Here is a 192,869-nt window from a genome sequence, read left to right on the forward strand (position 1 = left end):
TTGACCTCGCCCCCGAGCACGAGCAGGTCGTCTTCGCGAACGACCCGGCCACCGGCCTGCGCGCGATCGTCGCGATCCACTCGACGGCCCTCGGCCCCGCCCTCGGCGGCACCCGCTTCCATCCCTACGCCACCACCGACGCCGCGCTCCGCGACGTCCTGGACCTCTCCCGCGGGATGTCCTACAAGGCCGCGCTGGCCGGGCTCGACCTCGGCGGCGGCAAGGCCGTCATCATCGGCGATCCGCGCACCCTGAAGTCCGAGGCGCTTCTGCGCGCCTACGGCCGGTTCGTGCAGTCGCTCGGCGGCCGCTACCGCACCGCCTGCGACGTCGGCACGTTCAGCGTCGACATGGACCAGGTCGCGCGCGAGTGCGACCACGTCACCGGCCGCACCGTCGCCCACGGCGGGGCCGGCGACAGCTCCGTGCTCACGGCGTACGGCGTCTTCCAGGGGATGCGCGCGGCCGCCGAGGCGGCCTGGGGCAGTACGTCGCTGGCCGGTCGTACGGTCGGCGTGGCCGGCGTCGGCAAGGTCGGACGCCACCTGGTGCGCCACCTGGTCGAGGACGGCGCCGACGTGGTCGTCACCGACACCTGGCAGCCCGCGCTCGACGCGCTCGTCGCCGACCACCCGGATGTCCGCGTGGTCGCCTCGACCGCGGCCCTGGTCGCCGAGCGGCTCGACGTCTACGCGCCGTGCGCGCTCGGCGGCGCGCTCACCGACGAGGTCGTCGCGGTGCTCCGCGCGCGCGTCGTGTGCGGAGCGGCCAACAACCAGCTCGCGCACCCCGGGGTCGACAAGTCGCTGGCCGATCGCGGGATCGTCTACGCGCCCGACTACTGCGTGAACGCCGGCGGCCTCATCCAGGTCGCCGACGAGCTCGACCCGGCCGGGTTCAGCTTCGAGCGCGCGCAGCAGCGCGCGAGCGGGATCTTCGAGACCACGCGGGACGTGCTGGCGCTCGCCGTACGGGACGGCGTGTCTCCTGCCCTGGCGGCCGACCGGCTGGCCGAGGCGCGGATGCGCGACGTGGGCCGGCTGCGAGGGATCTGGATCAGCTGACACTCAGCGGTGGACGGTCCGCACACGCGGACCGTCCCCGCCGAGGTCAGTCGCGCTGGGGTTCTGAGTAGTCCGACCACTTCTCGAGGACCTCCGGGTCCACGGGATCGGATTCGACGATGTTCTCGTCGCCGTGCAGCTCCTGCGCCAGCTTCCCGAAGTCCGTCTCGTGAGTGCGGTACTTCAGGTCGCGTGCGACCTTCGTCTGCTTTGCCTTCGCTCGGCCGCGCCCCATAGGGTCAGCCCCCTCGCACGTTGGCCGGGGCACAGTGGCTCCCGGGCTGGTCCTCAGTATTTCTTCGTGGGGGCAACGCTACCTGTTGGGTGGCTGTTCCCGCACACCGAGTGTCCGAATCGCCGCCTGAGGCGGTGGAAATCACCAACCGGGGTGTTGACCGATGAGCCGGACCCGGCCGCCGTCGGTGTCGGAGGCGCTGACCTCGCCGGCCACCCAGGCCCGGATCCCGAACCCGTCCAGCAGCGCCACGGCGGCGTCGACGTCCGCGGCCGGCATCAGCGCGACCATGCCGACGCCGCAGTTCAGCGTCATCTCCAGGTCGGGCTGCGAGACGTCGCCGACCCGGCGGACCAGGTCGAAGATCGGCTGCGGCGTCCAGGTCGTCCGGTCGAGGGTGGCGGTCAGCTCGACCGGCATCACCCGCTCGAGGTTGGCGGCCAGGCCGCCTCCCGTCACGTGGGACATCGCGTGGGTGGCCGTCGCGTCGGCGAGCGCGAGGCAGGCCTTGGCGTAGATCCGGGTCGGGGTCAGCAGCTCCTCGCCCAGCGGGCCGCCGAGCTCCGACACGTTGCGGTCGAGCGCCCAGCCGGCCTTCTCGAGCAGCACGTGGCGGACCAGGGAGTAGCCGTTGGAGTGCAGGCCGCTGGCGGCCATGGCGACCACCACGTCGCCGGGCCGGACCCGGCCAGGGCCGAGCAGCCGGTCGGCCTCCACGACGCCCGTCGTGGCGCCGGCGACGTCGTACTCGTCGGGGCCGAGGAGGCCCGGGTGCTCGGCGGTCTCGCCGCCGACCAGCGCGCAGCCGGCCTCGACGCAGGCGTCCGCGATGCCCTTGACGATCGCGGCGATCCGCTCGGGCACCACCTTGCCGGTGGCGATGTAGTCGGTCATGAAGAGCGGCTCGGCACCGCAGACGACCAGGTCGTCGACGACCATGCCGACCAGGTCGTAGCCGATCGTGTCGTGGACGTCCATCGCCTGCGCGATCGCCACCTTGGTGCCGACGCCGTCGGTGGAGGTGGCCAGCAGCGGGCGGGTGTACTTGGTCAGCGCCGAGGCGTCGAAGAGCCCGGCGAAGCCGCCCAGGCCGCCGATCATCTCGGGCCGGCGGGCCCGCTCGATCGAGCCCTTCATCAGCTCGATGGCCCGGTCGGCCGCGTGGATGTCGACGCCGGCCTCGGCGTAGGCGTTGCTGCCGGGGACGGCGTCGTTCACTGGAGTGACCTCACGGGTTGTTGAGCACGGGCAGCGCACGGCCCATGGTCGGGGACTTCAGGGTGGCCTCGAGCAGGTGCTTCCCGAGCAGCGACTCGTCGGGCAGCGGGACGGGGTACTCGCCGGTGAAGCAGGCCCGGCACAGGCTCTCCTTCGGCTGGCGGGTCGCCTCGATCATCCCGTCGAGGGAGATGTAGCCGAGGGTGTCGGCACCGACGCTGGCGGCGATCTCCTCGGGCGTCAGGCCGTTGGCGATCAGCTCGGCGCGGGTGGCGAAGTCGATGCCGTAGAAGCACGGCCACTTCACCGGCGGGCTGGAGATCCGCACGTGCACCTCACGGGCGCCGGCCTCGCGGAGCATCCGCACCTGGGCGCGCTGGGTGTTGCCGCGCACGATCGAGTCGTCGACCACGACGATCCGCTTGCCGCGGATCATGTGCTCGAGGGCGTTGAGCTTCAGCCGGATGCCGAGCTGGCGCAGGGTCTGGCTGGGCTGGATGAAGGTGCGGCCGACGTAGGCGTTCTTGACGAAGCCCTGGCCGAACGGGATGCCGGACTCCTCGGCGTACCCGGCGGCGGCGGGGGTGCCGGACTCGGGGACCGGGATCACCAGGTCGGCCTCGACCGGGAACTCGCGGGCCAGCTGGCGGCCCATCTCGACGCGCGACTCGTGGACGCTGCGGCCGCTGATGGTGGCGTCGGGGCGGGCGAGGTAGACGTACTCGAAGACGCAGCCCTTGCGGTCGGGCTCGGCGAACTTGTGGGAGCGCAGGCCGTTCTCGTCGATGACGAGCATCTCGCCGGGCTCCACCTCGCGCACGACACTCGCGCCGATGGTGGCCAGGGCGGCGTCCTCGGAGGCGACGACCCAACCGCGGTCGAGGCGACCCAGGACCAGCGGCCGGATGCCCTGCGGGTCGCGGGCGGCGTACAGGGTGTTCTCGTTCATCCACACGAAGCAGAAGGCGCCCTTGAGCAGCGGCAGCACCTCGAGGGCGCGCTGCTCCAGCGACGTGTCGGGGTGGTGGGCGAGCAACGCCGTGACGAGGCCGGTGTCGTTGGTCGACGTCTCCTGCGGACGGGTGTGCAGCTCGAGCTCGTCCTCGGGGCCGGGCAGGTCCTCGACCATCTGGGAGAGCTCGTGGGTGTTGATCAGGTTGCCGTTGTGACCGAGGGCGATCGAGCCGTCGGCGGTCGGCTGGAACGTCGGCTGCGCGTTCTGCCAGGTGCTGGCCCCGGTCGTGGAGTAGCGCGAGTGGCCGATCGCCAGGTGGCCCTTGAGCGAGGCCAGCGTGGTCTCGTCGAAGACCTGCGAGACCAGACCCATGTCCTTGTAGACCAGGATCTGGCGGCCGTTGGAGACGGCGATGCCCGCCGACTCCTGGCCGCGGTGCTGAAGGGCGTAGAGACCGAAGTAGGTCAGCTTGGCGACGTCCTCGCCCGGGGCCCACACCCCGAAGACGCCACAGGCGTCCTGGGGGCCCTGGTCCTGCGGGTCGAGGGCGGCGGTGAGCCGGCCGTCGCCGCCTCTGCGTGAGCTGCCACTGTTGCTGAGGTACGGCACGCACCGAGTCTAGCGATCGGAAGGCTCAAGAGTCGCTTCGTGGTGCCGAACGTCACCGCAGCATCCGGGTACTGCCGTAGTCGGACGTACGATCGATCCCATCCCCCCGCCAGCATCCCTGGAGGCCATCCCGTGCCTGCGCCGCCGCCCGAGTCCGCGCGGTCGGGCGCGTGGGCAGCGGCGGCCGAGGACGACGCGCTGCTGCTGATCGCCGAGGGCGTGACCAAGATCGCCGGGTTCGGCGTGGCCGCCATCAGCGTCGCGCGCGACGACGGGCACATGCAGGTGATGGCGGTCGCGGGCAGCGACGACGCCCGCCAGCAGCTCGAGGGCCGACGTACCCCCATCGACGCGTTGATGACCGAGCTCGCGAAAGCCGATGACTGGGGGATGCTGAAGTTCGTGCCGCACGAGCGGCTCGACCTCGGCGAGGGCGAGTGGGGCTGGGTGCCCGACGTCGAGCCGCTCGCCGGCGACGACGCCTGGCACCCGATGGACCTGCTCGTCGCACCGCTGCACGACCAGGACGGCACCCTGCGCGGCAGCCTGTCCATCGACCTGCCGGCCGACGGCCGCCGGCCCGGCCCCGACCAGCGCCGCGTCCTCGAGCTGTACGCCGAGCAGGCGGCGCGCGCCGTACTCACCGCGCTGGAGCGCGAGGAACTGGCCGCCCAGGTCCGGCTGGCCGACACCGCCCGGCGGATCGTGCGCCAGGCCTCGGTGCAGCCGTCGCTCGAGCACATCCTGCAGACGTCCCGACCCGCGCTCACCGAGGGCTTCCGCGCGATCGGCATGTGGATCCAGACCTTCGACGAGGACGGGCTCGGCACCGGCAGCGTCTACTCCGCCGACGGCGCCGTGGTGGAGCTCCCGCTAGACCTCATCGAGATCGCCGAGACCGCGGCCCGCCTGCTCTGGGCCGAGCAGCAGGTCACGGTCGTCGCGGCCGGCCGGCCGCTCGGCGTCCTCACCGCGGATCAGGGAACCCGGGTGGTCGACTTCCTGCACGCCATCGAGGTCGGCTCGATCCTCTTCGTCCCGCTCGGAGCGGGGCGCGAGTGCCTCGGCAACCTGGTGCTGACCCGCCCGCTGCACGCCCCCGACTGGACCGAGACCGAGTCCGCCGCCGCGCTCGACGTCGGCCGCGACCTCGGCGGCGCGATCCTCAACGTGCGCGCCTACGAGCGCGAGCACCGACTGGTCACCGAGCTCCGGGCCCTCGACACCTACAAGAGCCAGCTCATCGCGACGGTCTCCCACGAGCTGAAGAACCCGCTGACCTCGGTCCTCGGCCACCTGGAGATCCTCGAGTCCGTCGAGGGGCTCCCCGGCCCGGTCCGCACCTCGCTGAACGCGATGGAGCGCGGCGCCCGCCGGCTCGGCCGGGTGGTCGACGACCTGCTGCTGCTCGCCAAGGTCGGCGACCCCGACAACCCGGTCGTGGCCCGCCCCGTCGACCTGCGCACCATCGTCGACGACGTCGTCGAGCTGACCGCGGTGGAGGCCGAGCGGCGCCAGCTCACGGTGACCGTCGAGGCCGGCTCGGAGCAGGTCCTGGCGAGCGGCGACGCCACCGAGCTCGACCGGGTCGTCTCCAACCTGGTCAGCAACGCGCTGAAGTACACACCCGAGGGCGGCCGGATCACCGTCTCGGTCGCCCGGGTCGGCAGCGAGGTCGAGCTGCTCTGCAGCGACGAGGGCCTCGGCATCTCCGCCGAGGACCAGAAGCAGCTGTTCACCGAGTTCTTCCGCTCCTCCAACCCCGCCGCGGTCGCTCAGCCCGGCACCGGCCTGGGCCTGGCCATCGTCAGCCGGATCGTGCAGCGCCACGGCGGGCACATCGCGGTCGAGTCCGAGCTCGGCAAGGGCAGCACGTTCCGGGTGCTGCTGCCGGCCGCCTGATCGTCAGGCCATCGCGCGGGCGCCCTGCTCGATCGCCTCCCGGATCCGCACGTAGGTCCCGCAGCGGCAGATGTTGCGGATCGAGTCGAGGTCGGCGTCCTCGATCTCGCGCTGCTCGCGTCGTACCTTCCGGACGAGGGCGACCGCGGCCATGATCTGGCCGGGCTGGCAGTAGCCGCACTGGGCGACATCGCGGTCCAGCCAGGCCTGCTGCATGGGGTGCAGGTCCTCGTCGACGGTCGCGGCGAGGCCCTCGATGGTGGTGACCTCGTCGTCCGCGGCGAGGTCGCCGACCCGGACCGCGCAGGGGTTGAAGCCGCGGCCGTTGACGTGCGAGGTGCACGCCTTGCACACGTTGATGCCGCAGCCGTACTTGGGGCCGGTGACCCCGAGCAGGTCGCGGAGCACCCAGAGCACCCGGACGTCCGGGTGCACGTCGACGGTCACGGTCTGGCCGTTGAGGCGGAAGGTCTGCTTCGGCACGGCGCGCTCCTCAGACGATCTTCTTCAGGCCGTTGACCGGCGACGGCGGGACGGGCGGGACGTAGGGCTTCACGCTGAACTCCACGGGGTCGCGGTGGTTCACCGGGAAGTACGACGGGCTGCGTCCCGTCGCGCGGGCGTAGGCGCAGGCGACGGCCGCGAAGCTCGCCGCGACGCCGGCCTCGCCGGCACCGCCCGGGACCCCCGTGGTCGGCGGCATCACGATCACCTCGACCTCGGACGGGACGTTCCACTGGCGCGTGTAGAAGTAGTTGTCCCAGCTGGCCTCGAGGAAGTGGCCGTCGCGCAGGTGCATGCTCGAGGTGAGCGCGAGGGCGATGCCGTCCATGATCCCGCCCTGCATCTGGGCCTCCAGCCCGCGCGGGTTGACCGGCAGGCCCACGTCCACGGCGAAGGTCACCCGGGTGACCCGGGGCCCGCCGACGCCGTCCCGGATGTCACGACCGGTCTGGTCGTCGCGGCAGTCGATCTCGACCAGGCAGGCACTGGCGCCCTTGTACTCCTTGTGGATCGCGATGCCCTGCGCCGTGCCGGCGGGCATCGCCCGGCCCCAGTCGCCGACCTCGGCGACCTTCTCCAGGACCGCCCGGGTCCGCTCGTCGCGCAGGTGGCGGCGGCGGAACTCGTAGGGGTCCTCCTTGACCACGGCCGCGATCTTGTCGACCGTCAGCTCCCCGGCCGCGCGTACGTCGGGCGAGTAGATGTTGCGCATGCTGCCGGTGTTGAAGCGGTCGTCGGTCTCGGTCAGCGTCTGGGTGACAACGCCGAAGTCGTAGGGCACCTCCTGGGTCAGCGCGAAGATCGTCTCCGCGAAGCCGAGGTTGCCCAGCCCGGTCGGCAGACTGGCGGCGGTGGCGGTGATCAGCTCGCCCAGGCCGTGGCGGTAGTCGGTCTCGATGCTGGTGTGGCTCTGCTGGAACGCGACCACCTTCTTGCCGACGACCACGGCCCGGACCCGGCTGGTGCACATCGGGTGGCCGCGGCCGACCCGGGCGTCGTCGGCCCGGTGCCACATCAGCTTCACCGGCTTCCCCATCGCCCGGGACACCTGGGCCGCCTCGAGCGCGCCGTCGAAGAAGAGGCGTCGACCGAACGACCCGCCGCCCTGCACGACGTGCACGTCGACCCGGTCCTGCGGCAGGCCGAGCACCTCCGCGATCCGCTGCTGGGCGGCGATCGGGGACTTGAGCGCCGACCAGATCTCGGCCCGGTCCTCGCGGACGTCGGCGATCGCGGAGTTGGTGTCCATCGCGGAGTTGCTGCGGAAGTAGCACAGGACGTCGGTCTCGACCGTCCGGCTCAGCGGGGTGTTCGGGAGAGCGGGCAGCGGCAGCTGGGCGCGCCGGAGCTCGCGGACGACGTCGTCGTCGGACATCCCGGCGACCGGACCGTCTCGCCAGTCGACGTCCATCGCCCGGACGGCGTCGATGCACTGGCCGAACGTCTCGGCCCGCACGGCCACCCCGAAGGGCAGCACGGCCACGTCGGTCACGCCGGGCAGGGCCAGCACCTCCGCCTCGTTGCGCAGCCGCCGGGGCTCGCCGTTGAGCGTGGGGGCCCGGCAGACCATCGTCGGCAGCGCGCCGTCGACCTGGAGGTCGGTGGCGAAGGTCTTCCGCCCGGTGACCGCGTCCCGCGCGTCGACCCGGCCCTGACCGGTGCCGACCACCCGGAAGCGGCTCGGGTCCTTGAGGCGGACCCGGACCGTCCGGTCCGTCCGCGAGGCCGCCGCGCGCGCGAGGTCGCCGTACGACGCGGTGCCGCTCGGGCCCTGGACGATGCCGCCCTTGGCGACCAGCTTCGCGACCTCGTCGCCCAGCAGGACGGCGGCGGCGTCGAGGAGCGCGCCCCGGGCGACGGCCGCGGCGACCCGGACTGGGGTGTACGTCGAGATCGTGGTGTTCGAGCCACCGGTGAGCTGGTTGAACAGCAGCTCGGGCCGCGCGTCGGCCAGCGTGACCCGGACCTTGTCGAGCGGCAGGTCGAGCTCCTCGGCGATCAGCATCGCCGTGGAGGTGGTGACGCCCTGGCCGTTCTCGGAGCGCGGGAGCGCGAACGAGGCGGTGCCGTCCTCGTGCAGCTCGATCCGGATCAGGTTGGCCGTGGGCCGGGCGGCGTCGGTCAGCAGGTCGTTGAGGTCGTAGAGCTCGGCCGGCTGCGGCACGGTCGGGACCGCGGCCGCCGGCTCGGCGCCGAGGGCCAGGTCGGCGGCCGCGACCAGGGTGGTGCCCCCGAGGACGTAGCCGACGAAGGAGCGGCGGTCGACGCCCGGCGGGGCCACCGCCTCCGGATCGAGGGGACGGCGGACTGCGGACATGGCGACTCCCGAGATACGGGGGGCCGGAGCGTGCCCCCGGCGACTTCGTTGCCCCGGAGTGACGACGGTCACTCGCGAGTGGTTCGGAGCCGCCGGGAGGGCGGATGGGTCCCGGTGAGCTAGGCGCCCAGGTTGCGCAGCAGCAGCGCCTCGGCGAGCACGACCCGCTCGAACTCGGCCAGGTGCAGGCCCTCGTTGGCGCCGTGGGCCCGGGTGTCGGGGTCCTCGACGCCGGTGACCAGCACGCTGGCCTGCGGGAACGCCTCCAGGAACTCGGCGATGAACGGGATCGAGCCGCCGACGCCCATGTCGACCGGGGCGGTGCCGTCCCAGGCCTCGGCGAAGGCCGCGCGGGCGGCGTCGTACGCCGGGCCCTGAGCGGGGAGCGCGATCGGCTCGCCGGTGTCGACGACGGTCGTCTGCAGGGCGGCGCCCCACGGAACGTGCGCCCGCAGGTGCTCCTCGAGCCGCGCGACGGCGTTCTCGGAGGTGTCGCCGGGGGCGATCCGGATGGTCACCCGGGCGCGAGCGACCGGGCTGAGGGTGTTGGAGGCACCGGCGACCTTGGGCGCGTCGAAGCCGGTGACGGTGATGGCCGGCTGGGTCCACAGCCGCTCGACCGCGGGGCCCTCGCCGATCCAGGACAACCCGTCGATGGCGCCGGACTCGGCGCGCAGCCGCTCCTCGGGGTACTCCACGTCGGCGGCCGGACCGCTCGCCAGGCCGGCCACGGCCGGCGCGCCGTCGGGGGTCCACAGGCTGTCGAGCAGCCGGACCATCGCCATGATCGCGTCGGGCGCGAGGCCGCCCCACATGCCCGAGTGCACGGCGTGGGTGAGCGTGCGGACCTCGACGTCGACGCGGATCAGGCCGCGCAGGCTGGTGGTCAGCGCGGGGACGCCGATGTCCCAGTTGCCGGAGTCGGCGATCACGATGACGTCGGCCTTGAGTCGGTCCTGGTACTGCTCGAGCAGCTGCGGGAGGGTCGCGCTCGCGACCTCCTCCTCACCCTCGATGAACAGCCGCACGGTCACCGGCAGGTCGTCACCGAGCGCCCGCAGCGCCCCGACGTGAGCCATGATCCCGGCCTTGTCGTCCGCGGCACCGCGGCCGTAGAGCCGGCCGTCGCGCTCGGTGGGCTCGTACGGCGGGGAGTCCCAGTCGGCCGGGTCGTTCTCGGGCTGGACGTCGTGGTGGGCGTAGAGCAGCACCGTCGGCGCCCCCTCCGGTCCCTTCTTCTCCCCGACGACGGCGGGCGGCGCGCCGTCGAACGCGCGCACGATCTCGGCGTCCACGCCCTCGGCCAGGAACAGCTCCAGGGTCCGCTCGGCGCTCTTCTCGACCTCGCTCAGCCGCTCGGGATCGGCGCTGACGGACTGGATCCGCACCAGGTCCTCGAGGTCCGCCCGCACGGACGGAAGGACGGCCTGCACCTTGCCCCGGATGTCGTCGCTCATGGCTTCGACCCTAGGTCAGCGGCAGATGGGGGGTCAGGTCGGCCCGCTCGCCACTGGCCCGGACCCGGGCGGTCGACTCGGCCTCCGCCCAGCCCAGCTCGCCGGTCGCCAGGGCGATCCAGGTGGCGGCGTCGGTCTCGACGACGGCGGGCGGGGTGCCGCGGGTGTGCCGGACTCCGGGGATCACCTGGACGGCGGCGTACGGCGGGACCCGGACCTCGACGGAGTGGCCGGGCGCCCGGTGCTCGAGCACCGCGAGGTAGTGCTTGACCAGCAGTCGGAGGTCGGTCTTCTCCGCCGACCCGTCGGCGAGGCGGGCGCGGGCCGCGGCGACGTCGGCCGGGGCGGCGGGCTTGAGGCGGGCGGCCATCAGTCGGTCTCCTCCTGCTCCAGGTCGGGGTGCGGCATGAGCATCGCGTAGTAGAGGTAGGTCCGGCGCTCGGCGTCGTCGCGCCCGCGGGTGCGCTCGCCCCAGGCGGTGACCAGGGCGACCAGCTCCTGCGACAGCTCGCGCGCCTCGTCCTTGGTCAGCCGCAGCGAGCTGTCCATGACCGACCGGGCGGTGCCCTCGTCGCGGCGGTCGTCGTGCGCGCGGTCGACGTAGGCGTGCGCCTTGGCCGCCGACTGGGCGCGGTAGACCGCCGACGCGGCCTTGCCGCCGGGCGCCTTCTCGATCTCGCCGAGGTCGAGGTTGACCCCGCGCGGCGAGGAGCGCCAGACCCGGTCGCGCCGGTCGCGGGCGGCGTCCGGGTCCTCCTCGATCAGCCCGTACTTGGCCAGCTGCCGCAGGTGGAAGCTCGCCTGGTTGGCCGGGATGTCGAGCAGCGCGGCGAGGTCGGCGGCACGCAGCGACCCGGCGGCGTCGAGCTCGGTGAGGATCCGGTTGCGGACCGGGTGGGCGATCGCGCGCAGCACCTTGGGGTCGTGCACGGGCCGGCTCTCGGACATGCGCCCACCCTACCCAACTTCCGCACGCACTATTGCGCAACATAACTTGCGCAATGTATGTTGCGGAACATGACCGGACATCGCCGCCTCCTCGGCAACCCCGACTTCACCGCGCTCTGGGTCGGCCAGACGATCAGCGAGCTGGGCACCCGCACGAGCCTGTTCGTCTTCCCGCTCCTCGCCTACGCCCTGACCGGGTCGGCGATGCTCGCCGCGCTCGTGGAGGCGGTGCACCTGCTCGGCCTGGCCGCGGCCCTGCTCCCGGCGGGCGTGGTCGCCGACCGGGTCGACCGGCGCCGGATGATGCGCGCGGCCAGCGCCACGGGCGCCCTGCTCTACGCCTCGCTCGCGCTCGCCGGCCTGTCCGGCGCCCTCACGCTCCCCCACCTGCTGGCCGTCGCACTGGTGACCGGGGCGGCCGCGGGCGTGTTCGCGCCGGCCGAGATGGCGGCGGTGCGGGCCGTCGTACCGGCCGAGGACCTGCCGACCGCGCTGAGTCAGCAGCAGGCCCGCCAGCACGTCGCCGCGCTGCTCGGGGCGCCGCTCGGCGGTGCCCTGTACGGCGTCACCCGCTGGCTGCCGTTCGCCGCGGACGCGCTGAGCTTCGCGGCCTCGTGGCTGCTGCTCGGTCGGATCCGGGCCGACCTGCGCCCGCCGCCGCGGACCACCCCGCGCAGCCCCGGCCGCGATCTGGCCGCGGGGATCCGGTTCATCGCCGGCCAGCCGTTCTTCCGGGTGCTGACCGTCTGGGCCGCGTGCGCGAACCTGGTCATCAACGCGCTGTTCCTGGTGGCGGTGCTGCGGCTGGTGCAGGACGGCTTCCCGCCGCTGCAGATCGCGCTCGTCGAGGTGGCGTCCGGGGTCTGCGGGATCGCCGGGGCGGTGGTCGCGCCCTGGCTGATCGACCGGCTGCCGACCGGGCGGCTGACCGTGGCGGTCGCCTGGAGCTTCGTCCCGCTGCTGGTGCCCCTGGCCTTCTGGAACAGCCCCCTGGTGGTCGCGGTGGCCCTGTCGGTCGGGGTGTTCCTCAACCCCGCGGGCAACGCCGGCATCGGCTCCTACCGGGTCGCGGTCACCCCGACCGAGCTGCAGGGCCGGGTGCAGTCGACGTCGCAGTTCGTGTCCATGTCGACGCTGCCGCTGGCTCCGCTCCTCGGCGGGCTGCTGCTGGAGGGCCTCGGCGGCTCGGGCGCGATCCTGGTGCTGGCCGTCCTGGTCGCCGCGGTCGCGCTGATCCCGACCCTGGCCCGGTCGGTGCGTGCCGTCCCCCGTCCCGTCGAGTGGGCGGTGGCGGCGTGAGCGCCCGGCGGACCGAGCGGCTGCGCCGCGAGCTGGCCCGTCGTACGGCGCGGCCGGCACCGATCCGGTCGTCTCCCCGCAGCGTCCCGGCGCCGCGCTGGGACCGGTAGGGCCCGGTCGGCAGACTGGACGGGTGCCGGAGGGGGACAGCGTCCACAAGCTCGCGCGGCGCCTCGACCGTGACCTGCTCGGGCGCGAGGTGGTCCGCAGCGACCTGCGCGTCCCCGCGCTGGCCACCCGTGACCTGGCCGGCCGCACCCTGCTCGCGCACGTCACCCACGGCAAGCACCTGCTGACCCGGTTCTCCGGCGACGTCACGCTCCACAGCCACCTGCTGATGGACGGCGAGTGGTCGGTGACCCGGCCCGGGAAGCGGCTGCCGTCCCGCGTCCTCCCGCACGTCCGGGTCGTGCTGGAGCTGGCGACCGGGAGCACCGCCTGGGGCATCCGGCTGCACCAGCTCGACCTGGTCGCGACCGCCGACGAGCACCGCCTGGTCGGGCACCTCGGCCCCGACCCGCTGCGCGAGGACTGGGACCCCGCCGAGGCGGTACGACGGCTGCGCGCGGACCCCGGCGTACCCCTGGTGTCGGCCCTGCTCGACCAGACCCGGATGGCCGGGCTGGGCAACCTGTGGGCCAACGAGCTGGCCTTCCTGACCGGGGTGTCGCCCTGGACGCCGGTGGGCGACGTCGACGTCGAGCGGCTGGTCGAGCGGGCCGCCCGGGCCCTGCGCCACTCCGCACTGGTGCCCGGCGCCTACCAGGTCACGACCGGCAGCAGCCGCCGCGGCGAGGACCACTGGGTGTCCGGGCGGCAGCGGCGGCCCTGCCTGCGCTGCGGCACGACCGTGCTGATGGTCGACGACCTGCCCCACGACCCCGCGAACCGTCGTACCTGGTGGTGCCCGCACTGCCAGCCCGGGCCGGGCCCGGAGACCCGGAGGCCGACCGTCGGCCGATGACGCTCAGCCGATGACCACGGCGGTGCCGGGCTCGGCGGCGCCGAGGTGCTCGACCACGGCGACGGCGACCCGGACGTCGTCGTCGCCCACCAACCCGACCATCCGCGGCTCGGCGACCAGCCGGGCGGCCAGGTCGCGGGCCCGGGCCGGGTCGACGCCGGTGATGACGACCAGGTCGGCGCCGCCGAGGTCGCGGGCCCGGGCGGCCAGCAGGTCGAGGTCCTGGTCGTCGGTCGGGTCGGCCTTCAGCGACCAGGCGGAGACCCGGCTGGAGCGGGCCAGGTCGGCGGTCGATTCGGCGGCCGCCCCGTCGGTGTCGACCACCAGCAGCCCCGCCCCGGCCCGCGCCAGGCGCAGGCAGACCTCGTGGCCGGGTCCGGTCCCGCCCCCGACGACGACGCAGAGCCTCCACCGCAGGTGCACCGGGGCAGGCTACGGGGTTCATCCGTCGTTCACGGGTCGTCCCTACGGTCACGCGATGGACACCCTCACCAGCGACCGCGTCGTCACCGCCGACGGCCGGACCCTCCTGGTCGACCCCGCCGACCCGCGCGCGGCCGACCTGGTCGCCTCCGGCGGCGACCTCAACCCACTCTCCCTGCGCATGTGGCGCCGCGCCCTGGCCGCCGTCGACTGGGACGTCGTCGTCGACGTCGGGGTCAACTACGGCGAGATGCTGGTCCGTTCCGCCCTGCCCGCCGGTGCCCGCCTGGTCGGCTTCGAGCCCAACCCCGTGGTCCGCGAGCTCGCCCGCCGCACCCTGGCGCTCAACGGGCTCGACGTCGACCTGCGGCCCCAGGCGGTGGGCGGCCGCAGCGGCTCGGCCCGCTTCGCGGTCGACCGGACCTGGTCGGGCACGTCGTCGCTCGACACCGGCACGTACGACGAGCCCGGCCGCTGGTCGTTCCTCGACGTCGAGGTCACCACCCTCGACGAGACCCTGGGCGAGCAGCCCGGCCCGTTCTGCGTGAAGGTCGACGTCGAGGGCTTCGAGCACGAGGTCGTCGCCGGGGCCCGCCGGTCCCTCGCGGCCCCCGTTCCGTGGGTGCTGATGCTGGAGGTCAAGCACCTGCCGGTGGACGTGCTCGAGGGCCTGGCCGCCGAGCACGCCGTCCTGCTGCTCGTGCCCGGCGCGACGCCCGCGGGTGACCGGTTCGTCCGCGCCCACCCCGACCACCTGGAGGACCTGCTGCCCTCGGGCAAGGTCTACGGCCAGGACTGCCTGCTGGCCGGGCCGCTCGCGGTCGGGCCGCTGCTCAGCGGTCCCCTCCCCGGTGGCCCCCGGCCCGGCTGAAGATCTCCGCGGCCCGCCGTACCTGGTCGGCGAGCTCGGGCGGACCGTCGATCCTGAAGTCGGCCCCGACCTGGGCCAGCACCATCAGCGGCCACTGCAGGTCGTCGACGTTCATCTCCAGCCGGCAGCCGTCACCGTCGGCGACGACGCTGCCCCAGTGCCCGACGGCCTGTTGCACGCGCTCGACCGGCGCCTCCACCCGCACGCGTACGGCGTACCGCTGCGGCATCCGGCGGATCCCCGACTGGACGAAGGTGAGCGCGTCCTCGGCGGGGAGGTCACGCGGGCGGAACCGGCCGCCGAACAGCCGGGCGTCGGCGATCCGGTCGACCCGGAAGCTGCGCCAGTCCTGGCGGTCGCGGTCGTAGGCGACGAGGTACCAGCGGCGTCCCAGCGAGACCAGCCGGTGCGGCTCCACCCAGCGCTCGGTCGGCTCGGCCTCGCGGGCGGTGTAGGTGAACCGCAGCGGCTCGTCGTCACGGCAGCCCTGGGCGAGCAGGGTCAGCACCGCCGCGTCGACCACCGGGCCGCCGCCCCAGGTGAAGTTCTCGGTCTGGGTGCGCAGGGCGTCGAGCTGGCGGCGCAGCCGCGGCGGCATCAGGGCGGTGACCTTGGTCAGCGCCTGCACGGAGGTCTCCTCCATGCCGCTGACCGCGCCGGCCGCGGCCGTGCGCAGGCCGACGGCGATCGCCACCGCCTCCTCGTCCTCCAGCAGCAGCGGCGGCAGCTGGCCGCCCGCGCGCAGCTGGTAGCCGCCGGACACGCCCCGCATCGCGTCGACGGCGTACCCGAGCTCGCGGAGGCGGTCGATGTCGCGTCGCAGCGTGCGCGGACTGACATCGAGCCGGTCGGAGAGCTCGGCGCCCGGCCAGTACCGGTGGGTCTGCAGCAGCGACAGCAGGCGGAGCATCCGGGCGCTGGTGGTCATGACGTCGAGACTAGATCGGATTGAGGCCAGGAACTGGCCGCAATGCTCCCTAGCGTCGTGCCCATGATGATCCGAACCCGCGGACTGACCCGCCACTTCACCCGTCACCAGCAGACGGTCGAAGCCGTGCGCGGCCTCGACCTCGACGTCCGGGAGGGCGAGCTCGTCGCCTTCCTCGGTCCCAACGGCGCCGGCAAGTCGACGACGCTGCGCATGCTCACGACCCTGGTCGCCCCGACCTCCGGCACCGCCGAGGTGGCCGGGTACGACGTCGTCCGCGACCAGCGCGACGTCCGCCGCAGCATCGGCTACGTCGGCCAGGGCAACGGCGCCGGCCACCAGCAGCGCGGCCGCGACGAGCTGGTCAGCCAGGCCCGCGCGTTCGGTCTCTCGCGGGCAGCGGCCGGGACCCGCGCCGACGAGCTGCTCGAGGCCTTCGACCTCACCGAGCAGGCCCGCCGGCCGGTCTCCACGCTGTCCGGCGGCCAGCGCCGCCGCCTCGACGTCGCGATCGGCCTGGTGCAGTCGCCTCGGGTGCTCTTCCTCGACGAGCCGTCCACCGGCCTCGACCCGCAGAACCGGGTCAACCTGCAGGAGCAGGTGCGCCGGCTGCACCGCGAGCAGGGCACCACGATCGTGCTGACCACGCACTACCTGGAGGAGGCCGACGCGATCGCCGACCGGGTGGTCGTGATCGACCACGGCGTGGTCATCGCCGACGACACCGCGGCCGCGCTGCGCTCCGGGCTCGGCGACCTGGTCACGCTGGGCCTGGCGTCCGAGGCCGACGCGGTCACGGCCGCCGAGCGGGGGGCCCGGCTGGTCCCCGGCGCGAGCGTCGAGCGGACGGGCGTCGTCGTACGGCTCCGCGCGCCGCGGGCCTCCGAGGCCGCCGCCGGCCTGGTCGCCGAGCTCGCGGCGTCCGGCGTCGCCATCGCCCGGCTGGAGGTCACCAGCGCCACCCTCGACGACGTCTTCCTCGAGCTCACCGGGCGCAGCCTGCGCGAGTCCGACACCGCCCCCACCCTCGAAGGAGCCCCCGCATGAGCACCCTCACGCCCACCCTGACGCCCACCCTGGTCACCGACACCTGGAACGTGATGACCCGCGAGCTGAAGCCGGTCTTCCGCGAGCCCGCCTCGGTGCTGTTCGCGATGGTCCAGCCGCTGGTCTTCCTGGCCCTGTTCGCGCCGCTGCTGCCCGACACCGGCGACGGCTCGGCGCTGCAGTGGTTCGTGCCCGGGATCGTGGCGATGACCACGCTGATGGGGGCGTCGTTCACCGGCGCCAACCTGCTCCAGGAGATGGTCACCGGCTCCCACGAGCGGCTGCTGGTCTCGCCGCTGTCGCGGACCTCGCTGCTGGTCGGCCGGGCGCTGAAGGAGATCGTGCCGATGCTGATGCAGACCGCGATCATCATCGCCGTCTGCACCCCGTTCTCCTTCGACCTGCACCTCGGCGGCGTGCTGCTGGCGATGGTGATCATGGCCGCGTTCAGCGTCGGCATCGGCGCCCTGTCGTTCGCGCTCGCCCTGGTGAGCAAGGGCCAGGACTGGCTGTTCTGGACCGTGCAGCAGACGCTGGTCTTCCCGCTGCTGCTGCTCGCCGGCGTCCTGCTCCCCCTGGACGGGGCGCCGGGCTGGCTGCGGTTCCTGTCCGACCTCAACCCGCTCACGTACGTCGTCGAGGCGGTCCGCCCGCTGTTCGCCGGGTCGTACCCCCTCGACACCATCGGCGCCGGCCTGCTCGCGTCGGCGCTGGTCGCGGCGCTCGGCCTGGTGGTCGGGCTGCGGGCGATGCGCGCGTCGTCGTAGGGGCTCGAGGCTCACGACCGCCTACGCTGCGGCCGTGAGCCTCGAGAAGCTCGGCGCCGAGCACGTGCGGGCGACGGTCGTCGCCCTGGAGCGGCGGATCGACGCCAGGTTCCCCGAGCGCGGGCTGCACCAGGTCTCGCTCGAGCTGGTCGCGATGGTCGACCGGGTCGCCAGCGTCTCGGTCGTGAACCGGCGCCGCATCGACACCGCCCGCACCGTCTCCCGGACGCTGATGGCCCTGGTCGTCGTGGCCACCGTCGTCGTGCTCGTCATCGCCGCGCGCGACGTCTCCGGCGACGCCGGCCCCGACAGCAGCGTCGACTGGGTGCCACTGATCGAGTCCGCGATCAACGACCTGGTCTTCGCCGCGATCGCGGTGTTCTTCCTCTGGTCCTTCCCCGAGCGGGTGCAGCGCGGGCAGGTCCTGACCCTGCTCCACCAGCTCCGCTCGCTGGCCCACATCATCGACATGCATCAGCTCACCAAGGACCCCGAGCGACTCCGCCCCGACTTCGTCCGGACGCCGGTCAGCCCCGAGCCGCACCTCGACCGCGACCAGCTGGAGCACTACCTCAACTACTGCTCCGAGCTGCTCAGCCTGGTCGGCAAGGCCGCCGCCCTGTGCGCCGAGGAGTCGCGCGACAACGTCGTCCTCGACACGGTCAGCACCATCGAGTCGCTCACCACCGGCATGTCCCGCAAGATCTGGCAGAAGATCTCGGTGCTGCCCAAGGCCTGACCCGCCCGGGTGGGTCCGGCCGGGGTGTGTCGAACTACCCCGCCAGCCCGTCCAGGATCTCCAGGGTCCGCGCCCAGGCCTCGGAGTCGGCGTCGATCACGGTGAAGTGGTCACCGTCGACCTCCACCAGCTCGGCGCTCGCACCGGCCTCGGTCGCGGCGGCGACGTACGCCTCGGACTGGGAGACCGGCACGACCTGGTCGTCACGGCCGTGCACGCACCACAGGGGCACGGCGAGCGGCACCTGGCGGATCGGGTCCACGGACGCGTCGCCCGGGCCGGGCGGGTGCCCCAGGAACGCCTCGACCGCCCCGCCGCCGAGCCCCGCCTCGTGCGCGGCGTCCAGGTCGAGCACGCCGGCCTGCGAGACGACGTGGGTGATCCCGACGTCCTGACCGGCGGCCCAGGTGACCAGGTGGCCACCGGCGGAGTGGCCGATCCCGACGACCGGGCCCGGCAGCACCGGACGGGCCGCGACGGCCGCGCGGACGTCGGCGAGCGTGTCGGCGGCACCCGTCCCCCGCCGGTACTCGATCGCCCAGGCGGCCCATCCCGCGGCGACCAGGCTCGGGACCAGCGGCTCGGCGTACTCGAGGCCGTACTCCGGCTTCCAGAACCCGCCGTGGACCACCACGGCCACCCCGCGGGGCTCGCCGGCGGGGAGGGTCAGCTCGGCGTACTGGCTCGCGTCGTCGCCGTACGACGTCCGCTCGGTCAGCGGCGGAAGGCCGGTCGGGACGTCGCTCGACTCGCTCATGGCGCCATCCTGCCCGCAGGCCGCGAGCAGCGCGCCCAGGGCAGGAAGGGAGAGGAGCGTGCGTCGGCGCATGCCAGGGGTTCGGTGCCGTGCCCCCGGCGGATGGCGGTCAGTCGAAGCGACCCTGACGGCCGCGCTTGGTCTCGCCGCGACGCTTCTTGGCGTCCAGCCGCCGCTCCTTCGAGCCGCGGGTCGGCCGCGTGGGCCGGCGCGACGGCGGCGGCGGGGCGGCGGCCTCGCGGAGCAGCTGCGCCAGCCGCTCGCGAGCGGCCCGGCGGTTGGCCAGCTGCGTGCGGTGCTCGCTGGCCGCGATGGTGACCACGCCGTCGACCAGCCGGCCGGCGAGGCGGGCCAGCAGCCGGGCCCGCAGGTGCTCGGGCACGGACGGCGAGCCGGCGACGTCGTACGAGAGCTCGACACGGCTGTCGGCGGTGTTGACGCCCTGCCCGCCGGGGCCGGAGGAGCGCGAGAAGCGCTCGGTCAGCTCACCCGCGGGCACCGCCCACGAGCCGGTGACGACGAGGTCGTCAGGCAAGTGCCGCCGGCAGCGTCGCCATCCACGCCGACCGGACCTCGAGGAGGGACGCCTCGAACTGCCCCTCGACGACCAGGCTGTCGCCGCCGGTGACCCCCAGCGCCGTGAGAGGTACGCCGTGGCGCGCGGCCAGGTCGGCGAGCCGGCCCTCGTCGCCGGGGGCGACGGTGACGACGACCCGGCCGGCCGACTCGGCGAACAGCCCGACGAAGGCGTCGCCCTCGAGCGAGACGGTCGCGCCGACCATGGCCTTCAGCGAGCCCTCGACCAGGGTCTGGGCCAGGCCGCCGTCGGAGACGTCGTGGGCCGAGGTGAGCAGCCCGACGCCCTCGTGCAGCAGCTCCGCGAGCGACTTCTCGGCCGCCAGGTCGACCCGCGGCGGCTGCCCGCCGAGGTGGCCGTGCACCACGTGGGCCCACTCGGAGCCGGACAGCTCCTCGCGGGTCTCGCCGAGCAGGAAGACCTGCTCGCCGGCGACGGTCCAGGCGGACGGCGTGCGCTTCGTGACGTCGTCGACCACGCCGAGGACGGCCACGACGGGCGTGGGCAGGATCGCGGTCTCGCCGGTCTGGTTGTAGAGGCTGACGTTGCCGCCGGTGACCGGGATGCCGAGCTCGAGGCAGCCGTCCTTCAGCCCGCGGCAGGCCTCGGCGAACTGCCACATCACGTCCGGGTCCTCGGGCGAGCCGAAGTTCAGGCAGTCGGAGATGGCCAGCGGCACCGCGCCGCCGGTCGCGACGTTGCGGTAGGACTCCGCGAGCGCGAGCCGCGCGCCGACGTACGGGTCGAGCTTGGCGAAGCGGCCGTTGCAGTCGGTCGAGACGGCGACGCCGAGGTTGGTCTCCTCGTCGACGCGGATCATCCCGCTGTCGCTGGGCTGCGCGAGCACGGTGTTGCCGCGCACGTAGCGGTCGTACTGGTCGGTGACCCAGGACTTGTCGCAGAGGTTCGGGCTGGCCACGAGGCGGAGCAGGGTCTCGCGCAGCTCCGCGCCGGTCGTCGGGCGGGCGAGCGCCTCGGCCCCGTCGGCCTGCAGCGCGTCCTGCCAGGACGGGCGCGCGAACGGGCGGTGGTAGGTCGGGCCGTCGTGCGCCACCGACCGCGGCGGTACGTCGACGACCCGCTCGCCGTGCCAGTCGATCTCCAGCCGGCCGGTGTCGGTGACCTCGCCGACCACGACCGCCTCGACGTCCCACTTCGCGCAGATGGCCAGGAACGCGGCGACGTCGTCGGGCTCGACGACGGCCATCATCCTCTCCTGCGACTCGCTCATCAGGATCTCCTCCGGCGCGAGCGTGGAGTCGCGCAGCGGGACCCGGTCGAGCTCGACGTGCATGCCGCCGTCGCCGGCGGACGCGAGCTCGGAGGTCGCGCAGGAGAGCCCCGCGCCGCCGAGGTCCTGGATGCCGGCCACCAGGCCGGCCGCGAAGATCTCGAGGGTGCACTCGATGAGGAGCTTCTCCATGAAGGGGTCGCCGACCTGCACGCTGGGCCGCTTGGCGGGGCCGTCGGCGTCGAAGGTCTCCGACGCGAGCACGCTCACGCCGCCGATGCCGTCGCCGCCGGTGCGGGCGCCGTACAGGATGACCTGGTTGCCGACGCCGGACGCCTTGGCGAGGTGGAGGTCCTCGTGGCGGAGCACCCCGATCGAGAGGGCGTTGACCAGCGGGTTGCCGAGGTAGGTCTCGTCGAAGACGACCTCGCCGCCGATGTTGGGCAGGCCGAGCATGTTGCCGTAGCCGCCGACACCGGCCACGATCCCCGGCAGCACACGCTGGGTGTCGGGGGCGTCGAGCGGGCCGAAGCGCAGCGGGTCCATCACGGCCACCGGCCGCGCGCCCATGGCGAGGATGTCGCGGACGATGCCGCCGACGCCGGTCGCGGCGCCCTGGTAGGGCTCGACGTACGACGGGTGGTTGTGCGACTCGACCTTGAAGGTGACGGCGTAACCCTGGCCGATGTCGAGGACGCCGGCGTTCTCGCCGATGCCGGCCAGCATCTTGCCGATCGGCGTCTCCTGCGGGATCTCGGAGAACTGCTTGAGGTGCACCTTGGACGACTTGTAGGAGCAGTGCTCGCTCCACATCACTGAGTACATCGCCAGCTCGGAGCTGGTGGGCCGGCGACCGAGGATCTGCCGGATCTCCTGGTACTCGTCGGCCTTCAGGCCGAGATCGGCCCAGGGCTGCTCGCGGGTGGGGTCTTCGGACGCAACGGCGACGGTGTCCAGCACGGCCACAATCTACCGGCGCTGGGCGGCTGACCACTCATCGGCTCGGTCGGTGGCTCACGCTGGACCAGTTGCAGGCGAAGCGAGCCCCCACGCCGGTTGAGGTGCGAGCGAAGCGAGCCCCACGCTGGTTGAGGTGCGAGCGAAGCGAGCCTCGAAACCCGTCTTGCCGACAGTCGGCCTCGGCCCAGGCCGACCCCCTGACCACCGGGTTTCGAGGCTCGGGCCTAGCGGCCCTCACACCTCAACCAGCGTCAGTCTTCGCACCTCTCACCAGCGAGGGCCTGATCAGGCCTTCAACAGCCCGTCGGCCACGACCTCGAGCATCGGTCGCACAGCAGCCACGTCGAGCTCGCCCTGGTCGGCGACCGTCGCCACGCCCCCGACCAGCCGGGCCACCTGGAGCGCGCTGACGTCCTCGCGTACGGCGCCCTCGGCCCGGAGCCGGTCGAGCACCCGGTCGCCGGCCGAGCGCAGCACCTCGCACTTGGTGCGGATCGGGGAGCCGTCGTCGCCCATCGCGCAGGTGATCTTGGCCGGGCCGCCCTTGTGGACGCTGATCAGCCGGACGTAGTCCTCGAACCAGCCGAGCAGCACGTCGCGCGGGCCGCCCTCGCGGGCCAGCGCCTTCTCGGCGGTCTCGTTGACCCCGTCGACCCAGCTCTGCATGACGGCGTCGATCAGGTCGTCGCGCGACGGGAAGTGCCGGTAGAGCGTGCCGGCACCGACCCCGGCCTGCTTGGCGATCAGGTCCAGCGACGCGTCGTACCCCTGGGCTCGGAAGACCGTTCGGGCGACCTCGACGATGCGGTCGCGGTTGCGCTGGGCATCGGCGCGCACGGGTCCTCCAGAGAATTCGCTTGCTAAACGGAGACAGTCTCCGTATCGTTCTGGGAGGAAGCGGAGCCATCCTCCGGATCTAATGTACCTCGGCCCGTCGGGCCAGAACAGGACTTCCTCCTCATGTCCACAGACACCACCGCCCCACCTGCTCGCACCATCCCCGCGAGCCCCATCGCCGCCGGCCCCGGGCTGCCGACCGAGCTGCCCGACAACGCGGGCCGGGCCGCCGCCGGCATCGCGATCGTCCTGGTCGCCCAGCTGATGCTCATCCTCGACGCCACCGTCGTGAACGTCGCCCTGCCGCACATCGACGCCGACCTGGGCTTCGGCCCGGCCGGGCTGTCCTGGGTCCTGAACTCCTACACGCTCGCCTTCGGCGGGCTGCTGCTCCTCGGCGGCCGGTTGGGCGACGTCTTCGGACGGCGCCGGATGTTCGAGTCCGGTCTCGCCGTCTTCACGCTCGCCTCGCTGCTCGGCGGCCTCGCCCAGAGCCCCGAGGTGCTGGTCGGCGCCCGTGCCCTCCAGGGCGTCGGCGCCGCGATGGCCGCCCCCGGCGTGCTCGCCCTGCTCACCACGAGCGCCCCCGACCAGGCCGCCCGCAACCGGGCCCTCGCCCTGTTCGGCGCGGTCTCGTCGGGCGGCATGTCCATCGGCCTGCTGCTCGGCGGCTTCCTCACCGACGTCGGCTCGTGGCGCTGGACGATGTTCATCAACGTCCCGATCGGCCTCGCGGTGCTGGCGCTGACCCGCCGATTCCTCGACGAGACCGCCCGCCGTCCCGGCCGCTTCGACATCGTGGGCGCGGTCACCGCCACCGGCGGTGCCGTCGCGATCGTCTGGTCGCTGATCGGCGCCCCCGACCACGGCTGGACCTCCGCCCGGACCCTGATCGGGCTCCTCGTGGGCCTGGCCCTGGTCTGCGCCCTCGCCGTCACGGAGCGTCGGGTCGCGCACCCGCTGCTCCAGCCGGTGCTGCTGCGCAGCCGGCAGCGGGTCGGGGGGCTGATGATGATCGCCCTCGTCGTCGGCGGCCAGCTGTCGATGTTCTTCCTGGCCGTCCAGCTGATCGAGGGCCAGCTCGGGTTCGGCCCGATGCAGACGGGTCTGGCCTTCCTGCCGCTGACCCTCGGCATCTTCGGGATGTCGCGGGTGACGCCGCGCCTGCTGGGCCGGGTCGGCGCCGTCCCGATGATGGTCGTCGGCTCTCTCGGCCTGGCGGCCAGCTTCGCCTGGCTCTCGACCGTCTCGGCGAGCGACACCTACCTCAGCGGCGTCTTCGGCCCGATGCTCCTCAACGGCCTGTCCGCCGGCCTGGTGTTCATGCCGGTGACCTCGACGATCCTCGCCGGGGTCGAGCCCGAGCACGCCGGCTCGGCGTCCGGGCTGCTGCAGACCTTCCAGCAGCTCGGCGGGGCGATCGGCCTGGCCGTGATCGTGTCGGTGTACGCCGCCGGCGCGGAGCCCGGTCAGTTCCTCCCGGGCGCGGACGCGGCGTTCCTCACCTCGTCGCTCTTCGCCCTGCTCGCCCTGGCCGCGGCCCTCGGACTGGTACGACGGCGCCGGGTCGCCGCGGTCCTCGAGACCGCCTGACCCGCTCCGCCTCGCGCCCCGACCCGGGCGTCGGCTCAGCCCTCGGCTGTGTCGGCGTCCGGGTCGCGGCGTTCCCAGGCCGATCCGGTCCAGGTCCAGCGACCGTCGGGGCTGTAGACCGGCGGCCCACCCAGGACGGGCTCGGGATGCACGTCGACGATCGTGCTCATCGTGGTTCCCTCCTTCGCCGCACTCCCCCCGAGCGCGGACCGGACGACCAGGATGGGGCAGCGGTGTCACCGGCGCGGCCGATCGGCTCAGATTTCACGGGGCGACGACCGAATCCCCCTCTGACCTGCGAAGACGTGTCGCCGAACTACAGCGTTGTAGTTCATCCGAACCTCTGTTACGCCTGTGACTGGTGAGGTTAAGGTGACGCGGAATCGACGGATTCGCCCCCGCCTTCTTCCCCTGGAGCTCCGCCATGCGCCGCCCCCGCCTGCCCTTCCGCGCCGTCCTCGCGACGACCCTGACCGGCCTGCTCGTCGCGACCACCGGGGTCGTCCTGGCCACGGGCGGAGCCGGCTCGACGGCCGCCGCCGAGACCCCGTCGTACGCCGCCGTGAGCTCAGCCGCCGCGGCAACCGCCGCTAGGAAGACGACCAACCCGGTGACGCCGGGCGACTTCACCGGCTTCGGCTTCGACCAGTGCGTCGCGCCCACGCAGGCCGCGATGGACCGCTGGCTGGCGACCTCGCCGTTCCTGGCCGTCGGCATCTACATCTCCGGCAAGTCCCGGGCCTGCCGCAACCAGCCCAACCTCACCCCGACCTGGGTGGCGACCCAGCTCCGCAAGGGCTGGCGGCTGCTGCCCATCACCCTGGGCCCGCAGGCCTCCTGCCAGCCGCGGTTCCCGCGCTACAAGGACGACGTCCGGATCGACCCGCGCCCCGGCAACGGCACCTACGGCCGGGCCTTCAGGATGGGCCGCGCCGAGGCCGACACCACCGTCACCGACGCGAAGGCGCTCGGCATCGTCGCCGGCAGCACGCTCTGGTACGACCTCGAGGGCTACGACAGCAAGAACACGAACTGCCGCGAGTCGGCGCTGCGCTTCCTCAGCGGCTGGACCGAGCGACTGCACGAGCTCGGCTACGTCTCCGGCGTCTACTCCAGCGCCGGGTCCGGCATCAAGGACCTCGACGACGCCCGGGTCGCCCGACCGACCGCCTTCACCTTCCCCGACCGGATCTGGGTCGCCCGCTGGGACGGCGTCGCGAACACCTCCTCGCCCGGCTACCTCCGCGAGGAGGGCTGGCGCCCCGGCGGCCGGGTCAAGCAGTACCGCGGCGGCCACGACGAGACCTGGGGCGGCGTCACGATCAACATCGACAGCAACTTCCTCGACCTCGGCCGTGGTTCGGTGGCCGCGCGCGAGACGCGCTGCGGCGGCGTCCCCCTCGACCTGCGGACGTACGGCGCCATCCGCCGGCCCACCGCCACCCGGTCGGCCCCGGCCGGGCAGGTCAAGGCGCTGCAGTGCCTGCTGAAGGAGAAGAACCTCTACCGCGGCAGCACCAACGGGCGCGTCAACAAGCGCACCGTGCGCGCCTACCGCGTGTGGCAGAAGCACGTCGGCCACACCGTCTCCGACTCCTGGTCGCGCCGGAACTGGATGTCGCTGCTCGCCCACGGCAGCGCGCCGCTGCTGAAGTACGGCTCCGCCGGCGAGGCGGTCCGCCGCCTGCAGCGCAGCCTCAACGCCGCCCGCCCGGCGAACAAGCTCCCCGTCGACGGCGTCTTCCGCGCCAGCACCGACAAGGCGCTGAAGACCTACCAGGCGCGGATCCGGCACCGCGCCAGCGGCGTCGTCACCGCCGCGACCTGGCGGGCCCTCGCCCAGGGCCGGGTCCGCCGCTGACCGTCGGCGGGTCTCGATACGCCCCGCTCGTCCCTCGCGGAGCTACTCGACCAACGAACCGGCTCCCCTCGGTGGTCTCTCTCGCGAGCGCCAGCGAGCGTATCGAGACCCGAGCAACCACCCTCGCTGGTCTCTCTCGCAAGCGCCAGCGAGCGTATCGAGACCCCCGGCTGGGTCAGCCGGAGGCGGGCGGGCCGACGAGGAGCGCGAGCACGGTCAGGACCAGGACGGCCACGACGCCGGCGGCCAGGCCCTGCTGCGGCTTGCGGATCAGCCAGGAGACCAGGCGCTGGACGGGTCCGGCGGGGGTCTCGGTGCGCAGCCGCCAGGTGGTGCCGAGCAGGCCGCGGTGCTCGGCGTACCGGTCGAAGAGCACGGTGAAGAACGGCGGGATCGAGGAGACCACGCCGAGCACGGTGCGGCCGGTCGACCACTTCTGGTCGACGGCGACGACCAGCGTCGTGAGCACGTAGGCGATGAAGACGATGCCGTGCAGCATGCCGCCGACGCTGACGACCGCCTCGGTGGTCTCGGTGACGTACTTCAGGAACATGCCCGTCAGCAGCAGCGCCCAGGTGATCGCCTCGGCGACCGCGACGGTCCGGAACAGCTTGAGCGGCGTCATGAGAAGGCGGCGACGGCGAGCGAGGTGAAGAAGCCCAGGCCGTCGGTGCCGGAGCCGGTGAGCTCCTCGACCGCGTGCTCGGGGTGCGGCATCAGGCCGACCACGTTGCCCCGCTCGTTGGTCACGCCGGCGATGTCGCGCAGCGAGCCGTTGGGGTTGACGTCGAGGTAGCGGGCGACGACGCGCCCCTCCCCCTCGAGCCGGTCGAGGGTCTCGGCGTCGGCGACGAAGCCGCCCTCGCCGTTCTTGAGCACGACGGTGATCTCGGCGCCCTCGTCGTACGACGAGGTCCAGGCCGTCGAGGCGTTCTCGATGCGCAGCCGCTGGTCGCGGCAGACGAACTTGCGGTGGTCGTTGCGAATCAGCGCCCCGGGCAGCAGGTGGGACTCGCAGAGGATCTGGAAGCCGTTGCAGATGCCGAGCACGGGCATCCCCTTGCCGGCCGCCTCGATCACCTCGGCCATCACCGGGGAGAACCGCGAGATGGCCCCGCAGCGGAGGTAGTCGCCGTACGAGAAGCCGCCCGGCAGCACGACCGCGTCGACCCCGCGGAGGTCGTGGTCGCCGTGCCACAGCGCGACCGCCTCGTGTCCGCCGATGCGGACCGCACGCTGCGCGTCGACGTCGTCGAGCGAGCCGGGGAAGGTGACGACCCCGACCTTCACGCCACGGTCCCAGCGTCCGACGCAGCCACGCGCACGGCGAAGTTCTCGATGACCGGGTTGGAGAGCAGCGTCTCGGCCATCTGGTGCACCTGCTCGAGCACGGCCTCGGTCACCTCGCCCTCGACGGTGATCTCGAAGCGCTTGCCCTGGCGGACGTCGGTGACGCCGCTGAAGCCGAGCCGGGGCAACGCCCCCTGCACGGCCTTCCCCTGCGGGTCGAGGATCTCGGGCTTGGGCATGACGTCGACGACGACTACGGGCATGGCCGTCAGTCTAGAGCGGACCGCGGACGGTCCGGCACACTGGAGGTATGAGCATGCCCACCTCCGGCACCCCCCGCGCCAACGCCGCCTCGCCGCTGAGGCTGGAGTTCCCCCAGTCCCTGGCCACCTACGACGACTACGCCGCCGCGCAGAAGTCGGTCGACTACCTGTCCGACCAGAAGTTCCCCGTCGAGCAGCTGATGATCGTCGGCACCGACCTGAAGCGGATCGAGCGGATCACCGGGCGGCTCACCTGGAACCGGGTCGCCATGGGCGGCGTGCTCTCCGGCGTCTGGCTCGGCCTGTTCGTCGGCGTGATCCTGTCGCTCTTCTCCGACGAGGGCTTCGTCACCATCGTCTCGACGATGCTCTTCGGCGCGCTGTTCGGCCTGATCTGGGCCCTCGTCGGGTACGCCGCCACCCGCGGCCAGCGGGACTTCTCGTCGGTCACCCAGGTGGTGGCGACCCGCTACGAGGTGCTGGTCGAGCACAAGTCCGCCGCGCAGGCGCGCGAGCTGCTCGCCGGGCTGCCCGGCGCGCTCCCCAACCCCTTCGCCTGATCCGCCGACGCTGGTTGAGGTGCGAGCGGAGCGAGCCTCACACCTCAACCACCGGGGGCGTCAGGTGAGTTCGCGCTTGAGGATCTTGCCCGTCGCGGTCATCGGGAGGCTGTCGACGACCTCGACCTGGCGGGGGTACTTGTAGGCGGCCATCTGCTCCTTACCCCAGGCCACCAGCTCCTCGGGCGAGAGGGAGGCGCCGGCGTTGAGGATGACGTACGCCTTGATCTCCTCGCCGTGGCTGTCGTGCGGCACGCCGACGACGGCGGCCAGCGAGACGTCCGGGTGGGTGAGGAGGACCTCCTCGATCTCGCGCGGGTACACGTTGAAGCCGCCGCGGATGATCATGTCCTTGGAGCGGTCGACGATGTAGTACCAGCCGTCCTCGTCGCGGCGGCCGAGGTCGCCGGAGCGGAACCAGCCGTCCCGCAGCACCTCGTCGGTCGCCTCCGGCCGGCCGTGGTAGCCCTTCATGATGTTGTGGCCCTTGATGGCGATCTCGCCGATCGCGTCGGGCGTCCACTCGACCTCGTCCCAGCTCTCCGGGTCGAGCAGGGTCATCTCGACGCCGGGGATCGGGGTGCCGACCGAGCCGACGCGGGCCGGCTCGCCGTAGTGGGAGAACGACGCCACCGGCGAGGTCTCGGAGAGGCCGTAGCCCTCGAGGATGGTGACGCCGAAGCGCTTCTCGAAGTCCTTGTGCACCTCGACCGGCAGCGCCGAGCCACCGGCGGCCGCGACCCGGAGGTTCTGCGCCAGCGTCGACACGTCCGTGTCGGGGGTGAGCGCGCCGAGCAGGCCCCAGTACATGGTGGGGACACCGGCGAAGAAGGTGACGCCCTCCCTCAGCATCAGCCCGAGCGCCGGCTCGGCCTCGAAGCGCGGCAGCATCACGACGGTGCCGCCGAAGGCGAAGGCGCCGTTCTGGATGACCGTCTGGCCGAAGGAGTGGAAGAGCGGCAGCACGCACAGGTAGGTGTCGGGCTTGTCCGCGTCGGCGCCGAAGAGGTCCTTGCTGGCCAGCGCGTTGTCGCGCATGTTGCGGTGCCGCAGCTCGGCGCCCTTGGGCTGGCCGGTGGTGCCGGAGGTGTAGAGGATGACCGCGGTGTCGTTCTCGTCGGTGGCGACCGAGGTGAAGGTCGAGGGCTGCCCGGCGGCGGCCTGCATCAGCGTCTCGGTGCCCTCGATCGGCGAGTCCGCACCGGGGTCGGCGGTGATCACGAAGAAGTGCTCACAGCCCTCGGCGTCCTGGAAGCCGGCGTACCCCTCCTGGCCGATGGGCAGCTCAGGGGTGCCCTGGAAGCAGAAGTAGGCCTTCGCGTCGGAGTCGCCGAGGTGGTAGGCCACCTCGCGGCCCTTGAGCAGGACGTTGAGCGGCACCACGGTCGCGCCGGCCTTGAGGATGCCGAAGTAGACGATCGTGAAGTAGGGCAGGTTCGGGCAGCTCAGCGCGACCTTGTCGCCCGGCTCGATCCCGCGCGAGGTCAGCAGGTTGGCGACCAGGTTGGCGGCCCCGTCGACCTGCGCGTAGGTGAGCCGGGTGTCCCCGAACACGATCGCGTCGCGGTCGGCGTACTGCCGCGCGCTGTCCTCGAGAAAGGTCGACAGGTTGTAGATCAACGTGGCCTCCGTCACGAAAGGGGATGGTCGCCAACCTACCCCCGGACCCCGAGGCCGACTCAGGGTCGGCTCAGGGGTGCGCCGGGGCTCGCTCCCGATGCCGGTGGGTCCCGGGAGCGCGAGGCTGAGGGTCATGATCACCGCGCGAGCGCTCACGAAGACGTACGGCGAGACCACCGCCGTCGACGGCATCGACTTCACCGTCCGCCCCGGACTGGTGACCGGCTTCCTGGGGCCCAACGGCGCCGGCAAGTCCACCACCATGCGGATGGTGATCGGGCTGGACCGGCCCACCGCGGGCGAGGTCCGCGTCAACGACCACCGGTACGCCGACACCCCCGCGCCGCTGCGCGAGGTCGGCGCGCTGCTCGAGGCCCGGTCGGTCCACCCGGGCCGGTCCGCGCTCGACCACCTGCGCTGGCTGGCCGCGACCAACGGCATCCCGCGCTCGCGCGTGGACGCCGTCCTGGAGCAGGTCGGTCTCGGGGCCGTCGCGGCCCGGCGGGTCTACAAGTTCTCGCTCGGCATGGGCCAGCGGCTCGGCATCGCCGCCGCCCTGCTCGGCGACCCGCCGGTGATCGTGCTCGACGAGCCGGTGAACGGCCTGGACCCCGAGGGCATCCGCTGGGTCCGCACCCTGGCCCGCGAGCTGGCTTCCGAGGGCCGCACGGTGATGGTCTCGAGCCACCTGATGTCGGAGATGGCGCTGACCGCCGACCACCTGCTCGTGATCGGCCGGGGCCGGATCCTCGCCGACTGCTCGATGTCGGACTTCATCAGCGAGCACGCGGCGTCGTACGTGCGGGTGCGGAGCCCGCAGCAGGTGGCCCTGGCCGAGAGGCTGCAGGCGCGTGGCCTCGCCGTCACCGCCTACGACGGGGAGCTGCGGGTCGACGGCCGCGACGCGGTGACGATCGGCGACACCGCGGCCGCCGCCGGGCTGACCCTGCACGAGCTCACCGTCGTCAGCTCGTCGCTGGAGGAGGCCTTCATGACGCTGACCGCGGACAGCGTCGACTACCACGCCACGGCGGGAGCAGCGGCATGAGCGCCACCGCGATCGGGACTGCCGAGCGGGCGACCGCGTCGTACCCGCCGCAGACCTTCGGGCGGGTGCTGCACGGCGAGTGGATCAAGTTCTGGAGCGTCCGCAGCACCCGCTGGTCGCTGGTCGCGCTGGTCGTCCTCGGCGTCGGGCTGACCGCGATGATCTGCGCCTCGAGCGCGGACTGGCTGGCCAGCGGCGACGCCGACGAGTCGCCCGGCTCGTTCGTGACCTGGGGGATGATGCTGGCGCAGGTGACCGGCGTCGTGCTCGGCGCGATGGTCGTCACCAGCGAGTACGGCACCGGGATGATCCGCTCCACGCTGGCCGCCGTCCCGCGGCGCGGGCGGGTGCTGGCCGCCAAGGCCGTCGTGCTGACCGGCGTGCTGCTGGTCGCGGGCACGGTGACCGCGTTCGCGGGCTACCTGGCCGGCAACTTCTTCCTCGACCGGGCCGGCGTGGGCGTGCCGCTCGACGGCGACGGCGTCGTACGGGCGCTCTTCGGCAACGGGCTCTACCTCGCCACCCTCGGCCTGCTGACCGCCGCCGTCGGCCTGCTCGTGCGGCACACGGCGGCCGCGCTCTCGATCGTGCTCGGCACGGTCTTCGTGGTCGGCACCATGGCCAACCTGCTGCCCGGCACCTGGGGCGAGTGGGTGTCCAAGCTGCTCCCCGGCAACGCCGGCATGACCATCGCCACCCCCGTCTCGTTCAACCCCGAGGCGCTCGGTCCCTGGACCGGCTTCGGCGTCCTCGTCCTGGAGACCGTTGTCGTGCTCGCCGCGGGGTGGTGGGCCCTGGTCCGCCGCGACGCCTGACCACGCCGGTGGTTGAGCAGGCTGCGCGGCAACCGTCTCGAACTCCCCCGTCCGGTGGTTGAGGAGGTTGCGCCAGCAACCGTCTCGAAACCCGGTGAGGCGGCAGTCGGCCCCGGAGACCGACTGTCGGCCCACCGGGTTTCGAGACGGGACTTCGTCCCTCCTCAACCACCGCCGCCACCGGTGGTTGAGCAGGTTGCGCTAGCAACCGTGTCGAAACCCCCGCAACCCGACCACGGCGCTCGGGTGCAGGGGTTTCGACACGGTCAGGACTTCGTCCTTCCCTGCTCAACCACCGTCGCCGGCGGCGAGGAGGCGGGCGGCGCGCTTCAGGTCGGACCGGACGGCGTACGGCGCGGCCGCCGACAGGGCGCGCGCGAGCGGGGCGGCGAGGCCGGTGGCCCGGAGGGTCATCGTGGGCTCGACCTCGCAGCCGCCGGGGGCGAGCGCGAAGTCGAGGGTCAGCTCGGCCGAGAAGCCGCGCCAGGTGCCGCGCTCGGTCCAGCGGTGCGGGCGGTCGAGGGCGGTGGTCTCCATCCGCGGGCGGAGGCCGGGCGTGGTGACGTCGACCCAGGTCTGGCCGACGGCCGGGCCGGGCGAGACGTCCTCGACCCGCGCCAGGCTGGACTGCCAGGCGGGCCGGTTGGCCGGCTCGACCAGGTAGTCGAACGCGGCCTCGGGAGACACCCGGAAGTGGACCATCAGAAGGTCTGGCCGGTGAGCAGCTCGTAGGCCTCGACGTAGCGGGCGCGGGTGCGCTCGACGACCTCGGCCGGCAGCGGCGGCGGCGCCTCCCCGGAGGTGCGGTCCCAGCCGGACGCGGGCGAGGTCAGCCAGCCGCGGACGACGTCCTTGTCGAACGACGGCTGCGGGGCGCCCGGCGTCCACTGGGCCGCCGGCCAGAAGCGCGAGGAGTCGGGGGTGAGGACCTCGTCGGCGAGCACGGTGGTGCCGTCGGCTCGGCGGCCGAACTCGAACTTGGTGTCGGCCAGGATGATCCCGCGCTCGCGGGCCAGCTCCTCGGCCCGCGTGTAGACGCGCAGGGTCAGGTCGCGCAGCCGCTCGGCGACGTCGGCGCCGACCTCGCCGACGACGGCCTCGAAGGAGACGTTCTCGTCGTGGTCGCCGACGGCCGCCTTGGTGGCCGGGGTGAAGATCGCGCCCGGCAGCCGGCTCCCGTCGACCAGGCCGCCCGGGAGCGCGAGCCCGCACACCTCGCCGGTCTCGTCGTACTCGCGGAGGCCGGAGCCGGTGAGGTAGCCGCGGGCGACGCACTCGACGGGGAACATCTCCAGCCGCTCGCAGACCACGGCCCGGCCGCGGACGGAGTCCGGGACGTCGGTGGAGACGATGTGGTTGTCGACGATCTCGCGGAGCTGGTCGAACCACCACAGCGACATCCGGGTGAGGATCTCGCCCTTGTCGGGGATGGTCGTGTCGAGGACGAAGTCGTACGCCGAGATCCGGTCGCTCGCGACCATCAGCAGCTCGCCCGACGGCAGCGTGTAGAGGTCGCGCACCTTGCCCGAGTGCAGGTGCTCGGCGCCCTCGATCGCAGGGGCGGCGGGGATGTTGAGGTCGGCCACGGCCCCAGCCTAGTGAGGGCCGCCGGACCGGGCGTGGGAGGCTGCGGCATGGCTGAGTCTGCGGAAGAGGTCTACGCCCGGGTCGTCGCCGCCGTCGGGGAGGGCGGGCACCTGCCGCTGCCGTCCATCGGCGAGTGGGACGTCTTCCCCTGGCAGGCGGAGGGGGGCGCCGTCGTACCGAAGGTGCTGCAGCCGCCCGCCGACGAGCCCCCGCGCTGGGGTGAGTCGCCCGAGAAGCCGTGCGGCTCGTGCGCCGGCTTCGACCCCGATCGGGTGGTGTGGGAGGACGAGCACTGGGTGCTCACCCACGAGGGCGCGCCCTCCGGGTTGCCGGTGCTGCTGATGCTGCACACCCGCGAGCACCTGGACATGCCCGACCTCAGCGACGAGCTCGCCTCCGAGCTGGGCCGGATCAGCGTGCGGCTGACCCGCATCATCGGCAGCCTGCCCAACATCGGCCGCGTGCACGTCGACCGCTGGGGCGACGGCGGCTCGCACTTCCACCTCTGGGTCATCGCCCGGACGGCGCGACTGGGGCAGGTGCTCGGGTCGTACGCCGTCGAGTGGGACGCCGTGCTGCCGCCCGGGCCGGAGGACGTGTGGCGCGCCGACCTGCACACGGTGGCCACCAAGCTGGCCAACTGGGGCGGGCACGCCCGGGCCTGAGGGCGGGCGGTCGGGCTGCGGGGGTCGACACGGTCGCTGCGCGACCTGCTCAACCACCGGTACGGCGCCAGGGGGCCGGCCGGCCCTGCAGCCACCACTCCATCCGCTTCGTGATCCACGGCAGCGCGGCGTAGGTCATCACCGGGGTCATCACCGCGATGGTGACGAAGACCCGCAGCGGGAGCGGCCAGTCCGGGATCAGGTGGCTGGTGGCGACGTTGACCAGCAGACTCAGCGGGAAGAAGACCAGGAAGATCACGCTCGCCTGCTTCCACCGAGGCGGGGGCGTCGGCGCCGGGCGCAGGTCCTCGACGTCGCGGGTGGTGGGCGGGTCGAACCAGCCCTCGATGCCCGTCCGACGCTCGACCCGAGACTCGACGACGCCGAGCCCGGCCGCCGACGAGCGCCACCACTGCCGCTCGTGGGACTGCTCCCACCCGAGCAGCGAGTCCTGGTCGGCGAACCGGTAGAGCATGTGCCACTCGGTCGAGCCCGCCTCGGGACGCACCCAGCCGGAGCCGAGGAAGCCGGGGAACTGCTGGGCCAGCGCCGTACCGGCCTGCAGCCAGCTGAGCATCTCGGGCTCGTGCCCGGGCTCGAGGTGGCGGGTGATGGAGACGGTGACGGGCTCGCTCATCCGCGCACCTCGAAGGTGCGCGCCCCGGTGTCCGGGCCGGGGCGGACGTCGACGGCAGTCATGCCCCCATCATCGCGCGGGCCCTGTCGGCCCGGTGGTTGAGGAGGGACGAAGTCCTGTCGCCCCGGTGGTTGAGGAGGGACGAAGTCCCGTCTCGAAACCCGGTGGGCCGATCGTCGGTCTCCCGGGCGCCGGTTGTCGGGTCACCGGGTTTCGACACGGTTGCTGCGCAACCTGCTCAACCAACGGGACACGGTTGCTGCGCAACCTGCTCAACCACCGGGGCGCGGTTCTGGGCGCCTGCTCCACCACCGAGGGGGGACGGGTGGGTACACAGGACCCGTGACCGAGCACCTCGTCGACGACCGCCCGCACGAGGAGCAGGACGAGGGGTACGAGCCGCACCCGCGGCGCTGGCGGATCCTCGGGGTGTCGCTGGTCGTCGGCTTCATGTCGCTGCTCGACGTCTCGATCGTCAACGTGGCCATCCCGTCGATGCAGGACGGGCTCGACACCTCGGCGGGGACGGTGCAGTGGGTGGTCTCGGGCTACGCGCTGGCCTTCGGGCTGACCCTGGTCGCGGGCGGCCGGCTCGGGGACGCCCACGGTCGACGGCGGATGATGCTGATCGGGCTGGCCGGGTTCACGGTGGCGAGCGCCGCGGTCGGGCTGGCGCCGAACGCTCCGCTGGTGATCCTGGCCCGGCTGGCCCAGGGCGCGTTCGCGGGCCTCCTCACCCCGCAGAACTCCGGGCTGATCCAGCAGCTCTTCCGCGGCCGCGAGCGGGCCAAGGCGTTCGGGCTGTTCGGGTTCACGGTCTCGACCGCCTCCGCGACCGGGCCGGTCCTGGGTGGGCTGATCATCGCGGTGGCCGGCGAGGAGGACGGCTGGCGCTGGCTGTTCCTGGTCAACGTCCCGATCGGGCTGGTGGCCGCGGTCGCGGTCATGCGGATGGTGCCGAAGCGCCGCCCGGACTCCGAGCCGGCCGACAACCGGATCGACGTACCCGGGGCGGTGCTGCTGGGGCTGACCGTACTCTGCCTGCTCTACCCGGTCGTCTCGATCGAGGGCGGCCACCGGCTGCCGCTGGTGCTGCTCGCCGGGGTGCCGCTCTTCGGCTGGGCGTTCGTCCGCTGGGAGCGCCGTACGACGCACCGGGGTCACCCGCCGCTCCTCGACCTCCGACTGCTGCGCACGCTGCCCGGCTACGTGAACGGGCTGGCCATCGGCGCGCTCTACTTCACCGGCTTCACCGGCCTGCTGCTGGTGCTCTCGATCCATCTGCAGGAGTCGCTCGGCCTCTCGCCGCTCCAGGCCGGGCTGGCCATCATGCCGTTCGCGGTCGGCTCGGCGATCGGCGCGCCGCTGGCCGGCCGGTACGTCTCCGACGCCGGGCGGATCCTGACCGTCGCGGCCCTCGCGGTGATGGTCGTCGGCGTGGTCCTGGTGGCCCTGCTCGCACCCGGCCGCGACCCGATCTGGCCCTGGCTGCTGCCGACCCTGCTGCTCACCGGCCTCGGCGGCGGCGCGGTCGTCTCGCCCAACATCACCCTGACGCTCGCCGAGGTGCCACCGCGGATGGGCGGCGCCGCCGGCGGCGCCCTGCAGACCGGCCAGCGGATCGGCGCCTCGATCGGCGCCGCCCTGCTGGTGACCGTCTACCAGGTCAGCGCCGACAGCGTCTCGACCGACGCAGCACTCCGGGCCGCGCTGCTCACCGGCGCCGGGCTGGTGCTCGTCGCCCTGGCGATGGCGTTCAGAGGATGGCGCCAGGCGCGTACGACGCCGCCTGCGGGTAGCGGGCGCTGACCTCGGCGACCCGTCGTACGACGGTCTGGACCTGGTCGACCGCCGCACCGGTGAAGGTGATCGGGTCGGCGACCAGGCCGGCCAGCTGCTCGGCGGTCAGCCCCAGGCGCTCGTCGGCGGCCAGCCGGGCGAACACGTCGTTCTCGGCCTGGCCCTTCCGCATGTCGAGCGCGGTGCCGACCGCGGCCTCCTTGATCGCCTCGTGGGCCGACTCGCGGCCGACCCCGTTGCGGACCGCGGCCATCAGCACCTTGGTGGTCGCGAGGAAGGGCAGGTAGCGGTCCAGCTCGCGCTGGATGACCGCCGGGAAGGCGCCGAACTCGTCGAGCACCGTGAGGAAGGTCTGGAACAGGCCGTCGGTCGCGAAGAACGCGTCGGGCAGCGCGACCCGTCGTACGACGGAGTCGGAGACGTCGCCCTCGTTCCACTGGTCGCCGGCGAGCTCGCCGACCATGGAGACGTAGCCGCGGACCACGACCGCGAGGCCGTTGACCCGCTCGCAGGAGCGGCTGTTCATCTTGTGCGGCATCGCCGAGGAGCCGACCTGGCCCTCCTTGAAGCCCTCGGTGACGACCTCGTTGCCGGCCATCAGCCGGACGGTCGTCGCGAGGTTGGACGGACCGGCGACCAGCTGGGCGAGCGCGGTGACCACGTCGTAGTCGAGCGAGCGCGGGTAGACCTGGCCGACGCTCGTCAGCACCCGCTCGAAGCCGAGGTGGGCGGCGACCCGCTGCTCCAGCTCGGCCAGCTTGGCGCCGTCCCCGTCGAGCAGGTCGAGCATGTCCTGGGCGGTGCCCATCGGGCCCTTGATGCCGCGCAGCGGGTAGCGCCCGAGGAGGTCCTCGACCCGCTCGAGCGCGATCAGCATCTCGTCGGCGACGGTCGCGAACCGCTTGCCGAGCGTGGTCGCCTGGGCCGCGACGTTGTGGCTGCGGCCGGCCATCACCGTCGTCTCGTGCTCGGCGGCCAGCCGCGCGAGCCGCGCGAGGGTGGCCACGGCCCGGTCGCGGACGAGCTCCAGGGACTGCTTGAGCTGGAGCTGCTCGACGTTCTCGGTGAGGTCGCGCGAGGTCATGCCCTTGTGGATGTGCTCGTGACCGGCGAGGTCGGCGAACTCCTCGATCCGCGCCTTCACGTCGTGGCGGGTGATCCGCTCACGGGCGGCGATCGACGCCAGGTCGACCTGGTCGACGACCTTCTCGTAGGCCTCGACGACCCCGTCGGGGACGTCGATCCCGAGGTCGCGCTGGGCCTTCAGGACCGCGATCCAGAGCTGGCGCTCCAGGACGATCTTGTGCTCGGGCGACCAGATGGCCGCGAGGTCGGCCCCGGCGTAGCGGGTGGCGAGGACGTTGGGGACGGTCACGGTGCGTCATCCTCCCACGTGCTGATCCCCGGTCGGCAATGCATCGAAGCCCGCCAGCGACCACGGCCGTCCCGGCCCGCGCGCGAGGCGGCGGCCGCTCATCGCCTCCACCCAGCGGTGGCGGGACGCAGGGTCAGGGCGTTCGCCGGACGGCTCAGGTCGTGGACCCGCCCGAGTAGTAGGGCGAAGGCGCCAGGTGGCCCCTCTCCCTTACTCGGGCGGTTCGCAGTACCTCACAGGCTGGATGGATATCGCGTTGTTTAGATACCAATTTTGCTAGGTTGTTGCCATGGCTACCGGCGTCCTCCGCCCGTTCACGCCAGCAGGCGAGGACGCGCGCGACCTGCGGCGGCGCACGGTCGGCCGCGACGACCTGCTCGACCACCTCGCGAGCACCCTCCGGACGGCGGCCACGGGACGGCGCCGGGACCACAGCCTGCTGGTCGGCCCCCGCGGCTCCGGCAAGAGCCACCTGCTCGCGGTCGCGGTCGGAGCGCTGCTCGACGACCCCGACCTCGCCGGGAGGTACGCCGTCGTGCGCGTCCCGGAGGACGGGCTGGGCGTGACCCGGCTCGCCGACGTGCTCGACGCCGTGCTGACCACGCTGGGGGCGGCGACGACCGACGATCGCGCTGCCGCGGTGCGCGACGCGGTCGGCGACCGGGTGCTGCTGCTGACGGTCGAGAACCTCGACCGAGTGCTGGGCAACCTCGGTCCGGCGGGCCGCCGCGACCTGCGGGCCTGGCTCCGGTCGTCCGGGGCCCTCGTCCTGGCGACCACCCCGACCGTGCCGGATGCGCTCCGGGAGGAGGACTGGTCGGGCACGTTCACCGACCTGGCCCTGACCGCCCTCGCCACCGACGACGCGGCCGAGCTGGTCACGCTGCTGGCCCGTGACCGCGGCGACCACGCGACCGCCGAGCTCCTCGCCGGCGCGACCGGCCGCGCCCGGCTCGCGGCGCTGGGTCACCTGACCGGAGGCTCGCCGCGATCCTGGACGATCCTGGCCGGGTTGCTCGACGAGCGGTCCCTCGACGAGCTGACCCCGGCCGTCGTCCGGCTCGTGGAACAGCTGGTCCCCCACCACCAGCAGCTGCTGTGGGAGCTGCCCCCGAACGAGCAGCGGGTGGTCCGCGCCCTCGCCGACGGCGGCTCGACGACGCTCACGGTCGGGGACCTCAGCGACCGGGCCGACCTCGGCCAAGCGGTCACCTCGACCACGCTGAAGCGACTGGCCGCGGGCGGGTGGGTCACGAGCGCGAAGCTGCGGACCGGCGACCGGCGCCGGACCTGGTACCGGCTGCGCGACCCGCTGCTGCGCCACCACGTCCAGGACCGCTCGCGGCAGACGCAGCCGCTCGCGCAGGCCGCCGCTCTCCTTCGCGTCCTGCTGGACCCCGCGGAGCGCGAGCGGCACCGGCCGGCCGAGCCGCCGGGCACGGACCTGCTCCGCGAGCTCGCGGCGACCCTCGACCGGGTCTCCGAGCGCCTCGCCCCCAACCCGGCACTCCGTCGGGACGTCGACGGCCTCCAGCTGCTCGCCCACCAGTGGCAGGCCCGGGAGGACCTGACCTACCTCGGGACCGACCTCGTCGAGCTGGTCGACCGGGCGCGGGACCGGTCGACGGGCGACCTCGCGGAGGCTGTCGGCGCCCTGCTCCGCACGGCCGACGGGAGCGGGCTGACCGCCCCGGAGGCCGTCCTGCTCGACCTGACCGCCGTCACCTGGGACGCGCACCGCGACCCGGCCGCGACCCGGGCCGCCCTGGCCGGGCTCGCCCCGGCCGCCGGTGAGACGGGGCTGCTCCGCCCCCTCGACACCACCATCGCCGCGCTGGCCGCCGAGCACACCGGCCAGGGCGCGTTCGACCACGCGCGGGAGCTGCACGCGCTGCTCGTCGACCTCCGGGGCGAGCACGCCGGCCGGCTGCACCCCGCCAGCCTGGCCGCCCGGGGCGACCTGGCCTGGGCGACCGCGATGGCCGGGGACCTCGCCGGCAGCCTGGCGCTCCACGAGGAGGTCGTCGCCGACGCGGTCGACGCCCTCGGCGCCATCGACCCGACCACTCTCCGCCTCCGGCAGGCCCAGGCCGTGGTCCGGGGCTGGGCGGGCTCGCCCGAGCAGGCGGCCGAGGACACCGCCGCCCTGGTCGCCGATCTGGAGGAGGTCGGCGCACCCGGCCGGGCCGACCTGCTGCGGGCCCGGAGCTGGCTGGCCCTCGACCTCGGCCGCCGGGGCCAGTACGACGAGCAGGTCCGTGAGCTAGAGCGGCTGCTCCCCGAGGCGGTCACGACGTACGGCGCGAGCGCGCACACCGTCCTCTTCCTCCGGTCCGACCTCGCGGCCGCGCGCGCCCGGGCCGGCGACCACGAGGGCGCAGCGGCCGACCTCGACGCGGTCGTCGCCGACGCCACGGGGGCCGACGAGCCGACCGGCACCCTGGCCCTCCACCACCGGGCCCGCCGGGCGGCCGTCGCCGTCGGCGCGGCCGACCGGGCCGGTGCCCTGCGGTTCCTCGTCGCACTGGCCGACGACGCTCCGCCGCCGCGCCCCCTGCACGACTGGTGCGTCCTGAGCGTCCTCGCCGTCACCGACGGGCCCGCGGACGCGGCCGTGACCGAGGCGCTCCGAACGGAGACCGGCCTGCTGGCCCGCGTCGCCGCGGCGCGCGCCGGCGACGAGGAGGCGCTGGTGGCCCTGCCACCCGAGCTGGCCGCGGCGCTGGACCACCCACCCGGTGGTTGAGGAGGTCGCGCAGCGACCGTCTCGAGACCTCGTGACCCGACGATGGACGACCAACCGCCGAGGGCTAGACCGACCCGGCGATGTCCGTGCGGTGCTGGGCGCCGGGGAAGTCGATCCGGGCGACCCCGGCGTAGGCCGCGTCGCGGGCGGCGGCGACATCGGCACCCGTGCCGACCACGGCCAGGACCCGGCCGCCGGCGGTGACCAGCTGGCCGTCGACCACGGCGGTCCCGGCCTGGATGACGTGCACGCCGGCGAGCGCCTCGGCGGAGTCGACCCCGATGATGGCGTCGCCCTTGCTGGCGCTCTCGGGGTAGCCCTTGCTGGCCATCACCACGCCGACGGCGGAGCCGGCCCTCCAGACCGGCGGCGGAACCTCGGCGAGGGTCCCGGTCGCAGCGCCGAGGAGCAGCGGGCTGAGCGGGCTGTCGAGCAGCGCGAGCAGCGGCTGGGTCTCGGGATCGCCGAAGCGGGCGTTGAACTCGACGACGCGGACGCCACGGGAGGTGAGCGCGAGGCCGGCGTACAGGAGGCCGGCGAACGGGGCACCGCGGCGGGCCATCTCGTCGACGGTGGGCTGCAGGACGGTCGCCAGGACCTCCTGGACCAGGCCGGGCGGCGCCCACGGCAGCGGCGTGTAGGCGCCCATGCCGCCGGTGTTCGGGCCGGCGTCACCGTCGAAGATCCGCTTGAAGTCCTGCGCCGGCTGCAGCGGGTAGACCGTGCGGCCGTCGGTGATGGCGAACAGCGAGACCTCGGGGCCGTCGAGGTACTCCTCGATGAGCACCCGCTCGCACTGGGCCGCGTGGTCGAGCGCCTCCTGGCGGTCGGTGGTGACCACGACCCCCTTGCCGGCGGCGAGGCCGTCGTCCTTCACGACGTACGGCGCGCCGTACTCGTCGAGGGCGGCGGCCACCTGCTCGGCGGTGGTGCAGGAGCGGGCCGCGGCGGTCGGGACGCCGGCGGCGGCCATCACGTCCTTGGCGAACGCCTTGGAGCCCTCCAGCCGGGCGGCCGAGGCCGAGGGGCCGAAGACGGGGATGCCCCGGGTGGTGACCGCGTCGGCGACCCCGGCGACGAGCGGCGCCTCCGGGCCGACGACGACCAGGTCGACACCGAGGTCGAGGGCGAGGGCGGCCACCGCCTCACCGTCCATCGGGTCGACGTCGTGGAGGGTGGCGACAGCGGCGATGCCCGGGTTGCCGGGTGCGGCGTGCACCTCGGTGACGCCCGGGTCCCGCGCCAGGGCACGGGCAAGGGCGTGTTCGCGGCCACCGGTGCCGATCACGAGCGTCTTCACGACGCGACAGCCTAACGGCGTCGCCGCCGCGGGCCGACCGCCCCACTCGTCGGCGGCACCGAAGTTCCGCGCCAGAACCCCTGAGGGGGTGCGACCTACGCTGGCCGGCGTGCCCCCCACCCACCCCGGCAGCACCGCGACCCGGCGCCCCTCCGAGCCGCGCGCGCGACTGCTCCGCACGGCGGCGTCGCTCTTCTACCGCGAGGGCATCAACGGCGTCGGGGTCGACCGCGTGCTCGCCGAGGCCGGGGTCACCCGGGCCACGATGTATCGCCACTTCCCCGGCAAGGAGGCGCTGGTGACGGCGTACCTCGAGCTGGAGGACGCCACCGTCAAGCAGTTCGTCGCCGACGCCGAGGCCGCCGGTGGCTCACCCTCCGAGCTGCTCGCCGCCGTCATCGAGGGCATCGCCCAGGACGCGACCCGGCTGCACACCCGCGGCTGCCCGTTCATCAACGCCAGCGCCGAGTTCCCGGACCCCGCGAGCCCGGTGCGCGCCGTCGTACGAGGCCACCGCGACTGGTTCCGGCAGGCCCTGACCGAGCTGACCACCGCCGCCGGCGTGGGCGACCCCGCGCAGGTCACCGCCGCGCTGGTGCTGCTGCGCGACGCGATGCTGGTCGGCGGCTACCTCGACGGCGACAGCGTCGCCGACACCTTCCGGGCCACGGCCCGCCAGGTCGCGGGCCTCACCCCCGCCCCCGGTGGTTGATCAGATCAGCTCGTGCCGCACGATCGTAGCGGCCCGCGACGGACCGACGCCGATCACCGAGATCCGCGCGCCCGACATCTTCTCGACGGCCAGCACGTAGTCCTGGGCGTTCTGCGGGAGGTCCTCGAAGGTGCGCGCCTCGCTGATGTCCTCCCACCAGCCGGGGAAGTACTCGTAGACCGGCACGGCGTGGTGGAAGTCGGTCTGGTTGACCGGCATCTCGTCGTGGCGGACCCCGTTGACGTCGTACGCGACGCAGACCGGGACCTGGTCGAGACCGGTGAGCACGTCGAGCTTGGTGAGCACGAAGTCGGTGACGCCGTTGACGCGGGCGGCGTAGCGGGCGATGACGGCGTCGTACCAACCGCAGCGGCGGGGACGTCCGGTGGTGGTGCCGTACTCGGCGCCGACCTTGCGGAGGTGCTCGCCGTGATCGTCGAAGAGCTCGGTCGGGAACGGGCCCTCGCCGACGCGGGTCGTGTAGGCCTTCACGATGGCGATGACCTGGTCGATGCGCATCGGCGGGATGCCGGAGCCGGTGCAGGCACCGCCGGCGGTGGCCGACGACGAGGTCACGAACGGGTAGGTGCCGTGGTCGACGTCGAGCAGGGTGGCCTGGCCGGCCTCCAGCAGCACGACCTCGTCACGGTCGAGGGCCTGGTTGAGCAGCAGGCCGGTGTCGCAGACCATCGGGGCCAGCCGGTCGGCGTACTCGAGGAGCTCCTCGACGACGGCGTCGACCGTGGCGGCCCGGCGGTTGTAGATCTTGGAGAGCACCTGGTTCTTGTGCTCGAGGACCGCCTCGACCTTCTGGCGCAGGATCTTCTCGTCGAAGATGTCCTGGATCCGGATGCCGACCCGGTTCATCTTGTCGGCGTACGTCGGACCGATGCCGCGGCCGGTGGTGCCCAGGCGGCGGCTGCCGAGGAAGCGCTCGGTGACCTTGTCGAGGGCCCGGTTGTAGCTGGCGATGACGTGGGCGTTCGCGCTGACCTTCAGCCGGCTGGTGTCGAGCCCGCGGGCCTCCAGGGCGTCGATCTCCTGGAAGAGGACCTCCAGGTCGACCACCACGCCGTTGCCGATCACCGGGGTGACGTTGGGGCTGAGGATGCCACTGGGCAGCAGGTGCAGGGCGTACTTCTCGTCGCCGATCACGACCGTGTGGCCCGCGTTGTTGCCGCCGTTGAACTTCACGACGTGGTCGACGCGGCTGCCGAGCAGGTCGGTCGCCTTGCCCTTCCCCTCGTCGCCCCACTGGGCACCGATGATGGCGATGGCGGGCATCTGCTCTCCTCGTCACAAATAAAAAAGGCCCCGGCACAAGTGCACCGGAGCTCTTGCGACCTCACGCTACCAAAGAACGCCCTCCGGCCCTCATGGCCGCGGGATAGGTTCGCCGCGTGGACCCCCTCCTCGTCATCACCAACAGCGACGCCGGGACCTCGGACGAGGAGAGCCTCGGACGAGCCCTGGCCGTGCTGCGCGAGCACGCCTCGGTCGAGGTGGTCGGCACCGCCAACCCCGGCGAGCTCGACGGCGCGCTGACCCGGGCCGGCTCGCGGCGCATCGTCGTGGCGGGCGGGGACGGCAGCATCCACGCGGTCGTCAAGGCGCTCTACCGGCGCCACGACCTGGCCGGCAGCGTCCTGGGCCTGCTCCCGCTCGGCACCGGCAACGACTTCGCCCGCGGCAACGGCATCCCGCTCGACGTCGAGGACGCCGCCCACGTCGTCCTGGAGGGCCGGGTCGCGCCGATGGACCTGATCGTGGACGAGCTCGGCGAGATCGTGGTCAACAGCGTGCACGCCGGCGCCGGGGCGCAGGCCAGTCGCCGTGGAGCGCGCTGGAAGACGCGGCTGCACGCGGTCGGGGTCGGCAAGGCCAACCTCGGCAAGCTGGGCTACCCGATCGGAGCCGCGCTCGCGGCGGTCCAGCCGCCGTTCATCCGGGTCCGCATCGAGGTCGACGGCGAGGTCGTCTGCGACTTCGACCAGCCCGTCCTGATGGTCGCCGTCGGCAACGGCTCCTCCGTCGGCGGGGGCACGGTGCTCACGCCCGGCGCCGATCCGGGTGACGGCCGGGTCGACGTGATGATCTCCCGCTCGGTCGGTCCCCTGGCCCGCCTCGGGTACGTCGCCCAGCTGGTCCGCGGCCGGCACGCGACGCGTGACGACGTGATCGCACTGCGCGGCTCCACGGTGTCGGTGCGCGGCGAGGAGTTCTGGTGCAGCGCGGACGGCGAGATCTACGGCCCCGAGCGCGCCCGCACCTGGCGGGTCGAGCCGGCGGCGTACTCGCTCATCGTCCCGACCTGACCTCCGCTTCTCCGCTGGTTGAGGTGCGAGGGCCGCCAGGCCCGAGCCTCGAAACCCGTCTTGCCGAGAGTCGGCCTCAGCCGATGCCGACTCTCGGCTCACCGGGTTTCGAGGCTCACCCGCTAGCGCGGCTTCGCACCTCAACCAGTGGCTTCCTTCGCATCTCCACCAGCGGCAGCGCGTCAGAGCCAGCCGCGCCGGGTCGCCTCGACGCCCGCCTGGAACCGGCTGTCGGCACCGAGCTCGGCCAGGATGTCGGCGACGCGGCGCCGTACGGTCCGGAGGCTGACGCCGAGGCGGCGGGCGATCTGCTCGTCCTGGGCGCCGGTGGCGAGCTGCTGCAGCAGGAAGTGCCGCAGGTCGGGGCGGGTCTCGGGGCCGTCGAGCCCCGTGACGGGCACGGCACGGTCCCACAGCGCCTCGAACCAGAGGGTGAGCGCCTCGACCAGCCCGCGCTGGCGGGTCAGGGTCCGCGGCTCGTCGCCGAAGCCGAGCGGCTCCGGCATGATCGCGTGCGTCGTCCCGATGATGAACAGCCGCGTCGGCAGGTCGGGCAGCACCCGCACCTGCTCGCCCGCCTCGGCCCGCAGCACCAGGGTCTCGCGGGCCTCGGTCAGCGCCCGGACGGGATAGATGGCCCGCGACTGGCGCCCCTCCGCGACGCAGGCGGCGACCACGGCCGCCATCGCCTCCTCCCGCGGACGCTGGAACTGCTCGGGGCGCAGCCACAGCAGGTCGCCCTTGCTGGCCCCGATCAGCGCGGACAGCAGCTCCACCGGCTGGCCGCCGGAGCTCACCTCCCCGTCCAGGGGTACGACGTCGAGCACCTCGCCCGGGGCCGGTTTGGCCGCCGGGGCGGTCAGGAACGGGATCGCCGCCGCGACCGCGTCGAGCTGAGCGTGCGCGCGGGCGGCCGAGGCCGCGGTCTCGGTGAGCATCTGGCCCACCGCCTCCACCGGGCCGGCGACGAACAGCCGTGAGTCCTCGATCCGGGCGATGCCGTGCTCGAGGAGGGGCGCGAGCTCGCCCATCAGGTCCTCGAGCTCGACGTGCAGGGTCGCGGCCACCGAGACCAGCTCGCGGCCGCTCTGGCCGAGGACGCGGTGGTAGAGACGGTCGACGGGCTTCGCGAACCCCAGGGCGGTGAGCAGGGACTCTGCCGACTGACGGGCCATGGTGGCAACTTAGGGCCAGCGGCCGTTCATAGCCAGGTGGCACGGACCGGTCAATGTCATGATCGGCAGACGTCGGCCGGTCCGCTGCCCGTCTCGGGGGAGGCGGCGCGCCGGACGACCGGGCGCACCCGGTGGGATGCACTCGGACGACCGACGTCCCGCAAGGGCGCCGGAACCGCCACAGGGGACGGTTCCGGCGTCCTTCCCCGCGGCGACTACGCTGGCCGGTCGGACCGACATCCACCGAGCAGGAGCGTTCGCGGCATGGCACGAGGCAGCAACCAGGGCGAGCCCACCGACTGGGTGACCCGCGCCGCCGACGACACCGTGCGGCACGCCGGCGAGAGCGGCGGCGACGCCGATCGGGTCATCACCTGCGCGTCCGGCGCGAGCCCGTCCGGGCCGATCCACCTCGGCAACCTGCGCGAGTTCCTGACGCCGCACCTGGTGGCCGAGGAGATCGGGCGCCGCGGCATCGCCGTACGCCACCTGCACAGCTGGGACGACTACGACCGGTTCCGCAAGGTGCCCGCCGGCGTCGACCCGTCCTGGAGCGAGCACATCGGGCGGCCGCTGTCCGCCGTACCGGATCCGTGGGCGTGCCACGAGTCCTGGGCCGAGCACTTCAAGGCCCCCCTGCGCGAGGCGCTCGCCGAGCTCGGCGTGGAGATGCTGGAGATCTCGCAGACCGAGCAGTACCGCGCCGGCGCCTACACCGAGCAGGTCCTGCACGCGATCCGGCACCGCGACGTCATCGAGGACGTGCTGGCCAAGCACCGCACCAAGAAGGCCGACCCGGAGCCCGAGAACGCCCAGGAGGCCGAGGCGCTCGCCGACTCGGTCGCCGACGCCGACGCCGACGAGGCGACCGGCAGCGGCTCCCTGGCCCGCTTCCCCTACAAGCCCTACTGCCGCGAGTGCGGCCGCGACACCGTCGAGGTCACGGCCTGGGACGACGAGACGACCGACCTGTCCTACACCTGCTCGTCGTGCGGGTTCGCCGGCGTCACCAACGTCGCGACCCAGCACGAGGGCAAGCTGGTGTGGAAGGTCGACTGGCCGATGCGCTGGGCCTACGAGGGCGTCGACTTCGAGCCCGGCGGGCTCGACCACTCCACGCCAGGGTCGTCGTACACGGTCGGCAAGGAGCTGGTGAAGCGGGTCTTCGACTTCCGGGCGCCGTCGTACGTCGCCTATGCGTTCGTGGGCTTCGCCGGCATGCAGAAGATGTCCTCGTCCTCGGGCGGCGTGCCGACCGCTTCTGACGCGCTGCAGATCCTGGAGGCGCCGATCCTGCGCTGGCTCTACGCGCGCCGGCAGCCCAAGCAGGCCTTCGACATCGACTTCGGCGCCGAGGTCGTGCGCCTGTACGACGAGTGGGACGCGCTCGGCCGCAAGGCCGCGAACCCCGACAAGCGCGACGCGACCGTGCTCGCCTTCGAGCGGGCGTCGTCGACGGCCGCGGCGGGCGTGCTGCCGACACCGCGCGTCGTCGTCCCGTTCCGGCTGCTGTCGTCGGTGGCCGACGTGACCGCCGGCAACCTCGACCAGGTCAGCCGGATCGTCGGGGAGGTCGGCCACCCGCACGACTCGATCCGCGACCTCGAGCCGCGGCTGGTCAAGGCGGCGACCTGGGCCACCGAGTTCGTGCCCGAGTCCGAGCGCACGACCGTCCGGACCTCGCCGGACCTCGAGCGGCTGGCTGCGCTCGACGAGGACGAGGAGCGCTGGCTGGCCCAGCTGCTCGACCGGCTTCCCGACGCGCCCTCCCCCGACGAGCTGACCGCGCTGATCTACGGCGTGCCCAAGCTGGCCCGCGGGCTCGGTCTCGACGACGCCCCGACGGACCAGGTCAAGGCCGACCAGAAGGCCTTCTTCAAGCTGCTCTACAACCTCCTGGTCGACGCCGACCGCGGCCCGCGGCTGCCCACGCTGTTCCTCGCGCTGGGCTCGGAGCGGGTCCGGTCGCTGCTGCGGGCGCCGCAGCTGTAACGCGACGTTCGCCGCACTCGGTACGCGCTGCAGCGCGTATCTAGTGCGGCGAACGTCGCGTTACATGGCGGGCTGGGCGCTCAGGCGCCGCCGAGCAGCTCGTCGTACGCGGTGGGGCTCGAGTCGCGGAGGAACTCCGAGCAGCGCTCCCACTCGGCGGTCTCCCCGATCGCCTTGGCGGAGAGGGCGAGCAGGGCCAGGGCGCTGAGGAAGCCGCGGTTGGGCTCGTGCTCCCACGGGACCGGGCCGTGGCCCTTCCAGCCGTTGCGGCGCAGCAGGTCGAGGCTGCGGTGGTAGCCGACCCGCGCGTAGGCGTAGACGGTCACCGGGTCGAGGCCCTCGTCGGCGGCCTTGGCGGCGAGGGTCGCCCAGGCGAGCGGCGACTCGGGGTGACGTCGTACGACGTCCACGGGCTCGACGGAGCCGGTCAGCTCCGCGCTCGCGGGGTCGACGGGCAGGTGGGTGGGCGGAGGTCCGGCCATCAGATCGACGTGGCTCATGGCCCCAGTGTCCACGGTGTGGTGTTCAGTAGGACCGTGACCCACCCCGCTCCCGCCACGACGCCCGCCACGGAGGAGAAGGACCCCTGGCCGGCACTGTTCGCGCTGTGCCTCGGCTTCTTCATGATCCTCGTCGACTCGACCATCGTCTCCGTCGCGACGCCGGCGATCATCGCCGACCTCGACGCCGACGTGAACTCGGTGGTGTGGGTGACCAGCGCCTACCTCCTGGCGTACGCCGTGCCGGTGCTGATCACCGGGCGGCTCGGCGACCGGTTCGGGCCCAAGCGGCTCTACCTGGTCGGGCTGACCGTCTTCACGCTCGCGTCGCTGTGGTGCGGGCTCACCCAGTCGATCGAGGGGCTGATCGTGGCCCGGGTGGTGCAGGGCCTGGGAGCCTCGATGATCACGCCGCAGACGATGGCGATCATCACCCGCATCTTCCCGGCCCAGCGCCGCGGCAAGGCGATGTCGCTGTGGGGCGCGACCGCGGGCGTCGCCACGCTGGTCGGCCCGATCCTGGGCGGGGTGCTGGTCGACGGCCTCGGCTGGGAGTGGATCTTCTTCATCAACGTCCCGGTCGGGATCATCGGCTTCGCGCTGGCCTGGAGGCTGGTCCCGACGCTGCCGACCAACCGGCACCGCTTCGACTGGCTGGGCGTCGCGCTCAGCGGCGTCGGCATGTTCCTGCTGGTCTTCGGCATCCAGGAGGGCCACTCGCTCGACTGGAGCAGCACGGTGATCGCGATGATCGTCGGCGGCGTCGTGGTGCTCGGCGCGTTCGTCACCTGGCAGGCCCGCAACACCCGAGAGCCACTGGTGCCGCTCGGCCTCTTCCGCGACCGCAACTTCTCGTTGGCCAACGTCGCCATCTCGGTGATGGGCTTCGCGATCACCAGCATGGCCATCCCGCTGATGCTCTGGGCCCAGGTGGTCCGCGGGCTGAGCCCGACCCGCGCGGCGCTGCTGCTGGTCCCGATGGCCGTGATGACCATCGCGCTGGCCAAGCCGGTCGGCGGGCTCACCGACCGGGTCCACCCGCGGTCGATCACGGGCGTCGGGTTCACGCTGCTCGTCGGCTCCACGGCGTGGATCGCCGCGGTGATGGCGTCCGGCGCGGCGACGCTGTGGCTGGTGCCGCCGATGGTGGTCTTCGGCGTCGGCAACGCCTGCGTCTGGGCGCCCAACTCCGCCACGGCCACCCGCAACCTCCCGCTCCAGCAGGCCGGTGCGGGCTCGGGGGTCTACAACGCCACCCGCCAGGTCGGGGCCGTGCTCGGCTCCGCGGCGATCGCCGTCCTGATCGACGCGCGGCTGGCCGCGGAGGGGCTGCCGTCGTTCTCCGGCGCGGCCGAGAGCGCGACCGGCGGACTGCCTCAGGCCGCGCTCGACGGGTTCGCCGACGCGATGGCGGCCTCGACGCTGCTGCCCGCCGCGGTGCTGGTCATCGGCCTGGTCGCGGTGCTCTTCTTCGAGCGCCCCGGCCACGCCGGCTTCGGGGCCGCGGCCCCCGCACCGGCCGCCGCGGCCGAGTAGTCCGCCGAGTCAGGCGGTGCTCAGCGCAGGCTCTTGCCGGCCGAGCGCAGGTTCTCGCAGGCCTCGACGACCCGGGCCGACATGCCGTTCTCGCCGGCCTTGCCCCACGCGCGCGGGTCGTAGGCCTTCTTGTTGCCGACCTCGCCGTCGACCTTCAGCACGCCGTCGTAGTTGCTGAGCATGTGGCCGGCGATCGGGCGGGTGAAGGCGTACTGGGTGTCGGTGTCGACGTTCATCTTCACGACGCCGTAGTCGACGGCCGCGGCGATCTCATCGGGCGAGGAGCCCGAGCCGCCGTGGAAGACGAGGTGGAACGGCTTGCTGCCCGGCTCCAGGCCGAACTCGCCGACGACCGCCTCCTGGGCCTCCTTCAGCACCTCCGGGCGCAGCTTGACGCCGCCCGGCTTGTAGACGCCGTGCACGTTGCCGAAGGTCAGCGCGGTCATGTAGTAACCGCGGTCGCCGTACCCGAGGGCCTTGGCCGTCGCGATCGCGTCCTCGGTCGTGGAGTAGAGCTTGTCGTTGATGGCGTGCTCGACGCCGTCCTCCTCGCCACCGACGACGCCCACCTCGATCTCGAGGATGATCTTGGCGGCGATGCTCTTCTCGAGGAGCTCGGCGGCGATGACCAGGTTCTCGTCGAGCGGCACGGCCGAGCCGTCCCACATGTGCGACTGGAACAGCGGCGCCTCACCGCGCTGGACGCGCTCGATCGAGATGTCGAGCAGCGGCCGGACGAAGTCGTCGAGCTTGTCCTTCGGGCAGTGGTCGGTGTGCAGCGCGATGTTCACCGGGTACGCCTTCGCGACCTCGGCCGCGAACGCGGCGAACGCCGCGGAGCCGGTGACCATGCTCTTGACGCCCTGGCCGGAGAAGTACTCGGCCCCACCCGTGGAGACCTGGATGATGCCGTCGGAGCCGGCGTCGGCGAAGCCCTTGATGGCGGCGTTGAGGGTCTGCGACGAGGAGACGTTGATCGCCGGGAACGCGTAGGCGTTGCCCTTCGCGGCGTCCAGCATCTCGGCGTACTTCTCGGGGGTGGCGATGGGCATCAGCAGGCTCCTCGGGCGACGACGGCGATCGCTGCTCACCCTAGTCCTAGGCTCGGAGCATGCGTCGTCGTCCTGGGCTGTCGGGCACGTCACGGTCCTCCGAGCTGGAGGTGTCCGCGAACGACGTGTGGCGCGTCGTCGCCAACGGCCACGACCGCCCCCAGTGGTACGTCGACGCCGCCCCCTTCGTGGCCCGCGGAGCCCTCGACCGGGTCCTCGGCGGGGCCGGCCGGCCCTGGCGCCCCCCGGGGACACCGGTGCTGTCGACCGGGGATCGGGCCGGCTTCTGGCTGGTCGAGGAGGCCGACCACGCCGCGCGGCGGCTGGTGCTGCGCGCGGAGGTCCGCGCGCCGGGCGAGGTCCGGCTCGAGAGCCTGGTCGCCGGACTCGCCGACGGGCGCAGCCTGCTGGTGCAGCGGGTCTCCTTCGCCCCGACCGGGCTGCTGGGCCGCGCCTACCTCGTGGCGGACCTGCCGGCCCGCGAGGTGCTGCTCGAGCTGGTGCACCGCCGGCTGCTCGACGACGTACGACGGGGGACGTGAGCCGGACCGCCGACGGGGTACCGGCCGTCCTTCCCCTGGCCGACCCACCCGAGGACACCCCGTGGACCGACCCCCGGCGTACCGCCTGCTGATCCTGACCACCGCCCTCCTGGGGGCACTGCTCGCCCCGACGCCGAGCGCCACCGCGGCCGCCGACCGGCGCGACGAGTACGAGCGGACGACCATCGAACCGACCCGGGCCGTCCGGCGCGGCACCGGCGCCCAGCAGTCCGACGGCGACGCCCGGCACGGCACGCTCGGGGTCGTCTCGTTCAACGTCTACCGCAAGCTCAGCGACCGCGAGCTGCGTGCCGACCTGCGGCGGCTGACCGCGAACCGGCACGTCGACGTCATCGGCTTCCAGGAGTCGGACGGTCTGCGCGGGGTGCTGCGCGGCCTGCCACGGGGCTGGCGGTTCTGGATGTCCGACCGCCGGACCAACAGCCGTGAGGTCGCGATCGCCTGGCGGACCCGGCACCTCGACCTCCGACGGGCCAGGGTCGCGCACATGCACCCCGGCATCGACGGGGTCACCCGGCGACCGGGCCGCTGGGACTACCGCTTCCCGGCGCGCTACACGACCCGCGCCCTGTTCCGGGAGAAGCGCTCGGGCGCCGAGCTGCGGGTGCTCAACACCCACGTGAACCACCGCACCGAGGCCTACTACTCCGGTCGGCCCGGGGTCCCCTACCGCAACCACAACACCCGTCAGGCCCGGAAGCACCTGCGCACCCTGCGCGCGATGGTCCAGGACTCCGCCGCGCGCTACACCGTGGTCACCGGCGACCTGAACTTCGACCACGTCGCCGACCGGATCAAGAAGCCCCGTGGCTTCGTCCACGACGTGCTGACCCCGGTGGCGGTCTCCTCGTTCTCCTCGCTCGGCATCCGCGGCGTACCCCCGACCAATCCCGAGAGCGGTCGCTACATCGACTACGTGATGCTCAAGCGTGGCGGCCCGGCCACCTTCGTGCGGCAGAAGGCGCTCGGCGGCTACCGGTCCGACCACCGGCCGCTGCTCGCCGTGGTCGCGCTGGACTGAGCGAGTTCCCGCATTCCGCTCCGGAGCGGGTCCTGGGAGACATACGGTGTCGCCCGCCTATCCCACGACACCCCCCGGAGCATCCCGTGCGTACCACCACGCCCACCCTGGCCCGCCTCCTCGGCCTGCCGATGGCCGCCGGCCTCGTGCTGGCCGGCCTCGCCGTCGCTGCCCCGTCCTCCGCGCAGACGGCCGACCCGCTGACCGGCGCGCCCGCCGTCGGCTCGTGCCACGACGCGACCATCAAGCAGGCCGAGGCCGAGACGCTCACGACGCCCGTCGTCGCGTGCACCGCCGACCACACCCTGCTCACCACGGCCGTCGTCGCGCTGCCCGCGAACGCCGACCTGTCGTCCGACGACCTCGACATCGACTGCACCGCGGCGAGCCGTCGGGCGATCGGTCTGAACCCGCTGCTGCGCTCGCTCACCCTCTACTCCTCGTTCGCCTTCCTGCCCACCGCCGCCCAGCAGGGGGCCGGCGCCCGCTGGTACAGCTGCCACCTGGGCGTCTGGGACACCAAGGGCCTCAACGACCTGCCGGCGAAGCTGCCGAAGCTGACGAAGAAGCCGGCCAAGTCGGTGGCCAAGTGCGCCACCAAGCGTGACTACGTCACCTGCGCCGAGAAGCACACCTACCGCGCCACCTCGGCGGTCTACGTCAAGGCCAAGGGCAGCGACAAGGCGGTCGAGAAGCGCTTGGGCGCGGAGGGCCCGCGGATCTGCGCGAAGCGCGCGGGCCGCACCGGCTTCTACGCCTACTACCGCCACACCCCCAGCAAGGTCGTCCTCACCTGCTTCAAGAAGACGAAGAAGTGAGGCCGCTCCGCGCGGTCGCCGCGCTCCTCGGCCTCACCCTCGCCGGCTCGCTCGCGGCCGGCGTCGCCCCGGCGTCCGCCGCGGACCCGCTGTACGGCGCTCCCGCGGTCGACTCCTGCCACGACATCACGATGAAGCAGTCCGAGGCGGCGACGATCACCGAGGCGGCCGTCGCCTGCTCGGCCGACCACACCCTGGCGACCACCGCGGTCGCCGTCCTCCCGGACTCCGTCGACCTGACCGACTTCGACGCGGTCGTCGCGGCCGCGCCGTGCACCGCCGCCCGTCGGAAGGCCGTCGGCAAGAGCCCCCTGCACTACGCACTGACGCTCTACTCGACGTTCCTCTTCGTCCCCACCGCCGCCCAGCAGGACGCGGGCGCGCGCTGGGTGTCGTGCCACCTCGGCGTCGCCGACACCCAGGGTCTCAACGACCTGCCCACGACCCTGCCGAAGCTGAAGCGGAAGCCGGCGGCCTCGGTCGCCAAGTGCGCCACCGACCGCACCTATGTGACCTGCGCCGAGAAGCACGCCTACCGCGCCACCACCGCGGCCTACGTCAAGGCCAGGGGCAGCGACAAGGCGGTCGACAAGAAGCTCGGCGTCCGGGGTCCGCGGATCTGCTCCCGCAAGGTCGGCAGCACCGGTCGTTGGGACTACCACCGCTACAGCTCCAGCAAGGTGATCCTCATCTGCCTGAAGAAGACGAAGAAGTGAGGCCGTTCCGCGCGGTCACCGCGCTCCTCGGCCTCGCCCTCGTCGGCTCGCTCGTCACCGGCACGGCCCCGGCCACGGCCGCCGAGCCGGACCCGCTGTACGGCGCTCCTGCGGTCGGCGACTGCTACGACCTGACCAAGGAGCAGGCCTGGGGGTCGTCGACGCGCGAGAAGCCTGTCGACTGCAGCACGCGACACACGCTTCTCGTGGGCGCGGTGGGCACGCTGCCGGCCTCGGTCCGGTACGACGAGTCCGCCAAGTTCCGCCGAGCCGTGAAGCGGATCTGCGACCCGTTCTGGCTCACCTACTACGACCTCGACGACCACCGCTCCTACCGCACGGTCCTCCAGGGGATCTGGCTGGGGCCGACCAAGACGCAGCGGAAGAACGGTGCTCGGTGGGTCAGCTGCTCGATCTCACTCGCCCTCAGCACCAGTCTCCAGCCGCTGCCCGAGGGCGGGCCGGCCAAGGCCACGGCGCGCCCCGACGACTCGATCGCCCGGTGCGCGACCAAGCGCTACCTCACGACCGTCTGCACCAAGAGGCACGCCTGGCGGGTGACCCACTCCTTCTCCGCGAAGGCCCGCGGGAAGGGTGACGTCCTGGAGGCGCGCCTGGAGCGGGCTGCGGTGCGCGTCTGCTCGCGTCGCATCGACGGGAACCGGTGGCTGTGGGGCTCCCGGTCGACGACGAAGCGGAACACGTACGCCTTGGTCTGCCTCGCGAGGACCCGGAAGTAGCTCACCCCCGCCACGCCGACCCCTCACCGAGGTCGGCGTGGCGCCGGATCCACGCGTGCATGGCGATCGCGCCGGCGGCGGAGGCGTTGATCGAGCGGGTCGAGCCGAACTGGGCGATCGAGAAGGTCGCGTCGCAGGCCTCCCGAGCCGTCTCCGACAGCCCCGGCCCCTCCTGCCCGAAGAGGAAGCAGACCCGCTCCGGCACCTCGGTGGTCTCCAGGTGCAGCGAGCCCGGCAGGTTGTCCACGCCCCACAGGGCGACCCCGGCGCCGTCGTGGCACGAGGCCAGGTACGACGCCAGGTCCGCGACCGTCGGGTGGTGCCGGACGTGCTGGTAGCGGTCGGTCACCATCGCCCCGCGCCGGTTCCACCGGCGGTTGCCGACGATGTGCACCTCCGCGGCGAGGAACGCGTTCGCGGACCGCACGATGGTCCCGATGTTGAAGTCGTGCTGCCAGTTCTCGATGGCCACGTGGAAACCGTGCCGGCGGGTGTCCAGGTCGGCCACGATCGCCTCGAGCCGCCAGTAGCGGTAGCGGTCGACGACGTTGCGCCGATCCCCCTCGGCGAGCAGCTGCTCGTCGTACTGCTCGCCGGTGGGCCACTCCCCCGGCCAGGGCCCGACGCCGACCTCGGCCGGGCCGTGCGGCATCGGGTCGTACGGCGCCCGCTGATTCGCGGAACCCGCGTCGTATTCCCGTTCGTGACCCATGTCCCAGAGACTAAAGACGGCTCTCCTCACGGTGCACGCACAGGTACCGTAGGACCGTGATCTCCGGCCTGGTCCTGACTCCGCTGCTGCTCGGGATCAAGTGGCTCGACCCCGAGTGGCTGCAGCACGAGTACGGCAGCTACTTCATCTGGATCAGCCTGGCCATCGTGTTCGTCGAGTGCGGGCTGTTCTTCCCGTTCCTGCCGGGCGACACGCTGCTCTTCGCCCTCGGCCTGTTCATCGCCGGCGGCCAGATCTACCTCTTCGGCATCCACCACGAGGGCGTGGAACTGGTGCTCGCGGTGCTGATGCTGGTGCTCGCCGCCTTCCTCGGCAACGTGGCCGGCTACGAGATCGGCCGCCGGATCGGGCCACCGCTCTACGAGCGCGACGGCCGGTTCCTGAAGAAGAAGTACCTCGACCAGACCTCGGCCTTCTTCGAGAAGCACGGGTCGATGGCGCTCGTCGGCGGCCGGTTCGTGCCGTTCGTGCGGACCTACATCACCGTCGTCGCGGGCATCACGCTCATGGACCGGCGCCGGTTCTTCGCCTGGAGCGCCATCGGCGCGCTGCTGTGGGTCGTCAGCATCACGCTGCTCGGCTACTTCCTCGGCGCCGCGTTCCCGTGGCTCGGCGAGAACATCGACTACGTCACGATCGCGATCCTCGCGTTCACGATCGTCCCGTTCGCGATCGAGTGGGTGCGGCACCGCCGTACCTCCGGGCACCGGGGCGACGACAACGACGGTGACGGCCGCCCCGACCTCGACATCGCGGGCTTCGACAACACCCAGGCGAGCTGACGCCCTACGCCGTACGGCGCTGCCGCAGGCGTTTGACCAGCCACCGGCCGACGAACAGCACCACCGCGGCGATCACCACCCACTGCAGCCACCCGACGACGGGCTCGACCCGGTGCCACTCGTGGCCGAGCAGGTAGCCGGCCAGCACGAACGTCGTGTTCCAGATCGCGCTGCCGACCGTGGTCAGCAGCAGGAACTGCCCGACCGGCATCCGGTCGACCCCCGCCGGGATCGAGATCAGGCTGCGGAAGAGCGGGAGCATCCGCCCGAAGAACACCGCCTTGCGTCCGTGCCGGCCGAACCAGGCCTCGGTGCGCTCGAAGTCGTGCTGCTCGACCAGCGGCAGGCGCAGCCAGATCGCCAGCACCCGGTCGCGGCCGAGGGAGCGACCCAGCAGGTAGAGCACCAGCGCGCCCACGACCGACCCGGCCGTCGTCCACAGGATCGCGCCGGTCAGCGAGAAGCTGCCGCGGCTGGCCGCGAACCCCGCGAGCGGCAGGATGATCTCGCTCGGCAGCGGCGGGAAGAGGTTCTCCAGCGCGATGAGCAGCCCGGCGCCCGGACCGCCCAGCCCCTCCATCACGTCGACGGCCCAGCCAGCCACCCCGGTCAGGTCGTCGGGATCCTCGGCGGCCGCGGCGTACATGCCCCAGACCGTAGGGGCAGGCACCAACCTCAGCCGGTCGCGTCCGCGCGGGCGGCGTCGAGCTCGGCCTTGGTGAGGACCGCGCGGATCTCGAGGCCGACGTCGGCGAGCGGGTTCTCGTCGCCCGGGCTGCGGTCGATCGCGCAGACCACGACCTCCACGACGGCCCCGGCCTCGCGCAGCGCCCGCGTGGCGTCGCGTACGGCGCCCCCGGTGGTGATCACGTCCTCGATCAGGGTGACCCGCTTGCCGGCGACGTCGGGGCCCTCGGCGAGCTTGCAGGTGCCGTACTCCTTGGCCTGCTTGCGCACGAAGAGCGCCGGGTGACCCGTCAGGTAGCTGACCATCGTCGCGATCGGCACGCCGCCCAGCTCCAGCCCCCCGAGCAGCTCGGTGTCGGCCGGCAGCAGCTGCACCATCTCCCGCGCGACCCGCGACAGCAGCGCGGGGTCGGCCTCGAAGAGGTACTTGTCGAAGTACTCGGACGCCACCTGCCCCGAGCGGAGCGTGAAGGTGCCGGTCAGCCGGCAGCAGGCGTCGATGTCGGCGGCGAGGTCGGTGTCCACGGTCGTCACGCCCCCATCATCGCGCACGCCCGCGAGGGGTGAGCAGCGAAGCCCCGCAGCCCGACGACGGCGCCCGGGTGCGGGGGTTTCGACACGGTCGCCGGCGCGACCTGCTCGACCACCGGCAGCCGCCGCCACCAGCCGGTGGTTGAGCAGCCTTGCCGACCCTCGACCCCGATCAAGGCCACCTCTCGGGTGCAGGGGTTTCGACACGGTCGCTGCGCGACCTGCTCAACCACCGGCAGCACCGGTGGTTGAGCAGCGAAGCCGCGCCAGCGGGTGAGCGTGTCGAAACCCCCGCAGGCCGACGGCGGCGCCCGGGTCCGGGGGTTTCGACACGGTCGCCGGCGCGACCTGCTCGACCACCGGGATGCGTACGCTCGCTCGCATGCCTCAGGAGCGACTGGCCCAGCGCCTGCACGGGATCGCGCCGACGATCTTCTCGGAGATGTCGGCGCTGGCGGTGCGGACGGGGTCGGTCAACCTGGGGCAGGGGTTCCCGGACGAGGACGGGCCGCCGGCGGTGATCGCGGAGGCGGTGCGGGCCCTCGAGGGCGGGCAGAACCAGTACGCGCCGGGGCTCGGGGTGCCGGCGCTGCGGCGCGCGGTGGCGCGGCACCAGCGCCGGCACTACGGGGTCGAGCTGGATCCGGACACCGAGGTGGTGGTGACCACGGGCGCGACCGAGGGGATCGCCGCGGCGCTGCTGGGGCTGGTCGACCCGGGCGACGAGATCGTCGTGCTGGAGCCCTACTACGACTCCTACGTCGCGATGATCCAGATGGCCGGCGGCGTACGACGTCCCGTCACCCTGCGGGCCCCCGACTTCCGGCTCGACCCCGACGAGCTGCGGGCCGCGGTCACCGACCGGACCCGGTTCGTGCTGCTCAACAGCCCGCACAACCCGACCGGCACCGTGCTGACCCGGGCCGAGCTGCAGGCGGTCGCCGACCTGGCCGTCGAGCGCGACCTGGTGGTCATCACCGACGAGGTCTACGAGCACCTCACGTACGGCGCCGAGCACGTCCCGATCTCGACCCTGCCCGGCATGGCCGAACGGACCCTGACCCTGTCGAGCGCCGGGAAGTCGTACTCCTTCACCGGGTGGAAGGTCGGCTGGGCGAGCGGGCCACGCGAGCTGGTCCAGGCGGTGCTGGCCGCCAAGCAGTGGCTGACCTTCACCTCGGGCTCGCCGCTGCAGCCCGCCGTCGCGCACGCCCTCGACGAGGCACCCGACTTCCCCCGGCAGCTGGCCGCCGCGCTGCGCGAGCGGCGCGACCGGCTGTGCGCCGGGCTCACGGAGGTGGGGCTCGAGGTCCGGGTGCCGCAGGGCACCTACTTCGCGACCACCGACATCGGCGCCCTGGGCTGGGCCGACGGGCTGGCCTTCTGCCTGGCCCTGCCCGAGCGGGCCGGCGTGGTCGCGATCCCGCACCAGGTCTTCCACGACGGCCCCGCCGGCGACCAGCTGGTCCGCTGGGCGTTCTGCAAGGAGCCCGAGGTCGTCGAGGAGGGGCTGCGCCGCCTCGCCGCGGCCGACCTCCGCGCCTGACCGGGACGCGACGCGGCCCCCGACCGGGGTCTCCCCCGGCCGAGGGCCACGCGCTGGTGCTGGTGCTGCTCAGGCCACCGGAGCCAGGACGGCGTCGATGCCCGTGCGGACCACCTGGGCGACGTCGACCTGGACGGCCTCGGCCTGGGCCGGAGCCCCGCCGGCGACGCCGGTCCACCACTGGGTGGCGTAGCGGGCCGCCGGGTCGAAGAACGCGACCTGGTAGCCGCCGGCACCGGCCGGCACCTGGTAGGTGCCGTCGGCCACGCTGCAGGTCGCGTACGACGCGGACGTGGTCGTCCCCGGCGCGTAGAGGAAGACGCACGCCCCCTCGACCCCGCCGGCCGCGTCGCTCACCCGGCCCGCGACACCGCCGCGGACCGGGACGGCCAGCACGGCGTCGGCGGTGACGGTCGCGCCACCCGTGAGCCCGGAGAGGACCACGGCGCCGCCGAAGTCCGCGGCCCCGCCCGTGCTGCCGGTCCACCACTGGGTGAGGTGCGCGTCCGCCGGGTCGGCGACCGCGAGCCGGTAGGAGCCCGGCTCCGCGACCGGCAGCCAGTAGCCGCCGTCCGCGTCGGTGCAGGTGGCGTACGACGCTGGGCCGGCCGCGTCGGCGTAGAGGTAGACGCACGCCCCTGCGACCGGACCGGCCGCGTCGGTGACCGTGCCCCGGACCACGCCGACCGCCGGGTCGGTCAGCACCGCGTCGACGTCCCGGACCACCGCGCCCGCGGCCACCGCGACGGCGGCGGCGCCGGACTGGCTGCCCGCACCGCCCTCGGCGCCCGTGAACCACTGGGTCGGGTGCGCCCCGGACGGGTCGAAGAACGCGACGTCGTACTCGCCGGCGTCGACGCCGTAGAGCCCGTAGCCGCCGTCCGCCGAGGTGCACGAGGCGTACGCCGCCGCGTCGGAGCGGTCGGCCGGGTAGGCGAACGCGCAGACGCCGGCCAGCGGGCCGGAGGCGTCGCCGACGGCTCCCGTGACGGCACCCGCGGCCGGGACCGTCAGCGTGATCGCGCTCGGGCCGGACTCCTCGTCGACCGTCACCGGGGCCGGGCTCCACCAGGTGGCGTAGCGGCCCGACGGGTCGACCACGGCGACCGTGTAGTCGCCGGCCAGGACGCCGTCGACCACGAACGAGCCGTCGTCCTGCGAGCACGAGGCGAACGACGCGGCCGGCGCGTCCCGCCCGGCGTAGAGGTAGACGCACGCCCCGGGCACCGGGGCGCCCCCGGCGGAGACGGTGCCGGTGAAGCTCACCGGGAGCCGCTCGCCGACGACCAGGTACGTCGTCGCGTGCGACCCGGCGTACTCCGCGTTGCCGAGGTACGTCGCCCGCACCTCGAAGGTGCCCTGCCCGACCAGGGTCGCCGTGGTGCAGGTCGCCGTGCCGTCGACCAGCTCGGCCTCGCACCACACCTCCTCACCGGTCAGGAACTGCACCGTGCCGGTGGCGGTCGCCGGGCTGACGGTCGCCGTGAGCGTGGCCTCGTCACCGACGGTGACCCGGACGTCCGAGGAGGCGACCGTGGTCGGCAGCAGCTCGGGGGCGGGCGTGACGGTGAGCGTCCGGGTCGCCGCGGCCTGGTTGCCGTTGTCGTCGGCGACGCCGTAGGTGAGGACGTACTCGCCGGGGACGTCGAGGTCGACGTCGCCGTTGACGACCACGCGGCTCAGCAGGTCACCGTCGACGGCGTCGAGCGCTGAAACGCCGTCGAGCGCGTCGAAGGGACCACCCTGCGGGACCGTGGACGTCGCCGGCACCGTGAGCACCGGCGGCGCCGTGTCGACGCCGTCGGCCGTGGCCACGAAGGTGCCGGTGAACTCGCCCGAGAACGGGTCCGCGCTGGTCGACGCCGTCCAGGCGTAGACCTGGCCCGGGACCAGCCGGTTCCACCGGACCGAGGACCGGGCCCCGGACGCCGCGGTGCTCGCGCCGATCACCTGGTCGGTGGGCGTGAGCAGCACCAGGCTGTCGGTCGCGAAGCTGGTGGTCCGGCTCGACAGGTCGACCGGCAGGACCAGGTTGTCCTCGGCGCCGTTGTAGCGGCCGCGGCCGTCGTACTCGCGCGCCCCGAAGTTCTCGAGGAACGGCGAGTAGGTGTCGACGATCATCTCGCTGCGGTCCACGTCGAACTGCAGCAGCCGCAGGAAGCTCGCGCCGAACTGCAGCTCCTTCGAGTTCGCGTGGTCGACGGTGCCGTCGCCGTTCACGTCGATGCCGGTGCCGGTCCGCACGCAGGTCGGGCAGCGCTCCTGGTTGAACAGCTCGCGGGCCGTCACCGTGTAGAACTGGTAGTCCGCGAGGAGCTCGACCACGTGGTGCTGCTGGTCCACGATCGGGCCGACGTTGGTCTTCACGTTGGTCGCGACGCCGTGCTCGTGGCCGGCGAGCACCAGGAACACGTTGGGGTTGCCGGCGACGACCGTGTTGTAGAGCCGCGAGCCGTCGGCCGAGAAGCCGCCGCCCCGCCCGTCCGGCGCCGAGGACGGCGTCAGGTAGGCGTGGGTGAGCAGGATCCCGTTGCGGTCGGGGTAGCGGGCGAAGACCCCGCTGGCCCACTCCGCCTCGGCCGCGGTGACGCCGTACGACAGGCCGACCGCGACGAAGTCGAGGCCGCCGGCCGAGAACAGCACGTAGTTGTTCTGGCTGTCCTGGCCCCGCACCGTGGTCCGGCCGTCGGCGTCGGTGGTCTCGTCCCAGGCGTGGTACGACGCGTCCTGGCCGGCCGGCCACTGCGCGGCGGCGTCGTAGGAGCGCTCGGTGGTGAACGCCTTGCTGAACCGGCTGGTCGGGCCGGTCTCCTGGCCCAGCTGGTTGTCGTGGTTGCCCGCGATGAGCTGGTTGGGCATGGCCGCGTCCAGACCGCGGTAGGCCTCGGTGGTGAACGCGAACTCGCGGTCGACCTGCTCGTCGAGGCCCGGGCGGACCAGGCCGCCGGAGGAGTTCTTCAGGAGCGGGTCGTAGTAGTCGTTCTCGATCACGTCGCCGGTGTGCGCGGTGTAGGCGATCTTGCGGTCCGCGGCGTTGTCGCGGATCCACTGCACGGACTTGGACCAGGCCTGCTCCCACACGAGGCGCTCGGCCTCGTGCTCGACGTCGGAGGCCTCGGCGACGCCGTCGAAGTCGTCGTACGTGCCGCCGGCCGCCCCCTCGGTGAGGTACTGGGTGTCGGTGAAGTGGGCCATCGAGAAGTCGTACGCGTCGCGGTCGGCGAAGTGGTCCTCGTCGGCGGCGGCGGTCGCGTCGCGCGGCGACAGGTCGTCGCTGAACGGGTCGGCGCCGGTGACCAGGACGTGCACGACGCCCGCGTCGACGAAGTCGGCCGTGAACGCACCCGCGAGGGACGTGTGGGCGTCGGCCGCGCCGCGCGAGGTGTCGAGCTCCACCCACGCCTCGGTCGCGACGTTCCAGGCCCGCAGCGACACCGAGCGGGCCGGGTCCACGTCGCCCTTCCAGAGCAGCTCCTGGCCCCGCGTCTGCGTGGCCGGTACGTCGAAGCGCTGGAACGGGATGGCCTCGCTGGCCGGGCTGGCCGCGGTCTCGCCGTCGGGCAGCATCGAGCCCGCGACCGTGCCGCCGTCGGTGTAGGTGAAGGAGAGCGCGGACGGCAGCACGGGCACCGAGCCCTGGATGCCACCCTCGGCGACGGTCGGGGTCGCCACGTAGTAGGTCGTCGTCACGTCCCCGCCGCCCGGGCGGGTCGCGGTGGTCGAGAGCGTGACCTTGCCGCTGCCCTGCTCGGTGCCGGAGTCGCCGGTGGTCGGGATGTCGGCCGAGGTGAACGGGATCCGCCAGGTACGGCGCGCGCCCAGGACGTCGGTCGCGGTGATCACGATCTCGTGCGCGCCGGCGCCCAGGCCCGCGCCGATCTTCTGCCCGGGCACGACGGCGGCGCCGTCGAGCGTGTAGGTCCACCCGCGGGCGTTGCCGGGGTGGGTGAAGTTCGGCTGGAACCGGACCGCCGAGGTCAGGTGCGCGTCGGCCGCGGGGACCGACGAGGTCAGCTCGACGTTCGTGCTGGCGCCCGCGAAGGTCGCGGCGCTGAGGGCCTGCACGAGGGTCGCGCTCGCGGGCTTGCTGTAGACGCGGGACCGCGCGATCGTGGCCGGCGCCAGCTTCTCGATGCCGTTGCTGCTGGCCGAGTCGCCGCCGATCACCCAGTTGCGCGCGGTGCTGCCGGGGAGCCCGATGGCGCCGGAGACGCTGGCCCGGGAGACCAGCTCCCCGTTGAGGTAGAGCTTGACCTCCTGGCCGTTGTAGACGCCGACCGCGTGGTACCAGACGCCGTTCTGAACCGGCGCCGACAGGGTGACGTAGGCGCCGCCGACGTAGGCCAGGAACTGGGCCTTCGCGTCCGAGGTCATGATCGAGTAGCCGCCGGTCTGCAGGTTCGAGCACAGGTCGTGCTCGCCGCTCAGCACACCGTCGTGGCGGAAGACGCACTCGACCGTCACGCCCGCGGTCAGCTTCGACCACTGGGCCGAGAACGGGTACGAGAACGCGTCGTCGACGCCGTCGAAGCTCGCGACCTTGCGGCGCAGCACCGGGTCGTCGGTGACGGCCGGGGTGCCCCAGGTGGTCGCCTCGAGGTTCTGGGCGCGGTCGGTCGGGGTGCCGTCGGCGAAGTCGACGTCGAGCACGTCGGCGCTCAGCTCGTCGTACTCCTGCGGGGCCGGGGCCCCACCCAGGAGCCCGCGGGACTCGGCGAGGGCGGTGACCTGCTCGGCGCTCAGGGCGCTGCCCCAGATCCGGGCGCCGGCGATCGAGCCGATCGCCCCGAGCTCGGCGAGGCCGGCGGCGTTCGCGTCGGCGCCCAGGGCCCAGTAGCCCTTGCTCCCCGTGAAGACCGGCACCTTGACCGCGCCGGAGGTCGGCTTCGAGGCCGCCAGGACGCCGTTGACGTAGAGCTGCAGCTCGGTGCCGGTGTAGACGCCGACGACGTCGAGCCAGGTGCCGGCGGCCACGCCGCTGGTCTCCACCGTCACGTAGCCGGACCCGATGTAGCCCATGATCCCGAGCTTCCCGGCGCTGGCGTAGATGCCGAACCCGCCGGTCTGCTTGCCCGAGCAGAAGTCCTGCTCCGGCGTGGTCGGGATCGCCGAGCCGTCCATCCGGAGCAGGCACTCGAAGGTGGCCGCGGTCTTGACGTTCGGCGACTGGTACCAGGCGTCGGTGATGTCGAAGACCAGGCCGCTGTTGGTCGCGGTGGTGGTCCCGGTCGAGGCCACCTTCATGACCTGCTTCCCGAGGGTGCTGTCGGTCGGGTAGCCGACCGTGTTGCGGGTCGTCGCGGTGCGGGCCTTCGGCGAGTGGTCGACCGCCTTGCCGCCGGCGAAGTCGACGTCGAGGATGTCGGCGGCCGGGACGGTGACCGGGTCCGCGGCGGCCGCGGCGGCTGGTGCCGGGGCCGGGGCGGCCTGGCCGGGGGACGCCAGCATGCTGCCGGCGACCGCCGCGCCGAGCGCGACGGCGGCGATCCGGCGCCACGCGTGGCGGCCGGGGTGTCGTGAGGTCACGACTGCTCCTTCGGGAACGGGATGGACAGGGCAGGACCCGGCGACGGCGACGCTGCCGTCGACCGGGAGGACAGGACCGACTCAGGCGGCCAGGCGCGGGGTCTTCACCCAGGCGTTGCGGCGCAGCGCCAGGTTGCCGAGCGCGCGGACGGAGACGAAGAACCAGACGTAGCCGTAGCAGGTGAAGGCCAGGGCCGCGGCCGGGACCTGGTGCCAGCGGAACGGGTGGGCGCTGTGCCGCTGGTAGGTCCCGAGGAAGACCATCACGGGCAGCACCGACAGCAGCAGGCTGACCAGCCGGCGCGGGACGCCGTACGGCACCCAGAGCAGGAAGTCGTTGGTCACCTGGACCAGGCCGGCGGCGCCGAGCAGCCCGACCAGCACCGTGTAGGACACCAGCATCACCGTCACGACGAGGACCAGGTAGAGCATCAGGTCGAGCCGGGCGACGAGCGGGGTCCGGCCCGCTCGCGCGAGCGGGACGAGATGACGCCAGCACTGGTAGTGGCCCTGGATCCAGCGGGTGCGCTGCCGGATGAGCGGCCGCCAGGCGGTGAGGCCCTGCTGGTCGACGTAGGTGAGGTGGCAGAATCGGGTGCGCCACCCGGCCTCGACGAGCCGCAGGCCCAGGTCGAGGTCCTCGGTGAGCGCGCCGCGCTGCCAGGGGTCGGCGCCGAGCCCGCGCAGGGCCGAGAGCCGGGTGAACTGGCCGTTGCCGCCGAGGCCCGACGACCCGACCCAGTCGCGCGCGATCTGAACGAGCCAGCTGAACCCGACGAACTCGATGTCCTGCATCCGGGCGAGCGCGTTCGCGTCGGCGTTGGCGATCCGGACGCCGATCTGGACCGAGCCGACCCGAGGGTTCCCGAAGTACGGCGCCACCGCGGTGAGCGCGTGCTTCTCCAGCCGGCCGTCGGCGTCCACGATCACGAGCACGATGTCGTCGGGCGCCCGGCCCTCGAGCCACGGGTCGCCGGCCTCGAGCCACTCCCCGACCAGGCGGTGGGCGTGGTTGAGCACCTCGCTCTTGCCCTGGCCCGCCTCCGGCGGGACCCGCCGGCTGGTGCGGACCCGGTCGTCGCGCGCCGCCCAGGCCGAGGCGATCACCGGGGTCGCGTCGGTGGAGGCGTCGTCGACGACCAGGACGCGGTGGCCCCCGTCGTACTCGAGCGTCGTGAGGGCGGCCAGGGTGCCGTCGAGGACCAACTCCTCGTTGCGGGCGGGGACGAGCAGCACCATCAGCGGCCGGACGTCCGGGTCGGCCGGCGGGCGGCGGCGCGCCCAGCTGGCCACGAAGAGGACGAAGTAGTAGCAGACGACGATGGCGACGATCCAGCTGACGACCGTCAGGTCGATGGTCACGACGGCCCTCAGCTCGGCATCGCGAGCGGTGCCAGGTCGGCGAGGAGATCCTGCTCGGAGAGCCGGCCCAGGTCGCGCAGCGCCGCCTTCCACACCCGGTCGTTGGCCTGCAGCCGGGCGAACCAGGCCGCGGGCAGCGCCGCGCCACTCGGCTTCCAGTCGGCGAGCCGCCCGGACAGCGTCCGGTACACCTCGAGCGCGCCGACCAGCTTCGCGGCGGGGCTGTCGGCGGGCGGCGGGAGCATCGACGCGTCGTCGATCTGCCGGCCGAGCTCGCCGCGGATGTTCGCGCCGAGAGCGGGGAGCTGGTCGGCCGGCAGGCCGCCCTGCCCCGTAGTGGCCACGCCCATCGCGTGCAGCTGCGTCACCTGGTCGCGGCTGCGGGCCGCGACGGCGGTCGCGGCGACCACGAACGGCGAGTTCGGGTCCGCAGCCGGTCCGTCCGGCGTGCCGCCGTCGGCCCCACCCGAGCCGCCGGCGCCCGGGCCGGAGCCGCTCTTGCCGCCGCCCCCGCCGGTCGTGGCGGGGCCACCGTCGGAGCCGGCACCCTCGCCGCTGCTCCCACTCTTGCCCTCGCCCGAGCCGGAGCCGGAGCCGCCCTCACCGGAGCCGCCGACCGCGGACGGTGCGGGATCGGCGGGCGCCGCGGCACCTCCGTCGGCGGACGCGGACGCGCCGGCGACCGGCGGGCCGCTCGGCGTCGCCGCCGGGTCGGCCGAGGTCGACGAGGCGTCGCCCCCGCAGGCCGTGAGAGGTACGGCGAGCAGCGCGAGCGCGGCCAGGCCGGCCGCGGTCCGAATGCGCAGGGAGCGGGTCGGGGACAGGTGGTCAGGCAGGGGTCGCATGGGAGTCCAGGTCAACGAGAGGGCCAGGGAGCGGGACGGGGAACAGCAGGTCGAGCGCGGCGACGGCCCGCGCGGACGCGGTCCCGTCGCCGAAGGGCAGCGAGCGGCAGACGAGCGCGCCGTACGCCGCCGGGTCGGTGAGCAGCCGAGTCGCCTCGGCGACGATCCGGGCGGGGTCGGTGCCGACGAGTCGGAGCCCGCCGGCCTCGATCCCCTCGGGCCGCTCGGTGGTGTCGCGGGCGACCAGGGTGGGCCGGCCCAGGGAGCAGGCCTCCTCCTGGATGCCGCCGCTGTCGGTCAGCACCAGGTCGGCCCGGGCGAGCAGCCGGACGAACGACGGGTAGTCCAGCGGCTCGGCCAGCAGCACCCGGTCGCTCCCGCCGAGGCGGCGTCGTACCGGCTCCCGGACGAGGGGGTTGGGGTGCACCGGGAAGACCACGGTGAGGTCGGGGTGGGCGTCGACCAGGCGGCCGACCGCCTCCGCGATCCCGTCGAGCCCGACGCCCCACGACTCCCGGCGGTGGGCGGTGACGAGCAGCAGCCGCCCGGCCCCCTCCGCGTCGGCGAGCGCCGCCGCGTCGGGGCCGGCGTACGGGTGTCGACGCCGGACGGTCTCGAAGAGCGCGTCGATGACGGTGTTGCCGGTGACCAGCACCCGGGAGGGGTCGACGCCCTCGGCGAGCAGTCGCTCGGCGGCCCGGTCGGTCGGGGCCAGGTGGAGGTCGGCGAGCTGGGTGACCGCCCGCCGGTTCACCTCCTCCGGGTACGGCGAGAGCCGGTCGTCGGTGCGCAGCCCGGCCTCGACGTGGACCACCGGGACCCGGTGGTAGAAGCCGGCCAGCGCGCCCGCGAGGGTCGTGGTGGTGTCGCCCTGGACGACGAGCAGGTCGAGGCCGAGGTCCTCGATCGCCTGCCCGATCCGGGTGGTGGCCAGGCCGGCCAGGTCGGCCAGGCTCTGCCCCGCCCGCATCAGGTCGAGGTCCAGGTCGGGCTGGACGCCGAAGAAGCCGAGCAGCGGGGCGAGCAGGTCGCGGTGCTGGCCGGTCGAGACGACGACCGGCTCGTAGTGCGCCGACGCCCGCAGCGCGACCACCAGCGGCGCGAGCTTGACGGCCTCCGGCCGGGTGCCCAGGACGACGCCGACCCGACGGGTCGGCTCGGCCACGGGGAAGAGGCTGCTCATCAGTAGCTCGTCACCGGCAGCATCGTCACGATGCCGCTCTCGCGGACCCGGACCGACGCCCGGTAGGAGCGGTTGTTGCGCAGGGTCATGGTCCGACTGACGCTCTTGGTGCGGCCTGCGGCCTTCAGGGTGATGGTCACCCGGTAGCGGCCGGGCACCAGCCGGGTCCGGGCGCGGAAGGCCTTGCCGACACGGCCGATGCGGACCGTGGCGCGGTACCTGCGGGTCTTCTTCTGCACGCCCTTCACGACCAGGCGCGCGTTGCTGACCGGCACCCCGGCGCTCTGCACGGAGCCGTAGAAGGTCTGCTTGTTCCTCCGCTTCGTGCGGGCGACCTCGGCGGCGGCGAGCGAGTACTCGACGCCCAGCTCCTCGTCGACGTGCGGGGCGTCGCCGGCGATCTCGCCGAAGCTCGCGTCCAGCGTGGGCGTGGCCGGGGCCACGACGTAGAGGAGCCCACCGAGCAGGACCAGCAGCGAGGTGGCGCCGACCAGGGCCGAACGGGCCCGACGGCGCAGCGGGCGGGGCGACGAGGCCGGGCGGGTGACCGGGGCGTCGGTCAGGGTGGCGGACATCAGAGGCCTTTCGAGCAGGGCGGTGAGAGGGGCCCGATCCCGGCGGGATGCTGGCGAGCCCGGGTGAACGGACGACGTCCGGGAACCGGCCGCACGGCACCGGCTGGACGGCGGTCTCCCGACCCGGCCGGACCGTGCGGTCCGACCGGGTCGGGAGCCGGGTGAAGCAGTCGGTCAGCCGACCGGCTGCAGGGTGGCGTCGACGCCGCCCGTGGTCTGGCCGGCGGTGACCGGCCCGATCACGGCGCCACCGGCGTACGACGGCGCACCGGCCGCGCTGCCGGTCCACCACTGCGTCGCGTACGACGCGCTCGGGTCGGCGAAGCCGACCCTGTAATGCGCCGACGGGGCGACCCCGCCGAGGTACCAGGTGCCGTCGGCCTGCGTGCAGGTGCCGTACGACGCCGGGCCGGCGGCGCTGGTGTAGAGGTAGACGCACACCCCGGCCAGCGGCGAGCCGTTCGCGGCCAGGACCCGGCCCGAGACGACGCCGGTGGTCTCGCCCGACATCGCGGCGTCCGCGACGGCGGTGGAGGCCCGAGTGGCCAGGGCGACCGCGGTCGCGCCGGACTGCGCCGGGGCGCCGCCCGTGCTGCCGGTCCACCACTGGGTGTTCGTCGCCCCGGTCGTGTCGAAGAACGCGACGTCGTACCCGCCGGTCTCCAGGCCGTCGATCGAGTAGCTGCCGTCGGCCAGCGTGCAGGACGCGTACGCGGCGGCGGTCGAGACGCCGTCCTCGTAGGTGAAGGCGCACACGGTGCCGAGGGCGGCCCCGCTGGTCCGGTTCGTGACCGAGCCGGAGATGCGGGTGGTGAGCGGGCGCTCCAGGACCACGTCGATCCCGGTCAGCGGCGCCCCGACGGTGACCGTGCCCTCGCGCCACGTGGTCTGGTACGACGCGGTCGGGTCCGCGACGGCCACGTGGTACTCGCCGGCACCGACGTTCATCCAGTAGGCGCCGCTCGCGTCGGTGCAGGTGGCGTACGACGCCGCCGCGGCCGAGCGCGAGGTGTAGAGGTAGACGCAGGCGCCCGCGACCGGGACACCCCCGTCACCGGTGACGCTGCCGGCGATCGACGGAGCCGCAGGCACCGCACCGCCGACCCCGACCCGGGTCGAGGACGGCTCGGCGGCGAGGCCGACCTCCCAGCTCCCGGCCAGGCCGGCCGGGACGGTGAAGGCCACGGTCGCGCTGCCGTTGGACACCGCGTAGGTGCCGATGCTGCGCCGCTCCTCGCCCTGGGCGAGGAACACCCGGACCCGCTCGTTCGCCGGGGCGCCGAGGGAGGTCAGGTTGAGCTTGGCCAGCGAGAAGGACACGGCCTGGCCGGCCGTCACCGACGCGGGCAGGCCCGGGGCCTCGACCTGCTGGCGCGCGAAGTCCGGGCTGACCGGGGAGTTCGCCGCCAGGTAGTCCCGCCACAGCTGGGCGTCGAGGAGGCCGGTGTCGACGTACGAGCCCTGCTGGAAGGCCCGGAAGTTGTCACCACCGGCGGCCAGGAACGACAGCGTCGAGACGGTGTAGGTCCGGGTCGGGTCGAGCAGCTGACCGTCGATGCGGACCGAGGTGATCCGCTGGCCGGCGGCCCGGGTCGGGTCGGCGGTGACGCGGACGTTCTCGGACAGGCCGAGCTGCAGGTAGGGCCGCGACGGCACGGTGCCGTCGGGGTTGGTCTGCCACTGCTGCTCCAGGACGGCCTTCAGCTGGGCGCCGGTGAGCTGCACGACCGCGACCGTGTTGTTGAACGGCAGCACCGCGTTGGCCTCGGCGAAGGTGACCACGCCGTTGGTGTTGGCCGGGTTGGTGGCGGTGTCGCCGGCGTGGAGGAGCTCGGCGCGGAGGCCACCGGGGTTGGTGATGCCGAGGTCCGGCGTCGCGAACTGCGAGACGCCGTCCTTCAGCGCCTGCGCGACCAGGTCGCCCAGGGCCGACTCGGAGGCCCGGTCGTCCCGGGTGCCCCCGGCGTAGGTGCCGCCGGTGAACGAGCCGCCCGCGTAGGCGGTGGTGATGTCGCGGCTGATGGTGCCGACCGGCTGGTTCCCGACCACCGCGGCGTGCGCGAGGGCGGCGTCGGTGATGGTCTTGACCTCGGCGACCGCCGGGAGGCTCAGGTCCTCGGTCGCGACCCGGGCGACGTTGCGCTGGGTGTAGCTCACGACGTCACCGCTGACGGGGTCGACCTCCAGCTGGACCTGGCCGATCCTGTCGCCGTACGAGCCGGTCTGCAGGATCGGCCGGGTCTTCGTGGCCGAGCCCGGCACCGGGCCGGCGCAGGCGTACTCCTTGTGGGTGTGACCGGTGAGGATCACGTCCACGGTGGCGGCGGTGTTGCGGGCGATGTCGCCGAACACGGTGTTCGCAGCGATCTCGTCGGCGCACGTGGCGGTGTCGGGCAGATTCGCGCCGGCGCCCTCGTGGAACTCCGCCACGATGACGTCGGCCTCGCCGTTGGCGGCGTCGCCGTCGCTGAGCCGGGCCGCGACCCGGTTCACCGCGGCGACCGGGTCACCGAACTCGATCGTGTCCACGCCGGCCGGCGAGACCAGCGAGGGGGTCTCCTCGGTGACGGCGCCGACGACGGCGACGCTCACGCCGTTCACCTCGAAGGTGCGGTACTCCGGCAGCGCCGGGGTCGTGGTGCCCTTCAGGTAGACGTTGGCCCCCAGGTAGTCGAAGTCCGCCTCGTCGCTCACCCGACCGGTGAGGTCGGCGAAGCCCAGGTCGAACTCGTGGTTGCCGACCGCGGAGACGTCGAGCCCGAGGGCGTTGAGCACCTCGAGGGTCGGCTGGTCCTTCTGGGTCGCCGAGGCGAACAGCGAGGCGCCGATGTTGTCGCCCGCGGAGAGGAACAGGGTGCTGTCCGCACCCGCCGCGGCGCGGAGCTGCTCGACGGTGGTCGCGAACTTCGTGGTGTTCGCGTCGATGCGACCGTGGAAGTCGTTGATGTTGAGCAGGTTGACGTCCACCGTCTCGACCGGCTCGGCCAGGTCCAGGCCCACCACGATCGGGTCGTGGTCGGAGGCCCGGTAGTGGTCGTTGGAGTAGAGCTGGTTGACGTTGTAGTTGTAGCGGCTGTACTCGTAGGCGATCGGCTCGGAGGAGTTGATGCTCCACACGTCGGCGCCGCTCACCAGGTCGGCGGCGGCCCCGTTCGCGAGGATGTGGTCCAGGGAGCCGGCGAGGCCGTCGAAGCTGTAGGTGTCGACCTCGGGCTCGTACGTCGCGGCGAGGTTCACGTAGCCCTCACCCCGCAGGACCTGCATCGGGTCCTCCTCGGTGTAGGAGTTGAAGTCGCCCGCGAGGAAGAGCGGCGTGACCCCCCGGTCCTGGGCGAAGTTCTCGGCGAACGTCGCGAGGGCCTCGGCCTGGGCGACGCGATCCGGGTTGGACGCCCCCTGGCCGGTGCCGTCGTCGGTGCCGGAGCCCTTGGACTTGAAGTGGTTGGTGACGACCGCGAACCCGTCGGCGTCCGCGTCGCCGACCTTCTTGAAGGCCTGGGCCAGCGGCTCGCGGGCGTTGTCGAACGCGCTCGCGCCGACGAGCACCTGGGAGGCGCCGACCAGGCTGACCTCGGCGGGCTTGTAGATGAAGGCGTTGCGGATGACGTCCTGCTCGGCCGTCGAGGGCAGCGTGGTCGGCGACGCCACCGCCGCCCAGGTGCCGGGGCCGGCCGCGGCGTTGAGCGCGGTGACCAGCGTGTTCAGCGCGAAGTCGCGGCTCTTCCCGAGCTTGACCGAGTTCTCGATCTCCTCGAGCGAGACGACGCTGGCGCCGAGCCTGTTGATCGCCTTGACGATCTTGACCTGCTGGCGCTCCAGGTTGACGGCGTTCGCCGCGCCTCGGGGACCGTCGGGGGTGCAGGTGTTGTTGGCGATCCGGTTGCCGGCGCGGTCGGTGTAGTAGGTGCAGCTGCCGCCGTTCGACACGAACTCCTCGCCGGTGGTCGGGAAGTAGTTCAGGACGTTGAAGGTCGCGATCCTCACGTCGCCACCGACGTTCCGCGGGTTCGCGTTGGCCGCGCGGACGTCGGAGAAGGTCGCCACGTCCGCGCCGGTGCCGGTGACCTGGCTCTGGGGCTGGAAGCGCCACGCGTCGAAGCCGTAGCTGAGGATGACCGGCCCGGTGAAGGTCACCGACGCGCCGATGCTCACCGACGCGCTCTGGGTCAGCCAGGGCAGGGGGGTGTCCTTGGCGCTCGTGAAGTAGTTCGTGCTCGAGCCGTCGTCCAGGATCACGCCCCGGGCGAGGTTGTCGGACGTGACCGCCGCGATCGCGGAGGCGTTCTGCGCGTCCGCCACGTCGGTCGGCTGCAGCAGCGGCTTGCCGCCGGTGGCCAGGCCGATCTCGGCGAAGGTGTTCATGCCGTAGGTGTTCGACACCACCACGTCGGTGTCCGTCGGCGCGAGCAGCTCGCCCTCGTGCGCCTCGCGGGCGGCCTCGGTGGTCGGGTAGGCGATCGCCAGCGGGGTGACCGCGGCCAGCGCCGGGGTCACGGTGCCGACCGTGGTCGCGGTCACCTGGGTCAGCCCGAAGTACTCGCTGACCGCACCGGTGACGCGCACCGAGGCGCCCACGGCCGGCTTGGTGCCGCTCGGTGCGTAGACGAAGATCGCGTCCGAGGCTCCCGGGGTGGCGTCGGTGCCGCCGCCCGTGCCCGCGGTCTGCAGGTAGAAGCCGTTCAGGCCCCCGCTCGGGTACGACGCCGTCACGACGCCCTCGGTCGTCACGGTCTGGCCGGTCATCGGCGAGGCCGTGGCGTTCGTGCCCTGGATCTGCGCGATCGGGACGACCGTGCCGGGCTCCGGGTCGGGGTTCCCGCTGCCGCCGGAGCGGGTGGGGGTGGGGGCCGCGGTCCTAAAGTCCGCCGAGTTCACGTTGGTGTCGGCACCGGCCGACCGGTTCAGCGAGACCGTCGCGGACGCCGTCCCCGCCGCCGAGCCCTCGAAGCTGGTCGAGCCGCTGGCGCCGACCATGTCGACGACGGTGGCCGCCCCGGCGAGGTTGCCCGACCCGTAGGTCGTGGCGGTGCCGAGGATCGTCTGGCCACCCGCGGCGGCCATCGCGATCGCGGGCGAGGCGACCAGGTCCGGCGTCGGCAGCGCCGCGCCGGTGCTGCCCGCCGCGCTCATCTGGATCAGGAACGTGCTCTTGGCCGGGACCGAGCCGGTGAGGGTCGCCGTACCGCCGACGCCGCCGGCGGCGGAGCGGTACTGCAGCCGCAGGCCGCTCAGCGGGAGTGCGGCGTTGGTGGGGTTGTAGAGCTCGACGAAGTCGGCGTTGTAGAGCGCGCCGCTGTTGCCGCCGGCGCCGTACACCTCGTTGATGACGAGGGCGGTTCCCGCAGGGTTGGCCGAGGCCGTGGTCGGCGCGGCGACGAGGCCAGAGGACAGCACCGCGGCGGCGGCGAGGCCGAATCCGAGGCGCTTCCGATGTGATCGCATGAGATAGGTCTCCGGAAAGAGTCAGATGCAGGGCGAGCAGGACGATGGGGACGACGGTTCCGAGACCTGCCCGTCGTCACCCGCTCCGTAGGCAACCGCTCCGGGGCGGAATCCACAGGGCGTCCACATGAACCGTCGGCGACGGGTCCACCACCGGCCGGCCGCGATCGGTCCAGACCGGCAAGACGACTCTTGACACCAGCCGATCCCGGCCGGGTACGACGACGGCCCGCCGGGTCCGAGGACCGGGCGGGCCGTACGTGGGGGTGGGGGGCGCTCAGCCCCAGGGCTGGGTGGTGCCCGTCGGCAGCGCCGGCTGCCGACCGCGGCGGGCGTACCAGTCGTTGGCCCCACCGGTGAACAGCAGCACGACCACCGCGACGCCGGCGATCAGGGTCAGCGCGCTGACCCCGGAGGTGATCGCGAGCAGGCTGATCAGGGCGGTCATCACCGACGAGACCACCAGCAGGATCCGGGCCACGTTGGAGCGCCGCATCGAGAAGATGCCGAGCAGGACGGCGATCAGGCACCACACGGCGAAGATCACGAACACGACCGTGACGAAGGTGGCCAGGTCGTCGCCCGAGAGACTCTCGCGCTGGCTGGAGCTCAGCTCGTCCTCGATCGCGTCCACCATGTCGTCGCGGGCCACGAGGGTGGCGACGGCGAGGCCGGCGTAGAGGAGCAGGCTCAGCGCGGACAACACGATCGTCACGATCCCGGCCGCCGTGACGGTGCCGGGACGCTTGTCGGGGTCACGGGTCGGGCCGCCGTACGGCGCGCCGTAGGGCTGGCTGTACGGCGCAGCCGGGGGCTGCTGGCCGTAGGGGTTGGCCGGGGGCTGCTGGCCGTAGGGGTTGGCCGGGGGCTGCTGGCCGTAGGGGTTGTCCGAGGGCGGCGGGCCCCAGGGAGGCTGCTGGTCGCTCATGGGTCAGATGGTTCCACGCCCGGCGTACCAGGCGCGCACTTCCGGCCGCATCAGCAGGGCGAAGGCCGCGACGCAGCCGGCCAGCGGGAGCACGAGGGGGAGGCTGCCGACGGCGACGCCGAGGAGGCAGACCGCGCCGGCCCCACCGGCCGAGACCAGCAGGGCCATCTGACCCCACCGTGCTCGCCGGAAGGCGAACCAGGTGACCACCGACGCGGCCACGCTCCAGACCACCAGGAGCACCGCGACGACCGCCGTGGCGGCCAGCCGGTCGTCGGTGAGCTCGTCGGCCAGGCTCGCGTCCCGCCGGCGGACCTCCTCGAGCACCAGGTCGGGCGCCAGGCCGACGACGATCGCGGTCATCAGCATCATCGCCGCGACCAGGCCGGACAGCGACCAGGCCACCACGCAGGCCCAGAGGACGGCCGGGGGCCGCGCAGAGGCGGGCGGCCTCGGAGCGCCGTACGGCCCGGGCTGGGGTGCCCCGTAGGTCGGGTACGGCGCGGGCGCACCCGGCTGGGGCGCCTGCGGGGGAACGCCGGGCTGGGGCGCGGCGCCGAAGCCGGGGTAGGCCCGCGGCTCGGACGAGGACGGCGGAGCGACCGGGCCGGCCGGCGGGGCCGGCGGGGTCGGCGGCGGCCAGACGGCCGACGGCTTCCGGTCCGGCGCCCGCTCGGGCTCAGGACGCCGCTCGATCCCGTCGAACCAGTCGCGGGCGGGCTGGAGCCACAGCATCACGACGGCGACGGTGACCACCGGCGCGAAGATCCCGCCGGACACCAGTCCGGTGACGGCCAGCACCGGCGCCAGCACCGAGAGGGCCAACCGGGCCGGCCGGGAGCGCTGGAGGACGTAGACGCCCAGGACCGCCATCGCCGTGGCGGTGGCGGCGGCGATCATCGTCAGCACCCGCAGCAGGCCCAGGACGCCGTCGACGTCGATGCCGAGGCCGTCGCCGAAGGGCCGGGAGAGGAACTCCTCGGCCGCGTCCCGCATCTCCAGCGACTGCAGGCCGGAGAGCGAGTCGAAGGCGGAGAGCACCAGCAGCACCGATCCGCCGATGATCAGGCCCGCCGCGAAGGTGGCCTGACGGGGACGGATCGGGGAGCTCATGTCGCACATTCCACCAGAGGCCCGGTCACGGGCGAGAGGCGTGGGCCCCGGGCCGCGCGCAGGCGCGACCCGGGGCCCACCCGGGCACGTCGACGATCGGCGTGAGCCCGATCAGCTCCCGCGGAGCACCAGCCCGCCGCCCTCGGCGACGTCGACGTGGACCGCGGCCCCGTCGCCGACCTCGCCGGCGATCAGCAGCTTGGCCAGAGCGTCCCCGATCGAGGTCTGGATCAGCCGGCGCAGCGGCCGGGCGCCGTACGCCGGGTCGTAGCCGGTCTCGGCCAGCCAGCGCTTGGCCTCGTCGGCGACCGTGATCGTGATCCGGCGGACCGCCAGCCGCTTCTCCAGCAGCGCCAGCTGCAGGTCGACGATGTGGGTCAGCTCCTCGGGCGTCAGCGCGTCGAAGGTGACGACCTCGTCGAGCCGGTTGAGGAACTCGGGCTTGAAGGTCGAGCGGACCACCGACATCACCGACGACCGCTTGGTCTCGGGGTCCAGGGTCGGGTCGACGAGGAAGTTCGAGCCGAGGTTGCTGGTCAGGATCAGGATCGTGTTGCGGAAGTCGACCGTGCGACCCTGGCCGTCGGTCAGCCGGCCGTCGTCGAGCACCTGCAGCAGGATGTCGAAGACCTCCGGGTGCGCCTTCTCCACCTCGTCGAGCAGGACCACGGAGTACGGCCGGCGGCGGACCGCCTCGGTGAGCTGGCCGCCCTCGTCGTACCCGACGTAGCCGGGAGGGGCCCCGACCAGGCGGGCGACCGAGTGCTTCTCGGAGTACTCGCTCATGTCGATGCGGACGATGGCCCGCTCGTCGTCGAAGAGGAAGTCGGCCAGCGACTTGGCCAGCTCGGTCTTGCCGGTGCCGGTGGGGCCGAGGAACAGGAAGGAGCCGGTCGGTCGGTTCGGGTCGGCGATGCCCGCGCGCGAGCGTCGTACGGCGTCACTGACGGCGGTGACCGCGGCCCGCTGGCCGATCAGCCGCTCGCCGAGCACGTCCTCCATCTTCAGCAGCTTGGCGGTCTCGCCCTCGAGCATCCGGCCGGTCGGGATGCCGGTCCAGGCCTCGACGACCTCGGCGACCTGCTGGGCGCCGACCTCCTCGCCCACCAGGGGCGCCTCGTCGGTCTCCACGGTCTCGGCGTCGGAGGCCTTCGTGATCCGCCCCTCGAGCTCGGGGATCCGGCCGTAGAGCAGCTCGCTGGCCTTCTCGAAGTCGCCGTCGCGCTGCAGCCGCTCGGCCTCGATGCGCAGCTGGTCGAGCTGGCGGCGCAGCTCGCCCTCGCCCTCGAGCGAGGACTTCTCCCGCTCCCAGCGGGCCTCGAGGCCGCGCAGGTCCTCCTCCTTGTCGGCGAGGTCCGCGCGCAGGTCGGCGAGCCGGGCCTGGGAGGCGGCGTCGCTCTCGCGACCCAGGGCGAACTCCTCCATCTTCATCCGCTCGACCTGGCGGCGGAGCTGGTCGATCTCCTCCGGGGAGGACTCGATCTCCATGCGCAGCCGCGAGGCGGCCTCGTCGACCAGGTCGATGGCCTTGTCGGGCAGCTGGCGGCCGGTGATGTAGCGGTCGGAGAGCGTGGCGGCGGCGACCAGCGCGGCATCGGTGATCCGCACGCCGTGGTGGGCCTCGTACTTCTCCTGGATGCCCCGCAGGATCTGGATGGTGTCCTCGACGCTGGGCTCGCCGACGAAGACCTGCTGGAAGCGGCGCTCCAGCGCCGGGTCCTTCTCGATCCGCTCGCGGTACTCGTCGAGGGTGGTCGCGCCGATCATGTGCAGCTCGCCGCGGGCCAGCATCGGCTTGAGCATGTTGCCGGCGTCCATCGCCGAGTCGCCGCCGGCGCCCGCGCCGACGACGGTGTGCAGCTCGTCGATGAAGGTGATGACCCGACCCTCGGCCTCCTTGATCTCGTCGAGCACCGACTTCAGCCGCTCCTCGAACTCGCCGCGGTACTTCGCGCCGGCCACCATCGCGGCCAGGTCGAGACTGAGCACCCGGCGGCCCTTCAGGGAGTCGGGGACGTCGCCGTCCACCACGCGCTGGGCGAGCCCCTCGACGACGGCGGTCTTGCCGACGCCGGGCTCGCCGATCAGGACCGGGTTGTTCTTGGTGCGCCGGCTCAGCACCTGGATCACGCGCCGGATCTCGGAGTCGCGGCCGATGACCGGGTCGAGCCGACCCTCCTCGGCGGAGGCGGTCAGGTCGACGGAGTACTTCTCCAGCGCCTCGTACGTCGACTCCGCGTCCTGGCTGGTCACGCGGCGGTTGCCGCGCACCGCGCTCAGGCTCTCCCGCAGGCCGTCGGCGCTCAGGCCGGCGTCGGCCAGCACCTTCTGGGCGGCGCTCTCGACGGTCGCCAGCGAGATGAACAGGTGCTCGGTGGCGACGTACTCGTCGTTCATGCCGTTGGCGAGGTCGAGCGCGCCGGCGAGCACCCGGGTCAGGGCCGGGGACGCCTTGGGCGTCTGCACGCTCGACCCGCTGGCCTTCGGGAGGGTGTCGCGCTGGGCGGCGGCCGCGCGGACCAGCGCGGCGGGGTCGGCCCCGGCCTTGGTCACCAGGGAGGCGGTCGTCCCGCCCTCCTGGAGCAGCAGGGTCACCAGCAGGTGGATGGGCTCCACGGTGGAGTTGCCCGCCGTCGTCGCGGCGAGCTGGGCGGCCTCGATCGCCTCGCGGCTGCGCGTGGTGAACTTGTCGGCGCCGAACTGGCTCATGTGCGTCGTCTCCTGGTCTGTGCCTGGTCGGTGACTGGTCTCGCGAATGCTCCGGCGGGGCAGTCTCCCCCGCCATCGGGATCAACGCACCACAAGTTGAGTCTGTTCCGCTCAAGTTTGGCGGATTTCGGGCGATTCTTCCCGTGGTGGCCCACCCTTCCTTACCCTCGAGCCCTAGGGGGAAGGATTGAGATGACCGCGATGTCGGTGATCAGCGCGAGCGCACTCGCCCACGGGGTCCACTACGGCCTGATCGTGGGCGGGCTCGTGGGCATCAGCGCGCTCCTCGCCCCGGCCCTGGTCGCCCGGCTGCGTCCCGTCCCGGCCCCGGCGTACGACGAGCACGCGGTCCGGGTCGCCGACCTGCGCAGCCGGATCGCCACCGGGACCCTGGCCACCGTCGCGCCCGGTCCCCGCCCGGCCCCGGTGTCGCCCGCGCGCGGAGGCCGGAGCGACCTCCCGGTCGCCGTGGTCGCGAGCGCGGCCGCCGCCGGCGTGCACGCGGCCGTCGCCCCCGCCCACCTGGCCGGCGGGTTCGCCATCGGCGGCTTCTTCCTGCTCTGCGCGACCGCCCAGCTCGCCTGGTCCGCGCTCGTGCTGCGCCGCAGCACCGAGCCGCTGCTCGTCCTCGGCGTCGTCGGCAACGTCGTGGTGCTCCTGATCTGGCTGGCCTCGCGCACCGTCGGTATGCCGGGGGTCCACGGGGTGGAGCCGTTCGGGCCGTGGGACCTCGCGTGCGCCGCCTGGGAACTGCTCGTCGTCGGCGGGTGCCTGGCCCGGCTGGCCCACGGTCCCGTCGAGGATCGCGTGGCTCCCTGGCAGACGTGGAGCACGTCCGCCCTCGTCCTCCTCGGCGGCTCGGCCTTCGCGCTGCTCGTCCTGACCTTCAGCGGAGCGTCGTCATGACCACACCACACGGACCGGAGGCCCGGGGATGAGCTGGCAGATCGGCCTGGTGGCCAACGGCATCATCATGGTCGCGTACCTGTTGATCTCGATCTCGATCGTGGTCCCGCTGGCTCGCAGCGGACAGCTGCGCACCAACCCCCTCGGCGGCGCGACCGCCGCGATCTTCTTCTCCTGCGCGGTCCACCACGGCGCCCACACCATCCACATGCTGGTGGGCGGCACGGCCGGCGAGGCGATGAAGATCGCGTGGACCTGGCCGATGGCGATCTCCGACATCTTCGGCGCCGCGATCGGCGTCTACTACTGGACGCTGCGGCGCACCTACGCCTCGCTGATGGAGGGTGCCCAGCTCTTCCAGGACCTGCGGCTGCGCGAGCAGCAGGCCCTGGAGCTGAACGACAGCGTCCTGCAGGGGCTGGTGGTCGCCAAGATGGCCCTCGACCTCGAGCAGCCGACCAAGGCCCGTGAGGCCCTGGCCACCTCGATCGACTCGGCGAGCCGGATCATCACCGACCTGCTCGGCAACTCGCCGTTCGACGTCGACCTGCGGCGCAGCACCCCGGCGATGACCGAGCCCGAGGACCCGCCCACCGGTCCGCCCACCGACAGGGCGGTCCCGTGAGCGCCGTCCCGAGCCCCAAGGCGCTGCGCACCGTCATCGTCGACGACACCGAGGACCTGCGCGAGCTGCTCCGCTTCGCCCTCACCCGCGGCGGCTTCGACGTCGTCGCCGAGGCCGGCGACGGCCGGCAGGGCATCGAGATCGTCCGCGAGCTCCGCCCCGACCTGGTGCTGCTCGACCTGTCGATGCCGGTCATGGACGGGCTGGAGGCGCTGCCGAGCATCCGGCGCCTGGTGCCGAAGGCGACCATCGTGGTGCTGTCCGGGTTCGGCGCCACCCAGATGTCGGCCCGGGCCCTGGCCGCCGGCGCCGACGGCTACGTCCAGAAGGGCACCTCGCTCTCCACGATCCTCGACTACGTCCGCGACCTCGCGATCGGCGTCGACCCGCAGGTGCCGCCGACGCTCGCCGTCGTCCCGGAGGCCGAGGCCGCCGCCCCGTCCGCCCCGTCCGCCCCGTCCGCTCCGGAGGCGACCCGGATCGAGAGCGGACCGACCGACACCGCGCCCGCCGGCGCCCAGGCGGAAGGCACCCACGTGTCGGCGTGGGAGGCGCTCAGCATGGCGCCGTACGGCGTCATCGAGCTCGCCGACGAACCGCTGTTCCGGGTCGTCTACGCCAACGCCACGGCCCAGCGGCAGCTGGCCAAGCGGGCCGCACCCGGCACCCCGCTCAGCCTCGCCTCCGCCGAGCTCGCGACCCTGGTCGCCTTCCACCGGCTCGACTCGGACGCCTCGTTCGAGGTGCGCCTCGACGGCGGGACCGCCCGGGCCACGATCCGCCGTACCGGCTGGTCGGTCATGGTCTACCTCGACTCCGCCTCCGACGACGTCGGGCTGCTGCGCCGGGCCATCGCCACCACCGCCCACGAGATCCGCGGCCCGGTCTCGGTCATCTGCGGCATCGCCGAGACCATCGGCTGGTCGTCGTCCGAGCTCGACCCCGAGCAGCGGCAGCGCCTGATGGAGTCGGTCGCCCGGCAGGCCCGGATCCTCGACAGCATCACCGCCGACCTGCTCACCGCGGCCCAGATCCAGCGCGGCACCCTGCGCATCGACCTCCAGACCGTCGACCCGCGCGCGGCCGTCGAGGCGGTGATCGCCGACCGGTACGACGTCGCGGTCAGCGTCGAGGACCTGCGCGCCGTGCGCGCCGACCCGCTGCGGCTGGAGCAGATGCTCAGCAACCTGATCGGCAACGCCCACAAGTACGGGCAGCCGCCGTACAGCGTCCGGATCCACCCGGACGGCGACCACGTCCGCCTCGACGTCGTCGACCAGGGCGACGGCGTCCCGGAGGAGTTCCGCGACCAGCTGTTCCGCGAGTTCGCGCGGGCGCACGGCACCGTCGCGACCGGCACCGGGCTCGGCCTGCACGTCGTCCGGACCCTCGCCGAGGCGCAGTCCGGGAGCGTGTCCTACGCCCCCGGTCCCTACGGCGGGTCGGTGTTCAGCATCCGGCTGCGGGCGGCCGTCGGGCGCTGACGCGTCACCTCCCCGACACACCCGTCGGGCAGAATGGGGCCGTGCCCGTCACCCGTGGATTCATCGGCAAGCGCCGCGACCGCGGCGAGCGCGCCGACCGACTGCCGCCCGGTCAGTACGACACCGGCCAGGGCTGGCCGACGCTGACCGCCGAGGTCACGCCGCATCTCGTCCCCGAGCAGTGGACGATGACCGTCGACGGTCTCGTCGACACGCCCCGCACCTGGTCCTGGCGCGAGCTGCACGCGCTGCCCGGGTCGTCGTACTTCGGCGACATCCACTGCGTGACGACCTGGTCGAAGTTCGACGTGACCTTCGCCGGGGTCAGCGTCGACGCGCTCCTCGAGGCCGCCGGCCCGCAGCCCGAGGCGGCGTACGTCATGGCGCACTCGACCACCGGCTACACCACGAACCTCCCGCTCGCCGACGTCACCGGAGGCAAGGCCTGGGTCGTGTGGGAGTACGACGGGAAGCCGCTGCCCGTCGAGCACGGCGGCCCGGCCCGACTGCTGGTCCCCCACCTGTACTTCTGGAAGTCGGCCAAGTGGGTGACCCGGCTGGAGCTGATGGCCAAGGACCGGCCCGGGTTCTGGGAGCAGAACGGCTACCACGACCGCGGCGACCCGTGGCTGGAGCAGCGCTACCAGGGCGATCCGTGAGTTCCTCCGCCCCCGCTGGCGGGTGGACCACCGGACGGCTGATCGACGTCCAGCGCCCGTCCGACAGACTGGTCCGGCTGCGCTTCCACGTCGAGGGCCGGGTCGACCACTGGCCCGGCCAGCACTACGTCCTGCGGCTGCGCGCCCCCGACGGCTACACCGCCCAGCGGTCCTACTCCATCGCGTCGGACCCGCACGACCCGCTGCTGGAGCTGATGATCGAGTGCCTCCCCGACGGGGAGGTGTCCGGGTTCATGCACGACGTCGCCGAGGTCGGGGACGAGTTCGAGCTGCGCGGACCGATCGGCGGCTGGTTCACCTGGACCGGCGAGCAGCCGGCGATCTGCGTCGTGGGCGGCTCGGGCGTCGTACCCGCCGTCTCGATGGCCCGCTACGCGAAGCGGCTCGGCCTCGCCGACTCGTTGCGCGTCGTCGCCGTCGGCCGCACGTACGACGACCTGCCCTACGCCGCCGAGCTCGAGAAGTACGGCGCCTTCCTCGCCCTCACCCGCGAGAACCTCGGCGACCGCGTCGCGCACCCGCCCTGGCCCGACGAGCTGGCGCCGCTGGCCGAGGGCGCCGAGCGGGCCTACGTCTGCGGCTCGGTCGGCTTCGCGTCGTTCGCCACCCGCCTGCTCGGCGAGGTGGGCGTCCGCAGCGACACGATCCGCGTGGAGCAGTTCGGCGCGACCTCGTGATGGTTACCGGGGCGGCATGACCCGGGACCGCGAGACCGCGCAGGGCGAGCTCGTCTGGGCCGCCGCCGAACGGCTGTGGGAGGAGACCGGCGCGCCGGTCGCCGACACCGCCGTCGCCGAGGCCGCCGGGATCGACCTCGACGACGTGCGGGACTGGATCGAGCAGGCCGCGGGCGTGCGGTTCGAGATCACCCGCGACGGCGCGAGCCGCGCCGTCGTAGCGCCGTTGCGCTGACGCGTCCGGCCCGACGGCGACGACCGGCGTACGCTGGCAGGAACAGACCGTCGAGGCTGCGCCCGCCGGGCGCGCGTTCCGGTCGAGAGGCGCGACCGTCATGACGACGTCCACCACCACCACCCGCGTGCCGCTCCGCGTGGCCCTCGCCGACGAGAGCAGCCGCGACACCCTCGACGGCGGGTGGTGGCCGCAGAGCCGCGACCTGGCCGTCGAGCTGGCCGACCTGGTCGACCACTTCCCGGAGGGCCGGCCGCGGATCGTGCGCGTGCTCTACTCGCCGCCGGACTGGGAGAACCCGCCGCGGCGGGTGCAGGTCGCGGGCGGCTGGGTGAAGACCGGCGCGTTCCCCCGCGACGACACCCACCTGGTGCTGCTCACGACGGCCACGTCCGACCGGCGGGTGCTGCGGCTGCTCGTCGTACCGCCCGGGCTCACGCCGGGGCAGGGCGACGAGGCGCTGCTGGCCGCGTCCAGCCGGGGCAACGACCGTCCCGCCGCCGACCTGCTGCGCACGGTGACCGAGCACCCGGACGTCGACCCGCGGGACCACTGGAGCTGACCGGTCAGGCCGTCGGCACCCGGTAGCCGTGGAAGACCACTTCGCGACGCACGGTGAACCCGAGCCGCCCGTAGACGCCGAGCGCGGTGGTGTTGGCCGAGACGACGTGCAGGAAGACGCCGTCGCCACGGGCGCGGATGCCGTCGGCGACGGCGGTGACCAGCCGGGCCGCCAGCCCGCGGCCGCGGGCCTCGGGGGCGGTGCAGACGGCGCTGACCTCGGTCCAGCCGGGCGGGCTCAGCCGCTCCCCCGCCATGGCGACGAGCACGCCGGCGTCGCGGACCCCGACGTACCGGCCCATCGACGGGGTCTCCGCCCAGAACGGGCCGGGGCGGGTGCGGGCGGCCAGCTCCAGCATCTCGGGGACGTCGGCCGCGCCGAGCTCGACCACCTCGGGGCCCGCGCCGAGCGCGGGCAGCGGCCCCGCGACCAGCTGCAGCCCCGGCAGGTGGAAGACCGGCTCCCAGCCGGCGGGCGCGACGACCGGCAGGCTGTAGAGGTCGGCCACCTCGCCCGGCCCCACGAGCGCGGCCAGGTCGGCCCAGTCGTCGGGCGTGGGGTCGAGCGGCAGGGTCAGGAACGAGGCGACCTCCGGGCGATAGCCGCTCACGCGGCCCCGGTGCCGGGCCAGGTGGGCGTGGCGGTCGCGCAGCGACTCCGCCACCGGGAGGTCGAGGACGTCGGTCACGGAGGAAGCCTGCCAGGCCCCGTCGACCCGCAGGACCGCCGGCCCGGGCCGCACGTCGGCCGGCAGAAGGTCCAGGTGACCTGGCCCAGCCGGTCGTCCGCCGCGGTCCCGGCGTCGGCGGTGCCGAGCAGCCAGGTCCGATCGCCCTGCACCAGCTCCAGCCGGACGTCGCGGAGCGGTCGCTCCGGCGGTCCGTCGTACGCGCACGACTCGCAATCCGGCGGCGACGGGCACGGCGCGGCTGCCAGTCCTAGCAGGGCCAGGAGCAGGGCGATCAGCGGGCGGCGCATGCCTGGTGGACGTCGCGCCGGGCACGGACGGTTCCTCAGGGACGCCCGCGGCGCCAGACCACCAGTGACTGGCCGGGGTCGGGCGAACGGAGCACGGGCAGCCGGCTCGGCGGCGCGTCCGTACGACGGGCCGAGAGCGCCTGGCGCAGCGCCTCGCGGGTCGCCTCGAGCTCGGCGACGAGCTCGGCGTTGCGGGAGGCCAGCGCGGCCATCCGGTTCTCGAGGTCGAGGATGCGTCGTACGCCCTCGATGCCGATGCCGGACGACGTCAGGTCGGCGATCTCGCGGAGCCGCTCGACGTCGCGGTGGGAGTAGCGCCGACCGCCGCCGCCGGTGCGACCGGGCGTGATCAGACCCATCCGCTCGTAGGTGCGCAGCGTCTGCGGGTGCAGCCCGCTCAGCTCTGCGGCCACGCTGATCACGAACACGGCGGCGTCGGGCCCCGGCGCCTCGAAGGGCGGCCGGGGCCTCATCGCCTGCTCCCGTGGATCACGACCCCGCCTGATCGAAGAGGTTCGCGCGCAGCGGGGTGCCGGCCATCGCGTCGCGGTAGGCCTCGACGGCCGCCCGCGCCCGGTCGTGCAGGTTGGCCGGGACGTGCACGTTGACCGTGGCCAGCAGGTCACCGGTGGTGCCGTCGGCCTTCTTGGCCCCCTTGCCGCGCACCCGGAAGGTGCGCCCGTTGGGGGTGCCGGCCGGGATCTTCAGGGTGACCGGCGAGCCGCCCAGGGTGGGGATCTTCACCTCGGCGCCCAGCGCGAGCTCGTCGAAGGAGACGGGCACGTCGATGGTGAGGTTGTCGTCCTTGCGGTTGAAGACCCGGTGCTGGCCGACCTTGACGGTGACGTAGAGGTCGCCCGCCGGACCGCCGTTCTCGCCGGCCCCGCCCTTGCCGCGCAGCCGGATCCGCTGCCCGTCCTTGACCCCCGCGGGGATCCGGGCCTGGATGGTGCGCGCGGAGGTGCCGCGCCCCGAGCCGTGGCAGACCGGGCAGGGGTCGTCGTAGACCAGCTGCCGACCGCCGCAGGTCGGGCAGGTCTCGTTCATCGAGAACCCGCCGCCGACCGACGCGACGACGTAGCCCGCCCCCTCGCACTCCGGGCAGACGTGCGGCTTGGTGCCGGGCTTGCCGCCGGTGCCGTTGCACTCCGTGCAGGCCGAGTCGGAGGTCAGCCGCAGCGCGATCGTGACGCCCTCGAGGGAGTCGTTGAAGCTGATCGTCGCCGTGCTCTCGACGTCGGGGCCCTTCTTGACCCGGCGCGACTGCTGGCGCCGTCCGCCGCCCCCGAAGAGGTCGCCGAACATGTCGCCGAAGCCGCCCCCGGAGCCACCGCCCGGCGCCCCGCCGGCCCGCTCGCGGAGCAGGTCGTCGAGGTTGAAGCCGGTGCCGGCGCCACCGAACCCGGGGCCACCACCGCTGTAGCGGTAGCCCCCCGAGCCCGAGGCGTACGACGAGCGGAACTCGTCGTACTTGGCGCGCTTGGCCGGGTCGCCCACGACGTCGTAGGCCTCGGCGACCTGCTTGAACTTGTCGTGCTTGGCGGTGTCGCCCGGGTTGGAGTCGGGGTGGTTGGCGCGCGCCAGCCGGCGGTAGGCCTTCTTGATCTCGTCGGCCGTGGCGTCCTTCTTGACACCCAGCTCGGCGTAGAAGTCCTTCTGGGCCCAGTCGGCCCGGAAGTCGTCGCTCATCCGCGCACCCCCTCTCCTCGTGTCGTCATGGCGCTCCCGCTCAGGCCGTCGGCCCGGCGGGCGGGTCGACCACCAGCACCTGCGCCGCGCGCACGACGCGGTCGCCGATCCGGTAGCCGGCCTTGGCGATCACCTTGCAGGTGGTCACCTCGACCTCCGGGTCCTCGCCCACGTGGCTGAGCGCCTCGTGCAGGCTCGGGTCGAAGGCGTCGCCGGGCGCGCCGTACTTGGTCAGGCCGGCGGCCGCCACGGTGCGCTCGAGCTGCTCGGCGACGGTCTTGAAGCCGTCCTCGAGCGGCGCGTGCTCCCGCGCGCGGTCGATCGTGTCGAGCACCTCGGTGATCGGCGCGAGCGCGGCGTACGTCGCGTTCTGCTTGATCAGGTCGCGGTCGCGCTCGACCCGGCGCTTGTAGTTGACGAACTCGGCCTGCAGCCGCTGGAGGTCGTCGGTGCGCTCCGCCAGGTGGCGCTGCGCGACGGCCAGCTCGTCCTCGGGCTCAGCCGGCTCGGCCGGGCCCTCGGCCGGAGGAGCAGACTCCTGCTCCTCCGGCTCGGGGGTGACCGACTCGTCCGGGGACGAGTCGGTCACTTCTGCTCACCGTCCGTGGTGTCGTCCGCCGGGGTCTCGTCGACGATCTCGGCGTCCACGACGTCGTCGTCGGACTCGCCGGTCGCGCCGGTCGCCCCGCCGGCCGCGGCGGAGTCGGCCTCGGCCGCGGCGTACATGGCCGCGCCCATCTTCTGGCTCGACTCGCCCAGCTTGCTGACGCCGGCCTGGAGCTCCTCGGCCGAGGCCTCGGCGTTCTCCAGGGTCGCCTTCAGGGCGTCGACGTCGGCCTGGACCTCGGTCTTGACGTCCTCCGGGATCTTCTCGGCGTTGTCGGCCAGGAACTTCTCGGTCGTGTAGACGAGCTGGTCGGCCTGGTTGCGGGTCTCGATCGCCGCGCGACGCTGGGCGTCCTCCTCGGCGTACTGCTCCGCCTCCTTGACCATCCGGTCGATGTCGTCCTTCGACAGCGCGGAGCCGCCGGAGATCGTCATCGACTGCTCCTTGCCGGAGGCCTGGTCCTTGGCGTGGACCTGGACGATGCCGTTGGCGTCGATGTCGAAGGTGACCTCGATCTTCGGCACGCCGCGCGGGGCCGGCGGGAGGCCGGTCAGCTCGAAGTTGCCGAGGGGCTGGTTCTGGCCCCACATCTGGCGCTCGCCCTGGGCGACCTTGATCTCGACCGACGGCTGGTTGTCGTCGGCGGTCGTGAAGATCTCGGACCGCTTGGTGGGGATGGTGGTGTTGCGCTCGATCAGCGTGGTCATCACGCCGCCCTTGGTCTCGATGCCGAGGGACAGCGGGGTGACGTCGAGGAGCAGCACGTCCTTGACCTCGCCCTTGAGGACACCGGCCTGCAGCGCGGCGCCGACGGCGACGACCTCGTCGGGGTTGACGCCCTTGTTGGGCTCCTTGCCGCCGAGCAGCTCCTTGACGACCTCGGTCACGGCCGGCATCCGGGTGGAGCCGCCGACCAGGACGACGTGGTCGATCGCGGAGACCGCGACGCCGCCGTCCTTCAGCACGCTCTGGAACGGCGCCTTGGTGCGGTCGAGCAGGTCCGCGGTGAGCTTCTGGAACTCGCTGCGGGTGAGCTTCTCCTCGAAGTGCAGCGGGCCGGACTCGCCGTGGGTGATGTAGGGCAGGTGGATCGTGGTCTCGGAGGACGACGACAGCTCGATCTTCGCCTTCTCCGCGGCCTCCTGGAGGCGCTGCTTGGCGATCTTGTCGGCGCCGAGGTCGACGCCGTTGTTGTCCTTGAACTTCTTGATCATCCAGTCGACGACCCGGGCGTCCCAGTCGTCGCCACCGAGGTGGTTGTCACCGGAGGTGGCCTTCACCTCGACGACGCCCTCGCCGATCTCGAGCAGGGACACGTCGAACGTGCCGCCACCGAGGTCGAAGACGAGGATGGTCTGGTCGTCGCCCTTGTCGAGGCCGTAGGCCAGCGCTGCCGCGGTCGGCTCGTTGACGATCCGGCTCACGTTGAGGCCCGCGATCTCGCCGGCCTCCTTGGTGGCCTGGCGCTGGGCGTCGGAGAAGTACGCCGGGACGGTGATCACCGCGTCGGTGACCGTCTCGCCGAGGTAGGCCTCCGCGTCACGCTTCAGCTTCTGCAGCACGAAGGCGCTGATCTGCTGAGGGGTGAAGTCCTTGTCGTCGATCTTCTGCTTCCAGTCGGTGCCCATGTGGCGCTTGACGGAGCGGATGGTCCGGTCGACGTTGGTGACCGCCTGACGCTTGGCCACCTCGCCGACGAGCACCTCGCCCGACTTGGCGAAGGCGACGACCGACGGGGTCGTGCGAGCGCCCTCGGCGTTCGCGATGACGGTGGGCTCTCCGCCCTCCAGGACCGAGACGACGCTGTTCGTCGTCCCGAGGTCGATGCCGACCGCACGTGCCATGTTCTCGATACCTCCGTGTGAAGACTGCGGGGAAGACTCAGCGGACCATCTTGCAAGGCCTCGCCGTGTCGAGCAAACAAGTTGAGTCTCGTGAACTCAAGTTTGCTCACTGGGTCCAACGGAGGGATCGGCCGGGTTGTTCCCGTCCCCGACCGGATTCTTCGCCAGGAACCGGCGCCGGGCCCGCAGGTCGCGCTCCACCGCCGCCGCAGCGGTCCGCAGCAGCGCGGCCACCTCGGGACGGCGCTCCCCGATCCGGAAGGTCGGACCGGAGACGCCCAGCGCCGCGACGACCGCCCCCTCGACCCCGCGCACGGGGACGGCGACGCCGTCGAGGCCCTCCTCGAGCTCGCCGCGGGTGAGCGCGTGACCGCGCTCCCGGGTGAGGTCGAGCTCGGCGTCGAGGTCGGCGTGGGTGGCCACCGACCGCGGCGTGCGGACCTCGAGCCGGCCGGCGGGTCGTCGTACGGCGCCCCAGGCGAGCAGCACCTTGCCGAGCGCCGAGCAGTGGCTCGGCACCTCCACCCCCACCCAGCTCACCGAGCCGAGGACGTAGCGGGCGTCGACCTGGTCGACGTGGACCACCCGGCTGCCCCGGGCGATCGCGAGGTTGACCGTCTCGCCGGTCGCCGTCGCGACGTCCTCGAGGTGGACGTGGGCGACCCGGACCAGCTCCTCGACCCGGTCGAAGCGAGCCGCGTAGTCGGCGAACAGCCGACCGCCGCGGTAGCCCGCCCCCTCCCGCTCGACCAGCCCGCCCCGCTCCAGCGCGCCGAGCAGCCGCGAGACGGTCGAGCGGGCCAGGCCGCTCGACGCGACCAGCTCGGAGTACGACGGGGCCGCGTCGGCCCGCACGACGAGGCGGAGCAGGTCCGCAGCGCGGTCGACGGACTGAGTTCCGCTCATGCCCACATCGTAGATCATTAGTTCCATATTGTGGAACTACGGCAGATCGCGGTCCGGGACTGTTTGCCCAGGTCAACCACGGTGCGCACCGCACTGTTTCGTCCGCGTGAAATCGTCCAACGGATCTGGTTGTTCTCGTTGACAGCGCCCCGATCCCGGCCGCACGCTCGAGCCATGCAGCACGTGTGCGCCCTGGCCGACGTCCCGGTGGGCGAGGGCCTGCGGATCGACGCGGTCAGCCCGCCGATCGCCGTCTTCCGGACCGAGGACGACGAGGTCCTGGCGATCGACGACACCTGCACCCACCAGGACGCCTCGCTGGCCGACGGGTGGCTCGAGGACTGCTGGGTCGAGTGCCCCCTGCACGCCTCCCGCTTCGACCTCCGCACGGGGGCGGTCGACGCACCACCCGCCAAGCTGCCGGTCCGGGCGCACGCCGTCGAGGTCCGCGACGGCGAGGTCTGGGTCGCGCTCTCCGACGCCGTCCCCCACCTGCCTCCGGGCGTCACCTACGAGGCGTCCTGATGGCCGACCCGCGTCGAGTGGTGGTCGTCGGCGCCTCCCTGGCCGGGCTGGCCACCGCTCGCGCGCTGCGCGCCGCCGGGTACGACGGCGACGTCACCGTGATCGGCGATGAGCCGCACCGGCCCTACGACCGGCCGCCGCTATCCAAGGGCTTCCTGGCCGGCACCCTCGCGGTCGACGACCTGTCGCTGGAGACCGACGACGACCTCGCCCTCGACTGGCGCCTCGGCGAGCGGGCCGTCGCGCTCGACCCCGGCACCCGCACGGTGACCCTGGCCTCCGGCGCCCTCGTCCCGGGTGACGCCGTGGTCGTCGCCACCGGCTCGCACGCCCGGCGGCTGCCCGGTCCGCCGCTGGCCGGCGTGCACACCCTGCGCACCCTCGACGACGCGCTGGCCCTGCGGTCCGAGCTGCTCCCCGGTGCCCGACTGGTGCTGGTGGGCGCCGGGTTCGTGGGCGCCGAGATCGCTTCGACGGCCCGCGGCCTCGGGCTCGACGTCACCCTGGTCGAGGCCGCGCCCTCCCCGCTGGCCGGTCCGCTCGGGGTCGAGGTCGGCGCGATGGTCGCCCGTCTGCACGACGTCCACGGCGTCCCGCTGCTCACCGGCGTGCCCGTCGCCGGCCTCACCGGGCGGGGCCGGGTGTCGGGCGTGGTCCTCACCGACGGTCGCGTGCTGCCCGCCGACGTGGTCGTGGTCGGCGTCGGCTCGGTCGCCGCGACCGACTGGCTGGCCGGATCCGGGCTGACGATCGAGGCGGGCGGGGTCGCCTGCGACGCCGCCGGCAGCACGGACGCGCCCGGGATCTGGGCCGTCGGCGACGTCGCCGCCTGGTACGACCCGTCGTACGCCGGCCGCCGCCGGATCGAGCACTGGACCGACTCGCTCCAGCGTCCCGCCCGCACCGTGGCCGCCCTCCTGGGCGGACCCGTGGACGACCCGCTGCCGGCGCCGTACTTCTGGAGCGAGCAGTACGGCGTGCAGGTCCAATTCGCGGGCCGCCGGCTCGGCGACGAGACCGTCACGGTCGAGGCGGGCGCGCCCGAGACCGGCGACGTGCTGGCCGTCTACCGGCGCGGCGAGATGCCGGTCGCCGTACTCGGCATGAACCAGCCCCGCCTGTTCGGCCGGATCCGCCGACAGCTCTCGACGCCCGTCCAGGAGTTCGCATGACCACCACCGAGGAGCCGGTCACCGGGTCCAGCCTGATCCCGACGCTGCCCGGCTCGGCGTACGTCGACCCGGCGGTCTTCGACGCCGAGTGCGAGCGGATCTTCGAGGACATGTGGTTCTGTGCGGCCCGCGAGAGCGACCTGCCGAAGCCGGGCTCGTTCCGCACTGTCCAGGTCGGTCGCGAGTCGATCCTGATCAGCCGGTCCCGCCGGGGCGAGGTGCGGGCCTTCTACAACGTCTGCCGCCACCGCGGCGCGCGGATCTGCACCGAGGACGCCGGCGAGCGCGCGCGGTCGTTCCAGTGCCCGTACCACGCCTGGACCTACGACTTCGACGGCAAGCTGATCGCCGCGCCCAACCTGACGAAGATGCCCGACATCGACCGCGTCGAGTACGGCCTGCGCCGGGTCCACGTGCGGACCTGGCTGGGCTACGTCTGGGTCTCGCTCGCCGACGCCCCGCCGTCGTTCGAGGCGACCGTCCAGCAGGAGGTCGTCGACCGGCTCGGCACCCTCGACAACATCGCCGGGTACGACGTCGCGAACCTCTCCGTCGGCCGCCGGATCGTCTACGACGTCGCGGCCAACTGGAAGCTCATCGTCGAGAACTTCATGGAGTGCTACCACTGCGCGACGATCCACCCCGAGCTGACCGAGGTGCTCCCGGAGTTCGCCGACGGCCTCGCCGCGCAGTACTTCGTCAACCACGGCGCCGAGTTCGGCGAGGACGTCTCGGGCTTCACCGTCGACGGCTCCGAGGGCTTCGGCGTGATCCCGGGTCTCGAGGAGGACCGCGACCGCAAGTACTACGCGATCACCGTCAAGCCGCAGGTCTTCGTCAACCTGGTCCCCGACCACGTGATCTTCCATCGCATGTACCCCATGGCCGCCGACCGGACGGTCGTCGAGTGCGACTGGCTCTATCTCCCCGACGTCGTCGAGTCCGGCCGCGACGTCACCGCCTCCGTCGAGCTCTTCCATCGCGTCAACCAGCAGGATTTCGAGGCCTGCGAGCGCACCCAGCCCGCCATGTCCTCCAAGCTGTACGCCGCCGGCGGCGTCCTCGTCCCCTCCGAGCACCACATCTCCGAGTTCCACGAGTGGGTCACCCACAAGCTGACCCCCACCGGTGGTTGAGCAGGTCGCCCCCCACCGGTGGTTGAGCAGGTCGCCCCCCCCACCGGTGGTTGAGCAGGTCGCGCCCCACCGGTGGTTGAGCAGGTCGCGCTAGCGACCGTGTCGAAACCCCCGCAGCCAGCAAGCGACCCTCAGCCATCCCCCCGCCCCCGCCGCCAGGAGCCCCGCGCCAGCTCCGGCAGCGCGTCGTACCGCCCCTCGATCAAGGCCCTCCGCTTCGCCCGACTCCACCCCTGCACCTGCTTCTCGTAGGCGAACGCGTCCTCCACCCGCTGGAACTCGGCCGCCCACACGAGCGTCACCGGTCGCCTGCGCCGCAGTGCCGTGTACGCCGCCCCCAGCCCGAGGTTGTGCTGACTCACCCGCCCGTCGAGGTCGATCGTGCTGCCGACGTAGTAGCTGCCGTCGGCGCACTGGAGGATGTAGGTCCAAGCCATGGGTGCATGCTCGTCCGTCTGCCCCTTCGACGACAGCAGCGCTCGTCGACCTGTGGACAAGCGCGGTGGTCACCGTCGCCTTTCGGGTGCGGGGGTTTCGACACGGTCGCTAGCGCGACCTGCTCAACCACCGGCCGCACCACCGGCCGCACCACCGGCCGCACCACCGGTGGTTGAGCAGCGAAGCCGCGCCAGCGGGTGAGCGTGTCGAAACCCCCGCAGCCCACCAGCGACGCCGACCACCGACACCTCTCGGGCCACCGGGTCTCGACACGGTCGCTGCGCGACCTGCTCCACCACCGGCGGGGAGGGGCGTGGTGGGATCGCCGCATGGGGTGGCAGGTGCTGATCGGGGTCGTGGGCGGCCTCGCCCTGGTGTGGGCCGCGCTGGTCGCGGCCCTGTACGTCGCCGGCCGCCGGACGGGCGACCCGACGACCTGGAAGGACCTGCTGCGACTGCTGCCCGACGTCACCCGACTGCTGCGCCGCCTGGCGGCGGATCCGACCCTCCCGCGGGGTGTGCGGGTGCGGCTGTGGCTGCTGCTGGGCTACCTGCTCCTGCCGATCGACCTGGTGCCGGACTTCATCCCGGTGGTCGGGTACGCCGACGACGCGATCGTCGTCGCGCTGGTCCTGCGCTCCGTGACCCGGCGCGCGGGGCCGGAGGCGCTGGACCGGCACTGGCCGGGCACGTCCTCGGGGCTGCTCGTCGTACGACGTCTGGTGCGGATCTGACCTCTGGCGTCGCTTGTCGGCTGCAGGGGTTTCGACACGGTCGCTAGCGCGACCTGCTCAACCACCGATGGGCAGCAGGCACGGGCGTCAATCGAAGACGACGACGCGGGAGCGGTCGAGGAGGAGGCGGGACTCGGTGTGCCAGCGGACGGCCTGGGCGAGGACGCGGGCCTCGACGTCGCGGCCGGCCTGCACCATCTCCTCGGGGGTGGTGCGGTGGTCGATGCGGATCACGTCCTGCTCGATGATCGGGCCCTCGTCGAGGTCCGCCGTCACGTAGTGGGCGGTGGCGCCGATCAGCTTCACGCCGCGGTCGTGGGCCTGGTGGTAGGGCTTGGCGCCCTTGAAGCTCGGCAGGAACGAGTGGTGGATGTTGATGATCCGGCCGTCGAGCTTGGCGCAGGTCTCGTCGGAGATCACCTGCATGTAGCGCGCCAGGACCACCAGGTCGATCTGCTCGGAGCCGACCAGGTCCAGCAGCTGCTCCTCCGCCGCCGCCTTGGTGTCGGGTGTGACGGGCAGATGATGGAAGGGGATGTCGTACGTCGAGGTCAACCGCTCGAAGTCGCGGTGGTTGGAGACGACGCCCGCGATGTCGACGTTCAGCGCGCCGGTGCTGTGCCGGAAGAGCAGGTCGTTGAGGCAGTGCCCGAAGCGGGAGACCATCAGCAGCGTCCGGTACGGCGCCGCCGCGGCCACCAGCTGCCACGACATCCCGTGGGCCTGGGCCACCGACAGGAACGAGCTCCGCAGCGCGTCGACGGTCACGTCGAAGGCCTTGAACTCCACCCGCATGAAGAACCGGCCGTTGACCGGGTTGTCGAACTGCTGGGAGTCGGTGATGTCGCCGCGGTGGGCCACGACCCAGCCCGCGACGGCGTGCACCAGTCCGACGTGGTTGTCGCACGCCAGCGTCAGCACGTAGCGGTCCGGGCCTGGTCTCATGCGAAAAGACTGACGGAGCCGTTGCTCCATGCGCAAGTCGTTGCGTAGTGTGCAACGGCATGGGTACCGTGCAGTCCGTCGACCGGGCGTTGATGATCCTCGACATCCTCGCACGCGACGGTGAGGCCGGGGTGACCGAGATCGCCGGCCACCTGGGCGTCCACAAGTCCACCGTCTCCCGGCTGATCGACTCCCTCGAGGAGCGGGACCTGGTCGAGCAGCACGACCCGCGCGGCAAGTACCGCCTCGGCATCGGCGTCCTGCGCCTGGCCGGCGCGACGACCGCCCGCCTCGACGTCGTCCAGGAGGCCCGCTCGGTCGCCAAGTCGCTGGCCGCGGCCACCGGCGAGACGGTCAACATCGCCGTCCTCTCCGAGGGCGCCGCGCTGTACGTCGACCAGGTCGCGACCGCGGGCGCGGTCCAGTCGCACAACTGGGTCGGCCAGCGGATCCCGCTGCACGCCACCTCCAACGGCAAGGTGCTGCTGGCCGGCCTGAGCGACGCGGAGGCGCGCAAGGTCCTCGGCCGGCGACTGGCGTCGTACACGGCCCGGACGGTCACCGACGCGGGCGCGGTGATCAAGCAGCTGGCCGAGGTGCGCGAGCAGGGGTACGTCGTCGTCGTCGACGAGCTGGAGCACGGCCTGACCGCCGTCGCCGCGCCGATCCGCAACGCCCACGGGGACGTCGTGGCGTCCTTCTCGGTCTCCGGGCCGACCTTCCGTTTCGCTGAGCGGGAGGTCGCGGCGGCGACGACCGCCGTGGTCGACCATGCCCTCGAGGTGTCGCGACGCCTGGGCTGGCGGGGGGCCGCGTGACCGGACCACCCGAGGGCCGAAACGTTCCTTCTTCGTCATTCCAGCGAAACGCGGAGTTGCGTAGAATGCCATCCGTTGCGTTATCCGCAACACCAAGCGAGGGGTGAGCCGTGGCCGAGGTCTACGTCGACGGAGCCTGGCGCGAGGCGCTGGGCGGGGGCACGCGCGACATCCGCTGCCCCGCCGACGGCAGTCCGGTGCGCCGGCTGAGCGAGGGGGCGGCGGCCGACGTCGACGCCGCCGTCGCCGCCGCGCGCCGCGCCTTCGACGACGGCCCCTGGCCGCGCACCCCCGCACCGGAGCGGAGCGCGCTGCTGCACCGCGTCGCCGACCTGCTCGAGCGCGACGTCGCGGAGGTGGCCCGACGCGAGTCGCTCGACACCGGCAAGCGCCTCGTCGAGTCCGAGTACGACGTCGCCGACATCGTGACCGTCTTCCGCCACTTCGCCGGGCTGGCCGGTGCGGACGCCGGCCGGGTGGTCGACACCGGCCGGGCGGACGTCGTCAGCAAGGTCGTGCACGAGCCGGTCGGTGTCTGCGCGCTGATCACCCCGTGGAACTACCCGCTGCTGCAGACGGCTTGGAAGGTCGCCCCCTGCCTGGCCACCGGCAACACCTTCGTCCTCAAGCCGAGCGAGCTCACGCCGAGCACCGCGCTGTGGCTGATGGACGCGCTGACCGAGGCCGGGCTGCCGTCAGGCGTCGCCAACCTGGTGCCCGGCGACGGCCCGGGCGTCGGCGCCCCGCTGACCGAGCACCCGGGCGTCGATCTGGTCTCCTTCACCGGCGGGCTCGCGACCGGCAAGCAGGTGATGGCCGCGGCGTCCGGCACGGTCAAGCGGATCGCCCTGGAGCTCGGGGGCAAGAACCCCAACATCGTGTTCGCCGACGCCGACCTCGAAGTCGCGCTCGACCTGGCCCTGGCCGCGGTCTTCCTGCACTCCGGCCAGGTCTGCTCGGCCGGCGCCCGGCTGCTGGTCGAGGAGTCGATCCACGACGACTTCGTCGCGCAGCTGGTCGAGCGCGCGGGCCGGATCCGGCTGGGCGGCCCGTTCGACGAGGCGGCCGAGACCGGCCCGCTGATCAGCGCGGCCCACCGCGACAAGGTCGAGGCGTACGTCGCCGCGGGGCTCGCCGAGGGCGCGACGCTGCTGCTGGGCGGAGAGCGTCCGCGCGGCCCGGCGTACGACGACGGCTTCTTCTACCTGCCGACGATCCTGGGCGCCTGCCACAGCGGCATGAGCGTCGTGCAGGACGAGTCGTTCGGTCCGGTGCTGACCGTCGAGACCTTCAGCGGCCGCACTCCCGAGGAGGCGGAGGACGCCGCCGTACGACTGGCCAACGACAGCATCTACGGCCTGGCCGGGGCCGTCTGGACGCAGGACGCCGGCCGCGCCGAGCGGGTCGCGGCCCGGCTGCGGATGGGCACGGTCTGGATCAACGACTACCACCCGTACGTCGCCCAGGCGGAGTGGGGCGGCTACAAGCAGTCCGGCATCGGGCGCGAGCTGGGGAGCGCCGGTCTCGAGGAGTACCGCGAGACCAAGCACGTCTGGCACAACGTCAAGCCGGTCGTGCAGTCCTGGTTCGACGGCGGCGAGGAGGGCTGATGGCGCGGCAGCCGGCGTACGACGTCGTCATCGTGGGCGGGGGCTCCGCCGGATCGGTGCTGGCCAACCGGCTGTCCGCCGACGGGACGACGAGCGTGCTGGTGCTGGAGGCGGGCCGGAGCGACTCGAGGCTGGACCCGTTCATCCACATGCCGGCGGCGCTGCCCTTCCCGATCGGCAACCCGCTCTACGACTGGAAGTACGAGTCCGAGCCGGAGCCGTTCATGGACGGCCGCCGGGTCTACCACGCGCGCGGCAGGGTGCTCGGCGGGTCGAGCTCGATCAACGGGATGATCTTCCAGCGCGGCAACCCGCTCGACTTCGAGCGCTGGGCGGCCGATGCGGGGATGAAGGAGTGGGACTACGCCCACTGCCTGCCCTACTTCAAGCGGATGGAGACCTGTCTCGCCGGCGCCGACGACTGGCGCGGCGGCTCCGGTCCCCTGGTGCTCGAGCGCGGTCCGGCGACCAGCCCGCTGTTCGGGGCGTTCTTCGAGGCGGTCCAGCAGGCCGGGCACCCGCTGACCGACGACGTCAACGGCTACCGCCAGGAGGGCTTCGCGCCCTTCGACCGCAACGTCCACCGCGGCCGCCGGCTCAGCGCGGCCCGGGCCTACCTGCACCCCGTCCGCCAGCGGTCCAACCTCGACGTCGAGACGCTCGCCCAGGTCACCGGGCTGCGCACCTCGGGGGGCCGGGTGACCGGCGTCGACTACGTGCGCGGCGTCGGCCGCCGCGGCGTACGACGGAGCGTGACCGCGGGCGAGGTGATCCTCTGCGGCGGGGCGATCAACTCCCCGCAGCTGCTGCTGCTCGCCGGCATCGGCCCGGCCACGGAGCTGGAGGCGCTCGGCATCCCGGTCGTCGCCGACCTGCCCGGCGTGGGCCGCAACCTGCAGGACCACCTCGAGGTCTACGTCCAGCACGCGTCCAAGCAGCCGGTGTCGATCGGCCCGTGGCTCAAGCACCGGCACAAGCCGCGGATCGGCGCGGAGTGGCTGTTCCTGCGCCGCGGCGTCGGGGCGTCGAACCACTTCGAGGCGGGCGGCTTCATCCGCTCCAACGACCTGGTCGACTACCCCAACCTGATGTTCCACTTCCTCCCCATCGCCATCCGGTACGACGGCTCGCAGCCGGCCGCCGAGCACGGCTACCAGGTGCACATCGGGCCGATGTACTCCGACGTGCGCGGCTCGCTGACCCTGAAGAGCCGCGACCCCTTCGAGCACCCCGCGCTGCGCTTCAACTACCTGTCGACCGAGACCGACCGCCGCGAGTGGATCGAGATGGTCCGGGCCGCGCGGCACATCCTGGCCCAGCCGGCCTTCGCCGCCTTCAGCGCGGGCGAGCTGTCGCCCGGCCCCGGTGTCGAGACCGACCAGGAGATCCTCGACTGGGTCGCGAAGGACGCCGAGACCGCTCTGCACCCGTCCTGCACGGCTCGGATGGGGGTCGACGAAGACAGCGTCCTGGACCCCGCGTCGCTGCGGGTCCACGGCGTCGACGGGCTCCGCGTCGTCGACGCGTCGGCGATGCCCTACGTCACCAACGGCAACATCTACGCCCCCGTGATGATGCTCGCCGAGAAGGCCGCCGACCTGATCGCCGGGAACGAGCCGCTGGCCCCGCTCGAGGTCCCGTTCTACCGCTACCGAGACGGCTCGCCGCTGCACCCGCCGGGCGACCCGCGCAACACCACCGAGGAGTCCGCATGACCGAGGCAGCCCAGGATCAGGCACTGCGCGTCGACGGGCTCTGGAAGATCTTCGGCGCCCGCGCCGACAAGATCATCGGCACGCCCGACGCCGAGCTCGGCCGCGCCGAGCTGAAGGAGCGCACCGGCTGCGTCGCGGCGGTCAAGGACGTCTCGTTCGAGGTCGCGCCGGGCGAGGTGTTCGTCGTGATGGGCCTCTCCGGCTCCGGCAAGTCCACCCTGGTGCGCTGCCTGACCCGGCTGATCGAGCCGACCGCCGGGACCGTCGTGCTCGACGGCCAGGACATCACCTCCGCCTCCGAGGCCCGGCTCCGCGACCTGCGGCGGCACAAGGTCTCGATGGTCTTCCAGCACTTCGGCCTGCTGCCGCACCGCCAGGTGGTCGACAACGTCGCCTACGGGCTGGAGGTGCGCGGCGTGAAGAAGGCCGAGCGCCGGGCCAGGGCCCAGGAGCTGGTCGACCTGGTCGGCCTCACCGGCTACGAGCACTCCTACCCCGACCAGCTCTCCGGCGGGATGCAGCAGCGGGTCGGCCTGGCCCGCGCGCTGGCCAACGACCCGTCGATCCTGCTCTTCGACGAGCCGTTCTCGGCCCTCGACCCGCTGATCCGCCGCGACATGCAGGACGAGGTCGTGCGACTCCAGGCGGAGCTGCAGAAGACGGCCGTGTTCATCACCCACGACCTCAACGAGGCGCTCAAGCTCGGCGACCGGATCCTCATCATGCGCGACGGCGAGGTGGTCCAGGTCGGGACGCCGGCCGAGATCGTGGCCCAGCCCGCCGACGCCTACGTCCGCGACTTCGTCAGCGACGTCCCGCGCTCGCACGTCCTCACCCTCGAGTACGTCATGCGCCCGCCGGAGCCGACCGACTCGCTCGAGGGACCGGTCATGGATCCGGACGTCGTCGTACGACAGGCCGCCCGGGCGGCGCTGTCCTCCGCGCACCCCGTGCAGGTCGTCCGCGACGGCGAGCTCGTCGGCATCGTCGACGACGACGCGATCCTGCGGGTCGTCGTCGCCGAGGAGAGCGTCCCTGCATGACGACCACGCTGGAACGTCCCCCCGCGTCGGCCCCCGCGCCGCCCGAGGCCGCGCGCACCCGCGGACCCGTGCCGCGCTGGGCCTGGCTGCTCGGCATCCTGGCCGCCTGGATCGTCGCGTCCTGGATCGGGCACGGCAAGGCGACGCTCTACCTGCCGGGCCAGGGCTCGACCGACGTCCACGAGTGGTTCACCCAGCTCAAGCGCGACCTGATCGCCAGCCGCGACGACAACGTACTCATGCAGGCCGTCGGGGCGGTCTCCGACCTGTTCGGCGGCGCCGTGGAGCAGCTGCAGCGGTTCGTCTCGGTCGACGCCTACCCGCGCCCGGTCCCGCAGATCGGCTGGCTCGGCGTGCTCGGCATCGCCGGCTGGGTCGCGCTCGCCGTGGCGGGCTGGAAGCACGCGGTCGGGACCGTCGCCGCCCTGGCCACGGTCGGGCTGCTCGGCTACTGGAACGACGGCATGGACACCCTGGTCGTCACCTTCGTGTCGGTGGCGATCTGCCTGCTGATCGGGCTGCCGGTCGCGGTGCTGATGGGCAACAGCCGGCGCGCCTACGCGCTGATCACGCCGGTCCTCGACGTGATGCAGACCTTCCCGTCGTTCGTCTACCTCGCTCCGGCGACCCTCTTCTTCGGCCTCGGCGCGCCCGTCGCCGTCGCCGTCACCGTCGTGTACGCCGTGCCGCCGGTGATCCGGGTCGCCACCGAGGGCATCCGGGGCGTCTCGGAGACGACCGTCGAGGCCACCACCTCGCTCGGCCAGACCTCGTGGCAGCGGCTGACCAAGGTCCAGCTGCCGATGGCCCGGCGCACGATCATCGTCGGGGTCAACCTGACCACGATGGCCGCCCTGTCGATGTCGGTCATCGCCGGCTTCGTGAACTCCCCCGGCCTCGGCAAGCCGGTGCTGCGGGCCCTGACCGCCGGCACCAACCAGGTCGGCGTCGCGTTCACCGCGGGCCTGGCCATCGTGGTCATCGCGATCATGCTCGACCGGGTCACCACCGCCGCGAGCGAACGGTCCGAGGTGCTCGCCCGGTCCGGCGGCACGGACCGGCGTACGCGGTGGATCGTCCTCGGGGTCGCCGCGATCGCCGCCGGGGTCTGCGTGCTCCTCTCGCGCCGCAACCTCTCGCTCGCCGACTTCCCCGACACCGGCGTCGGGGACACCGTCGCCGACGCCATGCAGCGCGCCACCGACTGGACCACCGACACCTTCTCCGGCCTCACCACCTGGCTGCAGGAGACCACCACGACCCTCTTCATCAATCCGCTGCAGGACCTGATCGCCAGCTCGCCGTGGTTCGTCACCGGCGCCGCGCTGCTGCTGGTCGCGCTGGTCCTCGGCGGCCGGGTCGCCGCCCTCACGACCCTCGTCTGCCTGGCCGGGATCCGCCTCACCGACCTCTGGTACGACGCCATGGTCACCTTCACCAGCGTGCTCGTCGCCACCGTCTTCGTGATGGTGCTCGCCGCCCTCGTCGGCGTCCCGATGGCCCGCCGCCGGATGGTCGACCGGGTGCTGCGCCCAGTGCTCGACGCCGCCCAGGTGATGCCGGCCTTCGTCTACCTGATCCCGGTCCTCGCGCTCTTCGGTCCGGGCCGCTTCACCGCCATCGTGGCCGCCGTGATCTACGCCGCCCCCGTGGCGATCAAGCTGGTCGCCGACGGGGTCAAGCAGGTCTCGGCGACCACCGTCGAGGCGGCGACCGCCGCGGGCTCGACGCCGTGGCAGCTGATCACCAAGGTCCAGCTGCCGATGGCCCGCAGCCACCTGGTGCTGGCGGCCAACCAGGGCCTGCTCTACGTCCTGTCGATGGTCGTCATCGGCGGCCTGGTCGGTGGCGGCGGGCTCGGCTACGACGTCGTCCTCGGCTTCTCGCGCAGCGAGTACTTCGGCAAGGGCCTGGTCGCCGGCGCCACCATCGTCCTGCTCGGGATCATGGTCGACCGGGTGACCCGCCGCGCCGCGGCCCGCCGTACGACGTCACCGACGGTCCGCTCCGCCCTCGTGATCGGCCGCTCGTCCGGCCTCGCCCGCCGCGGCCCGCTCGTCTGACCACCCCGCCAGCCCCGAGAGAAGGAAGAACACCGTGAAGCCCACCAGAGTCAGCGCCCTCACCGGGTCGCTCGCCACGCTCGCGCTCGTCCTGAGCGCCTGCGGCGGCGGTGACATCGAGAAGGAGACCGAGGCCAACGAGTCGCAGGCCGCCGAGACCGGCGACTGCGGCGAGGTGAACCTGGCCGTCAACCCGTGGGTCGGCTTCGAGGCCGACGCGTACGTCGTCGGCCACGTCGCCCAGGAGGAGCTCGGCTGCTCGGTGACCTACAAGGACCTGAAGGAGGAGGTCTCCTGGCAGGGCTTCGGGAGCGGCGAGGTCGACGTCGTCATCGAGGACTGGGGCCACCCGGACCTGGAGAAGCAGTACTTCGAGGACCAGGGCGGCGACGGCAGCGCGATGGACGCCGGGCCGACCGGCAACGTGGGCATCATCGGCTGGTACGTCCCGCCGTGGATGGCCGAGGAGTACCCGGACATCACCGACTGGAAGAACCTGAACAAGTACGCCGACCTGTTCGAGACGCCGGAGTCGGACGGCAAGGGCCAGTTCCTCGGGGCGGACCCGTCGTACGTGCAGTTCGACGAGGCGATCGTCAACAACCTCGACCTCGACTTCAAGGTGGTCTTCTCGGGCAGCGAGGCCGCCTCGATCGCCGCGTTCGAGAAGGCCGAGAAGGACAAGACGCCGCTGATCGGCTACTTCTACGAGCCGCAGTGGTTCATGTCCGAGGTCCCGCTGGTCAAGGTGAGCCTGCCGGAGTACACCGACGGCTGCCAGGACGACGCCAAGGCCGTGGCCTGCGACTACCCCGAGACCGAGCTGAAGAAGATCGTCTCCACGTCGTTCATGGAGTCCGACAGCCCGGCCGTGGGCCTGGTCGAGAGCTTCCAGTGGACCAACGACGACCAGAACCTGGTCGCCAAGTACATCTCCGAGGACGGCATGTCCGCCGAGGACGCCGCCGCCAAGTGGGTCGACGAGAACCCCGACAAGGTCGAGGCCTGGCTGAACGCTGGTTGAGGTGCTCCGGAGCGACGTAGGAGCGGAGGAGCCTCGAAACCCGTCTTGCCGACCAACGACCTCGATCGAGGCCACTTCTCGGGTGCAGGGGTTTCGACACGGTCGCTGCGCGACCTGCTCAACCACCGGCAGCCACCACCACCAGCCGGTGGTCGAGCAGCGAAGGACGAAGTCCTGAGCGCCCGTCGAGACCCCCGCAGCCAGCAGGCGACGTCAACCGACGTCACCTCCCGGGTGCGGGGGTTTCGACACGGTCGCTAGCGCGACCTGCTCAACCACCGGCAGCGGCCGGCGCCGCCACCAGCCGGTGGTTGAGCAGCGAAGCCGCGCCAGCGGGTGAGCGTGTCGAAACCCCCGCAAGCCGACGACGGCGCCCCGGTGCCGGGGGGGCGACACGGTCGGCAGCGCGACCTGCTCAACCACCGGCGGGCGAGCCTGTCGGAACCGGTCGGGTCACCGGGTTTCGAGGCTCGCTGCGATCGCACCTCAACCAGCGTCGGGAAACCGTGTATTCTTGTTGCACATCGTGAGTGTTGTTGCATGATCCGCAACAGTATGAGGAGATCGCCGTGAGTGGTCCGCAGGTCGTGGTCATCGGGGCCGGGGTGGTGGGGGCGGCGCTGGCCGACGAGCTCACCGAGCGCGGGTGGACCGACGTGACCGTGGTCGACGCGGGCCCGATCCCGCACACCGGCGGCTCCTCGACGCACGCGCCGGGGCTCGTCTTCCAGGCCAACGGATCGCGGATGATGACCGAGCTGGCGACGTACACGGTCGAGAAGCTCGTGTCCCTCGAGACCGAGGAGGGGCCCTGCTTCCTCCAGGTCGGCGGGCTGGAGGTGGCCACCACGCCGGAGCGGCTGCGCGAGCTGCACCGGCGGGCCGGCTGGCTGGCCGCCACCGGCGTACCCGCCCGGATCCTGACGCCGGCCGAGTGCGTCGAGCAGCACGACCTGCTCGACCCCGACCTGGTCCTCGGTGGGCTGCTCACCCCGACCGACGGGCTGGCCAAGGCGGTGCGGGCGGTCGACGCCCAGACCCGCCGGGCGGCCGAACGCGGCGCGACGCTCCGGCCCGGCACCGAGGTGCTCGACATCCTGGTCGAGGACGGCCGGGTCGTCGGCGTCGAGACCAGCCAGGGCCGCATCGACGCGGAGGTCGTGGTCTGCTGCGCCGGCATCTGGGGCCAGAAGGTCGCCGCGATGGTCGGCCTCGACCTGCCGCTCACCCCGCTGGAGCACCAGCTGGTCCGCACCACGCCGGTGCCGGCGATGGCCGGCCAGGCCGAGGAGGTACGGCGCCCGATCCTGCGCCACCAGGGCGAGGACCTCTACTACCGCGACGACTTCGACCGGCAGGTCGTCGGCTCCTACGCGCACCGCCCGATCCCGGTGACCGTCGACGACTTCGACGACTGGGGCGGTGAGGTCATGCCGAGCGTGCGGACCTTCACCCCCGAGGACTTCGAGGGCCCGTGGAAGGACTCGCAGACGCTGCTGCCCGCGCTGGCCGAGGCGGCGCCGGAGTCCGGCATCAACGGCATGTTCTCCTTCACCACCGACGGCGGTCCGCTGATCGGCGAGAGCCCCGACGTGGCCGGGTTCTGGGTCGCCGAGGCGGTCTGGGTGACCCACTCCGCCGGCGTCGGCCGCGCCGTCGCCGAGCTGCTGGTCGACGGCGTGCCCACCACGGACCTGCACGAGGCCGCGCTCGACCGCTTCGAGCGCCACCAGCGCGGCCCGGCGTACGTGCTGGAGCGCGACCAGCAGAACTTCGTCGAGGTCTACGACGTCCTGCACCCGCTGCAGCCGATGGAGTCGCCCCGCCCGCTGCGCCTCTCGCCGTTCCACCGCCGCCAGGAGGAGCTGGACGCGTTCTTCCTGGAGGCGAACGGCTGGGAGCGTCCCCAGTGGTACGGCGCCAACGCCTCGCTCCTCGGCCGGTACGACGTGCCGGTCCCCGGGGAGTGGGCCGCCCGCTACTGGTCGCCGATCGCCGGTGCCGAGGCGCGGGCCACCCGCGACGGCGTGGCCCTCTACGACATGACCGCGCTGAAGCGGATCGAGGTGGTCGGCCGCGGCGCGACCGAGTTCCTCCAGGGCCTGGTCACCGGCAACGTGGCCACCTCGGTCGGCAGCGTGACCTACTGCCTGATGCTCGACGAGCGCGGCCGGATCCGCAGCGACGTCACCGTCGCGCGGCTGAGCGCCCCGCCCGGCCAGCAGCGCTACCAGGTCGGCGCCAACGGCAACCTGGACCTGGCCTACCTGCAGGCGCTGGCGCCCGCCGACGTGTTCGTCCACGACATCACCCCCGGCACCTGCTGCCTCGGCCTGTGGGGCCCGCTGGCCCGCGAGGTCATCTCGTCGGTCTCGAGCGACGACTGGTCCAACGACGGGGTGCGGTACTTCCGCGGCCTCGAGGCCCACGTCGGGATGGTGCCGGTCACCGCGCTGCGGCTGTCGTACGTTGGCGAGCTCGGCTGGGAGCTCTACACGACCGCCGACCTGGGCCAGAAGCTCTGGGACACCCTGTGGGCGGCCGGGCGCGAGCACGGGATCGTCGCCGGCGGCCGGGCCGCCTTCACCTCGCTGCGGCTCGAGAAGGGCTACCGGTCCTTCGGCTCCGACATGACCTGGGACCACACCCCCGCCGAGGCCGGGCTGTCGTTCGCGGTCAAGACGGCCAAGGAGGAGTTCGTCGGCAAGGCCGCGCTCGAGGAGCTCGGCGAGCCCACCCGGCGGCTGGTCTGCCTGACCTCCCCCGACCCGCTGGCCGTGGTGATGGGCAAGGAACCGGTGCTGGCCGACGGCGAGCCGGTCGGCTACGTCACCAGCGCCGCCTGGGGCTTCACGGTCGAGCGGGCCATCGCCTACGCCTGGGTCCCGGCCGCGCTCGCGGAGGTCGGCACCGAGCTGGAGATCGGCTACTTCGACCAGCGGCTGCCGTACGTCGTCACCGCGGAGCCGCTCTTCGACCCGTCGATGTCGAGGCTGCGCGGATGAAGGTCTCCCCCCGCCTCCCCGAGCACCCCGACTTCCTCTGGGCCGACGCCGAGCCGCGGACGTCGTACGACGTCGTCATCGTCGGCGGCGGCGGCCACGGCCTCGCGACGGCGTACCACCTGGCCAAGGACCACGGCATCACGAACGTGGCGGTGCTGGAGAAGGGCTGGCTGGCCGGCGGCAACATGGCCCGCAACACCACGATCATCCGCTCCAACTACCTGTGGGACGAGAGCGCCGGGATCTACGAGCACTCCCTGAAGCTGTGGGAGACGCTCGAGGAGGAGCTCGGGACGTCGGTGCTGTTCAGCCAGCGCGGCGTGCTCAACCTGGCCCACAACCTCGCCGACGTCCGCGAGGGCAAGCGGCGGGTGAACGCCAACCAGCTCAACGGGCTCGACGCGCAGTGGCTGACGCCGGAGGAGATCGGCAAGATCGTCCCGATCCTCGACGTCACCGACCGGCCGCGGCACCCCGTCCACGGCGGCACCTTCCAGCCGCGGGCCGGCATCGCCAAGCACGACCACGTGGCCTGGGGCTACGCCCGGGCCGCGCACGCGCTCGGCGTCGACATCATCCAGGGCTGCCAGGTGACCGGCTTCGAGACCTCCGGCGACACCGTCGTGGCCGTGGAGACCACCCGCGGGCGGATCGGCGCCGGTCGGCTCGCCCTCTGCGCGGCCGGGCACTCGTCGGTGCTCGCCGACCTGCTCGGCGTCCGGCTGCCCACCCAGAGCCACCCCCTGCAGGCGCTGGTGTCCGAGCTGCTGGAGCAGGTCCTCGACACCGTCGTGATGTCCAACGCCGTGCACGTCTACGTCTCCCAGGCCCACAAGGGCGAGCTGGTGATGGGCGCCGGCGTCGACCCGCAGATCGGCTACGGCCAGCGCGGGTCGTTCCACGTCATCCAGGACCAGATGGCCGCGGCGGTCGAGCTGTTCCCGGTCTTCGCCCGCGCCCACGTGCTGCGCACCTGGGCCGGCATCGTCGACGTCACCCCCGACGCCTCGCCGATCATCGGCCGCCTCGACCAATGGGAGAACGCCTACGTGAACTGCGGCTGGGGCACCGGCGGCTTCAAGGCCACCCCCGGCGTCGGCTCGGTGTACGCCGCCACGGTGGCCGACGAGCGCGCGCACCCGCTGGCCGCGCCGTTCGCGCTGGACCGCTTCACCACCGGCCGGCTCATCGACGAGCACGGCGCCGCGGCGGTGGCGCACTAGTGATCAGGGTCCCCTGCCCGCACTGCGGCGACCGCGACGAGACCGAGTTCCACTACGGCGGCGAGGCCGGCGTGGCCTACCCCGCCGACCCCTCCGCGCTCGACGACGCCGCGTGGGCGTCGTACCTCTTCGTGCGGAGCAACCCCCGCGGCTGGCTGCGCGAGCGCTGGTTCCACGGCGCCGGCTGCCGGCGCTGGTTCAACCTGGAGCGGCACACCGTGACCGACGAGATCAGGAGCCCCTCCGAGATGAGGCCCCAGTGAGCAGGCGGCTGGACACCGGAGGCTCGCGGATCGACCGGTCCCGGCCCGTCACGGTCACCGTCGACGGCCTCGAGATCGAGGCGTACGTCGGCGACACGCTCGCCTCGGCGATGCTCGCCGCGGACCTGCCGCTGGTCGGGCGCGGCATCTACTCCGGCCGGCCCCGCGGCCTCGTCGGCGTGGGCGCCGAGGAGCCGAACGCCTGGGTGCAGGTGCTCTCCCGCGGCGGCGAGCCGATGGTCCAGGCCACCCTCCTGGACGTGTACGACGGCCTCGCGGTCGAGCTGCTCGCGGGCCGCGGCCGGCTGGTCGCCGAGCCCGACAGCACCCGCCACGACACCCTCTTCTCGCACTGGGAGGTCGTGGTCGTCGGGGGCGGAGCGTCGGGTCGGCGCGCCGCCGCCGCTGCCGCGCCCGAGGGCCGGGTGCTGCTGCTGGACGAGGGGCCGACGGTGGCTCCCCTCGACGGGGTGACCACGTGGGCCCGCACCACCGCGACCGGGCTCTACGGCCACGGCCGGCTGGTCGCGGTCGAGCGTCGTACCGACGGCGACCGGCTGCACCACCTGCAGTGCGGCCGGGTGGTGCTGGCCACCGGCGCCCAGGAGCGCGGCCTGGTCTTCGAGGACGACGACCGGCCCGGCGTGATGCTGGCCGGCGCGGCCGCGTCGTACGTCGAGCGGTACGGCGTGCTTCCCGGCGAGCGGGCCGTCGTCTGGGTCGCCCACGACCCGGGCCTGCGCGCCGCCGTCGCGCTGGCCGACGCCGGCGTCGAGGTGCTGGCCGTGCTCGACGTGCGCGACCGGATCGCCGAGCCGTACGCCGACGCGCTCTCCGCCCGCGACATCCCCGTGCACCTGGGCGCGGAGGTGACCGGCACGTCCGGCGACGACCGCCTCTCCCGGGTCCACACGTCGGTCGGGGACCTGGACGCCGACCTGCTCGCGGTCAGCGGCGGCCGCAACCCGGCCGTCCAGCTGTGGAGCCACCCCGGCGGTCGGACCCGCTGGTCGGACGAGGTCGCCGGCTTCGTGCCGGTGACCGAGCCCGGCGACCGGGTGACGGTCGTCGGCGCCGCGTCGGGCGAGCCGGCGCAGCGCAGCTACCTCCCGCCCGCGACGTGGTTCCGCTCGTCGACCGGCGACCCCGAGCGGATCTTCCTCGACCCGCACCGCGACGCCACCCTGCACGACCTGCAGCGCGCGCACACCGCCGGGCTGACCAGCGTCGAGCACGTCAAGCGGTTCACCACGATCGGCACCGGCGCCGACCAGGGCCGCGGGGCGGGCGTGCTGACCGTCGGCGTGCTCGCCCAGGAGCTCGGCCGCCCGGTCGGCGAGGTCGGGACCACGACCTACCGGCCGCCGTACCTGCCGCTCTCCTTCGGCCTGCTCGCCGGCCGCAACCGCGGCGAGCTGTCCGACCCGGTCCGGCTCTCGCAGCTGCACGACCGGGTCCTGCACGCGCCGATGGAGGACGTCGGGCAGTGGAAGCGGCCGTGGTACTTCCCCGGCGCGGAGGAGTCGCTCGACGAGGCCGTCGCCCGTGAGGTGCGCGCGGTGCGCACCGGCGTCGGGATGATGGACGCCTCGACGCTCGGCAAGATCCTGCTGCAGGGCCGCGACGTCGGCGTGCTGCTCGACCGCGTCTACACGAACCTGTTCTCGACGCTGAACGTCGGCAAGGTCCGGTACGGCGTGATGTGCGGCCCGGACGGCATGGTCGTCGACGACGGCACCACGGCCCGGCTCTCCGAGACCGAGTGGCTGATGTCGACCACGACCGGCAACGCCGCGGCGGTGCTCGACGCGCTCGAGGAGTGGCACCAGACCGAGTGGCCCGAGCTCGACGTGACGATGACGTCGGTGACCGACCAGTGGTCGGTGGTGGCCGTCGCCGGTCCCTCGTCGCGCGACGTGGTCGCGGCGCTGGCGCCCGAGCTGGACTGCTCGGCGTCGGCCTTCGGGTTCATGGAGTGGCGGTCGGCCACCGTGGCCGGGATCCCGGCGCGGGTCATGCGGATCTCGTTCTCCGGCGAGCTGGCCTTCGAGCTGAACGTGCCGAGCTGGTGGGGCGCGGCCCTGTGGGACGCCGTCGCGCAGGCGGGCGCGCCGTACGGGATCACGCCGTACGGCACCGAGACGATGCACGTGCTGCGCGCCGAGAAGGGCTTCCCGATCGTCGGTCAGGACACCGACGGCACCGTGACCCCCCACGACCTCGGCATGTCCTGGGCGGTGTCGCGGAAGAAGATCGACTTCGTCGGCAAGCGCTCCCTGGCCCGCGCCGAGGCGCAGCGGCCGGACCGCCGCCACCTGGTCGGCCTGGTGCCGGTCGACGGCGTCTCGCGGATCGTCGAGGGGTCGCAGCTGGTCGCCCACGGCGCGGACCTGACGGCGTTCCCGGTGCCGATGGCCGGACACGTCACCAGCGCCTACCCCGCCGGCCACGACGGCCGCCCGTTCGCGCTGGCCCTGCTCGACGCCGGCCGTGACCGGCTCGGCGAGGTCCTCGACGCGGTCGACGACCTGGTGCCGGTGCCGGTGCGGGTCACCGGCCCGGTCTCGTACGACGTGGAAGGAACCCGCCGTGACGGCTGACGTCCTCGCCCTCCGCCGCTCGCCCCTCCACGGGACCGCCTTCGGCCTCGCCACGCCGGGCCTGACGATGGCCGAGGAGCCGTTCCGCTCGCTCGTGGAGGTGCGGTCCGCCGTGGCTCCCGCCGGCGAGCTGGTGTGGCGCCTGGGCCCGGACTGGTGGCTGGTCGACGGCCCGCCGGCCCCGGTCGTCGCGCTCGAGGTCCCGCTGGCCGGTGAGCTGCGCGCGGCCGGAGGCGTCGCGACGGACGTCTCCGCCCACCGGACCACGCTCGTCCTGACCGGCCCGCACGCCGCGACGATCATCGCCCACGGCTGCCCGATCGATCTCTCGGTCGTCCCCGTCGGCGGCTGCGTCCAGGGCACCCTCGCCGGGGCCCAGGTCGCGCTCGGCCGGACCGGCCCGGACTCCCTGCGGGTCTACGTGCGAGCGGCCTTCGCCCGGCACCTCGCGGCCTGGCTCAGCGACGCGGCGACGCCGTACGTGGAGTAGTACGGAGCGCCCGCCGGTCCCGGACGCCGCCCCTGCGCCCTCAGTGCCGGACGGCCCACCACCGCGAGGTGGCGTGGGAGGCCAGCCCGACGACGGCGCCGACCGCGGTCGCCCCCATCCCGATCAGGGCGACCCCGATGACGAAGAGCCCGTCGGCCCCCGGCTCGCTGCCCCAGTCCGCGAACGCGACCGCGCAGAGCCCGAGGACGGCGCCGGTGACGACCGCGACCGGCGACCACCACCACGCCGCGAGGAACACCAGCACGATCAGCGTCACGCCCAGTCCCACGACCTCGTAGGGGTGGTACGGGCCGCCGTAGCTGCCGGTGACCGGGTCCTCCCAGCCCTCCGCGTGCCAGCCGAGCCAGGCCAGCCAGGCGACGACGGAGGCAGCAGCGGAGAGGAGCAGGGCCAGGGCGGGAGCGAGGAACTTCACGGGTCCAGCCTTCCGCCCGGCGGCCGCTCGCGCCTGAGCACGCGGGCTCACCCCACCCGCGCGCTGACCACCCGTCCGGACGCGTCGTGCGCGAGGTTCAGCCGGTCCGGCCGGAAGTCCATGGTCAGCATCGCGTCGAGCGCGTGCGCGCGCACCTGCCAACCCGCCTCGGTGGCCAGCCGCGAGGCCTCGGCGGCGTCGAGGCCGACCAGGGTGGCGGGGTCCCGCCCGTCGGGCGCGGCCGTCGTACGACGCAGGAACGGCCGCAGCGCGCCCACCGCCTTCGCCGGCTGCGTCACCGCGATGCCCTCGCCGATCGCGCGCAGCACCCAGCCGTCGCCCGTACGGCGGAGCAGCGCCATCGCCAGCCCGGTCTGCGGGACGCCCGCGGAGAGCGTGAACCGCGCCAGCTCGGTCCCGGTGGTGTCGTCCACGACACGGCACGACGCGTTGGCGATCCAGTCGAGGGTGTGCCCCTGGTAGCTGCTCACCAGCAGCGCGATCGCATCGACCTTCGCGTAGACGCGGGCCAGGTCGACCACGATGGCCTCGTCGTCGCCGTCCCCGGCGCCGCTGCGGTTGTCGCCCTGGTGCACCACCGAGCCGTCGCGGGTGGCCAGGTTGTTGTAGAAGGCCAGGTCGAAGAGCTGCTCGCCGGTGAACTGCACCGCGGAGGCGTCCAGGTCGACGTCGCGGGCGGCGCCGGCCGGTCCGGCGTTGCGCTCGGCGTCCCAGGCCAGCCCCAGCCGCAGCCGGGTCACCGGCTCCCCGGTCTCGGTCGCGAGCGTCCACTCCTGGCCCTGGTGCAGCGTGATCACGGGGCCGAAACTACCCCGCGGCCAGGTAGCCCAGCGCCACGTCCACCAGCGAGACCCGCGGCAGCCCGCGGACCTCGTCGAGCGGGAACCAGCGCGCCTCGTCGGTCGTGCCGCCGACCTCGGGGGTCAGCTCGCCCCCGGTGACGGTCGCCGCGAACACCACCCGGACCGCCTTCAGCGGCCGCTCCGAGCCGTTGGACCGCTGCGCCGGCGAGAAGACGAACGAGTCGACGCCGAGCAGCCCGTCGAGGCGGACGTCGTACCCGGTCTCCTCGAGGACCTCGCGCACCGCGCCCTCCTCGACCGTCTCGGCGAGCTCGACCCCGCCGCCCGGGAGCGTCCACCGCGGCTGGTCGCCCTCGTTCCACAGCGCCAGCAGGACGCGGCCGTCGTCGTCGCGGATGACGGCGTACGCCGCGAGCCGGGTGTCGTACTCGGTGTAGTGAGGCAGATCGGTCACGTGACCATTCTCGCGTGCCGGCCCAGAACGGAATGTTCTGGCGCGCGACGGGTTCCGGATAGACATGACCGTTCCGACCATCACCCTGAACGACCAGACGACCATCCCGCAGCTCGGCTTCGGCACCTACCAGGTCCCGCCGGAGGAGACCGCTGCGACCGTCGCGACGGCTCTCGAGGTCGGCTACCGCCACCTCGACACCGCCCAGATGTACGGCAACGAGCAGGGCGTCGGCGAGGCCATCAAGGCCTCCGGCCTGGCCCGCGACGAGCTCTACGTGACCAGCAAGCTCAACAACGGCTTCCACCGGCCCGACGACGCCCGGCGCTCGTTCGACGAGACGCTGACCAAGCTCGGCCTCGACAAGATCGACCTGTTCCTCATCCACTGGCCGCTGCCCTCGAAGTACGACGGCGACTACGTGTCGACCTGGAAGACGCTGGCCGAGTTCGTGGCCGACGGCCGCGCCGCCTCCGTGGGCGTCTCGAACTTCCAGCCCGACCACCTCGACCGGATCGTCGCCGAGACCGGCGTCGTCCCGGTGGTCAACCAGATCGAGGTGCACCCGTACTTCACCAACGAGGCCGCCCGGGCCGCCTCGATCCGCCACGGCGTCGAGGTCGAGGCTTGGTCCCCGATCGCCCAGGGCGCCGTGCTCGACGACGAGGTGATCGGCAAGATCGCCTCGGCCCACGGCAAGACCGCCTCGCAGGTTACCCTGCGCTGGCACCTCGACCGCGGCGACATCGTCTTCCCGAAGTCGATGCGCGAGGAGCGGATGCGCGAGAACTTCGACCTCTTCGACTTCTCCCTCACCCCGGACGAGATCGAGCAGATCGCCGCACTGGACAAGGGCGAGGCCGGCCGCACCGGCCCCAACCCCGACACCTTCGACTACATCCCGTAGGTCGCCGAGGTCTCGATACGCTCGCTGGCGCTCGCTACTCGACCAACGAGACCCGCTCGTTGGTCGAGTAGCCCCGCGAGGAACGAGCGGGGCGTATCGATACCCGCTCGTTGGTCGAGTAGCCCCGCGAGGAACGAGCGGGGCGTATCGAGACCCCGTCAGTCAAGCGCGCGGCCCCAGGACTCCAGGATCCGGGCGAGAGCGGCGCGGTCCTCGGGCGTCACCGCGGCCAGCAGCCGGTGCTCGTTGGCCATGTGGGCGGCGAAGGCGCGGTCCATCAGCTCCCGGCCGGCCGGGGTCAGCGCCACGACCCGGCCCCGGCCGTCGTGCTCGCTGGCCCGGCGGGTCACCCAGCCCTGCTGGACGCACCGGTCGACCCGCTTGGTGATCGCGCCCGAGGTGACCATGGTGCCGGCGGTCAGCGCGCTCGGCGTGAGCTCGTACGGCGGCCCGCTGCGACGCAGCGTGGCGAGCACGTCGAACTCCCCCTCGCCGAGCCCGAACTCGGCGTACACGGCGGCCAGCTCCTCGGTGAGCCGCAGCGCCACCCGGTGCAGCCGGGCGATCACCGCCTGGGGCGAGACGTCGAGGTCGGGCCGCTCGACAGCCCACTGGGCCATCACCCGGGCGACGTGATCGGGCTCGATGCTCACGGGCTGGAATATATCTGACGTGGAAACTATTCTGTTTTCCATGGAAACAAAGGTCCTCGTGACGACCGCCCTCGCCCCGATCGCCTGGGGCAGCGGCTACTACGTGACCGAGACCTACCTGCCGCCGGACCGCCCGCTCTTCGGCGCCCTGGTCCGCGCGCTCCCCTTCGGGCTGCTCCTGCTGGCCTTCCGGCCGCACCTGCCGCGCGGCGCCTGGTGGTGGCGGGCCGCCGTCCTCGGCGTCCTCAACGTCGGCGCCTTCTTCGTCCTGGTCTTCGTCGCGGCCTACCGCCTGCCCGGCGGCCTGGCCGCGACCCTCACGGCCACCAGCCCGATCGCGATCATGCTGCTGGCCTGGCTGCTGGTGCGCGAGCGGCCGCACGTCGCGTCGATCGCCGGCGCCGCGGTCGGCGCGGTCGGGGTGGCCCTGCTGGTGCTGCGCTCCGGCTTCGCCGTCGACCCGTACGGCGTCGCCGCGTCGCTCGGCGCGGTCGCGATGTCGTCGCTCGGCTACGTGCTGGTCAAGCGCTGGTCCGCGCCGGTCGACCTGCTCACCCTCACCGCGTGGCAGCTGGTCGCGGGCGGCCTGGTGCTGCTGCCGGTCGCGCTGCTCGTCGAGGGCGCCCCGCCTCCGATCGACGCCCGCGCGGTCGGCGGCTTCCTGTTCATCGGCCTGGTCGGGACCCTGCTGGCGTTCGTGGTCTGGTTCCGCGGGCTCCGTGAGCTGCCGGCCGCGGCGGTCGCGCTGGTCGGACTGCTCAACCCGGTCGCGGGCACCCTGATCGGCATCCTGCTGGCCGGTGAGTCCTTCGGGGCGACCCAGGCGGGCGGGATGGCGCTCGTCCTCGCCGGCGTGCTCGCCGGGCAGCCCGCCGTACTCGCCGCGCTCCGCCGGCGCCAGAATGGGGCGGATGCAGCCGTCGTCGGGGACCGGGAGCACGTTCCGGCTGCGTGACGTCGCGCTGGTCGGCTACGGCCCGACCATCGTCAACGCCACCGGGCACGGCGCCGTCATGCCGGTGCTGGCGCTGCGCGCCCGCGAGCTCGGCGCCGACGTCAGCACCGCGGCCCTCGTGGTGGCGCTGCTCGGCATCGGCCAGCTGCTCGGCTCGCTCCCGGCCGGCGCCCTGATCGCGCGCATCGGCGAGCGCCGCACCCTCCTGTACGGCGGACTGGTCGACGCGGTCGTCATGGTGGCCGCCGCCCTCAGCGGCTCGGTCCTGGTGCTCGGTGTCGCGACCGTCCTGAGCGGCTTCACGTGGACGGCGTTCCTGCTGGCCCGCCAGGGCTTCATGATCGACGCCGTCCCGCTCTCGCACCGGGCCCGCGCCCTCTCCGGACTGGGCGGGGCGCACCGGGTCGGGATCTTCCTCGGCCCGCTCCTGGGCGCCGCGCTGATCCACGTCACCAGCCTGCGCTCGGTCTTCTTCCTGGCTGCCGTCATGTCGGTCGCGTCCGCGTTGATGGCCCGGCTGATGCCCGATCTGGGCTCGGAGAACCGGCAGGAGGCGAGCTCGCTCGGCCACCTGAGCGTCTGGTCGGTGCTGGCCGCGCACCGTCGTACGCTCCTGACGCTGGGGGTGGCGATCGTGGTCATCGGCGCGTCCCGCTCGGTCCGCAACGGCCTGCTGCCCCTCTGGGCCGACCACGTCGGGCTCGCCGCCGCGACCACGTCGCTGATCTTCGCGATCGCCGCCGCCATCGACATCGCGTTCTTCTTCCCGGGCGGCTGGCTGATGGACACCCGCGGTCGCACCGTCGTCGCGGTCCCGGTCGTGGCCACGGTCGCGGTCGCGGCGCTGCTGCTCCCGCTCACCCACGAGGCCTGGTCGGTCACCCTCGTGGTCGCCCTGATCGCCCTCGGCAACGGGCTCGGCTCGGGGATCGTGATGACCCTCGGCGCCGACGCGGCCCCCGCCCAGGGGCGCTCGCAGTTCCTCGGCGGCTGGCGGCTCTGCGGCGACCTCGGCAACACCGCCGGCCCGCTGCTGGTGGGCGCGGTCGCGCTGGTGGCGCCGCTGGCCACGGCCTCGGTCGCCATCGGCCTGCTGATGGCCGCCGGAACGGCCTGGGTCGGCTACTGGGTACGACGGGCCGACCGCGAGCGGTCGGTCAGCGGACGGTGACCGTGACCTCGTTGGAGACCAGGCCGTTGTCGGTGTCCTTCATGCGGAACTTGTTCTTGCCGAGCTGCCCGGTCTGCACGTAGGTCGTGAACGTCTCATTGCTCACCGACGCGGTGACGGGGAACTCGACCCACTCCTCGCCGGCCAGTCGCTCGACCTGCAGGATCGCCCCCTCACCGTCGGGGTAGACGCCCGTGAGGTCGATGTTCTCCATCGGGCCGACCTCGCTCTTCCCGAGCGACAGGGTGATCTCGTCCTCGGGCTCCTCGGACTCCGTCGGCGCCGGCGCCGAGGAGGTCTCGCCCGGCGCGAAGGTGATCGCAGGGTCGTTGGAGTCCGGCGTCTTGGAGGGCGTCGGGAGGTAGAGCGACTCGGCCGAGCTCGTCTGGGTGGTCGCCGAGTCCTCGCCCAGGCCGAGCACCTGCGTGGCCGCCAGCGCCGCACCGCCGAGCACCAGGCCGACGACCACCGCGACGCCGACCAGCGCGACGATGCCTGTCAGGACGGGACGTCCCTCTCCTTGGGCCATGGGGCGCTCACTCCAGGTCGTGCGGTCGGCGTACGACGGCCATTGTCGGGGACGACGCCAACTCGCACCAAGCCAGGGACCCGCTCACCGCGGCTCGAGCACCACCACGGGGATCTCGCGGTCGGTCCAGCGCGCGTACTTCTCGAAGTCGGCGTAGAGCTCGACCAACCGCGGCCAGAGCGCCGCCCGCTCGTCGGGCCCGGCCTCGCGGGCCCGCACCGCACGCTTCCCCCCGGGCAGGTGCACGACCGTGTCGGGGGCGGCGAGCAGGTTGGGGTACCACTGCGGGTTCTTCGGGAGCCCGCCCTGCGAGGCCACGACGACGAGGTCGGCGCCGTCGCGGAGGTAGAGCAAGGGCGTCGTGAACCGCTTCCCGGACTTGCGGCCGACGTGGTCGAGGAGCAGCGTCGGCACCGGCTTCCTCCAGCCCGCGCCGATCCGCCACTTGTTGCCCACCCGGCCGTTGGTCAGCCGGAACACCCTCACCTGCGCCTTCGCCATGTACTTGATGACCTTGACGGTCACCGGCGAGTCCAGGCCCTCGGGACGCTCCTCGGGAAGACCCACGACTCAGACCGTCCGTTTCCAGACGATCTCCTCGTGCAGCTGCCGGCTGCGCCAGCCGTCGGCCGTCCGGGTCAGCGTGTGGTGGTAGATCCCACCGAACTCCACGACCTTCTCGGCCCCGTCCGGGGTGGTGGTCGGCATCGGGTTGTGGAAGTAGGCGTCCACGGTCGCCTCGTCGCCGTCGATCGCGATGTCGAGCTGACCGAGGGTGTGCATCCGCTTCGGGAAGAAGGCGGGCAGCACCTCGGCCAGCCAGGGCTTCACCTCGGCGTACGACGCGTCGATGCCGCCCGACTCCACGTAGTTGATCTGCGCGTCGGGGGTGAAGACGGTGTCGAGCTTGTCCCACTCACCCGTGTCGATCGCCCGCGTGTAGCGGATGAGCACGTCGGTGATCTCGAGCCGGTCGGAGATGGTCTGCAGGTCCACGTCCCGAACTGTGGCATGAAACTGGAACACGTTCTAGTGTTCGGTCTTATGCGATTCACGTACGCCGAGGCGATGACCCAGGCGAAGTTCTACGCACCGCTGGCCCAGGCGGCCGAGGCCGCGGGCTACACGAGCATGACCGTGGCCGACAGCCTCATCTACCCGGAGAACTCGGACTCGAAGTACCCCTACACCGACACCGGTGACCGGGAGTTCCTCGACGGCAAGGAGTTCATCGAGGCGATGGTGCTCTGCGCCCACCTCTTCGCGGTGACCACCACGCTGCGCCTGACGCCGTTCGTCATCAAGCTGCCCGTCCGCCCGCCGGTCCTGGTCGCCAAGCAGGCCTCCTCGCTGGCCTTCCTCTCCGACAACCGCCTCGGCCTGGGCGTGGGCATCTCGCCGTGGCCCGAGGACTTCGCCAACCTGGGCGTCTCCTGGGAGCGCCGCGGCAAGCGGATGGACGAGTGCATGGACATCCTGCGCGGGCTCACCACCGGCGAGTTCTTCTCGTACGACGGCGAGTTCTACCAGGTCGACTCGCTCAAGCAGTGCCCCGGCGCGACCGAGAGGATCCCGCTCCTGGTGGGCGGTCACGTGGACGCCGCGCTGCGGCGCGCCGTCCGCAAGGGCGACGGGTGGATGCACGCCGGCGGCGACGGCGAGGAGCTCGACCGGCTGCTGAAGCGACTCGCCGAGATCCGCGCCGAGGAGGGCGACACCCGCGACGACTTCGAGGTGCACGTCATCTCCTACGACGCCTACGACCTCGACGGCATCAAGCGCCTGGAGGACAAGGGCGTCACCGACTGCATCGTCGGCTTCCGGGTCCCCTACATCAAGGGCCCCGACACCGAGCCGCTCGACGCCAAGATCAAGCACCTCGAGCAGTACGCCGAGAACATCATCAGCAAGGTCGGTGGTTGAGGTGCTCCGGAGCGACGCAGGAGCGGAGGAGCCTCGAAAGTCGGTGGTTGAGGTGCTCCGGAGCGACGCAGGAGCGGAGGAGCCTCGAAACCCCCGCAGGTCGAGAAGCAGCCTGCGATCAAGGCCGTCGTACGGCTCACCGGGCTTCGAGACGGGACTTCGTCCCTCCTCAGCCACCGGCGCTGGTGCGGGAGGTCTCGCATGAGTGAGTCGCTCGACCTGACCAAGCCGCTCCGGGACGCCATCGCGGAGGCGGAGGAGCTGGTCGCCAACGCGCCGTTCATCAGGACCGAGGCGGACCGGCTGGAGGGCTACGACTACCTGTCCGGGCGGATCCGGATGGCCATGCAGATGGCCTTCGACCACGACCTCGACCGACCGGTCTTCATCAATCCCACCCACCAGTACTCCCGCCAGGGCCTCGACAACCCCGACGCGATCTACTTCAACGCCTACCTCCGCGAGGGCGTCGAGTACGTCGTCCGCGGCCGCCGCGGCACCAGCGCCGACCTGTCCTTCCAGGTGATGGGCGGGGCGTACTCCGCCGACTCCGCGGCGACGTCGCTGATGGCCTTCGACGACCGCGAGCTGGAGAAGGACGCCGACGGGAACTTCGAGTTCACCTACGTCGCCGAGCCGGGCGCGAAGACGCTGATCGTGCGCGAGGTCTTCAACGACTGGGACACCGAGGAGCGCGGCACGCTGACCATCGAGCGCCCCGACACCCTCGGGAAGCCGGCCGCGCCGTTCAGCGAGGACCGGCTGCGCAAGCGCTACGAGGTGGCGGCCCGGTCGCTGGTCGGCTCGATCCAGACGTGGTTCGCCTTCCCCCACTTCTTCCAGTACAAGGAGCCGGTCAACACCCTGACCCTCCCGCAGTCGACGCCCGGCGGGCTGGCCTCGCAGCGCTCCTCGATCGGCCACTACGAGCTGGCCGAGGACGAGGCGATGATCGTCACCGTCCCGGAGTGCGCGGACTGCTCCTACCAGGGCATCCAGATCGGCTCGGACTGGTACGCCTCGACTGACTACGAGACCCACCAGACCTCGCTGACCAAGGCCCAGGCGGTCACCGATCCCGACGGCAAGATGCGGTTCGTGGTCTCCGAGGGCAACCCGGGCATCGCCAACTGGCTCGAGACCCTCGGTCACCGCACCGGCGCGATGATGCTGCGCTGGCAGCGCCTGGAGCGCGACCTCGGTCCCGAGGACGGCCCGGTCGTCGAGATCTGCAAGCTCTCCGAGGTCGCCGACCGGCTGCCTCACTTCTCCCCCGTCACCACCGAGGAGTACGCCGAGCGCATCGCCGCGCGTCAGCGCTCCGTTGCCCGAAGGATGATCAGCTGATGACCGAGCTTGGCTACGCCGAGGCCCACGACACCTCGATCGAGGAGCGTTACTCCGCCGTACCCCTGCTGAAGGGGAAGGTGATCGTCATCTCCGGCATCGGCCCCGGGCTGGGCCGGTCGCTGGCCGACGAGGCCGCGAAGATGGGCGCCGACCTGGTGATCGCCAGCCGCACCGAGTCCCGCCTGCTGGAGCTGCAGGCCGACCTCGAGGGCCACGGCGTGAAGGTGGTCAGCGTGGTCACCGACGTGACCGACGAGGACTCGCGGGTCAACCTGCGGGACAAGACGCTCGAGGCGTTCGGCCGCGTCGACTGCGTCATCAACAACGCCTTCACGATCCCGCCGATGGACCCGATCACCCAGATCGACCCGCGCAAGCTCGCGAAGGTCAACGAGACCAACGTCTTCGCCCCGCTGCGACTCTCGGCGCTCTTCGCCGACGCCCTCGCGGAGTCGAAGGGCTCGCTGATCATGCTGAACTCCTGCGTCTCGTTCTCCTCGCAGCCCGAGTACGCCGGCTACAAGCTCTCCAAGGGCGCCCTCGAGCACCTGGCCTCCTCGCTGGCCACCGAGCTCGGCCCCCGCGGCATCCGGGTCAACAGCGTCGCGCCGTCGTACATCTACGAGGACGTGAACCGCGGCTACTTCGACTTCCTCGGCGCCGTCGAGAACAAGACCCACGAGGAGGTGTACGCCGAGAAGGCCGCGCCCACCGACCTCAAACGGCTGGCCTCCTCCGAGGAGGTCGCCCGCGCGACCCTCTTCCTCGCCTCGGACCTCGCGTCGGCTGTGACCGGCCAGATGCTCACCGTCGACTGCGGCGAGTTCCACAGCTGATGTGCGCACCCCCGCCCCCACCGGTGGTTGAGGAGGAGCGAAGTCCCGTCTCGAAACCCAGCGAGACGTACGACGGCCTCGATCGAGGTCGCCGGCCGGCTGCGGGGGTTTCGAGACGGTCGCAGAGCGACCTCCTCAACCACCGGGGGCGGCCGGGACGACGAAAGGCGACACGATGAGCGACAACATCATGGTGCGCACGCGCCCCGACCTCGGGTCGTACGACGACATCGCGGCCGCGGCGGTGCGCACCACCGGCCTGAGCGACTTCGGCGACGGGGTCCACGAGGAGGGCCTGCGGGTCCTGGCCGAGGACCTGGCCTCCCCGGAGGCGGGGCTGACGCCGCTCGGCAACTACTTCCAGCGCTCCGAGGTGAAGGGCGCGCTGGTCGGCGTACTGCTGACGCAGGCGCAGTTCGCGGCCCACCCGGAGCACCGCGACGTCCCCATCGAGCGGCCGATCTTCCTGATGGGCCTGCCGCGCACGGGGACGACGGCGCTGCACCGCTACCTGCACGCCGACCCGAACGCCCAGGGCCTGGAGATGTGGCTGACGCAGTACCCGCAGCCGCGACCCCCGCGGGACACCTGGGAGTCGGACCCCATCTTCACCGCCATGCAGTCGGCGTTCGCTGCGCACCACACGGACAGCCCCGAGTTCATGGGGATCCACTACATGGATGCGACGACCGTCGAGGAGTGCTGGCGGCTGCTGCGCCAGACCGGCAAGTCCAACTCCTACGAGTCGTTGGCCAACCTGCCGCGCTACACCTCGTGGCTGAAGGAGCAGGACTGGACCGACGCCTACGCGCGGCACAAGCAGAACCTCCAGCTGGTGGGCCTCAACGACCCCGAGAAGCGCTGGGTGCTGAAGAACCCGTCCCACATGACCGCGCTCGACGCGCTGATGACGGTCTATCCCGACGCACTGATCGTCTACACGCACCGCGACCCGGTCACCTGCATCGCGTCGTCCTGCTCGCTGTCCGCGGAGACGACCGCGGGCCACAGCTCGACGTACGTCGGCGGCGTGATCGGCCACACCCAGCTCGACCTGTGGTCGCGGGCCTTCCACGCCTTCCACGACGCGCGGCCGAAGTACGACCAGAGCCAGTTCATCGACATCGCGTTCCAGGACCTGGTGACCGACCCGCTCGCGGTCACCCGCCGGGTCTACGACCAGTTCGGGCTCGACTGGACCCCCGAGGTGCAGACGGCGATCGAGGAGATCGACCAGGAGTCCAAGCAGGGCAAGGCCAAGCCCTCGCACACCTACACCTTGAAGGACTACGGCCTCACCGAGGCCCGCGTCCGAGAGGCGTTCGACCGCTGACCCTCGCCGACCTTCGCTGGTCGAGCACTGACCTTCGCCCCACCCCCGCTGGTCGAGCACTGACCTTCGCGGCCCCCCGCTGGTCGAGCACTGACCTTCGCGGCCCCCCGCTGGTCGAGTAGCGAGCGCAGCGAGCGTATCGAGACCCAAGGAGCAACATGACCAAGAAGCGCATCGTCGTCTGGGGCACCGGCGTCGTCGGATCGATGGTGATCGCCGAGGTCCTCGACCACCCGGTGTTCGAGCTCGTCGGCGTCGGCGTCTCGCGGGAGGCGCGCGCGGGCCAGGACGTCGGCACGCTGCTCGGCCTGGAGCCGGTCGGCATCGACACCACGACCTCCGTCGACGACCTGATCGCGCTGCGGCCCGACGCCCTGGTCCACTACGGCCCGACCGCCCAGAAGGCCGACGAGAACATCCGGGTGATGTCCGCGTTCCTGCGCGCCGGCATCGATGTCTGCTCGACCGCGATGACGCCCTGGGTGTGGCCGCAGATGAAGCAGAACCCCGCGCCGTGGATCGACCCGATCACGGAGGCCTGCGCCGCCGGGGGCTCGTCGTGCTTCACCACCGGCATCGACCCCGGCTTCGCCAACGACCTGTTCCCGCTGACCCTGATGGGCCTCTGCGGTCGGGTCGACTCGGTGCGCGCCTCGGAGCTTCTCGACTACACCGACTACGAGGGCGACTACGAGGACGAGATGGGCATCGGCCGTCCGCCGTCCTTCACCCCTCTGCTGGAGATCCCCGACCTGCTGGTCATGGCCTGGGGCGCCACCGTCCCGATGATCGCCCACGCCGCCGGCATCGAGCTCGACGACATCACCACCACCTGGGAGAAGTGGGTGACCCCCGAGGACCGGAAGACCGCCAAGGGCGTGATCTCCGCCGGGAACGTCGCGGCGATCCGCTTCACCATCAACGGCGTGTACGACGGCCGCGAGGTGATCACGCTCGAGCACGTGAACCGGATCGGCCTGGACGCCGCCCCCGAGTGGCCGGCCGGCTCCGCCGACGACGTCTACCGCGTCGACATCTCCGGCTCGCCATCGATCAGTCAGGAGACCGCCTTCCGGTTCACCGACGGCTCCGGCCGCTCCCCCGCGGTCGCTGGCTGTCTCGCAACGGGACTGCGGGCGCTGAACGCCGTACCCGCCGTCAACGACCTGCCCGCCGGCTGGGTCACCGCCCTCGACCTCCCCCTCGTCCCCGGCGTCGGCACCATCCGCTGACCCCTCCGGCAGTCCGCGCCGGCAGTCGCCGCCGGTGGTACCAGCCGGTGGTAGCGGCCGGTGGTTGAGCAATGAAGGACGAAGTCCTGAACGCCCGTCGAGACCCCCGCAGCCCTGCCGCTGACCTCGTTCGAGCCGGCCTCTGCCGCGGCGTCTGCGCCTGGCACCAGGCCGGTTCAAAGACATTTACTGAAAGAAGGGGGCTCACCGTCCGCGGTGATCAAGGGCCATCACGAGCCTGCTTCTGGCTTTCGGTCTCTTCGGGTCGACCGTTCGAACAAGGCTGTGAACAACCCTCGCATTCGATCACCTGTTCGACTAGAATGACGGCATGGCTCGGGACCTCGACGACTGCGACACCGCACCCACGGTGCTGTCGTACGTGCGCGCCCGACGCACCAGCCAGCTCCAGGCCGAGGCCGACCAGCTCGCCGCCGCCGTCACTTGGGCCGGCATGCACTCCACCGACTCCCTGCAGGATGCCGCCGCGGTGTGGATCCCAGGGTGCGAGGACGAGATGGCCATCGCCGGCCCCGGCGCACCATTGATCGCCGAGTTCAGTGTGCTGGAGTTCTCCGCCGCGCTCGGCCTGTCCTCGGACTCCGGGCGGATCTACCTCGGACACGCCGTCGAGCTCGCCCACCGCCTGCCGCGGGTCTACGAACGCGTCCAGTCCCTCGACCTGCCGGTGTGGAAGGCCCGCCGGATCGCGGCGGAGACCATCGACCTCCCCGAGGACGGCGCCGAGTTCGTCGACACCCACGTCGCCGCGACCGCGCACAAGATCTCCATCGCCCAACTCGACCGCACCATCGAAGAAGCACGCACCCGCTTCGACCCCGAAGCAGCCCAGCAGCGGGCCCGGGATGCGGCCGAGGTGCGGCACTTCGACATCGAGACCCAGCAGGTCTCCTACGACGGCCATGTCGAAGTCCGCGAAACGTTGGACCTGGTCGACGCACTGGATCTGGAGGACGCGGTCGCGCGGGGTGCGAGCCACCTCGGCACCATCGCCGACGGGCTCTCCCTCGACGTACGGCGCTCCATCGCCGTCGGTGACCTCGCCCGCCGCCAGCTCACCCTCGACCTCAACGCCGACCCCGACCCCGACCGGAAGCGACCCCGGCAGGTCGTCGTGCACGTCCACCTCGCCGACGCCGCCATCGCCCGCGTCGAGAACACCCGGTCGATGATCTCGGTCGAACAGGTGCGGTCCTGGTGTCAGGACGGAGACAGTCAGGTCGTCATCAAGCCCGTGATCGACCTTGCCGGTCACGTCCACGTGGATGCCTACGAGGTTCCCGACAGGTTGAAGGAACGCCAGGCCCTGCTCCAGCACTCCTGCGTCTTCCTGTGGTGCCGCAGGCGCGCGAGGTCGTGCGACCACGACCACAGTGACCCAGCCGCCAGGGGCGGCGCAACGTGTGACTGCAACATCGCCCCACTCTGCCGACGACATCACCGCGCCAAGACCCACACCCGCTGGCGCTACGACAAGGTCGATGACACGACGTTCGTCTGGCGCAGCCCCAACGGACTGACCTACACGCGCGACCACACCGGCACCACCCCGCAGCCCTGACGGCCACAGCCCGAGGGGCTACGGGCGCGCCGCCGTGACGGTGACGGTCGAACCCGGCTCGGCCATGGTTCCGGGCTCGCGGTCCGCAGCCAGGACGGTCCCAGCGCGCAGGACGCCTCCGCCCTCCAGACGCAGCACCACGAGGAACCCGGCGCGCGCCCGCACTCGCCGGTTGGCATCCACGGGGCGATCGTGTCGAGACCGTGACTCGCGACAGGGCGTCGGTCACGGCGGAGCAGCCTCAAACGGCCCCGCCCTCGCTGGACTCGACGGCGCCCAGCAGGGCCACCCTCCCCCGGACCTCGGTCGGAGGTTCCCGACCTTCTCCACAGGCGCGGACCGGCCCGGTTTCACCGCCCCCGCCGTACGGCGATGCTGCCCGGTCATGACGAGACTCCGCGACCTGACCATCGCCCTGCCGCCGCGCTGGCGGCGGCGCTCGGACCCCGACCACGGCGTGCTGGTGCACGCGCGGGCGGCCACACTCCCGCACAGCGGCGTGGCGCCCGAGCTGGTGCTGCGGTGCGCGCCGGTCGACGACGACCTCCCGCAGTGGCGGGCCGACGCGATGAGCGAGCTGGCCGGGCAGCTGGTCGGGTTCGAGGTGGACGACGAGGACGCGTTCGAGCTGGAGGGGCGGCCGGTGGTCTACGCGCGGTTCGCACACCGGCTCGGGTCCACCGACCTGGTCAGCGAGCAGTGGTCGTGGCTGCTCGGCGGCACCGGGATCACCCTCACCGGGACGGTCGCGCGCGAGGACTACGCCGACTACTGCGAGGTGTTCGACGCGGTGGCGGCGACGTTCGAGCCGGGATCGCGGGCGGCCTGACGCCGGTGCTCGCGCGGGCTGACCCCGCGGGCGCGCTTGAACGCGGTCGAGAGCGCGAACGGCGTCGCGTAGCCGACCTGCCGGGCCACACCCGCCACCGTCGCGTCGGGCTCGAGCAGCAGGTCGGCGGCCAGGGCCAGGCGCCACTCGGTCAGGAACGCCATCGGCGGTACGCCGACCACCGCCGCGAACCGCCGCGCGAACGCTGCCCGCGACGCCCCGCCGGCCGCCGCCAGCTCGGCGACGCTCCAGGACCGCTCCGGGTGGTGCTGCAGCAGCCGCAGGGCCGGCCCGACGACCGGGTCGCCCTGGCCGACGTACCAGCCGGGCGGGTCGGCGTCGGGGCGGGCGAACCAGGCCCGCAGCACCGTGATCAGCAGCAGGTCGAGGAGCCGGTCGAGGACCGCGTCCTGACCGGGGGCGTCCTTGACGATCTCGTCGGCCAGCAGCGCCACCAGCGGGGAGTCGAGCTCGGCCGCCCGCAGCACGAGCAGGCCGGGGAGCGCCCGGAGCAGCCGGCCGCTGACCTCGCCCTCGAGGAGGTAGGCGCCGGTGAGCAGCACCGTCTCGCCGGCGGCGCTGTTGCCCCAGCTCCGCACGCCCTGGTGCAGCTCCTCGGCGAGCTCGCGACCGTCCGGCGTCACGCAGACCTGGCCCGGCAGGATCCGGGCGAAGGGCTCCGCGCCGGGGGTGTCGGCGACGCTCCAGTGGTCCGTCCCGACCGCGATCACGACGTCCCCGACCTCGAGCCGTACGGCGGCGCCGCGGTCCGGGACCGCCCATGCGTGCCCACGGACGACCGCCGTCACCGACAGCGGCGACTCGTCCTCCAGCCGGACCGCCCAGGGCGGGTCCAGCAGGCAGCGCACCAGGAAGGCGCCCCGAGCACGGGGGCCGTCGAGCAGCGCGGCGAGGCCGTCCATGCCGCCGAGCGTAGACGCTGGCGTATGGATCCGACACCGCCAGCGATGGATCGTCTCGACTGGGCGTCCCACGATGAGGGCATGAGCATCGACGACCTCCGCGCCCCCGTCCTGACCGCCGCCCTGGTGCTGGGCGGCCTCCAGGCCGGCACCTACTACACCTGGGCCAGCGGCGTGATGCCCGGCCTGGGCCGGGTCGACGACCGGACGTTCGTGCACGCGATGCAGCAGATGAACGTCGCGATCGTGAACCCGGTCTTCCTCGCCAGCTTCCTCGGCGCCCCGGCGCTCGCCGGAGCGGCGGTGCTCGCGACGCACGGGAGCGCCCGGTGGTGGGTGGTCGCCGGGGCCGGTCTCGCGGTCGCCACCGTGGTGGTCACCGGCGCCCTCAACGTGCCGCTCAACGACGCCCTCGCCGGCGCCGGGCCGGTCGACTCGATCCGCGACCTGGCCGCCGTACGCGCCGACTTCGAGTCGACCTGGCGGCGCTGGAACGTCGTCCGCACCCTCACCTCGACCGCGTCCGTGGCCTGCCTGGCCGTCGCCGCGCTCCGCAGCTGAGGCTGGTGGACGGACTCGCCGGGCCGGTGCGAACCGCACCGACCCGGCGATCTCATCCGCGCCGTCGGGTCAGTAGCCCGCGAGGTAGCGGCGGTACTGCTGCCGCACCTGCCCGGCGGAGGCGGCCTTGTCGAGGAACACCAGGGAGTCCATGCGGCAGTCGCAGGGATTGCGCTCGAGGGTGTTCTGCGGGAACGACCCACCGATCTTGATGCCCCGAGGCAGCGTGTCGGAGGTGCCGGTGCCGTCGACCTGCCACGGGTCGGAGGTCGAGGTGTAGAACCCGTCGACCGGCTTGCCGTTGCGGTAGAGCGCCATCTCACCGGTCGTGTAGTCGAACGTCGCGGCCAGGTGCACCCAGCGACCGCGAGGCAGCAGCGAGCGCCAGTCCGCGGAGGCGGCGTACGTCGAGGACGAGCCGTCGTCGAGCCGCCGACCGAGGGCCACCAGCTTCAGCTCCCCGTCGACGTTGATCAGCTCCAGCAGCGCCCGGACGCCGTGCCCGTCGGAGTTGCCGGCGAGGACCCCCGCGAGGCCGATCGCGTTGTAGCGGTCGGTCGGGTCGGGCGTGGTCGAGTTCAGTGCCGGGCCGGTGCCGTTCATCTTGAACCAGCCCATCACCGTGGCCTGCTCGGCGCCGGCGAAGCGGTCCAGCGAGGCCACCCCGTCCTGCCCCCACACGCCCGCCTTCCAGTCGTCGTTGCCGGCGACCGTCGGGTTGACCTGCTGGGTCTGGATCGAGCTCCGGCTGCCCGGGTAGGCGCCGTCGCGCACCCGCATGTCCTCGCCCCCGTTGACCAGGTCGAGCAGCGTGCGCGACGGGCCCTGGTCCTCCTCCTTCGCGCCGTCGACCGCGAACGGGTGCTCGAAGTCGTACGCCGCCACCACCGAGTCGGACAGCGCGGGGAGCGTCTCGTCCTTCCAGGGGGTGTTGCGGGTCCCGACGACCTTCCACACCTTCCCGTTGGCCTTCGCGAGCAGGTAGAGCTCGCCGCGGGCGTCGACGCCGAAGCGCAGGTCGACGCGGTGGTCGTCGACGAGGTCGGTCATCCGCAGCCGCTCCCCGTCGGTGGTCCACAGCTGCATCTCGTGCAGGGTCGCCTCCCGGCCGGTCTCCTGACGCATCTGACCGGCCTGCGCCCACAGGACGCGTCCGTCGACCAGGTCGCCGAACACGTACTTGCCCCGCAGCGCGGGCAGCTTCCCGCGGTAGACCTGCCCACCGCTGATGCCGTGACCGCTGTCGGACGTGCACGGCCAGCCGGCCGGCGCGTCGTGGTCGTACGCCGCCACCGGGTAGACGTAGCCGTGCTGGGCATCGTCCGCGGGCAGCGGGTAGAGGTTGCACTGGTCGTCGTTGTCGTACACGAACCGGCCCTCGCGCGGGTTCCAGCCGAAGTTGTCCCCCGGCCGGACCTCGTAGACCGCCTCGACCTGGTGCTGACCGATGTGACCGAGGTACATCCGGTGCCGGCCCTGGGGGTCCCACGAGAACCGGTGCGGGTCACGCATGCCGATCGCCCAGGTCTCGCCGAGGGCGCCGGCGTCCCCGACGAACGGGTTGGACCGCGGGACGCCGTAGCTGCCCGTGGGGCCGTCGGTGCCGCGCGGATCGATCCGCCAGATCTTGCCGTAGGGGTTGTCGAGGGTCTGCGGCTGGTCGGTCGTCAGGCCGATGCCGCCGTCGCCGATCGCGACGTAGAGCTGGCCGTAGTCGTCGTCACGCGGCTCGGCCGTGGGGTTGAAGTCGATCTGCTGGATCGCGTGGATCTGGCTGGCGAACCCGAGCCGCAGCACCTCGCGGCGGGTACCGCGGAAGACGTTGGCGTCGGGGTTGCGCGCGGTCCACTCGGTGACGACGCTGTGGCTGAACGTGGGCGTCTGGGCCGGGTACGTCGTCGCCGGCAGCGTCGTCATGTCGGCGGTCTTCTCGGTGTGCACCGTGTAGAAGAGGCCGTTGTCCTCGAAGTCGGGGTGGAAGGACACGAAGCCGAAGCCACTGCCCATGCCGCGACCGGAGTAGAAGCTCGGGAACTGCGCCTTGATGTCGAGGTAGCGGTGCTCGCGCCCCCGGTCCAGCAGGTAGAGCGGGCCGTTGAGGTCCGGGACGTACTGCCGTCGGGTGCCGTCGGGGATGTCGCCGATGTAGTTGATGCGGTTGTGGCGCATCAGCCGGTAGTCGGTCGGCGCCGGGGTGGGCTCCGAGGCGGGGAACTGGTGGTGCTCCTCGAGCACCAGGCCCAGCGACGACCGGAGCGGCTTGTCGGGATAGGGGTCGGCGATCGGGGTGCCGTCGGCGGCGGCCGGTACGGCGCTCCCGGTCGACGGCGTGGGGGTGAACAGACCCACGACCAGCGCACCGGCCGCGGCCGTCACCCACCAGCGTGACTTGCCCATGAGGGACTCTCTTCCTCCCCACGGCGGCTACCGTGGGGATCTCCTGTAGAAGGACGCCGCCGGCTGCCACCGGCGGCCCCACCGGTCCTCGCCCGCCCTCCTGCCGGAGCGCGCGCGGGGACCGGTGCGGTTCTGGGCTACGGGCGGGCGCGCAGGCCGACGACGGCGACGTCGCGGACCCGGCCGTAGTTGTCGAAGGACCCGAAGCCGACCCGACCACCGGCGAAGGTGGTGTCGGTCGCGGTCATCAGCGGCTCGCGTGCCCCGTCGAGCCGTACGGCGACCCGCCCGCTGCGGGCGTCGTAGTCGAGACGGACGTCGTGCCAGTCGGCGTCGTCGATGGCGGGCGGCGCGCCGACGCTGCCGGTCCACTGGTCGTCGATGCGGCGCCGGTCGGCGTCGTCGACGACGAAGATCCCGTTGTGGGGATAGATCGTGTTGTCCTGCGAGAGGTGCGCGTAGTAGAAGCGCGTCGGCGAGCGGTAGTTCCAGATCAGCACCACGTCCCGGTTGTCGACGCTGACGTCCTCGTCGATGCGGACCTCGGCCCGGTAGGTCAGCGAGCCGAGCTCGGGTCCGGTGCGCACGACGGCGTACTCGAAAGGCCGCCGCGGGCCCTCGGGCGGAGTGCCCGCCTCGGTCAGCACCACCTCGCGGTGCCGACGGTCGAAGGTCCACTTCTCGTCGGTGAGCGGGTCCCAGTGTCGCGGCGTCGCCGACGGTACGACGACCGCGAGGCGTGGTCGTTCGTGTCCGGGCGGTACGGCGGTGGCCACCGGCGCGGTGCCGAGCAGCGGCACCGCGAGGACGGCGGCCAGGACGGGCGCCAGCAGGGTTCTTCTCTTCATCGTGTTCCTTCCCGAGCAGGAGTGGGACGACGGTCGTGCGGGGGGAGTCAGTGGAGGTGCGGCTCCACGAGCTCGCGGTAGCGGTCCGTCAGGGTCACGACCGTGTCGTCGCCGGGCGCGGCCCAGACGTCGGCGTTGAAGATCTCGACCTCGACGTCGCCGGTGTAGCCCGCGGCGTGGACGGCGCGGGTGAAGGCGGCGAAGTCCACGTGACCGTCGCCGACGTGACCGCGCCCGAGCAGGGCGTCGGCCGGCAGCGGGGTGATCCAGTCGGCCAGCTGGTAGGACGCGATCCGCGCACCGGCGCGCCGGATCGTGGTGTGCACGTCGGGCTCCCACCACAGGTGGAAGGTGTCGACGACGACGCCGACCTGCTCGACCGGCAGGGGGGCGGCGATGTCGAGAGCCTGGGCCAGCGTGGAGACGACACCGCGGTCGGCGGCGTAGATCGGGTTCATCGGCTCGATCCCGAGCCGCACGCCCCGGGCACCGGCCTCGGGAGCCAGCGCCGCGACGGCCTCGGCCGCCCGCTCTCGCGCCGCCACCAGGTCGCGGTCGCCGTCGGGCAGGCCGCCCGGCACCAGGACGAGGGTCGGGGCGCCGAGCGCGGCGGCCTCGTCGAGGGCCCGGAGGTTCTCCTCGTGCGCCAGCTTGCGGGCGTCCGGGTCGGCGCCGGTGAAGAAGCCGCCGCGGCAGACGCTGGAGACCCGGAGCCCGGCGTCGCGCACCCAGCGGACGGCCACGTCCAGGCCCACCTCCGCGACCGGCTCGCGCCAGACGCCGATCGCGGGCAGGCCGGCGCGGACGCAGCCGTCGATCGCCTCGCGCAGCGACCACTCGGCGGTGGTGCGCTGGTTGAGCGAGAGGCGAGCCACCGGCGACGCCCCGGTCACGGGGTCACCCCCTGGACCCGGAGCCAGTCGGTCATCCGCGCCGCCGCCAGGTCGGGGTCGCGCAGCAGACGCGCGTCGTCGGCCAGCTCCACGAGCCGGCTCAGGTGCAGCACCCCGCGGGCGGACTGGAGACCGCCGACCATCGTGAACCCCGGCTGGTGGCCGTTGAGCCAGGCCAGGAAGGCGATCCCGGTCTTGTAGTGGAAGGTCGGCGCCTCGAAGACGTGCCGCGAGAGCGGCAGGGTCGGCGCCATCGCCGCGTCGTACGCCGTGAGGTCGCCGTCGTCCAGGGCCGTCAGCGCCGCCGAGGCCGCGGGGGCGACGGCCGCGAAGGCCCCCAGCAGCGCGTCGGAGTGGTGGGTGCCGTTACCGCGGATCAGCTCCGGGTAGTTGAAGTCGTCGCCGGTGTAGAGCCGCACCCCGGCCGGGAGCGCGGCCCGCAGCCCGGTCTCGTGCTCGGCCGACAGCAGCGACACCTTGACCCCGTCCACCTTCGCCGCGTGGGCGTGCACCAGGTCGAGGAACGTCGCGGTGGCGGCGGCCACGTCGGTCGAGCCCCAGTAGCCGCGCAGCTGCGGGTCGAAGGCCTCGCCCAGCCAGTGCAGCACGACGGGCTCGCGCACCTGCTCCAGCAGCCGTCCGTAGACGTGGTGGTAGTCGTCCGGACCCGCGGCCACGGCGGCCAGGTGGCGCGAGGCCATCAGGATCACCTGCGAGCCGGTCGACTCGACGTACGACACCTGCTCGACGTACGCCGCCAGCACCTCCTCGACGGTGCGCAGCGACCCGGGCGCGGCCTGGTCGGTGCCCGCCCCGGAGGCGATCCGGGCGCCGAGGGAGCGGGCCTGGTCCGCGCTGCGGCGCACCAGCTCCTGCACGGCCGGCCAGTCCAGGCCCATGTTGCGCTGGGCGGTGTCCATCGCCTCGGCGACGCCGAAGCCGAAGCGGAACAGCTCGCGCCGGAAGGCCAGGGTGGCGTCCCAGTCGACGACGGCGGGGGCCCCGGGCACGTTGGCTCCGCGGGGGTCCGCCGCGACGTGCGCGGCCGCGAAGGCCACCCGGGAGGCGTACGGCTGGGGGTGCTCGGCCCAGTCACCCGGCTCGGCCAGTGCCCGCCGGCGCCAGCCGTCCGCCGTGGGCAGGTCGAGCGTGACGGTGGTCAGGGTGCTCACGACGTCCGCGTCTCCAGGGCGATCCGGCGGCCCTCGGCCGAGGAGCGGAGGCCGGCCTCGACGAGCTCGAGCCCGCGCACGGCCGACATGAAGTCGTAGGGGTGCGGGCGACCCGCGACGACGTCGCGCAGGTAGTGCTCCCACTGCGCCCGGAAGCCGTTGCCGAACTCCTGGGTGTCGGGGATCTCGTCCCAGTGCGAGCGGAAGTCCTGGTCGGTCGGGATGTCGGGGTTCCAGACCGGCTTGGGCGTCCGGACTCGCGGCTGCACCCGGCAGCCGAACAGGCCGGCGACGGCGGATCCATGGGTGCCGTCGACCTGGAACTCCACGAGCTCCTTGCGCTCGACCCGGACCGCCCAGGAGGAGTTCATCTGCACGATCGCGTCACCGACCTCGAAGATCGCGTACGCCGCGTCGTCGGCGGTGGCGTCGTACCTCTCGCCGTGCTCGTCCCAGCGCTCCGGGATGTGGGTGACGGCTTTGGCGATCACCGAGTCGACCCGGCCGAAGAGGTGCTCGAAGACGTAGTTCCAGTGGCAGAACATGTCGAGGACCATGCCTCCGCCGTCGGCCGCCCGGTAGTTCCAGCTCGGCCGCTGCGACGGCGTGAGATCGCCCTCGAAGACCCAGTAGCCGAACTCGCCGCGCACCGACAGGATCCGGCCGAAGAAGCCGCTGTCGATCAGCCCCTTCAGCTTGACCAGGCCCGGCAGGTAGATCTTGTCGTGCACGACGCCGTTGATCGTCCCGGCGGCCGCGCCCGCCTCCGCGATCTCGAGTCCCTCCTCGACCGTCTCGGCCAGCGGCTTCTCGGTGTAGACGTGCTTGCCGGCCGCGAGCGCCTTGAGGATCGCCTTCTTGCGCTCGGAGGTGACCTGGGCGTCGAAGTAGACCGACGCGGTGTTGTCGGCGAGGGCCTCGTCGAGATCGGTCGTGTACTCGGCGATGTCGTGGCGGGCGGCCAGCTCCGCCAGCTTGTCGCGGTTGCGGCCCACCAGGACCGGCTCGACCTGGAGCCGACTGCCGTCGGGCAGCTCGAGGCCGCCCTCGTCGCGGATGGCCAGGATGCTGCGGACCAGGTGCTGGCGGTAGCCCATCCGGCCGGTGACGCCGTTCATGACGATGCGCTGCGTGCGGACGCTCATGCTGTGTCTCTCTTCCGAGATCGGGGGTCAGGTCGTGGGGACGGCGGCCGGGCGCCCGCCGAGGTAGAGCTCCGCGAGCTGCGGATCGGCCAGCAGCTCGGAGGCCGGCCCGGTGATGTGGACCTTGCCGAGGTCGAGCACGCAGCCGATGTCGGCCGTCTCCAGCGCCCGGCGTGCGTTCTGCTCGACCAGCAGGACGGCGATGCCGGCGTCGCGCATCCGGACCACCTGCTCGAAGACCTTGCTCGTCGTCTTGGGGTCCAGGCCCATGCTCGGCTCGTCGAGGAGGACCACCTGGGGGCTGACCATCAGCGACCGGGCGAACTCCACCTGCTTCTGCTGACCGCCCGACAGGGCTCCGGCGAGCGCCGTCCAGCGGTCCGCCACGACCGGGAACAGCGTCTTGACGAAGTCGGTCCGCTCGGCGATCAGGGCCTTGTCGCGCACGGTGTAGGCGCCGAGGCCGACGTTCTCGGCGACGGTCATCTCCTTGAACACCGAGTGGCCCTGGAGGACGTGCGAGAGCCCGGAGCGGATCATGTCCTGGGGCCCGTTGCGGGTGACGTCGACCCCATTGACCCGGATGCTCCCGGACCGCGGTGTCAGCATCCCGCTGGCGACCTTCAGGACGGTCGACTTGCCGGCGCCGTTGGGGCCGACCAGGCACACGATGCTGGACGGCGGCACCTGCACGGTGAGGCCGCGCAGGACCAGGGCCGCCCGGCCGTAGCCGGCCTCGACGTCCTTCAGCTCGAGGAGGTACTCGGGGGCGGGGGCGTCAGATGCCAAGGTAGGCCTCCAGGACTCGCGGGTCGCCCTGCACCTCGGCAGGCGTCCCTTCGGCGATGGGACGACCACGGTCGAAGACGACGACGTGGTCGGACAGGCTCATGACCATGTCCATGTTGTGCTCGACGATGACGAACGTGCGGCCCTCGGCGTTCAGCTCGCGCACCAGGGTGCCGATCCGTCCGATCAGCGCCGGGTTCACCCCACCGGCGGGCTCGTCGAGCATGATCGTCTCGGGGTCCGTCATCAGGACCCCGGCCAGCTCGAGCAGCTTCTGCTGGCCGTAGGAGATGTCGCGGGCCTCGGACGACTCCAGGTGGTCGATGCCGACCCGGCGCAGCAGCTCGCGCGCCTTGGCGATGTCGTCGGCGTTGCGCGAGCCGCGCAGCCGGTGCAGCAGGCCCTCCGGCCGGACACCGACCAGCATGTTCTCCAGCACCGTCATCCGGGGGAAGATCCGGCACAGCTGGAAGCTGCGACCGACGCCCGCGGCCGCGATCCGGTGCGGTGCCTTCCCGGTGATGTCGGCGCCCCGGTAGGTCACCTCTCCGGAATCCGGCTTGATCATCCCGGTGACGCAGTTGAAGAAGGTCGTCTTGCCCGAGCCGTTCGGCCCGATCAGGGCGTTGATCTTGCCGGGTCGGAAGGTGACGGTGGCGCCGTCGACGGCGTGCACGCCGCCGAAGGACTTGCGCAGCTCCACCGTCTCCAACGAGCGAACGGCGGGCGGGGCCTGGGTGGTCGTCATCGGGACACCTCCTCCGGCTCGCGCCGGGCTTCGTCGATCTCCTTGTTCTTCTCCACCAGCTCGGCCGCGGTCATCTCGCGGATCGAGGTGGCCTTGTCGGGCCGAATCCGGTCGACGAGCGAGCCGAGCGCGGGGAGCACACCGTCGGGCATGAAGAGCACGACCAGCGCGAGCAGCAGCCCGAGGGCGACGAGGTGGAACTGCGTGTCGCCGTACGCCGACTTGAAGTACTCCAGCGAGTAGCCCACGATCACAGCGCCCACGACCGGGCCGAGCAGGCTGCGGATGCCGCCGAGCAGCGACATCAGCACCATGTAGGAGCCGACCAGGATCGAGAACTGGAAGATGGGGTCGAGGGAGCCGAACCACAAGGCGTACATGCCGCCCGCCAAGGCCGTGAAGAACGCCGAGATGACGAACACCGTGAGCTTGTAGGCGAACGTCGGCACCCCGAGCGCCTGCGCCTTGTCCTCGTCCTCGCGGATCGCCTTCAGGCCGGTCCCGAAGCGGGAACGGTCGATGGCCCACCAGACCGCCAGGGCGATCACGATCAGCCCGACGTGGAGGTAGAAGAACCGCTCGTGCTGCTCGGGTCGCAGGACGTCCTCCCCGAAGGGACGCGGGACGCGCAGGCCGTTCGAGCCGCCGGTCACGTCGGACCAGCTCTGGCTGACCAGCAGCAGGATCAGGACCAGCGCGATGGAGACGATCACGAACGACGCCCCGCGGACCCGCAGCGACGCGAAGCCGATCGGCAGCGCCAGGACCCCGACGGCGACGGCGGACCCGACCAGGGAGAGCCACGGGTTCCAGCCGGCCTCCAGGATCAGCAGTGCCGTCCCGTACCCGCCGAGGCCGGAGTACGCCGCGTGGCCGAGCGAGATGTAGCCGGTGAAGCCGCCCACGAAGTTCCACGACACGGCGAGGGCGGCGTAGCTGGCGATCACGACGCCGACCGACAGGATGAACGCGTCGGGCGCCAGCTGCGGGAAGGCGAGGACCAGGACCCCGGCGGCGACCAGGGCCAGGCCCTTGATGCCGAGCAGGGCCGTGTCGAATCCGGTACGGGTGCTAGAAGCGCTGGGCAAGACGACCTCCGAAGAATCCCTGGGGGCGGACCATCAAGGTGGCGAACAGGGCGATGTAGAAGACCGTCTGCGCCCACGTCGTGCCGAGCGGCACCTGGAGCAGGCTCTGCGAGACGCCGAGCAGCATCGCGGCGATCGCCGCGCCCGGGATGCTGCCGAGGCCGCCGATCACGATGATCGCCATCAGCGGGCCGATCCAGTGCCAGTGCAGGGACGGGTAGATGGTGGAGTCGAGCGAGAGCGCCGTACCGCCGATGGCGGCGGTGGCCAGCCCCAGCCCGAAGCCGAAGCCGGCGATCCGGTCGGTGTTGATGCCGAGCAGCCGGGCCGCCTCGGGGTGCTGGATGGTGGCTCGCAGCGCCTGGCCGAACCGGGTCAGCTTCATCAGGGCCCACAGGCCGAGCAGGGCCACGGCGGCGAGGCCGAAGGCGATCAGCTTGACCACGGCGATGTTGGCGCCGAAGACCTCGAGGCTGGAGCCGGAGTAGTCGAGCTGGATCCGGCGCTGCGTGCCCGAGAAGACGTAGCCCAGCAGTCCCTCGATGGTCAGCGCGATCGCGAAGGTGAGCAGCACCGACATCATGGTCAGGGTCGCGGGACGCAGCCGGGCCAGCAGCAGCCGCTGCATCACGAACCCGACGACGAAGAAGAGCGGCACCGTCACGACGAGCGACAGCAGCGGGTCCAGGCCGGTCTCGCGCTGGAACCACCAGGCGAGGTAGGCGGCCAGGATCAGGAAGGCGGAATGGGCGATCATCACCACCCGCATGACGCCGAAGTACAGCGTCAGGCCGGCGGCGAGCAGAGCGTAGAGACCCCCGAGCAGCAGCCCGAGGATGACGCTCTGCAGGAGCAGGGATCCGGACACGTCAGGTCACCACGCCGGCTTCACGGCCACGAAGTCGGCCTCGGCCTGGTCCTTCGGCAGGACGATGCGGATCTTCCCGTCGACGTACTGCTGGATCAGGTGGGCGCTCTCCGGGCGCCCCTCCGCGTCCCAGCTCAGCGGACCGACCACGGTGTCGACCGTGGCCTCCCGCAGGTGGTCGATGAGCTGCTGCTGGCACTCCGGCGACGGGTCGGCGCAGTCGCTCGCCTCGACCGCGGCCGCCACGACCTCGCCCGTGGTCCAGGCATTGGCCTCGTCCTCGGCGGGCGGCCCACCGTGCATCTCGGTGTAGTACTCGACGAAGGTCTGGTTCTCGGGATACGTCGCATCCGGGGTGTAGCCCGTCGGCGAGAGGATCCCCTCGGTCTTGGCCCCGATCGCCTCCGGGAACTCCGGGTTGGTCGGCGCCGTCGAGAAGGCGGCCATCTTCGGCTGGAAGTTCAGCTGCTGCAGCGCGACGATCAGGTTGACCGCGTCCTGGTACTGGGTGCCCCCGACGACGATGTCGGCCTCGGTGTCGGCGATCTTGGCCGCGATGCTGCTGAAGTCGGTCGTGTTGGGCGGGTAGACCTCGTCGGCGACGGTGCGGATCCCCGCCGCCTCCAGCTTGTCCTTCAGCCCGTACGCCGTCCCCTGCGCGAACGGGTCGTCCATCGTGGCGTAGGCGGCGGTCTTCGGCCGCTCCGCCTCCGGCATCGCGATGATCTCCTCGGCCAGCAGGTTGTAGTGGTCGTCGGCGATCGCGGGCGCGGCGTAGAAGAGATTGTCGAAGCCCTGGGTGAAGACCTCCTCGGCGGCGCCGGCGGGCTCGACGAAGAGGAAGCCGTAGTCCTTCGCGACCTGGGCGGCGGGCACCACCAGGCGGGTGGAGAAGGGCCCGAAGATCAGGTCGACCTTCTCCTGGTTGATCAGCTTCTCGTAGTCGGAGGCGACCCGGTCGGCGCTCGACTGGTCGTCGAGGATCTCCAACCGGACCTGCTTGCCGAGCAGGCCCCCGTTGTCGTTGACGTAGGAGGCCCAGGCCTCGTAGCCGCGCTGGACGCCCTTGCCGGGCTCGCTGAAGTCACCGGTCAGGGGCAGCGAGACGCCGATGACGATCTCGTCGTCGTTGCCCTCGCTGCTGCCGCCGGAGTCGAGCCCGCAGGCGCCGAGGCTGGTGGCCAGCGCCAGGCAGGCGGTCGCGGCGAGAGCGCCGCGTCGCGTCTTCCGGTTACCGATCATCGGGTGCTCCTCAGGTCTATGAAAGCGCTTACGTAAGCGTTTACAGTGACGCTACACACATCCCGCTCGCTGTGGCAACGGTCACAAGCCGACGAATTTCCGGAGGACTCGATGAAGCGCCCGCTCGCCCAGACGCGTCTCGTCGACGTCGCCGCCGCCGCCGGGGTGTCCATCGCCACCGCCTCGCGCTCGCTCTCCGGGACGCCCGGGGTGAGCCCCGCGGTCGCCGACCGGGTGCGCCGGATCGCCGTCGAGCTCGGGTACGTCGCCAACCTGCACGCCCGCTCCCTGGCGAGCGGCTCGACGGCCACGATCGGCCTGGTCGTGCACGAGATCGGCGACCCCTACTTCTCCGAGATCGCCAGTGGCGTCCTCCGGGTCGCGGCGAGCGAGGGCCGCACCGTGCAGATCTGCCACACCGGGCGCGACCCGGACGCCGAGCTGCAACAGATCCGCAGCATGGTCGCGAACCGCGTCGGCGCGATCATCGTGGCCGGCTCGGGCTTCGTCGACCCCACCGTGGAGCTGCCGGCACGCCACGAGCTCGAGCGCTTCAGCGAGGCCGGGGGCCGGGTCGCCGTCATCGGACGACACCACTTGGGCGTCGACGCGGTGCTGCCCGAGAACGTCGAGGGCGGCCGCGCCGTCACCGAGCACGTCCTCGGGCTCGGGCACCGCCGGATCGCGGTCCTGGCCGGGTCGACCGCCCTGACGACGGTGGCCGACCGACTCAGCGGCGTGCACGAGGCGCTGGTCGAGGCCGGCCTGGACCCGTCCGAGGTCCCGGTCGTCGAGGCGGCGTTCACCCGGGAGGGCGGGCGCGAGGGCGCGCGGCGGGTGCTCGCGGAGCACCCCGACACCACCGCCGTCGTGGCGCTGAACGACGACATGGCCATCGGGTGCCTCTCCGAGCTCCGCGTCGCGGGCGTCCCCGTCTCGACACGGATGTCGGTGACCGGGTTCGACGACGTCGCCGTCGCCGGCGACCTGTCCCCCGGCCTCACGACCGTGCGGCTGCCGATGGTCGACATGGGCGCGCGCGCCCTGGCGCTGGCCCTGAAGGAGCCTGGCAAGCGACCGCGGCGCCAGCGGATCCCGGCCACCCTCGTCGTGCGCGACTCGACCGGGCCGGTGCCCGGATGAGAGTGGTGATCGCCGCCGACAAGTTCAAGGGATCGCTGAGCGCCGCCGAGGTCGCCGAGGCCCTCGGCCGCGGCCTCGCCGGCGCGGTGGCCACCGTGACACGCGTCCCTGTCGCCGACGGCGGCGACGGGACCCTCGACGCCGCGCTGGCCGCCGGACACACCCGGGTCCCGGTCACCGTCACCGGTCCCACCGGCGCTCCCGTCCGGACCGCGTACGCCCGGCGCGGACCGTCCGCCGTGGTCGAGCTGGCGGACGCGTCCGGCCTGCTCCGGTTGCCGTCCGGACTCGACCCGCTCGGCTCCACCACGCTCGGCACCGGCGAGCTCGTCTCCGCCGCCATCGCCGACGGCTGCACCGACATCCTCCTGGGGGTCGGCGGCAGCTGCTCGACCGACGGCGGCGCCGGCATCGCGGTCGGCCTCGGCGCCCGCGTCCTCGACGCCGCCGGCCGTCCGCTCGCCCCCGGCGGCGGCGCCCTCACGGGCGCGGCGACCCTGGACGTGCGTCCCCTCCGCGCACGACTGCACGGAGTCCGGGTGACCCTGGCCTCCGACGTCGACAACCCGCTGCTCGGACCGGCGGGCGCGGCGGCGGTCTACGGGCCCCAGAAGGGCGCGGGCCCCGACGACGTACGGCTCCTGGAACGCGGGCTGACCCGGTGGGCCGACCTGGTCGCCACGACGACCGGCACCGACCGACGCGCCGACCCCGGCGCCGGGGCAGCCGGAGGCGCCGGGTTCGGCGCGCTGGCGCTGCTCGATGCGCAGGTGCGATCCGGGGTTGAAACCGTCCTCGGACTGGTCGGCTTCGACGACGCGGTCCTGGGCGCCGACCTGGTGATCACGGGCGAGGGCTCGCTCGACGAGCAGAGCCTGCGAGGCAAGACCCCCGTCGGGGTGCTCGCCGCGGCGAGCCGCATGGGCGTCCCCACCATCGCCGTGTGCGGCCGGACCACCCTGACACCGGCCGAGCTCCGCGGCGCCGGTTTCGCGGCGACCTGGTCCCTGACCGAGCTCGAGCCCGACCCCGCGGTGTCGATGCGCGACGCCGCCCGGCTGCTCGCCGCAGTCGGCGCCGAGGTCGGCCGGGCGCTCCCCGACCTCACCGCTCGGCGCTGACCCCCGGCCGCCGGGCCACCCGGATCCGCGCGCCGTCGCGCGGGACGCTGGTGATGTTGCGGACCTTGGGTCGGTCAGCGCCGACGGCGTGGACGTCGTACGACCTGAACACCTCGCGGAGCACGGCGACGCCCTCCATCAGCGAGAAGCCCGCGCCGATGCAGCGCCGGGCGCCGCCGCCGAACGGGATCCAGGTGTTCGGGGGCGGGTTCTGGCCGAGGAACCGCTCGGGGCGGAAGACCTCAGGATCGGGGTAGGCCTCGGTGCGCTGGTGGGACACGATGATCGACGGCCCGACGGTGGTGCCGGCGGGGAGGTCCCAGCCGCCGATGGTCGCCGGCTCCATGAGCGTGCGGACCACCATCGGGATGATCGGGTGCAGCCGCATCGCCTCCTTCAGCACCGCGTCGAGCCACACGTCGTCGCCCTCGTCGGCCGCCTGCTGGGTACGGCGGAGCAGCGTCGGGTCCTGCCCGATCTCGTACAACGCCCACGAGAGCGCGCTCGCGGTCGTCTCGTGGCCGGCGAGCAGCAGCGTGACGAGCTGGTCGCGCAGCTCGGTGTCGTCGAGCGCGTCCTGCCCGTCCTCGTCGTGGACCAGCATCAGCCGGGACAGCACGTCGGTGCGCTCGGCCAGGTCGGGGGCCGACCGGCGCTCGCGGATCTCGGCGTACATCAGGCGGTCGAGCTCGGCCTGGTTGTCGACCGTCCGCTTCCACGGCCCGAACCGCTGCAGCCGCGGGTAGCCCCAGCCGAGCAGGATGCCGGGGCTGATGTCGACGGTCGCCGTCACCCGGGGCCGCAGCGCGCGCAGCCGCTCCTCGTCGGTGACCCCGAAGACCACCCGCAGGATGATCTCGAGGGTGAGCGTGTTCATCCGGTCCAGGCTGCGGAACGTCCGGTCCTCCGGCCAGTGCGCGACCTCGTCGCGGGCCAGGTCGGTGACCAGCGAGCGGTAGTCGCGCAGCGCGTGCCCGTTGAAGGCCGGCATGATCAGCTTGCGCGCCCGCTTGTGGTCGGCACCGTCCTGGAGCAGCAGCGAGTGCTCGCCCATGATCGGCCCGAGGATCGCGTTGCCCTTGCCGGCGTGGAAGAGCTCGGGATCCGCGGCGAAGATCTCCCGGGTGTGCTCGGGGCGGGTGAAGAACACCAGCGGACGGCCCCCGGGGACCAGGCGGACGGTGAAGACGTCGCCGTACCTCCGCTGCAGCCAGGGGTGGAACGCGTGCCGGAACCGCAGCAGCCCGGCCGTCTGCAGGAGCACCGGCCAGCGCGGACCGGGCGGCAGCCCGGCCGCGTCGATGTCGACCTTCGGCGCCTTGCCGGTGCCGCTCATCCGGCGCAGGCGGGCGTCGGTCAGGGCGCGGGTGTCGGGCGTCTCCTCCAGGGTGGCCACCCACGACATGCTGGGCTGCTGTTGAACAGGTGTCAACAGTCTCGCGAGACCGCGAAGTGACAAGATTCGGCCATACCCCAGCGCGAGCCGCCCGGGACGCCTAGGGTGCGAGGACCGGGGGTCGTCGACGGGAGATCCGACATGACGCACGAGCAGCTCCACACCCGTGCGAGCACCTCCGCTCAGCCTGCCCCCGCTCCGGCACCACCGGCCTCGACGATCAGCACCCCGGTCGCGCTGCCGGTGCTGCGCACGACGGCCGGGCTCGGCCGCGACACCGGCGGCGGCACCGTCGCGGGCGGTCCGCTCGACCGGCTGCGTCGGCTGCCGGACGACGGCTCCGGACCCGTCATCCGACGCGCAGGCAAGAAGGGCGGGGGTACGGCGACCAAACCACCGACCGACGCTCAGATCGCGGAGGGCAAGAAGCCGCAGCCCGGGACGGCGTACACCCTCGACCAAGCGCGCGCACAGCTCCTCGCCTTCGACCACAACCAGAGCGGGATCCCGTTCCGCAAGCAGATCGCCAAGGCTTGGGGCGACTACATCCTCGCGACGCACGCGTCGACGCTGAAGGCCGGGAAGGTGCGCGACACCTACAAGAGCTCGCACGACAAGCACCACGCCGACGAGTTCTCCGTGAGCCAGGAGATCGACGGCATACCCGAGATCGTCATCCACGCCCACATGGACAAGGACGGCAAGCCGAAGCCCGGCAACGGTGTGCACTGGAAGTGGGCGGACGGCGAGATGGTGGCCGAGACCTACGAGATGAGCGCGACGCACGTCGCCGCGCTTCTCGAGGCGACGACCGCCAAGACCGCGTGGGACACCACCGGCAAGGCGAAGTACCTGGCCACCCTCACCCTGCCGACGACCGGGACCCCGACGACCGGTTCGACCACGCCCGTCGCCACCACCACCACGACGCCGCCGGTCGCGTCGTCATCCACGGCTACGGTGAGCCTGCCCACCGTCCCCGCGAAGACCCCCTGAGGAGCTGGCCACCGTGTCCGAGCCTGCAGACGGCAACGCCGTCGACCGCACCGTCGAGTCCATCCAGGCAGCGATCACGCAGGTCGTGATCGACCGTGGCTGGGGCCTGACCCAGCTTCCCGACCAGCTGATCTGGTCGCTGGAGCTGCAGGGCGAGCGGAGCTACACCTGCTACATCCAGATCGAGCCTCTGGAGGGCCAGGCCATCTTCTACGGCGTGCTTCCGCACACCGTCGCGGAGGACGCCCGCACCGAGGCGGCCGTGGCCGTGGCCGCGGTGAACTACGGCCTCGCGGTCGGCAAGTTCGAGCTCGACCTCACCGACGGCGAGCTGCGGTTCTCCAACGGCATCGACGTCACCGGCACCGTGCTGGACCCCGTGGTCTTCGCGCGGATGGCCGACCACACGATCGAGATGCTCGACGCCTACACGCCGACCCTCAGCAACCGGGTCCCGCTGCCCGACCTGGGCTGACGAGCGCCCGCCGTACTCCGCCTCGACTACAGAACGTCAGCACTCACGACACGGCCGGGCCGGCCAGGTGCCGCCGCAGGAACGCCACCTGGTGCTCCAGCGCCGGCTCGAACCAGTCCTTGCCGGGCCAGACGTCGAAGTGGTCGCAGGGGTAGTGGCGGACCTCGGCGCGGCCCTTGAACGCGGCCTTGGCGGCGGCGTACGGCGGGGCGCTGCGGTCGAAGTCGGCGATCTGGACGAGCAGCGGGGCCCGGACGTGCTTGGCCTCCTTGATCGGCCGGTGGCCGCCGAGCTCGAGACCGACCGTCGCGTCGACCTCGTTGCGCCAGGTCGGGCCGGCGATGGCCAGGTAGTCCTCGCGGGCGCCGGGCAGGGTCAGCGCGCCGAGCTCGCCGGGAGCGGCGACCACGGGCATGAGGCGCTGGGCGCCGACCCGGGAGCGCACGCCCTCGACGGTGGAGCGCAGCATGGAGGACGGCTTGTGGTGGGCCAGCGCGTGGCGGCCGGCGGCGACGCCGTCGACCAGCGGGGTCAGCGAGACCACGGCCGCGACGTCGTCGCGGTGGGCGGCGGCGGCGAGCACGTGCCCGCCGGCGAGCGAGACGCCCCAGAGCACGAGGCGCTGCGGGTCCACGCCGGGCAGCCGCGCGGCCGCCGCCATCGCGGCGCGGTAGTCCTCGAGCTGCGCCGCCATCGACACGACCTGGCGCGGCGAGCCCCCGGAGGCGCCGAAGCCGCGGTAGTCGAAGGCGAGGACGTCGAGGCCGGCCTCGGCCAGCCCGACCGCGAACGGCTCCAGGCCGGAGTCCTTGGTGCCGGCGAGGCCGTGGGCCATCACCACGACCGGTCGGCCGGCGGAGGTCGCGAGCTCGTCGGTGCCGGTGAAGTGCCAGGCGTCGCAGGTCACGCCGCCGGAGGTGAAGGTGACGGAGTCGTGGGTCATCGGGTGCTCCCGTAGATGGTGCTCAGCCAGAGGTGGACGACCGCGTCGACGTGGGTCTCCCAGTCGAACCCGTCCTCGGTCCCGTCGTCGGCCCGCTCCGGGGCCCGGACCAGTCGCTCCAGGGTGCGGTCGTTGACGTCGAGGAGCGCGGTGGCGATGGCCAGCGCGGGCGGCCCGCCGGTCTCCTGGCGGGCGACCCGCTCGGCGTCGATCACCGCCGCGACCACCTCGACGAACGAGGCGATGTGGGCGTCCCAGCGCTCGCGGGCGGCCGGGCTGGTCGCCCGCGCCTCGAGCATCGCGCGGTAGACGTGCGGGCGCTGCCCCCAGCCCTCGAAGACCCGCCGGATCGCGGCCGCCGTCCGGTCGCGCATCGAGCCGTCGCCGCCGAGCAGGTCGGCCGCGCCCCAGGCCTCGTCGTACATCTCGTCCATCAGGGCGGCGACGGCGGCGGCCTTGTTGTCGAAGTAGAAGTAGAACGCCGAGCGCGTGACGCCCGCGCGGCGCGAGAGGTCGGCGACGTTGATGTCCTCGAGGCGGGCGCCGGGGCCGGCGTCGCGGAGGTGCTCGTCGAGCGCCGCGAGCAGGGCGGTACGACGGCGGTCGCCGCGGGTGACCGTCATGCGGAGGCCCGCCTCAGGCCGGCCGGGATCTCCTGGGTGCGCAGGTCGTGCTCGTAGACGAAGTAGTCGAGCTGCTGGGTGTGCCGCGGCCGGTCGAGGACGTGTCCGGTGAACTTCTGCTGGTCGGCGTCGATCACCCGCTCCATCTCGGTGGGGTCGGGCAGGGCGTAGCGGCCGACGGCGTACGCGCCGAGCAGGCGGGCCTGGGCCTCCACGAACGGGAACAGCGTCGGCGTGGCCTGGGCGAAGCCCATGAAGACCAGGTCGTCGAGGCCCGGCTTGAACATCCGCTTGAAGAGCCGGATCGCGTTGTCCGGCGCGCTGAGGAAGCCCTCGTCGAAGAACGGGAAGGTGATGTTGTAGCCGGTGGCGTAGACGATGATGTCGAAGTCGCTGGACGTGCCGTCCTCGAAGTGGACGGTGCTCCCGTCGAGTCGGCTGACGTTGACCTTCGGCGTGATGTCGCCCGACCCGAGCCGCAGCGGCAGCTCGACCGACTGCGTCGGGTGCGCCTCGAAGAACTTGTGGTTGGGCTTCGGCAGACCGTAGAGCTCGGGGTTCGAGCCGGCCATCACCTGCATCTTCTGCAGCACCCAGCGCTGCCAGTGCAGCGGGATCTGGGGGATGGTGGCGAAGTACTTGTCGGCCGGCAGCCCGCCCATGTACTTCGGCACGATCCAGGCGCTCGACCGGGTCGAGAGCGTGACCTCGTTCTGCAGCGACTTCGACGACAGCTCGACCGCGATGTCGGCGGCGCTGTTGCCGATGCCGACGACCAGGATCCGCTTCTTCTTGAAGTCGAGCGGCTCGGTCGGGTCGATGTAGTGGTGGGAGTGGATCGACTCCCCGGTGAACTCCCCCGGGAACTCGGCGGTGCGGGGGTCCCAGTGGTGACCGTTCGCGACCACGAGCAGGTCGAAGCGACGCGTGGCGCCGGCCTGGTCGGTGATCTCCCAGCCGCCGTCGGGCAGCCGCTCCGCGTGCTGGACGCCGTTCTCGAACTCGATCCGCTCGCGCAGCCCGAACGCGTCGGCGTACGAGTCGAGGTAGTCCTTGATCTGGGTGTGGTGCGGGAAGTCGGGGTAGCTGTCCGGCATCGGGAAGTCCTTGAAGGACAGCCGGTGCTTGGACGTGTCGATGTGCAGCGAGCGGTACGCCGAGCTGTGCCCGTTCGGGTTGCCGAACGCCCAGTTGCCGCCGACCCGGTCAGAGGTCTCGAAGACGGTGTGCGGCACGCCGTAGTCGCCGAGCATCTTGGCCGAGGTGAGACCGCTGATGCCGGCGCCGATGACGGCGGTCGTCGGCGGGGTGGTGGGTGCTGGCATGGCGGGGACGCTAGGCCCTAAGTTGACACGCGTCAATTGACTCCCGCCTGGAGGTACGCCGTGTCCGATCCCTCTCGCGTCGCCGTCGTGGTCGGGGGTGCGTCCGGCATCGGGGCCGCCTGCGCGACCGCCCTCGAGGCCGGCGGCTGCACCGTCGTGGTGGCCGACCTGCCCGAGGTCGACGTCACCTCCGAGCCGTCGGTGAGCGCCCTCCTCGACCGGGTCGTCGCCGACCACGGCCGGGTCGACGTCGTCGTCAACAGCGCCGGCGTCAGCACCCTGATGGCGGTGGCCGACCACGATGTGGCGGAGTTCCGGCGGGTGGTCGACGTCAACCTGACCGGCGGGCTGGTGGTCCTCAAGCACGCCGCACGCGTGCTCGGACGCGGCGGCTCGATCACCTCGCTGACCTCGCTCAACGCGCGACAGCCGGGGGCGGGGATGGCGGCGTACTGCTCGGCCAAGGCGGGCCTGGCCATGCTCACCGAGGTCGCGGCGCTGGAGCTCGGCCCGCGCGGGATCCGGGTGAACGCGGTCTCCCCCGGCCTGGTCGTCACGCCGTTGACCGAGCCGGCGATGGGGATCCCCGGGATCGAGGACGACTACCTCGCCAACACCCCGCTCGGCCGCGCCGGCACGCCCGCCGAGGTCGCCTCCGCGGTCGTGTGGATCTCGCGCGCCGAGTGGCTCACCGGCGAGGTGCTCGACCTCAACGGCGGCGCCCACCTGCAGCGCTACCCCGACCTGCTGGGGCACGTGGCGCGCGCGTTCGGCTGAGGCCTACTCCGCGTCGACGACCGTGCCGAACGGCCCGACCTGCACCGGGTCGGAGTTGCAGATCTGGGTGCGCGCCACCTCGATCGGTCGGGGGTCGCCCACCACCTGCAGATCCATCCGCCACACCGGCTCGAGGCAGACGAGCCCGTCGTACAGGACGCTGAACGACGTGCTCCCACCCGGTGGGAGCTCGATGGCCGGGGCGTCTCCCGCGAGGTTCTCGACGCGTTGCTGCGGCACCGTCTCGTGGTCGGCCTCGGGCGCAGGTGCCCCCTCGACCGACGGGTGGGTCAGCCCGTCCCCGATCAGGGTCACCCCGGGCCAGCCCGACAGGAAGCAGGCCTCCGCGGAGACGTTGACGACCGTCACGTCGGTCGCCATCAGGGGGCTGGTCCCCGCGGCGTTCATCCGGTCCGGGAGCACCCGCTCGCGCTGGCTCACCTCCCCGAGGGCGTCGGACAGGCAGTTGGACACCCGGCGGACCTCGGTCGCCACCGGAGTGGGCGGAGCGCTCGTGGCCGGTGTCGCCGCCGGCGCGGGCTCGACCGGCGGCGACTGCCGCTCCGGCACCGCCGCCGTGGCGCCGTCCGCCGCCTGCGGCCCGCCGGCCAGGTCGGCGGGCTCGGTCGTCGAGCAGCCGAGTGGGGCCAGCAACGCGGCCAGCACGAGGGTGATCAGCGCTCCGCGCGCGCTTCGTCGGGTGGTCATCGAGCTCCTTCGGTCCCGCGGAACCTAGGCCACCCGTTCGCCTCCTGCCCCGGGCGTCACACGCGGTTCACCGACCTTTCACCGCAGCGCCACCAGGTACGACGGCGCGGCCTTCAGCTTCGCGTCCCCGCAGGACTGCTGGCGGGGCTCGCCACGGGTCGTGGTCACCGTCGCCCGGAGCTCGCCGGAGGCCGTCCGGAGCGTCACCTCGTCGCCCGAGGTCCCGGTGACCGAGACCTCGCCGAGCCGGGTCAGGCCGTGGGTACGGCGGAGCTCCAGCTCGGCCGCCTGCGCCGGACCGGGCAGCCCGGAGCGGCCGCGGACCAGGCCGAGGTCGGGCAGCGAACCGGCGAGCAGCGCCTCGACCGCGGGCACCGCCGTCGACGCGGACAGCCGGCCCAGGGCGACGCCCGAGGGCAGGGCGAGCAGGGTGCCGGAGAACCGGTGGCCGCCGATGTGGGTGGTCTCCCAGGTGGCGTCCGGCCAACGGTCGGCGAGTGCGGCCGCCACCGGGCGACCGAGCTCGCTGCAGCAGCGGTCGCGGCGGCCGTTGGTGCAGACGAGGAGCAACGGCTCGTCGTACGGCGTCCAGGTCGCGTCGTCGAGCGCGGCCAGGGACGGGACGACCGCGGTGCGCACCGAGACCTCGGCCTCGAGCGTCGCGGCGAAGAGCCGGACGCCGGACTCGGACGAGGACCGACCGTGGCGGCGGATCAGCTGCACCCGTACGCCGGGGACGGTCAGACCGAGGTCGTCGGCAGCCTTCGCGCCCCACGGTCCGGGGTGCTCGACGAACAGCCACTCGGTGTCGGTCGGCGCGGTCCCGGCCTGCGGCTCACCGTCGGCGGCGGACAGCGAGGAGCAGATCACCGGGCTATGACAGCAGACCCCGGCGGCGGGCGATCGCGGCGGCCTCGGTGCGGCTCGAGGCGCCGAGCTTGGCCAGGATGTTGGAGACGTGCACCGAGACGGTCTTGGCGCTGATGAAGAGCTGCTTGGCGATCTCGCCGTTGGACCGGCCCTCGGCGACGTGGGCCAGGATCTCGGCCTCCCGCGCGGTGAGGGTGTCGGGGGCGGCGTCGCCCCGGGCGGGCCCGGAGCCCAGCGCGGCCAGCGTCTCGAGCAGCGGTCGGGCGCCCAGGGCGCGGGCGGCGTCGCGGGCCAGGTCGACCTCGACCCGGCCGGCGGCGACGTCGCCGGTCGCGCGCAGGATCGCGGCGAGCGCGGCGCGGGACCGGGCCGTCTCGTGCACGTGCCCGAAGTCCTCGAAGAGCTGGATCGTCTCGCGCCAGACCTCCAGCAGCACGTCGAGCGGTGGCGCGTCGACCCCGGCGAGCCAGCGGACCCGCAGCGTCTCGGCGTCCAGCCGCCTCACCCAGGCCCGGCCCTCGGGGCCCCAGTGGCCGGACGGGTCGGCGTAGCGCTCGAGCACCGTGTGGCCGTCGTCGTGCAGCCGCTCGACGTCGACCACGACCCGCTCGCGCTCGGCCGCGCTCATCCGCGGCACCAGGGCCGCCAGCTCCGCGACCGCCACCGCTGCGAGCCGCACCCGGGCGCTGAACCACTCGTGCCAGATCCGGCCGAGCACCGTGACGGCCTCGTCGTACGCCGCGAGGACGGCGGCCGCGTCCCCGCTCCGGCCGGCGCACACGGTCTGCAGCTCGGCGGACTGGATGGCGATCCCGCCCTCGCGCTCCCACAGCCGGCGCAGCGCCTGCACCTCCGCGGCGATGTCCTCGCCGCGGGCCTGGCGCACCAGCAGCCGGATCGAGTCGAGCAGCGCCCGCGGGATCGCCGGCGGGGTCAGGTCGGCCACGTCGGTCAGCGCCAGCACGTCGTCCCAGCGGCCCTGGACGTGGAGCACCCAGGCGAGCTGCCACCGCGCCTCGAAGGCGTACGGCGCCCACGGCAGCCCGGCCGCCAGCGCGACGTCGATGGTGCTGCGGAACCACCGCTCGGCCTCCGCGAACTCGGCCCAGTCCTCGTAGGACCGGCCCAGCAGGAACCGCCCGCGCACCTCGGACAGCACCGCGCCGGTGGCCTCCGCCTGCGCGACGGCGTCCCCGAGCGCTGCGCGCAGACCCTCCTTGGGGCCGGCCTTCTTCAGCAGGCTCAACGTGGTCACCGCGTCGGCGACCAGCTCGCTCAGCTGGAGCTTCTCGGCCAGCGCGAGGGCGTCCATCCCGGCGGCCTGCGCATCGTCGTAGCGCCCGCCTCCGGCCAGCACCCGGGCGTGCACCGCCAGCGCCCGGGCCCGCAGGGGGCTGTCGCCCTCGGGGGCGAGCTCGACGGCCCGGGCGGAGACCGCGGCCGGGTCGCGCACGGTCTCGATGACGTAGAGCGCGTTGGCCTGGGCCATCAGCATCCGGGAGCGGGCCGCGTCCGTGGTGTCCTCGGGGAGACGCTCCAGGTGGGCGTCGATCAGGGCGACCGCCCGCTCCGCGTCGCCGCTGGCGTTGAGCGCGTCGGCCGCCTGCACGACCAGCTTGGACACCTCGACGTCGGCCCGGGCGAACCGACTCGGCTCGGCGAGCAGCTCGAGCGCCTGCTGGTAGTGGTAGGCCGCCTCGTCGGGGCCGCCGACCGAGCTCGCTTCGTGGCCGGCGCGGATGCTGGCGTCGAGGGCCAGGTCGAGGTCGGTCGCCAGCCGCGCGTGCCGGGCCAGCTCGGCGGCGGCGCCGCGGGCCGCGCCGTCGCGCAGTGCCGCGGCGTACCGGCCGTGCAGCCGCACCCGCTCGCCGGGCAGCAGGTCGTCGTAGACCGCCTCGGCGAGCAGCGCGTGGCGGAAGGCGTAGCGGCCGTGCTCGGCCACCAGCACGTTCATCTCGACGGCGCGGCGCAGACCTTCGTCGAGGGCGGCGGCGTCGAGACCGGACACCACCTCGAGCATGTCGTGGGCGACCTTGCGTCCGCTGACGCTGGCGGTCCGGACGACCTGGCGGGCGACGTCGTCGAGCCGGTCGAGGCGGACGAGCAGCACGTCGGCGAGGTCACCGAGGTCACCGACGGTCGCGGCGCTCGTGAGCTCCTCGACGAAGAAGGCGTTGCCGTCGGCGCGGTCGACGACGTCCTGGGTCAGCCCGGCCAGCTCCTTGGCGTCCAGGCCCGCGGGCGCCAGCTGGGCCACCAGGGCGCGTACGGCGTCGTCGGGCAGCGGGCTGAGGGCGACCCGGTCGACCTCGCGCAGCCGCGACCACTCCGCCACCTGGCGGCGCAGCGGGTGGCGCCGGTGCAGGTCGTCGGAGCGATAGGACGCGACCACCCCGACCGGGGCGGAGAACGGCCGCGAGAACAGGAAGCTGAGCATGTCGCGCGTCGACCGGTCGGCCCAGTGGGTGTCCTCGACGACCAGCAGCAGCGGTGCCTGGCCCGCGGCCGTGCCGAGCAGCGCGTGCACGGCCTCGAACAGGTCGCCGCGGTCGAGCGCCGACGCGTCCTCGTCGGCGCCGATCATCCGGCGACCGGGCTTGAGCCGGGCCAGGGCGGGGTGGGTGGCCGCGACCTTCTCGACCACGTCCGGCCGGTCGACGAGCAGCCGGCCGATCACCTCGGAGAACGGGAGGTAGGGCAGCGCGCTGTCGCCGAAGTCGAGGCAGTGCCCGGCGAGCACCTGCCAGCCCTCGGCCAGCGCCCGGTCGCGCAGCTCCATCAGCAGCCGGGTCTTGCCCACCCCGGCGTCACCGGAGAGCAGGACGACGCCGCCGGGCTCGCTCGCCCCGACGCCGAGCGACGACGTGATCTCGTCGAGCTCGGCGTCGCGCCCGACCATCACGGTCGGGGCGGTGCGCGGGGTGGCCATGCCCCCCATCATCGCCGGGCGCCACGACAGTGCGGTCACCCTTCTCAGCGGGCGTCGTCGCTCGCGTCGGCCGGTCGGCGGGACCACGGGGTGCGGACGTGACCGCGGCGACGGCCGACGACCCCGGTCTTGATCCGGTGGGTGCGGTAGGCGAGCTCGGACTTCAGGAAGGCGGTGTTGTCGGTCATGTCCCCGAGGTTCGTCGCCTGAGGTAGGCGCGCACATCGGGCTGGTGCCTTAGACCGGCGGCCCGCCTACCTCAGATCGGACGGCCTCCGACCCAGGTGCCAGCGACCAGGGGCACCCCCGGCCGGTAGGCCAGATGCACGTGGCTCGGGGCGTCGATCGCGAAGAAGTCGGCCCGACTGCCGACCGTCAACCGGCCGACGTCGTCGCGGTCGAGGGCCGCGGCCCCGCCGTACGTCGCGGCGTGCACGGCCTCCGCGGGCGTCATCCCCATCTCGCGGACGGCCAGTGCGATGCAGAACGGCACCGAGCTCGTGTACGACGAACCGGGGTTGCAGTCGCTGGCCAGCGCGACCCGGACGCCGGCGTCGAGGAGCCGGCGGGCGTCGGGGTAGGGCTGGCGCGTCGAGAACTCCACGCCCGGGAGCAGGGTGGCCACCGTGCCGCTGTCGCGCAGCGCGTCGACGTCGGCGGCGTCGAGGTAGGTGCAGTGGTCGACGGCGACCAGGCCCAGCTCGGCCGCCAGGCGTACGCCGGGCCCGGGGCCGAGCTGGTTCGCGTGCAGCCGGCCGCGCAGCCCGGCGGCCGCGCCCGCCGCCAGGACGGTCCGCGCCTGGTCCTCGTCGAACGCGCCCTCCTCGCAGAACACGTCGATCCAGCGGGCGTACGGGCGGGCGGCCTCGAGCATCGGGCCGGTGACCAGCTCGACGTACTGCCCCGGGTCGCCGTCGGGGACCACGTGCGCGCCGAGGAAGGTCGTCTCGTCGGTGAACTGGCGCGCCACCGCGAGGCTGCGGGCCTCGTCGCGGACCGTGAGGCCGTAGCCGCTCTTGATCTCGACGGTCGTGGTGCCCTGGCGCTGCATCTCCCGGACCAGCCGGGCGACGTGCGCGGTCAGCTGCTCGTCGGTGGCGGCCCGGGTCGCGGCGACCGTCGTGCGGATGCCGCCGGCGGCGTACGACTCGCCCGCCATCCGGGCCGCGAACTCCCGTGACCGGTCGCCCGCGAAGACCAGGTGGCTGTGCGAGTCGACGAAGCCGGGCAGCACCGCCCGGCCGGCGACGTCGTACGACGCGTCCGCGGCCGGGGCGTCCCGGGCCGGGCCGACCCAGACGACCTTCCCGCCCTCGACCACGAGCGCGGCGTGCTCGATCGCGCTCAGCCGGTCGTCGGCCCCGGGATCGGTGGCCTCGGCGTCGTGGGCTTCGGGGTCGTTGGTGACCAGCTCGGCGATGCCGGTGAACAGGGTGGCGGTCATCCCATCAGCCTCTGGATCTCGTCGTGGAGGGCCCGGCCGACCGCGGCCCGGTCGCCGTCGTACACGACCCGGCCGTCGACCACGACGTGGGTCACGTCGGCCGCGGTCGCGGCGAAGACGGCCGTCTGCTCGTCGGCGCCGGTCCCGGCGGTGGTCGGGGTGTCGGTGGCGAGGGTGACGAGGTCCGCGCGGGCGCCGACCTCGATCCGGCCGGCGTCCGCGAAGCCCAGGCTGTCGTGGCGGGTGGCGGCCGTCAGCAGCTCGGCCGCGGACCAGTGGCCACGCCGCTGCGTGGCCAGCCGCTCGTCGAGCTCGACCGCCCGCATCTCCTCGAACGGGTCCACGACCGCGTGGCTGTCGCTGCCGAGGCTCAGCCGGGCGCCCGCGTCGTGCAGCGCCCGGCTCGGACCGATGCCGTCGCCCAGGTCGCGCTCGGTGGTGGGGGTCATGCAGACGGTGGTCCCCGTCGTCCCCAACTGTTCGACGTCGGCGTCGGTCAGGTGGGTGGCGTGCACGACGGTGGTGTCCGGACCGAGGGCGCCCGCCTCCTGCAGGAGGGCGGTCGGGGTGACGCCGTACGCCGCGAGGCAGTCGTCGTTCTCCTGCACCTGCTCGCTGAGGTGCACGTGCAGCGGCCCGCCCCGGGCCGCCTCGACCACGGTCGGCAGGTCCGCGCGCGGCACGGCCCGCACCGAGTGGATGGCCGCACCGACCGCAACGTGCGGCTGCGCCTCCCCCCACCGGCGCAATTGCGCCGTCTGTGTGGCCCAGGCGGCAGCGGAGCCCCACGAGTAGCGCAATTGCGCTGGTTGTGGGGGCGCGCCGAATCCGCTGCTGAGGTAGCAGGTGTCCAGCAGCGCGATCCGGATCCCGGCGGTCCGAGCCGCCTCGACCAGGGCGAGCGCCATCGCGTGCGGCTCGTCGTACGGCGTGCCGTCGGGCTGGTGGTGCAGGTAGTGGAACTCGCCCACCGTCGTCATCCCCGCCGCGACCATCTCGCGGAAGACGGCCGTCGCGAGCCGGTGGTAGGAGTCCGGGTCGAGCCGCCCGGCGACGTCGTACATCTGCTCGCGCCAGGTCCAGAACGTCCCGCCCCCGCGCTGGGTCCGTCCGCGCAGCGCCCGGTGGAACGCGTGGCTGTGGGCGTTGGCCAGGCCGGGGAGGGTGAGGCCGGGGAGGCGATGTCCTACTTTCCCGGTGAACCGGGGAAGTAGGACATCCACCCCCGTGAACCGCCCACCCTCGATCTCGACCCGCACGTCGTCGACGACCGCGCCGCCGACCCAGGCTCGCTCGAGCAGGTACGCCGTCACAACAGCCCCTCGAGCACGTCGGCGAGCGCGACCACGCCGAGCAGACAGTCGGCCAGGGCGGCCGCCTCCAGCGGCGAGTGGGAGACGCCCGTCGGGTTGCGGACGAAGAGCATCGCGGTCGGGATCCCCGCGGCCTGGAGGATGCCGGCGTCGTGGCCGGCCTGGGTCGGGATGACCGGCCAGCCGCGCGGGTCGGTCAGCGCGGCGGCCAGCGCGGGGTCGAAGGCCACCGAGGCCGAGACCGACTCGGCGGTGACCGCCACCGCCGTGCCGTCGCGCGCCGCGCGCTCGGAGGCCTGCCGCGTCACGGCCTCGACGAGCGCGGCCAGCGCGTCGTCGGACGATGCCCGGGCGTCGAGCCACGCGGTGACCCGGGAGGGCACCGCGTTGGTCCCGTTGGGCTCCACCGACACCCGCCCGAAGGTCGCCCGCTGGCCCGAGAGCCGAGCCTGCTTGTTGGCCGCGAGGGCGGTCATCGCGAAGGTCAGCATCGGGTCCGCCCGGTCCTCCATCCGGGTCGTCCCCGCGTGGTTGGCCGCTCCGGTGACGTCGACTCGGTAGCGCCCGTGCGGCCAGATCTCGCTCGCCACCCCGACCGCCGCGTCGCGGTCGACCAGGTCGCGGCCCTGCTCGACGTGCAGCTCGACGAAGGTCCCGACGTCGGCGAGCAGCGACGACGACCCGCCGGGTACGACGTCCGCGAGCGCCACCCCGGAGCGGTCGGTCAGCGTCCGGGCGTCCTCCCACGCGAGCACCCCGGTCGCCAGTCGCGAGCCGAGGCAGGCCAGCCCGAAGCGCGATCCCTCCTCCTCCGCGAACACCCCGACACCGAGCGGTCGGGACGGGGCGACGCCACGCTCGCGCAGGAGGTCGACGGCGGCCAGCGCGGAGACCACGCCGAGCGGGCCGTCGTACGCCCCGCCGTCGAGGACCGAGTCGAGGTGGGAGCCGGTCAGGACGGCGCCGGGGGTGGGACTGCGGGGGTTTCGAGGCTCAGGCCCGCGGGGCCTTCGCACCTCAACCAGCGTTGGGTCGACGTCCCACCAGCCCACGGTGTTGCCGAACCCGTCGGTCTCGACCCGCAGGCCCCGGGCGGCGCACTGCTCGACGAACCACGCGGCCAGCTCCCGCTCGGCGCTCAGGAACGGCTGGCGGAAGTAGCCCCCGCTGGTGGTCGACCGGCCGACCGGTGCGAGGTCGGACCACATGGCCTCGAAGTCATCGGGCAAGGTTTCCTCCATGGAGTTCCAGGACGTCGTACGACGCCGCCGGATGGTCCGTCGCTACACCGACGAGCCGGTCGACCCGGCCCTCGTCGACCGGGCCCTGGCCAACGCGACCCGGGCGCCGAGCGCCGGGTTCAGCCAGGGCTGGGGGTTCCTGGTGCTCGACACCCCCGACGACGTACGGCGCTTCTGGGCAACGACGGCCGACCTCGACAAGGAGCCGGACAGCTGGCTGCGCGGCATGATGACCGCGCCGGTGGTGATCGTCCCGTGCAGCAGCAAGGCCGCCTACCTGGACCGCTACGCCCGGCCCGACAAGGGCTGGACCGACCGCGACGAGGCCCGCTGGCCGATGCCGTTCTGGCACCTCGACACCGCGATGGCCAGCCTGCTGGTGCTGCAGACCGCGGTGGACGCGGGGCTGGGTGGCTGCTTCTTCGGCGTACCCCCGCACGCCGACGACGCCGTACGACGGGCCTTCGCGATCCCCGACGACCACGACCCGATCGGCGTGATCACCCTGGGTCACCCGGCCGACGGTGGGGCCCCGGGCTCCCCGGCCCGCCGACGCAGGAGGCCCCTCGACGAGGTCGTCCACCGGGGCAGCTGGGGTCACTGACCCAGCAGACCGCCCGGGACCGACGGCCACAAGCCGCCACCCCGACCGGCCGTCTCGGATCCGAGAGCGGCGACGGAGAAGTAGCCTGCCGCCCATGGATGACAGGGCGGTCGCGAAGCTGCAGGCGCTGGTCCGGATCCCGACGGTCAGCCACCGCGATCCGCAGCTGGTGGACACCGACGCGTTCGACCGGCTGCTGGAGGAGCTGGAGCGGCAGTTCCCGCTGCTCCACGAGCGGCTGGAGCTGACCCGGATCCACACCCACGGCCTGCTCTTCCGCTGGCCCGGCGCCGCCGACACCCGGCCGGTCGTCCTGATGGCCCACCTCGACGTCGTCCCGGTGGAGGGCGAGTGGCAGCACCCGCCGTTCTCCGGCGCGATCGTGGACGGCAGCGTCTGGGGCCGCGGCACCCTCGACGACAAGGGCTGCGTGGCCGGGATCTGCGAGGCGGTCGAGACGCTGCTCGAGCGCGGACACACCCCCGCCCAGGACGTCTGGCTGAGCTTCGGCTGCGACGAGGAGATCGCCGGGGTGGCGGCCGGCCTCGCGGTGGACGAGCTGACGCGGCGCGGCGTACGGCCCTGGTTCGTGCTCGACGAGGGCGGCGCGATCGCCAGCGAGGCCTTCCCCGGCGTCGGCGCCCCGATCGGGGTCGTGGGCGTGACCGAGAAGGGCGTGACGTCGTTCGAGCTGACCGCGACCGGCCGCGGCGGGCACGCGAGCACCCCGGCCAGGTGGGGCCCGACCGCCCGGATCGCCCGCGCGATCACCCGGCTCGAGAAGAGCCCGATGCCGGCGAGCGTCCCGGAGCCGACCCTCGAGCTGTTCCGCCGGATGGCCCCGCACGCCCCGCTGCCCCTGCGCCCGCTGATGGCCGGTGCCGAGCGGATCAAGCCGCTGCTGACCCGCGCGCTGCTGGCCGCCGGGCCGGAGCCGGCCGCGATGGCACGGACGACGTTCGCCGTCACCACGCTGTCGGGCAGCCCCGCCCTCAACGTCATCGCCGGCACCGCCAAGGCCGGCGTCAACATCCGGATCATGGTCGGCGACACCGTCACCGGCGTCCTGGAGCACGTGCGGAAGGCGATCGGCGACGACCAGGTCGAGATCAGCGTCGTCGAGCAGAACGAGCCCAGCCCGATCTCCCCGCGCGACGACGCCTTCGAGCTGATCGAGCGCTCGATCAGCGAGATCTTCCCCGACGCCGTGCCCGCGCCGTACGTCATGATGGCCGCCACCGACGCCCGCCACTTCACGGCGATCTGCGAGCGCGTCTTCCGGTTCGCCCCGTTCCGGATGACGAAGGCGCAGCGCCAGGCGATCCACTCGTACGACGAGCACCTCGGGGTCGACGCCTTCCTCGACGGCGTCCGCTGGTACCGCCACCTGATCGAGAGGCTCCCGCAGTGAACTCACCCCACGAAACCACTCGCTACGCTCGCGCTTCCGCAGGGACCCCGCAGTGACCCAGACCTCCAGCACCGGCCTGAAGCCGGTGCACGGCCTCTTCGCCATCGTCGGCTTCCTGGTCTGCGTCGAGGTCGCGAGCGGGGTGCTGCAGGGCTACTACACGCCGATCTACCCCGACATCGCCGAGCACCTCGGCATCCCCGAGGGCGACGTCAACTGGTTCGAGGCGGCCCAGCTGATCGTCTCGGCGCTCTGCGTGCCGCTGCTGGCCCGGCTCGGCGACCTGGTCGGCCACAAGAAGGTGCTGCTGCTCTCGACCGCGGTCACCGCGCTCGGCTCCTGGGTGCTGGCCTTCGCACCCAACTTCACGACCTTCCTCATCGGCTGGGCCATCCAGGGCGCGTACGTCGTCTGGCTGCCGCTCGAGGTGGCGATCATCTACCGCCGCACGGCCGGGACCGGCCAGCAGACCCGGCTCACCCGGCGCTCGGCCGCGATCCTGGTCGGCGCGCTGGAGCTGTCGGTCATCGTCGGCGCGCTCACCTCCGGCGCCCTGGTCGAGGCCACCTCGATGACCGTGCTGCTGATGCTCCCCGCGATCGTCGTGACCATCTGCCTGGGGCTCATCTGGTGGGGCATCGAGGACGCGCCGGGCGAGGCGAGCGGCGGCATCGACTACGGCGGCCTCGCGCTGATCACCGCCGCCCTCGGCCTGGTGATGGCCGGGCTGGTCGTCGTCCGGCTGGAGGGCGCCGGCAGCGTCGTCGCCTGGCTGCTGGTCCTGGCCGGGCTCGCGGTCCTGGTCCCGTTCGTGCGCTACGAGAACAGCCTCGACGAGCCGCTGATCGACGTACGCCTGCTCTCGTCGGCGGCCCAGTGGCCGGTGCAGCTGACCGCGTTCCTCTTCGGCATGTCGGTGCTCGGCGCCCAGATCCCGCTCTCGACCTTCGCCCAGACCGACCCGGACTCCGCCGGCTACGGCCTCGGGGCGAGCTCGGGCTTCGTGTCCACGCTGATCGGCGTCTACGTCATCTTCCTGGCCATCGGCGCCTTCACGCTGCCGCTGAGCAGCCGCCTCCTCGGCCCGCGGGCGGCCCTGGTCGCCTCATCGCTGCTGGTGGCGCTCGGCTACGGCCTGTGGCTCGCGATGCACGACACCACCGCGCAGGCGCTCACCAACATGGCGGTCATCGGCCTCGGCTCGGGCGCCCTGGTCGCCGCGCTGCCCGCGACCGCGGCCGCCAGCGCCCCGCCCGAGCGCACCGGCTTCGCGACCGGCATGACGAACGCGACCAAGACCGTCGGCGGCGCCATCGCCTCCGCGGTCTTCGCGATCGCCCTGACCGCGACCGGCTCCCTCGACGGGCCCGACGAGGGCAAGGCCCCGCTGTCGGGCTACCTCACCGTCTGGGCGGTCTGCGCCGTGGCCTCGCTGATCGCCGCCGGCGTGCTGCTGATGATGCCGAAGGTCGCCGAGGACGAGGACGTCGAGCGCCCGGTCGTCGTCTGAGGGCCGTCGGGGTAGTCCGGCACACCAGCCTTGGTTACCGACGAGTAAGCAACCACGGTGTGACGGACTATCCTCGGAGGGCATGAGCGAGGAGCGCGAGACCGACCAGCGCACCGGCCGTGCCGCGGCCGCCGCGCGGATCGCCCAGCAGCAGACCTGGGTCGACCAGCAGATCCGGGTCGCCATGGAGCGCGGCGACTTCGACGACCTGCCCGGCGCCGGCAAGCCGATCGCCGACCTCGGCAGCAGCCACGACCCCGACTGGTGGGTGAAGAAGCTGGTCGAGCGCGAGCGCCTCGTGGTCCTGCCGCCGAGCGTCCAGTTGCGCAAGGAGGACGGCGAGCTCGACGACCGGCTCGACACGATCGCCAGCGAGCGCGAGGTCCGGGCCGCGGTCGAGGACTTCAACCAGCGGGTGGTCGCGGCCCGCTACCGGCTGCCCGAGGGGCCGCCCCTGGTCACGATGCCGCGCGACCTCGAGGCGACCGTCGAGGCCTGGCGGGAGCGCCGGGCCGAGCGGGCCGCGGCCCGCCGTACGACGCAGGCGGCGCAGCCGCCCCGACGCCGCTGGTGGCAGCGCCGCCACTGACGTGTCGGCCTGCGCCGGCGCGGCTCCCACCGATCCGGCCGACCCGACGGTGGACAGCTCACCGCCCGCGAGGTGCGGCAGGCGACGTGCCGACCGTCACCCGGACCACCTCTGGCCGAACGGCGTCCGTACCGCGAGTATGGGAGGCGGGAGGGAGCCCCGGCTCCGAGAGGCACAGGCAGATGGCAGTTTCGTTCTTCGAGGCGTTCACGCCTCCCGAGGTCGCGCGGATCAGCGCGGCCGCGACCCGGCTCCGGCTTCCCCAGGGCTGGTCGCCCATCGGGGAGTCCACCCCGGCCGACAAGGCCTACATCATCCTGTCCGGCGAGGTGTCCGTACGCCGCGGCGGCGAGGAGATCGCCCGGCTCGGCGCCGGCGACATCATGGGCGAGACGGCGATCGTCAACCACACCCTGCGCACGGCGACCATCGTGGCGCTGACCCCGCTCGAGCTCCTCCACCTCACCGACGACGCCGTACGACGGCTCAGCGAGCAGCTGCCCTCCTTCCGGGAGGCGCTCGACGACGTGGTCCTGGCCCGCCGAGAGATACGTCATACCGGCGGGTAACCACCCGCTGCTACGTTCCCGCGCATGAGCGGATCACGCAGCGCGAAGGACTTCTTCCGACCTCTGGCGGTGGGTGCGCCGACGCCCCCGACGGAGATCCCGGCCCGCCCGAGCCGGGCGATCCACTTCTTCGACCCGAGCAACCCGAAGATGGCCGCGAAGATCCCCGACATGGTCGGCAGCGTCGACGTGCTGCTCGGCAACCTCGAGGACGCGGTCAAGGCGGACAACAAGTTGGCGGCCCGCGAGGGCCTGGTGAAGATCGCGTCGGAGACCGCCAATCTCGGTGGGCAGAGCGGCCCGACCCAGCTGTGGACCCGGATCAACAGCCTCGACAGCCCCTGGGCGCTCGACGACCTGACCACGCTCGTGCCCGCCATCGGCGCCAAGCTCGACGTGATCATGGTGCCGAAGGTCCAGGGCGCCGAGGACATCCACTACGTGGACCGGCTGCTCGCGCAGCTCGAGGCCAAGGCCGGGCTCGACCGGCCGATCCTCGTGCACGCGATCCTCGAGACCGCCCGCGGAGTCGCCAACGTCGAGGAGATCTGCGGCGCGTCCCCCCGCATGCAGGGCCTGAGCCTCGGCCCGGCCGACCTGGCCGCCGACCGACGGATGAAGACGACCCGCGTCGGCGGCGGACACCCCGGCTACCTGGTCCGCGAGGACCCCAACCCCGACCAGCCCGACGCCCGGCGGCCGACGTACCAGCAGGACCTCTGGCACTACACGATCGCCCGGATGGTCGACGCCTGCGCCATGCACGGCATCTACCCCTACTACGGCCCGTTCGGCGACATCGCCGACGTGACGGCGTGCGAGGACCAGTTCCGCAACGCCTTCCTGCTCGGCTGCGTCGGCACCTGGAGCCTGCACCCCAAGCAGATCGCCATCGCCAACAGGGTGTTCAGCCCCAGCGTCGAGGACGTCGCGCACGCGCGCCGGGTGGTCGCCGCGATGGGCGACGGCACGGGCGCGGTGATGCTCGACGGCAAGATGGAGGACGACGCCTCCCTCAAGCAGTGCCTGGTGATGGTCGAGCTGGCCGAGCAGCTGGCCGCGATCGACCCGGAGCTGAAGAAGCAGTACGACGCGATCGCCGAGGAGGCCTGAGATGAGCGAGTTCCGTCCCCGCCGCTCGGTGCTCTACATGCCGAGCTCCAACGCCAAGGCGCTCGAGAAGGCCAAGACCCTCCCCGTCGACGGGGTCATCCTCGACCTCGAGGACGCGGTCGCCCCGGACGCCAAGGTGGACGCGCGGGCCGCGGCCGTGGCCGCCGTGCGCTCCGGCGAGTACGGCCGCCGCGAGCTGACGATCCGGGTCAACGGGATCGGCACGCAGTGGCACGACGACGACCTGGTCGCGGCCAGCCAGGCCGGGCCGGACGCGATCGTCGTACCCAAGGTGAACAGCGCGGAGGAGGTCCGCGGCCTGGTCGCCGCGATGGAGGCCGCCGGGGCGCCCGAGCACACCCGCCTCTGGGCGATGATCGAGACGCCGGTGGCCATCCTCGACGCCCTCGCGATTGCCCGCGCCTCCGAGCGGCTGGCCGTGCTGGTGCTCGGCACCAACGACCTCGTCAAGGAGCTCTACGCCGAGCACGTGCCCGGTCGTGCGCCGATCCTGCCGTCGCTGCACACCGCCCTGCTCGCCGCCCGCGCCGCCGGGATCGCGATCGTCGACGGCGTCTACAACGACGTGAAGGACGCCGACGGCTTCCTCGCCGAGTGCCGCCAGGGCCGCGAGATGGGCTTCGACGGCAAGACCCTCATCCACCCCGGCCAGGTCGAGGGCGCCAACGCCGCCTTCGCCCCGTCCGAGCAGGCGGTGGCCGACGCGCGCGGGCTCATCCAGGCCTGGGAGGACGGGGCGGGCTCCGGGGTCGTCACGTTCAACGGCCGGATGGTCGAGAACCTGCACGTCGAGTCGGCCCGGCGCACGCTCGACATCCACGAGGCCATCCAGGCGCTGGACGGCTAGATCCTTTCGAGGATCCGCACGGCGTCCCCGACCGGCCGCAGCGCGGCCATCGCGTCGGCGACCGCGCCGGCCGCCTGCCGGTGGCGGGGGTCGGCGAGCACGGTCGAGAGCGCTGCGGGCAGGTCGCCGACCGCGTCCACGCCCCCGAGGAGCCCGATGCCGGCGCCCACCGCCGCCACGTGGTCGGCGTTGACGAACTGGTCCATCGCGAACAGCGGGAGCACGACCTGCGGGATCCCCACCCCGAGCGCGGCCATCGTCGTCCCGAAGCCGCCGTGGCCCACCACCACCGAGGCGAGGGGCAGTACGGCGTCCTGCGGCCACCACTGCTCGAGCCGGGTGTTCGGCGGGACGACGAGGGTGTCGAGCGCGACGCCGCGGCCGGTCGTGAGCAGCACCCGCACCGGCTGGTCGGCCAAGGCCTCCAGCACCGCCGGGTAGACCCGGGCGAACGGCGGGAGCGCCGCGGCCACCGACCCGAAGCTCACGTACACCAGCGGCTCCTCGGGGTCGCCCCACTCCCCGGGCAGCCGTCCGGGGCCGGTGGCCGGGGGGACGCGGTAGCGGATCACGGGGCCGTCGTACGGGACCACGGAGGTGATCGCCTCGTCGAGCACGGCCGGCACGCTGGTGAGGGTGGTGCCGGCGCGGATCGCAGCAGAGCAGGCGCCCGGCCGGAGCCCGGCGAGCTCGTCGAGCTCGACCAGCGGCTCGGCCAGCAGGTCCGTGACCCGCGCGAGGAGCGACGAGACCCCGACCGCCACCACGACCTGCGGAACGCCGGCCGCGAGCGCCGCCGCGAGCGAGCCGAGCTCGGTCGGCTCGCGGAGCACGACGTCCGGCCGCCACTCCTCGATCGTCGCGGCGACGCCCGGGAGCGCGGCCTGGGCGTCCAGGCGGCCGAAGACCTCCGCGACCACGACCCGGTTGGCGTCCTCGGTGGACAGCGACGGCAGCCGACCCATGACCTCGCCGAGGACCTCGGGCCGCACGTCCGCGAAGGGCAGGTGCCCGAAACCGGCCCCGGCGACCTCGTCGGCGAACGACGCGGGCGCCGCCACCGCCACGTCGTGGCCGGCCTCCGCGCAGGCCCGGGCCACGGGGACCAGCGGTCCGAAGTGGCCGGACCCCGCGGTGGACGCGACGAGGACGCGCATCGCCCCATCGTCCCCGTCCCGGGCCGCCGGCGCAGCCCCGAAACTGGGGAACCCGAGGTCAGTCGAGCCCGGGCACGATCCGGATCTCGCGCACCGCGCCGCCGTCGAGCGCCGCCAGCGCCTCCTGGTACGCCGGGCTGTCGTGGGCGGCCCGGGCCGCGTCGACGGAGTCGAAGCGGATGACGACGGTCCGGGTCGACTCCCCGGACTCGTAGACCTGCTCGGGGAAGCCGCGGGCGACGAAGGTGCCGCCGGCCCCCTCCAGGGCAGGACCGGCGAGGGTGGCGTACGCCCCCAGCTTCGACTCGTCGAGGATCTCCCGGTAGATGCTGATCCAGTAGGCGCTCATGGGCCCATCCTGCCGCGCCGGCGGGCCGGCGGCGACGTGAGGCCGCTGCACGGGCGCGGGCGGCCCGGTCAGAGCGCGGTGCCACCCGAGGCGTCGACGACCTGACCGGTCACCCACCGACCGTCCTCGGAGGCCAGGAAGGCGACGATGCTCGCCACGTCGTCGGACTCCCCGAGCCGACCCAGGGCGACGCGTGCCGTCGCCTGCGCCGTGAGCTCCGGATCCGCCACCAGGTAGTCGCTGTTGCGAGTGAGGACGACGCCGGGCGAGACCGCGTTGACCGTGATCCGGCGCGAGCCGAGGTCCTGGGCCAGGTGGCGCGTGAACGTGTCGAGGGCACCCTTGGTGGTGCCGTAGGCGATCAGCTCCGGACTCGCCACGGTCGCCGCGCGGCTCGAGATGTTGATGATCCGGCCACCGTCGCGCAGGCGCGGCAGGGCGAGCCCGGTGACGAAGAACGGCGCCCTCACGTTCACCGCGACCAGGCGGTCGAAGTCCTCCTCGGTCAGGTCCGCCAGCCGGGCGACGTTCCCCGCGGCGGCGTTGTTGACGAGGATGTCCAGCCGTCCGTCGGGCACCTGGTTCCCGCTCGCCGCGTCGAAGGCCTCCCAGAGGCGGGCCGCATCGCCGCGCGAGCCGAGCTGGGCGGGTACGGCGAAGGCGCGCCCGCCGTCCTCGCGGATCCGCTCGACCGCCTCCCGCGCCGCCGCCTCGTCGTGGCCGAAGCCGAGCCCGACGATCGCCCCGTCCCGGGCGAAGCGCTCGCTGATCGCCCGGCCGATGCCGTGGCTCCCGCCGGTGACGAGAGCGACCTTGTCCTGCAGTGGTCCTGACATGATCTCTCCTTTGTTGAATGATCGTTCAAGGTGAGGCTACGTCTTGTTGAGCATTCGACCAAGAAAGGTGTGCCGAACTCTGGAACGATCGCTCTAGAATGAAGGGATGAGCCCTCCGGACACGCGACGCGGCCGACCGCCGAGCTTTGACCGCGCGGCGGCGCTGGAGGCCGCGACCCGACTGTTCTGGGAGAACGGCTACGAGGGCACCTCGATCAGCGACCTGACCCGCGAGATGGGCATCCGGCCCGGCAGCCTCTACGCGGCGTTCGGTGACAAGAGGTCGCTGTTCAACGAGGTCGTCGAGACGTACGGCCGGTCTCCGGCCGGCGAGCTCGTCTGGGCCGCCATGGCGAGGGAGCCCACGGCGTACGACGCCTTCCGTCGCGTCCTGATCGACGCGGCCGCGATGTACACCGACCCCGAGACCCCCGCCGGGAACCTGCTCTGTAGCGCGGTCGCGGCCGACGTCGACGTCGCCACCTACATGCGCGACCTGCGCAACGCCGACGTCGCGACCTTCGAGAAGCGGCTCACGACCGCCCGCGAGGACGGCGAGCTGCCGGCGTCGACCGACCCGGCGAGGCTCGCGTCGTACTTCACGACCGTCCTCCACGGGATGTCGCAGCGGGCTCGCGACGGGGCCACGTCGGCCGAGCTCACCGACACCGCGGAGTTGGCGATGGCGGCCTGGCCGAGGTCCTGATCCGACAGCCCGACCTCACGAGCCCGGGGTCGACACGTCCAGACCGGTCAGGAACGCGACGACCTTCCGGGCCGGCATCTCGCAGGGCCGGAACGCCTCCTCGCCGTCGCGCGGGAGGTAGAGGTTGGCGCTGACGACGTCCGTCCCGCCCAGCTCCTCGGCGTACACGCTCTGTTGGCGCCCGCCCAGTCGCACGGTGCGGGTCACGCCGTAGCGGCGGCCGTCGTACGCGACCGCGGACCAGCCCTCGGGGAGCCGGTCGAAGAGGTCGCGGAGGCTCACTCGGTCCCGCGGGCCCGTCGGACCTGCTCGTCGAACCAGACCTTGGCGCTGCCGAGGAAGCCGGCCGCGTCGTGGACAAGCTTGCCGACGGCGTCCTGGCTCTGCTGGAACGTCTCGGAGTAGCTGCGGGCCGCGTCGCGGGCCGCGTCGGTGACCGTCGCCGTGGCGTCGTCGACGCGGCGGGGGTAGGCGCCGCCGAGGAGCGCGGTGTAGTCCCCGGAGTCGACCCAGCGCCGCAGCTCCGCAGCCCGTACGACGGCGAACGGATGCGTCTGGTTCTCGATCAGCAGCAGCTTGAGGACCGAGTCGCGGAGGTCGCCGGACTCGAGGTACTCCTGGCCCTGGGCGAAGAACGCCGTCTGGTCGAGGTCGGAGAGCAGCCCGCCGCTGGCCAGCTTCATGTGCACGCGGAACGCCGTCGCGGGGTCCTGGGTGGCCAGCAGCCCGGCCCGGTCGGCCGACAGCTCGGCCTTGCGCGACCACTCGTGCAGCGCCGCCACGATGGCCCGGATGCCCAGCCCGCCGATCGGGATCGACGCGAAGACCCCGGAGAGGGTCAGCAGCCGCTGCAGCAGGGTCTGGTAGACGGCGTGCCCGCTGATCGCGTGGCCGAGCTCGTGGCCGAGGACGAACCGCAGCTCGTCCTCCTCCAGCAGGTCGACCAGACCGGAGGTCAGCACGATGAACGGCTTGTTCATGCCGAGCGTGTGCGCGTTCGGCACCGGGTTGGCGGCGACGTACAGCTCCGGGAGCTCCGGCAGGTCGGGCGCGTCCAGCGTCTCCGCGACCTCGCCCAGCAGCCGGTGCAGCGTCGCGAACTGCCGCTCGTCGGCCCGGACGGCGGAGCCCAGGAAGACCAGCCGGACCGCCCGCTCGTTGAACAGCCCCGACACCGCCTTCAGGACCGTGTCGAAGCCCTTCAGCTTGCGCAGCGCGACCAGCGCACCCCGGTCGGCGGGGTGCTCCCACGCCCGCGAGCTGATGTCCCGGAGTACGACGCGTCCGCGCGCCGGCTGATTCGTCACGGGAGCACTCTGACACGCGCCGCCGACGTTTCGCGGGCGTTCGTCGGACAGCAGAGATCCGCGGCCCCTACGCTCCCCGCGTCCCCTTGCCTCGGAGGTCCCTGTGCGTCGCCGCGTCGTCCCCCTCGTCCTGCTCGTCGTGTCGTCCCTGCTCGGGACCTTCCCGGCGACCGCCGAGGACGCGCCGCCGACCGGACGCGTCGAGATCTGGCGCGCCGGTCTCCCCGCTGGCTTCGGCTTCCGCTCCGAACCCTGCGGCAGGAAGGTCGACCCGCCCGTCCCCACGACCCATTGGTACGACCGTGACGGACTCACCTACCGGGTCTCGACCGTCACCCGGGACGAGCTCGTCCGGTCGGTGTCGTCGTTGGCCTCGCTGACGTCCTACGCGCCCACGTACTCCACGAGCTACGTGTGGAACGTCGGCGTGCGCGTGGTCGTCCCGGGCGCCGGTCTGATCGGCACGGGAGCGCTGCCGGGAGCGGGCCTCGGCCGGTGGGGCCACCTCAATGTCGTGACGGACCCGGTGCTGCGGTGGACCGACGCCTCCGGGGCGCAGGTAGCCCGTTCGACGGTCGCGGAGCTGGTCGCGGAGCGGCCGTGGGCTGCCGTCGGGCCCGCCACGATCGGCCTGGGTGTGGAGGCCTGTGATCCCGACGTCTCGGTCGCGGTCTCGATCGACGACCTCACCGTCACCACGGGCGGGGCCACCACGGTCTACGACTTCGCCGCGCCCCGGGTCCCCGGCGTCCGGGGGCAAGTCGTCGAGGTCGGTCACGGACAGTCCTACACGATGCGTACCCGGCTGTCGCAGGACGACGAGGCGCTGGGAGCACCCGTCCAGCTGTGGGCCCGCCCCGCAGGGGCGAGGCAGGAGCGGCTCGTCGCCACGGTCCGCGTCGCCGCGGACGGCTTCGCCTCGGCGACCGTCCGTCCCGACCGGACCACCAGCTTCCGCTGGCGCTACGACGGTGGTCCGCTCGACCGGCCCGTCGTGTGGTCCGAGACGTCCCTCCTCGTCCTGGTCCGAACCGAGGCCTCGATGACGGTGAAGCGGATTCGTGGCCATCGCTACGTCGCCGTGATCCGCGCGACTCCCGCACGCGGGCAGCGCGTCGGCGTCCGCGCCGAGAGCCGGGACCAGAGGTGGCGCCGTCGCGTCGGGTCGGCGCGCATCGGTTCGACGGGTGTCGCCCGGGTGCGCTTCGAGGCGCCCCACCTCCGGTGGCGGCCGAACGCACGGTGGCGGATCACTGCCACCGTCGACGGCGGCAACCAGCTCGTCGACAAGTACCTCACGTCGACGATGACCATCCCGTCGGGGCGCTGAGGGCCGCTACTCCCCCATCGGCACCCGCACCCCCCGCTCGACGGCGACCTCGCGCGCCCGGTCGTAGCCGGCGTCGACGTGCCGGATGACGCCCATGCCGGGGTCGTTGGTGAGCACCCGCTCGATCTTCTCGGCGGCCAGCGGGGTGCCGTCGGCGACGACGACCTGGCCGGCGTGCAGGGAGCGGCCCATGCCGACGCCGCCGCCGTGGTGGAACGACACCCAGGTAGCGCCGGAGGCGGTGTTGACGAGCGCGTTGAGGATGGCCCAGTCGGCGATGGCGTCGGAGCCGTCGAGCATGGCCTCGGTCTCGCGGTACGGCGACGCGACCGACCCGCAGTCGAGGTGGTCGCGGCCGATGACGACCGGCGCCTTCAGCTCGCCGCTGGCCACCATCTCGTTGAACTTCAGGCCGGCCAGGTGGCGCTCGCCGTACCCGAGCCAGCAGATGCGCGCGGGCAGCCCCTGGAAGTGGACCCGCTCCTGGGCCATCCGGATCCACTTGTGGAGCCGCTCGTTGCCGGGGAACAGCGACAGGATCGCCTCGTCGGTCGCGGCGATGTCGGCGGGGTCGCCGGAGAGCGCGGCCCAGCGGAACGGCCCCTTGCCCTCGCAGAACAAGGGGCGGATGTAGGCCGGCACGAAGCCGGGGAACGCGAACGCCCGGTCGTAGCCGCCCTGCCGCGCCTCGTCGCGGATCGAGTTGCCGTAGTCGAACACCTCGGCGCCGCGGTCCTGCAGCTCGACCATCGCCCGCACGTGGGTCGCCATCGACGCCCGCGCGGCGGCCGTGAACGCGACCGGGTCCGCCGTACGACGCTCCGCCCACTCCGTGAACGGCACCTCCGCCGGCAGGTAGAACAGCGGGTCGTGCGCCGAGGTCTGGTCGGTGACGATGTCGACCGGCGCCCCCCGCTCCACCAGCTCCGGCAGCACCGACGCGGCGTTGCCGAGGAGCCCGATCGACAGCGGCCGTCGCGCGTCGCGCGCCTCGACCGCCAGCGCCAGCGCCTCGTCCAGCGACGACGCGCGTACGTCGAGGTAGCGGTGGTCGATGCGCCGCTGGATCCGGGCCTCATCGACCTCGACGCAGATGGCCACGCCGTCGTTCATGGTGACGGCGAGCGGCTGCGCCCCGCCCATCCCGCCGAGGCCGGCGGTGACCGTGATCGTCCCGGCGAGGGTCCCCCCGAACCGCTTGTCGGCGACCGCCGCGAAGGTCTCGAAGGTGCCCTGCAGGATCCCCTGCGTGCCGATGTAGATCCACGAGCCGGCGGTCATCTGGCCGTACATCGTCAGCCCGAGGTCCTCCAGCCGCCGGAACTCCTCCCAGTTGGCCCAGTCGCCGACCAGGTTGGAGTTGGCGATCAGCACCCGCGGCGCCCAGGGGTGGGTCCGCATGACGCCGACCGGCTTGCCCGACTGCACGAGGAGCGTCTCGTCGTCGGCCAGCGAGCGCAGGGAGGCCACGATGGCGTCGTACGCCTCCCAGGAGCGGGCGGCCTTGCCGGTGCCGCCGTAGACGACCAGCTCGGCCGGGTTCTCGGCCACCTCGGGGTCGAGGTTGTTCATCAGCATCCGCAGCGGCGCCTCGCTCTGCCAGGACCCGGCACTCAACGTCGTGCCCCGCGGGGCGCGCACCTCTCTCACGACAGCTCTCCGATCACGTGCTCCACAGCGGACAGGACGGCGCCCGAGTCGACGAGGCCGACGGCGGTCTCGATCTCGGGGGACAGATGGCGGTCGGGGCCGGGGCCCTCGACACCGGCGGCGCGCAGCAGGTCGATCACCGCGGCGGTGGCCGGCGACGGCTCGAGCGGGCGGCGCAGGTCGAGCGCCCGGGCCGCGGTCAGCACCTCGATCGCCACCACCCGGGTCAGGCCGTCGACCGAGCGGCGCAGCTTGCGGGCGGCCGACCAGCCCATCGACACGTGGTCCTCCTGCATGGCGCTGGAGGGGATCGAGTCGACCGACGCCGGCACCGCCAGCCGCTTCAGCTCGGAGACGATCGCGGCCTGCGTGTACTGGGCGATCATCAGGCCGCTGTCGACGCCGGGGTCGTGCGCGAGGAACGGCGGCAGCCCGTGGTTGCGGGCCCGGTCGAGGAACCGGTCGGTACGACGCTCGCTCATCGACGCCACGTCGGCCGTGACGATGGCCAGGAAGTCGAGCACGTAGGCGACCGGCGCCCCGTGGAAGTTGCCGTTGGACTCCACACGCCCGGGGGCTCCGCCCCCGGGGACCCCCGCCGAGAAGATCACCACGGGGTTGTCGACGGCGGACGCGAGCTCGCGCCCGGCCACCAGCGCCGCGTGCTCGACGGTGTCGCGGGCCGCGCCGTGCACCTGCGGGGCGCAGCGCAGCGAGTAGGCGTCCTGGACCCGGTTGCAGTCCGGACCGCGGTGGGACGCGACGACCCCGGAGTCGCGCAGGACCGCGGTCAGGTTGGCGGCCGAGAGGGCCTGGCCGGGATGCGGGCGGATCGCCTGCAGCTCGGGGGCGAAGACCCGGTCGGTGCCGAGCTGGCCCTCGACCGACATGGCCGCGGCCACGTCGGCGGTGCGCAGCAGCCGGCGCAGGTCCTCGATCGCCAGCACCAGCATCCCGAGCATCCCGTCGGTGCCGTTGATCAGCGCCAGACCCTCCTTGGCACCCAGCTCGACCGGCTCCAGGCCTGCGGCGGCCAGCGCCTCGGCGGCCGGCAGCAGCGTCCCCACGGCATCGCGCACCTGCCCCTCGCCCATCAGCGCGAGCGCGCAGTGGGAGAGCGGCGCGAGGTCGCCCGAGCAGCCGAGCGAGCCGTACTCGTGCACGACCGGCGTGATGCCGTGCGTCAGCAGGTCGGCCAGCAGCTGCGCCGTCTCGAGCCGTACGCCGGTCCGCCCGGTGGCCAACGTCGAGAGCCGGAGCAGCATCAGCCCGCGGACCACCTCGCGCTCGACCTCGGGACCGGACCCGGCGGCGTGCGAGCGCACCAGCGAGCGCTGGAGCTGCTCGCGCAGCGCGGCCGGGATGTGCCGGGTCGCGAGCGCACCGAACCCCGTCGAGACGCCGTACGACGGGGTCGCGGCCGCGGCGAGGTCCTCGACCACCGTCCGGGCGCGGACGATGGCGGCGACGGCGTCGGCGCCGAGGTTTACCGCGGCAGCGTCGCGTGTGACAGCCACCACATCTGCGAACGAGAGGGGGCCGACATCGACCGTGACGAAGGGGGGCATGTGCCCATCAAAGGCGCGCCCCGCCTGGACCGCCAGGACGAGAGGCGCCTCTGCATCTCGGATCCGAGACGTACGAACTGGAACACGTTCTCCCAGGACCGTGACACCACGTTTGTAACTTTTCGGGCCCGGGCACGTTGGGCTGACATCGACGGCGTCGGACTTCCTGTGGGGGGTGGGGCCACGCCACCCGAGATCGATCTAGGAGTCCCCATGCGCCGGTTCATCCCTCTCGGCACTGCGCTGGTCCTCGCGGCCGCCGTGCTGACCGCTCCGTCCAGCGCCGTCGCGGGCCCCGCGGACCAGACGTCCGTGGCCGCGAAGGCCAAGGCCAAGCCGAAGAAGGCCAAGAAGCAGCCGACCCCCTACGCGTTCCGTGCCCACGGCTACGGCACCCGCATCATCGGCGGGCAGGTGCCGGCCGCGTCCGGCGCCACCGCCCTCGAGGTGATCGGCTGCACCAACAAGACCGGCCTGAACCGCAGCAACAACGTCGCCGAGGTCCAGATCCCCGGCCTCGGCCGGATCTCGGGGGTCCGCACCAACGTGCGCACCGTCAAGACCGCCACCGAGGTGGCGTCCATCTCCGTCCACAAGGTCGCCGAGATCGTCCTGGCCGAGACCCAGCTGGGGCGGCTTTCGATCGAGGGCGTCACGTCGGTCTCCAAGGCGAGCGCGACGAAGTCCGGCTACCGCGCCGACACCGAGACCACGCTGGCCAAGCTGGTCTTCCGCGCGCCGGGCGGTCAGGCGCAGGTGCTGCCGCTGCCCACCCTGAACCGGCCGATCGTCGTGCCGGGCCTGCTCCGGGTCGCGATCGGCGACCAGCTCCGACGCAAGGGCAAGGACTTCGCCCGGGCCCGGGCCAACGGCCTGACCATCACCCTGATCCCGACCAAGACGACCGTGGTCGTGGGCCGCACCGTCGCCTACATCACCCGCGGCATCCAGTCGGGCCTGTTCTCCGGCTCGGCCAACGCCACCAAGACCGAGCTGCTCACCGGCATCGTCGGCACCGGCCGCACCCAGCGGGTCACGATGCCCTGCCAGGGCACGGACGGGAAGGTGCGCTCGTCCTCCGCTGCGGGCGTCGACCTTCCCGGCATCCTCGACCTCGGCGTGGCCCGCTCCTCGCAGCTCGGCATCCAGGGCCGCCGGGTGTCGCGCGGCTTCGAGGAGTCCTCGGTCGGCAGCATCAACCTCGGCAACGGCGCGCTGAAGATCGACGCGATCAAGGGCCGGGTCAACGTCTCCCGGGCCAAGGGCAAGAAGCCGGTGGTCAACTTCAGCGGGTCCCAGGTCGCGGGCATCACCGTCGACGGCGAGACCTACTCCCTGCCGGAGCTGAACGGCCTGGAGATCCCCGGGGTCGCGAAGATCGAGACCCTGGTCAAGACTATCACCCGCAACGGCGGTGAGATCACCGCCGTCCGCATCACCCTGCTGGGGGGCCAGGGCGGGATCATCAACCTCGGCCAGGCCAAGCTGAAGATCATGCCCAGCGGCCGCTGATCCTCCTGCACTCCGACGACGCCGGTCGCCCCTCGGGGCGGCCGGCGTCGTCGTGTCCGCAACCTCACAGCGCCCGGGCGTGAGACGGGCCGTCGTACGACGTCCGCGGCGCGTTGACTGGCCCGCGTGGACGACGTCAGCACCCTGCGCCGCTGGGCGATGCTGGCCGCCAGCACCCTCGCGCAGGCGGCCGCCGCCGTGATGATGCACGGCCCGGCGTTCCTGATCCCCGTGCTCCACGACCGCGAGGGGCTGAGCCTCGCGGAGGCCGGCCTGGTCGCGGCGGCCCCCACCGTCGGGGTGATGCTGACCCTGGTCGCCTGGGGCGCGCTCACCGATCGGGTCGGCGAGCGCCGGGTCCTGCTCGCCGGCCTCACCGCGACCGCCGCCGCGGGCGTGGTCAGCGTGCTGGTCGACGGCCTCGTCCCGATCGCGCTCGCCCTGCTGCTGGCCGGCGGGGCCGCGGCCAGCACCAACGCCGCCAGCGGCCGGGTCGTGGTGGGCTGGTTCCCGCCGCAGCGCCGCGGCCTCGCGATGGGCATCCGGCAGATGGCCCAGCCGGTCGGGGTCGGGGTGGCGGCCGTCAGCATCGCCGTCGTCGCCGACCGCTCGGGTATCCAGGCCGCGCTGCTCGTCCCGACGATCGCCTGCGCGCTGGCGGCACTCGTCGTCGCAGCCGTCGTGCTCGACCCGCCGCGTCCGGCCCGGGTGGCGGGCGACGCCCCCAACCCCTACCGCGAGAACGGCTACCTCGCCCGGATCCACGGCGTCTCGGTGCTCCTCGTCGTCCCGCAGTTCGTCGTCTGGACCTTCGCGCTGGTGTGGCTGGTGCAGGACCGGGACTGGTCACCGGCGGCGGCCGGCGGGCTGGTCGCCGGCGCCCAGGTCGCCGGCGCGCTCGGCCGGATCGCCGCCGGCCACCTGTCCGACGTGGTGGCCAGCCGGATGCGGCCCCTGCGCTGGGTGGCGGTCGCCGCTGCGGTGACCATGGGCCTGCTCGGGGCCGCGGCCGGCCGGGAGCTCGCGATCGCCGTACCCCTGGTCGTGCTGGCGACCGTCCTGACGGTCGCCGACAACGGGCTGGCCTTCACCGCCGTCGCCGAGCGGGCCGGACCGTTCTGGTCCGGGCGCGCCCTCGGCCTCCAGAACACCGCCCAGTTCGTGACCGCCTCGGCGGTGCCGCCGGTGGCCGGGCTCGCGGTGACCCACCTCGGGTACGCCGCCGCCTTCGGCGTGGCCGCCCTGTTCCCGGTGCTGGCCGCGCCGCTGGTGCCGGTCGGCGAGGAGCGCGACCTCTCCTGACTGGCGCCGGACCGCGGCGGGTACCGGACCCGGGACTCGAGGAGGAGCCATGCTCTACGTCTGGATCGCCATCGCCATCGTGGCCGTCGCGGTGCTCGTCACCCTGCTGGTGCTGAGCCGCAAGCGGAAGCTGGAGCGCGACCGCGCCGAGGCCGGTCAGCTGCGAGCCGCCGCTCAGGCCCACACCGGCGACATCGTCTCCACCCAGCAGGAGGTCGAGGTGCGCGCCGAGGACGCCGCGATCGCCCACGAGGAGGCCAAGCTGGCCGACGAGCGGCTCGCCGAGGCCGAGCGCGCCCTGGCCCAGGCCGAGGCCAAGCAGGAGGACGTGCTCCGCGCGGCCGACCGTCTCGACCCGCACCGCAAGTCCGACGAGCTCGACATCTCGCCGGCCCCGACGGGGAGCCACCGCAAGGAGGTCTAACCTCCCGGCATGAGCCAGGTGCCCGCGGCGACCCGCACGCTGCGGGTGCTGCGCTTCCTGGCCAGCCAGCCGGACCCCGTGCCGCTGGAGCGGATCGCCCAGGCGTGCGACCTGCCGCGCAGCTCGGCGTACCACCTGCTGCGGGCGATGGTCGACGAGGGCTTCGTGACCCACCTCGGCGAGGAGCGGCGCTTCGGCCTCGGGCTCGCGGCCTTCGAGGTCGGCAGCGGCTACTCGCGGCAGGCGCCCCTGCAGCGGATCGCCCGGCGGGCGGTCGCGGCCCTGGCCGACCGCACCGGCGAGAGCGCCCACCTGGCCGTCCTGCACGGCCGGGACGTGCTGTACGTCGTCGAGGAGCGCGCCCCGGGACGTCCGCCGCTGGTCACCGACGTCGGCGTCCGGCTGCCCGCCCACCTCACCGCGAGCGGCCGGGCCATCCTGGCCGGCCTGCCCCGCCCGCAGGTGCGCGCGCTCTACCCCGACGCCGCCGCCTTCACCGTCCGGCACGGCGCCGGCCCGCAGAGCCCGAGCGCCCTGCGCACCCTGCTCGCCGAGACCCGCCAGCGCGGGTGGGCGACCGAGGACGGCGAGGTGACCCCGGGCCTGGCCAGCGTCGCCGTCGCGGTCGTCGACCACAACGGCCACCCCGTGGCCGGCGTCGCCGTCACCTACCCCAGCACCGACCCGCCGACGGTGAGCGCGGACGTGCGCCGTACCGCCGAGCTGATTACCCGCCGGCTGGGCGGTCTCGTCGTCGAGTGACGCGAGATGGCTGCCCCCATGCCTCGGATCCGACCATCTGGCGTCGCTCGACGGTTCAGCCGGCGCGGCCCGGCTACCCTTCTCCCGTGATCTCCCGCGCGCTCCCCCTCGGCATCCTGCCGCCTCCGGTCGTCTGACCGGAGCGCCTCTGCCGGGGCTGCTCCGACACCTCCCCTGTCGGCACCCACCCAGGAGCACCCGCATGTCCCGATCCACCCCTGCCTCTCCTCTGTCCGCCCGCGCGGGCCTGGTCCAGGTCTCCCTGGCCGGCGTCCTGTGGGGCACCGGCGGCCTCGCCGTCCAGGTCGTCCGCGACGTCCTGCCCATGTCCGTCCTCGTCATCAGCGCCTGGCGGATGGTCGTCGCCGCGCTGGTGCTCGGCCTCGCCCTGCTGCTCACCCGCCAGGTCGCGGGCGTGGTCACCCTGCTGCGCACCCACCCCTGGCAGGCGGCCCTGGTCGGGACGGCGACCGCGACGTACCAGGCCCTCTACTTCGCCTCCGTCGTCCAGGTGGGCGTCACCGTGGCGACGGTGGTCAGCCTCGGGCTGGCGCCCGTCCTGCTGACCCTCGGCGAGGCCGTCCGCGACCGCCGCGTCCCCGACGCCGGCCACCTGCTCGTCCTCGGGGCGGCGCTCACGGGCCTGCTCCTCGTCAGCGGTACGGCGCACGCCGGCGAGACCGGACCGCACCCGGTCCTCGGGCTGCTGCTCGCCGTCGGGTCCGGGTCGGCGTACGCCCTCACCACGGCGCTGGGCCGACCGCTGGCGCAGACCAGCTCGCCCCTCGCGCTGACCACGACCACCACCACCGTCGGCGCGATCGCGCTGCTGCCCGTCGCCGCGGTCAGCGCGCTGTCCGGCAGCCCGGTGCTCACCGCCGACCCGGTCGCGCTCGGCACCCTGCTCTACCTCGGGGTGATGACCATGGCGCTGGCCTACGGCCTGCTGTACGCCGGTCTCCGCACCACCCCGGGCAGCGCGGCCGTGGTCGCCACGCTCCTGGAGCCGGTCACCGCGGCCGTGGTGGCGGCGATCTTCCTCGGCGAGCGGCTCGGTCCGCTGGCGGTCCTCGGCACCGCGCTGATCCTGCTCGCCGTGGCCGGACTGGGACGGAAGCCGGCCGTACCGCCGGGTTGAGCCGCTCGTTGGACGGGAAGGTAGAACCCGTTCCTGCCAGCCTGGGAGGCCTGGATGCGCTCGACCCGCCCCTATCTGCACCTGCTCGTGTCCGGCGCGACCGCCGCGGCTCTGGTGGTCACCGCACTCGTCGTCGCGGAGGTGCCGGGTGAACGGAGCGGCACCCTGGCGGCCGGCTTCAACGCGGAGAAGGCGGCCGCGGGCCTCCCGCACGTCGACCCGGCCGGCACCCCGCCGCACACCCACCACGACCCCGCGACCAAGAACTCGCTGTCGCGGGCGTCCGAGGTCAGCATGGACACCCAGGACCCGACGAGCGCGGCCGAGAAGCGCACCGCCGCGTCGTACGTCGCGAGCCAGCGGCGGCTGAGGGACCCGCGGCTGACCACCGTGCCGGTGATGCAGAAGCGGCGGGCGCGCCCGCAGGACCGCTACGCGATGGCCAACGGCTGCTACCGGCTGGCCGGGCGGAGGATCTTCTTCAAGCCCACCGACCTCGGCACCTACCTGCTCTACACGACCGACCGCGGGTTCCTCGCCGCCGGCGGCGAGCGGGCGGCCAAGCCCTCCCCCGCCGTCGAGTGGCGGGCGGCGAGGGCCGGCCGACGGACGGCCTTCCGCAACGGCACCGGCGCGCTGCGCATCGGCGGTGCGACCGCCTTCGACCTCCGTCGTACGACGGGGTGCGCGGCCTACCCCGAGTCCCAGATCGACATCGACGGCAACCCCTACGCCGGCGTCACCTCCTTCCAGGAGGTCCGCGGCCTCGTCGACGCGCACACCCACGGCATGGCCTTCCAGTTCCTCGGCGGCGCCGCCCACTGCGGCAAGCCGTGGGACCGGTACGGCGCGCCGTACGCCCTGGTCGACTGCCCCGACCACCGGGCCACCGGCGGGTACGGCGCACTGCTGGAGTCGCTGCTCTCCGGCGAGCCGAGTCACGACCCGGTCGGCTGGCCGACCTTCAAGGACTGGCCGGCGCCGGAGTCGCTGACCCACGAGGGCACCTACTACCGCTGGCTGGAGCGCGCGTGGCGCGGCGGGCAGCGGATCTTCGTCAACCTGCTGGTCGAGAACAACCAGCTGTGCATGCTCTACCCGCTGAAGAAGAACGCCGAGTACGCCACCTGCGACGACATGACCTCGGTGCGCCGGCAGGCCCGCAACATGTACGAGCTGCAGGACTACATCGACGCCCAGTTCGGCGGTCCCGGCAAGGGCTTCTACCGGATCGTGAAGAGCCCGTGGGAGGCCCGCAAGGTCATCAACGCCGGGAAGATGGCGGTCGTCATGGGCATCGAGACCTCGGTGCCGTTCGGCTGCACCGTCAAGCTCGACCGGCCCCAGTGCAGCGCGGCCGAGATCGACCGCCAGCTCGACGCCGCGCACCGGATGGGCGTGCGCCAGATGGAGCTGGTCAACAAGTTCGACAACGCGCTGGCCGGCGTCGCCGGCGACCAGGGCGCGATCGGCCCGGTGGTCAACCTCGGCAACTTCCTGGAGACCGGGTCGTTCTGGGACATGGAGCACTGCGAGCCGGCCGACGGACGGTCGCACGACAACAACCAGCTCGCCGTACCCGACATCAGCGCCGGGACCCAGGACGCGCTCTTCGGCGCGGTCGGGCAGCTCGTCGACTCCCTCGGCCTGCTGCCCAACCTGGCGCTGCCGCTCTACCCGCCGCCGGACCACTGCAACAGCCGCGGCCTCACCACCCTCGGCGAGCACACCATCAAGGGGCTCGCCAAGCGGAAGATGCTCTTCGACCCCGACCACATGAGCGTCAAGGCCCGCCAGTCCTCGATGGACACGATCGAGGAGATCGGCTACTCCGGCGTGCTGTCCAGCCACTCCTGGTCGACCCCCGACACCTACCCGCGGATCTACCGCTCCGGCGGCTTCATCACGCCGTACGCCGGCGACTCGACCGGCTTCGTCGGCAAGTGGAAGGAGCACGTCGGCTGGGCCGACCCCCGCTACTACTGGGGCATCGGCTTCGGCGCCGACATCAACGGTCTCGGCGCCCAGGGCGACCCGCGCGGCGCGAAGGTCAAGAACCCCGTCCGCTACCCCTTCAAGGGCCTCGGCGGCGTGACCGTCAAGAAGCAGCGCGCCGGCCAGCGGGTCTACGACATCAACGTCGACGGCGTCGCTCAGTACGGCCTCTACCCCGATTGGATCGAGGACCTGCGCAAGGTCGCCGGGGGCAGGGCCGGGCAGGCGATCGTCGACGACATGTCCCGCGGCGCGGAGGCCTACCTGCAGATGTGGGAGCGGGCCGAGGGCGTGCGCCCCGACTCGTGCCGCAACCCGCGGCTCCGCAAGAGCGTGGCCCGCGTGAAGCGGCTGGTCCGCCCCGGGATGACCACGCGGGCCGTGATGAAGGCCGTCGGCCAGCCCTACCAGCGGCTCGGGACGACGTACCAGGTCTGCGCGCGGACGGCCAAGGACCGCAAGGTGCCCGTGTCGATCCGGTTCACGAAGGGCGGGAAGGTCAAGGCGGTGCGGGTACGCCGCTGACCGGAGCTTTCCTCAAACCGAGGACGCGACCGCCGATCGGTGATGGGATCGGCGGTCCTGCCTGACCTCGGAGGAACCTCGTGAACCTGCGCACCCCGCGCCGCCTGACCCTGCTCGCCCTCATCGCGCCCAGCCTCGCGCTGCTTCCGACGGTCACCGCGGCCCCCGTCTCCGCCGCCCGTGGGGACTCCGTGTCTCCGGCGTACGTCGTCGACGAGTGGACGGACGGCGACCACGCTCGCCTTCCGGCGCTGCCCTACTCGCGGGTCGAGCTCACCTACGACGCGAGCTACGGCATCACGCTCGACGGCCAGGTGCGCACCAGCGTGGCGTCATGGAAGGACTCAGGTCAGCGGGCGCTACTCACCGCCCCTGCGTTCGACAGGCCGATCATCGACGTCACCGGCGGCACCTCGTTCGGCCTGGGTCTGGACGACCAGGGTCGCCTGCGCTCGTGGGGCTCGGCACCGGAGATCCCGGCCGAGGACCTGGCCGAGACCTACCGCGACCTGGCCGCCGTGGGCAACGCGGCCGTCGGCGTCACCTCGGAAGGCCAGCTGCGGTTCTGGGGCACCGCCGCGAGCCGGTACGTCTTCGACCCCGCAGCGCTCGCCGCGGCGGACGTCGCCAGCGTCGACATCAACTCCGCGGCGGCGGTGGCGATGACCGCGGACGGTCACGTCCTGTCGGCCGGCTACGCGCTGGACGGCACCTACTTCGAGTCGGCACCGCTCCCGGCCGAGCGCGCGGACGACGTCTACAGCGCCGTCGACGTGGGCGTGAACTTCGCGCTCGGTCTGACCCAGGACGGTGAGATCGTCAGCTGGGGCAGCTACCAGAACGGCGAGGACCAGGTCCCGGAGCTCCCGGTCGGTCGTCACGCCGTCGCGGTCTCCGCCGGCATGCAGTGGGCAGCCGCGGTCCTGGACGACGGCTCCGTCGTCACCTGGGGCAACCGCGAGCGGACCGAGCTGCCGCCGCTCCGCGCCGATCTGCCCGTCGTCGACGTCGACCTGGACCGCTACCACTCGGCCGTCACCTACGCCGCTCTCGCCAACACCGCCGCGCCCACCATCAGCGGCGTGCCCGAGTTCGGCACCGAGCTGACCGCCACCCCGGGCGAGTGGTCGTCCACCCCGGACGACCTGCACTACGCCTGGACGTTGCACGCCCACGGCACCACGAAGGCTGTCGGGACCGACGCCCCGTCGTACACCCCGACCGCCCAGGACGCTCTGGACTGGGGCACCCTCAGCGTGACCGTCACCGCCGAGAAGGACGGCTTCCTCACCGGTACGGCGACCTCCGCCGAGACCGACCACGTCGCCCAGCGGCAGTTCGCCACGGCGCCCACCCTGAACGTGCAGGGCACCCCGCAGGTCGGGGGCACGCTGACCGCGGTCACGACCGTCGCCAGCCCGGCTCCGGACGACGTCGAGGTGACATGGTTCCGGTCCACCGAGGAGGGTGAGGAGTTCTCCGAGAAGGTCGGCGACGGCGCCACGCTGGCCCTGACGGCGGACCTGCTCGGGGCGGACGTCGTCGCCAACGTCACGGCCTACAAGGAGGGCTACGAGCCGGCCTCCGACGAGAGCGAGCCGATCACCGTCACGACAGGGACCCTCATCGCCCCGACGGTCTCGATCACCGGGAGGCCACGGGTCGGTCAGGTGCTGACCGCGACGGCGTCGGCTCCGGCGGCGGCCACCGCGACGTCGTACCAGTGGCTGCGCGCGGGCGCCCCGATCACCGGTGCCACCGCGCGCACCTACCGTCCGGCGACCGCCGACCTCGGCAGGCGCCTCAGCGTCCGGGTCGTCAGCAGCGCACCCGGCTACACCGCCGCCACGGCCACGTCCGCCGCCACGGCGGCCGTCTCCCTCGGCGCCGTCCGACTGAAGATCACGGTCCCCGCCAAGGCGACGGTCGGCAAGAAGGCCACGATCACGGTCCGCGGCCTCGCCGGCGGCGAGCGCTTCACGGTCACGGTGGCCGGCAAGCGGCTCACCGGGAAGGCGACCGCGGCCGGCGTCGGCAAGGTCGCGCTGAAGGTCGCCGGCAAGCCGGGCAACCGTGCGGTCAAGGCGGTGGGCTCGGTCGCCGACCGCTCGGGCACGGCCACGCTGCGCGTCGTACGACGGAAGTAGTCCGCGACAGCTCGGCGAACGGGCCGATCGGACACGGCTCAGAGCAGGAAGGGTCGGGCCGGCGCGGGGGGACGCCGCCGACCGGGGCGCGCGGTGGGGGCGAACTGCCGCTGCCGAGGCCCTCAGCGGTGGTTTCTCGAACGTTCGCCCCCAGGGGCAGCCCCGACCGCGAACGGCAGACCTCGGCAGCACCTTCACCGTGACGGCTCGCCGGCATCAGCCCGACGGGCACAGTGAAGTTACCGATCGGTAGGATGTTTCTCACGCCGTTCGGGCACTGACGCACCATCCGTTGGCCTCTAGGCTCGCGGACGGCCGTGTGCCGCGCATCACGACGAGGAGCCCCACCCGTGCAGACCTTCGCCATCATCGTCTCGCTGGCCATCACGGCGGTCGCCGTCGTGATGGCGACGATCGCCGTCCGCAGCATCTACCGGACGGTCCGCATCGGCGGCCCGGCGATGAACCGCTCCGACCAGCCCGGCCGCCGTACCTGGACGCTGGTGAAGGAGAGCCTCGGCCACACCCGGATGCTGCAGTGGCACTGGGTCGGGATCATGCACTGGTTCGTGTACGCCGGGTTCATCGTCCTCAGCGGCGCGGTGGCCACCGGCTACTTCCAGCTGTTCGACCCCGAGTTCGCGCTCCCGCTGATCGGCCACTTCTTCCTCTACGAGTGGGTCAGCGAGGGCCTCGGCCTGCTGAGCACGGTCGGCATCGTCTTCCTGATCGTCTACCGCCAGCTCAACCACCCGCGGCGCCAGGGCCGCGACAGCCGCTTCTACGGCTCCAACTTCTGGCAGGCCTACTTCGTCGAGGCGATGGCCCTGCTGGAGGGCTCGGCGATCCTGTTCATCCGCGGCGCGGAGTACAACCTCGGCCAGATCGCGAGCGACCACCCCGAGGACTTCGACCGCTTCCACTTCCCGATCAGCTCGCTGGTCGGCGAAACGCTCTTCCCCGCAGGCGTCGAGGGCAACGAGGGCTCGCTCGAGACGATCATCATCGTCATCGCGATGATCAAGATCCTGCTGGCGATGACCTGGCTGATCGTCATCTCGTCCAACCTGACGATGGGCGTCGCCTGGCACCGGTTCACCGCCTGGCCGAACATCTGGTTCAAGCGCGAGGGCAGTGGGCGTACGGCGCTGGGCGGGATGAAGCCGCTGACCAGCGACGGCAAGGCGATCACCCTCGACGACATCGACGACCTCGACGAGGACTCCAAGCTCGGCGTCGGGGCGATCGAGGACTTCTCCTGGAAGGGCATCCTCGACTTCACGACCTGCACCGAGTGCGGCCGCTGCCAGTCGCAGTGCCCGGCCTGGAACACCGAGAAGCCGCTCTCGCCCAAGCTCCTCATCACCGCGCTGCGCGACCACGCGTACGCGAAGGCGCCGTACCTCCAGGCGGAGGGGGACGAGGCGAAGGCCGCCCTCCTCGAGGGCAGCGACACCCTGACCCGCGAGGTCGAGCGGCCGCTCATCGGCGAGACCGGCGGCCGGATGGACGGGCTCGAGGACGGCGAGTGGTTCTACAACCCGGAGAACGGCGCGGCCGTCATCGACCCCGACGTGCTGTGGAACTGCACCTCGTGCGGCGCCTGCGTCCAGCAGTGCCCCGTCGACATCGAGCACGTCGACCACATCATGGACATGCGGCGCCACCAGGTCCTGGTCGAGTCGAACTTCCCCGCGGAGCTCAACGGCCTGTTCAAGGGGCTGGAGAACAAGGGCAACCCGTGGAACATGTCGCCCAACGCCCGGATGGACTGGGCCAAGGGACTGGACTTCGAGGTCAAGGTCGTCGGCGAGACGGTCGAGTCGCTCGACGAGGTCGACTGGCTGTTCTGGGTCGGCTGCGCCGGCGCCTACGAGGACCGCGCCAAGAAGACCACCCGCGCCGTGGCCGAGCTGCTGGACATCGCCGGCGTCAGCTTCGGCGTCCTCGGCAACGGCGAGACCTGCACCGGTGACCCGGCCCGTCGCGCCGGCAACGAGTTCGTGTTCCAGGGCCTCGCGCAGCAGAACGTCGAGGTGTTCAAGGAGTACAAGGTCAAGAAGGTCGTCTCGACCTGCGCCCACTGCTTCAACACCCTGAAGAACGAGTACAAGGAGTTCGGTGTCGAGCTCGAGGTCGTGCACCACACCCAACTGCTGAACCGGCTGGTGCGCGAGGGCAAGCTGACCCCGGTGAAGGACGGTGCCGGCGCGCACCAGCGCAAGATCACCTACCACGACCCCTGCTACATCGGTCGCCACAACGGCGTCTACACGCCCCCGCGCGAGCTGCTGCAGATCCTCCCCGGCGCCGAGGTCGTCGAGATGGAGCGCAACTCCGAGCGGTCCTTCTGCTGCGGCGCCGGTGGCGCGCGCATGTGGATGGAGGAGAACCTCGGCGAGCGGATCAACGTCAACCGGACCGTCGAGGCCGTCGGCACCGGCGCCGACCAGATCGCCGTCGGCTGCCCGTTCTGCCGCGTCATGCTCTCCGACGGGCTGACCGCCCAGCAGGCCAAGGGCGAGGCGCGCGAGGAGGTCGAGGTCCTCGACGTCGCGCAGATGCTGCTCGCGTCGGTCAAGGGCGAGATGGCGACCAAGGCCGCGCCGGGCTCGTCGTCCGCTGCTGCTCCGGAGGCGAAGGCTGCTCCCGCTCCCGCCGAGAAGCCGGTGGAGACCAAGGCGGAGCCCGAGGCCGGCGACGAGACCGTCACCGACGACACCGTCGTCGCCACCGAGGACGCCGGCCCGGCCGCCAAGGCGTCCGGCGGCTCCTCGCTCTTCGACGACGCCTCGTCGATGTTCGACGAGCCCGAGGCGAAGGCGGCGCCCGCAACCGCGTCCCAGGACAAGGAGCCGGCCGAGGAGGCGCAGGCCGCCAAGCCGACGTCGTCGGGCGGGTCTCTCTTCGACCTGGGCGGCGACGAGGCCGAGCCCGCGCCCGCCGACGAGCCGGCCGCGAAGGCGGAGACCGCGCCGGAGCCCGAGAAGACGGCCGAGCCGAGCGCGGACCTGGGGTCGGGCGGCTCGTTGTTCGACCTGGGCGGGGACGAGCCCGAGCCGGCCGCGAAGGCCGAGCCGAAGCCGGCCGCCGAGCCGACCGCCGCCGAACCGGCTGCCGAGAAGGCCGAGGCGAAGCCCGTTGCCGACCTCGGCTCCGGCGGCTCGCTGTTCGACATCCAGGCCGACGAGCCCGCCGAGCCCGCCGCATCGAGCGAGCCCGAGCCGGCTGGTGAGCCCGAAGCTGCCGTTCAGCCCGAGGCCGAGGAGCCGAAGGCCGACGAGCCGAAGGCCGATTCGGCCAAGCCGGCCGTCGATCTCGGGTCGGGTGGCTCGTTGTTCGACATCGCCGCGCCCGAGCCGGTCGCCGCGCCCGAGCCGGCCGCTCCGGCCCAGCCCGTTGCCGAGCCGGAGCCCGAGGCAGAGGTGGAGCCCGAGGACACGCCGGAGCCCGAGCCGGCTGCTGAGGCCGACGTCGCGCCGGCCGCCGCGACGACCACCCTGGCCGCCACTCCGGCCACCGACGTCGACTTCGACAGTCTCGGTTCGCTCTTCGACCTGGAGGCCCCCGAGCCGGTCGCGGCTCCGGCCGCGAAGGGGGAGCCCGAGCCGGAGCCCGAGACCAAGGCGGAGCCCGAGCCCGAGCCGGAGGCGGAGCCCGAGCCGGAGGCGGCACGCGAGCCGAAGGCGACGTCGACCCCGGTCGCCTCGAGCGCACTCGCGGCGACCCCGGCGACCGACGTGGACTTCGACAGCCTCGGCTCCCTCTTCGACATCGAGGCGCCCGAGCCCGTCGCCGCCCCGGCGGCGAAGGCCCAGCCCGTGCCGGAGCCGGAGCCGGAGACCAAGGTGGAGGCCGAGCCGGAAGCCGAGCCCGCCGCCGAGTCGGAGTCGCCTGGCGCCGACCTCAGCGCGGCGGCCACCGCCGCGGCGAGCGACGAGCCCGAGACGACCGTCGAGACGGAGTCCGAGCCCGTCGCCGAGAAGGAGGTCGACCCCGAGCCGGGGCCGGCGAAGCCCGAGCCCGAGCCCGAGGCCGCGGCCGAGCCGCAGTCCGAGGAGAAGCCGCAGCCGGCGAGCAGCGGCGAGGCCCACCAGCCGAAGACGGACGTCGACATCCACGAGGCGAGCTCGCTCTTCGATCTCTGACCGACGGCGGCTCGGGGCTGTTCGGCCCGCGGCCGTGGAAACCCTGACGTACCTGGTGCGTCAGGGTTTCCCCGTCTCTCGTCGGACCAGCCAGCGCACCCCCGGTGCGTCAGGGCGGCTCAGGCGCGGTCGAGCTCCCTCAGCACCCGGTTGACCAGGGCGCGACGCGGGTGCTTCGTACGACGGGCCAGCGCCTCGCGGACCAGCACGCGCGTCGGGCCGCGGCCGCCGCAGGTGTCGAGGAGCAGGGCCCGGACGTCGTCGTCGGTGGCTGCCTCGGCCGCGCAGTCGACGACCGCCTCCTCGTAGCGCATCCGCGGCGGACCTGACTCCCAGGAGACCCGCGGGTCGAACTTGTGCAGCAGGTGCACCACCACGCCCGCGGGCGTGGTGACGTTGCGACCGCGAGCGACGGCCACGTGGACGACCGACTCGTCGCGCCCCCGTCGGCCCGGACCCTCCGCCGCCCGGAGAGCCGACTCGTGGGTCAGCGCGGCCGGCCAGCAGGCCAGCACGCCCGCCCAGGCCCGTTCGTGCCAGGAGAACGGGGCGCCGTGGACGGCGTACACGCCGGGGTGGACGGTCGACCACGCGCCGTCAGCGACCCGCGCGTCCACCTCGGCGTCACTCATCCCGGCGATCAGCGCCTGGTAGCGAGCGAGCACGCCGCCCTGCTCCGCCATCAGCTGCCCCACGTCCACGCGCACACTCTGCCGTGCCCGGGCCCCGACGCACAGACGCCGCACCCGGACTGTGGACGGGCACGCGCCGTCAGGGCGCCTTGCCGACGTCGTCCTTGTCGGTGTGCTCGGGCACGAGCACCGGCCGCAGGAGCGCCCAGGCGATGAAGGCGGCGCCGACGACGAGCATCACGATCCCGGCCCACAGGTTGGCGTTGGGGCCGCCGGTCTTCTCGGTCTCGGGATCGCCGAAGAGCCCCATCAGCGTGAGGATCACGCCGTACGCCCCGATCAGACCGCCGATGATGTTGCGGATGTCGAGGGCACCGGCCTGGTGCTTGCGCCCGGAGGCGCTGGTCTGGGAAGTGCTGTTCTCGGACACGGGGTCCTCCTCAGAAGACGAAGTTCAGGACGATGACCATGGCGAGCGCGACGCCGGCGAGCGGCATCGTGCGGCGGTACCAGGGGTACGACGCCTCGTTGGCGTCGACCAGGTCCTCCCGCGGGGTCTCGGAGTAGACGAGGCCGCGCAGCTCCTCCGGCGGCTTCGGCTTGGTCGCCAACGACACGACGATGCTGACCACGATGTCGACCACGAAGGCGGCGCCGGCCGCGACGAACGACGCGCCCTGACCGGACAACGAGATCCAGCCCTGGCTCAGGCTGCCCAGCACGTCGGTGGAGATGAAGGCCACGAAGACCGCGGCCAGGGTGCCGCTGACCAGGCCGGTCCAGCCGGCGGTGGCGGTCATCCGCTTCCAGAACATGCCGAGGATGAAGGTCGCGAACAACGGGGCGTTGAAGAACCCGAACAGGGTCTGGAGGTAGTCCATGATGTTCGAGAAGTTCGAGGCGAGCTGGGCGGTGAAGATCGCGACGACGGTGGCGCCGACGGTCGCGAGCCGACCGACCTTCAGGTAGTAGGAGTCGTCGCGGTCCTTGACGACGTACCGCTGCCAGAGGTCGTAGGACCAGACCGTGTTGAAGGCGGAGATGTTGGCGGCCATGCCGGCCATGAAGGCGGCCAGCAGGCCGGCGATCGCGACGCCGAGCAGGCCGTTGGGCAGCAGGTCGCGCATCAGCAGGATGAGCGAGTCGTTGTACTGGACGGTGCCGCCCGCACCGCCGGAGACGGTCTCGCCGGCCTTGGTGTCGGCGATCTCGGTGACGAGGACGGCGGCGATCATGCCGGGCAGGATCGTGATGAACGGGACCAGGATCTTGGGGAAGGCACCGATGATCGGCGTCTTGCGGGCCGAGGAGATCGAGTCGGTGGCCATCGCGCGCTGGACCTCGACGAAGTTCGTCGTCCAGTAGCCGAAGGAGAGCACGAAGCCGAGGCCGAAGACGATGCCGATCACCGAGAGGAGGTCGGAGTCGAACCCGGTCAGCGCCGTACCGGGCCACGAGTTCAGCTGGTCGGCAGCGGGCGGAGCTGCGCCGACGCCGGCGTTCTCCGTGATCTTGTCCTTCAGCCCGTCCCAGCCACCGACCTGGTGCAGGCCGATCAGGGTGAGCGGGAGCAGCGCCGCCACGATCACGAAGAACTGCAGCACCTCGTTGTAGATCGCGGCCGAGAGCCCGCCGAGGGTGATGTAGGAGAGCACGATCGCGGCGGCCACGAGCAGGGCGACCGTGAGGTTCCAGCCGAGCAGGGCCCGGATGATGGTGCCGAGCAGGTAGAGGTTGATGCCGGCGATCAACAGCTGGGCGACCGCGAACGAGATCGAGTTGACCAGGTGGGCGCCGGTGCCGAACCGGCGGAACATGAACTCGGGGACCGAGCGCACCTTGGACCCGTAGTAGAACGGCATCATCACGACGCCGAGGAACAGCATCGCCGGAATCGCGCCGATCCAGAAGTAGTGCACGGCCGGGAGGCCGAACTGCGCCCCGTTGGCCGACATGCCCATGATCTCGACGGCCCCGAGGTTGGCCGAGATGAAGGCCAGACCGGTGACCCAGGCCGGCAGCGAGCGGCCCGAGAGGAAGAAGTCGACCGAGTCGGAGACCTGGCGGCGGGCGATGACACCGATGCCGAGGACGACGGCGAAGTAGAGGCCGATGATCAGGTAGTCGACCGCATGCGCGGAGATGATCGTGTCGCTCGCGAGCGGACTCGTCATGGAAGAGCCTTTCGTGCACCGATCCGGCGGCGTGTCCCCGGATGGACCACCGGATCGGGTTCCCCGTTGTCTCGGACAACAAACTGGACATCATCCTGACGCCAGGGTGACGCCATCGAGTCTTGACGTGACACCACAGTGATGTCACAGTGGTGCGCATGGACATCACGCCGTACGTCGAGAGCCTGCGCCGCGACCTGCTCGCCGCCGCCGAGGGGGCCGGCGAGGAGTCCCGCCAGCTGGCCGAGCGGCTGAGCTTCGCGATCGACCCTGCGGCCCGCCTCGCGATCATGGAGGCCGTCTCGCAGGCCGCCGCCGAGATCACCGCCGAGATGCCGGCCGGCGGGGTCGACGTACGTCTGAGCGGGCGCGAGCTCGACTTCGTCGTCGACGCCGGTACGCCGGCCTCCGCCCCGGACGCGCCGACCTCGGCCGCGCCCGCGCCGGAGGAGCCCGAGGACGACGGCTCGGTCGCCCGGATCACCCTGCGGATCCCCGAGTCGGTGAAGGCCCGGGCCGAGGAGCTGGCCGCCCGGTCGGGCCACTCCCTCAACACCTGGCTGGTCAACGTCGTCCGGCACGCCACCCGCGAGAACGCCATCAACGTCGACATCGACCTGTCCAGCATCCCGTTCCTCGGCGGGGCCAACGAGCCGTTCGGCGTCAAGCGCCCCGGCGGCCGGCGGATGACCGGCTGGCAGTAGCACCCACTCCCCGCACCCACCCGGGACCGGCAGCACGCCGGCCCCGCGGACGAGCACACCCACTTCCCGGATGGAGACACCATGAGCGAGCACGCTGAGCACACCTTCGAGACACCCGAACCGGTCCAGCTCTTCGTCGAGCTGGGCAAGGGCGTGGTCCACGTCCGCGCGACGCAGACGGCGACCACCCAGGTCCGCGTGCAGGGCCGGGAGGCCGACCAGGTCCGGGTCGAGCGGCACGGGCGCCGGATCACCGTCGTCGCGCCCCGGCAGCGGAGCCTCTTCGGCGGCGACCCGTCGCTGCAGATCGACGTGACGGTCCCCGAGACCAGCGACGTGGCCGTGCGCAGCGGGTCGGCCGACGTCCTGCTCGACGGCCCGGTCGGCGCGGGCCAGCTCCGGAGCGGCTCGGGCGACGTGCGGGTCGCCTCCCTCGGCGGGCCGAGCCTGGTCGAGACCGGCTCCGGCGACGTCCGCATCGACGTCTCCGACGCAGACCTGCGGGTCAAGAGCGGCTCGGGCGAGATCACCCTCGGTCACGTCGCGGCCGCACTGATGGTCTCCACGGGCTCCGGCGACGTCACCGTCGACCGCGCGGCCGGCCCGACCGCCGTCAAGACGGGCTCCGGCGACCTCCAGGTCCGCGAGTCGAGCACCGAGGTCACCCTGAGCACCGGCAGCGGGGACCTGGTCGTCGGGACGGCCCACCGGGGCAAGGTGACCGTCAAGGGCGCGTCGGGCGACGTGCGCGTCGGCGTACCGGACGGCGTGCCCGTGTGGACCGACATCACCACGGTGAGCGGCGCGATCCGCTCGACGATCGGCGGCACCGGCGAGCCCACCGAGGGCCAGCCGTACGTCGAGCTGCGCGCCAAGACCGTCAGCGGCGACGTCGTCCTGGTCCGGGCGTGAGTGCCGTGCGCGCGTCGTACGGGCCGGTCGAGAGCCAGGCCCGCCAGCAGATCGCCGAGCGGGTCGCCCGGGCCTCCGCTCCGCGGGTCCCGTCCGTGCCGCGCCGGCACCGGCTGGCCGACCGGCTCCGCCGGGTCGCGGACCGCCTCGAGGGCTAGGCCGTGTTCCTGACCATCCGCGCGCTCGGCAGCGCGCGGCCCGGGTCAGGACCGCATCGCGACGCCCTCGCGCCAGTAGCCCATGAAGGCCACCTGCCGCCGGTCGACCTCCAGGTCCTTGACCAGCGCGCGACGCAGGGCGGTGACGACCTTCGACTCGCCCGCGATCCAGGCGTAGAGGTCGTCCAGGTCGTGCCCGACGTGCACCACGTGCTCGTCGACGTCCTCGCCTGACGAGGAGTACGACGGGGTCTCCCACAGGTCGGGGTCGATCTCGTCGTCGCCGACCTCGACGGGCCGCAGCGGCGCCCCGAGGTGCTCGAGGACGGCGGCGTGCAGCCGCTCGCCGCGCGGGCTGCCGTCGCGGGGCAGCCAGGTCACCTCGACCCCTTGCGGGTGCTGGAGGGTCTGCACGTCGGCCGCGACCGGCACCTCCAGGAAGGCCGCGCCGCGGGCGTTGGGCGGCAGGACGGCCAGGATCGCGGCCACGGCCGGGACGGCCGTCTCGTCGCCCACCAGCAGCAGGCGGCCCGCCGTACCGGGGACGAACTCGATGCCGCCGAAGTCGGCGCCCCGGCGGGGCGCGAGCGTGACGATCCGGTCGCCGAGCGCGGCCCGGTCGGCCCAGCGCGAGCCAGGACCGGCCTCGCCGTGCCCGTCGGCGCCGTGCAGCACGAAGTCGACCACCAGGCGGGTGTCCGCGCCGGAGCCGACCACGTCGCGGACGGTGTAGGTGCGCATGTGCCCGCGCTCCTCGGCCGGCCGCTCGAACCAGGTCGCCATGAACGTCTCGTCGATCTCGCCGAGCGGCGGCAGCGGCGCGTCGCCGTCCGGGAAGACCAGCTTGATCCGCTGGTCGTAGAGGTGACCCTCGACGCCGAACTCCGCCAGCGCGGGTGAGCCCAGCTCGATCCGCACGAAGCTCGGGGAGAGCCGGTCGACGCGGACGACCTCGACCTCCTCCAGGAGCATCGGCAGGTCGGGGGCGGCGAGCGTGGTCATGGATGCCTCAATCGTTTAGGTGAACCTAAGTTAGGGTCACCTTATCTGAGGCAGCCCGCTAGATCGAGGCGCGGTGGAAGTTCTGGAACGAGCGCGACGGCGTCGGGCCGCGCTGGCCCTGATACCGCGAGCCGTACTTCTCCGAGCCGTACGGGTGGTCCGACGGCGACGAGAGCCGGAAGAAGCAGAACTGGCCGATCTTCATGCCGGGGTAGAGCTTGATCGGCAGCGTCGCGACGTTGGCCAGCTCGAGCGTCACGTGGCCCGAGAAGCCCGGGTCGACGAACCCGGCCGTGGCGTGGGTGAGCAGGCCCAGCCGGCCCAGCGACGACTTCCCCTCGACCCGCGCGGCGATGTCGTCGGGCAGCGTGACGACCTCGTACGTCGACCCGAGCACGAACTCCCCCGGGTGCAGGATGAACGCCTCGTCGCCGTCGGGCTCCACCTCGCGGGTCAGGTCGGACTGGTCGGCCGCCGGGTCGATGTGGGGGTACTTGTGGTTCTCGAAGACCCGGAAGAACCGGTCCAGCCGCACGTCGACCGACGACGGCTGCAGCATCGCCGGGTCCCAGGGGTCCAGGGCGATCCGGCCCTCGTCGATCTGGCCGAGGATGTCGCGATCTGACAGCAGCACGCGCACAACCTACCGGCGGACCGGCCCGACGCGCGTGGATGTCCGGTCGGCACAATGATCCGCATGCCGTTCCACCGCTTCGTCGCCCTCGGCGACTCCTTCACCGAGGGCGTCGGCGACCCCGACCCCGCCCGCCCGAACGAGCTGCGCGGCTGGGCCGACCGGGTCGCGGAGGTGCTGGCCCAGGCGTCTCCCGACTTCGGGTACGCCAACCTCGCCATCCGGGGCCGCAAGCTCGACCAGATCATCGCCGAGCAGGTCGATCCCGCGATCGCCCTGCAGCCCGACCTGGTGACGATCTACGCCGGCGCCAACGACATCCTGCGCCCGCGCGTGAACCTCGACGCGCTCGTGCAGCGGTACGACGACGCGCTCGGCAAGCTGGCCGCGACCGGGGCCCGGCTGGTCGTGTGGACCGCCTTCGACCCGGGCCGGTCCCCGACGTTCCGGCTGCTCCGCGGCCGCTTCGCGGTCTACAACGAGCTGGTCCGCGAGGTGGCGGAGGGGCACGGCGCGACGATCGTCGACTTCTGGCGGCTGAGCGAGTACGACGACTGGCGACTCTGGGACGAGGACCGGATGCACCTCGGACCCGCGGGCCATCAGCGGATGGCCGTGGAGGTGCTCGACACGCTCGGCGTCCCGCACGCCCTCGAGCCGCTGCCCCTGCGCGAGATCGTCCCGCTCAGCCGCGCCGAGCAGCGGGCCGCATCGAAGGCCTGGGTGCGCGAGTCCGCCCTACCGTGGGTGCACCGGCGGGTGACCGGCCGCTCCTCCGGCGACGGCCTCGACCCGAGGTACCCCGTCCTCGACCGACCCCACCTGGGGTAGCATCCTCCCGCCGGTCCGACCCGGCGTGCGGATGTAGCTCAGTTGGTAGAGCGCGACCTTCCCAAGGTCGATGTCGCGAGTTCGAGTCTCGTCATCCGCTCCAGTTCTTTCCGCCAGTCCGACAAGGCCCCGGAGAGCGCGACACTCCCCCGAACGTCGATGTCGCGAGTTCGAGTCTCGTCATCCGCTCCAGTTCTTTCCGCCAGTCCGACAAGGCCCCGGAGAGCGCGACACTCCCCCGAACGTCGATGTCGCGAGTTCGAGTCTCGTCATCCACTCCAGTTCTTTCCGCCAGTCCGACAAGGCCCCGGAGAGCGCGACACTCCCCCGAACGTCGATGTCGCGAGTTCGAGTCTCGTCATCCACTCCAGTTCTTTCCGCCAGTCCGACAAGGCCCCGGAGAGCGCGACACTCCCCCGAACGTCGATGTCGCGAGTTCGAG

General features: G+C 72.8%; 176 protein-coding genes and 1 tRNA gene (1 of these 177 running past the window's edge). 87 read left to right on the forward strand and 90 right to left on the reverse strand.

Annotated elements, in window-relative coordinates; translation table 11 throughout:
• Nucleotides 1-1,064, forward strand: the 3' portion of a protein-coding gene (locus V7S47_RS12955; RefSeq protein WP_336561930.1) for a Glu/Leu/Phe/Val family dehydrogenase. It extends 13 nt beyond the left edge of the window; the window shows 1,064 of its 1,077 coding nt (coding positions 14-1,077); its start codon lies beyond the left edge, outside the window; its stop codon occupies nucleotides 1,062-1,064.
• Nucleotides 1,065-1,110: 46 nt separating this feature from the next.
• Here V7S47_RS12955 and V7S47_RS12960 read toward each other — a convergent pair whose 3' ends face one another.
• The 3 genes from V7S47_RS12960 to purF all read right to left on the reverse strand — a co-directional run bounded on the left by V7S47_RS12960 (nucleotide 1,111) and on the right by purF (nucleotide 4,081).
• Nucleotides 1,111-1,299 (reverse strand): DUF3073 domain-containing protein, encoded by a 189-nt coding sequence (locus V7S47_RS12960; RefSeq protein ID WP_090859829.1) that lies wholly within the window; start codon nucleotides 1,297-1,299, stop codon nucleotides 1,111-1,113.
• Nucleotides 1,300-1,440: 141 nt separating this feature from the next.
• Entirely contained in the window at nucleotides 1,441-2,517 is a 1,077-nt protein-coding gene (gene purM, locus V7S47_RS12965) for a phosphoribosylformylglycinamidine cyclo-ligase (RefSeq protein ID WP_336561931.1), read from the reverse strand.
• Between the two features lie 10 nt (nucleotides 2,518-2,527).
• Entirely contained in the window at nucleotides 2,528-4,081 is a 1,554-nt protein-coding gene (gene purF / locus V7S47_RS12970) for an amidophosphoribosyltransferase (RefSeq protein WP_336561932.1), read from the reverse strand.
• Nucleotides 4,082-4,213: 132 nt separating this feature from the next.
• Here purF and V7S47_RS12975 point away from each other — a divergent pair, with 132 nt between their 5' ends.
• A complete protein-coding gene (locus V7S47_RS12975) occupies nucleotides 4,214-5,983 on the forward strand; it encodes a sensor histidine kinase (protein WP_336561933.1) in 1,770 nt (589 codons plus the stop codon).
• A gap of 3 nt (nucleotides 5,984-5,986) precedes the next feature.
• Here the strand turns inward: V7S47_RS12975 and V7S47_RS12980 are convergent, their stop codons facing one another.
• The 5 genes from V7S47_RS12980 to V7S47_RS13000 all read right to left on the reverse strand — a co-directional run bounded on the left by V7S47_RS12980 (nucleotide 5,987) and on the right by V7S47_RS13000 (nucleotide 11,209).
• Nucleotides 5,987-6,466, reverse strand: coding sequence for a (2Fe-2S)-binding protein (locus V7S47_RS12980; protein WP_336561934.1), 480 nt, complete (start codon nucleotides 6,464-6,466; stop codon nucleotides 5,987-5,989).
• Nucleotides 6,467-6,476: 10 nt separating this feature from the next.
• A complete protein-coding gene (locus V7S47_RS12985) occupies nucleotides 6,477-8,804 on the reverse strand; it encodes a molybdopterin cofactor-binding domain-containing protein (protein ID WP_336561935.1) in 2,328 nt (775 codons plus the stop codon).
• Nucleotides 8,805-8,923: 119 nt separating this feature from the next.
• A complete protein-coding gene (locus V7S47_RS12990; protein WP_336561936.1) occupies nucleotides 8,924-10,261 on the reverse strand; it encodes a dipeptidase in 1,338 nt (445 codons plus the stop codon).
• Between the two features lie 10 nt (nucleotides 10,262-10,271).
• Nucleotides 10,272-10,631, reverse strand: coding sequence for a sterol carrier family protein (locus tag V7S47_RS12995; protein WP_090859843.1), 360 nt, complete (start codon nucleotides 10,629-10,631; stop codon nucleotides 10,272-10,274).
• Nucleotides 10,631-11,209, reverse strand: a complete 579-nt coding sequence (locus V7S47_RS13000; RefSeq protein WP_336561937.1) for a winged helix-turn-helix domain-containing protein — start codon at nucleotides 11,207-11,209, stop codon at nucleotides 10,631-10,633. Before V7S47_RS13000 ends, V7S47_RS12995 begins: the two co-directional genes overlap by 1 nt.
• Nucleotides 11,210-11,278: 69 nt before the next feature.
• On the opposite strand from V7S47_RS13000, the gene V7S47_RS13005 reads away from it, so the two are divergent.
• Together V7S47_RS13005 and V7S47_RS13010 are read left to right on the forward strand one after the other, a co-directional pair.
• A complete protein-coding gene (locus tag V7S47_RS13005) occupies nucleotides 11,279-12,508 on the forward strand; it encodes an MFS transporter (RefSeq protein WP_336561938.1) in 1,230 nt (409 codons plus the stop codon).
• A gap of 133 nt (nucleotides 12,509-12,641) precedes the next feature.
• Complete coding sequence (locus V7S47_RS13010; protein ID WP_336561939.1) at nucleotides 12,642-13,472, forward strand: DNA-formamidopyrimidine glycosylase family protein; 831 nt, start codon at nucleotides 12,642-12,644, stop codon at nucleotides 13,470-13,472.
• 3 nt (nucleotides 13,473-13,475) lie between these two features.
• On the opposite strand, the gene V7S47_RS13015 is transcribed toward V7S47_RS13010, so the two are convergent.
• Nucleotides 13,476-13,895 carry an SDR family NAD(P)-dependent oxidoreductase gene (locus V7S47_RS13015; RefSeq protein WP_336561940.1) on the reverse strand — a complete coding sequence of 140 codons (420 nt, stop codon included), beginning with the start codon at nucleotides 13,893-13,895 and terminating at the stop codon, nucleotides 13,476-13,478.
• 55 nt (nucleotides 13,896-13,950) lie between these two features.
• Here V7S47_RS13015 and V7S47_RS13020 point away from each other — a divergent pair, with 55 nt between their 5' ends.
• Nucleotides 13,951-14,766 carry an FkbM family methyltransferase gene (locus V7S47_RS13020; protein WP_336561941.1) on the forward strand — a complete coding sequence of 272 codons (816 nt, stop codon included), beginning with the start codon at nucleotides 13,951-13,953 and terminating at the stop codon, nucleotides 14,764-14,766.
• Here the strand turns inward: V7S47_RS13020 and V7S47_RS13025 are convergent.
• On the reverse strand, nucleotides 14,729-15,694 hold the full coding sequence (locus tag V7S47_RS13025) for a helix-turn-helix transcriptional regulator (protein ID WP_336561942.1): 966 nt from the start codon (nucleotides 15,692-15,694) through the stop codon (nucleotides 14,729-14,731). The two genes, V7S47_RS13020 and V7S47_RS13025, sit on opposite strands and share 38 nt — an antisense overlap.
• Before the next feature lie 63 nt (nucleotides 15,695-15,757).
• Here V7S47_RS13025 and V7S47_RS13030 point away from each other — a divergent pair, with 63 nt between their 5' ends.
• The 3 genes from V7S47_RS13030 to V7S47_RS13040 are packed head-to-tail and all read left to right on the forward strand — an operon-like array spanning nucleotide 15,758 to nucleotide 18,247.
• Entirely contained in the window at nucleotides 15,758-16,741 is a 984-nt protein-coding gene (locus V7S47_RS13030) for an ATP-binding cassette domain-containing protein (protein ID WP_336561943.1), read from the forward strand.
• A complete protein-coding gene (locus tag V7S47_RS13035) occupies nucleotides 16,738-17,508 on the forward strand; it encodes an ABC transporter permease (protein ID WP_336561944.1) in 771 nt (256 codons plus the stop codon). The genes V7S47_RS13030 and V7S47_RS13035 overlap by 4 nt, the downstream gene beginning before the upstream one ends.
• Nucleotides 17,509-17,542: 34 nt before the next feature.
• Nucleotides 17,543-18,247, forward strand: coding sequence for a hypothetical protein (locus V7S47_RS13040; protein ID WP_336561945.1), 705 nt, complete (start codon nucleotides 17,543-17,545; stop codon nucleotides 18,245-18,247).
• Nucleotides 18,248-18,281: 34 nt separating this feature from the next.
• Here the strand turns inward: V7S47_RS13040 and V7S47_RS13045 are convergent, their stop codons facing one another.
• The 4 genes from V7S47_RS13045 to V7S47_RS13060 all read right to left on the reverse strand — a co-directional run bounded on the left by V7S47_RS13045 (nucleotide 18,282) and on the right by V7S47_RS13060 (nucleotide 22,609).
• Complete coding sequence (locus V7S47_RS13045; protein ID WP_336561946.1) at nucleotides 18,282-19,004, reverse strand: alpha/beta hydrolase family protein; 723 nt, start codon at nucleotides 19,002-19,004, stop codon at nucleotides 18,282-18,284.
• A gap of 109 nt (nucleotides 19,005-19,113) precedes the next feature.
• Nucleotides 19,114-19,539 carry an alternative ribosome rescue aminoacyl-tRNA hydrolase ArfB gene (arfB, locus tag V7S47_RS13050; protein ID WP_336561947.1) on the reverse strand — a complete coding sequence of 142 codons (426 nt, stop codon included), beginning with the start codon at nucleotides 19,537-19,539 and terminating at the stop codon, nucleotides 19,114-19,116.
• The gene (gene purL, locus V7S47_RS13055) at nucleotides 19,532-21,772 is read right to left on the reverse strand and encodes a phosphoribosylformylglycinamidine synthase subunit PurL (protein WP_336561948.1); all 2,241 of its coding nucleotides are present in this window, start codon (nucleotides 21,770-21,772) and stop codon (nucleotides 19,532-19,534) included. Before purL ends, arfB begins: the two co-directional genes overlap by 8 nt.
• Nucleotides 21,773-22,057: 285 nt before the next feature.
• Nucleotides 22,058-22,609, reverse strand: a complete 552-nt coding sequence (locus V7S47_RS13060; protein WP_336561949.1) for a TetR/AcrR family transcriptional regulator — start codon at nucleotides 22,607-22,609, stop codon at nucleotides 22,058-22,060.
• A 123-nt stretch (nucleotides 22,610-22,732) separates the two neighbouring features.
• Between V7S47_RS13060 and V7S47_RS13065 the strand changes: the two genes are divergently transcribed.
• Nucleotides 22,733-24,202, forward strand: a complete 1,470-nt coding sequence (locus tag V7S47_RS13065; protein ID WP_336561950.1) for an MFS transporter — start codon at nucleotides 22,733-22,735, stop codon at nucleotides 24,200-24,202.
• A gap of 35 nt (nucleotides 24,203-24,237) precedes the next feature.
• Here the strand turns inward: V7S47_RS13065 and V7S47_RS13070 are convergent, their stop codons facing one another.
• Complete coding sequence (locus V7S47_RS13070) at nucleotides 24,238-24,372, reverse strand: hypothetical protein (protein WP_257025123.1); 135 nt, start codon at nucleotides 24,370-24,372, stop codon at nucleotides 24,238-24,240.
• Between the two features lie 254 nt (nucleotides 24,373-24,626).
• Here V7S47_RS13070 and V7S47_RS13075 point away from each other — a divergent pair, with 254 nt between their 5' ends.
• On the forward strand, nucleotides 24,627-26,063 hold the full coding sequence (locus V7S47_RS13075; RefSeq protein WP_336561951.1) for a glycoside hydrolase domain-containing protein: 1,437 nt from the start codon (nucleotides 24,627-24,629) through the stop codon (nucleotides 26,061-26,063).
• Nucleotides 26,064-26,238: 175 nt separating this feature from the next.
• Here the strand turns inward: V7S47_RS13075 and V7S47_RS13080 are convergent, their stop codons facing one another.
• The 3 genes from V7S47_RS13080 to purS are packed head-to-tail and all read right to left on the reverse strand — an operon-like array spanning nucleotide 26,239 to nucleotide 27,616.
• Nucleotides 26,239-26,688 (reverse strand): DUF3817 domain-containing protein, encoded by a 450-nt coding sequence (locus tag V7S47_RS13080; protein ID WP_336561952.1) that lies wholly within the window; start codon nucleotides 26,686-26,688, stop codon nucleotides 26,239-26,241.
• A complete protein-coding gene (gene purQ / locus V7S47_RS13085) occupies nucleotides 26,685-27,353 on the reverse strand; it encodes a phosphoribosylformylglycinamidine synthase subunit PurQ (protein WP_336561953.1) in 669 nt (222 codons plus the stop codon). Before purQ ends, V7S47_RS13080 begins: the two co-directional genes overlap by 4 nt.
• Entirely contained in the window at nucleotides 27,350-27,616 is a 267-nt protein-coding gene (purS, locus tag V7S47_RS13090) for a phosphoribosylformylglycinamidine synthase subunit PurS (protein WP_336561955.1), read from the reverse strand. The genes purQ and purS overlap by 4 nt, the downstream gene beginning before the upstream one ends.
• Before the next feature lie 47 nt (nucleotides 27,617-27,663).
• Here purS and V7S47_RS13095 point away from each other — a divergent pair, with 47 nt between their 5' ends.
• Nucleotides 27,664-28,176 carry a general stress protein gene (locus tag V7S47_RS13095; RefSeq protein WP_336561956.1) on the forward strand — a complete coding sequence of 171 codons (513 nt, stop codon included), beginning with the start codon at nucleotides 27,664-27,666 and terminating at the stop codon, nucleotides 28,174-28,176.
• Between the two features lie 60 nt (nucleotides 28,177-28,236).
• Here the strand turns inward: V7S47_RS13095 and V7S47_RS13100 are convergent, their stop codons facing one another.
• On the reverse strand, nucleotides 28,237-29,811 hold the full coding sequence (locus V7S47_RS13100) for a long-chain-fatty-acid--CoA ligase (RefSeq protein WP_336561957.1): 1,575 nt from the start codon (nucleotides 29,809-29,811) through the stop codon (nucleotides 28,237-28,239).
• 118 nt (nucleotides 29,812-29,929) lie between these two features.
• Here V7S47_RS13100 and V7S47_RS13105 point away from each other — a divergent pair, with 118 nt between their 5' ends.
• Both V7S47_RS13105 and V7S47_RS13110 read left to right on the forward strand, forming a co-directional pair.
• On the forward strand, nucleotides 29,930-30,844 hold the full coding sequence (locus V7S47_RS13105; RefSeq protein WP_336561958.1) for an ABC transporter ATP-binding protein: 915 nt from the start codon (nucleotides 29,930-29,932) through the stop codon (nucleotides 30,842-30,844).
• Complete coding sequence (locus V7S47_RS13110; protein WP_336561959.1) at nucleotides 30,841-31,659, forward strand: ABC transporter permease subunit; 819 nt, start codon at nucleotides 30,841-30,843, stop codon at nucleotides 31,657-31,659. Before V7S47_RS13105 ends, V7S47_RS13110 begins: the two co-directional genes overlap by 4 nt.
• A gap of 288 nt (nucleotides 31,660-31,947) precedes the next feature.
• Here the strand turns inward: V7S47_RS13110 and V7S47_RS13115 are convergent, their stop codons facing one another.
• Nucleotides 31,948-32,361, reverse strand: coding sequence for an SRPBCC family protein (locus V7S47_RS13115; protein ID WP_336561960.1), 414 nt, complete (start codon nucleotides 32,359-32,361; stop codon nucleotides 31,948-31,950).
• Nucleotides 32,361-33,245 (reverse strand): phosphoribosylaminoimidazolesuccinocarboxamide synthase, encoded by an 885-nt coding sequence (locus V7S47_RS13120; RefSeq protein WP_336561961.1) that lies wholly within the window; start codon nucleotides 33,243-33,245, stop codon nucleotides 32,361-32,363. Before V7S47_RS13120 ends, V7S47_RS13115 begins: the two co-directional genes overlap by 1 nt.
• 48 nt (nucleotides 33,246-33,293) lie before the next feature.
• Here V7S47_RS13120 and V7S47_RS13125 point away from each other — a divergent pair, with 48 nt between their 5' ends.
• Nucleotides 33,294-33,911 (forward strand): hypothetical protein, encoded by a 618-nt coding sequence (locus V7S47_RS13125; RefSeq protein ID WP_090859886.1) that lies wholly within the window; start codon nucleotides 33,294-33,296, stop codon nucleotides 33,909-33,911.
• A 49-nt stretch (nucleotides 33,912-33,960) separates the two neighbouring features.
• On the opposite strand, the gene V7S47_RS13130 is transcribed toward V7S47_RS13125, so the two are convergent.
• The gene (locus tag V7S47_RS13130; protein ID WP_336561962.1) at nucleotides 33,961-34,548 is read right to left on the reverse strand and encodes an antibiotic biosynthesis monooxygenase; all 588 of its coding nucleotides are present in this window, start codon (nucleotides 34,546-34,548) and stop codon (nucleotides 33,961-33,963) included.
• Nucleotides 34,549-34,890: 342 nt separating this feature from the next.
• Here V7S47_RS13130 and V7S47_RS13135 point away from each other — a divergent pair, with 342 nt between their 5' ends.
• Nucleotides 34,891-36,357, forward strand: coding sequence for an MFS transporter (locus tag V7S47_RS13135; RefSeq protein WP_336561963.1), 1,467 nt, complete (start codon nucleotides 34,891-34,893; stop codon nucleotides 36,355-36,357).
• On the opposite strand, the gene purB is transcribed toward V7S47_RS13135, so the two are convergent.
• On the reverse strand, nucleotides 36,305-37,723 hold the full coding sequence (purB, locus tag V7S47_RS13140) for an adenylosuccinate lyase (RefSeq protein ID WP_336561964.1): 1,419 nt from the start codon (nucleotides 37,721-37,723) through the stop codon (nucleotides 36,305-36,307). The two genes, V7S47_RS13135 and purB, sit on opposite strands and share 53 nt — an antisense overlap.
• Before the next feature lie 289 nt (nucleotides 37,724-38,012).
• On the opposite strand from purB, the gene V7S47_RS13145 reads away from it, so the two are divergent.
• Entirely contained in the window at nucleotides 38,013-40,469 is a 2,457-nt protein-coding gene (locus tag V7S47_RS13145; protein ID WP_336561965.1) for a MarR family transcriptional regulator, read from the forward strand.
• Between the two features lie 64 nt (nucleotides 40,470-40,533).
• Here V7S47_RS13145 and purD read toward each other — a convergent pair whose 3' ends face one another.
• On the reverse strand, nucleotides 40,534-41,769 hold the full coding sequence (purD, locus tag V7S47_RS13150; RefSeq protein ID WP_336561966.1) for a phosphoribosylamine--glycine ligase: 1,236 nt from the start codon (nucleotides 41,767-41,769) through the stop codon (nucleotides 40,534-40,536).
• A gap of 109 nt (nucleotides 41,770-41,878) precedes the next feature.
• Between purD and V7S47_RS13155 the strand changes: the two genes are divergently transcribed.
• Nucleotides 41,879-42,481 carry a TetR/AcrR family transcriptional regulator gene (locus tag V7S47_RS13155; RefSeq protein ID WP_336561967.1) on the forward strand — a complete coding sequence of 201 codons (603 nt, stop codon included), beginning with the start codon at nucleotides 41,879-41,881 and terminating at the stop codon, nucleotides 42,479-42,481.
• Here V7S47_RS13155 and V7S47_RS13160 read toward each other — a convergent pair whose 3' ends face one another.
• Entirely contained in the window at nucleotides 42,482-43,765 is a 1,284-nt protein-coding gene (locus tag V7S47_RS13160; protein WP_090859902.1) for an adenylosuccinate synthase, read from the reverse strand.
• A gap of 116 nt (nucleotides 43,766-43,881) precedes the next feature.
• Here V7S47_RS13160 and V7S47_RS13165 point away from each other — a divergent pair, with 116 nt between their 5' ends.
• Complete coding sequence (locus V7S47_RS13165) at nucleotides 43,882-44,796, forward strand: diacylglycerol/lipid kinase family protein (protein WP_336561968.1); 915 nt, start codon at nucleotides 43,882-43,884, stop codon at nucleotides 44,794-44,796.
• Nucleotides 44,797-44,978: 182 nt separating this feature from the next.
• Here the strand turns inward: V7S47_RS13165 and V7S47_RS13170 are convergent, their stop codons facing one another.
• Nucleotides 44,979-45,971, reverse strand: a complete 993-nt coding sequence (locus V7S47_RS13170; protein WP_336561969.1) for a helix-turn-helix transcriptional regulator — start codon at nucleotides 45,969-45,971, stop codon at nucleotides 44,979-44,981.
• 264 nt (nucleotides 45,972-46,235) lie between these two features.
• Here V7S47_RS13170 and lysS point away from each other — a divergent pair, with 264 nt between their 5' ends.
• Nucleotides 46,236-47,963, forward strand: coding sequence for a lysine--tRNA ligase (lysS, locus tag V7S47_RS13175; protein WP_336561970.1), 1,728 nt, complete (start codon nucleotides 46,236-46,238; stop codon nucleotides 47,961-47,963).
• A gap of 80 nt (nucleotides 47,964-48,043) precedes the next feature.
• Here the strand turns inward: lysS and V7S47_RS13180 are convergent, their stop codons facing one another.
• On the reverse strand, nucleotides 48,044-48,463 hold the full coding sequence (locus V7S47_RS13180) for a DUF3151 domain-containing protein (RefSeq protein ID WP_336561971.1): 420 nt from the start codon (nucleotides 48,461-48,463) through the stop codon (nucleotides 48,044-48,046).
• A gap of 36 nt (nucleotides 48,464-48,499) precedes the next feature.
• Between V7S47_RS13180 and V7S47_RS13185 the strand changes: the two genes are divergently transcribed.
• On the forward strand, nucleotides 48,500-49,999 hold the full coding sequence (locus tag V7S47_RS13185; RefSeq protein ID WP_336561972.1) for a DHA2 family efflux MFS transporter permease subunit: 1,500 nt from the start codon (nucleotides 48,500-48,502) through the stop codon (nucleotides 49,997-49,999).
• A 20-nt stretch (nucleotides 50,000-50,019) separates the two neighbouring features.
• On the opposite strand, the gene fbaA is transcribed toward V7S47_RS13185, so the two are convergent.
• On the reverse strand, nucleotides 50,020-51,051 hold the full coding sequence (gene fbaA / locus V7S47_RS13190) for a class II fructose-bisphosphate aldolase (RefSeq protein WP_336561973.1): 1,032 nt from the start codon (nucleotides 51,049-51,051) through the stop codon (nucleotides 50,020-50,022).
• A gap of 59 nt (nucleotides 51,052-51,110) precedes the next feature.
• On the opposite strand from fbaA, the gene V7S47_RS13195 reads away from it, so the two are divergent.
• The 5 genes from V7S47_RS13195 to V7S47_RS13215 all read left to right on the forward strand — a co-directional run bounded on the left by V7S47_RS13195 (nucleotide 51,111) and on the right by V7S47_RS13215 (nucleotide 54,909).
• Entirely contained in the window at nucleotides 51,111-51,593 is a 483-nt protein-coding gene (locus V7S47_RS13195) for a DUF2867 domain-containing protein (protein ID WP_336561974.1), read from the forward strand.
• Nucleotides 51,594-51,654: 61 nt separating this feature from the next.
• Complete coding sequence (locus V7S47_RS13200) at nucleotides 51,655-52,635, forward strand: endonuclease/exonuclease/phosphatase family protein (RefSeq protein ID WP_336561975.1); 981 nt, start codon at nucleotides 51,655-51,657, stop codon at nucleotides 52,633-52,635.
• Between the two features lie 86 nt (nucleotides 52,636-52,721).
• Nucleotides 52,722-53,453 (forward strand): hypothetical protein, encoded by a 732-nt coding sequence (locus tag V7S47_RS13205; protein WP_336561976.1) that lies wholly within the window; start codon nucleotides 52,722-52,724, stop codon nucleotides 53,451-53,453.
• Entirely contained in the window at nucleotides 53,450-54,169 is a 720-nt protein-coding gene (locus V7S47_RS13210; protein ID WP_336561977.1) for a hypothetical protein, read from the forward strand. The genes V7S47_RS13205 and V7S47_RS13210 overlap by 4 nt, the downstream gene beginning before the upstream one ends.
• Nucleotides 54,166-54,909, forward strand: a complete 744-nt coding sequence (locus V7S47_RS13215; protein WP_336561978.1) for a septum formation family protein — start codon at nucleotides 54,166-54,168, stop codon at nucleotides 54,907-54,909. Before V7S47_RS13210 ends, V7S47_RS13215 begins: the two co-directional genes overlap by 4 nt.
• Before the next feature lies 1 nt (nucleotide 54,910).
• Here the strand turns inward: V7S47_RS13215 and V7S47_RS13220 are convergent, their stop codons facing one another.
• Entirely contained in the window at nucleotides 54,911-55,561 is a 651-nt protein-coding gene (locus tag V7S47_RS13220) for a TrmH family RNA methyltransferase (protein WP_336562210.1), read from the reverse strand.
• Nucleotides 55,562-55,677: 116 nt separating this feature from the next.
• Between V7S47_RS13220 and V7S47_RS13225 the strand changes: the two genes are divergently transcribed.
• Complete coding sequence (locus V7S47_RS13225; RefSeq protein ID WP_336561979.1) at nucleotides 55,678-56,424, forward strand: DedA family protein; 747 nt, start codon at nucleotides 55,678-55,680, stop codon at nucleotides 56,422-56,424.
• Nucleotides 56,425-56,428: 4 nt separating this feature from the next.
• Here the strand turns inward: V7S47_RS13225 and V7S47_RS13230 are convergent, their stop codons facing one another.
• Complete coding sequence (locus V7S47_RS13230; RefSeq protein ID WP_336561980.1) at nucleotides 56,429-57,070, reverse strand: DedA family protein; 642 nt, start codon at nucleotides 57,068-57,070, stop codon at nucleotides 56,429-56,431.
• Nucleotides 57,071-57,099: 29 nt separating this feature from the next.
• Nucleotides 57,100-57,645, reverse strand: a complete 546-nt coding sequence (gene pyrE / locus V7S47_RS13235) for an orotate phosphoribosyltransferase (RefSeq protein WP_336561981.1) — start codon at nucleotides 57,643-57,645, stop codon at nucleotides 57,100-57,102.
• A 379-nt stretch (nucleotides 57,646-58,024) separates the two neighbouring features.
• On the opposite strand from pyrE, the gene V7S47_RS13240 reads away from it, so the two are divergent.
• Complete coding sequence (locus tag V7S47_RS13240) at nucleotides 58,025-59,188, forward strand: pyridoxal phosphate-dependent aminotransferase (protein ID WP_336561982.1); 1,164 nt, start codon at nucleotides 58,025-58,027, stop codon at nucleotides 59,186-59,188.
• A gap of 69 nt (nucleotides 59,189-59,257) precedes the next feature.
• Here V7S47_RS13240 and V7S47_RS13245 read toward each other — a convergent pair whose 3' ends face one another.
• The 9 genes from V7S47_RS13245 to clpB all read right to left on the reverse strand — a co-directional run bounded on the left by V7S47_RS13245 (nucleotide 59,258) and on the right by clpB (nucleotide 78,871).
• The gene (locus V7S47_RS13245; protein ID WP_336561983.1) at nucleotides 59,258-64,714 is read right to left on the reverse strand and encodes a LamG-like jellyroll fold domain-containing protein; all 5,457 of its coding nucleotides are present in this window, start codon (nucleotides 64,712-64,714) and stop codon (nucleotides 59,258-59,260) included.
• Between the two features lie 81 nt (nucleotides 64,715-64,795).
• Complete coding sequence (locus V7S47_RS13250; protein ID WP_336561985.1) at nucleotides 64,796-66,076, reverse strand: glycosyltransferase; 1,281 nt, start codon at nucleotides 66,074-66,076, stop codon at nucleotides 64,796-64,798.
• Nucleotides 66,077-66,084: 8 nt separating this feature from the next.
• On the reverse strand, nucleotides 66,085-66,921 hold the full coding sequence (locus V7S47_RS13255) for a hypothetical protein (RefSeq protein ID WP_336561986.1): 837 nt from the start codon (nucleotides 66,919-66,921) through the stop codon (nucleotides 66,085-66,087).
• A complete protein-coding gene (gene wecB, locus V7S47_RS13260) occupies nucleotides 66,905-68,104 on the reverse strand; it encodes a non-hydrolyzing UDP-N-acetylglucosamine 2-epimerase (RefSeq protein ID WP_336561987.1) in 1,200 nt (399 codons plus the stop codon). The genes V7S47_RS13255 and wecB overlap by 17 nt, the downstream gene beginning before the upstream one ends.
• Nucleotides 68,104-68,679 (reverse strand): hypothetical protein, encoded by a 576-nt coding sequence (locus V7S47_RS13265; RefSeq protein ID WP_336561988.1) that lies wholly within the window; start codon nucleotides 68,677-68,679, stop codon nucleotides 68,104-68,106. The genes wecB and V7S47_RS13265 overlap by 1 nt, the downstream gene beginning before the upstream one ends.
• Nucleotides 68,680-68,853: 174 nt before the next feature.
• Nucleotides 68,854-74,121, reverse strand: a complete 5,268-nt coding sequence (locus V7S47_RS13270) for an ExeM/NucH family extracellular endonuclease (protein ID WP_336561989.1) — start codon at nucleotides 74,119-74,121, stop codon at nucleotides 68,854-68,856.
• A 277-nt stretch (nucleotides 74,122-74,398) separates the two neighbouring features.
• Entirely contained in the window at nucleotides 74,399-75,049 is a 651-nt protein-coding gene (locus V7S47_RS13275) for a hypothetical protein (protein ID WP_336561990.1), read from the reverse strand.
• 3 nt (nucleotides 75,050-75,052) lie between these two features.
• Nucleotides 75,053-76,162, reverse strand: a complete 1,110-nt coding sequence (locus V7S47_RS13280; RefSeq protein ID WP_336561991.1) for a hypothetical protein — start codon at nucleotides 76,160-76,162, stop codon at nucleotides 75,053-75,055.
• A 111-nt stretch (nucleotides 76,163-76,273) separates the two neighbouring features.
• Nucleotides 76,274-78,871, reverse strand: a complete 2,598-nt coding sequence (gene clpB / locus V7S47_RS13285; RefSeq protein WP_336561992.1) for an ATP-dependent chaperone ClpB — start codon at nucleotides 78,869-78,871, stop codon at nucleotides 76,274-76,276.
• Between the two features lie 192 nt (nucleotides 78,872-79,063).
• Here clpB and V7S47_RS13290 point away from each other — a divergent pair, with 192 nt between their 5' ends.
• From V7S47_RS13290 to V7S47_RS13320, 7 genes are all read left to right on the forward strand, one after another.
• Entirely contained in the window at nucleotides 79,064-79,777 is a 714-nt protein-coding gene (locus V7S47_RS13290; protein WP_336561993.1) for a hypothetical protein, read from the forward strand.
• Between the two features lie 28 nt (nucleotides 79,778-79,805).
• Nucleotides 79,806-80,402 carry a hypothetical protein gene (locus V7S47_RS13295; RefSeq protein WP_336561994.1) on the forward strand — a complete coding sequence of 199 codons (597 nt, stop codon included), beginning with the start codon at nucleotides 79,806-79,808 and terminating at the stop codon, nucleotides 80,400-80,402.
• Complete coding sequence (locus V7S47_RS13300) at nucleotides 80,399-81,886, forward strand: hybrid sensor histidine kinase/response regulator (protein WP_336561995.1); 1,488 nt, start codon at nucleotides 80,399-80,401, stop codon at nucleotides 81,884-81,886. The genes V7S47_RS13295 and V7S47_RS13300 overlap by 4 nt, the downstream gene beginning before the upstream one ends.
• 41 nt (nucleotides 81,887-81,927) lie before the next feature.
• On the forward strand, nucleotides 81,928-82,545 hold the full coding sequence (locus V7S47_RS13305; protein ID WP_336561996.1) for a sulfite oxidase-like oxidoreductase: 618 nt from the start codon (nucleotides 81,928-81,930) through the stop codon (nucleotides 82,543-82,545).
• On the forward strand, nucleotides 82,542-83,243 hold the full coding sequence (locus V7S47_RS13310; RefSeq protein WP_336561997.1) for an FAD-binding oxidoreductase: 702 nt from the start codon (nucleotides 82,542-82,544) through the stop codon (nucleotides 83,241-83,243). Before V7S47_RS13305 ends, V7S47_RS13310 begins: the two co-directional genes overlap by 4 nt.
• A gap of 16 nt (nucleotides 83,244-83,259) precedes the next feature.
• The gene (locus tag V7S47_RS13315) at nucleotides 83,260-83,478 is read left to right on the forward strand and encodes a hypothetical protein (RefSeq protein WP_336561998.1); all 219 of its coding nucleotides are present in this window, start codon (nucleotides 83,260-83,262) and stop codon (nucleotides 83,476-83,478) included.
• A gap of 100 nt (nucleotides 83,479-83,578) precedes the next feature.
• Nucleotides 83,579-84,040, forward strand: coding sequence for a DUF5994 family protein (locus V7S47_RS13320; protein WP_336561999.1), 462 nt, complete (start codon nucleotides 83,579-83,581; stop codon nucleotides 84,038-84,040).
• A gap of 4 nt (nucleotides 84,041-84,044) precedes the next feature.
• Here the strand turns inward: V7S47_RS13320 and V7S47_RS13325 are convergent, their stop codons facing one another.
• The 7 genes from V7S47_RS13325 to V7S47_RS13355 all read right to left on the reverse strand — a co-directional run bounded on the left by V7S47_RS13325 (nucleotide 84,045) and on the right by V7S47_RS13355 (nucleotide 90,064).
• Nucleotides 84,045-84,728 (reverse strand): GNAT family N-acetyltransferase, encoded by a 684-nt coding sequence (locus tag V7S47_RS13325; RefSeq protein WP_336562000.1) that lies wholly within the window; start codon nucleotides 84,726-84,728, stop codon nucleotides 84,045-84,047.
• Complete coding sequence (locus V7S47_RS13330) at nucleotides 84,725-85,018, reverse strand: hypothetical protein (protein ID WP_336562001.1); 294 nt, start codon at nucleotides 85,016-85,018, stop codon at nucleotides 84,725-84,727. Before V7S47_RS13330 ends, V7S47_RS13325 begins: the two co-directional genes overlap by 4 nt.
• 35 nt (nucleotides 85,019-85,053) lie before the next feature.
• Entirely contained in the window at nucleotides 85,054-85,491 is a 438-nt protein-coding gene (locus V7S47_RS13335) for a heat shock protein transcriptional repressor HspR (protein ID WP_336562002.1), read from the reverse strand.
• Nucleotides 85,492-85,507: 16 nt separating this feature from the next.
• Nucleotides 85,508-86,707: a molecular chaperone DnaJ gene (dnaJ, locus tag V7S47_RS13340; protein WP_336562003.1), complete on the reverse strand. Its 1,200-nt coding sequence runs from the start codon at nucleotides 86,705-86,707 to the stop codon at nucleotides 85,508-85,510.
• A 40-nt stretch (nucleotides 86,708-86,747) separates the two neighbouring features.
• Nucleotides 86,748-87,296, reverse strand: a complete 549-nt coding sequence (gene grpE, locus V7S47_RS13345; RefSeq protein ID WP_090859957.1) for a nucleotide exchange factor GrpE — start codon at nucleotides 87,294-87,296, stop codon at nucleotides 86,748-86,750.
• Nucleotides 87,293-89,158, reverse strand: a complete 1,866-nt coding sequence (dnaK, locus tag V7S47_RS13350) for a molecular chaperone DnaK (RefSeq protein WP_090859959.1) — start codon at nucleotides 89,156-89,158, stop codon at nucleotides 87,293-87,295. The genes grpE and dnaK overlap by 4 nt, the downstream gene beginning before the upstream one ends.
• A 96-nt stretch (nucleotides 89,159-89,254) precedes the next feature.
• Nucleotides 89,255-90,064 (reverse strand): IclR family transcriptional regulator, encoded by an 810-nt coding sequence (locus V7S47_RS13355; protein ID WP_336562004.1) that lies wholly within the window; start codon nucleotides 90,062-90,064, stop codon nucleotides 89,255-89,257.
• 174 nt (nucleotides 90,065-90,238) lie between these two features.
• Between V7S47_RS13355 and V7S47_RS13360 the strand changes: the two genes are divergently transcribed.
• The 3 genes from V7S47_RS13360 to V7S47_RS13370 are packed head-to-tail and all read left to right on the forward strand — an operon-like array spanning nucleotide 90,239 to nucleotide 92,897.
• Nucleotides 90,239-90,589, forward strand: a complete 351-nt coding sequence (locus V7S47_RS13360; RefSeq protein WP_336562005.1) for a bifunctional 3-phenylpropionate/cinnamic acid dioxygenase ferredoxin subunit — start codon at nucleotides 90,239-90,241, stop codon at nucleotides 90,587-90,589.
• Complete coding sequence (locus tag V7S47_RS13365) at nucleotides 90,589-91,761, forward strand: NAD(P)/FAD-dependent oxidoreductase (protein WP_336562006.1); 1,173 nt, start codon at nucleotides 90,589-90,591, stop codon at nucleotides 91,759-91,761. Before V7S47_RS13360 ends, V7S47_RS13365 begins: the two co-directional genes overlap by 1 nt.
• Nucleotides 91,758-92,897, forward strand: a complete 1,140-nt coding sequence (locus tag V7S47_RS13370; RefSeq protein ID WP_336562007.1) for an aromatic ring-hydroxylating oxygenase subunit alpha — start codon at nucleotides 91,758-91,760, stop codon at nucleotides 92,895-92,897. The genes V7S47_RS13365 and V7S47_RS13370 overlap by 4 nt, the downstream gene beginning before the upstream one ends.
• A 131-nt stretch (nucleotides 92,898-93,028) precedes the next feature.
• Here V7S47_RS13370 and V7S47_RS13375 read toward each other — a convergent pair whose 3' ends face one another.
• On the reverse strand, nucleotides 93,029-93,334 hold the full coding sequence (locus tag V7S47_RS13375; RefSeq protein WP_336562008.1) for a GIY-YIG nuclease family protein: 306 nt from the start codon (nucleotides 93,332-93,334) through the stop codon (nucleotides 93,029-93,031).
• A gap of 330 nt (nucleotides 93,335-93,664) precedes the next feature.
• On the opposite strand from V7S47_RS13375, the gene V7S47_RS13380 reads away from it, so the two are divergent.
• Nucleotides 93,665-94,069, forward strand: a complete 405-nt coding sequence (locus tag V7S47_RS13380; protein WP_442945350.1) for a YkvA family protein — start codon at nucleotides 93,665-93,667, stop codon at nucleotides 94,067-94,069.
• An 87-nt stretch (nucleotides 94,070-94,156) separates the two neighbouring features.
• On the opposite strand, the gene purU is transcribed toward V7S47_RS13380, so the two are convergent.
• On the reverse strand, nucleotides 94,157-95,014 hold the full coding sequence (gene purU, locus V7S47_RS13385; protein ID WP_336562009.1) for a formyltetrahydrofolate deformylase: 858 nt from the start codon (nucleotides 95,012-95,014) through the stop codon (nucleotides 94,157-94,159).
• Between the two features lie 59 nt (nucleotides 95,015-95,073).
• On the opposite strand from purU, the gene V7S47_RS13390 reads away from it, so the two are divergent.
• The 11 genes from V7S47_RS13390 to V7S47_RS13440 all read left to right on the forward strand — a co-directional run bounded on the left by V7S47_RS13390 (nucleotide 95,074) and on the right by V7S47_RS13440 (nucleotide 110,868).
• Nucleotides 95,074-95,832: an IclR family transcriptional regulator gene (locus V7S47_RS13390; protein WP_336562010.1), complete on the forward strand. Its 759-nt coding sequence runs from the start codon at nucleotides 95,074-95,076 to the stop codon at nucleotides 95,830-95,832.
• Between the two features lie 110 nt (nucleotides 95,833-95,942).
• A complete protein-coding gene (locus V7S47_RS13395; RefSeq protein ID WP_336562011.1) occupies nucleotides 95,943-97,442 on the forward strand; it encodes an aldehyde dehydrogenase family protein in 1,500 nt (499 codons plus the stop codon).
• A complete protein-coding gene (gene betA, locus V7S47_RS13400; RefSeq protein WP_336562012.1) occupies nucleotides 97,442-99,157 on the forward strand; it encodes a choline dehydrogenase in 1,716 nt (571 codons plus the stop codon). The genes V7S47_RS13395 and betA overlap by 1 nt, the downstream gene beginning before the upstream one ends.
• Nucleotides 99,154-100,200 (forward strand): quaternary amine ABC transporter ATP-binding protein, encoded by a 1,047-nt coding sequence (locus V7S47_RS13405; RefSeq protein ID WP_336562013.1) that lies wholly within the window; start codon nucleotides 99,154-99,156, stop codon nucleotides 100,198-100,200. The genes betA and V7S47_RS13405 overlap by 4 nt, the downstream gene beginning before the upstream one ends.
• Nucleotides 100,197-102,263 carry an ABC transporter permease subunit gene (locus V7S47_RS13410; RefSeq protein ID WP_336562014.1) on the forward strand — a complete coding sequence of 689 codons (2,067 nt, stop codon included), beginning with the start codon at nucleotides 100,197-100,199 and terminating at the stop codon, nucleotides 102,261-102,263. The genes V7S47_RS13405 and V7S47_RS13410 overlap by 4 nt, the downstream gene beginning before the upstream one ends.
• A 34-nt stretch (nucleotides 102,264-102,297) precedes the next feature.
• Nucleotides 102,298-103,287, forward strand: a complete 990-nt coding sequence (locus V7S47_RS13415; protein WP_336562015.1) for an ABC transporter substrate-binding protein — start codon at nucleotides 102,298-102,300, stop codon at nucleotides 103,285-103,287.
• Nucleotides 103,288-103,856: 569 nt separating this feature from the next.
• Complete coding sequence (locus V7S47_RS13420; protein WP_336562016.1) at nucleotides 103,857-106,292, forward strand: GcvT family protein; 2,436 nt, start codon at nucleotides 103,857-103,859, stop codon at nucleotides 106,290-106,292.
• On the forward strand, nucleotides 106,289-107,515 hold the full coding sequence (locus V7S47_RS13425) for a sarcosine oxidase subunit beta family protein (protein WP_090859989.1): 1,227 nt from the start codon (nucleotides 106,289-106,291) through the stop codon (nucleotides 107,513-107,515). Before V7S47_RS13420 ends, V7S47_RS13425 begins: the two co-directional genes overlap by 4 nt.
• The gene (locus tag V7S47_RS13430; protein WP_170867159.1) at nucleotides 107,515-107,778 is read left to right on the forward strand and encodes a sarcosine oxidase subunit delta; all 264 of its coding nucleotides are present in this window, start codon (nucleotides 107,515-107,517) and stop codon (nucleotides 107,776-107,778) included. Before V7S47_RS13425 ends, V7S47_RS13430 begins: the two co-directional genes overlap by 1 nt.
• Nucleotides 107,775-110,378, forward strand: coding sequence for a 2Fe-2S iron-sulfur cluster-binding protein (locus V7S47_RS13435; RefSeq protein ID WP_336562017.1), 2,604 nt, complete (start codon nucleotides 107,775-107,777; stop codon nucleotides 110,376-110,378). Before V7S47_RS13430 ends, V7S47_RS13435 begins: the two co-directional genes overlap by 4 nt.
• Nucleotides 110,368-110,868: a sarcosine oxidase subunit gamma gene (locus tag V7S47_RS13440; RefSeq protein WP_336562018.1), complete on the forward strand. Its 501-nt coding sequence runs from the start codon at nucleotides 110,368-110,370 to the stop codon at nucleotides 110,866-110,868. The genes V7S47_RS13435 and V7S47_RS13440 overlap by 11 nt, the downstream gene beginning before the upstream one ends.
• A 40-nt stretch (nucleotides 110,869-110,908) precedes the next feature.
• On the opposite strand, the gene V7S47_RS13445 is transcribed toward V7S47_RS13440, so the two are convergent.
• Genes V7S47_RS13445 through V7S47_RS13455 form a run of 3 tightly spaced genes read right to left on the reverse strand, consistent with a single transcriptional unit; the run spans nucleotide 110,909 to nucleotide 112,582 of the window.
• Nucleotides 110,909-111,304, reverse strand: a complete 396-nt coding sequence (locus tag V7S47_RS13445) for a hypothetical protein (protein ID WP_336562019.1) — start codon at nucleotides 111,302-111,304, stop codon at nucleotides 110,909-110,911.
• A gap of 47 nt (nucleotides 111,305-111,351) precedes the next feature.
• Nucleotides 111,352-112,122: a TerD family protein gene (locus V7S47_RS13450; RefSeq protein WP_336562020.1), complete on the reverse strand. Its 771-nt coding sequence runs from the start codon at nucleotides 112,120-112,122 to the stop codon at nucleotides 111,352-111,354.
• A gap of 10 nt (nucleotides 112,123-112,132) precedes the next feature.
• Nucleotides 112,133-112,582: an NUDIX hydrolase gene (locus V7S47_RS13455; RefSeq protein WP_211753079.1), complete on the reverse strand. Its 450-nt coding sequence runs from the start codon at nucleotides 112,580-112,582 to the stop codon at nucleotides 112,133-112,135.
• A 64-nt stretch (nucleotides 112,583-112,646) separates the two neighbouring features.
• On the opposite strand from V7S47_RS13455, the gene V7S47_RS13460 reads away from it, so the two are divergent.
• Nucleotides 112,647-113,489, forward strand: coding sequence for an aldo/keto reductase (locus tag V7S47_RS13460; RefSeq protein WP_336562021.1), 843 nt, complete (start codon nucleotides 112,647-112,649; stop codon nucleotides 113,487-113,489).
• Between the two features lie 158 nt (nucleotides 113,490-113,647).
• Here the strand turns inward: V7S47_RS13460 and V7S47_RS13465 are convergent, their stop codons facing one another.
• Nucleotides 113,648-114,142: a MarR family winged helix-turn-helix transcriptional regulator gene (locus tag V7S47_RS13465; protein WP_336562022.1), complete on the reverse strand. Its 495-nt coding sequence runs from the start codon at nucleotides 114,140-114,142 to the stop codon at nucleotides 113,648-113,650.
• 40 nt (nucleotides 114,143-114,182) lie between these two features.
• Here V7S47_RS13465 and V7S47_RS13470 point away from each other — a divergent pair, with 40 nt between their 5' ends.
• Together V7S47_RS13470 and V7S47_RS13475 are read left to right on the forward strand one after the other, a co-directional pair.
• A complete protein-coding gene (locus V7S47_RS13470; RefSeq protein WP_336562023.1) occupies nucleotides 114,183-115,097 on the forward strand; it encodes an EamA family transporter in 915 nt (304 codons plus the stop codon).
• Nucleotides 115,054-116,268: an MFS transporter gene (locus V7S47_RS13475; RefSeq protein ID WP_336562024.1), complete on the forward strand. Its 1,215-nt coding sequence runs from the start codon at nucleotides 115,054-115,056 to the stop codon at nucleotides 116,266-116,268. Before V7S47_RS13470 ends, V7S47_RS13475 begins: the two co-directional genes overlap by 44 nt.
• Here V7S47_RS13475 and V7S47_RS13480 read toward each other — a convergent pair.
• The 3 genes from V7S47_RS13480 to V7S47_RS13490 form a co-directional block, all read right to left on the reverse strand.
• A complete protein-coding gene (locus V7S47_RS13480) occupies nucleotides 116,255-116,797 on the reverse strand; it encodes a hypothetical protein (protein ID WP_336562025.1) in 543 nt (180 codons plus the stop codon). The two genes, V7S47_RS13475 and V7S47_RS13480, sit on opposite strands and share 14 nt — an antisense overlap.
• An 84-nt stretch (nucleotides 116,798-116,881) precedes the next feature.
• Nucleotides 116,882-117,364: a nitroreductase/quinone reductase family protein gene (locus V7S47_RS13485; protein WP_336562026.1), complete on the reverse strand. Its 483-nt coding sequence runs from the start codon at nucleotides 117,362-117,364 to the stop codon at nucleotides 116,882-116,884.
• A 3-nt stretch (nucleotides 117,365-117,367) separates the two neighbouring features.
• Nucleotides 117,368-117,793: a nuclear transport factor 2 family protein gene (locus V7S47_RS13490; protein WP_336562027.1), complete on the reverse strand. Its 426-nt coding sequence runs from the start codon at nucleotides 117,791-117,793 to the stop codon at nucleotides 117,368-117,370.
• A gap of 48 nt (nucleotides 117,794-117,841) precedes the next feature.
• On the opposite strand from V7S47_RS13490, the gene V7S47_RS13495 reads away from it, so the two are divergent.
• The 7 genes from V7S47_RS13495 to V7S47_RS13525 all read left to right on the forward strand — a co-directional run bounded on the left by V7S47_RS13495 (nucleotide 117,842) and on the right by V7S47_RS13525 (nucleotide 125,882).
• Nucleotides 117,842-118,720, forward strand: coding sequence for a TIGR03619 family F420-dependent LLM class oxidoreductase (locus tag V7S47_RS13495; RefSeq protein ID WP_336562028.1), 879 nt, complete (start codon nucleotides 117,842-117,844; stop codon nucleotides 118,718-118,720).
• A gap of 201 nt (nucleotides 118,721-118,921) precedes the next feature.
• Nucleotides 118,922-120,067 carry a hypothetical protein gene (locus tag V7S47_RS13500; RefSeq protein WP_336562029.1) on the forward strand — a complete coding sequence of 382 codons (1,146 nt, stop codon included), beginning with the start codon at nucleotides 118,922-118,924 and terminating at the stop codon, nucleotides 120,065-120,067.
• Entirely contained in the window at nucleotides 120,067-120,906 is an 840-nt protein-coding gene (locus V7S47_RS13505) for an SDR family oxidoreductase (RefSeq protein WP_336562030.1), read from the forward strand. The genes V7S47_RS13500 and V7S47_RS13505 overlap by 1 nt, the downstream gene beginning before the upstream one ends.
• 175 nt (nucleotides 120,907-121,081) lie before the next feature.
• On the forward strand, nucleotides 121,082-122,239 hold the full coding sequence (locus V7S47_RS13510) for a sulfotransferase family protein (protein ID WP_336562031.1): 1,158 nt from the start codon (nucleotides 121,082-121,084) through the stop codon (nucleotides 122,237-122,239).
• Between the two features lie 158 nt (nucleotides 122,240-122,397).
• Entirely contained in the window at nucleotides 122,398-123,471 is a 1,074-nt protein-coding gene (locus V7S47_RS13515; RefSeq protein ID WP_336562032.1) for an NAD(P)H-dependent amine dehydrogenase family protein, read from the forward strand.
• Nucleotides 123,472-123,802: 331 nt separating this feature from the next.
• Nucleotides 123,803-125,053 carry an HNH endonuclease gene (locus tag V7S47_RS13520; protein WP_336562033.1) on the forward strand — a complete coding sequence of 417 codons (1,251 nt, stop codon included), beginning with the start codon at nucleotides 123,803-123,805 and terminating at the stop codon, nucleotides 125,051-125,053.
• Nucleotides 125,054-125,438: 385 nt separating this feature from the next.
• Nucleotides 125,439-125,882 carry a hypothetical protein gene (locus tag V7S47_RS13525; RefSeq protein WP_336562034.1) on the forward strand — a complete coding sequence of 148 codons (444 nt, stop codon included), beginning with the start codon at nucleotides 125,439-125,441 and terminating at the stop codon, nucleotides 125,880-125,882.
• On the opposite strand, the gene V7S47_RS13530 is transcribed toward V7S47_RS13525, so the two are convergent.
• Nucleotides 125,822-126,805: an AraC family transcriptional regulator gene (locus V7S47_RS13530; RefSeq protein WP_336562035.1), complete on the reverse strand. Its 984-nt coding sequence runs from the start codon at nucleotides 126,803-126,805 to the stop codon at nucleotides 125,822-125,824. The genes V7S47_RS13525 and V7S47_RS13530 overlap by 61 nt on opposite strands.
• Before the next feature lie 81 nt (nucleotides 126,806-126,886).
• On the opposite strand from V7S47_RS13530, the gene V7S47_RS13535 reads away from it, so the two are divergent.
• Entirely contained in the window at nucleotides 126,887-127,366 is a 480-nt protein-coding gene (locus V7S47_RS13535) for an anthrone oxygenase family protein (RefSeq protein WP_336562036.1), read from the forward strand.
• A gap of 69 nt (nucleotides 127,367-127,435) precedes the next feature.
• Here the strand turns inward: V7S47_RS13535 and V7S47_RS13540 are convergent, their stop codons facing one another.
• From V7S47_RS13540 to V7S47_RS13585, 10 genes are all read right to left on the reverse strand, one after another.
• Nucleotides 127,436-129,763: a PQQ-dependent sugar dehydrogenase gene (locus tag V7S47_RS13540; protein WP_336562037.1), complete on the reverse strand. Its 2,328-nt coding sequence runs from the start codon at nucleotides 129,761-129,763 to the stop codon at nucleotides 127,436-127,438.
• 137 nt (nucleotides 129,764-129,900) lie between these two features.
• Nucleotides 129,901-130,611 carry a hypothetical protein gene (locus V7S47_RS13545; RefSeq protein ID WP_336562038.1) on the reverse strand — a complete coding sequence of 237 codons (711 nt, stop codon included), beginning with the start codon at nucleotides 130,609-130,611 and terminating at the stop codon, nucleotides 129,901-129,903.
• A gap of 47 nt (nucleotides 130,612-130,658) precedes the next feature.
• Complete coding sequence (locus tag V7S47_RS13550) at nucleotides 130,659-131,486, reverse strand: sugar phosphate isomerase/epimerase family protein (RefSeq protein WP_336562039.1); 828 nt, start codon at nucleotides 131,484-131,486, stop codon at nucleotides 130,659-130,661.
• A gap of 14 nt (nucleotides 131,487-131,500) precedes the next feature.
• Nucleotides 131,501-132,676, reverse strand: a complete 1,176-nt coding sequence (locus tag V7S47_RS13555) for a dihydrodipicolinate synthase family protein (protein ID WP_336562040.1) — start codon at nucleotides 132,674-132,676, stop codon at nucleotides 131,501-131,503.
• Nucleotides 132,673-133,821 (reverse strand): Gfo/Idh/MocA family protein, encoded by a 1,149-nt coding sequence (locus V7S47_RS13560; RefSeq protein WP_336562041.1) that lies wholly within the window; start codon nucleotides 133,819-133,821, stop codon nucleotides 132,673-132,675. Before V7S47_RS13560 ends, V7S47_RS13555 begins: the two co-directional genes overlap by 4 nt.
• A gap of 27 nt (nucleotides 133,822-133,848) precedes the next feature.
• Entirely contained in the window at nucleotides 133,849-134,610 is a 762-nt protein-coding gene (locus tag V7S47_RS13565) for an ABC transporter ATP-binding protein (RefSeq protein WP_090860622.1), read from the reverse strand.
• The gene (locus tag V7S47_RS13570) at nucleotides 134,600-135,358 is read right to left on the reverse strand and encodes an ABC transporter ATP-binding protein (protein ID WP_336562042.1); all 759 of its coding nucleotides are present in this window, start codon (nucleotides 135,356-135,358) and stop codon (nucleotides 134,600-134,602) included. Before V7S47_RS13570 ends, V7S47_RS13565 begins: the two co-directional genes overlap by 11 nt.
• A complete protein-coding gene (locus V7S47_RS13575; RefSeq protein WP_244509533.1) occupies nucleotides 135,355-136,446 on the reverse strand; it encodes a branched-chain amino acid ABC transporter permease in 1,092 nt (363 codons plus the stop codon). Before V7S47_RS13575 ends, V7S47_RS13570 begins: the two co-directional genes overlap by 4 nt.
• Nucleotides 136,430-137,314: a branched-chain amino acid ABC transporter permease gene (locus tag V7S47_RS13580; RefSeq protein ID WP_090860620.1), complete on the reverse strand. Its 885-nt coding sequence runs from the start codon at nucleotides 137,312-137,314 to the stop codon at nucleotides 136,430-136,432. The genes V7S47_RS13575 and V7S47_RS13580 overlap by 17 nt, the downstream gene beginning before the upstream one ends.
• Nucleotides 137,315-137,320: 6 nt before the next feature.
• A complete protein-coding gene (locus V7S47_RS13585) occupies nucleotides 137,321-138,556 on the reverse strand; it encodes an amino acid ABC transporter substrate-binding protein (RefSeq protein ID WP_090860619.1) in 1,236 nt (411 codons plus the stop codon).
• 111 nt (nucleotides 138,557-138,667) lie between these two features.
• On the opposite strand from V7S47_RS13585, the gene V7S47_RS13590 reads away from it, so the two are divergent.
• Both V7S47_RS13590 and V7S47_RS13595 read left to right on the forward strand, forming a co-directional pair.
• Nucleotides 138,668-139,699, forward strand: a complete 1,032-nt coding sequence (locus V7S47_RS13590) for a LacI family DNA-binding transcriptional regulator (RefSeq protein ID WP_336562043.1) — start codon at nucleotides 138,668-138,670, stop codon at nucleotides 139,697-139,699.
• Nucleotides 139,696-140,820, forward strand: a complete 1,125-nt coding sequence (locus V7S47_RS13595) for a glycerate kinase (protein ID WP_336562044.1) — start codon at nucleotides 139,696-139,698, stop codon at nucleotides 140,818-140,820. The genes V7S47_RS13590 and V7S47_RS13595 overlap by 4 nt, the downstream gene beginning before the upstream one ends.
• Here the strand turns inward: V7S47_RS13595 and V7S47_RS13600 are convergent.
• Entirely contained in the window at nucleotides 140,804-142,216 is a 1,413-nt protein-coding gene (locus V7S47_RS13600; RefSeq protein WP_336562045.1) for a cytochrome P450, read from the reverse strand. The two genes, V7S47_RS13595 and V7S47_RS13600, sit on opposite strands and share 17 nt — an antisense overlap.
• A gap of 141 nt (nucleotides 142,217-142,357) precedes the next feature.
• Here V7S47_RS13600 and V7S47_RS13605 point away from each other — a divergent pair, with 141 nt between their 5' ends.
• Nucleotides 142,358-143,212 carry a hypothetical protein gene (locus V7S47_RS13605; protein ID WP_336562046.1) on the forward strand — a complete coding sequence of 285 codons (855 nt, stop codon included), beginning with the start codon at nucleotides 142,358-142,360 and terminating at the stop codon, nucleotides 143,210-143,212.
• A 13-nt stretch (nucleotides 143,213-143,225) separates the two neighbouring features.
• On the forward strand, nucleotides 143,226-143,687 hold the full coding sequence (locus V7S47_RS13610) for a YbjN domain-containing protein (RefSeq protein WP_336562047.1): 462 nt from the start codon (nucleotides 143,226-143,228) through the stop codon (nucleotides 143,685-143,687).
• Nucleotides 143,688-143,730: 43 nt separating this feature from the next.
• Here V7S47_RS13610 and V7S47_RS13615 read toward each other — a convergent pair whose 3' ends face one another.
• The 3 genes from V7S47_RS13615 to V7S47_RS13625 are packed head-to-tail and all read right to left on the reverse strand — an operon-like array spanning nucleotide 143,731 to nucleotide 146,578.
• The gene (locus V7S47_RS13615) at nucleotides 143,731-144,630 is read right to left on the reverse strand and encodes an alpha/beta hydrolase (protein WP_336562048.1); all 900 of its coding nucleotides are present in this window, start codon (nucleotides 144,628-144,630) and stop codon (nucleotides 143,731-143,733) included.
• The gene (locus tag V7S47_RS13620; protein WP_336562049.1) at nucleotides 144,627-145,253 is read right to left on the reverse strand and encodes a TetR/AcrR family transcriptional regulator; all 627 of its coding nucleotides are present in this window, start codon (nucleotides 145,251-145,253) and stop codon (nucleotides 144,627-144,629) included. The genes V7S47_RS13615 and V7S47_RS13620 overlap by 4 nt, the downstream gene beginning before the upstream one ends.
• Nucleotides 145,250-146,578: a flavin-containing monooxygenase gene (locus tag V7S47_RS13625; protein WP_336562050.1), complete on the reverse strand. Its 1,329-nt coding sequence runs from the start codon at nucleotides 146,576-146,578 to the stop codon at nucleotides 145,250-145,252. The genes V7S47_RS13620 and V7S47_RS13625 overlap by 4 nt, the downstream gene beginning before the upstream one ends.
• 60 nt (nucleotides 146,579-146,638) lie before the next feature.
• Between V7S47_RS13625 and V7S47_RS13630 the strand changes: the two genes are divergently transcribed.
• Entirely contained in the window at nucleotides 146,639-147,355 is a 717-nt protein-coding gene (locus tag V7S47_RS13630; protein ID WP_336562051.1) for an SDR family NAD(P)-dependent oxidoreductase, read from the forward strand.
• 3 nt (nucleotides 147,356-147,358) lie between these two features.
• Here the strand turns inward: V7S47_RS13630 and V7S47_RS13635 are convergent, their stop codons facing one another.
• The 7 genes from V7S47_RS13635 to V7S47_RS13665 all read right to left on the reverse strand — a co-directional run bounded on the left by V7S47_RS13635 (nucleotide 147,359) and on the right by V7S47_RS13665 (nucleotide 155,848).
• Nucleotides 147,359-148,063 carry a DUF4232 domain-containing protein gene (locus V7S47_RS13635; RefSeq protein ID WP_336562052.1) on the reverse strand — a complete coding sequence of 235 codons (705 nt, stop codon included), beginning with the start codon at nucleotides 148,061-148,063 and terminating at the stop codon, nucleotides 147,359-147,361.
• Between the two features lie 78 nt (nucleotides 148,064-148,141).
• A complete protein-coding gene (locus V7S47_RS13640) occupies nucleotides 148,142-148,933 on the reverse strand; it encodes a sucrase ferredoxin (RefSeq protein ID WP_336562053.1) in 792 nt (263 codons plus the stop codon).
• Nucleotides 148,934-148,937: 4 nt separating this feature from the next.
• Complete coding sequence (locus V7S47_RS13645) at nucleotides 148,938-151,862, reverse strand: helix-turn-helix transcriptional regulator (RefSeq protein WP_336562054.1); 2,925 nt, start codon at nucleotides 151,860-151,862, stop codon at nucleotides 148,938-148,940.
• Between the two features lie 44 nt (nucleotides 151,863-151,906).
• A complete protein-coding gene (locus tag V7S47_RS13650) occupies nucleotides 151,907-152,050 on the reverse strand; it encodes a hypothetical protein (protein WP_170867215.1) in 144 nt (47 codons plus the stop codon).
• Between the two features lie 71 nt (nucleotides 152,051-152,121).
• On the reverse strand, nucleotides 152,122-153,306 hold the full coding sequence (hutI, locus tag V7S47_RS13655) for an imidazolonepropionase (protein ID WP_336562055.1): 1,185 nt from the start codon (nucleotides 153,304-153,306) through the stop codon (nucleotides 152,122-152,124).
• Nucleotides 153,303-154,619, reverse strand: a complete 1,317-nt coding sequence (locus V7S47_RS13660; protein WP_336562056.1) for a formimidoylglutamate deiminase — start codon at nucleotides 154,617-154,619, stop codon at nucleotides 153,303-153,305. Before V7S47_RS13660 ends, hutI begins: the two co-directional genes overlap by 4 nt.
• Nucleotides 154,616-155,848: an allantoate amidohydrolase gene (locus V7S47_RS13665; protein WP_336562057.1), complete on the reverse strand. Its 1,233-nt coding sequence runs from the start codon at nucleotides 155,846-155,848 to the stop codon at nucleotides 154,616-154,618. The genes V7S47_RS13660 and V7S47_RS13665 overlap by 4 nt, the downstream gene beginning before the upstream one ends.
• A gap of 10 nt (nucleotides 155,849-155,858) precedes the next feature.
• On the opposite strand from V7S47_RS13665, the gene V7S47_RS13670 reads away from it, so the two are divergent.
• The 7 genes from V7S47_RS13670 to V7S47_RS13700 all read left to right on the forward strand — a co-directional run bounded on the left by V7S47_RS13670 (nucleotide 155,859) and on the right by V7S47_RS13700 (nucleotide 162,524).
• On the forward strand, nucleotides 155,859-156,464 hold the full coding sequence (locus V7S47_RS13670) for a nitroreductase family protein (protein WP_336562058.1): 606 nt from the start codon (nucleotides 155,859-155,861) through the stop codon (nucleotides 156,462-156,464).
• A 94-nt stretch (nucleotides 156,465-156,558) separates the two neighbouring features.
• Nucleotides 156,559-157,875: a M20 family peptidase gene (locus V7S47_RS13675; protein WP_336562059.1), complete on the forward strand. Its 1,317-nt coding sequence runs from the start codon at nucleotides 156,559-156,561 to the stop codon at nucleotides 157,873-157,875.
• A gap of 52 nt (nucleotides 157,876-157,927) precedes the next feature.
• Entirely contained in the window at nucleotides 157,928-159,385 is a 1,458-nt protein-coding gene (locus V7S47_RS13680; RefSeq protein ID WP_336562060.1) for an MFS transporter, read from the forward strand.
• Between the two features lie 82 nt (nucleotides 159,386-159,467).
• Nucleotides 159,468-159,974, forward strand: a complete 507-nt coding sequence (locus tag V7S47_RS13685) for a J-domain-containing protein (protein WP_336562061.1) — start codon at nucleotides 159,468-159,470, stop codon at nucleotides 159,972-159,974.
• Nucleotides 159,975-160,156: 182 nt separating this feature from the next.
• The gene (locus V7S47_RS13690) at nucleotides 160,157-160,543 is read left to right on the forward strand and encodes a cyclic nucleotide-binding domain-containing protein (protein ID WP_336562062.1); all 387 of its coding nucleotides are present in this window, start codon (nucleotides 160,157-160,159) and stop codon (nucleotides 160,541-160,543) included.
• Between the two features lie 24 nt (nucleotides 160,544-160,567).
• Complete coding sequence (locus V7S47_RS13695) at nucleotides 160,568-161,656, forward strand: HpcH/HpaI aldolase/citrate lyase family protein (protein ID WP_336562063.1); 1,089 nt, start codon at nucleotides 160,568-160,570, stop codon at nucleotides 161,654-161,656.
• Nucleotide 161,657: 1 nt separating this feature from the next.
• Nucleotides 161,658-162,524 carry an HpcH/HpaI aldolase/citrate lyase family protein gene (locus V7S47_RS13700; protein ID WP_336562064.1) on the forward strand — a complete coding sequence of 289 codons (867 nt, stop codon included), beginning with the start codon at nucleotides 161,658-161,660 and terminating at the stop codon, nucleotides 162,522-162,524.
• On the opposite strand, the gene V7S47_RS13705 is transcribed toward V7S47_RS13700, so the two are convergent.
• From V7S47_RS13705 to V7S47_RS13715, 3 genes are all read right to left on the reverse strand, one after another.
• Nucleotides 162,521-163,681: a glycosyltransferase gene (locus V7S47_RS13705; protein ID WP_336562065.1), complete on the reverse strand. Its 1,161-nt coding sequence runs from the start codon at nucleotides 163,679-163,681 to the stop codon at nucleotides 162,521-162,523. The genes V7S47_RS13700 and V7S47_RS13705 overlap by 4 nt on opposite strands.
• 58 nt (nucleotides 163,682-163,739) lie before the next feature.
• On the reverse strand, nucleotides 163,740-164,030 hold the full coding sequence (locus tag V7S47_RS13710) for a DUF1330 domain-containing protein (RefSeq protein WP_090860596.1): 291 nt from the start codon (nucleotides 164,028-164,030) through the stop codon (nucleotides 163,740-163,742).
• A 68-nt stretch (nucleotides 164,031-164,098) separates the two neighbouring features.
• Nucleotides 164,099-164,866: an SDR family NAD(P)-dependent oxidoreductase gene (locus V7S47_RS13715; protein ID WP_336562066.1), complete on the reverse strand. Its 768-nt coding sequence runs from the start codon at nucleotides 164,864-164,866 to the stop codon at nucleotides 164,099-164,101.
• A gap of 106 nt (nucleotides 164,867-164,972) precedes the next feature.
• Here V7S47_RS13715 and V7S47_RS13720 point away from each other — a divergent pair, with 106 nt between their 5' ends.
• Entirely contained in the window at nucleotides 164,973-165,572 is a 600-nt protein-coding gene (locus V7S47_RS13720) for a TetR/AcrR family transcriptional regulator (RefSeq protein ID WP_336562067.1), read from the forward strand.
• A gap of 15 nt (nucleotides 165,573-165,587) precedes the next feature.
• On the opposite strand, the gene V7S47_RS13725 is transcribed toward V7S47_RS13720, so the two are convergent.
• Both V7S47_RS13725 and V7S47_RS13730 read right to left on the reverse strand, forming a co-directional pair.
• Nucleotides 165,588-165,854 (reverse strand): peptide methionine sulfoxide reductase, encoded by a 267-nt coding sequence (locus V7S47_RS13725; protein ID WP_336562068.1) that lies wholly within the window; start codon nucleotides 165,852-165,854, stop codon nucleotides 165,588-165,590.
• Nucleotides 165,851-166,879: a M48 family metallopeptidase gene (locus tag V7S47_RS13730; protein ID WP_170867213.1), complete on the reverse strand. Its 1,029-nt coding sequence runs from the start codon at nucleotides 166,877-166,879 to the stop codon at nucleotides 165,851-165,853. The genes V7S47_RS13725 and V7S47_RS13730 overlap by 4 nt, the downstream gene beginning before the upstream one ends.
• Nucleotides 166,880-166,982: 103 nt before the next feature.
• Here V7S47_RS13730 and V7S47_RS13735 point away from each other — a divergent pair, with 103 nt between their 5' ends.
• Nucleotides 166,983-168,209, forward strand: coding sequence for a hypothetical protein (locus V7S47_RS13735; protein WP_336562069.1), 1,227 nt, complete (start codon nucleotides 166,983-166,985; stop codon nucleotides 168,207-168,209).
• Between the two features lie 6 nt (nucleotides 168,210-168,215).
• On the opposite strand, the gene hutU is transcribed toward V7S47_RS13735, so the two are convergent.
• Nucleotides 168,216-169,859, reverse strand: a complete 1,644-nt coding sequence (gene hutU, locus V7S47_RS13740; RefSeq protein ID WP_336562070.1) for a urocanate hydratase — start codon at nucleotides 169,857-169,859, stop codon at nucleotides 168,216-168,218.
• The gene (gene hutH, locus V7S47_RS13745; RefSeq protein WP_336562071.1) at nucleotides 169,856-171,427 is read right to left on the reverse strand and encodes a histidine ammonia-lyase; all 1,572 of its coding nucleotides are present in this window, start codon (nucleotides 171,425-171,427) and stop codon (nucleotides 169,856-169,858) included. The genes hutU and hutH overlap by 4 nt, the downstream gene beginning before the upstream one ends.
• A gap of 213 nt (nucleotides 171,428-171,640) precedes the next feature.
• Here hutH and V7S47_RS13750 point away from each other — a divergent pair, with 213 nt between their 5' ends.
• From V7S47_RS13750 to V7S47_RS13785, 8 genes are all read left to right on the forward strand, one after another.
• Nucleotides 171,641-172,939 carry a choice-of-anchor P family protein gene (locus tag V7S47_RS13750; RefSeq protein WP_336562072.1) on the forward strand — a complete coding sequence of 433 codons (1,299 nt, stop codon included), beginning with the start codon at nucleotides 171,641-171,643 and terminating at the stop codon, nucleotides 172,937-172,939.
• A gap of 126 nt (nucleotides 172,940-173,065) precedes the next feature.
• On the forward strand, nucleotides 173,066-174,241 hold the full coding sequence (locus V7S47_RS13755; protein WP_336562073.1) for an MFS transporter: 1,176 nt from the start codon (nucleotides 173,066-173,068) through the stop codon (nucleotides 174,239-174,241).
• Between the two features lie 49 nt (nucleotides 174,242-174,290).
• On the forward strand, nucleotides 174,291-174,665 hold the full coding sequence (locus V7S47_RS13760) for a hypothetical protein (protein ID WP_336562074.1): 375 nt from the start codon (nucleotides 174,291-174,293) through the stop codon (nucleotides 174,663-174,665).
• Nucleotides 174,666-174,674: 9 nt separating this feature from the next.
• Nucleotides 174,675-175,427 (forward strand): IclR family transcriptional regulator, encoded by a 753-nt coding sequence (locus V7S47_RS13765; protein ID WP_336562075.1) that lies wholly within the window; start codon nucleotides 174,675-174,677, stop codon nucleotides 175,425-175,427.
• A gap of 202 nt (nucleotides 175,428-175,629) precedes the next feature.
• Complete coding sequence (locus V7S47_RS13770; protein ID WP_336562076.1) at nucleotides 175,630-176,565, forward strand: DMT family transporter; 936 nt, start codon at nucleotides 175,630-175,632, stop codon at nucleotides 176,563-176,565.
• A 54-nt stretch (nucleotides 176,566-176,619) separates the two neighbouring features.
• Nucleotides 176,620-179,085, forward strand: coding sequence for a hypothetical protein (locus V7S47_RS13775; protein ID WP_336562077.1), 2,466 nt, complete (start codon nucleotides 176,620-176,622; stop codon nucleotides 179,083-179,085).
• A gap of 80 nt (nucleotides 179,086-179,165) precedes the next feature.
• Nucleotides 179,166-181,232 carry a hypothetical protein gene (locus tag V7S47_RS13780; protein ID WP_336562078.1) on the forward strand — a complete coding sequence of 689 codons (2,067 nt, stop codon included), beginning with the start codon at nucleotides 179,166-179,168 and terminating at the stop codon, nucleotides 181,230-181,232.
• Nucleotides 181,233-181,582: 350 nt separating this feature from the next.
• Nucleotides 181,583-185,380 (forward strand): heterodisulfide reductase-related iron-sulfur binding cluster, encoded by a 3,798-nt coding sequence (locus V7S47_RS13785; protein ID WP_336562079.1) that lies wholly within the window; start codon nucleotides 181,583-181,585, stop codon nucleotides 185,378-185,380.
• A 119-nt stretch (nucleotides 185,381-185,499) separates the two neighbouring features.
• Here V7S47_RS13785 and V7S47_RS13790 read toward each other — a convergent pair whose 3' ends face one another.
• From V7S47_RS13790 to V7S47_RS13800, 3 genes are all read right to left on the reverse strand, one after another.
• Nucleotides 185,500-186,081: a hypothetical protein gene (locus V7S47_RS13790; protein ID WP_336562080.1), complete on the reverse strand. Its 582-nt coding sequence runs from the start codon at nucleotides 186,079-186,081 to the stop codon at nucleotides 185,500-185,502.
• Nucleotides 186,082-186,151: 70 nt separating this feature from the next.
• The gene (locus V7S47_RS13795; protein ID WP_336562081.1) at nucleotides 186,152-186,442 is read right to left on the reverse strand and encodes a hypothetical protein; all 291 of its coding nucleotides are present in this window, start codon (nucleotides 186,440-186,442) and stop codon (nucleotides 186,152-186,154) included.
• Nucleotides 186,443-186,452: 10 nt separating this feature from the next.
• A complete protein-coding gene (locus V7S47_RS13800) occupies nucleotides 186,453-188,186 on the reverse strand; it encodes a sodium:solute symporter family protein (RefSeq protein ID WP_336562082.1) in 1,734 nt (577 codons plus the stop codon).
• Nucleotides 188,187-188,344: 158 nt separating this feature from the next.
• Here V7S47_RS13800 and V7S47_RS13805 point away from each other — a divergent pair, with 158 nt between their 5' ends.
• From V7S47_RS13805 to V7S47_RS13815, 3 genes are all read left to right on the forward strand, one after another.
• On the forward strand, nucleotides 188,345-188,890 hold the full coding sequence (locus V7S47_RS13805) for a toxin-antitoxin system HicB family antitoxin (protein WP_336562083.1): 546 nt from the start codon (nucleotides 188,345-188,347) through the stop codon (nucleotides 188,888-188,890).
• An 81-nt stretch (nucleotides 188,891-188,971) separates the two neighbouring features.
• Complete coding sequence (locus V7S47_RS13810) at nucleotides 188,972-189,802, forward strand: DUF4097 family beta strand repeat-containing protein (protein ID WP_336562084.1); 831 nt, start codon at nucleotides 188,972-188,974, stop codon at nucleotides 189,800-189,802.
• Nucleotides 189,799-189,960 (forward strand): hypothetical protein, encoded by a 162-nt coding sequence (locus V7S47_RS13815; RefSeq protein ID WP_336562085.1) that lies wholly within the window; start codon nucleotides 189,799-189,801, stop codon nucleotides 189,958-189,960. The genes V7S47_RS13810 and V7S47_RS13815 overlap by 4 nt, the downstream gene beginning before the upstream one ends.
• 45 nt (nucleotides 189,961-190,005) lie before the next feature.
• Here the strand turns inward: V7S47_RS13815 and V7S47_RS13820 are convergent, their stop codons facing one another.
• Both V7S47_RS13820 and dcd read right to left on the reverse strand, forming a co-directional pair.
• Nucleotides 190,006-190,962, reverse strand: a complete 957-nt coding sequence (locus V7S47_RS13820) for a siderophore-interacting protein (protein WP_336562086.1) — start codon at nucleotides 190,960-190,962, stop codon at nucleotides 190,006-190,008.
• 58 nt (nucleotides 190,963-191,020) lie between these two features.
• The gene (dcd, locus tag V7S47_RS13825; RefSeq protein ID WP_336562087.1) at nucleotides 191,021-191,596 is read right to left on the reverse strand and encodes a dCTP deaminase; all 576 of its coding nucleotides are present in this window, start codon (nucleotides 191,594-191,596) and stop codon (nucleotides 191,021-191,023) included.
• Between the two features lie 63 nt (nucleotides 191,597-191,659).
• Here dcd and V7S47_RS13830 point away from each other — a divergent pair, with 63 nt between their 5' ends.
• Nucleotides 191,660-192,427: an SGNH/GDSL hydrolase family protein gene (locus tag V7S47_RS13830; RefSeq protein ID WP_336562088.1), complete on the forward strand. Its 768-nt coding sequence runs from the start codon at nucleotides 191,660-191,662 to the stop codon at nucleotides 192,425-192,427.
• 27 nt (nucleotides 192,428-192,454) lie between these two features.
• Nucleotides 192,455-192,530, forward strand: a tRNA-Gly gene (locus tag V7S47_RS13835).
• The last annotated feature ends 339 nt before the right edge of the window (nucleotides 192,531-192,869 follow it).

It is taken from the genome of Nocardioides sp. CCNWLW216 (assembly GCF_037120545.1).
Taxonomy (GTDB): Bacteria; Actinomycetota; Actinomycetes; order Propionibacteriales; family Nocardioidaceae; genus Nocardioides; species Nocardioides lianchengensis.

Excerpts from the sequence above, each read along its gene's own strand:
- V7S47_RS12960 (WP_090859829.1), bottom strand. The coding sequence starts at position 1,299 with ATGGGGCGCGGCCGAGCGAAGGCAAAGCAGACGAAGGTCGCACGCGAC.
- V7S47_RS12985 (WP_336561935.1), bottom strand. The coding sequence starts at position 8,804 with ATGTCCGCAGTCCGCCGTCCCCTCGATCCGGAGGCGGTGGCCCCGCCG.
- V7S47_RS12990 (WP_336561936.1), bottom strand. The coding sequence starts at position 10,261 with ATGAGCGACGACATCCGGGGCAAGGTGCAGGCCGTCCTTCCGTCCGTG.
- V7S47_RS12995 (WP_090859843.1), bottom strand. The coding sequence starts at position 10,631 with ATGGCCGCCCGCCTCAAGCCCGCCGCCCCGGCCGACGTCGCCGCGGCC.
- V7S47_RS13000 (WP_336561937.1), bottom strand. The coding sequence starts at position 11,209 with ATGTCCGAGAGCCGGCCCGTGCACGACCCCAAGGTGCTGCGCGCGATC.
- V7S47_RS13005 (WP_336561938.1), top strand. The coding sequence starts at position 11,279 with ATGACCGGACATCGCCGCCTCCTCGGCAACCCCGACTTCACCGCGCTC.
- V7S47_RS13020 (WP_336561941.1), top strand. The coding sequence starts at position 13,951 with ATGGACACCCTCACCAGCGACCGCGTCGTCACCGCCGACGGCCGGACC.
- V7S47_RS13025 (WP_336561942.1), bottom strand. The coding sequence starts at position 15,694 with ATGACCACCAGCGCCCGGATGCTCCGCCTGCTGTCGCTGCTGCAGACC.
- V7S47_RS13030 (WP_336561943.1), top strand. The coding sequence starts at position 15,758 with ATGATGATCCGAACCCGCGGACTGACCCGCCACTTCACCCGTCACCAG.
- V7S47_RS13035 (WP_336561944.1), top strand. The coding sequence starts at position 16,738 with ATGAGCACCCTCACGCCCACCCTGACGCCCACCCTGGTCACCGACACC.
- V7S47_RS13045 (WP_336561946.1), bottom strand. The coding sequence starts at position 19,004 with ATGAGCGAGTCGAGCGACGTCCCGACCGGCCTTCCGCCGCTGACCGAG.
- V7S47_RS13065 (WP_336561950.1), top strand. The coding sequence starts at position 22,733 with ATGTCCACAGACACCACCGCCCCACCTGCTCGCACCATCCCCGCGAGC.
- V7S47_RS13070 (WP_257025123.1), bottom strand. The coding sequence starts at position 24,372 with ATGAGCACGATCGTCGACGTGCATCCCGAGCCCGTCCTGGGTGGGCCG.
- V7S47_RS13075 (WP_336561951.1), top strand. The coding sequence starts at position 24,627 with ATGCGCCGCCCCCGCCTGCCCTTCCGCGCCGTCCTCGCGACGACCCTG.
- V7S47_RS13080 (WP_336561952.1), bottom strand. The coding sequence starts at position 26,688 with ATGACGCCGCTCAAGCTGTTCCGGACCGTCGCGGTCGCCGAGGCGATC.
- purS (WP_336561955.1), bottom strand. The coding sequence starts at position 27,616 with ATGCCCGTAGTCGTCGTCGACGTCATGCCCAAGCCCGAGATCCTCGAC.
- V7S47_RS13095 (WP_336561956.1), top strand. The coding sequence starts at position 27,664 with ATGAGCATGCCCACCTCCGGCACCCCCCGCGCCAACGCCGCCTCGCCG.
- V7S47_RS13105 (WP_336561958.1), top strand. The coding sequence starts at position 29,930 with ATGATCACCGCGCGAGCGCTCACGAAGACGTACGGCGAGACCACCGCC.
- V7S47_RS13110 (WP_336561959.1), top strand. The coding sequence starts at position 30,841 with ATGAGCGCCACCGCGATCGGGACTGCCGAGCGGGCGACCGCGTCGTAC.
- V7S47_RS13115 (WP_336561960.1), bottom strand. The coding sequence starts at position 32,361 with ATGGTCCACTTCCGGGTGTCTCCCGAGGCCGCGTTCGACTACCTGGTC.
- V7S47_RS13125 (WP_090859886.1), top strand. The coding sequence starts at position 33,294 with ATGGCTGAGTCTGCGGAAGAGGTCTACGCCCGGGTCGTCGCCGCCGTC.
- V7S47_RS13130 (WP_336561962.1), bottom strand. The coding sequence starts at position 34,548 with ATGAGCGAGCCCGTCACCGTCTCCATCACCCGCCACCTCGAGCCCGGG.
- V7S47_RS13145 (WP_336561965.1), top strand. The coding sequence starts at position 38,013 with ATGGCTACCGGCGTCCTCCGCCCGTTCACGCCAGCAGGCGAGGACGCG.
- V7S47_RS13160 (WP_090859902.1), bottom strand. The coding sequence starts at position 43,765 with ATGCCCGCCATCGCCATCATCGGTGCCCAGTGGGGCGACGAGGGGAAG.
- V7S47_RS13170 (WP_336561969.1), bottom strand. The coding sequence starts at position 45,971 with ATGGCCCGTCAGTCGGCAGAGTCCCTGCTCACCGCCCTGGGGTTCGCG.
- lysS (WP_336561970.1), top strand. The coding sequence starts at position 46,236 with ATGGCACGAGGCAGCAACCAGGGCGAGCCCACCGACTGGGTGACCCGC.
- V7S47_RS13180 (WP_336561971.1), bottom strand. The coding sequence starts at position 48,463 with ATGAGCCACGTCGATCTGATGGCCGGACCTCCGCCCACCCACCTGCCC.
- fbaA (WP_336561973.1), bottom strand. The coding sequence starts at position 51,051 with ATGCCCATCGCCACCCCCGAGAAGTACGCCGAGATGCTGGACGCCGCG.
- V7S47_RS13195 (WP_336561974.1), top strand. The coding sequence starts at position 51,111 with ATGCGTCGTCGTCCTGGGCTGTCGGGCACGTCACGGTCCTCCGAGCTG.
- V7S47_RS13220 (WP_336562210.1), bottom strand. The coding sequence starts at position 55,561 with ATGCCGCACGGCCCGGCCGAGGTCGGCGTCGGGCCCTGGCCGGGGGAG.
- V7S47_RS13230 (WP_336561980.1), bottom strand. The coding sequence starts at position 57,070 with ATGTACGCCGCGGCCGCCGAGGATCCCGACGACCTGACCGGGGTGGCT.
- V7S47_RS13240 (WP_336561982.1), top strand. The coding sequence starts at position 58,025 with ATGCCTCAGGAGCGACTGGCCCAGCGCCTGCACGGGATCGCGCCGACG.
- V7S47_RS13255 (WP_336561986.1), bottom strand. The coding sequence starts at position 66,921 with ATGCGACCCCTGCCTGACCACCTGTCCCCGACCCGCTCCCTGCGCATT.
- wecB (WP_336561987.1), bottom strand. The coding sequence starts at position 68,104 with ATGAGCAGCCTCTTCCCCGTGGCCGAGCCGACCCGTCGGGTCGGCGTC.
- V7S47_RS13265 (WP_336561988.1), bottom strand. The coding sequence starts at position 68,679 with ATGTCCGCCACCCTGACCGACGCCCCGGTCACCCGCCCGGCCTCGTCG.
- V7S47_RS13270 (WP_336561989.1), bottom strand. The coding sequence starts at position 74,121 with ATGCGATCACATCGGAAGCGCCTCGGATTCGGCCTCGCCGCCGCCGCG.
- V7S47_RS13275 (WP_336561990.1), bottom strand. The coding sequence starts at position 75,049 with ATGAGCGACCAGCAGCCTCCCTGGGGCCCGCCGCCCTCGGACAACCCC.
- V7S47_RS13280 (WP_336561991.1), bottom strand. The coding sequence starts at position 76,162 with ATGAGCTCCCCGATCCGTCCCCGTCAGGCCACCTTCGCGGCGGGCCTG.
- clpB (WP_336561992.1), bottom strand. The coding sequence starts at position 78,871 with ATGAGCCAGTTCGGCGCCGACAAGTTCACCACGCGCAGCCGCGAGGCG.
- V7S47_RS13290 (WP_336561993.1), top strand. The coding sequence starts at position 79,064 with ATGACCGCGATGTCGGTGATCAGCGCGAGCGCACTCGCCCACGGGGTC.
- V7S47_RS13295 (WP_336561994.1), top strand. The coding sequence starts at position 79,806 with ATGAGCTGGCAGATCGGCCTGGTGGCCAACGGCATCATCATGGTCGCG.
- V7S47_RS13315 (WP_336561998.1), top strand. The coding sequence starts at position 83,260 with ATGACCCGGGACCGCGAGACCGCGCAGGGCGAGCTCGTCTGGGCCGCC.
- V7S47_RS13320 (WP_336561999.1), top strand. The coding sequence starts at position 83,579 with ATGACGACGTCCACCACCACCACCCGCGTGCCGCTCCGCGTGGCCCTC.
- V7S47_RS13330 (WP_336562001.1), bottom strand. The coding sequence starts at position 85,018 with ATGCGCCGCCCGCTGATCGCCCTGCTCCTGGCCCTGCTAGGACTGGCA.
- V7S47_RS13335 (WP_336562002.1), bottom strand. The coding sequence starts at position 85,491 with ATGAGGCCCCGGCCGCCCTTCGAGGCGCCGGGGCCCGACGCCGCCGTG.
- dnaJ (WP_336562003.1), bottom strand. The coding sequence starts at position 86,707 with ATGAGCGACGACTTCCGGGCCGACTGGGCCCAGAAGGACTTCTACGCC.
- dnaK (WP_090859959.1), bottom strand. The coding sequence starts at position 89,158 with ATGGCACGTGCGGTCGGCATCGACCTCGGGACGACGAACAGCGTCGTC.
- V7S47_RS13355 (WP_336562004.1), bottom strand. The coding sequence starts at position 90,064 with ATGAGCGGAACTCAGTCCGTCGACCGCGCTGCGGACCTGCTCCGCCTC.
- V7S47_RS13360 (WP_336562005.1), top strand. The coding sequence starts at position 90,239 with ATGCAGCACGTGTGCGCCCTGGCCGACGTCCCGGTGGGCGAGGGCCTG.
- V7S47_RS13365 (WP_336562006.1), top strand. The coding sequence starts at position 90,589 with ATGGCCGACCCGCGTCGAGTGGTGGTCGTCGGCGCCTCCCTGGCCGGG.
- V7S47_RS13370 (WP_336562007.1), top strand. The coding sequence starts at position 91,758 with ATGACCACCACCGAGGAGCCGGTCACCGGGTCCAGCCTGATCCCGACG.
- V7S47_RS13375 (WP_336562008.1), bottom strand. The coding sequence starts at position 93,334 with ATGGCTTGGACCTACATCCTCCAGTGCGCCGACGGCAGCTACTACGTC.
- V7S47_RS13380 (WP_442945350.1), top strand. The coding sequence starts at position 93,665 with ATGGGGTGGCAGGTGCTGATCGGGGTCGTGGGCGGCCTCGCCCTGGTG.
- purU (WP_336562009.1), bottom strand. The coding sequence starts at position 95,014 with ATGAGACCAGGCCCGGACCGCTACGTGCTGACGCTGGCGTGCGACAAC.
- V7S47_RS13390 (WP_336562010.1), top strand. The coding sequence starts at position 95,074 with ATGGGTACCGTGCAGTCCGTCGACCGGGCGTTGATGATCCTCGACATC.
- betA (WP_336562012.1), top strand. The coding sequence starts at position 97,442 with ATGGCGCGGCAGCCGGCGTACGACGTCGTCATCGTGGGCGGGGGCTCC.
- V7S47_RS13405 (WP_336562013.1), top strand. The coding sequence starts at position 99,154 with ATGACCGAGGCAGCCCAGGATCAGGCACTGCGCGTCGACGGGCTCTGG.
- V7S47_RS13410 (WP_336562014.1), top strand. The coding sequence starts at position 100,197 with ATGACGACCACGCTGGAACGTCCCCCCGCGTCGGCCCCCGCGCCGCCC.
- V7S47_RS13425 (WP_090859989.1), top strand. The coding sequence starts at position 106,289 with ATGAAGGTCTCCCCCCGCCTCCCCGAGCACCCCGACTTCCTCTGGGCC.
- V7S47_RS13460 (WP_336562021.1), top strand. The coding sequence starts at position 112,647 with ATGACCGTTCCGACCATCACCCTGAACGACCAGACGACCATCCCGCAG.
- V7S47_RS13470 (WP_336562023.1), top strand. The coding sequence starts at position 114,183 with ATGGAAACAAAGGTCCTCGTGACGACCGCCCTCGCCCCGATCGCCTGG.
- V7S47_RS13475 (WP_336562024.1), top strand. The coding sequence starts at position 115,054 with ATGCAGCCGTCGTCGGGGACCGGGAGCACGTTCCGGCTGCGTGACGTC.
- V7S47_RS13480 (WP_336562025.1), bottom strand. The coding sequence starts at position 116,797 with ATGGCCCAAGGAGAGGGACGTCCCGTCCTGACAGGCATCGTCGCGCTG.
- V7S47_RS13495 (WP_336562028.1), top strand. The coding sequence starts at position 117,842 with ATGCGATTCACGTACGCCGAGGCGATGACCCAGGCGAAGTTCTACGCA.
- V7S47_RS13500 (WP_336562029.1), top strand. The coding sequence starts at position 118,922 with ATGAGTGAGTCGCTCGACCTGACCAAGCCGCTCCGGGACGCCATCGCG.
- V7S47_RS13505 (WP_336562030.1), top strand. The coding sequence starts at position 120,067 with ATGACCGAGCTTGGCTACGCCGAGGCCCACGACACCTCGATCGAGGAG.
- V7S47_RS13510 (WP_336562031.1), top strand. The coding sequence starts at position 121,082 with ATGAGCGACAACATCATGGTGCGCACGCGCCCCGACCTCGGGTCGTAC.
- V7S47_RS13515 (WP_336562032.1), top strand. The coding sequence starts at position 122,398 with ATGACCAAGAAGCGCATCGTCGTCTGGGGCACCGGCGTCGTCGGATCG.
- V7S47_RS13520 (WP_336562033.1), top strand. The coding sequence starts at position 123,803 with ATGGCTCGGGACCTCGACGACTGCGACACCGCACCCACGGTGCTGTCG.
- V7S47_RS13525 (WP_336562034.1), top strand. The coding sequence starts at position 125,439 with ATGACGAGACTCCGCGACCTGACCATCGCCCTGCCGCCGCGCTGGCGG.
- V7S47_RS13530 (WP_336562035.1), bottom strand. The coding sequence starts at position 126,805 with ATGGACGGCCTCGCCGCGCTGCTCGACGGCCCCCGTGCTCGGGGCGCC.
- V7S47_RS13535 (WP_336562036.1), top strand. The coding sequence starts at position 126,887 with ATGAGCATCGACGACCTCCGCGCCCCCGTCCTGACCGCCGCCCTGGTG.
- V7S47_RS13540 (WP_336562037.1), bottom strand. The coding sequence starts at position 129,763 with ATGGGCAAGTCACGCTGGTGGGTGACGGCCGCGGCCGGTGCGCTGGTC.
- V7S47_RS13545 (WP_336562038.1), bottom strand. The coding sequence starts at position 130,611 with ATGAAGAGAAGAACCCTGCTGGCGCCCGTCCTGGCCGCCGTCCTCGCG.
- V7S47_RS13560 (WP_336562041.1), bottom strand. The coding sequence starts at position 133,821 with ATGAGCGTCCGCACGCAGCGCATCGTCATGAACGGCGTCACCGGCCGG.
- V7S47_RS13570 (WP_336562042.1), bottom strand. The coding sequence starts at position 135,358 with ATGACGACCACCCAGGCCCCGCCCGCCGTTCGCTCGTTGGAGACGGTG.
- V7S47_RS13585 (WP_090860619.1), bottom strand. The coding sequence starts at position 138,556 with ATGATCGGTAACCGGAAGACGCGACGCGGCGCTCTCGCCGCGACCGCC.
- V7S47_RS13590 (WP_336562043.1), top strand. The coding sequence starts at position 138,668 with ATGAAGCGCCCGCTCGCCCAGACGCGTCTCGTCGACGTCGCCGCCGCC.
- V7S47_RS13595 (WP_336562044.1), top strand. The coding sequence starts at position 139,696 with ATGAGAGTGGTGATCGCCGCCGACAAGTTCAAGGGATCGCTGAGCGCC.
- V7S47_RS13605 (WP_336562046.1), top strand. The coding sequence starts at position 142,358 with ATGACGCACGAGCAGCTCCACACCCGTGCGAGCACCTCCGCTCAGCCT.
- V7S47_RS13615 (WP_336562048.1), bottom strand. The coding sequence starts at position 144,630 with ATGACCCACGACTCCGTCACCTTCACCTCCGGCGGCGTGACCTGCGAC.
- V7S47_RS13620 (WP_336562049.1), bottom strand. The coding sequence starts at position 145,253 with ATGACGGTCACCCGCGGCGACCGCCGTCGTACCGCCCTGCTCGCGGCG.
- V7S47_RS13625 (WP_336562050.1), bottom strand. The coding sequence starts at position 146,578 with ATGCCAGCACCCACCACCCCGCCGACGACCGCCGTCATCGGCGCCGGC.
- V7S47_RS13635 (WP_336562052.1), bottom strand. The coding sequence starts at position 148,063 with ATGACCACCCGACGAAGCGCGCGCGGAGCGCTGATCACCCTCGTGCTG.
- V7S47_RS13645 (WP_336562054.1), bottom strand. The coding sequence starts at position 151,862 with ATGGCCACCCCGCGCACCGCCCCGACCGTGATGGTCGGGCGCGACGCC.
- V7S47_RS13650 (WP_170867215.1), bottom strand. The coding sequence starts at position 152,050 with ATGACCGACAACACCGCCTTCCTGAAGTCCGAGCTCGCCTACCGCACC.
- hutI (WP_336562055.1), bottom strand. The coding sequence starts at position 153,306 with ATGACCGCCACCCTGTTCACCGGCATCGCCGAGCTGGTCACCAACGAC.
- V7S47_RS13670 (WP_336562058.1), top strand. The coding sequence starts at position 155,859 with ATGGAGTTCCAGGACGTCGTACGACGCCGCCGGATGGTCCGTCGCTAC.
- V7S47_RS13675 (WP_336562059.1), top strand. The coding sequence starts at position 156,559 with ATGGATGACAGGGCGGTCGCGAAGCTGCAGGCGCTGGTCCGGATCCCG.
- V7S47_RS13685 (WP_336562061.1), top strand. The coding sequence starts at position 159,468 with ATGAGCGAGGAGCGCGAGACCGACCAGCGCACCGGCCGTGCCGCGGCC.
- V7S47_RS13690 (WP_336562062.1), top strand. The coding sequence starts at position 160,157 with ATGGCAGTTTCGTTCTTCGAGGCGTTCACGCCTCCCGAGGTCGCGCGG.
- V7S47_RS13695 (WP_336562063.1), top strand. The coding sequence starts at position 160,568 with ATGAGCGGATCACGCAGCGCGAAGGACTTCTTCCGACCTCTGGCGGTG.
- V7S47_RS13700 (WP_336562064.1), top strand. The coding sequence starts at position 161,658 with ATGAGCGAGTTCCGTCCCCGCCGCTCGGTGCTCTACATGCCGAGCTCC.
- V7S47_RS13705 (WP_336562065.1), bottom strand. The coding sequence starts at position 163,681 with ATGCGCGTCCTCGTCGCGTCCACCGCGGGGTCCGGCCACTTCGGACCG.
- V7S47_RS13710 (WP_090860596.1), bottom strand. The coding sequence starts at position 164,030 with ATGAGCGCCTACTGGATCAGCATCTACCGGGAGATCCTCGACGAGTCG.
- V7S47_RS13715 (WP_336562066.1), bottom strand. The coding sequence starts at position 164,866 with ATGTCAGGACCACTGCAGGACAAGGTCGCTCTCGTCACCGGCGGGAGC.
- V7S47_RS13720 (WP_336562067.1), top strand. The coding sequence starts at position 164,973 with ATGAGCCCTCCGGACACGCGACGCGGCCGACCGCCGAGCTTTGACCGC.
- hutH (WP_336562071.1), bottom strand. The coding sequence starts at position 171,427 with ATGCCCCCCTTCGTCACGGTCGATGTCGGCCCCCTCTCGTTCGCAGAT.
- V7S47_RS13750 (WP_336562072.1), top strand. The coding sequence starts at position 171,641 with ATGCGCCGGTTCATCCCTCTCGGCACTGCGCTGGTCCTCGCGGCCGCC.
- V7S47_RS13760 (WP_336562074.1), top strand. The coding sequence starts at position 174,291 with ATGCTCTACGTCTGGATCGCCATCGCCATCGTGGCCGTCGCGGTGCTC.
- V7S47_RS13765 (WP_336562075.1), top strand. The coding sequence starts at position 174,675 with ATGAGCCAGGTGCCCGCGGCGACCCGCACGCTGCGGGTGCTGCGCTTC.
- V7S47_RS13770 (WP_336562076.1), top strand. The coding sequence starts at position 175,630 with ATGTCCCGATCCACCCCTGCCTCTCCTCTGTCCGCCCGCGCGGGCCTG.
- V7S47_RS13775 (WP_336562077.1), top strand. The coding sequence starts at position 176,620 with ATGCGCTCGACCCGCCCCTATCTGCACCTGCTCGTGTCCGGCGCGACC.
- V7S47_RS13800 (WP_336562082.1), bottom strand. The coding sequence starts at position 188,186 with ATGACGAGTCCGCTCGCGAGCGACACGATCATCTCCGCGCATGCGGTC.
- V7S47_RS13805 (WP_336562083.1), top strand. The coding sequence starts at position 188,345 with ATGGACATCACGCCGTACGTCGAGAGCCTGCGCCGCGACCTGCTCGCC.
- V7S47_RS13810 (WP_336562084.1), top strand. The coding sequence starts at position 188,972 with ATGAGCGAGCACGCTGAGCACACCTTCGAGACACCCGAACCGGTCCAG.
- V7S47_RS13820 (WP_336562086.1), bottom strand. The coding sequence starts at position 190,962 with ATGACCACGCTCGCCGCCCCCGACCTGCCGATGCTCCTGGAGGAGGTC.
- V7S47_RS13830 (WP_336562088.1), top strand. The coding sequence starts at position 191,660 with ATGCCGTTCCACCGCTTCGTCGCCCTCGGCGACTCCTTCACCGAGGGC.